The organism is Pseudomonas sp. OTU750018 (genome assembly GCF_011636575.1).
Taxonomy (GTDB): Bacteria; Pseudomonadota; Gammaproteobacteria; order Pseudomonadales; family Pseudomonadaceae; genus Aquipseudomonas; species Aquipseudomonas peli.
Genome location: NZ_JAAPAU010000002.1, coordinates 1086206 through 1314395 on the forward strand (window position 1 = coordinate 1086206; position 228190 = coordinate 1314395).

A 228190-nucleotide genomic window follows, 5' to 3' on the forward strand; every position below is an offset into this window, starting at 1 on the left:
AGCTGGCGGCGGGCAACAGTCGCGCCCAGGGGCACGCTGACGCCAAGAATGTCTTCGCGCAGCGCTTTGATCCAGCGCTCATCCTGGTCATCCACATCGGACTGGAAGCCTGCATCAAGCATCTCGCGGATCGGTTCGATCATCGAATACGGCATGGTGATGTGCAGGTCACCACCACCGCCATCCAATTCAATATGGAAGGTCGATACCACGATCACTTCACTGGGACTGACGATGTTGGCCAGCGCGGGATTCACTTCCGAGTTGACGTACTCGAAGTTGATATCCATCACCGCGTGCCAGGCTTCCTTGAGGTCAATAAAGGCCTGATCCAGCACCATGCGCACCACACGCAACTCAGTGGGGGTGAACTCACGCCCTTCGATCTTGGCGTGCCGGCCATCGCCACCAAAGAAGTTGTCGACCAGCTTGAACACCAGCTTGGCGTCGAGAATAAACAGACCGGTGCCGCGCAACGGCTTCATCTTCACCAGGTTGAGGCTGGTCGGCACGTACAGCGAGTGCACGTATTCGCCAAATTTCATGACCTGCACACCGCCCACCGCCACATCGGCGGAGCGGCGCAGCAGGTTGAACATGCTGATGCGGGTATAGCGCGCAAAACGCTCGTTGATCATCTCAAGCGTCGGCATGCGCCCACGGACAATGCGGTCCTGACTGGTCAGGTCATATTGCTTGACGCTTCCCGGTTCGGCTTCGTCCTCGGTTTCAACCAAGCCGTCGTCGACACCATGCAGCAGGGCATCGATCTCATCCTGGGAAAGCAGGTCTTGCACAGCCATAGATGGCTCCTGATTACTGCAACACGAGGTTGGTGAACAGCACTTGCTCAACCGTGACTTTGCCGGTCTCTTTCTCTGCCAGCTCCTGCACGCTGGCAGTCGCTTGCTGGCGCAGCATTTCTTTACCGACCGGGGTTAGCAAGGAACCGAAATCCTGACCGGAAAACAGCATCACCAGGCGGTTACGCAACACCGGCATGTGCACCTTGAGCGCATCCAGGGCCACTTGATCACGGGTCATCAACGCCACACTAACCTGCATATAGCGGGCGCGGCCTTGGTGGTTGAAATTCACGACAAAGGCCGGTGACAGCTCTTCATAGATTGCGGCCTGTTTGACGGGTACTGCTGGTTCGGCACTGACTTCTGCCTTGGCTTCTTCAGCCCCTGCGTCCTTTTTACTTAAAAAGAACCAGGTTCCCCCCACAGAAAGGCCCACAGCGAGCAACACCGCAATAACGATGATAATGATCAGCTTCATTTTGCCGGCTGGTTTCGCCTCGGCATTTGCCGGTGCCGGTGCTGCTTCTTTCTTAGCCATGCCAATAATCCGTCGTTATTCGGAGTTCTATCCGTTTTCAAAGGGTTACGAGCAAGTGTTATGCCAGTCTGTCAACAAACCTGCTCAGTACGAGTGGCGCAGCACCTGAAGGTGATGCGACCAAGGCATTCGATCAACGTACGCCCAAACAAAATCGCCCGACTCCCACACACGGGGAGTCGGGCGAAATGCAGTTTAGATCAGTGGACCATGCAACTACAGCAGCAAGCGCTCTATGCGTAGTAATCAACCAAGGCACGGGCACTTACAGATGGCGTGCGAGCCGACTCGACCGCACTCGAATGCAGTTCCTCATCCCCGCCAAGCAGTTCACTGGAGGACCCTCCGCGACTATTGCCACCATCGCCCCCCTGCCCTTGCCAACCGCGGTTCAGCGACTGATCAGAAACATTCACGTCCGGCTGATTCATACCCTGCTGGGCAAACAGTTCGCGCAAACGGTGCATCTGCGAATCCAGCGCCTCACGCACACCGGCATGTGGACTGGCGAACGTCACCTGACTTTGGTCCTGGTTCACACTGATGCGCACCTCCAGACGGCCGAGCTCTGCAGGATCCAGCTGAATCTCAGCCGACTTGAGGTTCTGGCTGGACATCACCATCACCCGATCCACCACTGCTTCGCTCCAGCCACCCTGTTGCATGGCCACCGGTTGGCCAGCCAATAAGGGCGCGCGCGCCTGGGTCACTTGCTGGTTCATCGCCTGAGTCAGGGCATTGAGCTTACTGACAAAGTTCTCCGGCGCGTTATTGGCCGTGCCTTCCTTCAGCGCCTCCAGGCTTTTACCGGTGAGGGCTTCAAGCTGTAACTCTGGCAGTTCCAGGCTATCCCCCTCGACCGGGGTTTCATCCTGTACCACCTGACTGGCCAACAAGCTTTGACTGACGTTTTGCGCCTGGGCCGAGGGCGCTCCAGCCTGATCGGCCTGCAGCTTCTCCTTCGCCCCCATTTCCAGGGCCATGCGCACTGCCGGCAGCTGATTGAGCGCATCCAGCTCAGCATCAAAGCTGGCCTCGGTCATGCTCGCCGGGCCGGAGCTGGTCAAGTTACCCGTGGTGACCATCAGCGGCACAGGTTCGGCTTCAAGCGCCACGTCATCCGTCTCGGCTACGGGCATCTCACCGGTGATACCAAGCAACAGAAGCGGATCCAGAACGGCGCCATCGCTTGCCGGATCAGTCGGCAAAGGCTTGCCGCTATCGGCAACCTCGGCTTGCCCAACGGCAGCCTGCGCCTGCGCATCCAGCGGTTCGTCTTTATCAACATTGCTTTCACGTGCCGGCTTTGCAGGCCCGTCGTTACGTTCAGCCGCTTTAGCCTGCCGCTCTTTGGCATACACCTGAGAGAAGCTGGAAGCCTCATTCTTATTAGGCTGCGCGGGTTTTTCCGGCGGTTTTGATGCAGCAGCTCTGGGCTTTACTTCAGGTGCTGACTTGAGCAGCAGATCGGGGGCAACGGACATGGATACTCTCCGCTCGGGATTGGTCGTGCGAAGGGTTTTGCAAGGGGCGGGCCAACTTGTTTATTGGCAGACAGGGCGAGGTGAGCTGCAGCAACGTCAGGAGACAGGCGCAGCAAGGTTAATGCCGATAACGCTGGCGCTCGGACTTGAGCAGGATGCGCACAATGGCAAACTCACGCTCAATTTGTTCGACCAGCTCAGGAGCCTGCTCCAACTGTTCGCGACGCCCAGCCTCTTCCAGCTGTTTACACAGGCCCGCCAGCATCGGCGCCCCCATGTTGCTGCAACTGCCTTTAAAGCTGTGAGCCGCCAACCGCAAGCTTTGCGCATCGGCCGCTTGCTCGGCTTGGCGCAGTACGAGCAGGCGCTCTTCAGAATCAATCAGAAAGGTGTCCAGCAGCACCGGATATTCATCTTCCATGACATCCTGCAAGGCCGCTAATACTGCGCTATCAAGGTGAATATCGGACAACGGCTCGCTCCCCTCGCGTGGTGCCCCGGATTATGCCCCAGGCAACCAGGAAAACTCCACGCGCACCCCCGGTTCGCCGTCGCCCCAACTGCAACGCTCACTCAGTTGCCTGACCAAGGCCAGTCCGCGGCCACTCAAACTATGCGCGTCACGCGGTTCAACGGGCACTTGTTGAGGATCGAACCCCGAGCCACTGTCTTCAACACGGACGATCAAGCGCCCTCCTGCGCCTTCAGGTAACAACTGCAGGTGAAAGCGCACAAATCCGTCGGTCAGCGCAGCCAGGCGCACACTGCGCTGGCGGTAGTACTCAGCAAACCCCTCGGCATTTGCCTTGAGTGCTGAGTCCAACCCCAACACGCCATGCTCAAGCGCATTGGAATACAACTCGGCCAACACACTGAACAAGGCTCCGCCTTGAGGCCTTAGCCCCTGCACCTCAAGCAGTAATTGCAGGAGGAAAGGCAGCGGGTTGAAGTGACGCAGGGTTTCACCGCGAAACTCGAAGCTGGCCGACCAGTCCAGGGAATGACTCTGGCCATTATCGGCAAAGGCCAGTGGCGGACGGCTCAACTCCGCGTCATCAACCAGGCTGACCTCGAGCAAGCTGACATCGTCCTGCTGCTCACCGCTGAAATGGGTCAGCGCCTGCTGAATTTCAGTGAATAAAGCAGGCAGCTGCCGGTTAGCGGCGATCACCTCCAGCAAGCGCTCTTCACCAAACAACTCACCGAGCTTGTTACAGGTCTCCAGCACACCATCGGAGAGCAGAAAAACCCGATCACCCAGCGCCAGCGGGTAGACCTCATACTTGTCGTTGAATGCGGCCGGTTCCAGCACACCCAACGGCAAGTGCCGCGACACCAGCGGCAAACGCTCGCCACTGCCACGCAGCAGATAGCCATCAGGCAGGCCGCCATTCCACACCTCGACCACCTGCCGCTGGAAACTGATATTCAACACCGTCGCACAGCAAAACACCCCGACGGGGAGAATGCGTTTGAGCTTGGCATTGATCTCGCGTAGCACTTCGGCGAGGGAATAGCCCTTGGCCGTCATGCCATAGAACACCTCAGCCAGCGGCATCGCCCCAATCGCTGCGGGCAAACCGTGGCCGGTGAAATCCCCCAGCAACACATGCATGCCACCCGACGGTTTGAACGCAGCCAATAGCAGATCGCCGTTGAACACTGCATAAGGTGATTGCAGGTAGCGGATATTCGGTGCATCCAGGCAACCAGAGTGCGTCACCTTGTCAAACACGGCCTTGGCCACGCGCTGCTCAGTGAGCAGGTGTTCATTGTGCATGGCAATCAGATCACGCTGCTGCAGCACCGTATCCTGCAGGCGGCGCAAGCGATCCATGGCCTTGATTTTCGCTTCGAGAATGACCCGATTGTAGGGTTTAGCAAGAAAGTCATCACCGCCGGCCTCCAGGCAGCGCACCAGGGCTTCGCCTTCGGTCAGTGAGGTCAGAAAAATGATCGGCACCAACTCTTCGCCGGCCACCTGCTTGATCCGTCGGGCAGCTTCAAAGCCGTCCATGATGGGCATCAAGGCATCCATCAGGACCAGCTGCGGCCGCTCTTGCTCGAACAGGGCCACTGCCTCCAAACCATTACTGGCGGTCAGTACCCGGTGCCCTTGGCGACTGACGATGGTCGACAGCAGCATGCGATCAGCCGCGTTGTCCTCGGCAATCAGGATGGACAGACGCTCAGCCATGACACGCGCCTCGATCAGGCGATTTTAAACAGCTGCTCGAAATTCGAGATTGCGAGAATCTTGCGCACATCCGGGTTGCAGTTGAGCAGGCGGATTTGCGCACTGTCGCCGCCGGCATGGTCACGCAACAGCAACAGCATGCCGAGCGCGGAGCTGTCCAGGTAAGTGGTGTCTTTGAGGTCTACAACGTAGCGTTGCGGGGTGCTGTTGACACGCTCGTAGGCATTGCGAAATTCCTGATGCGCGCCGAAATCGAAGCGTCCCTGAATCAGAATGGTCAGCTCTTGCCCATCGGATGAGGGCAGCGAGGTGATGGCCATGAATTACTCCTATAAGCGAAAAGACGAGGCCGCACATACCAGTGGACCAGGCAGCAGGTTATGCATGATCAAGATGTAGCATTGCAATGCGCTGGCAGCAACTGTTTAGGCTGTGTCGATGTATTGCAGGTGGGTAATTCGCGCTTAAGACTGCGAATCGCGGGCGGATATGCGCTGGGACAACTCATCAAGCAGTTTCTGCTCACGCTTGTCCTCAGCCAGGCGTGCTTCATCCTGATAACGCTTGACCAATTTGCGCAAACCTTCCAACCGCGCATAGCGCTGCTGCCAGGCCTCTCGCACCTTTTCCATATTGCTGCGGTGCCAGTCAACGCTGGTGCGCTGTTGGCCGATGGCGGTTTCCAGCTGGGTAAGAAAGCGCTGATAGTTCATCAGCCACTGCCCGGAAACCCCGCGCTGGCCCTCGCTGATCCATTGCTGTTGGTAGTCTCCGCGGTAACGCTCCAGATCGCCCAACTGCACTTCAGCCTGGCGCAGCAGGCCCTGGCAACGACCTAATTGCAGTGCAGCCTCACGCTCGGCACGCTCGGCCATATCGACCACCGGGGCCAGTCGCGCGGCGCGGCTTTGTGCCATGGATTATGCGCCCGCTGCAGCGGGATTGAAGGTCGCAGCCAGCTGTGCGCTGCTGCTTTCCAGGCTTTCGTTGTCCTGCAGGTTCTGCCGCAGGTACTTGACCATGGCCGGCTGGCGGGCGATGGCCAGGTCAGTATCCGCATCACCACCCGGTACATAGGCACCGACGCTGATCAGGTCGCGGCTCTGCTGATAACGCGACCACAGCTGCTTGAAGCGCTGCGCCAGGCGCATGTGCTCAGCGCTGACCACCTGCGGCATGACCCGGCTGATTGACGCCTCAATATCGATGGCTGGGTAATGCCCCTCCTCAGCCAAACGCCGTGACAGCACAATATGGCCGTCAAGCACGCCACGAGCGGCGTCGGCAATCGGATCCTGTTGGTCGTCGCCCTCACTGAGCACGGTGTAGAACGCAGTAATCGACCCACCGCCCTTCTCAGCATTACCAGCCCGTTCGACCAACTTGGGCAGGCGGGCAAATACCGAGGGCGGATAGCCTTTGGTTGCCGGCGGCTCGCCAATGGCCAGGGCGATCTCGCGCTGGGCCTGGGCAAAACGGGTCAGCGAATCCATCAGCAACAGGACGTTCTTGCCCTTGTCGCGGAAGTATTCGGCGATGCGCGTGCAGTACATGGCCGCGCGCAAACGCATTAGCGGCGCATCATCGGCCGGCGAGGCCACCACCACCGAGCGCTTAAGGCCCTCATGGCCGAGGATCTCGTCGATAAATTCTTTTACTTCGCGGCCCCGCTCGCCGATCAGCCCGACCACGATAATGTCGGCCTCGGTAAAGCGCGTCATCATGCCGAGCAGCACCGACTTACCCACACCGGTACCGGCAAACAACCCCAGGCGCTGTCCACGCCCTACCGTCAGCAGGCCGTTAATGGAGCGAATGCCGACATCCAGCGGTTCGCTGATCGGGTGGCGGTTGAGCGGGTTGATCGCCGGGCCGTCCATCGGCACCCAATCCTCCGCCTTCATGCCACCCTTACCGTCAAGCGCGCGACCCGTGCCATCAAGCACTCGGCCCAGCATAGACATGCCCATTGGCAAGCGTCCGGTGTCAGGCAGCGGCACTACACGAGCACCTGGGGCGATGCCCGCCAAGCTGCCGACCGGCATCAGAAAGATTTTGCCGTTGGAAAAGCCCATGACCTCGGCTTCAACCTGCACCGGATGATAGCTGTCGTCATTGATGACCAGGCAGCGACTGCCCAGGGCAGCACGCAGGCCTTCGGCTTCCAGGGTCAAACCGACCATGCGCAGCAGGCGACCCTCGACCAACGGCTGAGTTGGCAACGTCACGGCCTCGCTGTAACCCGCCAGGCGCTTGGCGAAACTCACCCGATCAAGGCGCATCCGGGCTCGCCTGACTGTGTATCTGCGTAGCCTCCACCGCTGGAGCATCCAAATCGGTATGCAAATCAGCCTCCAGCGGGTGCGCGGCCTGCTCACGCTGCTGCTCGAACAGCTGTTTGATCGCTTGGTTCAAGCGGGTTTCCACCGTGGCATCAATACGGCTGAGTTCGCTTTCCACCCGACACCCACCGGGCAGCAAAGAGGCATCTTCGAGAATTCGCCAGCTTTCTTCGTGGCGCTCGCGCAGGGCCTTGATGATTTCGAAGTCTTGCGGGTTGACGTGAATACGGATGTTACCGGTGCCCATCGGCAGCAACTTGAGCGCCTCGCTGAGCACCTGGCGAATCTGACTCGAGTCACTGACCAGCTCGCGTTGAATCACCTGGCGCACCATTTGCCCAAGAAGGCTGACCATGGCTTCTTCAAGCTGCTGATCCTGTGCGCTAATCGGCTCGAACAGCTGCGTCATCAGCTGCTCCATGCTGGCCAGTTTGGCGGCCAAGGCGATATCAGCTTCCTGCTTGGCCTTCAGTTGGCCAGCATGAAAACCGTCCTTCTCACCGGTGGCAAAGCCTTCGTTGTAGGCGTCCTGACGGATTGCCTCCAACTCATCCAACGTCAAGGGTTTGACGTCTTCAAGGGCCACCTCTTCACTCTCAGCCGGAGCCTGATCGCCCGCCTCAACCGACGGGTCATTCACATGTTCTTCTTCGCTGGGCTCGGGGAGTTCCACTTCCGGGTCGAAGCTGGGCAACGCCCACACATCAACGCCTTTGAGATCCTTGGCGCGAATCAGCTCGCTGGGCGGCTCTTTACTGGACATGCGTCAAACCATTGCGAGCCATGTGTTAGACCATTTCCTCGCCGCCCTTGCCGCCCAGGACAATTTCCCCGGCTTCGGCCATGCGCCTGGCGATGGTGAGAATTTCCTTCTGCGCAGTTTCCACGTCGCTGACGCGTACCGGGCCTTTGGCTTCCAAATCGTCGCGCAGCAGTTCGGCGGCTCGTTTGGACATGTTCTTGAAGACTTTTTCCTTGATCGCCTCGTCAGCACCTTTGAGCGCCAGCACCAGCACATCCGACGACACTTCGCGCATGAGGGCTTGAATACCCCTGTCGTCGACATCGGCCAGGTTGTCGAAGACAAACATCAGGTCTTCGATCTGGCTGGAAAGGTCTTCGTCGACTTCGCGGATTGAGTCCATCAGCTGACCCTCAACCGAGCTGTCGAGGAAGTTCATGATATCCGCCGCACGTTTGACCCCGCCCAATGCGGCACGGGACGTATTGGCGCTGCCAGAAAACTGCCGCTCAAGGATGTCGTTGAGTTCTTTCAGCGCAGCCGGCTGCACAGTTTCCAGTGACGACACGCGCAGGACGATGTCCAGGCGTACCTTATGGTCGAAATGCCCGAGTACTTCACCGGCTTGATCGGGGTCCAGGTAAGCCACGACGATGGCCTGAATTTGCGGGTGTTCGTAGCGAATCACGTCAGCCACGGCGCGCGGCTCCATCCACTTCAGGCTGTCGAGACCACTGGTGCTGCCGCCGAGCAAAATACGGTCAATCAGGCTGCCCGCTTTATCTTCGCCCAATGCCTGCGTGAGCATCTTGCGAATATAACCATCGGCACCAACGCCCAGGCTGGTTTGATCACCGACGATGTCGACAAACTCCCCCATCACCTGTTCGACCTGCTCGCGCTGGATATTGCGCATACCGGCCATGGCCACACCTACCCGCTGGACTTCTTTCGGGCCCAGATGACGCAGCACCTGGGCGGCGTCGGTTTCACCAAGCGACAGCAGCAGAATCGCGGCCTTGTCGACTTTGCTCAATTTAGTGGCGGTTCGATTATCACTCATCGGCGTTAATCCACTCTTTCACAACCTGGGCTACGCGGCCCGGGTCTTCGGCGACCAGGCTCTTGATGGCGTTCAGTTGTGCATCATACCCCTCACTCGGGCTTGGCAGGAGGATGCTTTGCGGACCGCCCAGGCTCACACGGTCCTCAGCCAGATCACCGCCCAGTGCGCCCATTTCACCCAGCTCGACATCGCCATCACGGCCGTCACTTTGGCCTTTGCCGCCATTGGTGATGTTGTTGAGGACAGGGCGCAGCACACCAAATACCAAGATGAGAATAAACAGCACACCGAGGACTTGTTTGACCACATCCCAGAACCACGGCTGGGTGTAGAACGGGATATCAATCATCTCTTCGCCCAGTTCGGCGGAGAACGGCGTATTGATCACGCTGACGCTGTCACCCCGACTGGCGTCAAAACCTACCGAGTCCTGTACCAGGCGGGTAAACCGCGCCAGGTCATCGCTGCTCCACGGCACGCGTGTGGTTTCGCCCGTGGCTGCGTCGACTTTCACCTGATCATCCACTACCACCGCTACAGACAGCCTGCGTAGGCGACCCTGCTGCTGCTTGGTGTAGCTGATTGAACGATCCAGCTCGAAGTTGCGTGTGGACTGCTCACGTTTGTCCTCTGGGTACGGCGCCAACATGGCCAAACCGGTGGCCGGATCGATGATCTGAGCGCCATTGGCATCCAGCAGCGGCTGCCCGGCAGCAATCGGCCCCGGCACGGCCGGCGCAGCGGCACCCGCTTGCTGCGGCGCGGCACCAGCTGCAGGCGGCTGGTTGCTCAGCGCGCCGGGGACACCTTGTGGCGGCAGGCTGCTGGTACGTTGTTCGTTGACCGACTGCTCGCTGCGCAGCGCCGGTTGATCCGGGTTAAACATTTCCGAGGTGGATTCCACCGCGCTGAAATCCACATCCGCCGAAACTTCGGCCTTGTAGCGACCCGAGCCCAGTACCGGTTGCAGGATGTTGTGCACGCGCTGGGTGAACAGGCTTTCCATGCGGCGGCTGTAATCGAACTGCTTGCCGGCCATGGTCAGCTCGGACATTTCCTGAATATCCGACAGCAGATTGCCCTTCTGGTCGACCACGGTGACCTGGGCCTTGTCCATTTCCGGCACGCTGCTGGCGACCAGATTGACGATCGCCATGACCTGACTCGGTTCCAGGCCGCGCCCGGAATACAACTCAACCAATACCGAGGCGCTGGGTTTGCGCTCATCACGCACAAACACCGAACTCTTCGGGATGGCCAGGTGTACACGGGCCGCTTTAACGTTATTCAAGCTGGAAATGGTACGCGCCAGTTCACCTTCCAAGCCGCGGCGATAGCGGGTGGCTTCCATAAACTGGCTGGTGCCCAGGCCTTGCTCCTGGTCGAGAATCTCAAAACCGACGCTATTGTCTTTCGGTGCAACGCCAGCCGCAGCCAGGCGCATACGGGCGCGCGCCAGGTCGCCTGATTTGACCAGCAGCGCGCCAGAATTGGGTTCCACGGTGTATTTGATATCAGACGCGGACAACGTCTCCATGACCTGCGACGCGTCCATACCGTCGAGGCTGCCATAGAGCGGCTGATAATCCGGCTGCTGCGACCACAGCACCACAGCAAAACCGATGGCCACACTCGCAGCCAGACCGACCAGCAGGCCAATCTGGCGCAACATCGACATGTCGGCGAGGTTTTCCAGAAAGGTCAGGCCGAACAGCGGTTTCTTCGGCTCATCACCACCGGTGGTGGCAGGTACGTTTGCAGCGACGGCTTCAGCCATGATTCAGCCCTACCCTTAAACCGGCATCTGCATAATGTCTTGATAAGCCTGAACCAGCTTGTTGCGCACCTGGGTCATGGCTTGAAAGGAAACGCTGGCTTTCTGCGACGCGATCATCACGTCTGTCAAATCCACGCCACTGGTGCCCATCTCAAAGGCAGTTGCCAGTTTGTTGGAGGCCTGCTGGGTTTCGTTGACCTTGCCCACCGCCTGCCCGAGCATCTCGGAGAAGCTTGGCGCACCGGGTTCTGGCGTGCTGGCGACAGGCTTCTGACGCGCCATGGCGTCGGCCTGCATGGACCGCATTTCCAGCATCAAGCGATTGAATTCAACACCCTGGCTCATCTCTACCTCCACTGGCCGCGGTTTTTTGACGCTTCGCGGCGTTTGCAGAGGTATTGCAACAAGGGTGCCAAATTTCGAACTAGGACTTAACGTCTATTTCCGTGTTTGCGAACGGACATACAGCGCCTCGACCTTCTCCCGCGCCCACGGCGTCTTGCGTAAAAAAGTCAGGCTGGACTTGATGCTGGGGTCACTCTTGAAGCAACGGATATCAATCCGCTCAGCTAGACCATCCCAGCCATACTGAGCCACTAATGCGGTGAGAATGGCTTCAAGGGTGACGCCGTGTAGCGGATTTTTAGGTGATTGAGTCATGCAGAACCTGTACGGACAGCTCGATTAAGACAAACCCCGCCACCATAGCCAAGCCGGTGAACAACCGAAAGCCTCCAGCGTGATTGGGCATCAGCATAAAAATTACCTGGAGGCCGCTATGCCGCTGCGCCGTAACGTCAGCAAGGGTGAGCCTCAGGATAAGTCGCCATAAAAAAGCCGGCCCACACCAAGGGTGTGGGCCGGCGAAGCACTATCGAGTCGCACGCACATCGCCGCGAAACAGGTCCGCGGGGCAACTGAGCGACCAGCCAGTTGCCAGGTATTTCAAACTATCAGGCCGACTGGTATTCCTTCTCGGCTTCGTCGAAGCGCTTGATCATGCTGGCCGATGGGCCGCTGCCGATCTTGCTGAACACCAGAATGGCGATGGTGGCGAAGATAAAGCCTGGGATGATTTCGTACAGGCCCAGGTGACCGAGGAAGTTCTTCCACAGGATTACAGTCAGAGCACCCACCAGCATGCCGGCCAGCGCGCCGTTGCGAGTCATCTGCTTCCATACCAGCGAGAGGATCACCACCGGACCGAACGCAGCACCGAAGCCTGCCCAAGCGTAGGACACCAGGCCCAGCACGCGGTTTTCCGGGTTGGCAGCCAGCATGATGGCGACGATCGCGATCAGCAGCACCATGCCACGACCGACCCATACCAGCTCGGTCTGCGACGCATCTTTACGCAGGAAGGCCTTGTAGAAGTCTTCGGTCAGGGCACTGGAGCACACCAGCAACTGGCAGCTCAGGGTGCTCATCACTGCAGCCAGAATGGCGGACAGCAGAATGCCGGCAATCCATGGGTTGAACAGCAGCTTGGCCAGTTCGATAAACACGCGCTCTGGGTTCTCGGTTACCGGGCCTGCGAGGTCCGGGTTGGCGGAGAAGTACGCAATACCGAAGAAACCCACAGCCACGGCACCGCCTAGAGTGAGAATCATCCAGGTCATGGAGATGCGGCGGGCTGCCGGAATCGATTTAACCGAATCAGCGGCCATGAAACGCGCCAGGATGTGCGGTTGACCGAAGTAGCCCAGGCCCCAGGCCATCAAGGAGATCACGCCAACAAAGGTCGCGCCTTTGAGCATGTCAAAGTTGGTTGCATCTTTGAGCTCGATCGCTGCGAAAGTCGCATCGGCACCGCCAGTGGCAATCAGCACCACGACTGGGGTAAGGATCAAGGCAAAGATCATCAGGGTAGCCTGCACGGTGTCAGTCCAGCTCACCGCCAGGAAGCCACCGATGAAGGTGTAGGCGATGGTCGCCGCAGCACCGGCCCACAGCGCGGTCTCGTAGGACATGCCGAAGGTGCTTTCAAACAGGCGGGCACCGGCCACAACACCGGAGGCGCAGTAGATGGTGAAGAACACCAGAATCACCAGCGCGGAGAAGATGCGCAGCACGCGGCTGCTGTCTTCGAAGCGGTGAGTGAAGTAATCCGGCAGGGTCAGGGCATTACCGTTGTGCTCAGTCTGCACGCGTAGACGGCCAGCGACGAACAACCAGTTCAGGTAAGCACCGACAATCAGGCCGATGGCGATCCAGCCCTCGGACAGACCGGACAGGTATACCGCACCCGGCAAGCCCATCAGCAGCCAGCCGCTCATGTCCGATGCCCCCGCCGACAAGGCGGTAACAAAACTGCCCAGGCTACGGCCGCCCAGGATGTAATCGGAAAGGTTCTTGGTGCGCATGTACGCGAACAGGCCAATCAGCACCATGAGCGCGATGTACACCACAAAGGTGACGAGCATCGGAGTATTTGCAGTCATTGGGGGGCTCCCCTCTTGATTGTTGTTATTTCAGCAACAGGGATTAGCCCCCATTGCCAACATGGCATTGCACGCCTGCCTATGCAGGTGAAGCTACTTACCGCAACCGAGGCACAAAGAACCTGCTTACGATCGGCTGTGCTTCGTCGCCGCGGCGTAAAAACGCCTGTCAACGCGTTAGCATGCGAGATCGTAAAAAGGCTCTGGAGCCCCAATACAACAACGGGCGCATGCCGCAAGACAGTCGCCCGTAAAAATCCTTTTAATGGCCCGCCAACGCCTTACCCCTGGCAGGACTCGGCATGCACTGGCCGGTTTGAAAACCGCTGCACACCGGTAAAAATGCTGCATCGCTCACCACAAAGTGCGCAGTAACATGGCCGGACAAGAACCTAACAATGAAGGCTGTTGCGCTCATGCACGGTCCTTATCTGCTCATTGCCTGTGTTAGGTCTAGCCCAAACTCGCTAGCTTGCTGGGGCATCCTATGAGCAGAAACCTGCGCACCGTGTAAATCGAGCATGGAATTTAGTGGCAGATGCATGAACGCTTCTTACAAAAAACTCTGGAGTTTTTGCAAAAAACTCCAGCAGCGGGAACTTCCTACAAATAGCGTTTAAAGCAGAAAGGCAACGCACGCGTTGCTGGCCCTGCCATCCATCGTCATGTCCAACAGACGCATAACGGCCATCTAGACTGCATTCATCAAGTTGGAGGTGTGTGTTGCAGAGTGAAGCATCCGATTACTCCATTTACCGCCGTGTCGTTTCACAGTTAATGCAGGGCGAAGAGCAATTGCCCAGCCTACCAACCATTACCCTCGATATCCGTCGCGCCTTGGGTGACCCCAATATTTCCCGAAACACCCTGGTGCGCCTGATCAGCCGCGATCCCGCCCTAAGCGCCCTGCTGATGAAACATGCCTCCAGCGCCCTTTATCGCCACACCCTGCCGCCCAAAACCCTGCACGAAGTGATCAGCATGCTCGGCATGGCTGAAGTCGACCGAATTACCATGGTGCACAGCATCAAAAGCCTGTTCACCCTGCACAGCCCGGGGCACAAACGGCTATTTGTAGAGGCCTGGGAGCGCTTGGTCATCAAAGCCAGCATCAGCGCCATGCTGGCACGCTTGCTGGGCCATGTGACGGCGGAGCACGCGTTGCTCGCCAGCCTGCTCAGCGAGGTGGGCACCCTTGCCGTGCTGTCAGCGTTCAGAAGTGAACGCGTAACACCCTCTAATGAGCTCTATTCAAAGCTGTGCCAGGAGTACAGCAAATCGCTCGGCATCATCGTGTTGAAGAAATGGTCGGTGCATAACGAATACATCGAGATCATTCGCAACGCTGGCAACTGGCAATGCAGCCCGGGGCATAGCCTGCAATTGCTGGATCTGGTCAACCTGGCGCTCTATCACGCCATCAAGGAGCACACGCCAACCGCCGAACTGCCCTCACTTCAAGAACTGGCGGCCTACCAGAAACTGATGCCACCGCAGGATTTTATCGGTGAGAACGGCGAACTCAGCATGGTGATAAGTCACCGCGCCGACATTCAGGCGATAGCCCAGACGTTGCGTTAATACCCCATACAACCCGGCACCGCACACGCTACAGTCGCATTGAGCCGGCAACAGCCTCGTAGCGGCGTGACTGGCTCCCGATTGAACTGCAGCTGAGGTGTTTGCCAAGCCCAGCGTTTACAAAGCAGGACGACCGTGTAGCAGGTTTGGTCGAAAGACGTTCTAGCGGTCAATCACCTGCGCACGCATCGGCGCCAGGCGCGCCAGCAGGCGGTTTTGCGCCGGCATGGGTACGTTCTGCGCGCTCATTGCCTCCTGCAGGTTTTCCACCAGGGCGTTGAAGTCGCTCGGCGTGAGGTTCTGGCCCTTGTGGCTCTCCTCCATGCTGTCGCCGGTGTACGTGCAGGGGCCGCCCGCTTCGACGCAGATCTGCTCCACCAGTTTGTCGCGCAGACGCTCGATATCGATATTTTCAAAGTGCCGAACGATGCGCGGATCAGCAGCGATGTTCAGCAACATGCCTTCAACGATACGAGTGATCCCGGCCTGCTCACCCAACTCACGGTACAGGCTGTCGTCTTTGGGCGGCTGCTGAGCGCAGGCCGCCAGGGTCAGAACCATCGCTAACAGCACACTGCGCATGCCTAGAAACTCCCCTGTACGGACAGATAAACCCCGTCCTGATGATCCAGTGTGGCAATCTCGCCCAGGCGCGCATACGCCAGCACCACGGCGAGATTCTTGTTGGGGAAGTAGCCCAGAAACAAGTCGGCCCAATCGCTTTCACCCGCAAAGCTCAGGTTATCCGGCTTTTCGCGGTACTCGACCCCAAGCGCCCAACGCGGATTGAACAGCACGGCGACCGAACCTTCCTTGAGCACCGAATGACGATCACGGCGGTCACCGCCAAAGCCCAACAGCCCCAGCTCATTGGCTCTACTGTAACGAATACCGCCGTTGAGCAGCAGGTTGTAGCCAAAGGCACCGCCAAGGATCAGCCGGCTGGCCGTGAGGTAACCCTCGGTGTCCTCGCTGCGCTGGGCGCCAACCAGGCTGGGAATCAGAAAATCCTTCTGGCGCTTATGCTGAATGCCCAGAGAAACTTGCGGCAACTGGTCGTAGATCAGATCACCGAATAGGCGCACTTTGAGGCCAAAGATGTCCTGACTCAGGCTGTTCTCAGGTAAGTTGAGGCCGCGCGCCAGGTTACCCAAATCAAAACGCTGACGGGCGTAAGACAATTCAATACGGTTGTCGAAAGCGACACCGACACCGGCCACGTCCAAACGGTAATCGCCCGTCTCAACCCGCGTGGCGAATACATCCGCGCCCCACTCCCCGCGCTCACCGTACCCAGACAACACGGCCCAAGGCGTAATCCCGCCACCGGCGGCGCCTTCAATACTGCTGGCACCGCCGGTGGCCAGCAAACGGCCATCGGCACAGGCCAGATTGGCCAGCAGGCCGAGCAGCAGGAAAATGCAGCGTGGCAGGTAAGTCATATTCAATGCACCAACGTCGAGGGGGCGTGTACGTATTGCGCCATCCAGGTTTCAAAGGCTTGCGCCGCCAGTGGACGACTGATCAGGTAGCCCTGGGCGGTGTCGCACTGCCAACGCCCGAGCAATTGCAGGCTGCGCTCGAACTCGACCCCTTCAGCTACGACCTTGAGGCCCAGGCTGTGGCTCATCTCGATGGTCGAACGCACGATGACTGAGTCCTCACTGGCATCGTCCAGGTCGCGGATAAATGATTGATCAATTTTCAACTCCTGCACCGGCATGCGCTTTAGCTGCGCCAGGGAAGAATAGCCCGTGCCAAAGTCGTCCACCGACAGGCTGATGCCACATGCCCGCAAACCATGCAGCACTTGCAGCGCGACCTCGGGATTGAGCATCACACCGCTTTCAGTGATTTCAAAAATAAGCTGCTCGGCCGGAACCTGATACTCGGCCAATAATTTACTGACCCGCGCCGGCAACTGAGGGTCAATCAGGTCGTCAGTGGAGATGTTCAACGACACCTGCACGCGCAGTCCACGCCCCGCCCACTCACGTAACTGGCGCAGGACTTCTTCGATGACCCAAGCAGTCAACAACTGGATACTGCCGGTGCGTTCGGCCAGCGGGATAAATTCACCCGGAGAGACCATGCCCAGCGCCGGGTGCTGCCAACGCAGTAGGGCTTCAGCCTGACGCACTTGGCCGGCCGCGATATCTAATTTGGGCTGATAGTGCAGCAACAACTCTGCTTTTTCAGGGGCATGCCGCAAATCGCGAATCAGGCGAATCTGTCGCTGCTGGGCATCATCGCGACCCCGTTGATACACCTGCAGATGGCTGGGCATGCCAGCCGCATCCTGCATGGCGATGCTCGCCCGGCGCAGCAGCTCTTCAGGGGCGTTGCCGTCCACCGGATAACTGGCAATGCCAATGCGGCAATCCAAGGCGAAATCGTGGGTGGCGACGCGCAACGGTTTGAGCAACAGTTGCTGAACCTTGTCGGCAATACCCACAGCACTGTCGCTGTTGGTGTTTTCCAGCAGCAGCAGGAATTCATCGCCGATAATCCGCGCCACACTATCACCAGGACGCAACACGGCCTGCAGGCGTCGGCTCAGTTGCTGCAACGCCAGGTCGCCTCCCTCAGCGCCAAGGCTTTCATTGACGGCCCGAAAATTCGCCACGCCTAAGTAGAGCAACGACGTCGGTCGTCCTGCCGTGATGGCACTGCCCAGGCGTTCCAGCGCAAGCGTGCGGTTGGGCAGGCCCGTCAACGCATCATGCAGCGCATTGTGCGCCAGCTGCCGCTCACGCTCGGCAATGCCTTGCTGCATGGCTTTGAACGCAGTGGCCAAACGCCCTAGCTCGTCGCCGCGCTGCAGGTCCAGGCTGGCCTGGTAATCACCCTGGCGTACCCGCTCAGCCACTGCCGCCAACTGCCGAACCGGCTGTGACACTGAGCGCGCTAGCAATAAGGCCCCCACAAGCGAGGCGGATAGCGCAGCCAGAGCAATGAGTAGAATTTTCTGATCAAGCGGAGCAAAGGCCTCTTGCGCCTGACTCAAGGATTTGTGCAACAGCGCACGCACTTCAAAACCATCACCACTGGCCAGCACCAGGGTCTGATTCAAGTACGATTCTTCACCGATCAGGCTGATTGCATCATTGGCCAATGATGCCATGCTGCCTTGCAGCTGCTTACTTTGCGCGGGTTGCAAAGTGCTGATCCAGATATCCGCGACACCGTCCTGGGTCGCCCGCAAGGTCAAATCCAGGTGGGTCAATTCACGCAATTCGGCGGCAAATGCATCATCGACCTGAAAGCCCATCATGACCCGGGCAATTGGCAGCGGCGCGGTGACTGTGGCCTGCACCAGCAAGTAGATCTTGTCAGCTATCGGCATCAGAAAGATCTGCACACCTTCGCGCTGACGCCGCATCACCTGCGCGCTGAGGCGCTTGGCAGTCTCACCGCTGATCTGCCGATCACTGCTGACCTCAAGGTTGCCATCCAGGCCCAGCATCATGACTGCACTGGCGTTGATCCGCGCGCCATGGTTGATCAACGCCGAGCGAATTGTCTCGGTGTCGCCACTGGCCACGGCATCCTTGAAACCAAAATCCGCCGCCAACACCTGCACCGCGTCGTGCAACTGACGGCCACGTACCTCGAGTAATTGCTGAAAGACCAGGCTGCCGACGTCTAACTGCTCACGTGCCTGGCTGCGTACGGCTGCATTGGTGGCAGTTTGCACCGCCACATACAGCGCTCCCACAACCACCAACAGCAGCAGTACCAGTACCCCGGCAATTCGCGCCTGAAAGCTATTGCGCAGCATCGCGTGCCTTCTTGAATGCATCACCAAAAGCGCTGACCGGCGCACTCGGAGCGGTTTGACCGCCAGGAGCCTGCATGGACAGGGTAAAGCGCTGCAGGCTACCGGCCTCTGTCAGCTGCACCTGGCCGGCATCCTGCGGCAACATATCCGGCGCTTGTGGGTGCCACAGGCTGGCGGTGTAGGTCCCTGCCGGCAACTGCTCCAGGTTCAGCTTGCCCTGCGCATCACTCACCGCGAACCACGGGTCGTCAGTGACATAGACATAACCCACCATCCAGTCGTGGATATTGCAGCCAAGTACCACCACACCGGGCTTATCGAAAACCACCGGCTCGCTCGGCGTGCCCTGGTAGAGGCGTAGCTCAAAGCGCTTAGCCAACGAGAACGAATAGACGTGATGACGAATGTTGTCGCTATTAGGGAACGACACGGCAGTACCGCTGCGCACAGCCAGTACATTGGGCGCGAATTGCTGCGAGATTTGATCCATCACTGCCGTAGCAGGTGCAACCACGGGTGCAACCTCGCTGCGCAAGGTGAGCACAGCATTGGCCAGCGGCTGCCCTTCACTGTCCACCAGCTCGGCTTGCAGACTGGCAGCGGACAGCGTTGTACTGAACAGCAGCATGCCGAGCAGTGAAAGTGTGGACAGGTATAGGGGCTTGTTCATCAAGACTACTCGCACTTTATGGGCACACTTGACTACCGGCAGCATCCTTGCCCGGGCACAGGAAAAACCTGTGTGGGCCACAGCTTAGCCGTCCATGTGCGGAAGTTCACGCTTCGTCGACTGTAACCATCACGCAAATGTATGCAGCGTGCTACCCAATAACCGTCGAGGGCTCAGTTATTCGGCGCTACGCAGGCGTTTCGGCGTCAGGCCCAGATAGCGGCGCATAGCGGTGGTCAGCGCACTCTGGCTGGAGAAACCGCACTCTTCCGCGATACGGATCAGCGGCAAGCCGCTCTCGCGCAACAGCCGTACAGCCCGATCCAAGCGTGTTTTCAGCAGGTACTGATGCGGCGTCAAACCGACGCTGTCCTTGAACTGCGCATGGAAATGACTGGGGCTGAGACAGGCCACCTGTGCCAACTCAGCCACACTGATACGCCGCGCCAAATGCTGGGTGATGTAACTGTCGAGCCGCTCCACATTCAGCGCCCCCATGGGCCGCGTCTGGGGCTCGCCAAACAGGCGCAGATGCAAGGCACGCAGCAGCACGCCCCCCAGGGCACGGGGAAGCAATGGATCGGAGCCATAGCGTTCCAGCTCGGCGCCGGCATAGCTCAGCAGGTTCTGGAAATCGGCATCCAGTTGCGGGTAGCGTGGTGTTTCAAACAGACGGGTCAGCAGCTGCAGGTCTTCACTGGAGGTGCCCTGCTCGTCCAGATCGATGATCAGCATGCGGTTGTCACCCATGCCAGCGAACTGGTGATCGGCATCCCCCGGCACCAGACAGGCGCGCATGCGGCAAACCTCGCCGCCCCGGCCGTTGACTTCAAATTCGGCACGCCCAGCCAGCGACAGCACCAGTTGATGATGGTCGTGAGTGTGTTCGTGGGCCTGGTCATCAAGACGCATCAACCGCGCGTTGAACATGAAAAGTGCAACCCTGAAAAACAGAGGTGCAACTTTAACCCTTTGCCCGGTAAAACTGCAGCCTGTACGACAAATGGGTGCTGATCGCCCTAAACAGTCAATGTCCGCCAAGCCTGAAACAGCAGGTGCTGCAACGCCTGGAACATGAGCTGATCGACAGGCGAAAAGTACGCCTGGCACGGCACGAGTGCTTTGCCCTGCTCACACCACTGATCGACCAATTCTTCCAGCAGTTGCGCGCGCCACTGCAGACGACGTTTTCAGCACAGGCTCCCGCAGGGCAGCCCTAGCGGCTATGCTGGCAGCCTCGACATTCGCCAGGAGCTCACCATGCTTGCCCCCCGCCTGACAGTGGCACTCAGCCTTGCACTGCTCGCCGCCTGCGCACAAACGCCCAGCAGCGTGACCCTGGAGCAAAACCAGCAGAGCAAATGCCCGCTGTCGTTGCACGTTGGCCAGCAATTCAATCTACGCCTGCCGAGCAATCCCACCACCGGTTTCCGTTGGCTGCTGCGTGACTCCGCACCCCAGGTGCTGAAAAGCCTCGGCCCGGAGGTCTACAGCAACCCGGAAGATGCCGGCCTGGTCGGCAGCGCCGGGGTTTCCACCTGGCGTTTCGAGGTCATCAAAGCAGGCGAAGGCCAATTGGCCCTAACCTATGAACGCCCCTGGGAAGTCGGCGTAGTGCCCGCCCAGCGCTTCAACTGCACGATCAAGGCTCGCTAGCAGGGCGTTGAAAAACGTAGGCGAGGCAGCCAGCGCAAGGCGCTACGTTAGTAACAGCCTTCGGCTGGTCAAAACGGCGAAAAGCGGAGTTTACGAGCTGTAAATGAGCATTTTGATCGGACTCGCGCACGAGCCTGTTTTTAACGCGGCGATGGCAACGTAGGTAGTTTTTCAACAGCCTGCTGCTACTGGCGCGAAATGCTGACCTAAGTGGCACCCATGGCGTGGCCAGTTAATTCCCGACGCGCCATAGTGCTGACCTTTCGAGTATCAAGGACAAGGGTCATGCGTTATCTGCTGCTGGGTTTGCTGGGTGCTGCGATATTCCTCTATACACGGCTCAGCGGCATGAATGAACTGGGCCTGCTCAGTAAAGGCATTCCAGTGATTGCCCTGCTGCTGTGGTTGAGAACGGCACCCAGCGGCCTGTATCGACGTTGGATCAGCCTCGGCCTGCTCTGCTCACTGGTGGGCGATATTCTGCTCGACTGGCCGGGCGACCAGTTCGTTTTCGGCCTAGGCGCCTTCCTTCTGGCGCACCTGGCCTACCTGCGCGCCTACCTGAGCGACTGCAAACAACCCGCCTGGCTCGCTTTGATTCTTGCGTTGGCCACTGGCGGAACGATGTTCACCATCCTCGCCAACGCTAACCTGGGCCCGCTGCTGATCCCCGTAGCCTGTTACGCCCTGGCGATTAGCGCCATGCTCTGGCGCGCTCTCGCCCGCCTTGGCCAACCCGACCTGAATATCCATTCCAGGCGCCTGGCCGCCGTAGGTGCCGCGCTGTTCGTATTGTCCGACAGCCTGATCGGCATCAACCGCTTTGTCGCCCCCTTCGAGGCGGCGCCCGTAGCGATCATGCTCAGCTATTGGTTGGGGCAATGGGCTATCGCTGCGTCGGCCTTCAAACAGACCCGCTGAGCCGTCTCCAAGCAGATTTGCGACCAATAGCGGCAATCAAGGTTTGGCTATGCGGCGCACTTGGCTAAAATGCCCGGCTTTATTGACCAGTGCGCAGCCATCGTGAGCAAACAGCCCGACCGTCTTTTCGCCCAACCCCTGGCCCAGGTGCCGGACTTCGTGTTCAACGAGGATGTGGTGCGGGTCTTCCCCGATATGATCAAACGCTCGGTGCCGGGTTATCCGACCATTGTCGAGAACATTGGTGTGCTCGCTGGCCAGTTCGCCCAACCGCACAGCGTACTGTATGACCTCGGCAGCTCTCTGGGCGCTGTGACCCAAGCGCTGCGCCGACATGTGCAGATCGACGATTGCCGGGTGATCGCCGTGGACAACTCCAGCGCCATGGTCGAGCGCTGCCGCGAATACCTGCACGCCCAGGACTCGATGTTTCAGGAGCTGCTGCCCGTCGAGGTGATTGAGGCCGACATTCTCCGCCTCGACTTTCAGCCCACTTCGCTGGTGGCACTGAACTTCACCCTGCAATTTATCCAGCCTGAACAACGCCTCGACTTACTAACGCGGATTCGCCAAGCCCTAGTGCCCGGCGGCGCGCTGATCCTTTCGGAAAAACTGCAATTCGAAGATGCCGAGCAGCATGCTCTGCTGGGCGATCTGCATATCGCCTTCAAGCGGGCCAACGGCTACAGCGAGCTGGAAATCGCTCAAAAACGCAGCGCGATCGAGAAAGTCATGCTTCCAGACAGCCTGGAGCAGCACCGCGAACGCCTGCTCGCCGCTGGTTTTAGCCAGGTAGTACCGTGGTTCCAGTGTCTTAATTTCGCCTCGATGATTGCCCTGCCATGATCAGCCGCCTCGACCTCGACGCCCTGCAAGCCACCCTTGCCGGCACTCCACTGCAAGAATGGTCAGCCGACCTGCCCAGGCAGATCGACGCCAAACTGGCCGTCGGCCATGGCGACCTGGCGCGCTGGTACGGCGCGGTGCAGAGCTTGCCGGCTCTGAATGTCGAACAACTGGAGCTGCTACATAGCTTCCGTTTCAACGGAACCTGTGACGACTCGACACGCGCAGTATTAACCACGGCTCTTCAGGGCCTGATTCCCTGGCGCAAGGGACCGTTTCACCTGTTTGACGTGCATGTCGACACGGAATGGCGCTCGGACTGGAAATGGCAGCGCGTCGCGCCCTACCTCGACCTCAAGGGCAAGCGGGTGCTGGATGTCGGCTGCGGCAACGGCTACTACATGTGGCGCATGCTTGGTGCCGGTGCGGACAGCGTGGTCGGCATCGACCCCAACTGGCTGTTCCTGTGCCAATTCCTGGCGATGAAGAACTACCTGCCCGACCTGCCCGCCTGGCATCTGCCGCTGGCGTTCGAAGAGCTACCGAGCAAACTACAAGGCTTCGACACAGTATTTTCCATGGGTGTGCTGTATCACCGCCGCTCGCCCATCGACCACTTGATCGACCTCAAGGACTGCCTAGTTAAAGACGGCGAACTGGTCTTGGAAACCTTGGTGGTAGAAGGCGATGCACAGCAGGTGCTCGTGCCCGAAGACCGCTACGCGCAGATGCGCAACGTCTGGTTCCTGCCTTCGGTGCCCGCCCTGGAGCTGTGGCTGCGCCGCGCCGGCTTCGTCGATGTGCGCTGCGTGGATGTCAGCACCACTTCAGTCGACGAACAACGCTCGACCGAGTGGATGCGCTTTCAGTCACTGCCCGAATTCCTTGACCCGGCCGACCATAGCCGCACCGTGGAAGGCCTGCCGGCGCCAAGCCGCGCGGTACTGATAGCCCGCAAACCGTAAACCGGACTTATCAAAGCTCACGTAGGGTCGACAGGCGCTAGCTTGTCCAGTGCAGATCGCGGACAAGCCTGCGGCATGTCCGCCTCCACTCAACCGCGATTAGCCGCCGCGACGATCAACTGTTTCATCTCCACTACCGCCTGCTTAAAGCCAACAAACAGGGCGTGGGCTACCAGGGCGTGACCGATGTTCAGCTCATTAATCCCAGCAATAGCCGCCACCGGCTCAACGTTGTGATAGTGCAAGCCGTGGCCCGCATTAACGATCAGGCCATGCTGCAGGCCACAGGCCACACCGTCACGAATCCGCGCCAGTTCGCGTGCGGCTTCTTCCGGGGTATGGGCATCGGCATAACGACCGGTGTGCAGCTCGATGGCCGGCGCGCCGACCCGCTTGGACGCCTCAATCTGCAGTGGGTCCGGGTCGATAAACAGCGAGACCTCGCAGCCAATCTTGCTTAGGCGTTCGACCGCTGCGCGAATCCGCGCTTCCTGCCCGGCAACATCCAGGCCGCCTTCGGTGGTCAGCTCCTGACGGGTTTCCGGTACCAGGCAGACATGTTCGGGACGGATGCTTTCGGCAAAGGCCAGCATTTCTTCGGTCACGCCCATCTCGAAGTTCATGCGCGTCTGCATGACCTCTTTGAGCAGGCGCACATCACGTTCTTGAATATGCCGACGGTCTTCGCGCAGGTGCACGGTGATACCGTCGGCCCCCGCCTCTTCGGCGTCCAGCGCGGCCTTGACTGGATCGGGATAACGGGTGCCACGGGCCTGGCGCAATGTGGCCACATGGTCGATGTTCACACCCAGCAGAATACGATTGGCATCAGTCACGGCTTGGCTCCTTGAGCGTCATAAACAGTTCGCGGCTGACCAGCGGTCGGCCACCTAAATGGGGGGCTAAGGCCTGACGCATCAAGCGTTTGGCCGCAGCAAGAGCGCCTGGCGCAGTCCAATCAGCCTCGGCCATGGCGAGCAGTTCAACGCCGTGAAAGGCACCGGGCTGCAATTGGCCAATCGGCACCAAACCGGCTTCGGTGTGCAGACGATACAGGCCGCTGGCGACAATGGGCTGACCTTCGCTGTCCAGACTCAAGGCGAAACCATAGCCCAGCTCGTCCAGCAGGCGCCATTCAAACGAACGCAACAGCGGTTCCAGCGGGCGACCTTCGGCCAATGCCAACACCGTCATGGCGTAATGATCGAACACAGCGGGATGAGGGTCTTCGGCGGGTAACAGGCGAATCAGCAATTCATTGAGGTACAGGCCACTGAACAGCGCCTCACCCGTCAACAAATTGGGAATGCCCGCAGGCTCAAGACGCCCGACGTTCTTCAGCTCACCTCGCCCGCGAAACTCGGCGTCCAGCGGAATAAACGGCCGAGCCAAACTACCGGCTTTGCCCCGAGCGCCACGCAGTACTGCACGCAAGCGACCTTTGGGGGTGAGAAAGTCGACCAGCGCGCTGCTTTCGCGGTAAGCGCGGCTGTGCAGTACATAGGCAGGCTGACTGTCTGCAAGCATGGCCAGTGGTGACTCAACGTGACGGAACGCAGAAACGGGCGAATAGGTTCGCCCGCGCAACACTAGATGTTGTCGTAACCCAGAGAGCGCAGTGCGCGCTCGTCGTCCGACCAGCCACTTTTAACCTTGACCCACAGGTTAAGCATGATCTTGGAGTCGAACATCACCTCCATATCCTTGCGCGCTTCCTGGCCAATGCGCTTGATCCGCTCACCCTTATCGCCAATGATGATTTTTTTCTGACCATCACGCTCGACCAGAATCAACGCATGGATATGCAGGATGCGCCCGTCACGCTTGAACTCCTCGATTTCCACAGTGATCTGATACGGCAGCTCAGCGCCCAGCTGACGCATGATCTTCTCGCGCACCAACTCAGCCGCGAAGAAACGGCTAGAACGGTCGGTGACCTGGTCTTCCGGGAAGAAGTGCACGCCTTCCGGCAAATGCTCGCCTACCAGTTTTTCCAGGGTGTCGAGGTTATGCCCATGCTGCGCCGAAACCGGCACGATCTCGGCCTTCGGCAACTGGGTGGCCAGCCACTCCAGATGCGGCATCAGCTCAGCCTTGTCCTCGATGCGATCGGTCTTGTTGATCGCCAGAATCACCGGGCCTTCGACGTACTGAATACGCTCCAAGACCATCTGGTCCTCATCGGTCCAGCGGGTGCGATCGACCACGAAGATCACCACATCGACATCCTTCAGCGCCGACGAAGCATTCTTATTCATGTAGCGGTTGAGCGCTTTCTCGTTGTTCTTGTGCAGGCCGGGGGTGTCGACATAGATCGCCTGCACCTCACCCTCGGTTTTGATGCCGAGCATGTTGTGCCGCGTGGTCTGCGGCTTACGCGAGGTGATTGCCAGCTTCTGCCCGAGAATGTGGTTAAGCAACGTCGACTTACCCACGTTGGGCCGGCCGACGATGGCGACATAGCCACAGCGTGTAACAGGTGTATCAGTCATTGCCATTCTCCACACCCAAGGCGATCAGCGCGGCAGCAGCCGCTACCTGCTCAGCGATACGCCGACTGGCGCCCTGCCCCAGGGTTTTATCATTCAGTAAGGTTATCTGACATTCGACTACGAATGTCCGGCAGTGCGGCTCGCCCTGAATATCCACCACCTCGTACCGCGGCAACTCACAGCCGCGCGACTGCAAAAATTCCTGCAAGCGGGTTTTAGGGTCCTTATTGGTGTCGACCAAGGTCAGACTATCCAACTCGGTGGTCAGCCAGGCCAGCACACGCTCACGGGCCGCCTCCATACCTGTATCCAAGTAGATGGCGCCAATCAGTGCTTCCAGGGCATCGGCGAGAATCGACTCGCGACGAAAACCGCCGCTCTTCAATTCACCGGAACCTAAGCGCAGGTACTCACCCAAGTCGAAACCACGCGCCAGAATGGCAAGAGTTTCGCCTTTAACCAGGCGCGCACGTAAGCGCGAAAGCTGCCCTTCGCGCGCTAACGGGAAGCGCTGAAATAGCGCTTCACCTGCGACAAAGTTGAGGATCGCATCACCGAGAAACTCCAGACGCTCGTTATTGCGCCCGGCGAAACTACGATGGGTAAGAGCCAGGATCATCAGCTCCTGGTCCTTGAAGGTATAACCGAGCTGCCGCTCGAGACGGGCTAACGACGCACTCACGGCATACGCACGCGGAATTCTTTATCGAAACGCACGACCAGGTCGATATTCTCGATCAACGGCTCACGCTTTTCGTATTTCAGGTGCACGCGAAATTCGTTGTTTTCGACTTTTACTTTAATCGCGTCCTGCATGTTCAAATCGCGAATGTTATTGACCTGCATGCCCTTGCTGATATGGCTGTAGAATTCATTAATACTGCGGACATCAGCTGCTTTATCGGTCTCAACCGAAGTAATCATTTTCTCCAGCGACATATAGTCGAAGTAATGCGGCAACACCTTGAACGCCGCACTGGCTAAAAAAGCGACCACCGCCAGCACCATCAACCAACTAAGAATCGACATTCCCTTTTGCGAATGCGCAGATTTCATATTTGTCCCCAAATTCGAGTTATGTGAAAGCCATTACGGCTGGAGGCAAGACTATATATAGCCTGCGACGCTGCATTTAACAGCGTCGCAAAATCGTCAACAGGTCAGTGGATCAGACCTACGCGGGAAAAATTCGGCAGGTTGCGCGACTTGGGATCCGGCCAGCTCATCCAGATAGCAAAAGCTTTGCCTACGATATTCTGGTCCGGCACCATGCCCAGCAGCGGCTTAGGGATGGCCGGATCATTCCAGTAACGGCTGTCATTGGAGTTATCGCGGTTGTCGCCCATCATGAAGTAATGCCCTTGCGGCACAACCCATTCGCGGCCCGGCTCAATCCGATAGCGCTGCATTTCCTTACGGATCTGATGCTCTGCCTCACCCAGTTTCTCGTTATACAGCGTCGCACTGCCCAGGCTACCGGACTCATCGCCAATCAACTGCTGCGCTACAGGCTCACCATTGATAGTCAGACGCTTGTCGCTGCTGTAGGCAATGCGGTCACCGGCCAACCCAACCACACGCTTGATGTAGTTGATGTTAGGGTCGCTCGGGTAACGAAATACCATCACATCGCCACGCTGAGGATCACCTACCTCAATCACCTTGGTGTCCAGCACCGGCAGGCGAATGCCATAAGCGAACTTGTTGACCAGGATGAAATCACCCACTTCCAGAGTCGGCTTCATCGAGCCAGAAGGGATCTGGAACGGTTCAACCAGAAACGAACGCAGCACCAGCACGATGGCCAGCACCGGGAAGAACGACTTACCGTATTCCACCAGTAACGGCTCTTTGTTCAAGCGTTCCACTACCGCCTCATCAGGTTCACTGACCTGACCGTGGTAGGTGCTGATAGCGGCTCGCCGGCGCGGGGCCAGAAAGATCAGGTCAAACAACGCCAACGCGCCACAAACGGCAACGGCGATAACCAGTAACAGCGGGAAATTGATCGACATAGGCCCTTAACTATCCAACCTGAGCACTGCAAGGAAGGCTTCCTGTGGAATTTCCACGTTACCCACTTGCTTCATGCGTTTCTTACCGGCCTTCTGCTTTTCGAGCAGCTTGCGTTTACGGCTGACATCACCACCGTAGCACTTGGCCAATACGTTTTTGCGCAGCGCCTTGACCGTGGTCCGCGCAACGATTTGCCCACCGATTGCAGCCTGAATGGCCACATCGAACATTTGCCGGGGGATCAGCTCTTTCATCTTCTCGGTCAACGCGCGACCTTTATAGTGGGCGTTGTCCTTGTGCACGATCAGGGCCAGGGCATCCACCTTGTCACCGTTGATCAACACATCCAGCTTGACCAGGTTGGCCGACTGGTAGCGATCAAAATGGTAGTCGAGCGAGGCATAACCGCGACTAGTGGATTTCAGACGGTCAAAGAAGTCGAGAACCACTTCGTTCATCGGCAGGTCATAGCGAACCTGAACCTGAGAACCAAGGAACTGCATATCGCGCTGCACACCGCGTTTTTCGATACACAGGGTAATCACATTACCCAGGTGCTCCTGCGGCACAAGAATGGTGGCTTGTACGATCGGCTCACGGAAGTCCTCGACCGAGGAGATATCCGGCAATTTAGACGGGTTATCGACGTAGATCGTCTCGCCCGTTTTGAGCACCACTTCGAAAATCACACTCGGTGCAGTAGTGATCAGATCCAGGTCGTATTCGCGCTCAAGACGCTCCTGGATGATTTCCATGTGCAGCATGCCAAGGAAGCCACAACGGAAGCCAAAGCCCAGTGCATCTGAGCTTTCAGGTGAATATTGCAGTGACGAATCGTTCAGGGTCAGCTTCTGCAATGCATCCCGGAAATCTTCGAAATCGTCGGAACTGACTGGGAACAACCCGGCATAAACCTGCGGCTGAATACGTTTGAAACCAGGCAGAACTTCGACATTCGGCGTGGCAGCCAGGGTCAGGGTATCGCCCACCGGTGCGCCATGAATATCCTTGATACTGGCGATAATAAAGCCCACCTCACCGGCTTTCAGGTCTGCGGTGGCGGTGTGCTTAGGGTTAAACACGCCAACGCTATCGACCAAATGGATCTTGCCGGTGGATTTCACCAGCACTTTGTCACCCTTCTTGATCCGACCGTGGCGGACACGCACGAGGGAAACAACGCCGAGGTAGTTATCGAACCAGGAGTCGATGATCAGCGCTTGCAGCGGCGCGTCGATGTCGCCGGTCGGTGCCGGGATCGTGTGCACCAAGCGCTCAAGCACCTCATCGACGCCCAAGCCGGTCTTGGCACTGCAGGTCACAGCATCGGTGGCATCGATGCCGATAATCTTCTCGATCTCTTCCTTAACGCGGTCCGGGTCGGCCTGAGGCAAATCGATCTTATTCAGTACCGGCATGACCTCAAGGCCCTGCTCGATCGCGGTGTAACAGTTGGCGACCGACTGCGCTTCCACGCCCTGACCGGCATCGACCACCAGCAGCGCGCCTTCGCAAGCAGCCAGAGAGCGGCTGACTTCATAGGTGAAGTCGACATGCCCGGGGGTATCGATGAAGTTCAGCTGGTAGGTGATGCCGTCTTTAGCCTTGTAATACAGGGTAACGCTGTGTGCCTTGATTGTGATCCCGCGCTCGCGTTCCAGATCCATGGAGTCCAGCACCTGGGCTTCCATTTCACGGTCGGCCAAGCCGCCACACATTTGGATAAACCGGTCGGCCAAGGTCGACTTGCCGTGGTCAATGTGGGCGATGATGGAGAAATTGCGGATATGACTCAAATCACTCACGGATCAACACTCAAAAAGGTCGCAGGCGACTGCCCGCCGAAAATAGCCGCCAAGTCTACCCGAATGCCACCTTGCACGTCATCAAGGCCACACGACTGTACGATGTAAAAGGGCGACCGAAGTCGCCCTTTGTAACCTGCATACCTGGTTAATCGGCCAGTTTGAAGGTGATAAAGCTGGCGCGCCCCTGACGCAGCACACGCATCGACACCGAACGGTTCTTCGGCAGCGCCTGCGCCACCTCAGTAAACGTCTTGGCCGAATTAATAGCCTGATTGTTCAAGTGAGTAATTACATCCCCCGGACGCAAGCCAATCAGCGCCGCGGGCCCATCCTGAACTTCAGAAATCGCCACGCCACCTTTGAGGTCGAGGCTCTTCTGCTGCTCAGCAGTCAGCTCAACCACTTTGACACCCAAACGATTACTGCTGCGCTCAACACCAGGCTCAGCTGTACCCGCCAAGGCCTCACCGTCTTCAGGTAACGCACCGATGCTCACTTTCAGCTTTTTGCGCGCACCATCGCGTACCACATCCAGCTCAGCACTTGCACCAGGCTTCAGCGCACCGACCAAGTGCGGCAGATCGGCGGACATAATGATCGGCTTACCGTCGAGACTGAGAATCACATCGCCGACCTGCAAGCCGCCTTTGGCAGCGGGCCCTTCCTCCAGCACCTGCGCCACCAGCGCACCAGCCGGTTTATCCAGGCCAAACGACTCAGCCAGGTCCTTGTTCACTTCCTGAATCACCACACCCAGCCAGCCGCGACTGACCTTACCCTCAGCCTTGAGCTGATCGGCCACATCCATCGCCACACTCATAGGAATGGCAAATGACAGCCCCATAAAGCCACCGGAACGGGTGAAAATCTGCGAGTTGATACCCACCACTTCACCGGCCAAGTTGAACAGTGGGCCGCCAGAGTTACCTGGATTGATCGCCACATCCGTCTGGATAAACGGCACATAGCTCTCGTTCGGCAGACTGCGACCCTTGGCACTGACGATCCCAGCCGTCACCGAGTGATCAAAACCAAAGGGTGAACCAATTGCCAACACCCACTCACCGACCTTTAACTCCTCCGACTTACCCAGTTTGACGGTGGGCAGACCTTCGCCCTCAACCTTGAGCAGCGCAACATCGCTGCGCGGGTCGGTACCAACCAGTTTTGCTTCCAGTTCACTACGATCAGACAGGCGCACGATGATTTCATCGGCATCGGCGATCACATGGTTATTGGTCAGCACGTAGCCATCAGCGGAAATGATAAAGCCCGAGCCCAGCGACTGGGCTTCACGCTGGCGGCTACCGCCAGGCGCACGTGGCATCTGTGGAATATTACGCTCGAAGAACTCGCGAAACATCGGCGGCAGGCCTTCCAGATCAGGCACATTGAGCTGGCCACTGCCAGCCACCGCGCGATCCGGCATCTTCTGCCGGGTGCTGATATTGACTACCGCCGGTGATGCCTGCTCGACCAGCTCGGTGAAATCCGGCAGGCTCGCCTGAGCAAAAAACGCTTGCCCCATCAGCAGCACGGCCAATAACGCGGTAAAAGAAGATTTCAGACCAGGCTTCGACATATAACTCCCCATCAGGCCAGCAAAAGTCTTAGAACGCAGCGGCGGCACCACCAAGCAATGCACGCAACACCACAGGTTGCAACGCAGGATCACTAGCCGTAACACGGCTGCGCCAACGCACCGCACAACAAGCAAACAGAAAACCGAACAGCGCACTGAGTATCACCCAAGACTCGCTCCAGCCCGCCTGTTCAGCTAGCACAGCCGCGGCAAACAACCCGAGCAAAGGCAACAGATAAACCAGCAGTGAACCACGCACCAACAGGTCTTCGCGCACGCCAATCACCACCGCATCGCCAATATTCAGCTGCAGATCAGACAACGCACGCACATAACCACGACGACCGCTTGCCCCAAGCTGCTCAAGTAAGCCTTGGCCACAACCGGCTTTAACGGAACAACTGGAGCAGGTGCTTTTGCGTACTGTTTCAACCCAGACAGCGCCGACCTCAACAGCCACAACCCGCCCCTGTTCCTCAATCACTGCGCCACCTCACCAACCGAACGCATAGACAAGGCCACTCGTTCAGCGGTTCCAAGCGGAATTTCGCCAACCACGGTAACCATTACGTCACCATCATTGGTCTTCAATCGACGCGAAACAGCCACTGTAGGGCCAAGCTGAGTACGTACATCCTCAACAGCTTCGCCGCGCAAGGGCTCCATAAACACGGAAAAACGCGCCAAACCATCGCCATACACCTGACAGGCAACGAGCTCATCGGATGCAGGACTGCGGCGCTGAGTGACAGAACTCAAGCTGAAGCCCGGCGGCAGCCAGTCAGAGCGCCACGCTTCAACTGACTGAGCCTGAGAAGGAGCCAAACGCACAGGGCGACACCCAGCACTGGGCTCAAGGTTCGAGGGTACGGGGGCGTCCGTTTCTAGCTGAGTAAACTGGAGGCGCTCAAGCAACTGCCCCTTGTCATTCACCAGCAAGGATTTGAGCGGCAAACCCGTTTGCTGATCCAGGTGCAGCTCAATGCCATAGCGATGTTGGTCGCGCGGCACCAGTGCTAACACATCAGTCGCTCGCCCAGCCACACGGGACTTACCGAGCACACGCAACTCATACCACGCACTCAGCTGCTCGGCATTTAACGCCCGAGCAGGCCATAGTTGACTGTCGATCAGCTGGTCAGCCAACGCACCACTGGCGCACTGAACCTGGCCCTCGACACGCACTACTTCTTGCGCGGAACCATCCAGCTGCAGCAATCGCTCACGCAGAGCAACGCCCTCACCAGCCTGATGCCAGATGCTGTGCGTCGAAAAGCTGCCATTGCGCTCATAGACAAAGGTGCCCTGAAAACTCAGAGTACGCTCAGCGTCGGCCAAGCGCTGCAGCATCACAGAGCCTTCATCGGCAGCAGCCGGCAGAGCCAGCCAGCTACCCAGCAACAAAACGCCAAAAGGAATAAAGCGCATGCGATTCCTTAACAACAGACCGTTAACGGCCTTCCAAACTGGCTGCGCGAGCATAAGGCAGCGCACCTTCACTGGTACTCATGGCAGCCTGCTGCGCATGCTGACGTAAGTAGGACGGCAAACGCTGCTCATGCCAACCCGGCTGACCTTGACCGACGGCGCTCGCTGCAGGGGCAGCTTGTTCATCAGAGGTATTAAACCCAGCCAGCATGGCCGGCCCACTGACCTGAGGAATGTTCAACACCGGCTGACTGGATTGCTGCGCCAACTGAGCACCGGTGATGTCGTCCTGGTTGTAAAAACGCACACCAGCCAGTACTGCCACGGTAACCGAAGCTGCAACGGCCAGGCGACCTAAAGTGCGCCAAGAGCCGCGCTGTACTTGTTGCGCAACCGGAGCAACATCATCAGCCAGGGCCGCGGATACAGCAGCGGCAATATCCAGACGCGGCTCAAGCAGCTCTTTGTGCATGACCGCGCGAGCAAGCTGGTAACGCGACCAGGTTGCTCGCAGCTCAGGGTCATCACCGGCTGCCAGCACGCGCCTTAGTTCAAGTTCATCCGCTTGGTTATCCATCACCGCGGACAGCGATTCCTGCAGGGTTTCACGACTCATGGCGGTTCCTCTCTTGGCTGACGCCGCTGTCTCAGGTTTCCTGCAGCAACGGCTGCAGGGATCGATCAATGGCTTCACGTGCCCGAAAAATTCGCGAGCGCACGGTGCCGACTGGACATTGCATGACGCTGGCAATGTCCTCATAACTCAGACCATCAAATTCACGCAAGGTTAGCGCTGTACGTAAATCTTCCGGCAACTGCTCAATACTGCGGTGTACGGTGGCTTCGATCTCATCGCGCAATAATGCGCGCTCCGGCGATTCGATGTCTTTGAGGGCATGGTCACCATCATAGAACTCGGCATCCTCAGCACTTACATCACTGTCTGGAGGGCGTCGACCACGCGACACCAGATGGTTCTTAGCCGTGTTGATGGCAATACGGTACAACCACGTATAGAACGCACTGTCGCCCCGAAAATTACCAAGGGCCCGATATGCCTTTACGAAGGCCTCCTGCGCCACGTCCTGCGCCTCATGGGTGTCATGCACAAAACGCACGATCAACCCGAGAATCTTGTGCTGATACTTGAGCACTAATAGATCAAACGCACGCTTGTCGCCACGCTGCACGCGCTCGACCAGCTGCTGATCATCTTCCTGGGTTAGCATGAAAACTCCTCATAGGGTCTGAAGGAGTGAAACGCCAACCCTTTACTCGGTCTGCCAAAGTAGACTTGGGTATTGCGCAAAAGTTCTCTCCTTCAAACAAGCTTCCTGCAGAACACTTAAAAGCCCTGCACGGAACAGCGCAGCAAAGGGGTTCCACTGCTGCGCTCGTAGTCTGGATCACCCGGCGGCAAGGCCAAAATCTCAGGCCCGTTACAAAGCCGTCCGACACAAGCGGTTTCCCATGTAAATAACCGCCTATGGAACCCGAAATACTTAAAAAGTTCCCGAGTAACGCACTTGGTCATAAGCTGGCTATTGTGACGCTCACCCCCTCTATATACTAGAGCTCGCTTTTCGCGGAATTCGGACATGAGCCAACATTACCAACACGACGTTCTGGTTATCGGCAGCGGTGCAGCAGGCCTGACGCTGGCCCTCACACTGCCCGAACACCTGCGCATTGCCGTACTCAGTAAAGGCAACCTGTCCAACGGCTCGACCTACTGGGCGCAAGGCGGCGTAGCCGCGGTACTGGATGATACCGATACCGTCGAGTCGCATGTCGAAGACACCCTCAATGCCGGAGGCGGCCTGTGCCGCGAAGACGCCGTGCGCTTTACCGTAGAGCACAGCCGCGAAGCCATTCAATGGCTGATCGACCAAGGCGTGCCCTTTACTCGCGACGACGAACACGCCCGCGAAGACGGCGGTTTCGAATTCCACTTGACCCGCGAAGGCGGCCACAGCCACCGGCGCATCATTCACGCGGCCGACGCCACTGGCGCAGCAATCTTCAACACTTTGCTCGAACAGACCAAGCACCGCAGCAATGTCGAACTGCTGGAGCAGCGCGTCGCCGTCGATCTGATCACCGAGCGCAAACTCGGCCTGGAAGGCCAGCGCTGCCTGGGCGCTTACGTGCTCAATCGCGCCAGCGGCGAGGTCGACACCTTCAGCGCCCGCTTTGTGATTCTTGCCACGGGCGGTGCGGCCAAGGTGTATCTCTACACCAGCAACCCGGACGGCGCCTGTGGCGATGGCATCGCCATGGCCTGGCGCGCCGGCTGTCGGGTCGGCAACCTGGAATTCAATCAGTTCCACCCGACCTGCCTATACCACCCAAAAGCCAAGAGCTTTCTGGTCACCGAAGCGCTACGTGGTGAAGGCGCACTGCTCAAACTACCTAACGGCGAACGTTTTATGCCGCGCTTCGATGAGCGGGCCGAACTGGCGCCGCGGGATATCGTCGCCCGCGCAATCGACCACGAAATGAAGCGCCTGGGTATCGACTGCGTATTCCTCGACATCAGCCACAAACCGGCTGACTTTGTGAAATCGCACTTCCCTACCGTGTATGAGCGCTGCCTGGACTTCGGCATCGACATCACCAAAGAACCGATCCCTGTTGTACCGGCGGCGCACTACACCTGCGGCGGCGTACTGGTAGACCAAAGCGGCTGCACCGATATCCCCGGCTTGTACGCGATTGGCGAAACCAGCTTTACCGGCCTGCATGGGGCCAACCGCATGGCCAGCAATTCGCTGCTGGAATGCTTCGTCTACGCCCGCTCAGCGGCCGAGAACATCCTCGCCCAACTGGAGCACATCAGCATGCCAAGCGCCCTTCCCGGCTGGGATGCTAGCCAGGTAACCGACTCGGACGAAGACGTGATCATTGCGCACAACTGGGATGAGCTGCGGCGTTTTATGTGGGACTACGTCGGTATCGTGCGCACCAACAAGCGTCTGCAACGGGCCGAACACCGCGTACGACTGCTGCTTGATGAAATTCACGAGTTCTACAGCAACTACAAAGTCAGTCGTGACCTCATCGAGCTGCGTAACTTGGCGCAAGTTGCCGAACTGATGATCCGCTCAGCCATGCTGCGCCATGAAAGCCGAGGCCTGCACTACACCCTGGACTACCCGCATCAACTGACTGAAGCCAAGGACACTATTCTGCTACCGCCCACCTATGGCGACTGAATTTAAGCCGCACCCTTAAGCGGCGGTGCTGATCCCGCGCCAGACTGTCGCGGGCGATGCAGACCGAGCGCACCTTGCGCTGCCCGACCAGACGAAAGCGCAACAACACAATCAACGGTAACGCCAGGCTATCCGGATGCAGCTCAATAGCCTGCCAACCCTGCGCCATGCAGTGCACCTGCCAACCCTCAGCCGTGTAACGCAGCCCTCGAAAGGCCTGCGGCACACTCAACAGCAAATGCCGTGGCACTACCCAGGCAGCGTGGGCGAAACAGAAGCCCACGCCGAGCAAGTGCACCCAACTTGGCATATCCACCAGCGCCAGACTGAGCAGCGCCAACCCTTGAATCAGGGCATAGCAGGCCAGTAGCTGCCGAGAAGGCTGCCAATGAAACTCGAAGGCATCACTTGGGCTGAACACGGTCCAAAATCATCCGAACCATGAGCTTGAGATCCGCATCTTCAGGCTCGCTGCGCTGCATAAACCAGCCAAACATATCCTGGTCCTCACACTCCAGCAGCTTGCGATAACGCTCGCGATCAGCCTCATCAAGGTGCGGATAGACCTCGCGAACAAACGGCACCAGCAACACATCCAGCTCCAGCATGCCGCGACGGCTGTGCCAGAAAAGACGATTGAGCTCTACTTCTTCAACCACGGATCAGCTCCTTGAAAATGGCTAAACACCATTTTTAGCGTCGCACAGCGACGACCCCGAAGGGTGGCCGCCATACATGACATGCAACAAATTACGGCACGCAGTATACGAGGAAATGCACATCTATTGACCGTACGCGGCCAGCCGGCTGTTATTCCCTGAAACGAGTCAAGCGCAAGCGCTGACAAGGCGCGAGGGGCGCTCTATGATGAGCCCCCTAACTTTTATCCAGCGATACCTAATCCACCATGGCCGATACCGCGTTTTATTGCATCCTCAGCCACGAAGGCGTCCTCGCCGTGCGCGGCCCCGACGCCAACAAGTTCCTCCAGGGCCAAGTCACCTGCAACCTCAACTACCTGAGCGACAGCTATTCCAGCCTGGGCGCGCGCTGCACCCCCAAGGGCCGCATGCAATCGAGCTTTCGTATCCTCAGCGTGAGTGATGGTTATTTGCTGGCAATGGCCAGTGATTTGCTGGATGCGCAACTGACTGACCTGAAGAAATACGCCGTTTTCAGCAAATCCAAGCTCACCGACGAAAGCCAGGACTGGCTGCGTATCGGCCTGAACGGTGCCGATGGCATCCTGCGCAGCCTCGGTTTAGAGCTCGCAGCGACCGCAGACAGCGTCGCTCGTCGCGATGACTTACTGGCCCTGCGCTTGAGCGACGGCCGCGCTGAACTGTGGATACCCGCTGACCAGGCCACGGCCGTTCAGGCACAAGTGGCCAGCCAACTGCCGGAAGCGCCGCTGAATGATTGGCTGCTGGCGCAAGTCCGTGCGGGCATAGGCCAGGTCGTAGGCAGCACCCGCGAGCTGTTTATCCCACAGATGATCAACCTGCAGGCCGTGGGCGGCGTCAGCTTCAAAAAAGGCTGCTACACCGGCCAGGAAATCGTCGCGCGCATGCAGTACCTGGGCAAACTCAAGCGCCGCCTGTATCGCCTGGCGCTGCATGACAGTCAGGTGCCCGAGCCCGCTACGCTGCTGTTCTCGCCGACGCACACCTCCAGCGTGGGTGAAGTGGTACTGGCCGCACGCACCCCAGACGGCGTCGAGTTGCTTGCCGTGTTACAGGACGAAGCCGCACTGAATGGCGTTATTCACCTGGGTTCTGCTGAAGGCCGCACGCTGAGCGTGCTCGATTTGCCGTATACACTGGATTCAGACCGCGAAATACAGCGCTAAGCCCTGACTACACTTATCACTATTGCTTGAACGCCAAAGAGAATTGCCCATGAGCAAGCTTGCCGAGAAAGTCCAAAAGGAACTGACCCAGGCCATCGACAATGATGAGCTGGTCCTGCCGACTCTGCCGGAGGTCGCACTGAAAGTCCGCGAGGCAGCCGAAGATCCGGATATCAGCATCCCGCAACTGAGCAAAGTGATTGGCAACGATGCCGCCCTGACCGCGCGCATCATCAAGGTGGTGAACAGCCCGTTGCTGCGCACCAACAAGGAAATCACCGACCTGCAGATGGCCGTCGGTCGCCTCGGCATCAATTACACCTGCAACCTGGCCACGGGCCTGGCCATGGAGCAGATGTTCCAGGCAACCAGCGATGTGGTTGACCGCAAAATGCGCGAAGTGTGGAACAAAAGCACGGAAATCGCCGGCATCTGCCACGTGCTGTGCAAACACTACACGCGCCTACTGCCCGACCAGGCCACCCTCGCCGGCCTGGTGCATCAGATCGGTGTGCTGCCGATCCTCACGTACGCCGAAGATCACAGCGAGCTACTGGCTGACTCGATCAGCCTCAACCACGTGATTGAGCAGATCCACCCAATCATCGGCGACAAGATTCTGCGCACCTGGGACTTTCCTGAACTGATTGCCATGGTTCCCAGCCAGTACCTGGACTTCACCCGTGACAGTGCCAAAGTCGACTATGTCGATATCGTCCAGGTCGCTACCTTGCAGAGTTACATTGGCAGCGAACATCCCTACACCAAACTGGACTGGAGCCAGATCCCTGCGTTCGCCAAGCTGGGCCTTGATCCAAACCAGAACCTGAACGAAGACGAAGACCTTTCCGCCGCCATGGAAGCGGCCATGAGCATGCTTCAGTAACCTCCCTGCAAACGCATGCAACCGAATGCAACCGAATGCAACTAGACTGTACGCAGTCCCCGCATTTGGCATTCGGTTCATGCGCCTACTGCTGCTACCCCTTCTATTCAGCTTGTTCTGCGGCAGCCTCACTGCCGCAGAATCTGTGCGCCTGACCAACGGTGAATGGCCGCCTTATCTGGGAGAACAGCTGCCGCATAAGGGCGTCGCATCACGCATCGTCGCCGAAGCCTTTGCCCTGCAGGGAGTTGAGGTGACCTGGGAATTCCACCCCTGGGCACGCTCGCTGCAACTGGCCGAGCGCGGCAAACGCGATGGCAGCGCGGTCTGGCTGCACAGCAGTGAGCGTGAAGAAAAGTTCTTTATCAGCGACCCGGTGGTGGAAAGCGGTTACTACCTGTTCCACCGCAAGGGCTACAGCTTTGACTGGCAACAGATTGGCGACCTGCAAGGTCGACGCCTGGTCGGCACCCGCGGCTATGACTATGGCGCAGCCTTTCAGCAGGCCGAAGCCAGCGGACAATTGCGGGTCAATCGGGTGACCAGTGATGAAACCGCCTTTCGCCAACTGATTGCCGGCCGCGTCGATCTGTTTCCAATGGACAAGGTGGTCGGCTTCGACATGCTGCATCAGCACTTCAGCGCAGCCGAGCGCGCGCAACTGAGCTTTCACCCCAAGCCCCTACGCAGCGACAGCCTGCACCTGCTGCTCTCGCGGGAAGTACCCGGTAATGCCGAGCTGATCGCCCGCTTCAACCAAGGCCTGGCGCAACTGCGCGAAAGCGGCAAGGTTACCCAGTACCTGCTGGAAATTCAGCAGCCACTCAGCCTCGCGCCCTGAGTCAGACGTCTACGCCGACAAACTCGACGCGCACCAACAAACCGTGCGGCTGCGCCTGGTGCAGGCTGATCTCAGCCTGATGCGCCCGGCAAATCTCACCGACAATCGCCAAACCCAAGCCGGCCCCAGAACCCTTGCTACTGCGCCGATAGAAGCGCGCAAACACCCGCTCATGCTCTTCTGGCGGGATTCCCGGACCGTCGTCTTCGACCTCCAGCACCCCAGTCGGCAATACCCGCAGGATCACATTGCCGCCGGCAGCGGTGTGCGCCAAGGCGTTATCCAGCAGGTTGCACAGCAGCTCGTTTAGCAGCGTAGGCTCGCCACTGACCCATACCGCCTGCTCAGCCTCCAGTGCCAGCGCAATCTCCCGCGCATGGGACAGTGGTGCCAGCGCCATGCCCAGTTCACGCGCCAGCTGGCTGAGATCCAGACGCTGCGCGCCACCTTCAGCAATGGCCCGTGCACCGCTTTCGATACGTGCCAGCGAAAGCAGCTGATTGGCCAGATGGGTCAGTTTGTCGGTGTTCAGCGCGGCCTCTTCCAACGTGCTGCGCCAGATCGAGGGTTCCTGCGCGCGCAGCCCTAACTCAACCCGCGCCTTGAGCGCGGCCAAGGGCGTGCGCAGCTCGTGGGAGGCATCGGCAATAAATTGTGACTGGCGCTCGAACAGGTTGCGCAGCCGGTCATTGAACTGGTTCAGCGCATCAATCAATGGCCGTAGTTCACGTGGCATGCCGAGATTCGACAGCGGCTGCAGATCATCACTGGTGCGCGCCGCCACACTGCGGCGCAAGGCTTCCAGTGGGCGCAGCGCAGCGCTTACCGCCAGCCACACCAGCAGCAAGGCACTCAGCGACAGCACGCCCATGCGCAGCAAGGTGCCGAGCAACAGCTCGCGGGCCATGCGCTCACGCGCGCCCTGGGTTTCCGCCACACGGATTTCCGCCACGCCGTTAAGGCCCGGCTCACTGACCGGCTGCAGCAGGCTGACCACCCGCACACCCTGCTCACGAAACTCGGCATCGTAGAAACGCGCCAACGCCGGATAATCCTCTGTGCGTTTGATATGGGCCGGCGGCGGTGGCAGATCTTCATAGCCCGACACCAGCGCGCCCTGTACATCCAACACCTGGTAGTAGATGCGCCCAGCACTGTCATAGGCAAAGGTGTCCAGTGCCACATACGGCACGTTGGCATTCAAGCGCTCGGCGGTGGTGTACAAGCCGTCGGCAACCGCCCGCGCCGAAGCCAGCAAGGTGCGGTCGTAGGCAGTATCCGCGGCATGCCGAGCGCTCCAGTAAGCGCTCAGGCTACTGACCAGCAGAATCAACGCCAGCAACACCGCCAAGCGGCGGATCAGCCGTCCGCGCAGGCTGCCCGGTTCGTGGTTTTCAAGCGGGTGATGCTCAGTCACCAACAGCCTCCAACAAATAGCCAAGCCCACGGAAGGTGACGATGCGCACCCCACTCCCTTCGAGCTTTTTGCGCAGGCGATGGACGTAAATTTCAATGGCGTCACTGCTGGCCTCTTCATCGAGACCAAACACCTGAGCGGCCAACTGCTCCTTGCTCATCACCCGCCCAGGCCGGGCAATCATCGCCTCCAGCACCGCCTGTTCGCGGGAGGTCAGGGTCAGCAGAGCATCGACAAGGGTAAAGCGCCGGGTATCCAGGTCATACAGCAGGTTGCCGCAGCGTTGCTGGCGCTCGCCACCGAGCACAGTACGGCGCAGCAGTGCCTTGACCCGCGCTTCCAGTTCAGTCACTTCAAAGGGCTTGGCCAGGTAATCATCGGCACCGAGATTAAGACCATGCACGCGATCCTTAACCTCACCACGGGCGGTGAGCATCAGCACCGGCAGGGTATTGCCACGCTCACGCAAACGCGCCAGCACCTGAAAACCGTCCAGGCGCGGCAGGCCGATATCGAGAATCGCCAGGGCGTAATCCTCACTGCTCAAGGCCAGATCAGCCGCCACGCCGTCATGCAGCATGTCCACATTAAGCCCGATGCCACGCAGGGCCTGAGCCACGCTTTCAGCCAGGGGCAGATGGTCCTCGACCAGTAGGACTCGCACGGTAGTAGCACTCCACGAACTTGTTGTTATGTGCCCAGTGTAACGGCGCAGAGGCCGCTGCGAATGCCCCAGCGACTTTCTTTCAAACTGAAAGCCTGGTGAAAGCTTGACCCCCTAGCATCGGTTTCAGGTGGCTCGATCCACCGACCTGAACGACTGACGCAGTGGTGCGCAGCCGTGACAAAAACAACAATGGAGACCACAGGATGCCGACTGCATCTCATCAGGCGCTTGCGCCTGCTCACCTGCTTAGCCTGGCAATCGCCACCGCCCTACTTGCCCCCGCTGCACACGCCGATTTTGTGGCTGACAGCAAAGCCAGCCTGACCACCACCAATATCTACCTCAATCGTGATTTCCGCGAAGGCACCAGCAGCCAGCAGAACAAGCGTGAAGAGTGGGGCCAGGGTTTCTGGCTCGACGTCCAGTCCGGCTACACCGAAGGCACCGTGGGCTTTGGCCTTGATGCCCTGGGTCTGGTTGGGGTCAAACTGGATTCCGGCGGCGGCCGCACCGGCACCGACCTGCTCCCCGTACAAGACGATGGCGGCACCCCGGACCAATTCGGTCGCCTGGGCCTGACAGCCAAGGTCAAGGTCTCCAATACCGAGCTGCGCTACGGCTCGCACGTGCCAGAGCTGCCGGTGGTCAAGGCCAGCGACAGCCGCCTGCTGCCGCAGGTGTTCGAAGGCGGCCTGCTGACCTCCAGCGAACTTGACGGCCTGACCTTTACCGGCGGGCGCCTGGATAAAGTCATCGACCGCGCCTCGACCAACTCCGAAGAGCTGATCCTCAACAGCAAGAACCGCCGCTTCGCCGCAGGTATCACGGCGGATCATCTGGACCTGATGGGCCTCGACTATGAGTTCGCCAAGGGCCTGACCGGGCGTTATTACTTCGCCGACCTCGACGACATCTACCGCCAGCATTTCTTCGGCCTGCTCGCCAGCCAACCGCTGGGCAGCGGCACCCTGAGCGCTGATGTACGGATGATGCTGAGCAAGGACAGCGGCGCCTCCAATGCCGGCAAAATCGACAACCGCGCCTTCAACGCCATGCTCACCTACGGCATCAACGGCCACAAACTGGGCCTGGGCTTTCAGGACATGAGCGGCGACACCGGTTATGCCTACATCGATGGCAGCGACCCGTTCCTGGTCAACTTCGTGCAGATAAACGACTTCGCCAACGCCGACCAGCGCTCCTGGCAGGCCCGTTATGACTACGACTTCGGCAAGCTCGGCGTTCCCGGCCTGAGCTTTATGACCCGTTACATCAAAGGCAGCGACGCGCAAATCGCTGGCACTGATGACACCGGCGGCGAGTGGGAGCGCGACATCGAGGTCAAGTACGTGGTGCAGAGCGGGCCGCTGAAAGATGTCTACGTACGCCTACGTAACGCCAGCTTCAAATCCGACTTCGCCCGCGATGCGGACGAGAACCGCGTCATCGTCGGCTACACGCTGCCGATCTGGTAATCCACAATAAGAGATCAGAGGAATACCCCATGAAAACTGCCTTTACCCGCATCGCCCTGGCCACCGCCTGCATGGCCTTTGCCGGCCAGTTGCTGGCCGCCGAACCGAAACGCCCGGAATGCATCGCCCCGGCCAAGCCCGGCGGCGGTTTCGACCTGACCTGCAAACTGGCCCAGAGCGGTCTGAAAGACAGCGGCCTGCTCAAAGCCCCAATGCGCGTCACCTATATGCCCGGCGGAGTCGGCGCGGTGGCCTACAACGCGGTGATCGCCCAGCGTGCCGATGATCCGGGCACCATCACCGCGTTCTCCAGCGGATCCTTGCTCAACCTGGCGCAAGGCAAGTTCGGCCGTTACGACGAAACCGGCGTGCGCTGGTTGGCTGCGGTAGGCACCGACTACGGCGCGATCACCGTACGTGCCGACTCGCCGTATCAGAGCCTGGACGATCTGGTCCAAGCCTTGAAGAAAGACCCGACCAGCATCGTCTTCGGCGCTGGCGCCACCATCGGCGGCCAGGACTGGATGCAGACCGCGCTGATCGCCCGTCTGGCCGGGATCGACCCGAAAAACCTGCGTTACGTGGCCTTTGAAGGCGGCGGCGAAACCCTAACTGCCATGCTCGGTGGCCATGTTCAGGTCACCAGCAGCGGCCTGGGAGAAGTCACCCCGCAGTTGGCGGCGAAGAAAGTGCGCATCCTTGCCGTGCTCTCCGAAGAGCGTCTGCCAGGCAAACTGGCCGATATCCCCACAGCCAAGGAACAGGGCTACGACATCGTCTGGCCGGTAATCCGCGGCTTCTACATGGGCCCAGAGGTGACGGACGAGCAGTACAACTGGTGGAAACAGCAGTTCGACACCCTGCTTGCTCGTGAAGACTTCGCCACCCTGCGTGAACAGCGCGACCTGCTGCCGTTATCGGTGACTGGCGACGAACTGAAAGCCTTGGTCTTCGAGCAAGTTGAGGAATACAAGGCGCTGGCTGGCGAGTTCGGCCTGATGCAATAACACCAGCGCCACCCTCTCCCAGGCGGGAGAGGGTCGGGGTGAGGGGTGGCAGTGATAAACCGCACCACCCAAACCCCTCCCCTAACCTCCTCCCACTGGGAGCAGGCTTTAGATGCCCAAGTTCTGAGGTAATCCTCCATGTACGTTCGCCTGTTCGCCGCGAGCTGGCTGCTGTTTTGCGCCGTTCTCGCCGTCATCGCCTGGGGCTTCCAGGCACCCTTCGCCTATGACCCGGTCGGGCCGCGCGCCTACCCGTTGCTGCTGCTCAGCCTCATGTCAGCTGGCAGCCTGTGGCTGGTGATCAAGCCCGGCTTGCTGGAGCAGACGCTGAATACCCGCGCAGCCGTACGTGCGGTGCTGTGTGTACTGGCGCTGCTGGCTTACGCGCTGCTGTTCGAAGTGCTCGGCTTTGTCATCAGCACAACGCTGGCGACCTTCGCCCTTGGCCTGCTGTTCACCGGTCGCCCGCTACCCTGCGCCATCAGCGCCGTGCTGATGGGTGTGCTGCTGTATGGCCTGTTTGATTACCTGTTGGATGTGCCGCTGCCCCTCGGCCTGTTCGAAGCCTTTGTGGAGAGCTGAAAATGGAAACCCTGAATTTCTTGATGCAAGGCTTCGAAGTCGCCACCCGACCGGAAAACCTGCTGGTAGCCTTATTCGGTGCCTTTGTCGGCACCATCGTCGGCCTGTTGCCGGGCCTTGGCCCAATCAATGGCGTAGCGCTGCTGCTGCCACTGGCCTTTGCCCTCGGCCTGTCACCGGAAACCGCACTGATTCTGCTCGCTGCCGTGTACCTGGGCTGTGAGTACGGCGGGCGTATCTCGGCGATTCTGCTCAACGTACCGGGCGACGCTGCGGCGGTGATGACCACCCTCGACGGCTACCCACTCGCCCGCCAGGGCAAGGCCGGGATCGCCCTGTCGCTGTCGGCCGTCAGCTCGTTTATCGGCAGCATGATCGCCACCTGCGGCGTGGTGCTGTTCGCGCCAATCCTGGCCAACTGGGCGGTGGCCTTCGGCCCTGCCGAGTACTTTGTGCTGATGATTTTCGCCATCGCCTGCCTCGGCGGCATGGTCGGCGACAAACCGGTCAAAACCCTGATGGCTGCGTTGATCGGCCTGGCCCTGGCCACCGTTGGCGTGGACTCGACCACCGGCGTGTATCGCTTCACCTTCGGCAGCGTCAGCCTGTCGGACGGAATCCAGTTCGTTATCGTGGTAATCGGCTTCTTCAGCGTCAGTGAAGTGCTGCTGATGCTGGAAAAAACCCACAACGGCCAGAAAGCCGTGAAGGCCAGCGGCCGCCTGCTGTTCAACTTTAAAGAGTTCTGCTTCACCTTCTGGACCATGGTGCGTAGCGCCGTGGCCGGCTTCGTCATCGGCGTTCTGCCAGGTGCCGGTGCGACCATCGCCAGCGCCATGACCTATATGACGGAAAAACGCATGGCCGGCCCGAACGGTAAGTTCGGCGACGGCGACCTGCGCGGCCTGGCGGCGCCGGAAGCGGCGAACAACGCCTCGGCCTGCGGCTCACTGATCCCCATGCTGACCCTCGGCGTACCGGGTTCCGGCACCACGGCAGTGATGATCGGCGCACTGACGCTGTACAACATCACCCCCGGCCCGCTGCTGTTCGAACAGCAGCCAGACGTGGTCTGGGGCCTGATCGCCTCGCTGTTTATCGGCAACGTGATCCTGCTGGTGATGAACATTCCACTGGTTGGCCTGTTCGCCCGCATGCTCAGCGTGCCCAACTGGGTGCTTGTGCCGGCGATCACCGTGATCAGCATGGTCGGCGTTTACGCGGTGCACAGCACCACCTTCGACCTGGTGTTGATGATCGGCCTCGGCGTATTCGGCTACATACTGCGCAAGCTGGACTTCCCGCTGTCGGCACTGATCCTCGGCTTCGTTCTAGGCGAGCTGATGGAAGACAACCTGCGCCGCGCCCTGTCGATCTCCGCCGGCGACCTGAACATCCTCTGGGGCAGTCCGATCAGCCTGTGCCTGTGGGCACTCACCGCACTGATGCTGGCCCTGCCAGGTCTGCGCTGGTGGCGTTCGCGCCGTGCGGCGCAACTGGCCAATGCCTAAGTTGCACATGCTCACCGGCTGGCAAAGCTGGTGGGCCACGCCCCTGGTCGGCTTGTCAGGCGGCTATCTGGCCAGCCTGATCGGCTGGCCTTTGCCGTGGATCATCGGCTCGCTGCTGGCAGTGATCGCCGCACGTTGTAGCGGCTGGCTGATCACCGAGCTGCCGGGCGGACGCAAGACCGGCCAGTGGCTGGTGTCCAGCGCCATCGGCCTGCATTTCACCAGTGAAGTATTCGGCCAACTGCTCAGCCACTTCGGCGTGATTCTGCTCGGCGCCCTGCTCACCCTGCTGCTCAGCCTGATCGGTATTGTCGTGCTACGCCGCGCCGGCCTGGATCGAGCCACTGCGTTCTTCGCCAGCATGCCAGGTGGTGCCAGCGAGATGGTCAACCTGGCGCAACGGCACAACGCCGAAACCGCCAAGGTGGCCGCCGCCCACAGCCTGCGATTACTGCTGGTGGTATTGCTGATTCCGGCAATCTTCACCTGGAGCCTGCCGCCCATCGCACCACCAGAACCCGCAGCGGTCAGTTGGCCCTGGCTGGCGGTACTGCTACCCGGTGGCGCGGTGCTGGCTTGGCTATGGGGACGTTTGGGCCAACCCAACCCGTGGATGCTCGGCCCGCTGACTGTCTGCGCCGTAGCCAGTGTCAGCTTCGATCTGCACCTCGGCTTGCCCGATGGCCTCGGCCAGACCGGTCAATGGCTGATCGGCTGCGCCCTAGGTTGTCACTTCGACCGCAATTTCTTTCGCAGTGCGCCGGGGTTTCTCGCACGCATTCTGCTGTTCTGCCTGCTCGCCATGCTCGCCGCCGCCGCGTTGGGCCAAGGCCTGGGCTGGCTGGCCGGGGAAAACCAGAATGCACTGATGCTCGGCATGATGCCCGGCGGAATCACCGAACTGTGCCTGACCGCCGAAGCCCTGCATCTCTCGGTGGCATTGGTCACGGCCTTGCAGGTGCTGCGCCTGTTTCTGGTGATGTTTCTCGCCGAGCCGTTATTCAGGCTCTGGCAACGCAGCTGATGCGATTACAACGACCACGTTTAGCCCGCCTTGTGCGGGCTCTTTTTTGCCTGCAACACAGCAGTTTTTGTTTAACAGATATGTCTGTAGCCACCCAGCCGCAGGCGACAGCGGTACTCTCAGGCCCTCACCATCGAGGCATCCTTTATGAGCGTACTGCGTTGGCCCGCCGTGAAAACCCTGCTGCTGTTGCTCTGCCTGAGCCTACTGATTAGCGCCTGCAGCCGTGCCGGCCTGGCGTACCGCAACCTGGATTGGCTGGTGCCCTGGCGGCTGAACGATTACCTGAACCTCGATAGTCAGCAGCAGGCCTGGCTCAAACCCCGCTTGCAAACGCACCTGCAATGGCATTGCAGCGCCGAATTGCCGCGCTATATCGACTGGCTGCAAACCACCGAAAGCATCCTCGCCCAGCCGCAACCCGATAGCGCTCAGCTGCTTGAGCAATTTGCCCAGTTCGATGCCGCGCTCAACCGCATTGGCGTCGAGATCACCCCCACCGCTATCGAGCTACTGCAAGATCTGAGCGAGCAGCAGGTCAACGAGCTTTACGCCGCGATGGATGAGGACAACCTGGAAGATCGCCAGGACTTTCTCGACCCGCCCCTGGCCACCCAGATCAGCGAACGCCAAACGCGTATGCAGGAACGCCTGCGGCCCTGGCTCGGCCGCCTGAACAGTGCTCAAACTGAGCATATCGCCACCTGGGCCAACAGCCTCGGTGAGCAGAACCGCCTGTGGCTGGAAAATCGGCAACTCTGGCAGGCCGAGCTGCGCAAGGTGGTCGCCGAACGCGATAGCGCAGACTTTGCCGAACGAGTAACTCGCCTGCTGCAGCAACGCGAGAGCTTCTACAGCGACGAGTACCGCGCCAGTTATGGCCGCTCACGCCAGGCGCTGGCCACGCTGTTCAGCCAGCTGTTGAGCAACAGCGATGAAGCGCAGCGCGAGCGCCTGAGTCACCGCTTGCGCGACCTGCGCAGGGATCTGGCCGAGCAGCAGTGCGACGCGGCTTAACAGACTGTTAAGCCGCGGGTAAGCGCCAGTCGATCGGGCTCAGTTCATGCTGCTGGAGGAACTTGTTGGTGCGGCTGAAATGACCGTTGCCGATAAAGCCACGGTGCGCCGACAGCGGCGAAGGGTGCACGGACTTCAGCACCAGGTGCTTGCTGACATCGATCAGCTTTTCCTTGCTCTGCGCATGGGCACCCCAGAGCAGAAACACCAGACGCTCCTGCTGCTGGCTGACCACCTCGATCACCTTGTCGGTAAAGGTCTGCCAGCCGATCTTGGCGTGGGAGCCGGCGATGCCATGCTCAACCGTCAATGAGGTGTTGAGCAGCAGCACCCCCTGCTCCGCCCAATGCTGCAGGTTGCCGTGTTCGGGAATATCGATATTCAGGTCGCGCTTGAGCTCTTTATAGATATTCACCAGCGACGGCGGCGTCTTCACCCCTGGCTGCACCGAGAAGCACAGACCATGAGCCTGCCCCGGCCCGTGATAAGGGTCCTGGCCGATAATCACCACTTTGGTCTGCGCCAACGGCGTGGAGTTGAGCGCATTGAAGATCAGCGAGCCAGGCGGATAAATCTGCTTGCCTGCGGCCTTCTCGCTGCGCAGAAAATCCCCCAGCTCACGCATATAGGGCTTCTCGAACTCAGCATGCAACGCGGCCTTCCAGCCGGCTTCAAGTTTGACGTTATCGGCGGCGCTCATGCCTGATTCCTGCTTAATCCAACGAAGACGGCACGCTAAGGAAGGCGGCTAGGCAAGTCAAGGCGAGCGCGCGGAACAACCCGCAAGAACACCATCTTCATACTGTCGCTAAAAACCGACCTACCGGAACGCAGGAGACTGGCCACGATCGCCGCGTCCCAAACCGTGGCTTAACCCTACGGCTTAAAACGGCCGCACGGCATGAAGTGCTTACGACAATTGAACAGCGCTTAGAACGTTTCCTGATCGGCAAAAAGCCAAAGACATGGCGTTATAGAACATATCTAGGACGCTTTTATCAGCCGTCCGAACTGCCCGCTCAGTAGAGTCACCTGCAGCAGCGTACTGAAAAATCAGTACCGCTGGCGCTGAGTGAGCAATAGCCCCCTCACGCTGACTTAAAGATGGATGCACAGCCAAGTGCAGTGCATCCATGGATAGGTGTTCCTCAATCACGTCATGTTGCAATCCGCGCCTGAGTGCTATCAATCCCAACCGCCCACAGGGTGCAGACCATGCGTTTGAATGCTGCGATTGTCGTGTTGCTAACCAGCCTGGTCGCCGCAACCTATGGCTTCGGGATTTACCTGTTTGCTCAGCTCGTACCGGACATGCAGGCCTCCCTGGGCTTCGATTTCTCCTACGTAGGCAGTATCACCGCATCGGCGCAGCTGGGCTTTCTACTCTGTGCCCTGCTGGCTGTCTGGCTGACGCCGAAGATCGGTGGCGGCTGGATGATCGTGGCCTCCGGGGCGGTGTGTGCACTGGCGTTACTGCTGATTCCGCTGTCAAACAACATCCTGGTGATCGGTGCATTACTGACCCTGTTGGCGGGTACAGCAGCGACGGTGTTTGTACCGATGGTCGATATCATCTCTAGGGTCACGGCCTACCGCTACCGGGGGTTGGCCATGGGGCTGGTATCCAGCGGAACCAGTTATGGGGTGGCGATCAACAGCCTGCTGGTGCCGCTGTATGCCGCGCCAGGTGAATGGCGCAGCGTGTGGTGGTGGGTAGGGTTGCTGACCGTGGCCATGGCACTGCTGGTGCTGGTGGTTTTCAAAAAAGGCGGTTTGCTCAGCACAACCTCGCAGCCGGTTGTAGCGCCCACAGCCCTTGAATTGACAGTGCCCAGCAAGCGCTCAGCGCTGATACAACCCTGGGTGCTGCTGATCTGGTCGATGAATTTCTTGATCGGGTTTGCCACCTTTCCGTTCCAAACCTACCTATCGTCCTACCTGCGCACGGAACTGGGTTTTGACGTGCAATACAGCGCACAGGTCTGGGCTGTGATCGGCTTCGTTGGCATGTTTGCAGGGCTGGCAGTCGGTTGGCTCTCCGACCGTACCGGGCTGCGCGCCGCCATGTTGCTGGTCTACGGCTGTGTGGTAACGGCGGCACTGATATTCGTTGTAAGTCCCTCAGGGCATTGGCCCTTAGTCGCAGCGGCGCTGTTCTCTACGGCCTTCTATCCCATTTTCGGCCTTATCCCCGCTTACGTTTCCAAACTGGCATCGTCCAGCGCCATGGCGGTATCCATATTTGGCGTTGCCAACGTGATGCAAGGCTCTGGCGGCATGCTCGGCAATTACGGCGCAGGGCTACTGGCCAATTACAGCGGCAGCTTTGCTGGGGTTTACGCAACCATTGCCGGCGTGGGCGCAGTACTCATCATCTTGACCCTAAAGCTGCCCACAGAAGCCCCTGCGGCTGTATCAGCTGGGTTAGGCGTGAACCATCCGACTGCAAGTTAGCGACTTGCCACTAACCGGCAATCTATCGGCTCGCGCTTAGCGTTGATATTTAGGCCAAGCGCCTGGGCCGGAAAGCAGCCGCCTGCCCCCTAAAATTTCTGACTTATCCCTGATGCAGCGCCCGGTAATGGCTGGGCGCCATGCCCACCACTTTGCGAAACAGCCGCGAGAAGTAATACACATCGTCATAGCCCAGCTGCTCGGCCACCTGGCGGATGCTTTGTTCGCCTTCATCGAGCAGGCGGCAAGCGTGGGCCATTTTCAGCTGGATAAAGTCCTGAATTGGCGCATGCCCGGTCAGGGCGCGGTAGGTCTTGGCGAAGTGAAAGCGCGACAATTTGAACTGCGCGGCCAGCTCATCGAGATTTAGCGAGTCATGCAGATGCGCACGCATCACCGCCTGCACCGCGTCCACATCGAGCACTCGCCCGGATTTCAGGGTGGTACGCGCCGGCAGCACCGCCAGTGAGGTCAGAAGCACCTGCAACTGGTGCGCGGCATGAACGAAGTGCGCCAGGTTCAAGCCCTGTTTGCGCAGGTTGAGCAAGGCATCGAACTCAGCCAGCAGGCGCGGCTGCACGCCGATACGCCACAGCGGCCCCTTGCCCAGGGGCTTGAGAAAGTCCGCTACCAGCTCGCCATCAAAATGCACCCAGTACAGCGTCCAGGGCTTGTCCACGTCCGCGCCATAGGCGTGCATCACGCCTTTTGGCAACAGCAGCAGATCGCCACCACTCACAGCTAATCGTCCATCCGCTGTCTCCAGCCAGCCCTGCCCGGCGCGGCAGTAAATCAACAGATGATCATCCGGTTGCGGGCGATGCATACGGTGCCCTTGCGCCTGTGGGTAGAAGCCCAGAGCCAGCGGATAACAGCCCTGTGCCAGCGGGCTGCGGGCGAGCAGGCGGCGCAGCCGGGGCGGCGTGATAAAGCGCACGCCATTGGCCGGCAATGGCCAGTTGGAGGTGTCGACCTGCGTGCTCATGGGCATCCTGGCTACTGATTCAATCACAAGATAGTCCATCTTCAGGCCAAGATCGTCAATCCACAAAGCCGAGCAAGGCAGCTATAACACGGACAAAACAACAATCGAGCCCACCCTGATAACCTGTTCACGATCTCGCGAGCTAGAGCCATACAAGGCGCTACGTAGTAACAGCCTCCGGCTGGTCAAAACGGCGAGGACGCGGAGTTTACGAGCTGTAAATGAGCAGTCCGAGCCTGTTTTTAACGCAGTAGGGCCGACGCGCAGCAGGTCATGAACAGGTTCTTAGGTTCGCAGGAGGAAGGCATGGCCAAGGCAATCCCACAGTTGATCGACGGTGAATGGCGCGAAAGCCGCGCCCGTGAATTTATCGAAGTCACCGACCCGGCGACCCAGGAAGTACTGGCGCTAGCCCCCAAGGCTACCGCCGAGGAAATCGAAGCAGCGATTGCCAGTGCCAAGGCAGCCTTCCTCACCTGGCGCGAAGTGCCGGTTTCCGATCGGGCGCGGGTGATGCTGCGCTATCAGCACCTGCTCAAAGAGCATCACGACGAGCTGGCGGAAATTCTCGCTGGCGAAACCGGCAAGACCCTGGCCGATGCCAAGGGCGATGTCTGGCGCGGTATCGAGGTGGTCGAGCAAGCATGCAACATCGCCAGCCTGATGATGGGCGAGACCATGGAGAACGTGGCCCGCGACATCGACACCGCCAGCTGGATTCAGCCGCTGGGCGTATGCGTCGGCGTCACACCGTTCAACTTCCCGGCGATGATTCCGCTGTGGATGTTTCCCCTGGCCATCGCCGCCGGCAATACCTTTATTCTCAAGCCGTCCGAACAAGACCCACTGACCCCTAACCGCCTGGCCGAGCTGTTTATCGAAGCCGGCGCGCCCAAGGGCGTATTGCAAGTGCTGCACGGCGCGCGCGAGGTGGTCGACAGCCTGCTCACTCACCCGGATATCCGTGCGATTTCCTTCGTCGGCTCGGTGCCAGTCGGCCAGCATATCTACCGCACCGGCACCGCTCACCTGAAGCGCGTGCAGGCCTTTGCCGGGGCGAAGAACCATATGGTGATCATGCCCGACGCCAACAAGCAGCAGGTGCTGAGCAACCTGGTCGGCGCCAGTTGCGGCGCGGCCGGGCAGCGTTGCATGGCGATCAGCGTGGCGGTGTTTGTCGGCGAATCGAAGCAGTGGATCGACGAGTTGCAGGCGCAGATGGCCGACCTGCAACCCGGCTACTGGACCGATGGCCACGCCGCCTTCGGCCCGCTGATCAGCCAGCAAGCCAAGCAGCGTGTGCTGCGCCTGATTGCCGAGGGTAAAGCGGAAGGCGCCGAGTGCCTGCTGGACGGCTCGCACTGCGCAGTCGAGGGTTACCCCAATGGCAACTGGGTCGGCCCAACCCTGTTTCGCGGCGTAACCAGCAAGATGAGCCTGTACCGCGAGGAAATCTTCGGCCCGGTGCTGGTGTGCATGGAAGTCGATACGCTTGAAGAAGCCATCGAGCTGGTCAACGCCAGCCCCTACGGCAATGGCACCTCAATCTTCACCCGCTCCGGCGGCGCAGCGCGGCATTACCAGCACGCGGTGGAAGTCGGCCAGGTCGGCATCAACGTACCGGTGCCGGTACCGCTGCCGTTCTTCTCCTTTACCGGTTGGAAGGGTTCGTTCTACGGTGACCTGCACGCCTACGGCAAACAGGGCGTGCGCTTCTTCACCGAAACTAAAACGGTGACCAGTCGCTGGTTTGATGAGGATGCTGTCAGCGCATCCGCCAATATGACCATTCAGCTTAAATAATGGCCTGCCAGGCTGATCACGAGTTGGCCCGGCCTTAACTACCGGGGTTTACCTGCCCCGCTAAGGATCACTGATGGATTTCGAACTGACTGAAGAACAACGCCTGCTGGTCGACAGCGCCCGCGCCTTTGCCGCCAAAGAGCTGACCCCGCATGCTGCCGACTGGGACCGCGACCATCACTTCCCGGTGGACGTGATTAAGCACGCCGCTGAGCAGGGCTATCTAGCCTTGTATATCAAGGAAGACGATGGCGGCCTGGGCCTGTCGCGCCTGACCAGTTCACTGATCTTCGAGCAGCTGTCGGCTGGCTGCATCGCCACCACGGCGTTTCTGACCATCCACAATATGGCCTCATGGATGCTCGCCTCCTTCGCCGACCAGACGCTGAAAGATGCCTGGCTGCCGCGCCTGGTCAGCGGCGAGCTGCTGGCCTCGTACTGCCTCACCGAGCCGGACGCCGGCTCCGACGCCGCGCACCTGCGCACCCGCGCCAAGCGTGATGGCGACGACTACGTACTAGACGGCAGCAAGTGCTTTATCTCCGGCGCCGGCTCCACCGATGTGCTGATCGTGATGGCGCGCACCGGCGACGAAAGCGGCGCCAAGGGTGTGTCCTGCTTCCTGGTGCCGGCCGATGCCGAGGGCGTGAAGTACGGACGCAACGAACTGAAGATGGGCTGGCGCGCCCAGCCGACCCGCACCATCACCTTTGAAGGCGTGCGCATCCCCGCCGGTAATCGCATCGGCCCAGAAGGCCAGGGCTTCGTCTACGCGATGAAGGGTCTGGATGGCGGGCGCATCAATATCGCCAGCTGCTCGCTGGGCGCTGCACAAGCGGCGCTGGAGCAATCGCTGCGTTATGTGGAAGAACGTAAACAGTTCGGCAAGCCGCTGAGCGACTTCCAGTCTCTGCAATTCAAGCTCGCCGACATGCTCACAGATCTGACCGCCAGCCGGCAGATGGTGCGTCTGGCCGCGCACAAGCTGGACCACGGCCACAGCGAAGCCAGCCTGTATTGCGCCATGGCCAAGCGTTTTGCCACCGATCACTGCTTCACCCTGTGCAACGAAGCCCTGCAACTGCACGGCGGCTACGGTTACCTCAACGACTACCCTCTGGAGCGCTGGGTGCGCGACAGCCGCGTGCACCAGATACTGGAAGGCACCAACGAGATCATGCGAGTAATCATCGCCCGCCGCCTGCTGGATCAGGGCGGCATGCTGGATCGTTTGCTGTAGCTTTTAATTCCCTCTCCCCTCGGGGAGAGGGTTAGGGAGAGGGTCGGCGTCGCCGCAGCCCTCTCCCCCAGCCCCTCTCCCAAAGGGCGAGGGGAGCAACCTGACGAGGACCGTTATGAGCAACGCCATCGAAGCCTACAACCCCGGCGTGTTTGACCTGACCCACAAGCTCACCGTGGAAAAACACGGCCATACCGCGCTGATCACCATCAACCAGCCACCGGCCAATACCTGGGACCGCGACTCGCTGATCGGCCTCAAGCTGCTGGTTGAACACCTCAACCGCGACGATGACATCTACGCCCTGGTGATTACCGGCCAGGGTGGCAAGTTCTTCAGCGCCGGCGCCGACCTCAAGCTGTTTGCCGATGGCGATAAGGCCCGTGCCCGCGAGATGGCCCGGCGTTTCGGCGAAGCCTTCGAGGCGCTGCGTGATTTCCGCGGCGTATCGATTGCCGCGATAAACGGCTACGCCATGGGCGGCGGCCTGGAATGCGCGCTGGCCTGCGATATCCGCATCGCCGAGCGCCAGGCGCAAATGGCCCTGCCGGAAGCCACCGTCGGCCTGCTGCCCTGCGCCGGCGGCACCCAGCACCTGAGTTGGCTGATCGGTGAAGGCTGGGCCAAACGCATGATTCTCTGCGGCGAACGCATCGACGCAGAAACCGCGCTGCGCATCGGCCTGGTCGAACAAGTAGTCGACAGCGGCGAAGCCCGTGGTCATGCCCTGCTGCTGGCGGCCAAGGTCGCGCGGCAAAGCCCGGTGGCGGTACGCACTATCAAACCGCTGATCCAAGGCGCGCGCGAGCGCAGCCCGAACACCTGGCTGAGTGAGGAGCGCGAGCGTTTTGTCGACCTGTTCGACGCCGACGACACCCGCGAAGGGGTCAACGCCTTCCTGGAAAAACGCGACCCACAGTGGCGCAATAAATAATCCGCAGGGTGACAACCACAATGAATGTGCAATTCGAAGAACGCCCCGCACAACACGGTTACCGCATCGGCATCGCCAGCCTGGATGCCGAGAAAAGCCTCAACGCCCTGTCGCTGCCGATGATCGAGGCGCTGGATGCCAAGCTCAAGGCCTGGGCAGACGACCCGAGCATCGCCTGCGTAATGCTGCGCGGCAATGGTCCAAAAGCCTTCTGCGCGGGCGGCGACGTGGTGCAGCTGGTGCATCAGTGCCGCGAACACCCGGGCGAAATCCCGCCGCTGGCGCGACGCTTCTTTGCTGACGAATACCGCCTCGACCACCGCATCCACACCTACCCGAAACCCTTTATCTGCTGGGCCCACGGCCATGTGCTGGGCGGCGGCATGGGTCTGATGCAGGGCGCAGCAATCCGCATCGTCACCCCAGGCAGCCGCCTGGGCATGCCGGAAGTGAATATCGGTCTGTACCCGGATGTGGGCGGCAGCTGGTTCCTCGCGCGCCTGCCGGGCAAGCTCGGCCTTTTTCTCGGCCTGACCGCCAGCAGCATAAACGCCAGGGATGCGCTGGATCTGGACCTGGCCGACCGCGTGCTGCTCGACAGCCAGCAGGACGACCTGCTCAATGGCCTGGCCCAGCTCAACTGGCAAGAACAAAGCCCGCAACAACTGCACAGCCTGCTCAAAGCGCTGGAAAACCAGGCCCTAGGTGAGCTGCCGGAAGCCCAATGGTTGCCGCGCCGCGCGCGCATCGACGAGCTGCTCGATACCGCCGACCTGCCCCACACCTGGAATGCCATCAGCGCCTTGCACAACGACAGCGACCTGCTGCTGGCCCGCGCTGCCAAGACTTTGGCCGGCGGCTGCCCGCTGACCGGACACCTGGTATGGGAGCAGATCAAGCGCGCCCAGAAGCTTTCCCTAGCCGATGTCTTCCGCATGGAATACGCCATGAGCCTGAACTGCTGCCGCCACCCGGAATTCCCCGAAGGCGTGCGCGCGCGGCTGATCGACAAGGACCACGCGCCACGCTGGCACTGGCCGGATGTGGCGAGCATTCCGCAGCAGGTAATCGACGCGCACTTCGCCCCCGCCTGGGACGGCGCCCATCCACTGGCAGACCTGTAACCCGGCAACGGCCACTCTTCAGCGCGACAGGAGCATAACAATGACAACAATCGCTTTTATAGGCCTCGGCCACATGGGCCTGCCCATGGCGCGCAACCTGCTCAAGGCCGGCTTCAATCTGAGGGTCTTCGACCTGCTGCAAGCAGCCGTCGAAGACCTCGCCAAGGACGGCGCGCAAGCAGCCAGCAGCGCGCTGGACGCGGTGCAGGATGCCGATGTGGTGGTCAGCATGCTGCCGGCCAGCCGCCATGTCGAAGGTCTGTACCTGGGTGATAATGGCCTGCTGGCCGCGCTCAAGCCCGGCAGTCTGGTACTGGAATGCTCGACCATTGCCCCGGAAGCCGCACGCAAGGTGCACCAAGCGGCTGCCGCGCGCGGTATCGAACTGCTTGATGCACCCGTATCCGGCGGCACAGCCGGCGCAGCAGCGGGCACCCTGACCTTTATGATCGGCGGCGCGGCAACCACGCTGGAAAAAGCCCGGGCGATCTTCGAGGCTATGGGCAAGAACATCTTCCACGCTGGCCCCGACGGTGCAGGCCAAGTGGCCAAGGTATGCAACAACCAGGTGCTGGCGGTGCAGATGATCGCCACCGCCGAAGCTATGGCCATGGGCGTGGCCAACGGTCTGGAGCCAGCGGTGCTGGCCGAGATCATGCGCCAGAGCTCGGGCGGCAACTGGACGCTGGAGAAGTACAACCCCTGGCCCGGCGTGATGGAAAACGCCCCGGCCTCCAAAGGCTACAGCGGCGGCTTTATGGCCGAGCTGATGACCAAGGACCTCGGCCTGGCCCAGGAAGCTGCACAAGCCAGCGGCAGCAGCACACCCATGGGCGCACTGGCGTTGCAGCTGTATCGCCTGCTGCTCAAGCAAGGTAAAGGCAAGCAGGATTTCTCGGTGGTGCAGCAGTTGTTCATCGACTAAATCGGCATTGACCGCATACAGCAGGTAGCAGGGCTTTGTAACTGGTCGGGGCCGACGTTCCAGCTAAGCTCAATAGCGGGACTTGCCGAGGGCGGGTCATAGGGAAGGATAATGCCGATGTTCTATGTCCAGCGGGATGCCAGCGGCCATCTGCGGCGAGTGGAGGTGATGCCGTTCGAGAGCATGACCAACACCCTGACGGCCGACTCAGACGAGATTCAAGCATGGTTTGCCAGCCAGAACCTTGAATCGAACCTTATGCAACTGAAGCAAAGCGACTTGGACATGATCCGCGTCGTGGACGATTTAGTGCATTTGCTGATCAGTAAAGGCGTCATCCGCATCACGGATCTTCCGGCAGCGGTTCAGACCAAGCTTCTGACCCGCTCTCAAGCCAGGGAATCACTCGGGGGCTTACACAGCCTGATCAATGCTGATGAGCGCGGCATCATCTAGCAGCGCTTCAGTACACCCGTAAAGCAAAAGGCCATGCGGTGCAGCATGGCTTTTTATTTGAGTGCTCATTCCCTCAACCGGGTTGGCCGTCCAGCATGATGTCGTCGCGGTAAGGTGACTGCAAATCACGCTCAGGAATTTCCCAGATCAGCACCTCAGGCGGCGTCTGCTTGAACGCAGGGCTGCTGAAATAGTCCTTAGCAGCCCCAGAAAACTCACCGCCATCCTTGGCAAAGTTGCCCACTCGCGCACCCACCGCGCGTTCAAGGAAAGGGATGAAGTTGGAGTTACGCGAGAACGAGGTGCCAATCACGGCAAGGTTCGGCAGTTGGCTGTCGCCGAACAGATCATCCTCGCCCAATGCGGCTTCACCGGCGGCGCCCTGCACTTCCTTGATCTGGGTGACTGCCACCTGCTCCATGACTGGCTGCAGGCTCTCAGGCAACCAATCGAGCCCAGCCAAACGCACCAGATCGCCGGGACGCGGCTGCGGCGCCGTAACACTGGCCACAAACTGTTTGGCCGGGGTTGGGCTAACGCCCAGTGCGGCTATCCGCTGGGCCACCGCTGCAGCCGAGCGCTCGGCGCCGACTTCGCTCCAGTGCGTGTCGGTACGCAGGAAGGCATCGCTGCCGAGTGGTTGCAGCGTCGGAGCCAAATCCAACACCTCGACGCCCTTGGCCTGCAGTACCCGCTGCCAATCCTGCGCACGGCTGGCCAAAAGTGGTGAGCGTTCGATGGCACACAACTGCTGCGAAGCAATGCGGCTCTTGTCCGGCACCAGCACTACCAGCAAACGAATACCACGCTTGCTGAGCTGCTCTTGCAACGCTGCGACTTTCTGCGCACGCGCATCAGCATCTACAGCGGCATGTGGATGAATTTTCAGCTCATCGGTCAGAAACAACCAGTTCGCACAGCCTTGACGCACACGGGGACCGGTATCACCAATCGCCAACCAACTGGCGGCACGCTCCAGGTCCGCTGCCCGTTTGGAAAACGGCACATTCGCCAGCTCTTCGGCAATGCGGTGGGTCACCGCGCCATCGAAAATCTGTTCCCAACTGAGTGGCTGCGTGGGCTGCAACGCCACTTTGTCACTGATAAACATGGCCCACAGCACAGAAACCAAGCCTGCAACCAGGAACGCAAACATCACCATGCCCGCCAGGGGACTCAGCCTCGCGGTTAAACCTTCGGCCGCTGCATATTGGTTATCCGTCATGACATCAGGCCTTAAAACTGGAAGTACAGGAAGGGCACCGTTTCACGGCTGGCAATCAAGGCAAACGACAACAAAAAGCCCAATACCGGCCAGAGAGAACCCAACAGACAGAACAGGGTGTTCTGGCTGAAACGCGCTTCGAAGCGTTGCTGATAAACCGGCGCAATCACGCAGAGCACACCCAGCGCCGCCGCAATAGCATGAGTCGGGCGCACAGTGGCTGCCAAGGCATCGCCCATGGCAAATGCATGCAGCCCAAACTGGCCCGCATACATAGTCAATGCTGTGGCGAAATCAGGGGCGCGGAACAACGTCCAGGCTAGGGCGACAAACAACAGTGTCAGCACATGTGAAAGCGCTCTGGGCATACTGAACCAACCAGCGCCACTCCAGATGCGCGCCACGCAAAGGGCCACGCCGTGGGCGGCGCCCCACAGCAGGAAATTCCAGCTATCGCCGCCATGCCACAAGCCGGCAATGGCCATGGTAAGAAACAGGTTCCGGTAGATCAGCCACTGACTGCCACGGTTACCACCAAAGGGGATGTACAGGTAATCACGTATCCAGCTGGACAACGACAAATGCCAACGCCGCCAGAAATCTTGAATGCTGCGGGCAAGATAAGGGCGATTGAAGTTCTCCGGAAAATGGAACCCCAGCATCAAGCCGATACCAATGGCCATTGCGCTGTAACCCGCGAAGTCAAAGAACAACTGCAGCGAATACGCCAGGCACCCCATCCAGGCATCGACAAAGCTCGGTTCCGGCAACGCAAACGCCACATCGACCACCGGCGCCAGGCTATCGGCCACCAACACTTTCATGCTCATGCCGATCATAAAACGCCGAGCACCCAGGCTAAAGTTGCGCCAGCTGAGTCCCCGGTTGGACAGCTCTTCACTGACCCAGCTGTAACGAATGATCGGTCCGGCGATGGACTGGCCAAACATCAGCAGGTAGGTGGCATAGTCAATAAAGCTGCGCTCGACCTTGACGGTGCGTCGATGCACGTCGACCAGGTAAGAAATGGCTTGCAGCACGATAAACGACAGCCCCGCTGGCAAAGCCACCTTCTGCCACTCCAGCGGCATTGCCCCCTGGGACATCAACACCTCATTGAGGGTCGCTGCCAGGATGTTGGCGTACTTGTACCAGCACAGCACCAGGACATTGAGCACGATCATCCCGGCCAACCAGCGCACCCGGCTCTTCGAACCGAACGGCGCTCGGTCGATCAGCAGCCCACCGATCCAGGTAATCACGGTCAGTACCGTGTGCAGCAGCATGAACATCGGGCTGAGCCAGCCGAAGAACACCCAACTACCGACCAGCAACACGCCGTTGCGCCACTGCGGGCGCGCGAGCACATAGATCAGCAAAACGAGTGGCAGAAAAAGCGTCAGGAACTCGAGCGAGGTGAAGACCATGTTTTATATGTCAGTTCGCCAGGTTATCGAGGGCCTGGAACAGGCGCGGACCATCAGCCGACGGCACCAGGAACAGGGTGTAGCGCTGACCGGCAGCCAGCTCACCGAGCGCCAGCGGCTCGCCCACCGAAGCACCGCCGCAGCGCAGTTGCACCGAGAGATTCAACGGGTTGATCGAACGACGCTGCAGGGCACCATTGGCGACATCCTTGAAGATATCGACATTGCGCCCGGCCGCTTGCAGGCCGGCGTTGGCACAGGAAGCATCGAGGCTGTAGAAGGCCAGCGAGGCCTTGAGTGCGTTGAAATCGTCCGGCACTTCGCGCACGGTGACCAGGTTCAGGCCCTGCTCCGTGGCAATGCCGACCACGCTGGCGAACTCACCCGGCGCCACGCTGATGTCCAGCGTTTGCTGCGCCTCGCCCTGCTTGAGGTTGCCCTTGATCGGCTTGCCAGCAGGCACGGTGAGGAAGTCGGAGGCGCGCACGTCGCCTTCAAGGCGCAGGCTGGCACCATTTTCCGCACTCAGCTCCAGCGCGGTGTCACCGGCATTGAAGAAGCGCAGGAATGCGGAGTCCTCACTGGGGCCAGTGGGGTACAGGGGAATCTCGGCGGCCTGCAACAGGCTCACCGGCAGCAGGGCGAACAGGCTAAGCAGAGCGCGCATCACTTGCCTCCCTTAAGGCTGGCGGCTGGCAGCTTGGCCATCGCGTCGGCAATCGCATTACCCCAGGCTTTGTAGCCGGCCACGGTGAAATGCTGGCCATCCGTGGTGATCCACTGACCCGGCTTGGACATCTTCAATGAATCGACATAGGTGCACGGCGCAACGTTGGCAGCCAGGAACTGCGACATCAGCTGGGTACGCTGATCGTTTTTCTTGTACATGCCGCCCACTTTGCCCCAGGCCGGCCCTACCCATACGCATTTGGTGCCGGTTTCAGCAATCGCCTTGGTCAGGTTGGTGACGCTCTGCCAGGCCCAGGCCTTGGGGAATGCCGGCTTGTCATAAGAGGCCATGGTGTCACCGATGACCAGCACCACCACGTCCGGCTTTTTCTGCGCAATCAGCTGCTTGATTGGGGTGGTGGTCGCACCGCTGCCCTTGAGGACCAGCTTGCCGGTGTTGTCCTGCACGGCGCCGCAGTCAACCTTCTTGGTGATCAGCCAATCCGCCGCACTGGCACCGCAGGCGCCGATGGAGTGCACCTTGGCACCTTTTGCCACCAGGGCCGCATTGAGTGGCTCGGTCAGGTGATTCTGCAGGCTCATGTGGCTCTCGCCCAGAACCATAAGGGTCAGGCCAGCAAGTACGGAAGAAGACATCGAAGGGTTCCTCGATCAGATCATGGCAAAAGGGTTAAGGCGTGAGTTATTTGGCGGCGTTCTTGCGCACATCTTCCAGCGCGGCACTGATGGCAGTACCCCATTTCTGGTAGCCCTGGGCATTCAAATGCTGACCATCCGTGGTGGCCCATTGCCCTGGCTTGGAGAACTTCAGCGAGTCGACATAGCTGCACGGCGCGACGTTGGTTGAGAGAAACGCCGACATCTGTTTGACCTTGGCGTAGGTCTTGCCGTACTTGCCGCCCTCTGTACCCCAGTTAGGCCCAATCCAGGCGCACTGCGTACCGGTCGCGGCAATGGCCTTGGTCAAACCGGAGGTCTGCTGCCAGATCCAGGCTTTGGGGAACGAAGGCTTGTCATAACCGGCCATGGTGTCACCGATCACGATCAACACCAGGTCAGGCTTGTCCTTGGCGATCAATTGCTGAATCGGCGTGGTAGTGGCCTTGCCACGTAGCACCACGGCAGGCTCTTTACCACGCCGCTCGGCCGCACCACATGCCCCACCGGGGGTGGCTTTAAGCCAGTCACCGGCATTGGCACCGCAGATGCCAATGGAGTGCACATTGGCGCCCTTGCGGGTGAGGTCGTCGTGCAATCCGCCGATCAGGTAGTTGGGGGTCGCCATGTGGCTGTCGCCAATGATCAGAATGGACAGGCCGGCGAGCAATGAAGATGCCATCGAAAAACCTTTAATTAGCGTAAGGGGATTGATAGGGAGAAACCGGCAGCGCCATCGGCCCGGTCATGTCTTCAAACATGTAACGAAGGTAGAGACCGCCATTCAATTGGCGATAGTCCTGGGCATTGTCGACACCCACCTGACCACCGACGAAAAAATTGCTGCCCAGACGGTATTCGGCAGCGCCGCTCAGGTTGTAGCCGATGCCGCTATCACTTGAGCCCTCGTACACCGCTTCACGTCCTAGGGCACGACTGGCCGCAGCTTGCAGCGCGGCATCGCCAGGATGGTAGTCGGCATCATCCTGCTGGATGGTTTGTACGCCGACCGAACCTTTCAACTGGAAGGTCAGGCGGTCAAACCGCCGTGCCCAGGTAACCGGCACACCAATGGCAAAGAACGTCTGCGGGCTGAAATAACCACCATGGCCGAAGGTGAAGTGCCCCTGGTTCTCCTGGTAGCCAATGCCCAACAGGTTGAGGCCAATGGTCGACTGACTCTGTTCGTCATTCTGCAGGTACCAGTACACACCAGAGCCCAATTCAAACCGGTCATTGTCCTCAACATTGTTACCCATCAAGCGGTGCATGCCGACGTAGGCATAGGCACCAACTTCACGGTCATCAAAGCTCAGCTGAGCGCGCCCACCGTTGGCGGTTACTCCACCCCACTGCTGCCCGGTACGTTGATCTTCGGCACCGGCAAAAGACAACAGACTGTCCGTCACGGCGCGGCGCGACAGCTTGGTGCTCCAATGCAGGTTCGGGCTACCGGCAACACTGCGTTCCAGGCTCACGCCACCGACTGCCGTGCTGTAGAGGAAGCCTTGTGGCGTGGTACCCAGGTCAGCCTTGAAGCCCGCCCCCGGGTTATCGAACGCCACGGCCAGGCCAACCCCAGAATCTTTCTGCGAACCAGGAGCAACGCCAGGATTGGCCAGCGTTGCCACGGGGCCACCGCCAAAGCGATCGCGGGCACCCTCACCCACACTGCCGGCATTCAGCGCAACCGGGGTGACGCGCACAGCCAGACGGTTATCACCTAGCGGCATACTGGCTTCAAATGGAGCCTGAATATCCGTGATCTTGCTCAGCCCCGATTCACTGTCATTGGTACGTACCGTTAGACCTTGAACCAGATAGGGGCTGCGCTGCTGCATGATGTCGTCCAGCGCCCTTGCGGCCTCGCTCATGCCCGCACGCGGGTCCACCTCAGCCGTATCGTCGTTCAGGACAAAAGGGTTGCTGGCCGGTTGCACGTCCGCCCTGGCCCTTAATGGCGTTTGCTGAGTCGTCAACGGTTCCACAAGCAAAGCGGGGGCTGTGCGCTTAGCCTGCTGCTCAACCGGAGCAGGGATCAACTCCAGAGGACGTTGCGCGCTTGTGTGCGGCGCCACGGCCAAGCTCTCAACAGGCGCTGGAATCGCATCCTGTGCAACGGTTGCGGAGCCAATGCCGGCAAACGGATTGGCGGGCGCTGCGGCCGGCCGAGTGTTGGCCGCAAAGGTCGGGGTCTGCTCCAGCTTTTCCTGGGCAACTACTTTACCGAGCAACTCGGCAGCCGTTCCGGTGCGGCCCAGGAAACGGTATACCCGGGCAGCCGTGGTGAGGATATCAACCTCATTGGGCGCCAGCTTCAATGCGCGCTCCAGGGCATCTTCGGCGTAAGCGTTTTCAGCCTCCTGAGCCGCCATATCAGCGGCACCTACCAGCAGATTGGCATCATTCGGATGACGTTTGACCAGCGGCTTGAACAACTCAAGCGCCTTGCTGGTATCACCGTTGGCGCCATACATGCGCGCCAGTGCCGACACTGCCAGACGATCCTGAGGGCGCTGCGCCAAGGCAGGCGCCAAGGTGTCATAAGCAGCCGCCAGTTCGCCGCGCTGACGCAATTGCTCAGCCTGGCGAACCCGGTAATAAAACAGTAGATCGTCATACTGCTGACGCTGCTCGACGGTCATGCTGCGCCCCTGCAAATCACGCAGAATGCCGGCGACCTCAGTATCCTGCTCGGCTTCCAGCAGCACACTGGCATAACTCAACGTCAGGGACAGATCTGCCCGAGGGCTGCGGGCCAGCAAGTCACGCATGATGGCAATCGCCCGCTGCGGATCATTGGCATCGGCATAGGCCGCAGCAAAAGCGGCCAGACGCGCTGGCTTGGCATCCGCCTGCGGCTCGATACGCTGCAAGAACGCGCGCGCTTCGGCCTTGCGGCCACTGCGGCTGAGTTCATTGATACGCTGCAACTGCAGGTTGAACTCCACTTCCTCCACCAGCCGATTGATGTCGGCATTGCGTGCATCACGCGGAATACGGGCAAGGGTGGTTTGCGCTTGCTGCCATTCATTCAACTGAATAGACAGCAGAGCGCTGGTGTAGAGCGCATCGCGGTCATCCGGTTTGTTGGCCAATAGCCCATCCATCAGGCTGCGTGCTTCCGTGACGGCACCCAGGTCCACATACAAACGAGCCAGAGCAAACCGTGCCCAGGCATTGTTAGGGTCATCGCGCAGGGCGGTCTCGAGTTCCTGACGCATCGCTGAGGTATCACCACGTTTTTCGGCAGCACGAGCGCGCTGCAAGGCCTGCTCAGCACGCAACTGCCCAAGCCCACCGAGCTTCTCGCGCTCAGCCTTGGGCAGGCGTTCCAGCAAACGCAATGCTTCATCGGGCTTGCCCTGCTCACCCAGAACCTGAGCCAGCCCACGCAATGCACGGGCTTCCTGGCTGCGCGCTGCCAATGCTTGCCGGTATCCGGCTTCAGCGGCAGCTAACTCACCCTGCTGGGCCTGCAACTCAGCAAGGGCCAGGAGTGCTTCACTGTCATTAGGTTTGAGCCGGCGCGCCTGCTCCAGCTGTTGCCGGGCATCAGCGACTTTGTCACGGGCCAGGTTGTCCCGTGCACGTTGCAACAAGGACCAGTAGCGCACGTCATCCAACGCACGCTGCCAGGAACGACCGCCTTGCCTGACCGCTTTGGTCAGCAGCACCTCGGCATCTTCGAAGCGTTCCTGACGCTGACGCAAAATACCCAAGCCACCCAGGACATCGGCATCATTTGGATGCGATTTCAGGTAGGCCGTCAGATCACGTTCAGCCACGGCCAGGTTGTCCTGCTCCAGGGCTTTCAGACCACTGTCCAGCAGCGGATCACGGCGCCAGGCAACTGCACCACTACCCGCACTGGGCTGGGTGCGCCCTTTGATCAGCAGGGCACGGATTTCTTCATCATCCGGATGGGTGCGCAGAAACTGCTCGAAGAGTGGTTGCTGCGCGGGCTTGGGTGGGCCCATCCAGGTCAGTGCCAGGCGCCAGCTTTCATCCGCATCCCCGCCAATGTCCTCGCGTTCAGCCAACTTGGCCAGGGCACGAATGCCCTCCTCACGCGCGCCCTGATTACGCGCCAGGTGTTTGGCTAAAAACAAGGCGATATAGGGATCATTGGGGTATTCGCGCTGCAGCCGCTCCATGCCCCGTCGTGCCTCGGTCCAATGCTGGTCGACGTAACCCAGGTTGTTGTAGAACTCCAGGCCAACCTGACCCTGCCCCGGTTTGCCGCCCAGCGCCCGACGGTACACATCCACCGCCTTGGCACGCTCGTCGGACTCCACCAGCAAGCGCGCTTCATCCAGCAACTGCTGATTGGCGGGGTCTAGCAGACGGATATCCTGCGCCAGCAACAATGCTTGACGTGGCAGCGGCTGCAACGCCTGCAAACGTTGTAAATATTGGTTGGCCTCAACCGGTTTGGCCGCTTGAACCGCAATCAAACCCAGACCATAAAGTGCATCCGGCTGGTTGGCGTCGAGCAACAAGAGCTTGTTCCACACTTCCGTAGCACGCTTGGGTTTCTCCTGGTTTTGCCAGAAGTGCCCTTGTTCAATCAGCAGGGTGTGCGTGCCCTCAGTCTCGGCCTGGAGACTGCCGTGGGCCATCGCAGCCAACAGCGCCAGAGTTAAGGGGCGGTAGCGGAACATGAACTCTCCCAACGCGGTTGCAGACGGCCATCAGCCGCAAACTGGTAATACTGATCAGCCCAGCCAAGGCCGAACAGGCTAAGCATGTAGTCGTAATAGAAAGGCGCCGGGCCAGTGCCGGCAATCCACTGATCAATCGCGGCGCGAGCACGTTGATCCTGTAATTCTTCCAGCCAAGGCTGACCCTTGGCGCGGAAATAAGGCACCAAGGCGCCGGAAAAACCACTTGGGCTTTGCCCCTCTGTGCTGCCATTGCGCACATTGACCTTTTCTGGTGGCAAACCAGTGGAGGCGGTGGCGCGTGCCATGCCATGCAGACTGGCCAGCAGCGGTTTAGCCAGCGGGTCTTGGGGGTGCGTCATACCGGCCCAGAGATAGACGCGAATGGCGTCATAACTGCCGCTGTCGCCTTTCATTGGGTCACTGGCGAACAGTCCAGCGCTGTCCGACACGGCGCGGTAGCCAATCCAGTCGGCCGCAAAACCATGGGCACCCGCTTCGTTCTGCAGGGTGGCGGTGTGCGCGGCGATGGCATTCCACGGCCCCTTGGGATCAACTGCAGCCAGCCGCCGCATCAGCGGTAGAGGCTGATAACTGGGGTTGATGCGCCACAGGTGGCCAATGTGCGAGAAACCAATCGGCCCAGGCAATAACACGGCCCCAAGACCTGGCAGCTCAGTGATTTCCTGCTTTTTGATCTGCGCCAACAGGCTCAGGGCATCGTCTCGGTACTGCGGCTTTTGCCACAAACGTGCACCTTCTAGCAGCGCGTAGACAAACCACAGGTCAGCATCAGAGGCCGAGTTGGCATCTTGAACCTTCCACACCCCATCCTTACCTTGCCCCCAAAGCCAGGCCGGTAAAGTCGTTTGTGGGGCATTGCCCATCAGGTTTTCGCGGCTCCAGCGCCAGATGGTCTCGAACCGCGCCTGATCATTGGCGACCAACGCAAAGAACAGTGCATAAGACTGCCCTTCAGAGGTGCTGTGGTTCTTTTCCAGGCTTGATTCGAGCACACGGCCGTCCGGTTGCACCCAGTGCTCCGCAAATCGCTGCCAATACGGCCACTCAGCGGTACAGGCGGCATTGGCCGCCGTGCCGCCGACCATAAATAGCAGACCTGCGCACAGGCTCAATACTGGCCGCTTCATGATCTGCCTCAATCTTTCAAACGTGCATTTGCACGGGCACGCAGGGTAAAGAACAGCAACAGGCTGGCCAGGCTTACCGCCACAGCGGTCAGCAGCAGCATCCAGAAGAGATTGTGTGCCAGCAGCCATTGCAGGTAACGCAACCAGCCCAGCTCACCCACGTAATACTGCTCGTCGGCGACCAGAGAACTGATGCGTTTGCCATTGATCACGGCCAAACTGCCCTGGATTGACTCTTCGTAATCCTCACCACCCCGCAGGGCTGAGCTGATGTCGACCAGCTTGTCCGGGCTGGCAGCAGCAATCACCACCACACTGCGTCCGCTGTCGAGCGGCGACTCAAAGCCAGTCAGGAAGGCACCAGCGCCCCCTGTCGCGAGGGCAAGGCTGCTACGCGCCTGCCGCTGATTGGCACGGGTATCAGAACCCACCCAGGTGCGCATACGATGCACCAGATCAGACATTTCAAAGCTTGATTGCCCCGTCAGGCTGGCCGGTAGCCGATCGGCCCAGCGTTGCAACAGCGGCTGATTGCTACCCGAGGCCAGCACCAGCAAATCCTTGCCTTCCAGCGGCTCATCGTGATCGCCCTGGGTGACACTGACAGCACTGGCGGGTAAGCCGGTTGAATCGCCAAAACGGCCCATAACATCGAGGTACAGGGAGATTTCTTCCACACCGGCATTCGCTGGCATAACGACAGCCGTTTCTGAAAGGTCAGCCATACGCGTGAAGGGGAAACCACTGCTCTGAAACACGCCCAGGTTGGGCATGGCAATAAAATGCTCATAACCACTGAGGTCGAGGGTGGAGTCCGCCTCGATCGTGCCGCGCATGTTGTCGATGATGATGTCGCGGCACTCGCCCTGCTTGATGTAGTCGTACATAAACCGCAGTTGCAGCGCAGACTGCAGCGGCAGGCTGTCCAGCGGTAGAAGCAGCTTGCTCTCTTGCAGCAGGCTCTCATCATCCTGCAGCTTGGCCAGCAACGACTCGTCGTCCTTCAAGCTCTCTTGCGACGGCAATGGCAGCGATTTGATGAACTTGCCGCTGACACTGATCAGCAGCGACGAGTTGGTTGATACCGGCTGCGGGGTGTAACGGTACTTAAGATGCAGTGGCACCCCTTTTTCCCGCCAGTTGAACAAATCAGGCGGCAGGCGCATGGGGAGATTGATGGTGCCTGGGTCGTAGCCGGAAACGCTCAAACGTTTAGCGTCGCTGAGCTCCCCCAGCTGTACCGGACGGTCGCTGGGCAACCAATTCGGCGCATCATAGGGTTTACGAGGCTGCAGGCTGTCAAACCGCTCAATCTGCGCACTGGCGCCTGCCAGCACCTTGCTGCCCGTGACCAGGGTCAGGGCGGCCTGTTTGAGCTGATCGCCATCACGGGCGGCAATCACCAGCAGCTTGCCGAACGGATCATTGGGGTTGGTGATCATGCTCAGCGTTGGTGTCGCACTCTGTGGCAGTTCAATTCCGGCCACGGAAGCACTGCCCACGATGACAACAACCGCATGCCCCTTCTCAGGCAATTGCGCCAGGCTAACCGGGAACCGCGCACCACGATAACTGGCCAATGCACCAAACCAGGACGCGACCGCACCCGCCGCTTCCAGGCTGCGATTATCAGGGCTGCTGGCGAACACGAAAGGCAATTCCAGCGCACGCGAATCACGGCCGTCAAAGAACGGCAAAGGCAGCCGAGCCAAATCGTCGGGCAAGGCTATCTGCGTGGTCTCCAGTTCAAGTTGGCTGGTGTTGCTGACCTTGGCCCACAAACTTGAATGCAGTGGGTCTTCACACATCATGGTGTAGTGGCCAATCAGCTGCAGCGTCAGGCGGTTGAACTCGGTCACCAGATGCGCCGGGATATCCACCACCTGCTGCTGCAATGTACCCGCGGTCTCTTTGGGAACGGGCAGACTGGCAGCCACCTGATCGTTGACCATCACGTTGATCTGCGAGAGATCGCTGAGCAGAGAAGGCGAGTAGCTGTATTCCAAGTTGACCCGAGCTTTGGTCACCACTTGATCGGCTCGCACATCGAAGCTGACGCTGTCACTGCCTTCAATACCGCGCAAGTGCATGGGGTAATTGGCCCCCAATTGCTTGAGCGTGGCGCTGTAGGTCGGAACAAACTCGGGAACAACCACTTCTTCGACTAACGCACCGTCTTCAGTGACAGGCTCCTGCGTTTCGACAACCTCTTCAGCCCAGGCAGTCGACAAGGCTGAAGTAAGCAATGGAATCGACAAGATGAACCAGAGGGATAGCATGCCTTTGCGTTTCTGACTCATGGATTCCTCGGAGTGGATTTAAAGGTAAAAGACAGGGCGCGAACATGACGCACGGATTCATCGAACGTGGCACGCGACAGCAGGCATATCCCGCGCCATCCAATACCGGTCACTTCAGCAAGGGCACCGAGCGGGGTATCCACCACGCCCGTGCCCCAGCTCTTGGCCCAGGTATCAGCTCGCGAAAACGTCAGGCGTGCCAGTTCACTTTGTTGTTGCAAGGTCAGGTTGGCGAAGTTCAGGCCCAGGGTCTGCCCATGGCTGAACACCACACTGGCCGGAAAAACGCCCTCTTCACCATCGCGAAACAGGGAGACATGCACCTCTTCACCACAGGCAACCTGAACGCCTTCGGGCAAATGAATGCCAACACCGCGTTGTGAAAAGTCGTTGGTTTGGCAGGCAATTGTCTTGCCATTGGCCAGGCCCAGCATGGCTGGCAAGGTGGCAAACACACGCGGTTCGGCGCGGATCTGCCGCGCCTCACTGGCTACGGCAACGGCGGCTGCGCTGATGATGATGTTGTACAGCGTCCAGACCAGGTTGATCAGCAAGGTCACGGCGCTGGCATCTGGATCGAACCCGAGTTTGGCCACGCCCACCAACATGCCGATGAGATTCAGCGCCAGGACAACGATGTACGGCCGTGCCATTTTCCAGTCGAAATAACTTTCATCGATCATCCCACCCTTGGCCGTCACGTTGAACTTGCCAAGCTTGGGGTTGACCATGGCCAACAACACCGGGCGCATGATGTACCAGGCCAGTACCGACTCATAAACCTCGTTCCAGAACGAGTGACGAAAGCGCCCCTGGATGGTTGAGTTGGTGACGCTGGCCAGCAGGATATGCGGCAACGCATAGGCCACAATCAGCAGGGCCGGTGCCTGAAAAATCTGCGCCTCGAAAATCAGGTAGGCCAACGGTGCCGTGAGAAACACTAGGCGCGGCAAGCCATAGAAGAAGTGCAGCATGGCATTCAGGTAGCAGAACCGCTGCCCAAGGCTGAGGCCTTTGCCAAGCAGCGGGTTGTCGGTGCGGAAGATCTGCGCCATCCCACGCGCCCAGCGAATGCGCTGCCCGATATGACCGGACAGACTCTCCGTGGCCAAACCGGCTGCCTGAGGTATCGCCAAGTACGCCGTGTTGTAACCCAGGCGATTGAGTTTCAGTGCGGTGTGCGCATCTTCGGTTACCGTTTCAACGGCGATTCCACCCACTTCTTCCAGCGGAGCGCGTTTGATGATGGCGCACGAACCGCAGAAGAATGTGGCGTTCCACAGGTCATTGCCGTCCTGAACCAGCCCATAGAACAACTCGCCTTCGTTCGGTACGGAGCGGAACGTGTCGAGGTTCTTTTCAAACGGATCGGGAGAAAAAAAGAAGTGCGGCGTTTGCAGCATCGCCAGCTTCGGATCTTTGAGGAACCAGCCCATGCCCACTTGTAAAAAGGAGCGCGTCGGCACGTGATCCGCATCGAAAATGGCAATGTACTCGCCTGATGTCTGGGTCAGGGCAAAGTTGAGGTTGCCGGCTTTGGCGTGGTTGTTATCCGGCCGAATGATGTAGCCGATCCCCACCGACTCACAAAACTCGCGGAACTCGTCCCGGCGACCGTCATCGAGCACATACACACGCAACTTGTCTTTGGGCCAGTCAATCGCCTGCGCTGCAAAAGCAGTCAGCTTGATGATATCCAGCGGCTCGTTATACGTCGGAATGAATACATCGACAGTTGGCCAGACACTGCTGTCTGCCGGAAGCGGATATGGCTTGCGCTGCAGCGGCCAGGCCGTCTGCAAATAGCCAAAGAGCAATACCAGCAAGGCGTAGAGCTCGGCCAGTACCAAGCCATAACCAAACAGCATGTTGAGCCAGTTGTCGAAGCCTAGGGATGAGGTCAGACGCCAATACATGTAACGCAGCGAGGCCACAACGGAGAGCACCACCATGGCAAGAATGGCGACGCGATTCGCCGCGCGGCGCAACACCAGGGCTGCGATCATGCACCCAGCGGAGAACAGCATTTGCTGTTCTACATCCATGGGTACGATGATCATCAACGCCAGCAGGGCCACGACCACAAGCACCAGAACGACGCAGGTCGGCCGGTCTAGCACATAGGGTGAAGTAGTTCCCTGAGCAGCACGTCGGGCACGAAACATGCCGGTTAAATTCATGCCAACTGCTCACTCCGCTGAGTCGCAAAGAGCTTGGCAAGAACGTTCAGGGCAATGGCTTGCAGATCGTGGCAGCCCTGCCCACTCGGGTCGTAATCCAGCACACTCTGGTTGTAGGCAAGGGCTTCGGCAATAGACTGGTCACGGTGAATAATGCCTGCCACACGACTGCCCAAAATGCCGCGCATGATTTGCGTGATGTCCTTACTCAGCTTGCGCGATTGGTCGACCTGATTGATGACATACGTCGCGCCGTAAAAATCCGCTCGATCGGCTGTATAGGTGCTAAGCAGGCGATCAATCATCGGCAGCGTGGCGTAAGAAGCTGCATCAGCCAAGCTCACCACCACGGCCACATTGGCAACCGAAAGGGCTTGCTGCAAGTACGCCGAAGGACCCGGCGGGGTATCCAGCACGACCACTGAACCGTCAGCCAGTTGCAGCTCAGAAAGCTGCTGTGCTAGCCAATCAGGTTCGTCCTCCAACTGCCGTTCAAACGTACGGCGCTGACCTTCATCAACCATGCCGTACGGCAGGACAAAAACTCCGCTGGGCGTTGGCTGACAAAAATCGCGCATCTGCGCATCGGCGACGCAGTGAGCAAGACCTTCGGCAGCAACCTGCATCGGATCGATGGCGACACCCAAATGATTGATCAGCGCACTCTGCGGATCAAGGTCAAGTGCCAGCACTGCGCGTCCCTGACGCTGCATCACAGCAGACAAGCCTGCAGCGAGTGTGCTTTTACCGACCCCGCCCTTGGCAGAAATCACAGCGATGATCTTGATGTTGGCAAGATTCGGACGTGGGCGGGCCACACGAACAGGCGCGCTGACGACCTCCCGGCGATCTTCCTGAGCCAGTTTACCGAGCAGGCTGTGCAAGCTTTCTGATGCCCAATCCGGAGCAGCATAAGGTGCAGCAACAGCTTTAGCCTGAGACTCCGCCTCAGGGCTTGGCGCAGGCTCAGGCGCCATTGCCGGACTCACCGGAGCAACAGCAGCAAACAGCGCCGGACGGAACGCAGCACCCGACGGAGTTAGCACCGCAGGCTCAGCGGCAACGCCGGACAGCTCGACCTTGGCCACACCCGGCCACCGCTCCATGGAGGATTGTTTCTCGTCTTCCTGAGAGATTTCCTGGTAGTGGGCTGAACGTCCACCGAACAGCTTGAACAAACTTGAAATATCGCTGGAAGTACTCATGAACAGATAATTTCCGAATATGTTGTAGCAGTCATTTAGTGAGGCGCCAATTTTACGCCGTCAATAAAAAGTCATCTAAGTTATAGTTATTCGAATGCCGTCAAATTTATACCAATCGCTGAATTTAATAGCAATATGCCACCAAATTCATTTCAGAATTCTCCCATACAGACCGAGACAAACTTCACAACAGAGATAGATGAAATAGCAATAAAGAATCCGCTCATATAATTACAAAACGCCTATTAAGTGGCGTTACCTACCTGTTTTAAGTTGTAACTGCAGCGCCACACCTTTTATTGACCAAGCAAGAATCGCACTCACAGGGAGCTTTCTTAGGCGGTTCGCCGATGGACGGACACCCCGAGCAGTGACGCGACCATCATCAGGCAAGCGATAGACGCATAAGCGCGGCAGCCGTTACACACGAAGTGAGTGGCTATGCCTGTGACAGGATGACCACCAGAGCGAAAAGCAGGCGACCTGAGGAAGTACCTGCATGCGCGGCCAGAACAGGCTTTGCGCGAACATATTCAAGAAATGAGCAATCACGGCTCCTCTGCTCAGCACGCCGTCATCAAACGCCGCGCTGAACGGAGCAGCACACACCAGAAATCTACACGCGCGCCAAACCACGCAGGTGAATAAAGCCAAACAACAGCACCTGCACCCGCTGCAACCAAGGCTGCGGCTGACCGACCAGGCGGGCCTTGAACAGCAGCAGCTCGCCAAGATGCGCCAGCAGCATGCCACCGGCAATCAGGTTGACGGCCAGGTACCAGCCCTCGCCCATGGGGTAGAGCACGTTGAGCAGCGCCATCAGCCAGAACGCGGCCAGCGCGCCTTTGGCGAATATCAGAACAGGCATAAAGCACTCCTTAATCAGATGAAAAACCTGAGTAGTCTGCCCTGATAACGCCTCAAGTGAGTCCGCACTTTGGTCGGGTCACACACCTCCTCACTCAACGCAGGGTCAGGGCAATCGGCGTATCGCTGAAGTCAAAGCAGCCAAGAAAGGTCTTGATTTCCAGCAGGCTGCCATCGACCTGTACATCGCCCAGCAAGGCGCCCTTGAGCAAACCATTCTCGCCGCTCATTACGGTGTCCAGATACGTCTTGTCGAGGGTCAGTTTGAGCGTGGTGCCCTCGGGAATGCCCTGGTGCAGCTGCACTACACCGCGCCGCACTTCCAGCGCCCACTGCTCGCCGATATCCGGAAAGCTGAAACCTAGGGTCAACTCGACATCATTGGCCTTTTCCGGGTCGACCCGGGTAATCCAGTTTTGCAGGAAGATTCGCGCAGGAAAGGTTTTCAGCATGTCCGCCGAGAGAAAGGCACTGCGCATGCTCACGGCCATTTGCTGGACATCCTCACCGGCCAGCTTGCCTTCCAACTCCATGGCGCTCATCAGGTACCAGTTGCGCCAGTTAATGTTCATGCTGGCGTAGCCGAGCTTACGGAAGCTGCGGGCCTTGATGTCGCGGGCCAGCGTATCCTCGTTGTCCACCTGAATGGCGTAGCTGGACAGCTCGGCAGCCCATTGATAATCACCCTTGAGGTAGGCCTCGCCGGCGGCCAGCAGCAGCTTTTCCCGGCCGCCCATCAACGCAATCAGGCGCTCGGCTTTGTCTTTCGGCGGCAGCGGATCAAGCGCCACCGGATCACCCTGGAACCAGCCCAAGTAACCGTTGTAGATCTGCCGCACGCTGTGTTTAACCGTGCCGTAGTACTCGCGCAGGTAAGGCGTGTAGCCCGCCAGGTGCGCCGGCAGTTTGACCTTCTCGACCAGCTCGTCCGGAGTCAGGCCCTTGTTCATCCAGCGCACGCTCTGATCGTGGATATAGGCGATGCCGTCGCGGGTCATGCGCAACACTTCCTCGACCTTATCCTGGCCGCTGACCGGGCGGCCATGCAGCGGCACCATATGTTCGGCCTGATAGGCGCGCAGCTTGTCCAGGCTCTCGACCCACACCACCGGGTCGCGGAACTTGGTGCCGCGCAGGGTGTGGATATTCGGCAGGGTCGGCCCCTGCTCCACCTCGGCGCTGATCAGCACACGGTTATCCGGCAGGTAGACGATGATCTCATCCGGCGCTTCGCTGGGCACATGCAAGAACTGCAGGTCCAGGCCGGCAATGCGGGTGTCGAGCTTATCCTTGAAGGTCAGGGTCGGGGCGATAAAGGTCGAGGCCTCGGCCTTGGCCAACGGGCCGATCCCCGCATTCATCTGTTCATGGTCACTGGCTGGTAGCGCCGCACCGAAGCTGTAGCCGGAACGCACCGAGAGAATTGGCCCGACCAAGGCCCCCTGCGCCACCACATTGGCCAGCAGGGTGTCGTGGGCGATGATCTGCACCTCGCCGCTGCGCACCTGTTCTTCGCTGACGAAGGCCTTCACGCCATTGATATGGTCCGGGTGGAAGTGGGTATAGACCACCGCCTTGACCGGTTTGTCGCTGATCTTGCGGAACTCGGCCATGATCTTGCGCGACTCGCTGACCGACTCACCGGTGTCAATGATGATCAGACCTTCCGGGGCCTCGATCATCGCCACGTTACCCAGCTGCCAGCCGACAGCGGAATAGACGTTGCCGGCCACCTGATAGACCTTCTGCGCGAAGTGTTTGGTGTGCTCGGCCAGCTCCGGATTGATCGACGGGCGGATTTCTTCCTCAGGCAGGGCGGCCTGGCTGACCAGGGGTAATGCCAGGCTCAGCAGCACGGCGGCAGTTCGATTCAGTAAAAACATGCGAGTCGCTCATTGTTATTGGCTGTGTGGGAAGAGTGGCCAAGCAACAGCAATAATTCCAATGCATTCCAAATCAATAAATGATGCAATCAGCGCATGAATGACCTTCGTCAGCTTCGCCATTTTGTCGCCCTCGCCGAACACGGCCATTTCGCCCGTGCTGCCGAGGCCGTGCATCTCAGCCAGCCCGCCCTGAGTCGCAGCATCCAGGCGCTGGAAAGCAGCCTCGGTTGTAACCTGGTCGACCGCCACAGCCGCGGCATCAGCCTGACCACCCACGGCCAACTGGTGCTGGAGCACGCCCAGCGTCTGCTGGCTGGCAGCCAGGCGTTGAAAAACGCCGTCAGCCAGTTGGGTAATCTGCAAACCGGAGAACTGCGCCTGGGCGCCGGCCCCTACCCGGCCGCGCGCCTGATACCACGCGCAGTGGGTCGCATGGCGTTGCGCTATCCACGGGTGCGGGTCAACCTGCAGATCAGCAACTGGCTAGACCTGCGCAGCAGCCTGCTGGATGACGCCCTGGAGCTGTTTGTCGCCGACAGCCGCGAGCTAATCGGTGACCCACTGCTGTGCATCGAACCACTGCAGCGCCACAACGGGGTGCTGTTCTGTCGCCCCGGCCATCCGCTGCTGGCCCACACAACGCTGCGCATGCACGATCTACTTGATTACCCCTTGGCAGGCACCCAACTGCCACTGGCGGTGGCGCGCAGCCTTAGTGCACTCAGCGGGCGCGAGCAGCCGCTGAGCATTCAATGCGACAACTTTATGGTGCTCAAAACACTAGTGGCTGAAAGCGACGTACTGAGCATGGCGCCCTGGGATGTGGTGGCCGAGGATATCCAGACAGGTCGCCTGGCCCGCCTGCCGCTGGAAGCAGGTGCATTGACCGAGCAATCCGCCTACGCCCTCATCAGCCGCGCAGGGCATAGCCTGTCACCAGCGGCGCAGGCCATGCGGGAAGAGATACTGGCCGAAGATCGACTCTTCGGCCGTCAACTTGAAGGCGAGCCTGATTCGTAGCGCGCCTAAAGAGGGTGGTCAGTTGCGCTGCCGCTCCCAACCCTTACGCTCATCGCGCCGATCACCACCACGGCGTTCTCCACCCCACTGGGCATCATGACGCTGCTGTTGCTGGTTGCGGTAATGGTCACGGCGGCCATCCCAGCCAGCGTGCGGTTGCACAATGCGGTAATCGTGGCGCTTCTGATATTGGTGCGTTTGGTAATGGCGCGGCTGCGGTGCAGGCACGTAATAACGCGGTGCGTGGCGGTGATCATCATAGCGTCGCCCATCATGGTGATAGGCCCTGTAGCGCTGCGGCTGCGGCACCACATAAACCGGGTAGCGCTGCACCTGGTAATAGGTATGCGAATGGCCGCGATCATAACCACGGTGGCCATAGCCATTGCCGCCGCCATAGACCGCACAACCGCTTAAAGACAAAACCAACAACGCCAGCAGCATGGATTTGTATGACATAGCGGCCTCCTTCGACCGCGGGTGCGGCAGCGACCGTTGTCGCTGCCAGGGATTGCTCCCAATGAATAGACAACAGGCCATGCCATCCAGTGCGTCGCACCGGCTTAGCAGATTTCATGACAAATTATTTCGGTGCCCTATTGTCCGTCGTGCCAGCTGACACACACCAACCTGGCACAGTCCTCGCTTAGCGTTCTACGCATAAAGGAAATGCGTACGGCGGCAAGCAGCTTGCAGCCAGACAATCTGCAATGGTCGACTAGGGTTCCGGTTCGCTGAGCAATGCCTGCAGCGAATGGCTGGTCCGAGAGTCGACGACCTCACGCAGTGGCCACGGCCAAGGGGTTACACGGCGGGATAAAAGCCCGGGAGAACGCACAGCACTGCTGTTCGCTTTCCTGTTCCCGCTGACTGACCCGAGGTTACCCATGCCGCTACGCACCCTGCTCGCCCGCCTGACTACCACCTGTCTGCTCGCCACACTGCTACTGCAACCCGCCCATGCGGCGAGTGAGCCGAAAACCTTCAAGCTGTGCTGGTCGATCTTTGCCGGCTGGATGCCCTGGGGTTATGCCGCCAGCGAAGGCATCGTGAAGAAATGGGCGGATCAGTACGGCATCCGTATCGAAGTCAGCGAAGTGCCGGATTATGTCGGCTCGATCGAGCGTTACACGGCCGGCGAATTCGATGCCTGCTCGATGACCAATATGGATGCGCTGACCATCCCAGCTGCCGCAGGCGTCGACTCTACCGCGCTGATCATCGGCGACTTCTCCAACGGTGCGGATGCCATTCTGCTACGCGGTCCGGGCCTGACCCTGAAGGACCTCAAGGGCAAGACCGTGCTGCTGGTGGAGAACTCGGTATCGCATTACCTGCTCAGCCGCGCCCTGGAATGGGCCCTGCTCAAGCCTGAGGATGTGACCATCCAGCACGTGTCCGACACGCAGATTGCCGAAGCCTTCCTCAGCGGCCAGGGCGACGCAGTGATCACCTGGAACCCGATTCTGGCCAAGATCAAGCAGCAGACCCAGGTCAGCCAGGTGTTCAGCTCCAACCTGATTCCCGGCGAGATCGTCGACCTCACCGTGGTCAACAGCAAGGTCCTCGCCGCCCACCCGGAGCTGGGTAAAGCGCTGACCGGTGCCTGGTTCGAAACCCAGCGGCTGATGGGCATGCCCACCGATGCTGGGCGCGCCGCTCGGGCGAAGATGGCCAGCGCCGCCGGCACCACGCCGGAGGATTTCAGCCAGCAACTCGACACCCTGCGTTCGTTCTATTCGCCGCGTTATGCGCTGGCTTTTGCCCGCGCCAACAAGATGCCCGAGCTGATGCAGCGGGTCGCCCAGTTCGCCGATCAGCAGAAGCTGCTCGGCCACGACGGCAAGGGTCTGGATAAGCTCGGCATCGCCTTCAGCGGGGAGCGCAGCCTGGGCAATGCCGACAACATACTGCTGCGTTTTGATGGCAGCTATATGCAGATGGCTGCCGAGAAAAACCTGTAACACGCAGCGCCCTGCAATGCAGCACGCCGATGCTCACACGCACCGCAAGGGCGCACAGCCCTGGACTGGCGCGGGCAAAACCCGCGAGCCCATGGGGCCTGATTGAGCTGGCACGATGTTCGCAATAACCAAGCTGTGCAGGAACAACCCGCTGCGGCGGGATCGCGGCACCACAATTTGCAATAGCTGACTAGGGTTCCGATCCGCGATCAACAGATCTGCGGGTGACTGGTCCGAGAGTTGGCGACCTCCTTCGAGGTTACACGGCGGGATAAAAGCCCGGGAGAACGCGCCCCACTCGTGGGGAAACCGCCGCGCACTCCTGCCCGCCCATTTTCGAACTGGAGGTTCCACCATGCGTAAGTCCCGTCTGTGTTCAGTACTCGCCGCCGGCCTGGCCGCTGCCATCAGCGTCAACAGCCATGCGGCGCCGAAATCCGACTTCAGCGTCTGCTGGACCATCTACGCCGGCTGGATGCCGTGGGAATATGGCGCTGCCGAAGGCATCGTCGACAAGTGGGCGAAAAAGTACGACATCAATATTGATGTGGTGCAGATCAACGATTACGTCGAGTCGATCAACCAGTACAGCGCCGGCCAGTTTGATGGCTGCACCATGACCAATATGGATGCCCTGACCATTCCGGCCGCTGGCGGCGTGGACAGCACCGCGCTGATCATCGGCGACTTCTCCAATGGCAACGACGGCGTCGTGCTCAAGGGCGAGAAGAAAACCCTGGGTGACCTCAAGGGCCAGAACGTCAACCTGGTCGAGCTGTCTGTGTCCCACTACCTGCTGGCGCGCGGCCTGGAAAAAGCCGGCCTCAGCGAGAAAGACCTGAAAGTGGTCAACACCTCCGACGCCGACATGGTCGCGGCCTTCTCCACCAGCGACGTCACCGCCGTGACCACCTGGAACCCGCTGCTGGCCGAAATCGAAGCCACACCGAGCGTGACAAAGGTGTTCGATTCCAGCCAGATTCCCGGCGAAATCATCGACCTGATGGTGGTAAACAGCGACACCCTCAAGGACAACCCGGCCTTCGGCAAAGCGCTGACCGGTGCCTGGTACGAAATCATGGCCACCATGAGTGCCGACACCCCGGCCGGCAGGGCTGCCCGCGAGCACATGGCCAAAGCCTCCGGTACTGACCTGGCGGGCTACGAAGCGCAGCTGGCAGCGACCAAAATGTTCTATTCGGCCAAAGACGCCGTGGCCTTCGCCACCAGCCCGAAACTACCGGCCACCATGACCAAGGTCGCGGAGTTCTCCTTTGGCCACGGCCTGCTCGGCGAAGGTGCACAAAGTGCCAACGCCATTGGCATGAGCTTCGCCAAAGGCGTCGTCACCGGTGACAAGGGCAACCTCAAACTGCGCTTTGATCCGAGCTATATGCAGATGGCGGCTGACGGCACGCTGTAACGCCTTCCCTACCCTCTCCCGCTTGCGGGAGAGGGTTCGGGGGAGTGGGCCCAAGCCACACGAGAACACTCTATGCGCCTGATCAACCGCCACCCGGATCGCAGCGGTCGCTTGCTGCTGATCCTGCTGCCCTTCGCCCTGCTGCTGTTCGCCTATTTCGCAGGCTCGGCACAACGTCTGGCTGATAACCCCAACGACAAACTGCTGCCCAGTGCCAGTCAGATGGCCGCGGCGGTTGATCGCCTGGCGTTTACCGAGGACAAGCGCAGCGGCAACTACCTGTTCTGGCAGGACAGCGCCGCCAGCCTGACACGCCTGGCCATGGGCATCGGCATTGCCGCCCTCGCTGGGTTGTGCCTGGGTATCGCGGCGGGCATCATTCCGCTGTTCGGCGCGCCGTTGTCACCGTTGCTCACGGTGTTGTCGATGGTGCCGCCACTGGCGATCCTGCCCATCCTGTTTATCGTCTTCGGCCTCGGCGAGTTGTCCAAGGTGATGTTGATCGTCATCGGCATCACCCCGATCCTGGCCCGTGATTTGGAACAGCGCGCCCGCGAAATTCCTCAAGAAATCCTGATCAAGGCACAGACCCTCGGCGCCAGCACCTGGACACTGATCCTGCGCGTGGTGTTGCCGCAACTGCTACCGCGCCTGCTAATCGCCCTGCGTCTGGTACTTGGCTCAGCCTGGCTATTTCTGATTGCCGCCGAGGCCATCGCCAGCACCGATGGCCTGGGCTACCGGATCTTCCTCGTGCGCCGCTATATGGCCATGGACGTGATCCTGCCCTACGTGGTGTGGATCACCCTGCTCGCCTGGCTGATGGACCTGGGCCTGCGCCAGACCACCCGCGTGTGCTTCCCCTGGTACGAGGGAGCGAAAGCATGAAAACCATAAAGAGCGGCACCGTAGCGAGCGAGTCACTGGCAAGAAGCCCGGAGCGCAGCAACCGGAGTGGACATCTCGTCCATGAGGATTGCGAGCACCGCGCGACGCAGCCAGCGGCTCGCGCAGTAGGTGCCTTTATCGAAGTGAAGAATGTCTGGCAGGAGTATGGAGACCAGGTTGTTTTGGAGCGCCTGAATCTGAGCATCAATGAAGGCGAGTTCTGCACCCTGGTCGGCGCTTCCGGCTGCGGTAAATCGACCTTTCTGCGCCTGCTGCTCGGTCAGGAGCGCGCCAGCCGGGGCGAGATTCTGCTCGGTGGTGAGCCGCTGGCTGCCGAGCCCGATAGCAGCCGTGGCGTGGTGTTTCAGCGCTACTCGGTGTTCCCGCACCTGAGTGTGCTGGACAACGTCGCCATCGGCCTGGAGTTGCCGCGCTCGAAATTGCTCGGCCGACTGTTTGGCGCCGCCAAGCGCGACGCCCGCGCGCAGGCTGAGGTCATTTTGAAGAAGGTCGGCCTCGGCCACGCCCTGGACAAATACCCCAGCCAGCTCTCCGGCGGCATGCAGCAACGCCTGGCCATCGCCCAGGCGCTGATCATGAAGCCGCGCGTGCTGCTGCTCGATGAGCCCTTCGGCGCCCTCGACCCCGGCATCCGCAAGGACATGCACGGCCTGCTGCTGGAGCTGTGGCACGAAACCAAGCTCACCGTATTTATGGTCACCCATGACCTGAGCGAGGGCTTCAGCCTCGGCACCCGTCTGCTGGTGTTCGACAAGACCCGCATTGACCCACACGCGCCGAACGCCTTCGGCGCGCGCATTACCTACGACATCCCCCTCAACAGTGACCGCCGCGCCACCCGCGCCGCCGTCGAAGCGTTGCCCGCGCATATCGCCGGCAATCTGCAACCGGCCCTGTAGGAGCACCCAATGACTGCCTCATTAAGCCTGCGCCCCACGCTCTACGAGGAACTCGTTCCCGGCGGCGGGCATACCTCCTTTGTCCTCAAACGCGGCCAGTTGCTGCGTATCACCGACCTTGAAGGCGGCGCCAATGCCAGCCTGCTGCTGCTCAACGCCGCCGAGAAAAGTGAGCGGCTCAACCTGCCCGACAGCCTCAAATGCCAGCACACCGCCAAGCTCACCGCCGGCCACTGCCTGTATTCGGATATGGGTCGCGTGCTCGCTGCCATCACCGCCGATACCTGCGGCTGGCATGACAGCTTCGGCGGCGTACTCAACGCCGAGGAAGTTCAGGAGAAGTACGGCAGCGGCAACTATCAGCAACTACGCAACGGCTTCTTCCGCAACGGCGTGGACAACCTGCTGGTGGAAATGGGCAAGTGGAACCTCAATCTGCAAGACCTGCTGATGTGCCTCAACCTGTTCAGCAAGGTGACGGTCGACAGCGACGGCTGCTTCCACTTCCAGTCGGGCAACTCCAAGGCCGGCGACTACATCGAGCTGTACGCGCCGATGGACACGCTGGTGGTGCTCACCGCCCTGCAGCACCCCATGGACCCCAACCCCAATTACGCGCCCAAGCCGCTGCAACTGAGCTGGCACAAGGTCGAAAGCGACGGCATCAGCGTGCTGTGCCGCACCTCGCGCCCGGAAAACGCCCGTGGCTTCCATAACACCGAACGTCTGTATATCTGAGGCCGGCCAGCATGACTCTTATCTCAAGCGACAAGCACCCGGAAGCTGCGGTGTACCGCGCCACCATCGCCGCTGGCGAACCCTTTCTCTGCGAAGTAAAAGCCGGCCAGACCCTGCGCCTGCTCGACCTGGAAGGCAATCAGGCGGTCGATACGCTGTTCTATTCAGCGCGCAACCCGCGCGAGCGCTATGACGTGCAACGCACCCTGCGCAAACAGAACCGCGTGTACCTGACTACCGGCAGCGTGCTGTATTCCAACCTGGGCCAGCCGATGCTGACCATCAGCGCCGACACCTGCGGCAGCCACGACACCCTCGGCGGCGCCTGCGCCCAGGAGAGCAACACGGTGCGCTACGCCCTGGACAAGCGCTATATGCACAGCTGCCGCGACAACTTTTTGCGCGCGAGCCTGCACGACGGCCGTCTGAACAAGGCCGACATCAGCGCCAACATCAACTTCTTTATGAACGTGCCGGTCACCCCCGAAGGCGGCCTGACCTTTGAAGACGGCATCTCCGCCGCCGGCAAATACGTCGAACTCAAGGCGCACATGGACGTGATCGTACTGATCTCCAACTGTCCGCAACTGAACAATCCGTGCAACGGCTACAACCCGACTCCGGCTGAGGTGTTGGTGTGGGATTGAGCAGGTTAAAAACGAAAAGCTTACAACCAGACCTGTAGGAGCGGGCCATGCCCGCGAACGCTCTTCGCGGGCATGGCCCGCTCCTACAACCTATGGACGACCATAGGGTGCATCACTACCGCGGGACGGCCCGCCCCTTCGAGGACACCTCGAATGTTCAACAAACTGCTGATCGCCAACCGTGGCGCCATCGCCTGCCGCATCCTGCGTACGCTACGCGCCCTTGATGTACAGGGCGTAGCCGTCTACTCCGAAGCAGACGCCGCCAGCCTGCATATCCAGCAGGCGGACGAGGCCCACAGCCTGGGCGAAGGCCCGGCAGCCAACACCTACCTGGTGGTCGAGAAGATTCTCGCCGTGACCAAACAGAGCGGCGCCACCGCGATCCACCCCGGTTACGGCTTTCTCTCGGAAAATGCCGCCTTTGCCGAAGCCTGCGAAGCCGCCGGGATCGCCTTTGTCGGCCCAACTCCGGAACAGCTGCGGGTATTCGGCCTCAAGCACACCGCCCGCGCCCTGGCCAAACAGCATGGCGTGCCAATGCTGGAAGGCACCGAGTTACTGGAAAACCTCGACGCCGCGTTGGTCGCGGGCGAGCAGGTCGGCTACCCGGTGATGCTGAAAAGCACCGCTGGCGGCGGCGGTATCGGTATGCGCGTATGCAACAGCGCCGCCGAGCTGAGTGATGCATTCGAGGCGGTCAAACGCCTGGGGCAGAACAACTTCAGCGACAGCGGCGTGTTTATCGAGAAATACATCCAGCGCGCCCGTCATCTGGAAGTGCAGGTGTTTGGCGACGGTCGCGGCGAAGTGCTGGCCCTCGGTGTACGCGACTGCTCGGTGCAGCGGCGCAACCAGAAGGTTCTGGAAGAAACCCCAGCACCGAATCTGCCGGCCGGCATGGCCGAAGAGTTGTGCGCTGCGGCGATCAAGCTGGCCAAGGCGGTCAGCTACCGCAGCGCCGGCACCGTGGAATTTGTCTACGACAGCGAGGCGGCACGCTTCTATTTCCTCGAAGTAAACACCCGCCTGCAGGTCGAGCACGGCGTTACCGAACAGGTGTGGGGCGTCGACCTGGTGCGCTGGATGATCGAACTGGCGGCTGGCGACCTGGCACCGCTGAGCGAGCTGACGAAAACATTGAAACCCAGCGGCCACGCCATCCAGGCGCGTCTGTACGCCGAAGACCCGGGCCGCGACTTCCAGCCAAGCCCCGGCCTGCTCACCGCAGTCAGCTTCCCCAAGGCCGACGGCAAAGCGCTGCGTATCGATACCTGGGTCGAAGCCGGTTGCGAAATTCCGCCCTACTTCGACCCGATGATCGCCAAGGTCATCACCTGGGCCGATAGCCGCGATGCGGCCAGTGCTGCGCTCGGCCAGGCTCTGGCCGATACCCTGTTGTATGGCGTGGAAACCAATAGCCAGTACCTGCGGCAAATCCTCACTGACGCACCGTTCGCCAGCGGCAACCCCTGGACCCGCTGCCTAGAAGGCCTGATTTATCAGGCCAACACCTTTGAAGTGCTTAGCGCCGGCACCCAGACCACCGTGCAGGACTTCCCCGGCCGCCTCGGCTACTGGGCCGTCGGCGTACCGCCATCGGGGCCGATGGACAGCCGCGCCCTGCACCTGGGTAATCGTCTGCTGGGCAACGCGGCAGATGCCGCCGGCCTGGAAATCACCATGAGCGGCCCGACACTGCGCTTTAACACCGATGCAGTGGTAGCGGTCACTGGTGCACCCATCCCGCTAAGCGTCGATGGTATTGAGCAGCCACTGAATACCGCGCTGCTGATCAAAGCTGGCAGCACCCTGAGCCTGGGCACCATCCAGGGCGCAGGCGCACGTAGCTATCTAAGCCTACGTGGCGGTGTGCAGGTGCCGGATTACCTCGGCAGCAAAAGCACCTTTACCCTCGGCCAGTTCGGCGGCCACGGCGGTCGTGCCCTGCGTGCCGGTGACGTGCTGCATATCCCTGCGCTGACTGACCGCCAAGCCGGTGCGCAACTACCCGCCGATCTGTGCAGCGCCCTGCCAGCCGTGCGCGAAATCCGCGTGATCTACGGCCCCCACGGCGCACCGGAATACTTCACCCCGGCCTATATCGAAACCTTCTTCGCCACCGACTGGGAAGTGCACTTCAACTCCAGCCGCACCGGCGTGCGCCTGATCGGCCCAAAACCGGAATGGGTGCGCGATAGCGGCGGCGAAGCCGGCTTACACCCGTCGAATATCCACGACAACCCCTACGCCATCGGCGCGGTGGACTTTACCGGCGACATGCCGGTGATCCTCGGCCCGGACGGCCCGAGCCTGGGCGGCTTTGTCTGCCCGGTGACGATTATCGAGGCGGATCTGTGGCAGCTGGGGCAGTTGAAAGCAGGCGACAAGGTGCGCTTTGCACCGGTGGATATCGCCACCGCGCGAAAATTGGCCAAGGCCAGCAATGCAGAAACAAGTGACCTGGTAGCCCGGCTGCAATCCGGGGCCAATATGCCGCCAAGTTCCCCGAGTGAATCCGAGCTACAAAGCCCCATCGTGCTCGATATCGGCGAAGCCGATAAACGCCTGGTCGCGCGCCTGTCCGGCGACACCCACTTGCTGCTGGAAATCGGCGCGGCGGAGCTGGATCTGGTGCTGCGTTTCCGTGGCCATGCGCTGATGCAGGCGCTGGAAGCGAAAAACCTCAACGGCGTGATCGACCTCACACCCGGCATTCGCTCGCTGCAGGTGCATTACCAGCCGGAAACCCTGGCCCTTGGCGATCTGCTCGGCATCGTCGCCGGCGAATGGGACGCCGTGTGCGCCGCGCAGGACCTGCGCGTACCGTCGCGGATCGTCCATCTGCCACTGTCCTGGGACGATCCGGCCTGCCAGCTGGCCATCGACAAATACATGACCACGGTGCGCAAGGATGCGCCCTGGTGCCCGAGCAACCTGGAATTTATCCGCCGCATCAACGACCTGCCCAATCTCGATGAGGTGTACAGAACGGTCTTTGAAGCCAGTTATCTGGTGATGGGCCTGGGCGACGTCTACCTCGGCGCGCCAGTGGCCACCCCGCTCGACCCACGCCATCGCCTGGTCACCACCAAGTACAACCCGGCACGCACCTGGACCGCCGAGAACTCGGTGGGCATCGGCGGCGCCTATATGTGCGTGTACGGCATGGAAGGCCCCGGCGGTTATCAGTTCGTTGGCCGCACCCTGCAGATGTGGAACCGCTACCGCGAAGTCGCCGCCTTCGACGGCAAGCCCTGGCTGCTGCGTTTCTTCGACCAGATCCGCTTCTACCCGGTCTCGGCAGACGAGTTGCTGCGTATCCGTCGTGACTTCCCCCTGGGCCGCTATGACTTGCGTATCGAGCACAGTGAATTGGCCCTGGCTGATTACCAGACCTTTCTCGACCGCGAGGCCGAGGGCATCGACGCCTTCCGCAACCAGCAACGCGCCGCCTTCGACGCCGAACGTCAGCGCTGGATCGCCTCCGGCCAGGCGCACTACGAGAGTGAGGAAGTCGCCGCCGATCTCGGCGAAGACGCCCCGCTCGGCGCCGGCCTGCACAGCATCGACAGCCATATCGCCGGCAACCTCTGGCAAGTTCAGGTGAGTGAAGGCGACCTGGTTAAAGCTGGCGATGTGCTGGTGATACTGGAGTCGATGAAGATGGAAATCCCCCTGCTCGCCCCGCGCGATGGGGTAGTCCGCGAGGTGCGCGTGCAACCCGGCTCACCGGTGCGTGCGGGCCAGCGCGTAGTGGTATTAGAAGAAGTCTGAGGGGCTAACGCCGGTAACTGAGGATGCGCCCCTTAAAGGGCGCATCCGGGTTATCCAGCAGGTTCAGGCTATCGGCCAGCTGCAGATAGCCGTGCTCCAGCATATGCCGGGAAAACCGCGCGCTGTTGCCACGGCCCGGATCGACAATCAGCACCGCCGCGTGGCGGTTGCAATGGCGGTCGATAAACCCGGCCAGCAGGCTGGGATGGTCACGCTCGTAAAGCAGATCGCTGCCGATCACCAGATCAAACAGGCCCAGCTGCTGATAGTCCTCAGCCCAGTCGCAGCTCTGATAAGGCACCGGTTCCAGTTGATTAAGCGCGGCATTGCGCAGCAGAAACTCGCCCGCCAGCGGGTGATAGTCGCTGGCGGTGATATCCGCACCCAGGCGCTGCAACACCAGGCTGGTCAGCCCCAGGCCGCAGCCCAGCTCAAGAATGCGCAGCCCTTCAACTGCCATACCGCTCAGGGTTTGCGCAAGCACTTCACCGGCCGGCCAGAGTTGACCGAACAGCGACCAGGTGGCCGAGGAGATTCCAGCTTTTTCCGCCAGGCCGTCGAGGTCAGCGAACTGCTGTTTGTCGCGCAGCGAGCACAGGTGAAAATCCTCAAGGCCAATGCTCAAGGTGGAGTATTTGATGCGATAGCTGGCAGGTGCGCTGGGCATGGGGGCTCGGTGTGCTGAAAGGACTGCGGTCAGGGGCAGATCAGCAAGGCGTACGCCGGGCGGCGGTACGGGTCACCAAGGAGACTCTTCGTGTTGCCGCACCATAGTCCTCAAGGCCTTGCGCAGCAAGCGTCATGGCTGCCGGTAAATCGGCCAGGCACAGATGTTTCAGCAGCGCCAACCGTTGCCGAACGCTACAATGCGGCGATTATTTAACCAGCAGAGCCTTGCATGCCTCACAAATCCCCCCTGGCCCGGCAATGGTCCTTGATTGCGCTGCTGCTGGTTCTGCTCGGTTGTGGCTTCCTTGCCACCTCCCTGGCCAGTTACTACACCGCTCTGGACTCGATCCGCTCCGGCATCATCAATACCGAACTGCCGCTGACCTCGGACAACGTCTACTCGGAAATCCAGAAGGACCTGGTTCGGCCCATCCTGATTTCTTCGATGATGTCCCGCGACACCTACGTGCGTGACTGGGTGTTGAGCGGCGAGAAGGATCCTGAGCAGATCACCCGCTACCTGCGTGAAGTGCAGGAGCATTACGCCACGGTCACCAGCTTCTTCGTCTCCGAGAAAACCCACACCTACTACCAGGCCAAAGGCGTGCTCAAGCAGGTCAAGGAAGACGAGCCACGCGATGACTGGTATTTCCGCGTGCGCGACATGCAGACCCCATACGAGATCAATGTCGACGTCGACATGGCCAACGACGACCGCATGACCGTGTTTATCAATTACAAGGTGTTCGATTACGAGCAGCGCTTTATCGGCGCCACCGGCGTCGGCCTGACCGTGGATGCAGTGGTCAAACTGATCGACACCTACCAGCAGCGCTATGAGCGCAGTGTGTTCTTCGTCGACACCAATGGTCGGCTGGTGCTCACGGGTGCCAACGGCGGGCCGATGGGCGCGCGGGTTGGTCAGTCGCTCAGTGAAATTCCCGGCCTGGAAGAGCTGCAGGCCAAGCTGCCGCACCCACAAAGCGGCGACTTCGAGTATCAGGAACACGGCCGCGATCACTTCCTCAATGTGCGCTTTATCCCCGAGCTGAACTGGTACCTGTTTGTCGACAAACATGAGGACGGCGCGGTCGCTGGCATCCGCAAGTCGCTGTACCTCAATCTGCTGATCTGCCTGGTGGTCACCGTTATCGTCATCAGCCTGGTCAGCCTGGTGCTGCGCCGCTATCAGCGACGCATCAGCGCGCTGGCCACCACCGACCTCCTGACCGAGCTGCCCAACCGCCGTGGCTTTGACCTGCTGGCCAATCAGGCCGTGCAGGAAGCCCGGCGCAGCCCAAGCGCGCTGTGCGCCCTGATGCTCGACCTGGACAACTTCAAACAGCTCAACGACAGCCACGGCCATATGGCCGGTGATGAAGTACTGCGCCGCTTTGCCAGCGACCTGCGCAGCACCCTGCGTCAGTCCGACATCATCTGCCGCTGGGGTGGCGAGGAATTTATTCTGCTGCTCAAGGAAACAACGCCCGAGCAAGCACGCGAGCTGGGCGAGAAAATCCGCCAGCAAACCGAGCAAAGCAGCATCAGCTTCAACGGCGCGCAGCTACGCATCACCACCAGCATCGGCCTGGCGCAATTGCATGCCGATGAATCCCTGGAGCAGCTGATCACCCGCGCCGACCGCGCCCTGTACCGGGCCAAACAGGGCGGCCGCAACCGCCTGTGTGAAGAAATCGCGTGAGTGATGAAACCAACCGCTGCCCCTGCTGCGGGCAGCTCAACCAATGCGCCCAGGCTGGCGCCGACGCACCGGTGAGCGAATGCTGGTGTTTTAGCGTACCGGTCGATGCCGCGCAGTTGGCTAAGTTGCCACCCGAGCAGCGCAACCGCAGCTGCCTGTGCCCACGCTGCGCTCAGGGCTTGCCACCTGAAACCCCGCCAGCAAACAGCTAGCCATGCGCCTCGACCGCTTTCTCAGCAACCTGCCCCAACTCAATCGCCAAGCAGCGCGCCAACTGCTGGCCAGCGGCCGCGTGAAAGTGGACGGTGCTGTGGTTTGCGATGGCCTGTGCGAAGTCAGCCAGTTCAGTCGAATCGAGGTCGATAGCGAGCTGCTGCAAGCCGGCAAAGCCGCACGTTATTTCATGCTGCACAAACCCATCGGCGTGGTCAGCGCCACCGCGCATGAGCAACACCGCACCGTGCTGGATTTACTCGATGAGCCGGACACAGCCGACCTGCACCTGGCCGGCCGCCTGGACCTGAATACCACCGGCCTGCTGCTGATCACCAACGACGGCCAATGGTCACGCCGCCTGACCGAGCCGCGCAGCCGCCTGGGCAAGGTCTATTGGGTTGAGACCGAACAGCCGATTACTCCTGAGTACATCGAGGTGTTCGCCCACGGCCTGTACTTCGCCTATGAAGACCTCACCACCCTGCCCGCCGAGCTGGTGATTCTGGACAGCCACAGCGCCCTGCTGACCCTACACGAAGGCCGTTACCATCAGGTCAAGCGCATGTTTGGCCACTTCCAGAACAAGGTCATCGGCCTGCACCGTCTGAGCATGGGCGCCATCCAACTCGACCCGCAGCTGGCCCCCGGCCAATACCGCGCCCTGACAGAAGCGGAAATCGCCTGCATCTAAGGCAGTTCGTGCTCAAGTCACATACTTAGCTAGCTAACCGACAAACGGTTATTCGATATTCCAATATTCACTTGCGCCAGCCCGAACGCGGCTGCTTAAATAAAACCAAAAGGTCTTATCGTGACTTAATAGTCACGCAAGCCATCTAAGCGTTCCATCGGTTACTTGCGCACTGCGCGAAATGGGTTCCTGCCTGGTCAAAGACGCCACTCCACACCTGCCAAAAGGTCGTGGACGGATGCTCTATTTCAGCCCTAACTGATTGAAAATAAATAACTTATAAAATCCTTCAGCCTGACATCTTGCTGTCACGTCCAGGCGCTTTCCTGACTGTCCTGCTTAGCCCGGCTTAACGGCATCGCCGTTTTGCCATGCCCATTTTTGCGCCAGGAGGAAACGACATGAAGCCAGCCACCGCTGTCGTCGATATACACAGGACGTTCAAGGTACACACGGAGTTCTATGCCAACCCCAGCGCGCGCAAGACCATCATCCTGATCAACGGCTCGCTGGCAACCACCGCCGCCTTTGCGCAAACCATCAAGTACCTGCAACCACAGTTCAATGTGGTGCTTTACGATCAGCCCTACGCCGGCCAGTCCAAGCCGCACAACAGCCATAGCCGGCCGATCAGCAAGGAAGATGAAGCCACCATCCTGTTGGAGCTGATCGAACAGTTTCAGGTCGACTACCTGCTGTCGTTCTCCTGGGGTGGCGTCGCCGCCATGCTCGCTCTGGCGCAACGCCCGGCGCGTATCGAAAAGGCGGTGATCACCTCCTTCTCGCCGTTGCTTAACGCACCGATGCTCGACTACCTGGAAAAAGGCATGACCTACCTGAATGCCATCGACGGCGAAAAGGTCGGCCAGCTGGTCAACAGCACCATCGGCAAATACCTACCCTCCCTGTTCAAGCGCTACAACCATCGCCATATCAGCAGCCTCGACAGCCACGAGTACCTGCAGTTGCACGCGCACATCAACCAGGTGGTACATATGGACAACCACTGCCAGATGGAGTGCCTGGCGGCCATCGACATCCCGCTGCTATTTATCAACGGTGAGCACGACGAATACACCTCTCCGGATGACGTGCGCCTGTTTGCTGAGTACCTGAGTGACTGCCAGTTCGCCACTATCGACAACACCGGGCACTTTCTCGACATGGAGCACAAGAAGGCCTGGCTGCAGAGTCAGTCCGTCATGCTCAAGTTCCTGCAGGCCCCGGCACGCAACAGCTCCAGCAACCGCCCACAGCATGACCTGCACCACGCGATAGCCGTATGAACCACCGCTATGCGCCAAGCCTGCAGCGCCCAGCCACAGATAGCCGCGCTGCAGGCTTCATTTCGGCCAAGACTTCCGGTATAAAGGCACCCGCTGCGGGCGTCGTATAGTGGTAATACCCTAGCTTCCCAAGCTAGAGCTGTGGGTTCGATTCCCATCGCCCGCTCCAAATCGCAGTTTTTAAAGCCCTGACTTCTAACAAGATTTCGGGGCTTTTTGCTTTCTGACCTAGACCGGTGTCGAAAAGAGTCGAAGATGGGATTGCAGCACAAAGCTTCCTGCAGGTGATCCTGTGTCAGATGTGCATAGCTCATGGTCATGGTGACGGACGCATGACCAAGCACCTTCTGCAGGGTCAGGATGTTCTCGCCAGTGATGACGAAGTGATAAGCGAAGGTATGTCGAAGCACATGCTTAGCCTGGGCACGAGAAAGGAACGATAGCGGGCGTTCCTGCAGGCGCAGGGCGTGAGCCTCAAAGGCTGGCTAATCAAGCAAGCTTCCGAGATGACGACATGGAATCGTCACGGATGGATCTGAGGTCAAGTGCATCCTCGTTCAGCTGATGAATAACCCTGAGCATCTGCTGCCGAAGGACTTGATCACCTGTACGTTCTGCAGCGCGCATGAGTGCAATGGCTGCGTCTTCGTTGTGTTCAGCAATGGTGGTTAACGTTTTGCGTGCGTTGCGGTTCAAAATCTTGCCCTCGAGTGAAGACGGCAAGGTAGTAGACAATTATTACGGATTGGTTGCAGAGAACGAGCCGCAGACGAATGGACCTGAATTCGTCACACGCGTGCAACAATCTGGAGAGAATATGGCGTCATCTGATGCTCATCAGGTGCTCCTCCTAAATTAATATTTGACCGACGTTTGTTGGTCTTTTTTTGCCTAAAACTCACGGTTCGACTCAATTCGCGAGAGGAACTGGCATGGAAATCTCGATTTCAAAGATGGTGATAGAAGACGGCGAAAAATGGTTAGTAAACACCGGGGCTATAAAGCTTAACTTCAAGGATCAGGCTTCAGCTGTCGAGTTCACCGAAAAGCTAAAAGAACGTATCGAAGCGCCGCACAAGCTGCCGAGTAGTGCGCTAGAGCCAATCACTTCAGCGTTTGCTGTAGAGAACGTTTAAGCCCTAAAAATCAAAGCCCCCACAAGAACTCAAAACATAAAGCCCCGACTTCTAACCAGATTTCGGGGCTTTTTACTGGGTGGCTTAAGCACTATCCAGCGGAAATAGCAGACTGAAGCTCGTGCCCGCCTGGGTGCTGGTAACGCGAACCTGACCGCCATGGGCATGCATGATCGAACGCACAATCGCCAAGCCCAGGCCACCCGAATCATCGGGCTGGTTACGCGAGGGGTCGCAGCGATAAAAGCGCTCAAACAGACGCGGCAGGTGTTCGGCGGCAATGGGTTCACCGAAGTTGTGCACGCTGATCTCAACGACTCCATCGCACAAACTGCTGCTGATGGTGACAACACTGTCAGGTATGCCGTAACGCAGCGCATTCGCCAGCAGGTTAGCCAAGGCCCGACGGACTAACTGCGGGTCGGCGACTAAAGTGTCACTGCCCTTGTTAATCAACTCGATTGCGCATTCCTGTGCTGTGCCATCGAAGTACTCGCAGAGCTGTTCGACCAATTCGTGCAGATCAACCAGTTGCCGGTTGATCGAAGCATCAGCCTGCTCGGTACGCGCGAGAAACAACATACTGTCGATCATTCGCGCCAATCGGTCGTACTCCTCAAGATTGGAAACCAGCAAGTTCTGGTATTCATCCACTGAACGTGGACGTGCGAGGGTTTGCTGCGCGTGCCCCATTAGGTTACTCAGCGGAGTGCGCATCTCATGGGCGAGGTCTTCTGAAAAGCGCGAGAGCTGGGCAAAGCCGTCTTCAAGACGCGCGAGCATCAGGTTTAACGCCTTGCTGAGCCCCTGCAATTCGCTGACATCTTTAAACTCATCCAGGCGCAGGTGTAGGTGCTGCACGTCAATGGCAGCGGCGCGCATTGCCAGCTGTCGCACCGGCTGCAAACCACGCAGGCTGACCAGCCAGCCGAACCCAAATGCTAAGAATGCGCCAACCGATAAGGCCAACCAGAGTTTGAGGCGATACGCCGCTAGCATCTGCTCACGCTCACTGAGCAACTTTCCGGCAATCAGGGTTAGGCGACGATCGCCTCGGGTGACATCCAACCAGGCCAGGCGCAAAGGTTCACTGCTTGGGCTATCGCCTAGGGTGGCTCGCTCGGCAGCTGGCAATACGGGCAGCGGCATTAAGGTTGGGTTGATCTCGATCAGTCGCTGCCCGGCGTCATCGATAATCCACAGCAAACTATCGCGATTACCCAGCATGTTTTCATAGAGCTGCGGTCTGCTGCGCAGGGCCTCAATGCTCTGGCTGTCGTCAAGCAAGGCCTGCATGCGCTCCAGCCGGCCAAGCAATGCCTGATCATCGCGCCAGGCAATTTCGCGCTGCAGCGATTGGTACAGGGAAAAACCAATTAGGCCCAATAACAACGTGCTGACCAGGGCAAACATCACGGCGAGGCGCACGCTCAACGCGCGCGGCCACAGCCTCATGACTGCGCCTCAAGCATGTACCCCATGCCGCGAACAGTGTGGATCAGCTTAAGCTGGTATGGGTCGTCGACCTTGGCGCGCAGGCGGCGGATGGCCACATCGACCACGTTGGTGTCACTGTCGAAATTCATCTGCCAGACATGCGAAGCAATCAAGGTACGCGACAACACCTCCCCCTCACGGCTGAGCAGCAAGTGCAGCAGAGAGAACTCCTTGTTGGTCAGGGTCACGCGTTCACCATTGCGGGTGACTTTGCGCCGTAACAGGTCTAGGTGCAGATCCGCCACTTGAAACTGCTCAACCTCACGCGGAGGCCCACGACGCAGCAAGGTACGTACGCGAGCCAGTAACTCGGCGTAAGAAAAGGGTTTGACCAAGTAATCATCAGCGCCCAGTTCCAGCCCTTTGACACGGTCCTCCACTGCATCACGCGCAGTGAGAAACAGTACCGGTGTTTGCAGCTTGCGCCGAATGATCTGCAGCAGCTGCCAGCCATCCAAACCGGGCAACATGACATCAAGAATGATCAGGTCGAACTCATGTTCCTGCACCAGGTGCTGGCCATCCAGGCCATTCAGGGCAACGTCCACGCGATACCCCGACTCACCTAAGCCTTTGCTCAAGTAATCCGCGGTTTTTACTTCGTCTTCGACCACCAGAATGCGCATCTTTTCCTCCAGCACAGGCGCATAGCCTAGGCCGTTCTGCGCGGCGCTCCCATTACAAATTAGTAATCCAAGCGCAATCCGTTTGACGGTGACGCTTGGGCAGCATGGTCACCCATCGCTCAGCTGAGCCCAACCTTGGAGACCGATATGTTGCTTCGCACTGCCACCTTGTCATTACTCGCACTGGCCATGGGTTCTTCTGCCGCATGGGCCGCCAACGAGAAGGTCGCTCAACGCCAAGACGTAACCCTGGCCCTGGCCAACGACCTGCTCAGCGCGACGTTGAACGCGTGCCATGCCGAGGGACGTACCGGCGTTGCCGCCGTAGTCGACCGCGGCGGCAACCTGGTTGCGGTGCAGCGTGATGACAATGTCGGCCCGCACAACACCGTGGCGGCGCAGCGCAAAGCCTTTACCGCCCTGTCGACTAAAACCGCGACACGCCTGCTGTCTGAGCGTGCCCGCAACAACCCGGATGCCAAGAACCTCAACACCCTCGATGAGCTACTGCTGCTCGGTGGCGGCGTGCCATTGAAGGTGGGCGATCAGGTCATCGGGGCAATCGGCGTAGCCGGTGCTGGCGGCGCCGAAATTGATGAAGGCTGCGCCCTGAAAGCCATTGCCCAAGTTTTACCTACCACTCACTGATTAGGAGTCACACCATGAAACTGCTGAAAACCCTGTTTGCCGGCGCTGTCCTCAGCGGCCTCTCCTCCCTGGCCCTGGCAGCTGGTAACCCGCTGAGCGTGCACGTGCTGAACCTGCAAGACGGTCTGCCTTCGCCTGAAGTCAACGTGACCCTGGAAAAACAGGACGGTAAAAACTGGAACATGCTCAACAGCGGCGCAACCAACGAACAAGGCCGCATCACCGCCCTATACCCGGAAGATAAAGCGCTGGAGAAAGGCACCTACCGCGTGACGTTCAAGACAGGAGAGTGGTTCAAGAAACACGCCACGGCGAGCTTCTTCCCTGAAGTGCCGGTGATCTTCGAAGTCGACGGCACCGTGCCGCACTATCACATACCGTTGCTGCTCAGCCCTTACGGCTTTTCGACCTACCGCGGTAACTAAAGCACAGGCTTTAAACAAAAATGCCCGCTTTATGCGGGCATTTTTCTGTAAGCCAGTTGCAGCGTGATCAAAGCGATGAGCAGAACACCTGATTAAACTGAGGTTCACACAGTGACTGTGCAAGCACAGGAAAGATGGCGTTCCCAACTGGATTCGAACCAGTATCTAGCCCTTAGGAGGGGCTTATTCTATCCATTGAACTATGGGAACTGAGGCTGGATAGACGGGCCACCAGCGGGCGGCATCTTAGCGAGACCGCAGGCGTTTGTCATGCCGCTGCCATCATCTCGGCGCCATACTGCCAACTGACTGCCAACCGGCTGTCATAAGGAGAGGAGATCGCCATGCGCCCCGCTGCTTCGCATCATCTGCCGGATTCGCCTTTTGCCGATTTTCACCTGCGGGCGGTCAGCGTTAACGATGCCGCTGCCCTGGCTGCCTTGCTGCAGCAGCTCGCGCCCGATGAGCCGCGCGCCGATGCCAAGCTGCTGGCGTTGCGCCTGAGCGAGCTGCCGGTAAGCCGTGTGGTGCTGGTGGCAGAACGTGACGGCAAGTTGCTCGGCACCTGCACGATCAATCTGATTGAGCACCTGGCGCACAATTTTGCCCGCTCGGCGATTCTGGAAGATGTGGTGGTGGATACTGAGGCGCGCGGCCTAGGGATTGGCCAGGCGCTGATGGGCAAAGCCATCGAACGCGCCCGCGCCTGGGGGTGTTACAAGGTCGCGCTGTCCAGCAGCCAGAGCCGTGAGGCTGCCCATGCTTTTTATGCTGGCCTGGGGTTTAAGCCGCATGGGATTAGTTTGGCGCTGATGCTGGAGTAAGCAGCTGTCAAAGGCCTTTGTCGCGGCGGCGACGCATAGTCCATGCTGGCGAATCGCTGTTGACCTGAAAGCATCGCGGGCATGGCCCGCTCCTACGGGTTTCGCCGAGCCTGCCAGCAATGCTGATCAACATTTAGCTGCTTTATCGGCCGAAGCGCTCTTCGGCCAGCTGATCGGCGATTTCTACGGTGGTTTTGCTCGCCGCATCGGCGCGCTGGAAGATCTGTTCCAGGGTCGCGCCGATGCCTTCGATATGCGCCTTAAGCTGTGCGGCGCTGCCGCCGGTGCGTTCGTAGCAGACATCGATAATGCCGCCGGCGTTGATCGCGTAATCCGGCGCGTACAGGCATTCGTTGCGGCGCAGGGTTTCCGCCAGGCTGGCATCGGCCAGCTGATTGTTGGCGGCCCCGGCGATAATCGGCGCGCGCAGGGCTTCCAGGGTTTGCTGGTTGATAATGCCGCCCATGGCGCATGGCGCGAATACATCGACATCCAGGCCGAAAATCGCCTGTTGCGGCACAGCGGTTGCGCCCAGTTGCTCGACCGCGCGACGCACATTGGCTTCGACGATATCGGTTACCCACAGCTCGGCACCAGCGGCTTTCAGCTGACGCGCCAGGTCGAAGCCCACCTGCCCTACCCCCTGGATCGCCACTTTTAAACCGTGCAGATCATCACGGCCCAGGCGGTGTTTGACTGCGGTCTGGATGCCGATAAACACCCCGTAAGCGGTGGACGGTGACGGATCGCCATTGCGCGTGCCGCCTGCGAACGCTTCGCGCAGCACGGCGCCGGATACGTGGCGCGTGCGCTCAGCCATGATCTGCATTTCCGCAACACCGGTGCCGGAGTCGGCGGCGGTGATATAGCGCCCGCCGAGGCTGTCGACAAAATCACCCATGGCCTGGAACAGCGCCGCGCTCTTGCCGGTATGCGGGTCGCCGATGATCACTGCCTTGCCGCCCCCCAGCGGCAAGTTGGCCAGGGCCGATTTGTAGGTCATGCCGCGCGACAGACGTAGCACATCGCGCAGCGCTTCATCGTCATTGGCGTAGGGCCACATGCGGCAACCGCCGAGGGCCGGGCCGAGGTTGCTGTTGTGAATGGCGATAATCGCCCGCAGGCCGCTGGCCTTGTCGTGGCCGTAGACCACCTGTTCGTGGTGGTCGAAATCGATATGGGAAAACACGGACATGGGAGTTCCTTGATTGTTCTTGTTGTTGAAATAAAGAGAGGGCGCAGGCGGTGTGAAAACGTAGCGAGCGAAGGTCAGGCGAGGCAAAAACAGGCTAAAAAGCGGAGTTTACGACTGTAAATGAGCACTTTTAGCCTGTTTTTAACGCAGCATCACCGAGCGCAGTAGTTTTCACGCTGCCTGTCAGGCAGCTGGCTCGAACAGGTGCACGGCCTGGATCTCGCTAACCAGCATGCGCGCTTTGAGCTGGCTGCTCTGCTCGCGCACCTTGGCCAGGCTGCGTTCCTTGACGTGGCCATAGCCGCGGATCTGCTCCGGTAGCTCGGCCAGCGCCAGCGCGGTGCGGTAGTTGTCGGCGTTGAGCTCCTTGAGCAGGTAGTCCAGGTTCTGCTCGTAGTCGTCGATCAGGTCCAACTCCAGCTTGCGCTCAGCGCTGTAGCCGAACAGGTCCAGCGGCGTGCCACGCAGAAACTTGAACTTGGCCAGTACGCCGAAAGCTTTGAGCATCCAGGCACCGAACTGACGTTTGCGCGGCTCGCCGGTGCTGGCATCCGGCTTGCTCAGCCAGGACGGTGCCAGGTGGAACTCCAGGCGGTAGTCGCCGCTGAACTGCGCCTCCAGCTGACGGATAAAGCTGCCGTCGCTGTACAGCCGCGCCACTTCGTACTCGTCCTTGTAGGCCAGCAGTTTGAAGTAATAACGTGCCACGGCCTTGCTCAGCGCTTGGTCAGCACTCTTGTCGACCTGCTGCACCCGCGCTACCTGCTCGCGGTAGCGCTCGGCGTAGGCGGCGTTCTGGTAGGCGGTCAGGCGCACCACGCGGTCAGCGATGATTTCTTCCAGGCTCTGGCAATGCGGCGCTTCAATCACTTCCGGCTTAGCCAGACGCTCCACAGCGACCGCATCATGGGCGGCGCGACGGCCCCAGAGGAATGCCTGCTGATTGAGCTGCACGGCCACGCCGTTAAGCTCGATGGCCTTGTTGATGGCTTCGGCGGACACCGGCACCAGGCCCTTCTGGTAAGCAAAACCGAGCATAAACAGGTTGGTGGCGATGCTGTCGCCGAGCAGGCGGGTGGCCAGGCGGCTGGCATCGACAAAGTGGGTTTTGCTCGCGCCCACCGCTTCGATCAGCGCCTCGCGCATGGCCGCGCCAGGCACCTGGGCATCGGGGTTGCGGGTGAATTCGGCGGTCGCAGCTTCATGGCTGTTGACCACCGCATGGGCGATCTTGTCATTCAGCTTGGCCAAAGCCTCTTCGCTGGCCGAGACCACCAGATCGCAGCCCAGCAGCAGATCGGTTTCACCGGCGGCGATGCGCACGGCAAAGATATCGTCCTGCTTGGCGGCGACGCGGATATGGGTAATCACCGGACCGAATTTCTGCGCCAGGCCGGCCTGATCGAGCACGCTGCAGCCCTTGCCTTCGATATGCGCAGCCATGCCGAGCAATGCGCCGACAGTGGTGACGCCGCTGCCGCCGACACCCGGCAGGAGGATATTCCAGGGGCGATCCAGCGTGGGTTGGCGCGGCTCCGGCAAGGCGATAAACAGCGCGCTCAAGCCCACGGCTTCCGGCTTGCGCAGGCTGCCGCCGTGCACGGTGACAAAGCTTGGGCAGAAGCCTTCAACGCAGCTGAAATCCTTGTTGCAGGAGTTCTGGTCGATCTCGCGCTTGCGCCCTAGTTCGGTTTCCAGCGGCAGCACTGACAGGCAGTTAGACTTGACGCTGCAATCGCCACAACCCTCGCACACGGCCGAGTTGATAAAGGCACGCTTCTGCGGGTCGACCAGCTTGCCGCGCTTGCGCCGACGGCGCTTCTCGGTGGCGCAGGTCTGGTCATAGATGATCACCGAGCAGCCCTGGAACTCGCGCAACTCGCGCTGCACGGCATCCAGATCACGGCGATGGTGGAAGGTGACGATGGGCGCGAAGGTGTTGCGAGTCGGATATTTCTCAGGCTCGTCGGTGACCAGGGCGATGCGTTTCACCCCTTCGGCATACACCTGCTGGCTCAGTTGATCGACGCGCAGTTCGCCGTCGATGGGCTGGCCGCCGGTCATGGCCACCGCGTCGTTGTAGAGAATCTTGTAGGTGATATTCACCCCGGCGGCCACGGACGCACGCAGGGCCAGCTGGCCGGAGTGGAAGTAGGTGCCGTCACCGAGGTTCTGGAAGATGTGCGGGGTGTCAGTAAACGGCGCCTGGCCGATCCAGGTCGCACCCTCGCCGCCCATCTGGGTAAAGGTGTCGGTGTTGCGGTCCATCCACTGGGTCATGTAGTGGCAACCGATACCGCCCTGGGCGCGGCTGCCTTCCGGCAGTTTGGTCGAGGTGTTGTGCGGGCAACCTGAGCAGAAATGCGGGGTGCGCACGGTGGTGTGCTTGGGTGCGGCCAGCGAGGCTTCCTTGGCCGCGAGGAAGGCCAGACGCTCTTCAATCTGTGGGCTGCTGTAGATCGGCGCGAGGCGCTTGGCGATGGCGCGGGCAATCATCGCTGGGGTCAGTTCGGACAGGTTCGGCAGCAGCGAATGGCCGGCCTCATCAAACTCGCCCACCACCACCGGACGCTTACCCACGGGCCAGTTGTACAGCTGACCGGTGAGTTGGTCTTCGATGATGCTGCGTTTTTCCTCGACCACAAGAATCTCGTCCAGGCCCTCGGCGAACTCATGCACCGACACTGGCTCCAGCGGCCAGCTCATGCCGACCTTGAGCACACGCAGGCCCACCTGAGCGCACAGCGCTTCATCCAGGCCGAGGTCATCCAGGGCTTGACGCACGTCGAGGTAGGACTTGCCGGTGGTGATAATGCCTAAGCGCGGATTGGGCGAATCGAGCTTGATCTGGTTGAGGTTGTTGGCCAGCGCAAAGGCACGGGCGGCGTAGATTTTGTAGGTATTAAGGCGCGCTTCCTGGGCCAGGGGTGGGTCCGGCCAGCGAATATACACACCGTCTTCCGGCAGCTGGAAGTCCTCGGGAATCTTCACCTGCATGCGCAGCGGGTCGACATCCACCACGGCGGAGGAATCGACGTTCTCGGCGATGGTTTTCAGCGCCACCCAGCAACCGCTGTAGCGCGACAGCTCCCAGCCGATGATGCCGTAATCGAGAATTTCCTGAACGTTGGCCGGATTAAGCACCGGGATCGAGGCGGCGATAAACGCATGCTCGCTCTGGTTGGCGATACTCGAAGACTTGCAGCCATGGTCGTCGCCAGCCAGCAGCAGCACGCCGCCATGCTCGGAAACGCCGGCCGAGTTGCCATGCTTGAACACATCACCACAGCGGTCCACGCCCGGGCCCTTGCCGTACCACATGGCGAATACGCCGTCGTAGCGCGCACCGGGGAACAGGCTGGTCTGCTGGCTGCCCCATACCGAGGTGGCGGCCAATTCTTCGTTGACGCCCGGCTGGAAGTGGATGTGATTTTCTTTGAGGTACTGCTTGGCATCCCACAGGCTCTTGTCGAGGTTGCCCAAAGGCGAGCCACGGTAGCCGGAAATAAAGCACGCGGTATTCAGGCCATGAGCTGCGTCGCGTTGCTTCTGCAGCATGGGCAGGCGGGTCAGGGCCTGGGTGCCGGTCAGGTAGAGGTGACCGGTAGCAAGGCGGTACTTGTCATCCAGGCGGATCTCGGCCAGAGACATGGTGGTGCTCCTGTTATTTTTATCGAGAGCTGGGTTGGCAACGGTGAATGCCACCCTTGTTAAGCCTAGTGCGGGATCGCCCCACAAGGCGTATGGCCAAGAATATGACTGAGCAGTACGGAGATTTTCTTTCTATTTTCGGGATGAAAAGCCAATACTGCGCATGACCTTTCCAATAAATACAAGAATTCAGGAACAATCATGCAGGACTTGCTCAGCCCCATTGATCGGAAAATTCTTCGCTTGCTGCAGCACAATGCCGACCTCTCCGCCGCCGAGATCGCCGAGAAGGTGGAGTTGTCACAATCGCCCTGCTGGCGGCGGATTCATCGCATGCAGGAAGACGGCATTATCGAGCGCAAGGTGGCCCTGCTCAGCCACAAGCAACTGGGCTTTAGCATCACCGTATTTGTCGATATCAAACTGTCGGCGCACGGGCGCAGCAATCTGGAAGAATTTGAGCGCGCCGTGGTCGGTTACCCCGAGGTGCTGGAGTGTTTCACCATGGCCGGCGGCTCGGATTACCTGCTCAAGGTTGTGGCCAAGGACATCGCCAGCTACGAACGCTTTCTGCGCGACCACCTGCTGCAACGCCCGCATGTGCACGAAGCGCACTCGCATATCGCCATGAGCGAGGTCAAACGCACCACCGAGTTGCCGCTGGATTAAGGCGTGAGATCGCCTTGCCTATGCCGCCTCCGCACGCGGCTGGCGCAGGGTGCGTTCCGACTGCGCTTTGCCCGCCCACCACAATGCCAGCGGGCCGAGCAGCAATAGCAGGCCCATCAGGGCAAAAGCAGCCCACCAGCCGAGCAGACTCTTGTCACCCAGCACATCCAGGCTGATGCCAAACAGCAGCGGGCCAAGGAAGGCGCCGCTAAAGCCGGTGCAGGAATACAGCGCCATAGCCGTGCCACGGTGGCTGGCGGGCGCGACTTCGATCAACCCTGCTGTCAGGGATGACGAATCGGCGGTGACGGCGATGCTGTAGAGCAGTACCAGTACCAGCATCAGCCAGAACGGCAAGGCCGCGCTCAGGCCGATAAACACCGCCAGCAAGGCCGAGCTGAGCATTACCGCGATCAGCCAGCGCTGCCGACCGAAACGCAGCGCCAGCTCGTTGCCGAAGATGCTCGCGGGCATGCCGATCAGGGTCACCAGCATCGCCACCCAGGTGCCGGACAGCCAGGGATCGCTGCCCTGCAGCTGCCCGGAAAACACCACAAAGGCCACCACCCAGGCACGCAGGGCAAACAGCTCAAGATTATGCACCGCATACGCCAGGCAGTAGGCGGCAACCGCACGGTTTTTCAGCGGGGCCAGATCCAGCAGCTTGCGCGGCGCATGCTGCACAACCGCCTTGGGCTGCAAGCCCCAATAGACCATGGCCCAGGCCAGCAAGGCGCAAACGCCACTGAGCAGCGTCGGCAACTGCCAGCCGCCGAACTTGGCCAGCTCGCCGGCGAGGATAAACGACAGCGCAGTGCCCAAGCCGAAGCTCGCGGTATAGAACGCCACCGCGCGCGACTGCGCCGGCCCTTCGATGCGTTCGGACAGCGCCTTGAGCCCCGGCATGTAAGTGCCGGCCAGGCCGACGCCCGCCAGCACTCGCCAGGCCAGGGCCGACCAGAAACCATCGGCGAAGACAAAGCCGGCATTGGCCACGGCCGTCAGCAGCATCGCGGCGAGGTAGATCAGCCGCGCATCGTATTTGTCGGTCAGCCCGGTGAGGAGCGGTACCGCAACCATATAACCGAGAAAGAACCCACCACCAATCCAACCCGCCTGGGTATTAGTCAGCCCCCACAGCGCCTGAAAATCCGGCAGCAAGGCGGCGAACAAGGCAAAGCCGGCCATACCCAGGGTTTCCGCGCCGCACAGCAGCAGAGTGATGCGGCGGGCGTTATTCATAACACCCGCCCGTCAAAAGCCAGGCTTACGCCAGCCGGTAAGGCGTCGGGGTTATCTAACAGCCAGGCGTCAAAGCTGTGGCCGATATGGGTCAACACGGTTTCTCTCGGTTGCAGCTGCTCGACCACTTCCAGCGCGCGGGTCAGGTCGTTGTGGTTGCGCGGGGCGATGGGTTGCGGCGCGGTGGAACAGTCCAACACCAGCAGATCCAGCGGCTGCTGGCGCAGCACCTCGGCGCTGGCGTCCGGCACGCCGAGGGTGTCTGTCAGATAGGCGATACGCCGCTGTTCACCACTCGCCGTTAAGCCTTGCAGTAGATAGCCAAAGGTCGGTTTCGAGTGATTAAGCGGTAGCGCCGTGACGCTTAACTCACCCAGTTGCCGCTGCTCGAAGGCGGCAAACGGCTGGCTGAAATCGAGAATACCGGGGTGCTTGTACAGGTCGGCCAAGCCTTCTGGATCATCCGGGCCATGCACCGGAATAATCAGCCCCTGCCCCCAGCGCAGGTGCAGCAAGCCCTGAGCGTGATCGGCGTGGTAATGGGTTTGCAAAATGCCACTCAGGCTATGGGGCGGAAAGCGCTCGCACAAATCGGTCAGCCCCGAGTCGATCAGCCAGCGCTGCGCGCCACATTCGATCAGCGCGCAGCAGGGGCCGCGGCGCCGCGCGGGGTAAACCCGCGCGCTGTCGCAGGCCGCGCAGCTGCAGTTGTACACCGGCACCTGACGGGCATCGCCGGTGCCGAGCAGGGTCAGGCGCATGCGCGCTCATCGCTAAGCAGTTGCAGCAACTGGGTGACGGTTTGGTCGAGTGGTCCGGAGTTGTTGAGTAGGTATTGCGATTCGCCTTCGTCGCTATCCCCTGCCACCGAGGCAGAAGGAAGTTGCAGTTCGCGGCTGCGAGCCAAGCGGGCCTCGATCTGCTCGGCGCTTTCCCGTCCGCGCGCGTGCAGGCGCTGGCGTAGGGCTGCTTCATCCACCTGCAGGAGAATCGCCAGCAGTTCGGGATAACGCTCGCGCGCCTTAGGCAAATAGCCGCGCGAACCATTCACCAGCACGTCCTGCCCCACCGCCAGCCAGTCATCGATCTGCCGTGGGATGCCATAGGCCAGGCCGTTGGCGCGCCAGCTCAGGGCAAAGGCACCAGCGGCTTCCTGTTGGTCGAACTCGGCCGGCGACACACCGATGGCGTCCTCGCCCACCGCTTCCGCCGAGCGAGTGATCACCCGGCGGGCGATCAGACAACCACGTTCGGCCAAGCGCTCACGCGCGGCATTCAGCAGGCTGTCCTTGCCCGAGCCCGAAGGCCCCATCAGATAGATCAACCGGCCACTCATCAGAACACCCTTTTCGCTTGTCGCCAGACTTGCTGGATCACCGCCTGGCCCGCATGCACCTGCGCCTGCACCAGGTCGGCACGCAGGCCGACGCGGATTTCGCCACGATCATGCAGCCCCGCCGCCTGTGCCGGCACGCGGCTGACGGTGGCAATCGCTCGCGGCAGATCATAGCCGTTGTCCTGCCCGGCCAGCAGCAAAGCAGCCTGCAGCAGGCTGGCCGGGTAGTAGTCGCTGGAGAGGATATCCAGCACACCCTGCTGAGCCAGTTCAGCGGCGGCGATATTGCCGGAGTGCGAACCGCCGCGCACGATATTCGGCGCGCCCATTAGCACCTTTAGGCCCAGCTCATGGCTGGCCTTGGCGGCCTCCAGGGTGGTGGGAAATTCGGCGATGGACATGCCGAAACCCGCCGACTCCTGCACATGGGCCAGCGTGGCGTCATCGTGGCTGGCCACAGAAATACCACGGGCCTGGCAGTCGGCCACAATGCTGCGGCGCTGACGGTCGCTGTACTGCCGCGAGTTACCCACTTGCTCGACGATAAAGGCCTCCATCTCCGCTTCGCTGAGGTGGTACTTGCCCATGTAGTACTCGCGATATTTGTCTTCCTTGGCGAACTGGCGCTGGCCCGGCGCGTGGTCCATCACCGAGACCAGTTGTACCAGCGGATGCTCGACCAGATCGCGAAACACCGCGAGGGTCTCCGGATGGCAGACCTCGCAGCGCAGGTGCAGGCGGTGATCGGCGCGCATATGCCCGGCCGCTGCGGCTGAAGCAATCGCTTCGAGCATCGCCGGCAGTTGCTGCATGCGTTTGCCGCGCGGGTTGACGTCGCCAATCGCCAGGGCATCGAACACCGTGGTGATGCCCGCCGAAGCGATCTGCGCATCGTGGGTCAGAACCGCCGAAGCCGATGGCCAATCCACCCCCGGCCGAGGGCTCATGTATTTTTCCAGGTTGTCCGTGTGCAGCTCGACCAGGCCGGGCAGCAGGTAATCACCGTTCAAGTTCTGCGCCTGGGGCAAGCCGCTAACGCCCTCTTCTACTTGGGCGATCAGGCCGTCACGCAGCACCAGGGTGCCGACAAACTCCTGCTCGGCGGTGATGACCCGCGCGTTGGTAAGAATCTGTTCAACCGGCATATACGTACTCCTGCTGCGCCGCAGCGCTCATATCAAGGTAACGATCGGCCACCGCCTCACGGGCAGCGCGATCGTGGAAGATGCCGATCAGCGCGCTACCGGCGGCCTTGGCTTCATCGATCAGTTCCAGCACCACCTGGCGGTTGGCGTCGTCCAGGGAGGCCGTGGGTTCATCCAGCAGCATCAACGGCCAGGCGACCATAAAGCCGCGGGCGATATTCACCCGCTGCTGCTCGCCGCCCGAGAAGGTGCCGGGGGCGAGTTGCCACAAGGCCTGGGGGATATTCAGGCGGCTGAGCAGGCTTTTCGCCCGCGCTTCGGCATCCGCTTTGCTCCAGCCACGGGCCAGAGCCGGTTCCATCACCACATCCAGAGTCGACACACGGGGAATCACCCGCAGAAACTGGCTGACATAGCCCAGGGTCTGCCGGCGTACCGCCAGCACCTGGCGCGGTTCGGCGCCGACCAGCTCAACCCAGGCGCCGTTGTGCAGCACGCGAATGCTGCCGCCAGCGGCCAGGTAGTTGCCGTACAGGGTGCGCAGCAAGGTCGACTTGCCAGCACCGGATTGTCCGTGCAGCACCAGGCATTCGCCGGCGCGCACGCTGAAATGCAGCCCGCTCAACACGTTCAGCACCACGCCGTGCTGCTGATGCAGGGTGAAGGTCTTGCTGAGGCCAGAGACCTCGATAAGCGTATTCATGATTGACCTCATATTGACCGGCAGCCCTTATGCAATCCGGGCTGCACACACGTCAGGGCTGTAGGACAGATGACACCAGCAACTGCGAATAGGGATGCTGCGGGTCATCGAGAATCTGGTCGGTAAGACCGGCCTCGACCACATGGGAGCGGCGCATCACCATCAGCCGGTCCGCCAGCAAGCGCGCCACAGCCAGGTCATGGGTGACGATCACCACCGCCAGGTCCAGTTCGCGCACCAGGCCGCGCAACAGGTCGAGCAGGCGCGCCTGCACCGACACATCGAGGCCGCCGGTGGGCTCGTCCATAAAGATCAGCCGTGGGCTGGACACCAGGTTGCGGGCGATCTGCAAGCGCTGCTGCATGCCGCCGGAGAAGGTGCGCGGCAGGTCGTCGATGCGCAGCGGGTCGATCTCCACCTGTTGCAGCCAGTCGATGCCGGCCGCGCGCAGTTCGCCGTAATGGCGCACGCCCTGAGCCATCAGCCGCTCGCCGATATTGGCCCCAGCAGACACGCCCATGCGCAGGCCGTCACGCGGGTTCTGCTCTACAAAGCCCCACTCGGTGCGCAGCAGCGTGCGGCGCTGCGCTTCGCTAGCGCTGTACAGATCAACCCAGTTGCCGGTTGTGTCGCGATAACTGACCGTGCCGCGATCCGGCGAGCAACGCCCGGAAAGCAGGCTAAGCAGGGTCGACTTGCCCGAGCCAGACTCGCCGACAATGCCCAGCACTTCGCCCGGATACAGATCGAACGACACGCCCTGGCAGCCTTTCTCCAGGCCGTACAAGCGGGTCAGATCGCGCACGCTGAACAGCGGCTGCGCCGTGTCGGTGTGCAGGTGCATTTTCTCGGCAGCACTCATTGCTCGCCCTCCTCTTCAAGGTCACGGCGTTGCATGCAGTAATCGGTGTCAGAGCAGACGAAGCGCTTGGTCCCGGCGTCGTCGACAATCAGCTCGTCGAGGTAGGAATCCTGGCTGCCACAGAAGGCGCAGCATTCGTCCCAACGCTGGATCTCGAACGGGTGATCTTCGAAGTCCAGACTCACCACTCGAGTAAACGGCGGCACGGCATACAGGCGCTTCTCGCGGCCGGCGCCGAACAGCATCAGCGCCGGGCTCATGTGCAGCTTGGGGTTGTCGAATTTGGGGATCGGCGAGGGGTCCATCACGTAGCGCTCGTCCACCGTCACCGGGTAGGCGTAGCTGGTGGCGATATGGCCGAAGGTGGCGATGTCCTCGTACAGCTTCACGTGCATCACGCCGTAGTCCTCCAGCGCGTGCATGGTGCGGGTCTCGGTTTCCGAGGGCTCGATAAAGCGCAGCGGCTCAGGGATCGGCACCTGATAGACCATGATCTGATCGCCACTAAGCGGTGTTTCCGGAATGCGGTGGCGGGTCTGGATCACCGTCGCTTCGGGGGTACGGGTGGTGGTTTTGACCCCGGCGGTGCGGGCGAAGAACCGCCGGATCGACACCGCGTTGGTGGTGTCATCCGCGCCTTGGTCGATCACCTTGAGCACATCGTCAGCGCCAAGAATCGCCGCGGTCAGCTGCATACCGCCGGTGCCCCAGCCATAGGGCAGCGGCATCTCGCGGCCACCGAAGGGCACCTGATAACCAGGAATCGCCACGGCCTTGAGCAGGCCACGGCGGATCATGCGTTTGGTTTGCTCGTCCAGGTAGGCAAAGTTGTACCCAACCTCACACGCTACTGCGCCAGCTTGATTCGCGTGCGGGCGGTGCTCGGCATCCTCATGTACAAACTCGTACATTCCGGTGCCTGCGCTCCGGCCGCCCACGACTGAAGCAGGCTCGCTACGCGTGTAGATTTCATTTGTACTCATGCGCGTTGCTCCTCGGCAGCGGGCTGCTCGCTGGCCTGCTTACGCAGTTTGCGGATCAGCTCCAGCTCGGATTGGAAGTCGACGTAGTGCGGCAATTTCAGGTGCGAGACGAAGCCGGCGGCCTCAACGTTGTCGCAGTGCATCAGCACGAACTCTTCCTGCTGCGCCGGACCTTCGACCTCCTCGTTGTACTCCGCCGCACGCAGCGAACGGTCGACCAGGGCCATGCCCATGGCCTTGCGCTCGGCATAGCCAAAGGCCAGGCCGTAACCACGGGTGAACTGCGCCTGCTCGGCACTCTCACCAACGAACTGGTTGACCATCTCGCACTCGGTCACTTCGATATCGCCCAGCGGCACGGCAAAGCCGAGTTCTTCCGGCTCCAGCCAGACCTCGACCTCGCCAATACGAATCTCGCCGGCAAAGGGGTGATTACGGCCGTAGCCGCGCTGGGTGGAATAACCCAGCGCCAATAGAAAGCCTTCATCGCCTCGGGCCAGTGCCTGCAGGCGCTGGGCGCGACTGGCGGGAAAATCCAGCGGTTCGCGGGTGATATCCGCCACCGCTGCGCCATCATCGGCCTCGCGGGCCATCAGACCTTCGTCGGCGAGAAAATCCAGCACCCGCGGGCACGGTGACAGTTCAGCCTGCGGATCAACCTGCGGCCCTGGCTGCTCGCCTTCGGCCAGCAGGGCGAAATCCAGCAGACGGTGGCTATAGTCGAAGGTCGGGCCGAGCAGTTGGCCGCCGGGCAGGTCCTTGAAGGTCGCCGAGATGCGCCGGCTCAGCTGCATCTGCGTGGTGTCCAGCGCGGCGCTGGCACCAAAGCGCGGCAGCGTGGTGCGGTAGGCGCGCAGCAGGAAGATCGCTTCCATCAGATCGCCGGCCGCCTGCTTGATCGCCAGTGCTGCCAGTTGTGGGTCGTACAGCGAGCCTTCGCTCATCACCCGTGCGACGGCCAGCGGCATCTGCTCGCGCACCTGCTCAACACTGAGTTCAGGTATAGAAGTATCACCACGGCGCTTTTTCGCCAGCAGTAAATGGGCATTGTCGATGGCGCGTTCGCCACCTTTAACCGCGACGTACATCAGGCAGCCTCCTCGGCATTGAGCAGCACACGGGTGCTGCGCGGCAGGCCGATGACCTGCTCACCAGCGGCGAAGAAGGCATCCAGGCCACGGGGAAACGCACTGCGTGCCTGGCGCTGCTGCCAGAACACCGCCGGCAGCGGCAACTCGACGCTGCGTACGTCCTTGATGCCCGGCCCACGCCAGCGAAGGGCTGCGCCATTACTGAGGGCGTCGAGCTGGATCAGCAGGGTGCAGGACTGGTCCGGGTAGCGTTCGCTGCCATTGTCGAAATCCGACAGGTCCGTCAGCTCGCTTTCATCGAGCAGGGCAAACAGCGCCAGTTCGCGTTCGGCGACAATCGGGCAGCCGCAGTGAAAGGCCAGGTTGGCGCGGATCGCCGGGGTGTCGAAACGCGGCGCCAGCCACAGCGGCGTGTCGCCATCGAGAAACGCCAGGCACAGGGCGTAAGTAGCCGGTTGCAGGTTTTCCAGAGCCAGGGCGCGGTTAAGCGGTTGTATCAGGCCTGGCTCAGCCAGCGCCTTGAGGGCGCTGCGAAAGCTGGTCTGCGCATCCAGCACCGGGTCATTGAAGGCCGGTTGCAGCCATTGCGAGCTATTCGCCGCGTTCATCAGTCTTCTCCTCTGACCAGGGTAAAAAATTCCACCTGAGTGGTGGCGGTTTCGGCAGCCTTGGCCGCCTGTTGGGCGTGCTGTGCAGCCGCCAATGGCTCGATCAGCCGGCTCAGCCAGTGCGGCTGTTCACTGCCCTGCAAATGCGCGTCGGCCAGGGCCGCCAGTTCGGCATGCTGCTTGTCGCGCCCGGCCACGTAGCTGTAACCGGTGCGGCCATCAGCCAGGCGCACCACGCAGCGGGTCACGCTCATCTCGCCGAGGTTGAACGGGCTGCCGGTGCCGCCCATGCGCCCGCGTACCAGGGTCATGCCAATTTCCGGGGCGCGGATCAGGCGGTAGTCGGCTTCCTTCAACGCCGACTCGTAGGTCGCCAGTTGGCCACCGGCACGGGCGAGTACGCCCATCCAGCGCTGGCGAATGGCGATCTGCGGATCGCTGTGCAGCAGGTTGCTTTGCGGTCGTGCGCGGTTCATCAACGAGCCTCCATCAAAGGGCGAGCTGGTACTGGAAGCGGTCGGCGCGGCTGGTCGATAACGACAGCTCCACCGGCCGTCCGGCCAGATTGCGGGAAAGGGTTTGCACGCTAAGCAGCGGTGCATGCTTGGGCATCAACAGCCGCGCGGCCTCATCACGGCTGGGCAGGCGCGCGCCGATCAGGCTGAAGGTGCGGGTCAGCGGCAGGCCGCGCAGGCTGAGGTACTGGCGCAGCGAGCCGCCCTGGTAGTCGGCCAGCAGCTCGGCGTATTCGGTGCTGAAGGCATGTCGAATCAGGCTGACCGGCTGGCCTTCAATCAGGCGCAGGGTGCTCAGCTCCAGCAGTTGCGCACCACTGGGCAGTTGCAGGTACTCACGCTCCTCGCAACCGGCCGGGCGCAGGCGACTTTCCAGAAGCTGCGCTTCGACTTTGTGACCAAGCGCCGAAAGCGAAGCGCTGTAGGCACTGCCAGCCTGCATCGGATAAATCAGCGGCTTGGCCAACACCCGCGTACCCTTGCCCTGCTGGCGCAGCAGGCGGCCTTCGAGCACCAGCTCATCCACCGCGCGACGCAGGGTGTGGCGGTTGACGGCAAAACGCGCGGCCAACTGCACCTCGGCCGGCAGGTAATCGCCAGGGCTCATGCGCTGCAGCTCATCGCGCAGCACGGCAGCCAGTTCGCGGTACAGCGGCTCAGGTTGTCTAGACAAGTGCATGGCTAATAAAGGGCATCCGCAGATGCCCGTTCTCCGTCAGATAAATTGTTTGCGCAGGCGCTGCGAAATGATGTCCAGCAGGCTGACCACCAGGATGATCACGATCAGCAGGGCGCAGGTCTGGGCGAACTGGAAGCCGCGAATCGCTTCCCAGAGAATCACCCCGATGCCACCGGCGCCGACCATGCCGACCACGGTTGCCGAGCGCACGTTGGATTCGAAGCGGTACAGCGAGTAGGAAATCCACAGCGGCAGAACCTGCGGAATCACCCCGTAGATAACTTCCTGCAGCGCGCTGGCGCCGGTGGCACGTACGCCTTCAACCGGGCCCGGATCGATGGCCTCGACCGCCTCGGCAAAGAGTTTGGCCAGCACCCCGGTGGTGCCGATAAACAGCGCCAACACCCCGGCGAATGGACCCAGGCCAACCGCCACCACAAACAGCATGGCGAAGACCATTTCATTGATCGAACGGCAGGCATCCATCACCCGACGGATCGGCTGGTAGACCCACCACGGCACGATGTTTTCCGAGCAGAGAATGCCCAGCGGAATAGCCAGAACAATCGCCAGCACCGTGCCCCATAGGGCGATCTGCACGGTGACGATCATTTCCTTGAGATACAGCTCCCAGTCGCTGAAATCGGGCGGAAAGAAGTCCGCGGCAAATGTCGCCATGTTGCTAGAGTCGCGGATCAGCGCCAGCGGATTCATCTCCGCGCCCTGCCAGGACCAGGCCAACACAACGAAGAACAGCCCCCAGCCGATCAGCTGCAGCCAGGAACGCTTGGCAATCAGGTCGGGCGTAGGTGCGGTGGTCAAAGTGGTCATAACAACATCTCGAATCAAGCGGCAGAAGAAAACGACCCGCCGTGGGCGGCGGGTCGAGCACTGCGATTAACCAGCGCTGGCAGGGCTTTGCTTGGCGATTTCAGCCATGCGCTTTTCCAGCTTGGCCAGCTCGGCATCCAGCTCCTTGAGCTGCGCCTGCTTGTCATCAGCGTTGAGCTTGTCGCTGTTGGCCACTTCGGTGCGCTTCTTGAACAGTTCCAGCTGGCGGATCGGCAGCAGCTGATCGTCATCGGAAGCCTTGAACTTGGCCCACTGCAGACCAGCCAGGACTTTCTGCTCGGCCGGCTCATCGCCGTAGGTCATAAAGAACTCACGCAGCTTGTTCTTGGTGGCGTCGTCCAGGTTCTTGCGCCAGACCATCGGGTCGGACGGGATCAGCGGCGAGGTCCAGATCACTTTCAACTGAGCGGCCTTGTCAGGCGCAGTCACTTGCAGACGCTCCATGCCTTCGCTGTTGAAGGTGCCGACATCGACCTGCTTGTTGGCCACCGACAGGGCGTTGACTTCATGGCTGCCGTTGAGCGCGCGCTTGAAGATCTTGTTGGCGTCGGCATTGTTCTGCGCGAACACGTAGTAGCCCGGTACCAGATAGCCCGAGGTGGAGTTCGGGTCGCCGTTGGCGAAGGTCAGGGTCTTGGCGTTTTTCAGCATGTCTTCGATCGAATTGATCGGGCTGTCCTTGTGCGCCACCATCAGGCTGTAATAGCCCTGAGTGCCGTTGGCCGCGACGGTTTGGGCGAAGATCTGCCCATTGGCACGGTCCACTGCTTCCATCGCGGCCTTGTTGCCGTACCAGGCCATGTCGACTTTGTCGAAACGCATGCCCTGGATGATCCCGGCGTAGTCAGGGGCGAAGAAGGCTTTGATCTTCAGGCCGGTCTGCTGGCTCATGTCTGCCAGGAAGGGGTCCCACATGCTTTTCAGGTTCTGCGAGGACTCGGTGGAGATGATGCCGAAATTGATTTCCTGCTCAGCGGCCTGGGCGGCGCCCAGAACCGAACCGGCCAGCAGCGTGGACGCGGCGAGAACGCGACTGATACGTTTGAACATGCAAAGCACTCCTAGTGCAGATGGACATACAGGGGTTGGCATAACAGGGGGCGGCTCAGGCTTTGGCCAGAGCCAGCGGGACTTTCGGTTTGCGCGCACGGCGCGGTTTCTCAGCGGTTTGCGGCTCGTCTAGCAGCTCGGCCCCGTAAAGATCGTTAAGGAAGTTGGCATGCAGCTCCGCCGCGGCGCCGTCGTAATGAATACGCCCCGCTTTCAACGCTACGGCGCGCTGGCAATAGCGCATGGCGTAATCGACCTGATGCAGGGTGACCACCACGGTGGTGCCGTCTTCACGGTTGATGTCGGCAAGAATCTGCATGACCTTGCGCGCTGACTCGGGGTCGAGCGAGGCAATCGGCTCGTCGGCCAGGATTACCTTGGCGCGCTGACACAGGGCGCGGGCAATCGCCACACGCTGCTGTTGACCACCGGACAAGGTTGAAGCGCGCTGCTGCGCCAGATCCGCCAGGCCAACACGGGCCAGGGCCTGCAGCGCACGTTGCTTTTCTTCGGCATTGAACAGGCCGAGGGTGCCGCGCCAGCGCGGCATGCGCCCCAGGCAACCAAGCAGCACGTTCTGCAGCACGCTGAGACGACCGACCAGGTTGAACTGCTGGAAGATGTAACCGATGTCAGCACGCAGACGGCGCACTTCGCCATTCAGCCGGCCTGCGGCCTGCACTTCACGGCCCAGCACTTGAATGCTGCCACCGCCGCTGCGATCGCAGCAGGCCAGGCCGGCAACATGACGCAGCAAGGTCGACTTGCCGGAACCCGAGGCTCCGATCAGTGCCACCATTTCACCGGGCTCTACGGACAGCGCCAGATCAAACAGCGCCTGCTTGCGGCCGAACGTTTTGTTCAGGCTCTCAACCCGGATCACTGCGCTCATGGAATGCCTCCTTCTTATTAGCGGTTACACCGCGGCTAGCAGCCGCCTTCTGGTGTAGACCAAGGTAGGCAAATCCTGTGTCAGGCCGATTAATGGGCCGTGACACTTACGTGACCATTACTTGAAGTTTTTTCTACGCGAGGGTGAATTTCCTTGCTTTTTGCACAGCACGGCGCATTTCTGATGACTGGTGCTGGCATAACGCCTTTACTCACCGCAAAATGCGACACGCAATTGGCGTCAATTTACCGACCAAGCGACTGTAGAGTCATACTTGATCTAAGCGGCTTTCTGGCTGAACGGTTAGTGCTATAGGCGGTCAAACCGGTGACAATCCTATAGCCCATTGCCAGTATCGCTTTCCTAAACTAACCGGTTTAATGTACGCGCCCTATGAAACCAGCACTCTATTCCAGCCGTACCGCTGACAAATTCGTAGTTCGTCTGCCCGATGGCATGCGCGAACGCATTGCGGATGTCGCACGTAACCATCACCGCAGCATGAACTCGGAGATCATTGCTCGCCTTGAGCAAAGCATGCTCCAGGAAAGCGCTCTGGGTGATGACCTCAACATGCGCTTGGACAGCCCAGATCTGTCCTTGCACGAACGTGAGTTGTTGCAACGCTTCCGCCAGCTGTCACGCCGTCAGCAGAATGCCCTGGTGGCATTGATTGCTCACGACGCCGAGATGGCTGTCGAAGAAGACTGATTGCGCTGCATAAAGAAAAACCGGCCAAGGCCGGTTTTTTTGCTGCCAATAAAAAATGGCCGGGAGCCATTTTTAACGTTGCTCCGCAACGGCCTGCAAGGTGGCCGCCAGAGATGGCAGGCAATAAAAAACCGCCTTCTGGCGGTTTTTTATTGCGCGTGACAGTCAGCCGACAAAGCTGAGCAGCACACCCGCCGCCACTGCCGAGCCGATCACTCCAGCCACGTTCGGGCCCATGGCGTGCATAAGCAGGAAGTTCTGCGGGTTGGCTTCCAGCCCCACCTTGTTCGACACCCGCGCCGCCATCGGCACCGCAGAAACCCCGGCCGAGCCAATCAGTGGGTTGATCTTGTTGCTGCTGAATACATTCATCAGCTTGGCCATCAACACCCCCGCCGCGGTGCCGGCGCAGAACGCCAGCATGCCCAAACTGAGGATGCCCAGAGTTTTCAGCTGCAGGAAGGAATCCGCCGACAACTTCGAACCCACAGTCAGGCCGAGGAAGATGGTGACGATATTGATCAGCGCGTTGCGCGAGGTATCGGCCAGGCGCTCGACCACACCGGCCTCACGCAGCAGGTTACCCAGGGCGAACATGCCGATCAGCGGCGCAGCATCGGGCAGCAGCATGCCGATCAGCAAGCACAGCACAATCGGGAAGATGATCTTCTCGGCCTGCCCAACAGGGCGCAGCTGCTGCATCACGATGGCGCGCTCTTCCTTGGTGGTCAGTGCACGCATGATCGGCGGCTGAATCAACGGCACCAGCGCCATATAGGCATAGGCCGCCACTGCAATCGGACCGAGCAGATGCGGAGCCAACTTGGAGGTCACGAAAATTGAGGTAGGGCCATCGGCACCGCCGATGATGGCGATGGAAGCAGCCTCCTTGAGGGTGAACTCAAGCCCGGGAATACCCAACGCCGTCAGCGCCAACGCACCCATCAGGGTGCCGAAAATCCCGAACTGCGCCGCGGCCCCCAAGAGTAAGGTCTTGGGGTTGGCCAGCATCGGCCCGAAGTCGGTCATGGCGCCTACGCCGAGGAAGATCAGCAGCGGGAAGATACTGGTGGGCAGGCCCACCTCGTAGATCATGTGCAGGAAACCCGCACCCTCGGCCATATTGGCCACCGGGATGTTGGCCAGCAGACCGCCAAAACCAATCGGCAACAGCAGCAGCGGCTCGAAGCCCTTCTTAATCGCCAGATAGATCAGCAGGATGCACACCGCCATCATAAACAGCTGACCCGGCTCGACGTGGTACAGGCCGGTGCTCTGCCAAAGCTTGAGGAGCTTATCCATTACCGCGCTCCCTTAACCGATGGTCAGCAGGCTGTCGCCCACCGCCACCGCATCACCCACCTTGACGTTGACCGAACCGATGGTGCCAGCCTTGAACGCACGAATTTCGGTTTCCATCTTCATGGCTTCGAGGATGATCACCAGCTGCCCTTCTTCCACGGCATGACCTGGCTGCACCAGTACCTTGAAGATGTTGCCGGCCAGCGGGGCATTCTGCGGCTCGCCGGCGCCCACTGGCGCAGCTACTGCTGTAGCGGAATTAGCACCACCGACAGCTTTGAGCCCTTCGATATCGCCGCCTTCGTTGACTTGCACAACGTAGGACTTGCCGCCCACTTCAACGGTATAAACCTCAGGCTTGCCAGCTTCACGAGCAGGCGCTTCCTTGCCGGTCGGTGCCGGCTCGAAGGCCGCTGGGTTGCCGCGGTTTTCCAGAAACTTCAGGCCGATCTGCGGAAACAGGGCGTAGGTCAGCACGTCATCGATTTCGTCGGCAGCGAGCTTGATACCCTTCTCTTTGGCAATACCCTTGAGCTCGGCGGTTAGCTTGTCCATCTCTGCTTCAAGCAGATCAGCCGGACGGCAGGTAACGGCTTCAGCACCATCCAGCACCCGCGCCTGCAGTTCTTTATTGAAAGGCGCCGGCGCTGCGCCGTATTCCCCCTTCAATATGCCGGCGGTTTCCTTGGTGATCGACTTGTAACGCTCACCGGTCAGCACGTTGATCACCGCCTGGGTACCAACGATCTGCGAGGTTGGGGTCACCAGCGGGATAAAGCCGAGGTCTTCGCGCACGCGCGGAATCTCGGCCAGCACTTCGTCGAACTTGTCCTGGGCGCCCTGCTCTTTCAGCTGGCCTTCCATATTGGTCAACATGCCGCCAGGCACCTGGGCAACCAGAATCCGCGAGTCGACACCCTTAAGGTTGCCCTCGAATTTAGCGTATTTCTTCCGCACTTCACGGAAGTAGGCGGCAATTTCTTCGAGCAGCTCCAGGTTAAGCCCGGTATCGCGCTCAGTGCCCTTGAACATTGCCACCACAGACTCAGTCGGCGAATGGCCATAGGTCATCGACAACGAGGAAATAGCGGTGTCGACATTGTCGATGCCGGCCTCCACGGCCTTGAGAATGGCCACGGATGACAGCCCTGCCGTGGCATGGCACTGCATATGCACCGGGATAGACAGGGTTGCCTTCAGGCGCGTCACCAGTTCGAACGCGGTGTAGGGCGTCAGAATACCGGCCATGTCCTTAATCGCCACCGAGTCGGCGCCCATGTCTTCGATCTGCTTGGCCAGGTCGACCCACATTTCCAGGGTATGCACCAGGCTGGTGGTGTAGGAGATGGTGCCCTGGGCATGCTTGCCCAGCTGCTTGACGGCCTTGAGCGCGGTCTGCAGGTTGCGCGGATCGTTCATCGCGTCAAACACGCGGAACACATCGACGCCATTGAAGGCGGCGCGCTCGACGAATTTTTCCACCACGTCATCGGCGTAATGGCGATAACCCAACAGATTCTGCCCGCGCAGCAGCATTTGCTGGCGGGTGTTGGGCATGGCTTTTTTCAGCTCGCGGATGCGGTGCCAAGGGTCTTCACCCAGGTAACGAATGCAGGAGTCAAAGGTCGCGCCACCCCAGGACTCCACGGACCAGAAACCGACCTGATCCAGCTTGGACGCGATCGGCAACATGTCTTCCAGACGCACACGAGTAGCCAGGATCGACTGGTGGGCGTCACGCAGCACTACATCAGTAATTCCGAGTGCTTTCTTTACGGCTGTCATACAGATGCTCCCTGTCAAACCTGACTCACCCGCGACGGGCACGGTGCTGGTGAATAGCGGATTGGATAGCGGCTAACACATCAGCGCTCGGCTCGTCAGAGGCCGGCTTGACTGCCGATGGCACGGATACGGGAATGGGTGTCTTTTCGGCGAAACGCTCGATAACCCACGACATCACGCGGATCATCAACACCAACAGCATCAGAAAGAGGAATACGGTGCCCAAGCCGAAAAGCATGAGCTCGACACCCTCAAGCAGGAGTTCACTAGGGGTCATCTTGGCTCCATTAGTAGCTTCATAAGAGCTACATTAATTATTAGATAGGAGCGCCCGGGAACTGATCCCGGGCAAAGCTGGCGAACCTTAGCGTGAAACGAGCGTTTGAAGCAAACCCAACCCTAGCTGATGAGACATTTTCTGTAGAGAAAGCGTCATCGACCTAGAGCAGGAACAGACTGGCCAAACCCAGGAAGATAAAGAAACCACCACTATCGGTTACCGCAGTGATCATCACACTGGCGCCCAAGGCTGGATCACGCCCCATACGCACCAGCGTCATGGGGATCAACACCCCCATCAGCGCGGCCAACAGCAGGTTGAGCACCATCGCGGCCGTCATCACCACGCCCAGCGACCAGCTGTCGTAGAGCAGGTAGGCCACCACGCCAATCACCCCACCCCAGACGATACCGTTAACCAGGCCCACACCCAGTTCCTTACGAATCAGCCGCGAGGTATTGCCGGTACTGACCTGATCCAGCGCCATGGCGCGCACGATCATGGTGATGGTCTGGTTACCCGAGTTGCCACCGATGCCCGCAACAATCGGCATCAGCGCCGCCAGGGCCACCAACTTCTCGATGGAATCCTCGAACAGGCCAATCACCCGCGACGCCATAAAGGCCGTTACCAGGTTGATCGCCAGCCAGGCCCAACGGTTGCGCAGGGATTTCCACACCGAGGCGAAGATGTCTTCTTCCTCGCGCAGACCGGCCATATTGAGGACTTCGCTTTCGCTCTCCTCACGGATCAGGTCGACCATCTCATCGATGGTCAAACGGCCGATCAACTTGCCATTCTTGTCCACGACAGGCGTAGAAATCAGGTCGTAACGCTCGAACGCCTGCGCGGCGTCGTAGCCATCCTCATCCGGGTGGAAACTCACCGGGTCGGTGGCCATGACCTCGCTGACCAGCTTCTCCGGGTCATTGACCAACAGGCGTTTGACCGGCAACACGCCCTTGAGCACGCCGTCATAATCGACCACAAAAAGTTTGTCGGTGTGCCCTGGCAGCTCCTTGAGACGGCGCAGGTAGCGCAACACCACTTCCAGGCTGACGTCCTCGCGGATGGTGACCATCTCGAAGTCCATCAGCGCGCCGACCTGATCTTCCTCGTAGGACAACGCCGAACGCACACGCTCACGCTGCTGCGCATCGAGGGTTTCCATCAGCTCATGCACGACATCGCGCGGCAGCTCGGAGGCTAGGTCGGCCAGCTCATCGGCGTCCATGTCCCTGGCCGCCGCGAGAATTTCGTGGTCGTCCATGTCCGCGAGCAGTGTTTCGCGCACTGCATCGGACACTTCAAGGAGGATGTCGCCGTCGCGCTCGACCTTGACCAGTTGCCAGACAGTCAGGCGGTCATCAAGCGGCAAGGCTTCAAGGATGTGGGCAACGTCGGCGGAGTGCAGCTCATCGAGCTTGCGTTGCAATTCGGCGAGGTTCTGCCGATGCACCAGGTTTTCCACGCGGTCGTGGTGCTGGCCTTCCTGACGGTGGGTCAGGTCTTCGACCAGTTTGTGCCGGTGCAACAGCTCAACCACCTGAGCCAGGCGGTTCTGCAGGCTATCCTGCGGTTTTTTTGCTTCTACTTCAGTCATGGCGCGCTCCACCCCCAGCGGCAGCGCACGCCAAAGAGGGTCAATCAGTCAACACGTGATTGCACAATCGAGATTCAGAGTAACTACTGGGTAAGTCCATGGTGGTTTTCCACAAGCCCCGGCGGGGCTGACGCGGCAAATGATAACACCGCCCAGGCGCTTTGCATGTGACAAAAACAATCCTAGAACAAGCGCTTGCACGACAAACTTAAGCACACGTGCACATCTGTAACTGCGACGCGCCAAGCTTTAGTGAAGGCACGCCTGGCGCAGACAAAGGCATCGACTACCCTTGCACAGGGACCGTCACGGAGGACGCACCATGCAAGGACTGCACTGCGCAGCTTTCTGCGCCATTCTGCTTTGCCCGCTGCCCACACTCAGCTCAACCGTATTTCGCTGCGAAGACGCGAAAGGCCACGTCACATTCACCCGCCAGGGTTGCCCCAACGAACACAGCCAAAGCCTGCAACAGGCCAACAACCCCACACCCGGCAGCGGTAAACCGGTGCCACTGGCCAAACCGCGCAAGACCAGCCGCGAGAGCAAGAAGAAAGATGAACATAAGCTGACAGTCATAGGCGAAAAGCAGGACGGTTGCGGCAACCACCTGAGCAGCAGCGAACGGCGCGCCGCCATCATCAAGCAGCAGATACGCCTGGGCATGAGTCGAGCCGATGTCGAGAGCAGCCTTGGCAAGCCCGACAAGGTCACCGAACAGAACGGCCAGACGCGCTACGTTTACCAGGGCAAGAAAGGCAATAAGCGCAACGTCAGCTTCGATGAAGCCGGCTGCGTCAAAGGTAAGGCCAAGCGCAAGTCGGTGAGTAAAAAATGACCAACAGTCACTTTTAACGTCGTACAACGACAACCCGCAGAGCAGCAGCCATAAAGCATGCGCAATAAAAAAGGGCCTGCATCGCTGCAGGCCCTTCTTGTTTGGTGCACTCAGGAGGATTCGAACCTCCGACCGCTCGGTTCGTAGCCGAGTACTCTATCCAGCTGAGCTATGAGTGCAAAAGCGCTTTTTAACCAGATCACCGCTGGCTGAAACAAAATGGCTTGCATCGCTGCAAGCCATTTCAAGTTGGTGCACTCAGGAGGATTCGAACCTCCGACCGCTCGGTTCGTAGCCGAGTACTCTATCCAGCTGAGCTATGAGTGCAAATAGCGCTTTTAAACCAGATCACCGCTGGCTGAAATAAAATGGCCTGCATTGCTGCAAGCCATTTCAAGTTGGTGCACTCAGGAGGATTCGAACCTCCGACCGCTCGGTTCGTAGCCGAGTACTCTATCCAGCTGAGCTATGAGTGCATGTGACGCTTGCGCTGCAGACTTCTAAATCAACGCCTACAACACTAAATAATGGCGGAGAAGGGGGGATTCGAACCCCCGACACCCTTTTGAGATGTACTCCCTTAGCAGGGGAGCGCCTTCGGCCACTCGGCCACCTCTCCGCAACACGGGGCGCATGATAACCATGTTTTCCCCGTTTGCAAAGCCAAAATTTCGATAAAAATTAGTGGCTTGGTTCTTCGCCTTTCTCTTTCTGGATGCGCTGGTAGATTTCTTCGCGGTGCACAGCTACCTCTTTAGGCGCGTTAACGCCAATGCGCACCTGATTACCTTTAACGCCCAACACGGTGACAGTGACTTCGTCACCCACCATCAGGGTCTCTCCGACCCGGCGAGTCAGAATCAGCATTCCTTTCTCCTTACGGATTTCAGTTCAGGACAACAGCAGTCTGCAAAAATAAAATGGTGGCAGCCCCGAACATCTCAAGCAGAGCCTTCACCCAAGTATTGACCAGTGTGAGCAGAAAGAAAGTTCCTGCTCATGCCAACCAAAAAGACGAAAGGCGCGGGATAAACCGCGCCTTTCGGATAATGCCTCAGTCGCCCTGTCGGGCCGGGGCATCCAGTTCAAAAGCAGTGTGCAGGGCGCGCACTGCCAACTCCAGATATTTCTCTTCGATTACCACGGAGACTTTGATCTCCGAGGTGGAGATCATCTGGATATTGATATTTTCCTTGGCCAGCGCCTCGAACATGCGGCTTGCTACGCCGGCGTGGGAACGCATGCCAACACCGACTATGGACACTTTGGCAATCTTGGTGTCACCGATGACTTCACGCGCACCCAGTTCGCGAGCCGTGTTTTCCAGCACCTCGAACGCAGCGGTGTAGTCATTACGGTGTACGGTGAAGGTGAAGTCAGTGGTGTTATCGTGCGAAACGTTCTGCACGATCATGTCCACTTCAATGTTCGCGGCACTGATCGGGCCGAGAATTTTGAACGCCACGCCCGGGATGTCCGGTACGCCACGGATGGTCAGCTTGGCTTCGTCGCGGTTGAAAGCGATGCCGGAGATGATCGGCTGTTCCATGGATTCCTCTTCATCAAGGGTAATGAGGGTGCCCGGCCCCTCTTGGAAGCTGTGCAGCACGCGCAGCGGGACGTTGTACTTGCCGGCGAATTCCACCGAACGAATCTGCAGCACCTTGGAACCGAGGCTGGCCATTTCCAGCATCTCTTCGAAGGTGATTTTTTCCAAACGCTGAGCCTGTGGCACCACACGCGGGTCGGTGGTGTAGACACCATCAACGTCGGTATAGATCTGGCACTCATCGGCCTTCAGCGCAGCAGCCAGCGCCACACCGGTGGTGTCGGAACCGCCACGACCGAGGGTGGTGATGTTGCCGTGCTCGTCGACACCCTGGAAACCCGCGACTACTACCACACGCCCAGCCTTGAGGTCGGCACGCAGTTTCTGGTCATCGATCTGCAGGATGCGCGCTTTATTGTGCGCACTGTCAGTCAGGATGCGCACCTGGTTGCCGGTGTAAGACACCGCTGGCACGCCAATCTTGATCAGCGCCATGGCCAGCAGGGCAATCGTCACCTGCTCGCCGGTCGAGACCATCACGTCGAGTTCACGCGGTACCGGCTGACCATCACTGACCTGTTTGGCCAGATCGATCAGGCGATTGGTTTCACCGCTCATGGCGGAAACCACAACCACAATGTCATCGCCGTTTTCGCGGAATTTCTTCACCTTCGCGGCCACCTGCTGAATACGCTCAACAGTGCCGACGGAGGTGCCGCCAAATTTCTGTACGATCAAAGCCATTTCAAAGCCGCCTCAGCCCGTGAAGGGCGCCCATTAAACAGATAACTCAATACCCTGCCAAGGCCCGCCGGGCGTATACCGGGCCTTGCCCTGTAGACTCAAGCAATCCGGTACTTAAAGACCTTGCTCAGCAAAAGTAACGGCCAACGCCAGCGCACCATCGAGAGCAGCTGCATCAACGCCGCCGCCCTGAGCCATGTCCGGGCGACCGCCGCCCTTGCCGCCAACAGCAGCAGCAGCCTGCTTCATCAGCTCGCCGGCCTTCAGCTTGGCGGTCAGGTCCTGGGTCACGCCGGCCACCAGCACGACCTTGTCGTCCTGCACGCCGCCGAGCAGGATCACCGCGCTGCCGAGCTTGTTCTTCAATTGGTCGACCATCGCCAGCAGCGCCTTGCCGTCCAGACCGTCTAGACGCGCGGCCAGCACCTTGATGCCTTTGACGTCGACAGCCGAACCCGCCAGGTCATTGCCCGCTGCGCTGGCGGCTTTGGCCTTGAGCTGCTCCAGCTCTTTTTCCAGCTGACGGTTGCGCTCCAGCACGCCGGCCAGCTTGTCCAGCAGGTTGTCGCGGCTGCCTTTGACCAGCGCCGCGGCTTCTTTCAGCTGCTCTTCCGCGCCGTTCAAATAAGCAAAAGCTGCCGCGCCAGTAACCGCTTCAATTCGACGCACGCCAGCTGCCACACCGCTTTCGCTGATGATCTTGAACAAGCCGATATCGCCAGTGCGCTTGACATGAGTACCGCCGCACAGCTCAACGGAGAAGTCACCGCCCATGCTCAATACGCGAACCTGATCGCCGTACTTCTCACCGAACAGCGCCATGGCACCTTTGGCCTTGGCGGTTTCGATATCGGTTTCCAGGGTTTCGACTTCGCTGTTGCCACGCACTTCGCGGTTGACGATGGTTTCCAGCTCTTTCAGTTGCGCTGGAGTGATCGCCTCAAAGTGGCTGAAGTCAAAACGCAGACGCTGACTGTCGACCAACGAGCCCTTCTGGGTCACGTGCTCGCCCAGTACCTGACGCAGCGCCGCATGCAGCAAGTGGGTCGCCGAGTGATTGAGTGCAGTGGCCTGACGCACGCTGACGTCCACTTCAGCCTTGACCGAGGTGCCGACACTCAAGCCGCCTTTGACCGCAACGCCATGGTGCAGGAATGCGCCGCCAGCCTTGGTGGTATCACGCACATCGAAACGCACGCCAGCGCCTTCAAGGAAGCCGCAGTCACCGACCTGACCACCGGATTCGGCGTAGAACGGCGTCTGATCGAGGACGACTACGCCCTCCTCGCCTTCACCTAGGCTGTCGACTGCCTGACCGGCCTTGAACAGCGCAATGATCTTGCCGCTGCCGCTGGTGCCTTGATAGCCAAGGAACGCGGTATCACTGTCAACTTTGACCAGACTGTTGTAGTCCATGCCAAACGCGCTGGCAGAACGGGCGCGCTCGCGCTGCGCCTGCATTTCGCGCTCGAAACCTTCCTCATCCAGAGTCAGTTCGCGCTCACGGGCGATGTCGCCAGTGAGGTCCATCGGGAAGCCGAAGGTGTCGTACAACTTGAAGATCACTTCACCCGGAATCACCGTGCCTTTGAGCTCGGTAAGATCCTGCTCAAGAATCTTCAGGCCCTGCTCCAGGGTCTTAGCGAACTGCTCTTCTTCGGTTTTCAGCACGCGCTCAATGTGCGCTTGCTGTTGTTTCAACTCAGGGAAGGCATCGCCCATCTCGGCCACCAGCGCGGCAACGATCTGATAGAAGAAGCTGCCCTTGGCGCCCAGCTTGTTACCGTGACGGCAGGCGCGACGGATGATGCGGCGCAGCACGTAGCCACGACCTTCGTTGGACGGTGTCACGCCGTCGGCGATCAGGAAGCCGCACGAGCGGATATGGTCAGCCACCACTTTCAGCGATGCCTGGGCTTCGTTGGCGCAACCGATGGCCTGGGCCGCCGCGTTCAGTAGGCTCTGGAACAGGTCAATCTCGTAGTTCGAATTGACGTGTTGCAGCACGGCGCTGATGCGCTCAAGGCCCATGCCGGTGTCCACGCTCGGTGCCGGCAGCGGGTGCAATACGCCGTCAGCGGTGCGGTTGAACTGCATGAACACGTTGTTCCAGATTTCAATGTAGCGATCACCGTCTTCCTCTGGCGAACCGGGTGGACCGCCCCAGATGTGCTCGCCGTGATCGAAGAAAATCTCGGTGCACGGACCGCACGGGCCGGTGTCGCCCATGGTCCAGAAGTTATCGGACGCGTACGGCGCACCTTTGTTGTCGCCGATGCGGATCATGCGCTCGACAGGAACGCCGATTTCCTTGTTCCAGATATCAAAGGCTTCATCGTCAGTGGCGTAGACCGTGACCCAGAGCTTTTCCTTGGGCAGGTTCAACCAATTTTCGCCGGTGAGGAACTCCCAGGCGAAGTGAATGGCGTCGCGCTTGAAATAGTCGCCAAAGCTGAAGTTGCCGAGCATTTCGAAGAAGGTGTGGTGGCGCGCGGTGTAGCCGACGTTTTCCAGGTCGTTGTGCTTGCCGCCGGCACGCACGCACTTCTGGCTGGTGGCGGCGCGGGTGTAGGCGCGCTTTTCCAGGCCGAGGAAGCAATCCTTGAACTGGTTCATCCCCGCGTTGGTGAACAGCAGGGTCGGGTCATTGCCCGGAATCAGGGAGCTGGAAGCGACACGGGTGTGTCCCTTCTCTTCGAAGAAGCTGAGGAAGGCTTCACGGATTTCTGCGCTTTTCATAGGAATCTTCCAAAAACCAGCGGCCACGACAAAGCCGGCAAAGGGCCGCATTATATCGGGCCTGCGCTAGGGGGCTAGTGTCTTTATTGATAGAGAGCGACTATTCATCGCTCCAAGACAATCAATTCCGGTGACATTCAGCGAAGGCTGCGACCACCTGATCGATATCCGCAGTGGAGATATCCAGGTGAGTCACCATGCGTAGCCGCGGCGCAGCAGTGAGTTTGATCCCGCGCTCGGCGCAAAAGGCTTTCAGCGCACCGGCCTGCTCGCCCACCTGGGCGTAGACCATATTGGTCTGCACCGGCTCCACCGCATAACCCAGCTCACGCAGGCCGGCGGCCAAGCGCTCGGCGTTGGCGTGGTCCTCGGCCAGGCGCGCCACCTGATGCTGCAGCGCATACAAACCGGCCGCAGCGAGCATGCCGGCCTGACGCATACCGCCGCCGACCATTTTGCGCAGCCGCCGCGCCTTGCCGATCAGCTCGGCTGAACCGCACAACACCGAGCCAATCGGTGCGCCGAGGCCCTTTGACAGGCACACCGAGACCGAATCGAAGTATTGAGTGATTTCCCGCGCCGGCACGCCCAGCTTTACTGCAGCATTATACAAACGCGCGCCGTCCAGATGCAGGGCCAATCCACGTCGCGTGGTCAGCTCACGCGCGGCCTGCAGGTATGCCTGCGGCAGCACCTTGCCCTGCATGGTGTTTTCCAGCGCAAGCAGGCGGGTGCGGGCGAAGTGAAAGTCATCCTGCTTGATTGCTGCTTCGACCTTGGCCAGGCCGAGCGAGCCATCGGCTTCGCCCTCAATGGGTTGCGGCTGGATCGAACCGAGCACCGCCGCGCCGCCACCCTCGTATTTATAGGTGTGCGCCTGCTGACCGACGATATATTCGTCGCCACGCGCGCAATGAGCCATCAGCCCGAGCAGGTTGCTCATGGTGCCGGTGGGCACAAACAGCGCGGCCTCGAAGCCGAGCTCAGCGGCCAGATACAGCTCTAGACGGTTGACCGTAGGGTCTTCGCCATACACGTCATCGCCAAGCTCGGCGGCTTGCATGGCCTCGCGCATACCGCGGGTCGGCTGGGTGACGGTGTCGCTGCGCAGGTCGATAACGGGCATGGCGGGCAGTCCTTAGACGGGGCTAAACCCCGATGCTAAAGCCCACCCACTGGGCAAACAAGGTACAGATCAGGCGAGAAAACGCAGGACAGATTGCACCAAGAAATCGCTATACGATCTCGCGAGCTAGAGCCATGCAAGGCAAAAACAGACGAGGAAGCGGAGTGTACTTTTGTACATGAGCATTCCGAGCCTGTTTTTAACGCAGCAGGGCCGACGCGCAGCAGATCGTAACTGGCTCAAGCCAGTTGGACGTCTTCGGCGGGAATAATCAAGATGCCGGCGCGCAGGCCGTTCTTGACCTTGGGATTGGGGAAGACGATGCGTGCACCTGGCTCATTCACCACCCAGCGGGTATCGGCCAGATCCTCGGCCAGCAGGTAGCCAAGCGGCAGTTCGCTGAAGTTCTCGATATCGGCCGGCAAGTGCAGCTTGAAGGCGTCGCTGTGTTTGATCACTTCACGCGCTACGGCAAACAGCTTGAGTTCGCCTAGATCATCGCTGGCACCTTCGAGCTCGCGGCCTTCGATCAGAGCCTGCAGATGCAGTTCGAGCAGGTCGAGGTTGACCAGTTCGTTCTGCCCAAACGGCCGTGCCTTGCCCAGTTCTAGGGTGAAGGCTTCCGCCCCAAGCTGGGTATAGGTGTAGGCGCTGAAAGTGATCGAGCTTTTATTGTGCAGCAGCACCGCCTCAATCCCGGCAGCGCTCAGGCGCGCCAGTTCACGCTGACTGCGCGGGCGGCCTTCCTGAAATGGATAAAGGGCGAACTGCTCGATCTTCGACGCACGAATCGCAGTGTGCAGGTCGTAGTGCAGACGGGCGCGCTCCGGCTTGCTGAAAAAGGCAGCGGCCAGATGCTCCAAGTCACAGGCACGCAACGCTTCGGCACCGGTGTGCTGATCGTGGCGGCCGTTGAACAGGCGGTTGATGTCCTGCTCGATATAACGCTCGCCGCTGCGCATGGCGGCAGGGTTACCGAACAGAAAGAGAATGCGGGCGCGGGGCTTCAACTGGTTGCGGGCAATGCCCTGCAACAGGCGGTCGAGCAATTCGATAGGCGCAGTTTCATTGCCATGGATGCCGGCAGACAGCAGCAGGTCCAGGCCATTGTCGCTGGCCACCGGCGGCGTTATTTCCAACGCGCCTTCGGCCAGCCAACGCAAACGCGTGCCCTCGGGAGTCAGCTGAATCTTCGCTGCCGGCTCGTGGCCGGCCAGGGTCAGTTCGAGCAGTTTGCCGAGGGCTAGCATGGGCGTGTCCTCAATCGTGATTGCAGTCAGGGCCGTGCACGTGATCGTCGTCTTCGTCCAGGCCAGCGGCTTCCATTTCCAGCTCCAGGCTGACCAGGTTGGTGGCCAGCGGGCGCAGCAGCAGGTTGGCGTACTCGGCAGCGCCCTCCTCCACGTCTACACCGATCATCAGCTGGTTGTTGCCAACCTGCTGGAACCAGATTTCCTGGCCCTGCCAGATCACGGCAAAACGCGTGCAGGAGGTTTCCAGCTGGGTGCCGTCAGTGTCTTCGAGGATCAGTTGCAGGGCGTCGGACATGGTAATAAGTACTCAATCAAGCTAATTGGAATGGATAAACCGCGCCCAGTTTAAGGATCTGCGTCAGTTCGTCCAAGGCCGCACGGCATTCGTTCAACAATTGTGGGTCAGCCAGGTCGTTTTCGCTCAGGCGATCACGGTAGTGCTTGTCGACCCAGACATTGAGGCTGTCATGCAGGGTCGGGGTCATGATCACGCCCTGATTGACCGCTGCCAGCTCGTGTTCCTTGAGCGCCACGCGCAGGCGCAGGCACGCCGGGCCACCGCCGTTCTGCATGCTCTGCTTGAGGTCGAAGACCTTGACCTCGCGAATAGGCCCGTTACCGCTAGTCAGTTGCTCCAGGTAGCGCCAGACATTGCCGTTGTTGCGGCACTCTTCCGGCACGATCAGCAGCATACCGCCCTCGGCGCGGTTGAGTAGCTGGCTGTTGAACAGGTAGGACTTGACCGCATCTTCCACCGTCACCGCATCACGCGGCACGCACACCGCCTGGAAGTTGCCGCCACGGCGGGCGAGCTTATCGCTCAGCTCAGCCAGCACCTTGTCGGTGTCGAGGAAGGCGTCCTGGTGATAAAACAGCACCTCACCATTGCCCACGGCGATCACGTCGTTGTGAAACACACCCTGATCGATCACTGCAGGCGTTTGCTGGGCATAGACCACGCCGTCATCGCTCAGGCCGTGCAGACGGGCAACCGCTTGCGAGGCTTCCAGGGTTTGCCGCGCCGGGTAGCGCTGCGGCGCCGGAAAGCGGCTGTCGAAGGCGCTGCGACCGAATACGAAGAACTCCACGCCGGCATCGCCATAGCCTTTGCAGAAGCGCGTGTGGTTGGCCGCGCCTTCATCACCGAACTGACCGACGGCCGGCAACGCCGCGTGGTGAGCGAAGTGCTGCTGATTGGCGAACATCGCACCGAGCACACGGCTGGTGGTCGGGTGTTCGATCGAGCGGTGGAATTTGCAGTTGAGGTTGGCGGCGGTGAAATGCACGCGGCCATCGGCAGTATCAGCACTCGGGCTGACGGTGCAGGCGTTAGCAGTCCACATGCTGGAGGCCGAGCAGCTGGCGACCAGCAGTGGCATGGCGTCTTTCGCCGCCTTCTGGATCACCTGCGCGTCGGTGCCGGTAAAACCCAGGCTGCGCAGCACGGCGACATTCGGGCGTTCCTGCGGGGCCAGCACGCCCTGCTTGAAGCCCATTTCCATCAAGGCCTTCATCTTAGCCAGGCCCTGCTTGGCGGCTTCTTTCGGGTTGGACGCGGCCTGACTGTTGCTTTGCGAGGCAACATTGCCGTAAGACAGGCCGCCATAGTTGTGAGTCGGCCCGACCAAGCCATCAAAATTTACTTCGAATGCATTGCTCACAGGCTTACTCCGGGTGTCAGGGTGGCAGGCAGGCTCAGGCTGTCGGATTCCAGCGAGGCCACCGGGTAGGCGCAATAATCGGCCGCGTAATAAGCGCTGGCGCGGTGGTTACCAGAGGCGCCCACACCGCCGAATGGCGCGGTACTGGCGGCACCGGTCAGCTGTTTGTTCCAGTTGACGATACCGGCGCGGCTTTGCAGCCAGAACTGCTCGTAGCGCGCCTTGGAATCGGACAGCAGGCCAGCAGCCAGGCCGTACTGGGTGTTGTTGGCCTCGGCGATGGCCGCAGCAAAATCGGCGTAGCGAATTACCTGCAGCAGCGGGCCGAAGAACTCTTCATCCGGACGATTGGCGACCTCAGTCACATCAATGATGCCTGGGGTGAGCAAGGCGGCGCCCTGCAACGGCTGAGTCATCTCCAGCAGCGGTTTGGCGCCCTGGGTCAGCAGGTGCTGCTGCGCCTTGATCAGGTGCTGCGCGGCGGCCAGGGAAATCACCGAGCCCATAAAGGGCGCTGGCTGGGCGTCGAAACTGCCGACCTTGATGCTAGCGGCAACCTCAACCAGGCGCTCCAGCAGGCTGTCGCCCCAGGCGCCTTGCGGCACCAACAGACGGCGCGCACAGGTGCAGCGCTGGCCGGCGGAGATAAAGGCTGACTGAATGATGGTGTACACGGCTGCGTTGAGGTCAGCGACCTGATCCACCACCAGCGGGTTGTTGCCGCCCATTTCCAGGGCGAGGATCTTGTCTGGGCGACCGGCGAATTGGTTGTGCAGCAGATTGCCGGTGCGGCTGGAACCGGTGAAGAACAGGCCGTCGATGCCGTCATGCGCAGCCAACGCTACACCGGTATCGCGCGCCCCTTGCACCAGATTGAGCACGCCCGCCGGCAGACCGGCTTCGATCCAGCACTTGACCGTCAGCTCGGCGACTTTCGGAGTCAGCTCACTGGGCTTGAACACCACGCAGTTACCCGCCAGCAGCGCCGGCACGATATGGCCGTTAGGCAGGTGGCCGGGGAAGTTGTACGGGCCGAATACGGCGACCACACCATGCGGCTTGTGCCGCAGCACGGCGGTGGCGTCGGCCAGCGGGCCGCTCTTCTCACCGGTGCGCTCGCGGTAGCTCTGGATCGAGATGGCAACCTTGTTGACCATGCTGGTGACTTCGGTGGCGGTTTCCCACAGCGGCTTGCCGGTTTCTTCACCAATGCAATGGCCCAGCGCCTCGGCATGGGTTTTCAGGGTGGCGGCAAACTGCTCAAGCACGGCGATACGCTCATCCAGCGAGCGCGAGGCCCAGGCTGGGAATGCAGCACGCGCGGCCTCTACGGCGGCGCTAACTTGTGCTGCGCTGGCCGCTTGACCTTGCCAGATGGCTTCCTGGCTGACCGGGTTGAGCGATTCCAGGGCTTCGCCCTGACCTGCGTGCCAGGCACCGGCAATGTAATGAGTGCTCATTTTGTTTTATCACTCCCAGCAAGGTATCGACCCGGCCTGCGCCGGATCAGCAAATAGAAACAACGGCGGCCGGCTTTAGCCGCGAGCGGAAACCGCGACGGCACGCACTTGGTCGCCCGCCGACAGCTGCAGACGCTTGGCGGTTTGCGCATCGACCACCAGAGTGCCAGCGGCCAAACGCGCCGGCGCGGCAGTAATCCGGCAGGCTTCGCGCTTGCGGTTGTGGATCAGAAACTGCGGCGCGTCATCGCCCGGGGTGCCGACGGCCAGCACCAATACCTGGCTGTCCTGCACGGCGCGAATTTTCGCGGTCTCGGCCTCGATGGCCGGGCCGGCGTCGAAGATGTCGACATAGCCCTGATAGCTGAAACCCTCGCCCTTGAGCATGGCCAGCGCCGGCTCGGTGTCCGGGTGGACGCGGCCGATGATGTTGCGCGCGTCCTCGGAGAGGAAGCAGGTATAGAGCGGAAACTTGGGCATCAGCTCGGCGATAAAGGCCTTGTTGCCCACGCCGGTGAGGTAGTCAGCCTGGCTGAACTCCATCTTGAAGAAGTGCCGGCCCAGGCTTTCCCAGAACGGTGAACGGCCCTGTTCATCGGACATGCCGCGCATCTCGGCAATCACCTTGTCGCCGAACAGCTCGCGGAATTCGGCAATAAACAGAAAGCGCGCCTTCGACAACAGCCGGCCATTCAGGCCGCTGCGCTGGTCGCTGCGCAGAAACAGCGAGCACAGCTCGGAGTTGCCGGTCAGGTCGTTGGCCAGGAACAGGGTGGGGATCTGCCGGTGGATGTTCAGCTCCTGCGAGGCGCTGACGGTCAAGCCGACCCGGTAGTTGTACCAGGGCTCGCGCAGGCCAACGGCACCGGCAACAGCCGAGATACCCACCACGTCACCGTTGTCGTCTTCGAGCACGAACAGGTAGTCGGCATCGGCACGCGCGGCTTCACCACGGAAGGTTTTCTCGGCCCAGCCCACGCGGTGCGCCAGACGCTCCTCGTTGGCCGGCAAGGTAGTCAGGCCTGCGCCGGTGCTGCGGGCCAGCTGAAACAGAGCCGGCAGATCGGTGCTGCGGACGGGACGAACGATCATGCGCTAACTCCTTAAACCGCAACCAGGCGTACGCTGACGCCTTCGCCGACGCCCAGGGCCTCGGCGGCCGCAACACTCAGGGTGACCGGCTTACCCGGCACCCAATCCAGCTCCGCGACAATCGCGCGGAAATCCTGCAGCTGACCATTGCTGACCAGATACGGCCGCCCGCCTTTGCCAGGCTCACCGATACGCACCGGCACCACACGGCTCTGGGCAATCGAGCGAATGCCGGACGTGCGCGCATGCAGGGTCGGGCCACCGTCGAAAATGTCGATGTAGTGGTCAGTTTCAAAGCCTTCGCGCATCAGAATGTCGAAGCTGATCTGCGCCCGAGGATGCACCTGGCCCATGGCTTCCTGCGCCTCATCCGGCAGCAGCGGCACGTAGATCGGGTAATGCGGCATGAGTTCAGCGAGGAAGGTGCGACTCTTCAACCCACACAGGCGCTCGGCCTCGGTGTAATTCATGTCGAAGAAGTTGCGCCCCACGGCATCCCAGAACGGCGAATCACCGCCTTCATCGCTGTAGCCGACAATCTCTACCACCACCGCATCGGCAAAGCGCTCCGGGTGATTGGCGAGAAACAGCAAACGGCCACGCGAGTTAAGTTCCGACCAGGCGGTGTTCACCAACGGCCGCTCGACGTAGAAGCTGGTCAGCAGGCTGTTGCCGGTGAGGTCGTGGCACAGCGAGAGCACGTGGATCTTGTTATGGATCTTCAGCTCGCGGGAGTTGTGCACAAAGGTTTCGTTGCGGAAGCTGTAAAACGGCTCGGAGTAGCCGGCCGAAGCGACGATGCCGGAGCAGCCGACCAGGCGACCGCTCTCGCTGTCTTCCAACACAAAGAAGTAGCTTTCTTCACCGTTGAAGCTGACTTCGGCGGAGAACGAGGCCTCCGACGCGGCGATCTTTTCGCGCAGACGATCGCTGTCGTCCGGCAGTGAAGTCACACCAACCGGGCTGTCCGCGGCGAGACGCTGCACTTCAGTGAGGTCGGCCATTTGCGCGGGGCGCATCACCAGCATGGTGCCACTCCTTTTGATAAAAGCTCCAAGCAGCCCAAACCGGGCGGCCTAGAGAAAACCGCAACCAACGCTGCGGCACACACAGAGACAGGCGTCCTTGCTGTTAGCTCAACCCATCCGTGGGTCGAGCGGGCACAGCCTGATCCACCGTTTAACGGCAGGTCAGGCCGGCAATCAGGCTTGGGTCAGCTTGGCCACAGCACGCTCCAAACGCGCCAGACCTTCATCGATATCGGCGTCTTCCACCACCAGGCTCGGGGCGAAACGCACCACGTCCGGGCTGGCCTGCAGCACCATCACGCCTTCCACCGCAGCGGCGTCGAGAATTGCCTTGGCCTTGCCCTTCCAGGCATCGGACAGCACCGCACCAATCAGCAGACCAAGGCCGCGTACTTCGCTGAACACGCCGTACTGCTGGCCAATCTGCTCCAGCTTGGTTTTGAAGCGCAGATGCTTGGCCTTCACCCCGTCGAGTACTTCAGGCGTGTTGATGGTGTCGATCACCGCCTCACCGACCGCACAGGCCAGCGGATTGCCGCCGTAGGTGGTGCCGTGGGTGCCAACGGCCAGGTGTTTGGCCAGTGCTTCGGTGGTCAGCATCGCGCCAATCGGGAAACCACCGCCCAGGCTCTTGGCGCTGGAGAGGATGTCCGGAGTCACGCCGTAATGCTGATAGGCGAACAGCGCGCCACTGCGGCCCATGCCGCTCTGCACTTCGTCAAACACCAGCAGCGCGTTGTGCTGGTCACACAGTTCACGGGCCGCTTGCAGGTAAGCCAGGTCAGCCGGCAGCACGCCGCCCTCACCCTGAATCGGCTCCAGCACCACGGCGCAGGTTTTGTCGGATACCGCGGCTTTCAGCGCGTCGATATCGTTATACGGAATGTGGCTGATACCCTGGATCTTCGGGCCGAAACCGTCGGAATACTTCGGCTGACCGCCAACGCTGACGGTAAACAGGGTGCGACCGTGGAAGCTGTTGGTCGCGGCGATGATTTCGCATTTGTCTTCGCCGAACTTATCGAACGCCACGCGACGGGCCAGCTTGAACGCGGCCTCGTTGGCTTCGGCGCCGGAGTTACAGAAGAACACGCGATCCGCGAAAGTGGCGTCGATCAGCTTCTTCGCCAGGCGCAGGGCCGGCTCGTTGGTGAACACGTTGGATACGTGCCAAAGGTTGCCGGCCTGCTCAGTGAGCGCCTTGACCAACGCCGGATGCGCATGGCCCAACACGTTGACGGCAATGCCGCCGGCAAAGTCGATCAGCTCGCGACCGCTTTGATCCCACACGCGCGAACCGGCGCCACGCACGGGGATAAAGGCAGCAGGTGCGTAGTTTGGCACCATCACTTGGTCGAAATCGGCGCGTTGTACCGGGTGACGGTTCACCGGGTCGTGCTGAACGGACATCTGAGCTCTCCTGACGAGGAACACCTGCATTCAATAGCAGGCGATGTGAAGGATTGTAGGGACTGATCCGGGGCCGGCATTGCCGCTATGCGACAACTTCTTATAGCGCCAACCCGAGGAAAACCGGCGCTTTCGCAAATGCGACAGAAAGCATCGGGAAGGCGCAGTTTAAATGGAGCCACCGGCCTTGGCGCGGTTTTCTCCACCGCGCCAAGCAATCGGCTTTTTGACGCAGCCGAGATCAAACCGGAGCGTGATAAGCCCTAGGCGGTGGCTGGAATGACGGCCGGCACTGGCGGGCTGTCCAGACTGAGGAACTCGATCAACCGCGCCTTCTGCGCCATGGCGTCCTGGTAGCCCAGCTCAATCAGCTCATTGCAGTAGCCTGGCTCGAACAGCAGGTAACTCAGCACCCCGGCGCCACTGGCCTTAGTCGCCCCCGGGCCGCGCAAAAACATGCGCAGGGCTTTAGGCAGCTCGTGGCGATGGCGTGCGGCAATCAGGTCCAACGGCTGACTGGGGGAAATTACCAGCACATCCACGGGTTTAAGCCCCAACCCCCGCGGGTGGTTTTCGGCAGGAATCAACCGGCCCATCTGATTCAACCGCTCAAGCAGCTCGATGTCGCTTTCCAGGCTGTCAATAAAGGTGCTGTTGAGCATATGCCCACTGATCTGCGCCAGGCTTGGCGGCCGGCTCTGCTGAGAGCGCACCACCGGCACCTGCGCCTGAGGGCCAGCCGCCGGATTGCCACTGACCCCGACCACCAGCACCCGCGTCGCCCCCAGGTGCAAGGCTGGACTGATCGGTGCGGACTGGCGTACCGCACCGTCACCGAAGTATTCACGGTTGATCTTCACCGGCGGAAAAATCAGCGGAATCGAAGCGCTGGCCAGCAGGTGTTCAAGGGCCAAGCGGGTCGGCACACCGACACGCCGATGGCGGAACCAGGGGTCGATAGCAGCACGGCCTTGGTAAAAGGTCACGGCCTGGCCCGTCTCATAACCGAACGCCGTCACCGCCACCGCACGCAGCTGGCGGTGGCGCACGGCGGCGGCAATCCCGCTGAAATCCAGTTCACGCCCAAGCAGATCGGCCAGCGGCGAACTGTCGAGCAGCGCCACCGGCACCTGTCCGCCCAGGCCCAATAGGCTGTGACCAATAAAGCGACTGGCTTGGCGCAGCACGCCTGGCCAATCACTGCGGTACACCTGATGGGTATGAAAGCCCTGCCAAACGCTGGTCAGCCGGCGCACCGCCTCGGTGAAGTGCAGCGCCCCACAGGCCAATCCCACGGCATTGATCGCCCCAGCGGACGTACCGACGATGACTGGAAAAGGATTGTGCGCAGCGTTGGGCAGCAAGTCGGCAATCGCCGCCAGCACCCCCACCTGGTAGGCCGCCCGCGCGCCACCGCCGGAGAGGATCAGCCCGGTAACCGGCTGATTGGTTGAAGCAGTGAGCGGCATAGGCTGTTTCCTATTATTTTTCAGCCAGTATAGGAGCCAGTCAGGCACCCACGGAACAACCCAGCGCCAAGAAACCTCACTTCACCGTAACAGCCCGCCAATTGGATGGCGGCCCTAACGCTTCTTCTTATAAATCTTTGGCTCGCCCTCGGGCCGCGTCTTGAAGCGCCGGTGCGCCCACAGGTATTGCTCAGGGCACTGACTGATCGCCTGTTCAATCCACTGATTGACCCGCAGGCAGTCGGCCTCTTCGCTGTCGGTGGGGAAATCCGCCAGCGGCGGATGAATCACCAGACGATAGCCCTGGCCATCGGGCAAGCGCTGCTGGGTAAAGGGAATCACCTGAGCACGGCCCATACGGGCGAACTTGCTGGTGGCGGTAACGGTGGCCGCCGGCACACCGAACAGCGGCACAAACACACTGCGCTGGGCGCCGTAATCCTGATCAGGCGCATACCAGACCACCCCGCCGGCACGCAGCAGCTTGAGCATGCCGCGCACGTCATCACGACCAATCACCCCGAGCAGGCGCTGCTCGCGGCCGCGACGCTGCACGTAGTCAAACAGCGGATTCTTGTGCGGGCGGTACATGCCGTACATGTTCTGCGCCATGCCAAGCAGGCCGCCGCCCATTTCCAGGGTGGTGAAATGCAGCGCCATGAGGATTACGCCCTGACCGTCAGCCTCGGCCTGACGCAGATGCTCCAAGCCCTCAATAGTGCCCAAGCGGCGCAGGCGCTCAGCGGGCCACCACCAAGCAATGGCCATTTCAAAAAAGGTGATGCCGGTGGAAGCAAAGTTTTCCTTTAACAGCGCCTCGCGCTCGGCGGCGGGCATCTGCGGGAAGCACAGCTCCAGGTTGCGCGCGGCAATCTTGCGGCGCGAGCTGGCCAGGCGATACATCACCCCCCCCAGGCAACGCCCCAGCCGCAGCAGCACCGTGTAAGGCAGCTGGGCAATCAGCCACAGCAGGCCCAGGCCTAACCATAGGGGCCAGAAGCGGGGATGCAGGAAATAAGCGCGAAATACAGGGCGATCCATAACACAGGTCCGAGGCACGCAATAAAGCGCGGCATTCTATCAGGAGTTTGTCCGGCCCCTGGTTTCGCGGCGCGCAACTTGCGAGCGCGCGGCGTTATCGCTATAAGTCCGGCTTACTTTTCCCCCAGTTTCTAAACAAGGGCCGTATCAGGCAGACCATGAGCCAAGCTGATCTCCTCACGCAAGACCCCGTATTCCAGCTTAAAGGCAGCATGCTGGCCATCACCGTGATGGAGCTGGCGCACAACGACCTCGCCCGCCTCGACCAGCAGCTCAGCGAAAAAGTCGCCCAAGCCCCGGCCTTCTTCAGCAACACCCCGCTGGTGCTGGCCCTGGACAAGCTGCCCGAAGGCGAAGGCATGCTCGACCTGGCGGAGCTGATGGCAGTCTGCCGCAAGCACGGCCTGCGCACGTTGGCCATCCGCGCCAACCGAGAGGCCGATATCGCCGCCGCCGAAGCCCTGGATTTACCCGTGCTGCCGCCCTCCGGCGCACGCGAACGGTTGATTGATCTGGCCCCGCCAAAACCGGAAAAGCCCGCTGAACCCGAATTCAAACCCAGCAAGATCATCACCAGCCCGGTGCGCGGCGGCCAACAGGTGTACGCCCAGGGCGGCGACCTGATCGTCCTGGCACCGGTCAGCGCCGGTGCGGAACTTCTCGCCGATGGCAACATCCATGTGTACGCCCCGATGCGCGGCCGAGCACTGGCCGGGATCAAGGGCAATCTCAAGGCGCGGATCTTCTGCCAGCAGATGGGCGCCGAGCTGCTGTCCATCGCCGGCCAGTACAAGGTGGCCGAAGACTTGCGCCGCGACCCGCTCTGGGGCGAAGCGGTGCATGTCAGCCTGTCGGGTGACGTGTTGAACATCACCCGCCTTTAACGGATACTGCCGCCACTTTTCAAACAGGGCAGCCGGACGCCTGAATAGGCCACGGAACCTGCGTTTTCTCTACACTTTAGGGTGAATCACCTTGGCCAAGATCCTCGTTGTTACGTCCGGCAAAGGTGGCGTCGGTAAAACCACCACCAGCGCTGCCATCGGTACCGGTCTCGCCCTGCGCGGGCACAAGACTGTCATCGTCGATTTCGACGTCGGCCTGCGTAACCTTGACCTGATCATGGGCTGCGAACGCCGCGTGGTGTACGACTTCGTCAACGTTGTAAACGGCGAAGCGACCCTCACCCAGGCCCTGATCAAAGACAAGCGCCTGGAAAATCTCTACGTGCTGGCCGCCAGCCAGACCCGTGACAAAGACGCCCTGACCCAGGAAGGCGTTGAAAAAATCATTAATGAGCTGCGCGAAAACTTCGAATACGTGGTCTGCGATTCGCCGGCTGGTATCGAAAAAGGCGCGCACCTGGCCATGTACTTCGCCGATGAAGCGATTGTCGTGACCAATCCGGAAGTCTCCTCGGTACGTGACTCCGACCGCATGCTCGGCCTGCTGGCCAGCAAATCGCGCCGCGCCGAGAAAGGCGAAGAGCCGATCAAGGAACACCTGCTGCTGACCCGCTACAACCCTGAGCGCGTGGTCAAAGGCGAAATGCTGGGCGTGGAAGACGTCGAAGAAATCCTCGCCATCCGCCTGCTCGGCGTGATCCCGGAATCGCAAGCCGTGCTCAAGGCCTCGAACCAGGGCGTGCCGGTGATCCTCGATGACCAGAGCGATGCAGGCCAGGCTTACAGCGACGCGGTTGACCGCCTGCTGGGCAAGGAAGTGGCACATCGGTTCCTCGATGTGCAGAAGAAGGGATTCATGCAACGCCTGTTTGGAGGTCGTGAATGAACATTTTTGACTTCTTTCGTGAGCGCAAGAAAGAAACCACCGCGTCCATTGCGAAAGAGCGTCTGCAAATCATCGTCGCCCACGAGCGCGGCCAGCGCAGCCAGCCGGACTACCTGCCGGCCCTGCAGCAAGAACTGGTCGAGGTGATTCGCAAGTACGTCAATATCGACTCGGATCAAGTACAGGTTGCACTGGAAAACCAGGGCAGCTGTTCCATTCTGGAACTCAACATCACGCTCCCCGACCGTTAATTGGTTCAGAGCATGCAACGGCGGCCCAGGCCGCCGTTTCTATTTGTGGAAAACCCATGCCGCTGTCGAATGTCGAAATTCTCCACCAGGACGCCGCCCTACTGGTGATCAACAAGCCCACCCTGCTGCTCTCGGTGCCCGGCCGCGCCGAGGATAACCGCGATTGCCTGGTCACCCGCCTGCAGGAAAACGGTTACCCGGAAGCGCGCATCGTCCATCGCCTGGACTGGGAAACCTCGGGGATTATCGTCCTGGCGCGCGACGCCGACAGCCATCGCGAGCTGTCCCGGCAGTTCCATGACCGCGAAACCGAAAAAGCCTACACCGCCCTGTGCTGGGGCCAACCCGCACTGGACAGCGGCAGTATCGACCTTCCACTGCGCTACGACCCGCCGACCAAGCCGCGCCACGTGGTCGATCATGAGCAAGGCAAACATGCCCTGACCTACTGGAAGGTGCTGGAACGCCACGCCGAACATTGCCGCGTCGAACTCACGCCCATCACCGGTCGCTCGCACCAGCTGCGCGTGCACATGCTGTCCATCGGCCACCCGCTGCTCGGTGACGGCCTGTATGCCCATGAACAAGCCCTGGCCGCTTACCCGCGCCTGTGCCTGCACGCCAGCATGCTCAGCCTGACCCACCCACAAACGGGCGAGCGCATGCGCTTCGAGTGTCCCGCGCCGTTCTGACGCGCCAAGCACCGCATCAAAAACAAGCGCCCAGCGCTTAGAACTTATTCAAGATCTCGCGAGCTAGAGCCCTGCAAGGCAAAAACAGGCGAGGAAGCGGAGTGTACTTTTGTACATGAGCATTCCGAGCCTGTTTTTAACGCAGCAGGGCCGACGCGCAGCAGATCGTCGACGGACTCTCAGCTCTGCTTGCGCGGCCAGATCAGGCTGAAACAGGCCCCGCCCAGTTCTTCGCTGCGACTGATCTGCGCGCGACCGCCGTGCCAGTAGGTGATCCGCCGCACGATGGACAGGCCCAGGCCATGCCCACCCGAGGCGCGGGTGCGGCTGTCGTCCAGACGCAGGAATGGCGTAAAGATGTGCTCCCAGGCCTCTTCCGGTACGCCCGGACCGTCATCTTCGACATCCAGGCGACAACGCTGCTGACCCACGTGATAACTGACGCGCACCCGCGATTCAGCATGGCGCATGGCGTTGCTCACCAGGTTTTGCAGGGCGCGGTGCAGGTAGCGCAACTCGGCTTCAACCTGCGCACCGCCACCATCCAACGCATTACGCGAAGGACCGTGTTCGACCCGCACGCTGGCGCGCAGCGGCGCCAGCTCGGTGATCACCTGATCAATCAGTTCGTTCAAATCGACCGGCTGGAAGTTCAGCGCCGGCGCGCCCTGCTCCAGACGCGCGTAGGTGAGCATCTCGTCGACCAGCTTGTCGAGGTCCTGGATATCGCTGTCCATGCCCTCCATATATTTGCGTCGCGCCGTATCGGTTTCCGCGTCGCCGATCATTTCCAGACCAAAGCGCAGCCGCGCCACCGGCGTGCGCAGCTCATGGGACACCGCACGGACCATTTCACGCTGAATGCTCAGGGAGCGCTGCAGGTGTTCGGCCATGGCGTTAAAAGCTGCCGCCAGACGCCCCACCGAATCACTGCCTCGGGTTGGCACACGGGCATCCAAACGGCCACTGGCGATGCGTGTAGCCGCGCCTTCCAGATCACTCAGGCGTTGCTCCAGAGGCCGCACCAGCAGGTACACCATCAGCCCGATCAGGCTCAGGCCCAAGGCGCCGATCAGCACCAGCCATTGCGCCGGATACGGGTTCATCTGATACAGCGGGCCGATTTCCAGCACCCAGGGTGTGTCGACGATGCCGGAGAACACATGAATGCTGTCACCGCCCCGGCCCAGGGCCATCACCGTGTCGCCTTCATCCACGCGGCGGCGCTGGTCAGGGTCGAGGTCGGCTTGATCGAGGCGCACCAGGCGCAGGTCAAAACCGAACTGTTTGTCCTGTTTCAACGCGGCCAGCCGTCGCGGCTGCTCATCCCAGGGGTAGCGCACCAGCTCGTCGATCAACAGAAAGCTGGTGGCACGCGCGAGCTGCTCACTGACCTGCTGCACGTCGGCAATCAGCAGCAGCGGCTTCCCATCGAGCTGGCTGAAGATGCGCGCCTCATGCGGGCCGGTCTGGTGCACCACCACCTGACCACGGCGCAGGCTATTGCGCGCGCCGCTGTCCAGCCCGGCACCCTCCAGCGCCTCGATGCGCAGTGGAATGCCGAGCAAGCGCCCCCACACCGTCACGGCGCGACGCCGCTCGATGTCGACCATCGGCGCGAGGTTATCGGCCATCAGGCGGAAGGTGCCCTGCGCCAGGCGCTCACGGTATTGATCGACCCGCACTTCGTTGAGCAGCTGCAAGGCACCGACGCCGAGCAGCGCGACGAGCACCAGCACCGCAAGCATGCCGCCATAAATGCGCAGGAAGATTGAGTTCATGCCCGCGACTTCATGTCAGTGCTTCAGCCGCTTCAGCTACAAACAGATAGCCCTTGCTGCGCACGGTCTTGATCAACCGTGGGTGCATGGGGTCGTCGCCGATTTTCGGACGGATGCGTGAAATGCGCACGTCGATGGAGCGGTCCTGCCCGTCGTATTCGATGCCGCGCAGGGCGTTGAAGATTTCCTCGCGCGAGAGAATCCGTCCGGCGTTGGAGGTCAATAACCACAGCAGATCGAACTCGGCACTGGTCAATTCAATGCTCTGCTCACCGAGCCACGCTTCACGCATGGCGCTGTCGATCACCAGCGGGCCGAACTGCAAACGCCGGCGCTCGCTCGGCGCCTGCACCTCACTGCCCTCATGACGGCGCAGCAGCGCGCGGATACGCGCCAGCAGCACACGCGGGCGCACCGGTTTGCAGACGTAATCATCGGCGCCCATTTCCAGGCCCAGCACCTGATCCATGTCGTCGGTACGCGCGGTCAACATCAGGATCGGCCCGTCGTATTGCCCACGGACCTTGCGGCAGATCGACAAGCCATCTTCGCCCGGCAACATCAGGTCGAGAATCACCAGGTCAGGCTGCTCTTGCAGAATGCGCGCAGCGGCCTTCGCACCATCCATCTCGATGGCGACATTCAGGCCATTGCCCTGCAGGTACTCACGGGTCAACTCGGCCAGGCGCTGGTCGTCTTCGACAATAAGGATGTGCCACGACTGCTGCTCCACAACGGACTCCTGCCAACACGGAAACGGCCGGCATTGTATCAATGCCCCAAGCACTGCATAGCGCATGCCACATTTCTGTAAAAACACTAGATGTAGTATCACGCTGAGAGATAGGCCACGTCTGTGCAACCGGCAGAAATAGGCCAATCAACACCGACGAACGGTACACCCCAGCAAGCATGCGGGCTTGCCGTCGATCGCGCGGTTTAACCCACAATTCACCCACAACTTATCCACAGGTTGTTCTTGCTCTCTCGCCTTGCAATACCCCAGATAGCGCATTATCTTGTATGCCAATCGCGCGACACCCACCACATGTTGGGTTTAGCTTGGTAACCGGATACAAGAAGAATGACTCGCACACGGCCTGATCCCAGCCCGTCACCGGTCGCCTGAAAGACCTTTGCAGTACGCCTGCTCTACCGCAGCGGGCCACCCTTCAGTGCAGCGCTTGGCGCGCCTGAAAATGAATAAAGCGGCGACCGCACACGCGGTTGCACCACTAGATGTAGTAGTTGAGGCGCCAAAAGCGCCTTGACGTGTGACTCTTGAGCCAGGAAGGCGCTTTAGTCGTACCTTCCCTGCCCAATTTGCAAGTCCCCATGTGCCCGGCCTCTGGCTGCGCCCATGGCATTGTTGAAATGGAATGAATGGCAGTAGCCACAGTGATCGACGGCAAAGCGTCTAACTAATAAATACAGAACATGGAGACTTTCATGCACACCGACACCTCCCGCGAGAACCCGCAGGCCAATGCGCCGCAGGCTAACGATGACAACCAGAGCCTGAGCGCCACCGCGCCGGGTCAACTGCGTGTGATCAAGCGTAACGGCACCGTGGTGCCCTACACCGATGACAAGATCACCGTTGCCATCACCAAGGCCTTTCTCGCTGTTGAAGGCGGCACTGCAGCCGCCTCGTCGCGTATCCATGAAACCGTGGCGCGTCTGACCGAACAGGTCACCGCCACCTTCAAGCGCCGCATGCCGTCCGGCGGCACCATCCACATCGAAGAAATCCAGGACCAGGTCGAACTGGCCCTGATGCGTTCCGGCGAGCAGAAAGTCGCCCGCGACTACGTGATCTACCGTGAATCGCGCAGCCAGGCGCGCAAGACCGGCGCCGCCGACATTGCCGAGCCGCACCCAAGCATTCGCGTTACCCACCTCGACGGCACCGTTGCACCGCTGGACATGGGCCGCCTCAACACCATCGTTACCGAAGCCTGCGAAGGCCTGGCGGAAGTCGACGGCGCGCTGATCCAGAAAGAAACCCTGAAGAACCTCTACGACGGCGTAGCGCAAAGCGACGTCAGCACCGCTCTGGTGATGACCGCACGTACCCTGGTTGAGCGTGAGCCGAACTACAGCTACGTCACCGCGCGCCTGCTGATGGACAACATCCGCGCCGAAGGCCTGGGCTTCCTCGGTGTCGCCACCAGCGCCACCCACCACGAAATGAGCGAGCTGTACGCCAAAGCCCTGCCGGCTTACATCGCCAAGGGTATCGAGTTCGAACTACTCAACCCGGTGCTGGCCAGCTTCGACCTGGAAAAACTCGGCAAAGCGATCAACCACGAGCGTGACCAGCAGTTCACCTACCTGGGCCTGCAGACCCTTTACGACCGCTACTTCATTCACAAGGACGGCACCCGCTTCGAACTGCCGCAAGTGTTCTTCATGCGCGTGGCCATGGGCCTGGCGATTGAAGAGAAGCAGAAAGAAGACCGCGCCATCGAGTTCTACAACCTGTTGTCGTCCTTCGACTACATGGCCTCGACGCCGACCCTGTTCAACGCCGGCACCCTGCGTCCGCAGCTCTCCAGCTGCTACCTGACCACCGTACCGGACGACCTGGGCGGCATCTACGACGCCATCCGCGACAACGCCCTGCTGTCCAAATTTGCCGGCGGTCTGGGCAACGACTGGACCCCAGTACGTGCGCTAGGTGCCTACATCAAAGGCACCAACGGCAAGTCGCAAGGCGTTGTACCGTTCCTCAAAGTGGTCAACGACACCGCAGTTGCAGTTAACCAGGGCGGCAAGCGCAAAGGCGCGGTCTGCGCCTACCTGGAAACCTGGCACATGGACATCGAAGAGTTCATCGAGCTGCGTAAGAACACCGGTGACGACCGTCGCCGCACCCACGACATGAACACCGCCAACTGGATCCCGGACCTGTTCATGAAGCGCGTGTTCGATGACGGCCAGTGGACCCTGTTCAGCCCGTCCGAAGTGCCAGACCTGCACGACCTGACTGGTAAAGCCTTCGAAGAGCGCTACGAGTACTACGAAGCCCTGACCCAGTACGGCGGCAAGATCAAGTTGTTCAAGACCATCCAGGCCAAAGACCTGTGGCGCAAGATGCTCTCGATGCTGTTCGAAACCGGCCACCCATGGCTGACCTTCAAGGATCCATGCAACCTGCGCAGCCCGCAGCAGCACGTGGGCGTGGTCCACAGCTCGAACCTGTGCACCGAGATCACCCTGAACACCAACGCCGACGAAATCGCCGTGTGCAACCTGGGTTCCGTGAACCTGCCGAACCACATCGTCGACGGCAAGCTGGACACCGCCAAGCTGGAAAAGACCATCAAGGTCGCCGTGCGCATGCTCGATAACGTTATCGACATCAACTACTACTCGGTACCGCAGGCGCGTAACTCCAACTTCAAGCACCGCCCGGTTGGCCTCGGCATCATGGGCTTCCAGGACGCGCTGTACCTGCAGCACATCCCGTACGGCTCCGACGCCGCCGTGGAATTTGCCGACAAGTCGATGGAAGCGGTCAGCTACTACGCCATCCAGGCCTCCTGTGACCTGGCCGACGAGCGCGGCGCCTACTCCACCTTCGAAGGTTCGCTGTGGAGCAAAGGCATTCTGCCGCTCGACTCGCAGCAGATCCTGATTGAGCAGCGCGGCCAGAAGTACATCGACGTTGACCTGACCGAGTCCCTGGACTGGGCGCCGGTACGTGCCCGTGTGCAGAAAGGTATTCGTAACTCGAACATCATGGCCATCGCACCGACCGCCACCATCGCCAACATCACCGGCGTATCGCAGTCGATCGAACCGACCTACCAGAACCTCTATGTGAAATCGAACCTCTCGGGCGAATTCACCGTGATCAACCCGTACCTGGTTCGTGACCTCAAAGCCCGCGGCCTGTGGGACTCGGTGATGATCAACGACCTCAAGTACTACGACGGTTCCGTGCAGCAGATCGAGCGCATCCCGCAGGAGTTGAAAGACCTCTACGCCACCGCGTTCGAAGTGGACACCAAGTGGATCGTTGACGCCGCCAGCCGCCGTCAGAAGTGGATCGACCAGGCGCAGTCGCTGAACCTGTACATCGCCGGAGCATCGGGCAAAAAGCTCGACGTGACCTACCGCATGGCTTGGTACCGTGGCCTGAAAACCACCTACTACCTCCGCGCCCTGGCCGCGACCAGCACCGAGAAGTCCACCATCAACACCGGCAAGCTGAACGCCGTGTCCAGTGGTGGCAGCGAAGGCCTGAGCGCAGCACCGGCCAAGGCCCCGGAAGTGGGAATGAGCGCAGGCCCAGCACCGGTACCAAAGGCCTGTGCCATCGACGAACCGGATTGTGAGGCTTGTCAGTAACGCGCGGATCTGAGCGGCGCGCGCGTTGTTGCCTGATCGGTCGGCCCCCATCACATACAGTCGTATGCTCAGGGGTTCCAACCGACCAGGCGCCTAGCGCTCACTCGCTCAGCTACGCGCTCGAACGTCGGGCAAAAGCCAAAGCAAAAGCCGAAGCACAGTTCTAAAGCAACACACGGTCAGTCCCCTCGCCCGCTTGCGGGAGAGGGTTAGGGAGAGGGCAAAAGCTCTCCCACTTATTACCAACCCCCGCCCTACCCGGCGTGGGCTTCGGGGCAACGGCCAGTCATTAGAGCCACCCCGACCAGCGGTACCCGTTTTACCCTTGCGCGCGATACGCAACGGAACATAATCAGAAATATCTGTATATCCATACAGGCCGGTTATTTCACCGGCCCGCAAGCAGGAGCCAAGCCATGCTGAGCTGGGATGAATTTGACAAGGAAGACGGCGCCGACGCCGTTGTAGCCAATAAAGCCTCTGCCCAACTGGCAGACATGAGCATCGACAAACTCGACCAGGTGGGCGGTGCTGCCGCCGTTGAAGCCCGCGCCGTGGCCGCTGACGACAGCGACGCCGTGGCCCGCGCCAAAGCCTCGCTCGACCAACTCGACATCGCCGAAGGCCTGGCCGAGCTGGAAGGTACCGCCGCGCGCGTAGCCGTCGACGAAAAACGCATGATCAACTGCCGCGCCGACCTCAACCAGCTCGTACCCTTCAAGTACGACTGGGCCTGGCAGAAGTATCTGGATGGTTGCGCCAACCACTGGATGCCGCAGGAAGTGAACATGAACGCGGACATCGCGTTGTGGAAAACCCCGGACGGCCTGACCGACGACGAGCGCCGCATCGTCATGCGCAACCTCGGCTTCTTCTCCACCGCCGACAGCCTGGTTGCCAACAACCTCGCCCTGGCCGTGTACCGCCTGATCACCAACCCGGAGTGCCGCCAGTACATCCTGCGTCAGACCTTCGAAGAGGCGATCCACACCCACGCTTACCAGTACTGCATCGAATCGCTGGGCATGGATGAAGGCGCGATCTTCAACATGTACCACGAGATTCCATCGGTCGCGAAGAAAGCCAGCTGGGGCCTCAAGTACACCCGTTCGATCTCCGACCCGACCTTCAACACCGGCACGGTTGAGACCGACAAAGAACTGCTGCGCAACCTGATCGCCTACTACTGCGTACTGGAAGGCATCTTCTTCTATTGCGGCTTCACCCAGATCCTCTCCATGGGTCGCCGCAACAAGATGACCGGCGTCGCCGAGCAGTTCCAGTACATCCTGCGTGACGAGTCCATGCACTTGAACTTCGGCATCGACGTGATCAACCAGATCAAGATCGAAAACCCGCACCTGTGGGATGCCCAGCTCAAAGACGAAGCCACCCAGATGATCCTCCAGGGCACCCAACTGGAAATCGAATACGCACGCGACACCATGCCGCGCGGCGTACTGGGCATGAACGCCGCGATGATGGAGGACTACCTCAAGTTCATCGCCAACCGTCGTCTGACCCAGATTGGTTTGAAGGAAGAGTACCCAGGTACCTCCAACCCGTTCCCATGGATGTCGGAAATCATGGACCTGAAGAAGGAGAAGAACTTCTTCGAGACGCGGGTTATTGAGTATCAGACTGGTGGGGCGTTGAGCTGGGATTGATGCCGGATAAAATATCGTTTATTTGCTTGACCTGAGAATGGACGTTTGGGGTAGAGAACGAAAATAAACCCCGCTTTGCGGGGTTTATTTTATATATAAGCCGGCTGCCAAAATAAGGAAATCGTGAATGCTTAGCTGGGAAAAACTACTGAATCCAGTTCGCAGAAAAGAACTGCATGGCTCTAGAGAAACAATTGGCACGGCAGCAGGCAGAACGCAAATCGAGCGAGACTATGACAGGATTCTCTTCGCGACACCGACTCGTAGATTAGCGGATAAAACCCAAGTTTTCCCAATGGAAGAAAACGACTCCGTAAGAACACGGCTCACTCACTCGCACGAAGTTAGTAATTTAGCTAGAAGCATTGGTGTACAACTGGCTTTCGAGCATGCAGAGAAGGTATTTGGCTCAAACCATGAAGATCTTCAGGTCAAAAGAAATATACCAGCATTACTTGCAGCAGTCGGACTGGCACACGACTTGGGAAACCCACCTTTCGGCCACCAAGGTGAACTTGCCATGCAGCAGTGGTTCGCCGAAAAAACTGAAGAAACATTTGACGCCGACTTTCTAAAATTTGATGGGAACGCACAAACCTTCAGACTTCTGACGCGCCTTCAAGTGCTAAATGACAAATTTGGACTGAACCTAACTCTCGCAACTTTAGCAGCCTTAATCAAATACCCTAGTGTTTACGGTTCCAACAACAAGGGCGGGTTCAAAAAATTTGGCATATTTCAAAGCGAAAAAGAAATAGTAGATGAGGTCTGGACAAATACAGGACTATGCGAAGGCAAGCGACATCCATTGGCATACGTCATGGAAGCATGTGATGACATCGCTTATTCCGTCATAGACGCAGAAGATACTGTAAAAAAAGGGTACGCTTCTTTCTACGACCTAATTGATTACCTAGATAGCAACGCATGTGGCGACAAGGCCACGAAAAAAGTAATAGAATCATCTAAAAAGAAAAATTTAGAATTCAAAAAAGAGAACCTTAGCTCTCGCGAACTAAATGATATTTCCATGCAAATGTTTAGAGTCGCATCTATATCAGAGATGGTAAACGCCGCCACTGGTGTTTTCGTAGACAAATGTAAAGACATAATCTCAGGAAATATAGCTGAAGGTTTCGAGATAATAAAAAATTCATCTTGCGACCAACTTTGTAGCATTACAAAAAAGTTTGACTACCAGCATGGATTTCAGCACAAAGATGTTCTGAAACTTGAGCTCCAAGGTAGCAACTACATAAAAAGCATGATGACTATGCTCTGGAATGCTGTTTCTAATGGCGAAAGTAGAGACCATCCATTTGAGCGATATGTTTTTGGTGAAATATCCGAAAACTATCGACGAGTTTATAAGGATTCACTATCTTCAGGAGTCCCAAGCTCAAACTATGCAAAAGCACAACTAATATGCGACGCATTATCAGGAATGACGGAATCCTACTTAATAAAAAAACACACAGAATTTAAATCTTTAGAAAATGTTTATCAATAAAATACAACCGGTCGACTCACTCCAGAATCTTAAGGATCGAGTTGACCGTTTCTTTAAGGAAAATCTTCGGCGATCAAACTTTAGACGCCAGCTCCCGCTTGACCTGAAATACCCAAAAAATACCTCATCGCCTCTCCGCCCCGAGCACAAAACACCTGCTGACTTACTGAATTTTATTTCAAGCCTCTCACCCGAAAACAATATATTTCTCTTCGGCGGAGTACTTAGAGACTTAGCTATTTTTGGGAAAAGAGGCTTCAACTCAGATATCGATATAGTCGTAGAGGGTGACTGGGCTAGATGCTCAGACTACATTCAGACCCTTGGAGCCAGAAAGAATAAATTTGGAGGATTCAGGCTAGAAGTATCTGGCTGGCCAATTGACATCTGGAACGCCAAAGAAACCTGGGCAATAAGCCAAGGACTTATCCAATATAACAGCATCGCATCACTCACCAAAACGACAATACTAAATTGGGATGCGATATTAATGAACTGGAAGACTCGAAGTATAATTTGCCCAGAAAACTACCTTGACGACTTACAAGAAAGACAAATGGACATGGTTCTACTAGAGAACCCCAACCCATTAGGAGCAACAGTCAGAGTATTTAGACACCTTTGCTCAAAAGACGCTAAAAGCATCACTAAAACAACTGCAGAGTATCTGGCAATAAGCGCACAGAACTACTCTCTTAATCAGCTTAGAAGTCAAGAGTTCAAAAGTTACGGCAATACGCTTATTGAGCCAGCCGTCTACGAACTCTTTGAAAAACTTAAAGAATTTGAAGAAATTGAAATTCGCGAGCGCTTTAGAAAAGCCGCTAACAGTTTAGAAAAAAATGGCTCAACTCTCTCTTATCAGCAACTATCCTGGGAATTCAAAGAAGAGTAAAACAACAAAATTAATCGGGTACAGACCACGGTTCCTGTTGATTTACGGCTTGGACTTTTGGCTACCTGATAAACGCCACTTCTTCACTGTTATGAAGTAAGTCTTTCGCCCTTACTGCGAGTTACTTGACTCGCTTCGCTCGCCCTTCGGGCCAGCCTACGGCTGTTACTCCGCTTCGCTCCGTATCTCTTTACTCGCGCAGAAAGTAACCAAAGAGAAAGCACACCCGACATCCGGGTTTCGCTGCGCTCAACTTGATTCGCTTCGCTCACCCTCCTGGCCAGCCTTCGGCTGTTACTCCGCTTCGCTGCGTTTCCTCGCTCCGGTGCTGTTCCAAGGGTCGTCACGGTGGGCCATCCCTGGCCTATCGTTCCTCGTTTGGCATCCATGCCAAACGCCCCTCTCCACAGCACCTGCGCTCGGCCTCCTGACGGGATTCAGGGACCGCGTTGTTTGGGCGATTTGTGGACGGCAAAAACAAAAAAGCAAAAGCATCGCGGCCATGGGCCGCCCCTAGGGTTCATAGCCTGTAGGGCGGGTGAAACCCGTCATGTTTTTTGCTTTTCAATCCGCGATCAAACAGACGACGCCAACGCCCCATCAGGAGGCCGAGTGGAATCGTTGTGGAAGGGGTTGAGCGGCATGGATGCCGCGAGAGCCGCGATGGGCCAGGGATGGCCCTTCGCGGCGTGCCCCTGGAGCAATGATGGAGCGAGGGAACCCGACGAAGTCGGGCCGGATGCAAGGGGCAAGACCTCTTGGTTACTTCTGGGGCGTTTGCCAGAAGTGACCCGCCGTAAGGGCGGAACCGTTAGCCCAAACAACAAATAAGCGGCGCATACAAAGCCCCCCAAAAGCCCCAAAGAAGTGGCAAAGCTCGCGGCTAAAGCCCCTCCCACGCATTCAAACAGCAAGTAGCCCGGACAACCACCGCAATGGTGGATGGAAACACGTCATCCACCCTACGCGCTCATTCCGAAACCTGCTCCAAGAAAATCAGCTGTAATGGCTCACTGAGCAAATCATCAGCCGTGGCAGCAAACCGCTGAAAATACGGCGTCGCAAAATGCGCATCCAGCGCCGCCTGATCCTTGAACGCCTCACGCATATAGAACGTGCCCGGCTCATCCCGTCGCTCAAACAACACATAATCCAGGTTGCCCGGCTCGGCCCGCGTCGGTTCTATCAGGGTCAACAAGCCCGCTTTAAGCGCCTCTTTTTTACCGGGTTTGGCTTTGAGTACAGCAAGGGATACCAGTGGTTTGTTCATGGTGTTGGCTCTTTCAAGGGGTTGGCTTGCACATCCGGCGACGGCAGTGAACATCAGCGCACACAGCCAATAACCTAAGTGCTTGACCGGAGGTTTCATCGTTATCACTCGCTGTGGACTGGGCTCATCCTTGTCGATCCCGCCACGAAGAAACACCGACAAAACGCGCTAACACTTTCTTCCACAGCTTGAAAATGAAGCACCCAACATCACCATTACCCTGATTTAAGCCATCAATCAGCGCCCTTGAATGAAGAACAGCCAGTAGCCCGGACAACCGCAGCAACGGTGGATGAACACAGCGTCATCCACCCTAGGGGACTAACGCTTTACGCAGGCAAACAACGCATTCCCGGAAACGCCATCCCACGGGATAAGTTTCTGGTAGTCATGCTCAAACACATGCACGTCAAAGTACGGCTGCAACAACGCCTGCAACTCGACAAAGCCCACCGCCACCATCGGGTGTTCGTCGTGCCACACCAGGGTTTCATCGGCCGTGGCCTTTTCGATGCGCAGCCGTAACACCTGCTGCTCACCCGCGCCGGCGTAATGCCAGCCGGAACTGAAGGTGAACTGGCCATCTGCGTACTCAGCGCTGTGTGCGGTAAACAGGCTGTTGTCGATTTTGCCCTTGTCGACCACGTTGAAGCAGAACAGCCCTTCAACCTCGAGCGCCGCATGGGCGCTGGCGATGCAGGCTTTCAGCCGCTCAATGCCGCCGCTGTAGTGGATGGAATAGAGGAAGCAGGTGATCAGGTCTTGCGGCTCGCTCACGGTGAACGCGCACATGTCCTGCACCGCAAAGTGCGCCTGCGGGCAGCGGATGGCGGCCTTGTCGAGCATCGGCTGGTTAATATCCAGGCCGCTGCTGGTGTAGCCGGCCTCAATAAAATGCTGCACATGCGGCCCCGTTCCGCAGGCCAGATCGAGGTGGCGGCTGCCGGCATTGCCGAACAGCTGCTGCAGCCGATGAATGCAGTGGCTTTGCGCCTGGTAGTCGATATCGGCGCACATCAGATCGTAATAATCGGACAGGTCGGTGTAGAGGGCATTGATGGACATAGTGACCTGATGATGGGCGAGCCGCTGTGGCGGGCGCGCATCATAGCCCAAGCGTGGTCATCGCCTTACAGATCCTGCCCAAAGGCCGCCCTCCGCTCGCACGCGCATGCAAACACGCCCGGCCGAGGGCGGTACAATGCCGCCCTTGCCGACCGCCCGGAGCCAGACTGACGATGTTCACCCTTGTACACCTGAACACCCCTCCGCCCGAGTCGCTGAAAAGCCAGGTGCTGCAGATGGTGGTGGACTACTTCAGCGATATCAGCCCGGTGTCGCTGACGCCCAGCAACCCGCTGTATCAGCTGTACCAGTATGTGATCGGCTACGAAATGCACCTGTACCTGCAGGCCATGGACAGCACCCTCAACAGCCGCGCGCAGTTGCTGCTGGCGCTTGATGACGCAGACCCGTCCCAGGTACTCGGTTTTGCGCTCTATCTGCCCGCCCAGGATGATCCCGAGGCCTGCACCCTGGCCTACATGGCGGTGCAGGCTAACCAACGCCGTCGCGGGATTGCCCGCGCCCTGCTGCAGCAGATGGTCGCCCATTACCCGCACGCTGAACTGGCCTGCGTCGCCAGCAAGGTTTCAACCTTCGAGGCCATGGGGTTTCAGGTGCTGGCCGCGCAGGGGCCACAGGTGCTGATGAACACCCGCAGCCAGCGTTCGGACGGTTTGGTGGCGGTGCAGGACCTGGCGCCGATCTTCCGCTCCACCGAAGTCCAGCAGATCCACGCCTACCTGGTGAAACAGCACGGCAAGCGCGCCATGAGCGATGCCGAGAAGCAGCGCGACCGCCTGCTCGACCAGATGGCCCAGCACGCGCAAGCGCTGGTACGCGAGCGATTGACCGTACATTGATTAAGCGCAGCAGGCCTGGGCAGGCACAGACCAACCGCGCGCGGAGAGCTACCATAGCGTTAGCGAACCGCGCAAACAGGGCAGTATATTCACGGCCATGACGTCAAACCCGCACCTGCCTCACGACAAACTACTGGATCTGCTGCTGGACGTTGTCTGCGTAGTGGATGTAGAGGGCCGCTTTCTGTCCGTCAGCGCGGCCAGCGAACGGGTTTTTGGCTACCGCCCCGAAGAAATGGTCGGCCGCACCGCCTTTGAACTGATGCACCCGGACGACCGCGCGGCTACCCGCGCGCTGGTCAAGCAGATCAATTCGGGCCAGCCCTCGCACGACCACGAGAACCGCTACATCCACAAAGACGGCCATATCGTGCACATCATGTGGTCTGCCCAGTGGCTGGAGGCCGAGCAAGTGCGCGTTGGTGTGGCGCGTGATATCACCCAACGCAAGCGGGCCGAGGCGGTGCAAGCGGCGTTGTATGCGGTCTCGGAAGCGGCTCACGCGGCGGGTGATCTGCACATGCTCTACGGCCGCGTGCATGAGGTGATGGCGCAGCTGCTGCCCGCCCGGCATTTCTGCGTGGCGTTGTATGACGCAGCGAGTGATCAGCTGAGCCTGACCTATCAGGTCGAGCAATGCGCCACGCCCACGGCCACCAGCCGCTTTTGTGCTGAGGTGATCCGCACCGGCAACGCACTGCTATTGCCGCCGGAAACCGCCAACCAATGGCTTGCCCAGCATGAACCCGAGGCCGCGCCGCGCGCGCTGGACTGGCTGGGCGTGCCGCTGATCTCCGGCACCCAGACCATCGGCGCACTGGTGCTGCAGAACCACAGCGCCAAGGAGCGCTACACCGAACAGGACCAGGCGCTGCTGCAGTTTGTCTCCAGTCAGGTGGCCACGGCGATTGAGCGCAAACGCACGCAGTCGCGCCTGGAGTTTCTCGCCCAATACGACCAGCTGACTGAACTCTCCAACCGCACGCTGTTTCTCGACCGCCTGCGCAGCGCCTTGCAGCGCGCCAAACGCGACACATTGCAGCTGGCGGTGCTCTACCTCGACATGGATAACTTCAAGCAGATCAACGACAGCTTCGGCCACAGCACCGGCGATCTGTTGCTGCAGGAAGTGGCCCGGCGTTTACGCCAGTGCGTGCGTGAGTCCGACACGGTAGGTCGCCTGGGCGGCGACGAGTTTGCGGTGATTCTGGACAACATCGGCCGCCAGGAGGATGCCACCCTGGTAGCCGAGAAGATTATTACCGCCCTTAGCGCGCCCTACCTGCTGGATGGGCATCGCTTGCTCAGCGCGCCAAGCCTGGGCATCGCGGTGTACCCCGAACACTGCCAGAACGAATTGCAGCTGGTGCAGTTCGCGGATGAAGCCATGTACGTGGCCAAACGCAGTGGCGGCAAACGTTATGTCGTGGTGGAGAAACCGCAGACATAGTGCTTGGCGGTTCTCGCACAGGAGAGTCGCCGCTTCACTAATGCCATACAGACGCGCGCCGTCAGCCTGCCGGGCTGAGCATCTCGATCTCGCGAATCTCGAAATCCCTGCGCAGGTATTCCATGCGCCGCTGATGAAACTCGCGCATATGCGGCAAGGCGCTGTGGGTGGCCAAGTGCGCCCGTGACTGCCAGACCTCATAGAAGATAAACAACGTCGGGTCCTGTTGGTCACGCAGCATGTGGTAAGCGATACAGCCAGGCTCCGCGCGGCTGGGTGCGACATACGCACGGAACAGCGCTTCAAACTCGGCGGCTTTGTCCGGGCGGGTATGCGCGTGCAGGATAAATCCGTAGTGGTCAGCCATCGTGGGCTCCTGGCAGGGTGGGTTTAGTTACCCTACAACAACCAAACCCGGCGTATTCATGCGTTTTAGTCACATGTCATTTGCCCGCCAACGGCTGTTTCCACTCGCCTGCACGACCTAGCATACGGCCATCATTTACCGAGGCTCATGCCATGAAGAAGATTCTGCTGCTCAACGGCGGTAAACAGTTCGCCCATTCCGACGGCCGCTACAACGCCACCCTGCACGACACCGCGCTGGCCTTTCTCGACCGCGCAGGTTTCGACCTCAAGCACACCCACATCGACAGCGGTTACGACATCGCTGAGGAAGTGCAGAAATTTCTCTGGGCCGACGTGATCATTTATCAAATGCCCGGCTGGTGGATGGGCGCGCCCTGGACGGTGAAAAAGTACATTGATGAGGTGTTTACCGAAGGCCACGGCAGCCTCTACGCCAGCGACGGCCGCACTCGCTCGGACGCCTCGCAGAAATACGGCAGCGGCGGCCTGATCCAGGGCAAGCAGTACATGCTGTCACTGACCTGGAACGCCCCGCAGCAAGCGTTCGATGACCCGAGCGACTTCTTTGAAGGCAAAGGCGTGGACACCGTTTACTTCCCGTTCCATAAAGCCAACCAGTTCCTCGGCATGAGCGCCCTGCCGACCTTCCTTTGCGTCGACGTGATGAAGCGCCCGGCCATCGAGGCCGATATCGCCCGCTACGAAGAGCACCTGGCGCGGGTACTGGGCTAAGCAGCCGGCCTTAGGGGCAGAGCGGCAAAGCCAGCAGCTGCGCCACAACCCAACTGACCATGTATACGCCTAGGCCGAACACCAAATGGGTGACCAACGCACGCAATCTGACCTGCCAGGGATTGGCCATCCGCGAGGCTGCCAGGCCCATGCCGAACGCTGGCTGCATCAGCAGCAACGGCGCCGCCACGCTGATAACACCCAGCAGCAACGCCGGCAACAGCGTTGGTCGGCACAGCCACTGCGGCCCGACTAGCGCTACAAACAGGCTGACAAAGGCCACGCCGATCAGGTAATGGCTGCACCAGCCCAGCAGCCGCTCGCTACGCACGGGCTGTGCCTTGCCGATGGCCCCATGCTGGAAACGGCCATGACGCATATGCCCCAGCCAGCGGCCGACCAATGCGTAGTCCAGCGAGGCAACGCCGAACACGCGCCGCCGGGCCAGCGCCCAGGCATCCATCAGCAGCGTTGCGCCCACGCCGACCAAGAGCACGTGCAGGATCAATTGACTGTTCATATCCACCTCTTTTGCTTTGTCTGAAAGGCTGTTTTCATAAGCCTGCCAGTTCAAGTCAACTTGAGGTCAAGGATGAAAGAGATGGATATCGGCAAAGTCTCGCGCTGGTCCGGTTTACCAGCATCGACTCTGCGCTATTACGAAGAGAAAGGCCTGATCCGCTCCATCGGCCGCAACGGCCTCAAGCGCGTGTTCAGCGACTCAGTAATCCAACGCCTGGCACTGATCGCCCTCGGCCGTGAGGCGGGGTTTTCCCTGGATGAAATCGCCACCATGCTCGCCGCAGGCTCCCAGCCAGCGATTGACCGCGCGCAACTGCAAGCCAAGGCCGACGAGCTGGACCGCAGCATCAAACGCCTCAGCGCTATCCGCGACGGCCTGCGCCACGCCGCCTCCTGCCCGGCAGAAAACCACCTGGAGTGCCCTAAGTTCCAGCAACTGATGAGTCTGGCTGCCCGCACCACAGCCAGGGGGCGGGCTCACCCGCCGATCAAGTAACGGACTTGAGCGGCATTACCGCCATTACGGAGCGCCAAACAGCGCCGTCCAGTAGATACCGGCATCGCTTTTCGGGTCGTTGGCGTAAGCCGCGCCCAATTCGCTGAACTGCGGGTTCATCAGGTTGGCGCAGTGCCCCGGGCTGGCCAGCCAGCCGGCGATGACTTTGCTGGCGGTATCAAGCCCGGCAGCGATGTTCTCGCCGACACGTTGGCCACTGTAACCCGCCAGCTCCGCGCGATCGCCAGGGGTGCGGCCATCAGGGTCTTGGTGATCAAAGAAGTTGCCGTTGGCCATGGCACGGCTGTGGGCTTCGGCGGTACTGCCCAGGGTGGCATTCCAGGTCAGCGGCGCAGCGGCGGCAAAGGGTTGATTACCGCACTGACGCGCGGTGCTGCGCGCACTGTTGAGCTGCTCAAGCAGCTTCTGCCCTTCCGCCTGCCAGTCGCCCAGGCGCGCGGTGAGCAGCGGTCGGGCCAGCAGAATACGCCACTCGCGGCCCTGCTGATTGACGCCGATATCGACAAACTGCGGGTCCAGCACAATCGTGCAGAAGCTCTCCCGCAACACGGTCAGCGCCGCCGCCGCGTCACGCGGCCCGGACAGGCTGATGGCCTGCACGTTGACCATTGGGTAGCCGGCGGCGCTCATCGCTTGCTGCAGATCCCCCGCGCGTCCTACCGGTTGCACCAAGCGTGGATCTGCCGTCAGCGGCGGCAGCTCGGCAGAAGCCTGCTCGCCACACCGCTGCACTTCGCTGCGGTAGCTGTTGATCAGCCCAACCAGTTGCGCGTCCTCGGCGGCCTGTGCACCCGCAGCGCACAGCAGCGCCACCCCCGGGGCGACGATCGCCCGAATAAAACCCTTGCTAGCCATAATCCCCCTCGACCTGAACAGGCTCACTGGCATGCCCATCAATGTGTTCGGGTGATCTTGGCGCACCTCGCGCGTTGAAACCAGCCCAATGCGCTGTACGCCCAGCGGCAATATCAACGGTTGAATGCTTAGACGTAAATACTGACGCCGCCCCTGGCCTGCAACCAATCACGGTAGGTGGTCAACGACTCCGTCTGTTTGTCGCCGTTGTAACCCACAAAGCTGTCGGTCTTGTCCAGGCCGGCGTCGACCAGCTTGTTGATTTGCGCCAGCAGTTTGGCCGCATCTTCACGGTCCAGTTCAGCGACATCCGGCAAGGCAATTTTCGACGTATCGCTGGCCTGCTCGGTTACCGGGCGGAAGCGATCACTGGCAATCGCGTTACTGGCACCGCTGCTTTCAGCGTTCATCGCGCGCAACAATCCGCCGCGGCTGTTGGCCACCATGCCGCTGGCAATGCGGCGAATTTCCGCAAGCGGGTCAGTGGCCGCAGCGGGTTTGTCCTTGCTGTTGGCACTGCCAGCAGCACCATCCGTCGAGGGCTTGGCGGTGTTGGCAAAGTAGCTCGCCAGCGGCGAGTTGTTGGAAATACTGGTCATGGCGAATCCCTGCATAGGTCAGCTAGCAGGCATTTCTGCAGAATATGGGCCAACCACCTACAAGCCAGTAAAACCGGGATTTCTGTCCACTCAGCCTTGAACGAAGAGGAAACGCTTTGCCGCCTCAGGCAGGCTGTTGCCGCTGGCAGGCAGCGCACCACTTAGTGAGGCCCTGAAACGACAGCGCCCCCGCAAAAACCTGCGGGGGCGCGTGTGATGGGTTGATGGGCAGCCAGCCTGGCCGGTTGCCCGTGACGTTTACCTAGACAGCGCGCAGACGTTCCTCAGCGAGGAAGTCCTCTTCGAGCAATGCGTCCTGACCGGGAATATCGTTCGCCTCATCGGCGTGCAGTGGCGTGACGCGCTTGCTGCGCAGTTTGCCGAATTGATGCTCAAGGGCGTGGTGCAGTTTTTCGATGGAGCCGTCGATGGCCTGTTCCAGTGACTCGGCCTTGTGGGTGACGGAAATAGGTTGCAGGCCCTTTGGCCGTGCTTCGATCTGGCAGCGTTTGTCGTGCGCGCCGGCTTTGGCGCCGTTGTCGTCATGCAGATGGACAACGATGCGGGTCAACTCGTCATCGAAGCGCTCCAGTTTGCTGGAAACACTGGCACTCACCCACTCAACCAGACGAGCACTGCCTTCGATGTGGTTATCGCTGTGAACTTGGATTTGCATAAAGCTTTCCTTCTTCAACTGTTCGCGAAAGCGTCGCCTACCAAGGCGACAACTCCAGCCTACGCCACTAAGCCCCCCTGTAGGCAACCCCTAAGACGTTGGTCGCAGCCACAAATGTGCAATGTTCATGCTGTAGAAGTGCTCAAACCCTTGCCCCCCGTGAGCTGGAAGACAGGCGCTGCAAATCAAACAAAATCTTTCCATCGATCCCCGCCACGGCCGTAACACGACTCGCAGCGCAAGGCCCGCGCACTCCTCGCACAGAAATACGCTGACCGTTCAAAAGGTGATGATTCAAGCCCGCGTGATCGCGTTGATGCGGCCATGCTTGTGCGCAAGCCCATAGCTCACGCGACCCTGGCTATGACACGCCAGGGCCACCAGCGCGCCTCAGCTCTTCAACCGATAACCGGTCTTGAAGATCACGCCCACGGCCAGGATGCACAGCAGCAGAAAGCCGAGAATCATCGCCAGGCTCAGGCCGATATTGACGTCGGAGACGCCGTAGAAACTCCAGCGGAATGCACTGATCAGGTACACCACCGGGTTGAACAGGGTCACCGTCTGCCAGGCCGGTGGCAGCATGCTGATCGAGTAGAACGCCCCGCCGAGGAAGGTCAGCGGTGTGACGATAAGCGCCGGCACCACCTGCAACTTCTCCCAGCCGTCTGCCCAGACGCCGATGATGAAGCCGAACAGACTGAAGGTCAGCGCAGTGAGCACCAGAAACGCCAGCATCCACAGCGGGTGGAGAATTTCGAAATCGACGAACAGCCGCGCGGTAATCAGGATCACCAGGCCGAGAATGATCGACTTGGTGGCCGCCGCGCCGACATAGCCGATGAGGATTTCCAGGTAGGACACCGGCGCCGACAGCAGCTCGTAAATGCTCCCCGAATACTTGGGCATGTAGATACCGAACGAGGCGTTGGAAATGCTCTCGGTGAGCAGCGCCAGCATGATCAGCCCCGGCACGATAAACGCGCCGTAACTGACGCCCTGCACCTGAGTCATGCTCGAACCGATGGCCGAACCGAATACCACAAAATACAGCGAGGTGCTGATCACCGGGGTGGCGATGCTCTGCAGCAAGGTGCGCCAGGTGCGCGCCAGTTCGAACAGGTAGATGGCACGGATTGCGTAGAAATTCATGCGCGCGACTCCTTGACCAAAGACACAAAGATTTCTTCCAGCGAACTCTGGCTGGACTGCAAATCCTTGAAGTCGATGCCGTGCTGGGCCAGGTCCTTGAGCAGTTCGGCGATGCCGGTGTGCTCGCTCTGGGTGTCGAAGGTAAACACCAGCACGCGGCCCTCGTCGCTCAGTTCCAGCGGGTAACGCGCCAGTTCGGCAGGGATGCTCGCCAGGGGCTGCTGCAGCTGCAGGGTCAGCTGCTTCTTGCCGAGCTTGTGCATCAGCGCCTGCTTGTCTTCCACCAGAATGATCCGCCCCTTGCTGATCACCCCGATGCGGTCGGCCATTTCCTCGGCCTCTTCGATGTAATGGGTGGTGAGAATGATGGTCACACCGCGCTCACGCAGACGGCGCACCATGTTCCACATATCGCGACGCAGCTCGACGTCAACGCCGGCAGTGGGTTCGTCGAGGAACAGAATCTGTGGCTCGTGGCTCAGCGCCTTGGCGATCATCACCCGGCGCTTCATGCCGCCGGACAGCTCGAAAATCTTCGCATCGCGCTTGTCCCACAGCGACAAGTCCTTGAGCAGCTGCTCCAGATAGGCCGGATTGGGCTTCTTGCCAAACAGGCCACGGCTGAACTTCACCGTCGCCCAGACGGTTTCGAACACATCGCTGACCAGCTCTTGTGGCACCAAACCGATCTGCGAGCGCGAAGCGCGGTAGTCCTTGATGATGTCCTGGCCGCCCACCAGCACCCGCCCAGCGCCTGGGTTGACGATGCCGCAGATAATGCTGATCAGGGTGGTCTTGCCCGCGCCATTGGGGCCGAGCAGCGCAAAAATTTCGCCGGGGCGAATGTCCAGGTTGATGTCCTGCAGCGCCGGATGGCCGCTGGCGTAGGTCTTGCTCAGCTGTTGAATCGAGATCACCGCTTGCACAGAACCTCCTGCTCTGGGGAAAAGCGCAATTGTAGGGAAGTTGGCCGGGCTTGCGGAAATGCTGATGCAGTAACCTGTACGGATTGAGCAGCCCAACGTTGAGCTACAACGGATACGGCTGCTAGGCTGACCCGAGTTTTATGCAGACAAGGAAATACACCATGGCACTTCGTCACGCCCTCACCGGCCTCAGCCTCCTCGCCCTACTGGCAGGTTGCAGCTCACAACAGCCCGCCCAGCCAAGCGCCGAAATCAGCGGCGACTGCAATGTCGAGCAGGTTCATGGCGTACTCGGTCAGACCGCCAGCAGCGAGCTGATCGAGCAGGTGCAGCAGCAGGCCAACGCCAAAACCCTGCGCGTGCTCGCCCCCGGCGACGCCGCGACCATGGATTACAACCCGCAGCGCCTGAACATCGATATCGATGAAAGCGAAGTAATCATTCGCCTGACGTGCGGTTGAGCGCCCCTCGGTTAACTAAGCCCCACAGACCGGGCATACTGGCGCACCTGTAAACCAGTCGGCCGCCCGTTTTCATGCGTATTCACGTCACCTTTATCGACCGCGTTGGCATCACCCAGGAAGTGCTGGCGCTGCTCGGTGGGCGCAATCTCAATCTGGATGCGGTGGAAATGGTGCCGCCGAATGTCTACATAGACGCGCCGACCTTGAGCCCCGAGGTGCTCGATGAGCTGCGCGAGGCGCTGTTCAAGGTGCGTGGCGTACAGGCGGTGACCATCGTCGACATCCTCCCAGGCCAGCGCCGGCATCTGCAGCTCGATGCTCTGCTTGCGGCCATGACCGATCCGGTGCTGGCGGTCGACAGCCAGGGCCGCGTGCTGTTGGCCAACCCGGCGCTGATCGAACTCTGTGGCCAACAGCCTGATGGCCTGGGCATTGGTGAGCTTTTCGCCGACAACGATCTGCACCAAGCGCTGCTTGACCAGGGTTTCCGCCTGCCGATGCGTGAGGTCACGCTCAAGGGCCAGGCGCTGCTACTGGATGCGCAGCCGATCACCGAAGGCGTCGACGGCGGCGCGCGGCAACTGGCCGGCGGCCTGCTCAGCCTGTATGCGCCGAGCCGCATCGGCGAACGCCTGGCGGCACTGCACCACGACCATGCCGAAGGCTTCGACTCGCTGCTCGGTGACTCCGCACCGATTCGCAGCCTGAAGACCCGCGCCCAGCGCGTTGCTACCCTCGATGCGCCGCTGCTGATCCAGGGTGAAACCGGCACCGGCAAAGAGCTGGTGGCGCGCGCCTGTCACGCCATAAGCACGCGACGCACCGCGCCATTTCTCGCGCTTAACTGTGCGGCATTGCCGGAGAACCTCGCCGAAAGCGAACTGTTCGGCTACGCCCCCGGCGCTTTTACCGGGGCCCAGCGCGGCGGCAAGCCGGGGCTACTGGAGCTGGCCAACCAGGGCACGGTGTTTCTCGATGAAATCGGCGAAATGTCACCGTACCTGCAGGCCAAGCTGCTGCGCTTTTTAAGCGATGGTACTTTCCGCCGGGTCGGCGGCGAGCGTGAGGTCAAGGTCAATGTGCGCATCCTCAGCGCCACACACCGTGACCTGGAAAAGATGGTCAACGAGGGCGCGTTCCGAGAAGACCTGTTCTACCGCCTCAACGTGCTCAACCTGGAAGTGCCACCGCTGCGCGAGCGCGGCCAGGACATCCTGCTGCTGGCGCGGCACTTTATGCAGCAGGCCTGCGCGCAGATCCAGCGCCTGCCCTGCCGGCTGACACCGGATACCTACCCGGCGCTGCTGGGCAATCGCTGGCCGGGCAATGTGCGCCAGCTGCAGAACGTGATCTTCCGCGCTGCGGCGATCTGCGAAAGCAATCTGGTGCAGATCGATGATCTGGATATCGCCGGCACCGCAGTGGCTGCGCAGCAGGCCGAGGGCGAAGTCAGCAGTCTGGAAGCGGCAGTGGACCAGTTCGAAAAAGCCCTGCTGGAAAAGCTCTATCCCAGCCATCCCTCGACCCGGCAACTGGCGACCCGCCTGCACACCTCGCACAGCGCGATTGCCATGCGTCTGCGTAAATACGGGATTCCGGGCAAACCGTAAACACGCGGCTCAGAATTTGCCGTGTCGCCCCGTACCATCCTTGAAGCGCTGTGCGCCGGCCTGGGTTTCGCCACTGGCAATCACCGCCATTCCACCAGCAAACTCGTTGGCCATGGCCTGGGCAAACGACAGGTCCCACTGCGCATAAGCGCTGACGCGGTCGGCGAGCATGCAGCGTTGCGGGAAGCCGGCAATCTCCAGCGCCAGTTGCTGCGCTGCAGCCAACGCGCTACCGGCTGCGACCACCCGATTGACCAGGCCCATGCTCAGCGCTTCCTCGGCCACTACCGGGCGACCGGTGAGAATCAGATCCAGCGCGCGGCCCTGGCCGATAATCCGTGGTAACCGCACGGTGCCACCGTCAATCAGCGGCACGCCAAAACGCCGGCAGAACACCCCGAGCACCGCGTTATCCGCCATCACCCGCAGGTCGGCAAGCAGCGCCAGCTCCAGGCCACCGGCCACCGCATGGCCTTCGATGGCGGCAATCAGCGGTTTGCTCAGCTGCATGCGGCTCGGCCCCATCGGCCCATCACCCTCGGTTTCCAGGCGATTGGCGCGCTCAGCGCCTGCGGCCACCGCACCCAGATCAGCGCCCGCGCAGAAAGTCCCACCCGCGCCAGTCAACACCGCCACCCGCGCCTGTTCATCCGCTTCAAAAGCCCGCAATGCCGCGGCCAGTGCCTCAGCCGTCGGCCGGTCGACGGCATTGCGCACCTCCGCGCGGTTGATGATCAGGGTAGTGACCGGGCCGTTTTTTTCGATAATGACGCGCATAACCTGCTCCCTAAAAAGCCGAAGGCCGGCATTGAGCCGGCCTTCACCTTAAAGCCCTGCGCGGTGGAAATCAGCCTGCTGACCGATCTCCCCGCCAGAGTGGCGCAATCAGAGGGCGAACTTCTGCAGGTTGGCCATCATCTCTTTCATCGCTTCGATATTGTCCTTCGGATGGGCGGCGCCCTCGAAGTCGCAAATCTGCGCGAAGTTGGCCGCCACGTCTTCCGGGCTGTAGCCTTCACGCGGATCGAAGCCAGCACCCAGGCTGCGCTCCCAACGCACTTTGCCCATCCAGCCACCGCCGACTTCGAACAGGCCGGAGGTTTCTTCGCAGGCATTGCTCGCCAGGTACACCACCAGCGGGCTGACAAGCTCAGGCTTGAGCTGCTCGAACACTTGCGGCGGAATCAGGCCTTCGGTCATGCGCGTGCCGCCAGTAGGCGCGATGGCGTTGACCAGGATGTTGTTCTTGCGCCCTTCGAGGGCCAGGGTGCGGGTCAGGCCGTACAGGCCGAGCTTGGCCATACCGTAGTTGGACTGACCGAAGTTGCCGTAAATGCCCGACGTGGATGCGGTGAAAATCACCCGACCATAACCCTGCTCACGCATGTGCGGCCAGGCGGCGCGGGTGACCTTGTAAGCGCCTTCGACGTGGACTTTGTAAACCAGGTCCCAGTCGGCGTCTTCCATCTTGTGGAAGGTCTTGTCGCGCAGGATACCGGCGTTATTCACCACCACATCGATGCGGCCAAAGGTGTCCAGGGCGCACTGCACGATCTTCTCGCCGTCGGTCACTGAGTCGTGGTTGGCCACAGCGGTGCCGCCCGCTGCGCGGATTTCCTCAACCACCTTATCGGCCGCCGAGGCATTGGCGCCTTCACCGTGGGTGCTGCCGCCCAAGTCATTCACCACCACCTTGGCACCGTGCTTGGCGAACAACAGCGCATGGGCGCGGCCCAGGCCGCCGCCGGCCCCGGTGACGATTACAACCTGATCTTGAAAACGGATGGCGTCGCTCATGCAGCATTCCTCGGCAGATTAACAATGCACCGAGTGTCCAGCAGTCGCGCTCTGGTCACAATAGCTACGCGCAGCGCTGAATGGTGCGCAATAAAGCAGCGGGATAGTCAGGCCGGGCGGATCAGGCTCAAGTGGTTATACAGATGCAACACATGGGCCTGAGCGTAATCGGCATGGCTAAGCGCGCCGTAGGCAAAATGCGGCTGCAACTCGCCCTGATACGCAGCGAAGTCGGCAAAGGCTTTCTGCAAACGCTGTAGCGCGTGGGCTTGCGTAGCTGGCGCATTCAGCGGGGCCGCGCCGGGAATGGCCTCATTCAGCGGATGACGCATCGCCCCACGCGCGGCAAATACGCTAAAGGCCAGCGGGCCGACGTTGCTGCGGAACCAAACCGGCTTGAGTTCGGGATAACCACTGATGGAATACTCGATGCTCTGCGCACAATGGTTGAACACTTCGGCCGGGCTCCAACCCTTGAGGCTGCGCAATGGCTGATCGACCAAACCGGCCAAAAGCTGCTGGGCCGCATCGAGGCTGACTGCGGCTGGCGCCTCGCCGCTGGGCAATGCCCAGAACCCGACCCCCAGAGCCGCTACACCACCGAGGGCGGCACCTTTCAGAACAGTACGTCGTTGCATTATGTGGCCTCCATCCCTTCACGAAATTGCAGGTAATGCGCCAGCACCTGATCCGGGGCCTCGGTCTGCGGATAATGGCCAATGCCCTCCAGCAGCACGGTGTCTGGCTGGGGGATCAGCTCGCGGTAACGCGCCACCATATGCGCCCCGGAAATCGGGTCGACTGCGCCATCGATCACCCGCATCGGCACCGCCGTGGCCTGCATCGCCGCCACCCAGCGGTCGCGGTTGACGCGGCGCTCGGGCATATAGCGGATCAAGCGGTGCATCACCGCCGGGCCGTTATGGGCGGCGATCAGGCTCCAGAAATCATCCAATTCACGCTCACTGGGCTGGGTCTGTGGGCCGAACACTTTGGCAAAACTCTGCGCCAGCTTCTGGCGGCTGAACAACCGGCCAATCAGCGGGCCGATGGGGCTGAGTAGCAGCTTCTGCACCAGTACCGGATGATGGGTCTCCGGAAACAGCCCGCCATTGAGAAAGACACAACTGGCGAGTTGTACGCGCCCGTTCTGATGCCGTGCCAGCAGCTCTTGCGCCACGCTGTCGCCGTAGTCGTGGGCCAGCACATGCACTGGCTGACTAATCCCCAGATGCGCCAGCAGCGCCTGTTGCAGATCAGCCTGTTCCAGCAGGCTGTAGGCATGTCCACGGGGTTTGGCCGAGTCACCAAAGCCGAGCATGTCGCAGGCAATCACCTGGTAGCGCTCAGACAGCGCAGCCCACAGGTAATGCCAGTCCCAGCTGGCGGTCGGAAAGCCGTGAATCAGCAACAGCGGCTCGCCCTGACCGGCCGTCCAGTAGCGGATGTCATGGCCGTTAAAGCTAAAGGTCTGCCCCGCACTGCGCCAATCCGCCAGGGCAATCCCTGGCAGCGCCGTCATGCTGCGTAACCTGGCATCTGTTGATCCAGCTTGCGCAGCAGCGCCGGCCACGGCAGTGCGCCGCCCATGCCCTGCGGACTTTTCATCACGCCGGCAATCATCGCCCGGGCACCGTCGAGGACCTGTTGCGGGATATGGATCAGCTCCGCCCCGCCACTCTGCGCCATCACCTGAATCTCGCAGGCGCGCTGCAGGGTGAACATGCCGAGGAAGGCATCGGCAATGCTGCCGAAAGCAGTAAGCAAGCCGTGGTTGGGCAGGATCATAAAGTTCTTATCGCCCAAATCCGCCTGCAAGCGCGACTTCTCGTCATGGTTCAGCGCCACGCCTTCATAGCCGTGATAGGCCAGGCTGGCGAGAACGAACAGCGACTGCTGCGACAGTGGCAGCAAACCCTGCTTTTGCGCGGATACGGCAATCCCCTGCGGGGTGTGGATATGCAGCACGCAATCAACATCGTGGCGCACCTCGTGCACGGCGCTGTGGATGGTGTAGCCGGCGGGGTTGATGTCGAACGGGCTGTCCATCAGCTTGTTACCGGCCAGGTCGATCTTCACCAGGCTGGAGGCGGTGATCTCATGGAACATCAGACCATAGGGGTTGATCAGGAAGTCTTCGCTGCCGGGAATTTTGGCCGAGATATGGGTGAAGATCAGGTCATCCCAGCCATACAGGGCAATCAGCCGGTAACAAGCGGCCAGGTCTACGCGGGTCTGCCATTCGGCAGCAGACACCTGATCCTTGAGGCTGACAACAGGCAGTGCGTGGGCAACGGTCATGATGAATTCCTCGGCTTTTGTTATTGAAGTGCCAAGGAGTCTAGCGAGGGATGCCGCAAAGGTGAGTCGCTCTAGCGGCCAGCATGGTGGCCTTGCAGGTCAAACCAGTTCGGGATGCAGCTGCACGAGCATGGGCCAGTCGCGCTGGGCCTGAGGGTCATCGCTGAGCAACTGGAAGCCGGCGAAGTCGAAACCCGGCGTCACCGTACAACCCACCAGGGTAAACGCCCCGGTGCTGCGCGCCGCCTGCCAGGCATGCGCTGGCACTAAGCGCTGCGGCAGTTGACCAATTGCCACCGGCCCCAAGCGCGCACAACGCACGGCATCGGGCTGCTCGGCGACCAGCAACTCCAGCGGCGCGCCTTCATAAAAGTGCCAGAGCTCGTCGGCATCCACCCGGTGCCAACGGCTGGCCGCGCCGGCGGGAAGCAGAAAGATGATCGCCGTGCCGCACAGACGGCCATCGTCAAGCTGCGCAGACGATTCATACAGGCGGCGGTAATAGCCACCTTCCGGATGCGCCTGGAGTTGCAGCGCCGTGATCAGCTCTTGCGCGCGCGGGTGCATCAGCCGTGCAGCGCCGCAATAAAGTCCGCCAGCCAAGGCTCGGCGTCGGTTTCCGGGGTCACGCTTTCGCTGCTGTCCAGGCGCAGCATCGGCTGCACTTCACGGATGCCCAGCTCGGCATACAGCTCGCGCACCAGCTCGCCACCACCGCAGAAGGTGTCGCCATAGCTGGAGTCGCCCAGGGCAATTACCCCGCCCGGCAAACCACTCCAGGCCGGCAGATGATCACGAATGGCGTAGTACAAGGGCTGCAGGTTATCCGGCAATTCACCCATGCCGGTGGTCGACGTCACCGCCAGAAAAGCTTCAGGAGCAAACGCCTGAATATCCGCCAGACTGGCGCGCGGGTTGTGCCAGGCCTCATGGCCGGCGGCCTTGAGCAGACGCTCGGCGTGGCGGGCAACTTCCTCAGCGGTGCCGTACACCGAGCCGGAAAGGATGGCGATTTTCATGCAGAACTCCGAAACAGTCAGAACCAAATCGATAAGCACGGCATTATGCCGCAAGTAGACAGACCGCCCGGATGTTTTAGAATGCAGCCGACATAGACTGGGAAATCGCCTCATGATCAACGCCAAACTGCTGCAACTGGTGATCAACGCCTCCAACGACGGCATCGTGGTGGCCGAACAGGAAGGTGACGACAACATCCTGATCTATGCCAATCCCGCCTTTGAAAAACTCACGGGTTACGCCAGCGAAGACATCCTTTATCAGGATTGTCGTTTTCTGCAGGCTGGCGACCGTGATCAAGCTGGCCTGGATGCCATTCGCGAGGCGGTAAAAGCACACCGTCCGTGCCGGCAGATCATCCGCAATTACCGCAAGGACGGCAGCCCGTTCTGGAACGAGCTGTCAATCACCCCGGTGGTTAATGACGCCGACCAGCTGACCTACTACATCGGCATCCAGAAAAACGTCACCGAACAAGTGCTAGCCCAGGAACGGGTCAAAGAGCTGGAAGCCGAGATGGCCGTCCTCAAGGCCGAGCTGGCACGCTTGCAGGCGACGACCGGCACTAACTAATCCCCAGATCAGCGGTCACAACAGCTCCAGAGCTTGATATAGACCGCTCCCATGCAAGAACAAGCACTTCTGACCCAGGCCGAACTGGCCTTTATCCGCCAGCTGCATCAGCCCACGAACAGCGTGCCGCCCAGACAAACGGGCGTGCCGGTTGACCTGGGCAAACAGCTCAGCGAACTGCTGGCGCAGTGTGCGGCCAATGAACAGCTGAGCCTGCATGCGCACATCGCCAACCAGCACCTCACCTTCAACCTGCACCTTAGCCAGGATGAACGCAACGCACCCTGCCTGCAGCTCGGCGCGCCGCAGATCATCGATGAAGGCGAGATCAACCGTGCATGGCGCTCGCCCCTGCCCGAGCCGTTACCGCTGTATAAGCCCAACACACAGCCGAGTGACCTGTGGATTCATCAGTTGTCTGCGAACGGTGCGCTGATCGAACACCGCGCACAGCGCAAGGCACCCAAGTGCTTTCACCTGGTGTTGCCCGTGGATGAACACGCACCGATTGCCGTATCGGGGATCTTTGTCCGCGAAACCGCAGACGGTCTGCTGGCCTATCAGCTGCATACCCTCGACCCGCAAGGCGATGAGCAGCTGCGCCACTACATTTACCAGCAACACCTGCTACGCGAACAACAACCACAGGCACGCCACGGCTGAACAACGCCCCCAACTAACAGACAAAAAAAGACCCGCAATCAGGCGGGCCTAAAGTGCAGGCTAAAAGCCTGCAGCAGGGATAAAAAAATCCGATAACCGAAAATGGGCGGAACTTGTGGCTATCGGATTGCGCAGTCGTTTTAGGCAGCAAATTCCTCATCGCTGAAGGCCATCAAGGTGGCTTTACCAGCTTTAACCTCGGCCAGCAGGCTGTCGGTTTCCGTCAGGATGCGCGCCATAAAGAAGTCTGCAGACTTCAGCTTGGCGCCATAAAAGGCTATTTCTGTGCTGCCTTCGGCAAGCTTGGATTTGGCCACCGCGGCCATACGTGCCCACATCCAGGCCAGGCTGGTGAGGGCGAACAGACGTAAGTAAGGTGTCGCTGCAGCACCCGCTTGCTCAGGATCTTTCATGCCTTCGGTGGCAATCCACATCGTGGCTTGCTGCAGTTGCTTGAGCGCACCACCCACGGCCATTACGTGATCAGCCTCGGCATGCGCCTTGAGCCAACCCTCGATAAGGGCGAAGTAATTGCGCACAGCACGTCCCCCACCCAGCGCTAGCTTGCGACCCACGAGGTCAAGCGCCTGAATGCCGTTGGTGCCTTCATAAATTCGTGTGATACGTGAATCACGCACCAGCTGCTCGATGCCCCAGTCCTCGGTAAACCCGGAGCCGCCAAGTACCTGCAGCCCTTCGTTAGCACTGTTGAAGCCTTCGTCGGTGAGGAAGGCTTTAACCACCGGCGTCAGCAACTGCACCAGATCATCGGCTTGCTCACGCACAGCTGGGTCTTCATGGTCATGAGCCACATCCTCGTGTAGACCAGTGAAGTAGGCCAGAGCGCGGCACCCTTCGATGGTCACCTTCTGGCGCAGCAACATGCGGCGTACGTCCGGATGCACAATGATTGGATCAGCAGGTTTATCAGCGGCTTTCGGGCCCGACAGCGAACGGCTTTGCAGGCGCTCTTTGGCGAATCCAAGGCTGACTTGGTAAGCACTTTCAGCAATACCAAGCCCCTGCATGCCCACCATCAAGCGCGCCGAGTTCATCATGGTGAACATGCACTTGAGGCCCTTGTTCGGCTCTCCAATCAGCCAGCCCTGAGCCCCTTCGAAGTTCATCACGCAGGTAGCTGAACCCTTGATGCCCATTTTGTGTTCCAGGCCACCGCAGAATGCCGGGTTGCGGCTGCCGTCTTCCAAGAACTTGGGCACCAGGAACAGTGAAATGCCTTTTACGCTGTCCGGTGCATCGGGCAGCTTGGCCAATACCAGGTGCAGGATGTTGTCGGCCAGATCGTGCTCACCGCCGGTGATCCAGATCTTGGTACCGCTGATGGCATAGCTGCCGTCCGCCTGAGGTACAGCACGTGTACGGATCAAGCCCAGGTCGGTACCGCACTGTGGCTCGGTCAGGCACATGGTGCCTGTCCACTCACCGCTGATCAGTTTTGGCAGGTAGCGCTCCTGCAATTCACGGGCGCCGTGAGCGGTCAGCGCATTGATCGCGCCATGAGTCAGGCCTGGGTACATGCCAAGCGACAGGTTGGCCGAGCAAACCATCTCCTCAACCATCATGTTCAGCACATGAGGCAAGCCCTGACCGCCGAACTCGGGGGTACAGGCCAGTGCGGTCCAGCCGCCTTCGGCAAACTGTTGGTAAGCAGCGCGGAAACCGTCCGGTGCTTTAACCGATTTACTTTCCGGATCGTACTGGCAGCCCTGTTTATCACCAGGGCCATTGAGTGGGGCCAGTACGTTCTCCGCCAATTTGGCGGCTTCTTCCAGAATGGCGCCACCGAGGTCGTTTCCGAACTCGCGCTGACTAGGCAGCGACTGCAAGGTGGCATAAGCGTCGAGCACCTCGTCAAAAACGAAACGCATGTCACGAAGGGGTGCGCGGTATTGGGTCATGTTGCTGAGTCCTCAAGCTGTACGAATGGATACAAGCTATACACAAACAAACAATGTATAGCTTTTGTATAGCCTAAAGACCCAGATAGCAAGCAATTTTCTGTACAAGCTGTACAACTAATTAAAACCGACAGTAATTTCTGGGCACGCCAAAGCGCGACCACCCGCCGGGAGGCCGCCCAAATTCAGGGGTACTTAGTGGAGAAATCAGGTATCGAGGTGGCCAGCCAGAAACTGCTGCAGGCGGCGCTGCATCAGGCGGCCTTCATTGCCCAAGCAGGCAATCGGTGAGCCGCTGAGACTTTCCTCGGCGAGGTCAGCACCGTCACCGGCCATCACCAGCGGACAATCCAGCGCCAGCGCAAGGCGCGAGAGCACTTTAGGCAGATCATCAGTGGGCGGCTGGTTGGAGAACAGCACGAGCGCCTGGGGCTGCATTTTTTCACAGATCAGCGTCAGCTCTTCCAACGGCTGGCCCAGGCCCAATACGCTGACCGCCGTTTCGGCGCTGCTCAACAGCAACCCAGCCACCAGCAGCTCCAACTCGCGGCAGTGGCCCGGCAAGGCCGCCAGCAGCACACGTTCCTCAACCTGAGCGCGCAACACCTGCAGGCGCTGCAACGTACGTGCACGCAGGAAGGTGTCGAAAAACAGCCATTCGCTGGTCTGGCCGTATTCCTCCTGGCGCAGCAACAGCTCCTGCCACAGCGGCATCAGGATGTCCTGAAACACCACGGGCAGTGGATAGCTGGAGAAAATCTGGCCGTACAGTCGATCCAGGCGCACTTCATCAAAGGCACTGATGGCGCGGCGGAGCTGAGCTTGCCACTCGCCCCACTCGCTGGCACTGACTTCTTCATAAACTGGCGAGCTGGCTGATTTGATCGAACTGCTTTTGGCCAGAATCTTACCGACCTTGCTAACTGCAACGCCGCGCTCGATCCACGCCAGGATGCTGCGCACCGACTCGATATCGACCTGTGAATACAGACGATGACCGCTGTCGGTGCGCGTCGGCTGGATCAACCCATATCGCCGCTCCCAAGCCCGCAGGGTGACCGGATTGACACCAGTCAGACGCGCCACTTCACGAATGGGAAATAACTCTTCCTGCTTGAGAGCACTCGAAACGAGGGACGCACTACCAACGTGATCGGACATAGGCGCAGGTATCACAGAAAAAATGTTGGCCGCATTGTAACCCAGCTATTTCCAGCATACTTTGTACAAGACTTATACAAAGAGTTAGACCATGAATATGCAACCGAGCTGGCCCCTGACCCTCTACTACGATGGCGACTGCCCGCTGTGCGCCCGCGAGATCAAGTTGTTGCGCCAGCGTGCTGATGTACAACGGCTGTGCCTGGTTGATATCAGCGTCAACGACTTTCACCCAGAGTCCGTCGGATACAGCCGCGAAACCCTGCAGAACCTCCTGCACGCCCGCTTCGCTGATGGCCAGTGGGTCACCGGCCTGGATGCCACGCTATGGAGCTGGCGCGCGGCGGGCCTTGGACACTGGGCCACGCCGTTGACATGGCCCGCATTGCGGCCACTGTTTGAACTGGGTTATCGATTGTTTTGCCGGCTACGGCCACACCTTGACTGGCTTCCCCACCCGGATGCGGGTCGACGCTGCAAGGATGCAACATGCGACGTCAGCAAAAAATCGCGTTAGCGCATCAGCGTAACGTGATCCGCAGACCTGGGTCTGGCTCAAGCAGTACAGGGCGACCAATAATTTCGTCGTGACTCTCGGGCTGCAGCAACAGCATTTGCCTGATACCGCAGCCACGCAGACGCGCCTTAAGCATTGCCAACCCAGGCCATAGCTGACGGCCCGGGGCATATTCCAGCGCGCGCACGCGACCTGCCCTGCTTATCACCTGCACCTTGTAGCCGCAGCAGCGCAGCGTGAGCACTTCCACACGACGCACACGCCCGAACAGCACAGCAACACTCAATTGCCAAGGCTTCATACGCCGCATACCTGTACAAGAAAACCAAACTTGTACACGATTAAAACAATTTTATTTAGCCCTCACCAATAAAAAATACCGATACAGCTCAATGAAATAGGCAAATTAAGCCGTATAGACCCAGTACCCGCACGGGCCGCATGGTTGTACAAAGCACATTGCTGGTATAACTTTACTCCTGGTTCAGTCGAGGCCGCGTCTTACTGGTCAGGTAACCCGGCGCAGCGTCGCTGAACCCACCTTTTTCCTTCTGCCGAGTCGACCATGAGCGCCAGCGCCGCACCTATCCTGATAACCGGAGCTAGCCAGCGTATTGGCCTGTACTGTGCCGAGCGCCTGCTGGATGACGGCCACGCGCTGATCGTGACCTACCGCAGTGAACGCGACGGCATCGATCGACTCCGGCAACGAGGTGCCCTGGCCATACAGGCAGATTTTGCCGACGAGGCGGGCATCCTGGCGTTTATCGAGCAACTCAAAGGACACACTGACAGCCTGCGCGCCATTGTGCACAACGCCTCCGATTGGCTGGTGGAAACGCCCGGCGAAGAAGCTGCGGCGTTTCAGCGATTATTCAGCGTGCACATGCTCGCCCCCTATTTGATCAACCTGCATTGCCAACCCTTGCTGGAACGCAGCTCACCGGCCGATATCGTGCACATCAGCGATGACGTGGCACGCAAGGGCAGCGCCAACCGGCCCGCCTATTGCGCCAGCAAAGCTGGGCTGGACAGCCTGACGCTGTCATTTGCTGCACGCTTCGCCCCACAGATCAAAGTGAACGGTATCGCCCCGGCGCTGATCATGTTCAACCCGGACGACGATGCCGAGTACCGCGCCAAAACCCTCAACAAATCGGCACTGGGCATCGAACCCGGGCCACAGGTGATCTACCAAAGCTTGCGCTACCTGCTCGACAACCCCTATGTCACCGGCACAACCCTTACTGTCAACGGCGGCCGTCATCTCAAATGAACCCGGCCGCGAGGATCCTGCAATGACCCCAGAACTGCCCAATCACTACCGTGAGATTCTTCTTGGCGTCGGTGAAAACCCTGAACGCGAAGGCCTGTTGGACACGCCAAAACGTGCTGCCAAGGCGATGCAATACCTGTGCAATGGCTACCACAAAAGCCTGGAAGAAGTGGTCAACGGCGCGCTGTTCGAGTCCGATAACGATGAGATGGTGATCGTTCGCGACATCGAGCTGTACTCGCTGTGCGAGCACCACATGCTGCCGTTTATCGGCAAGGCCCACGTCGCCTACATTCCTACCGGCAAGGTGCTCGGCCTGTCGAAGGTCGCGCGCATCGTCGACATGTTCGCGCGGCGCTTACAGATCCAAGAAAATCTTACCAAGCAGATCGCCGACGCGATTCAGCAGGTCACCAATGCCGCCGGCGTGGCCGTGGTCGTCGAAGCCAAGCATATGTGCATGATGATGCGCGGCGTGGAGAAGCAGAACTCAGTAATGACCTCCTCGGTGATGCTTGGAGCCTTTCGCGAATCCTGCAACACTCGCCATGAATTCCTGCAACTGATCGGACGGAGCAAGTAATGCCGCGACTGGAACCTGGGATGGCCCGCATCCGCGTCAAAGACCTGCGCCTGCGCACCTACATTGGCATCAAGGAAGAGGAGATCAACAACAAGCAGGATGTGTTGATCAACCTGACCATTCTCTATCCCGCCGTGGAAGCGGTGCGTGATAACGATATCGACCACGCGCTGAATTACCGCACCATCACCAAGGCGGTGATTCGCCACGTCGAGGAAAACCGTTTCGCTCTGCTGGAGCGCATGACCCAGGAAATTCTCGACCTGGTGATGGCCAACCCGGACGTACGCTACGCCGAGGTTGAAGTGGATAAACTGCACGCCCTACGCTTTGCCGAGTCGGTGTCCATCACCCTCGCTGGACACCGCTAGAGAAAACGCTGAAACGGCCTCATATGATCCCCGGCGCGTCCTGTGCCGGGTCGTTGCCGCCGGGCGGGCATGCTTTTATCATCGCCGCCAACGTACTCCCGCTTGCCTTCAGAGAGCATCGCCATGACCGAGCAAGAACGCCTCGAACTTGAAGCCGCCGCCTTCCGCAGCCTGGTGCACCACCTGCGCTCACGCCCTGATGTGCAGAACATCGACATGATGAACCTGGCTGGCTTCTGCCGTAACTGCTTGTCCAAATGGTTTAAAGCCGCTGCCGATGACATCGGCGTTGCCGTCACACCGGATGAGGCACGCGAAGAGGTTTACGGCATGCCGTATGCGGAGTGGAAAGCTAAATATCAGAAGGACGCCAGCGCCGAGCAGCAGGCCGCCTTCAGCAAGGGAAAAAAGTAATGAGCCTCCTCAACGACTTTCGCGCCAAATTGCGCAGCGAGCAATTCACCTTCGCCGAGACCCTGGCGTTTATCGCGGAGCACTACCAGTATCAGCCCAGCGCCTTCGACAATGGCGCAGTGCACAACGCCGCCGGGCAAAATGAAGGTTCGTGCAAAACCCTAGGCCTGGCCTTGCTTGAAGGCCTGAGTGTAGAAGAAGCCCTGCTGTGCTTTGGTGAGCACTACCGCAGCGTACTCAACACCCCGAGCGGCAGCGACCACGGCAATATTCGCGCCTTGATGGAAACTGGCTTGGCGGGCGTACGATTCGAACAGCCATCGCTGCAACGCAACAGCGTGTAATCAATCGCGCGAATGCGCGCGCAGAAACTTGCGCAACTGTCGGCAAAGGCTGACAGACATCTGACTTTAATCCTCCTATGCTGCGCGCCATTACTTGAACGAGAACACCAGGGACGGTGCTCCGTGCTGCGTTATGGCCGTGCGTTCCCGGTTTCTTACCCCTACCTGGCGTGGAGTCGCGTAAATGCAGCAGACCTTGGTATGGAAACCATGGCACAACCCCGGCGTGGAAAACCTGCGCCTGAACATCGATGAACACGGCATCAACGCCACCAGCCATCTGATGCAAAGCCTGCAAGGCCACAGCATCGCCGCGACCTACGTGATTAACTGCGACCCGCGCTGGCGCTTTCGCCGCCTGTGGCTGAAGGTCGACAACCACGGTCAACGCAGCCTTAACCTCAAACGTGACATCCGTGGCAACTGGTTCCACAACGGCGAGCCACGCCCGGACCTCAGCGAATGCCAGCAGGTGATGCTCTCCGAGTCGCCCTTCACCCACACCCCTGCCCTGCAGCGTTGCGCCCTGGAAACCGGGCAGAGCGAGCTGATGCAGGTGGCCTATGTCGACCTGCTGACCTTAAAAGTGGAAGCACGCAGCCAGCGCTACCAGCGCCTACGCGAAGAAGGCGGAAGAACCCTCTACCGCAGTGAAGCGCAGGGTAAAAAGAGCAGCGAACTGACCGTCGACGAACACGCTCTGCTGGTCAAAGCCAGCGATCAGTTTCTGCGCATGAGTTCGCGGGATTTGAAGTTGAATACCTGGGTCTAGGTAGACCGCAGACAACAAAAAGCCTCGATTACATCGAGGCTTTTTGCATTCTCAGACTTACTGACCGTCGAGATAACGTTCCACATCCAGCGCCGCCATGCAACCGGCACCGGCCGAGGTGATGGCCTGGCGGTAAACGTGGTCAGCCACATCGCCGGCAGCAAACACGCCAGGAATGCTGGTAGCAGTGGCATTGCCTTCGCGGCCACCGTTGACCACCAGATAACCGTCCTTGAGCGCCAGCTGGCCTTCGAATAACGAGGTGTTCGGCGTATGGCCAATGGCGACGAACAGGCCATCAACGTTCAGCTCGTCAAAGCTGCCATCGTTGTTCTTCACCCGCACACCCGTCACGCCCATGTTGTCGCCGAGCACTTCATCGACCTCGGCATTCAGCTTGAGCACGATCTTGCCTTCGGCGACCCGCGCCTGCAGCTTGTCCTGCAGAATCTTCTCGGCGCGGAAGGTTTCCCGGCGGTGTACCAGGGTGACCTTACTGGCAATATTGGCCAGGTACAGCGCCTCTTCCACTGCCGTGTTGCCGCCACCGACCACCGCGACCTCACGGTTGCGGTAGAAGAAACCATCACACGTGGCGCAAGCGGAAACACCCTTGCCCATAAAGCTTTCTTCGCTGGGCAAGCCCAGGTAACGGGCGCTGGCTCCGGTGGCGATGATCAACGCATCACAGCTGTAGGTGCCGCTATCACCCACCAGGGTGAACGGCTTACCGGCCAGGTCCACGGCATTGATATGGTCATAGACGATTTCCGTCTCGAAACGCTCGGCATGCTCCTGCATGCGCTGCATCAGCACAGGCCCCGTTAAGCCATGTACATCACCGGGCCAGTTATCCACCTCAGTGGTGGTGGTCAACTGGCCGCCGGCCTGCAGGCCGGTGATCAGCAAGGGCTTGAGATTCGCACGCGCAGCATAAACCGCCGCACTGTAGCCGGCAGGGCCGGAGCCCAGAATGATCACGCGGGCATGACGATCAGCAGACATCAACAGCTCCTCCCGGCATTGCCGGCAGCAATAAAAAGGGACTTTCGCGAGGACCTAGGGGAAGGTAATAAGGTCGATAGCCCCACAAAGGGATGCTGCGCAGCCTATGCCTGCCCGACGCACTGCGGAAATATGCTTTGCCAATACTGTGCATAGGCAAGCGCTATAAGCGCACACCGGCAATCGTTAGCGTCCGTTGCAGAGGCTTTCACCTGCCACACAAAGCCGGTAAGGTCGGCGCGACTTCAACTTCCTGGAGACTCCTCCCATGCACGCCCCCGTGCTGACCGGCCCGCAATACCTCAGCGAAGGCCTGAAACTGGTCCTTAGCCCCGGCCTGCGGCTGTTTGTGCTGCTGCCGCTGACGATCAACCTGATCCTGTTTACTGCGCTGATTGTGATCTCCATGCAGCAGTTCAGTGGCTGGGTCGAGACCTTTATGCCCAGCCTGCCGAGTTGGCTGAGCTTTCTTGAATACGTGCTGTGGCCATTGTTTGTCGTGCTGGTACTGCTGATGGTGTTTTTCACCTTCACCCTGCTGGCCAATATCATTGCCGCACCGTTTAACGGTTTTCTTGCGGAGAAGGTCGAAGTGGTGGTGCGCGGGCAGGATGATTTTCCGCCCTTCAGCCTGGCCGAACTGACTGCCATGGTGCCACGCACCCTCAGCCGCGAGATGCGCAAGCTGGGCTACTTTCTGCCCCGCGCCATTGGTCTGCTGATCCTGAGCTTTATCCCAGTGGTCAACCTGATTGCCGCACCGCTGTGGTTGCTGTTTGGCGTGTGGATGATGGCGATTCAGTACATCGACTACCCCGCAGACAACAACAAGATGAGCTGGCAGGACATGCTCGCCTGGCTGCGGGAGAAACGCTGGCAGAGCCTGGGTTTTGGCGGCATTACCTACGCCGCACTGCTGGTGCCAGGGTTGAATATCCTGATGATGCCGGCAGCAGTGGCCGGCGCCACGGTGTTCTGGGTGCGTGAGCGTCAGGAACAGGCGCTTACGTCCACTTCCTAAGTCATCACCCTGCAGGTTGGCTGCGCTCAAGTACCGCGCGCAGCGCCTGCATCGAGGCCTGGGATTCGTGCTCAATACGCCGGCTTAGAAGCAGGCGATTAGCCAAACGCATCAGCAGGCCGTCGAAGCCGTATTCCAGGGTACGCACGAACTCACAACCGCCTTCCACTTCTGTGCACTCGTAGGTCAGCAGCAACGCCAGCCCGTGATCACCACGAGCGCTGGCTTGCCAGCGGCGTCCTGGCTGGTAGTCGAGCACATCCCAGCGCAGATGCCCGGCGCGGCCACCGGCGTGAATGTCTTCCTCAAATACCTCACCGGCGAGCAACGCGCCCTCGCGGCCGTAGATGCGCAACGAGGATGGATGCCATTCGGGCCAATGCGCCGGCGCGGCTGCATAACTCAGCACCTCGTCCGCCGGGCGGGTGAGTCGAATGCGATGCTGCTGGCGATTCTGCTGATACGTCGGCTCCGGCTCCCAGTGCAAGGTGCCGTACAGCCAGTCCATCAGCGGATGGACGATGCCGAAGTTGCGCGCATGCATCAGCTCACGGCGATGGTGCAACGCATGCAGGCGGCGCATCTGGCGAATCCACGGCAACCGCGCGACGGGATGCTCGGCCGGCAGATGCTCGCAGGCGTGCACCACTTCATAGCTCATATAGCCCAGCAGCATGCTGCCGGCGAACAGCGCCGCCAGGTTGCCGTCGAGGTGTGACAGCCCCCACCAGATACCCAGCAGCGGCAGGCTGTAGAGCACAATCAGCCAGGCAGGAAAGAGGATCACCCGCCAATCACGCAGCGTCTCGTAGCGCATCTGGCCTTCGATAAAAAAGCTGTGGTGATCGCCCGTGTGGCGCTTGTAGAACAGTTGACCGAAGCGCGTCTTGTTGTGCCCCAGGCGCTTGTGCACCTGGTACTCGCCCCAGCTGAAGAACACCAGGCTCAGGGGCACCAGTAGCCATTGCCAAAGCGCCACCGCGTCCAGCGTGCGCCACAGCAGAATGATGCAGGTCAGGCCATAGGCCAGCACAAAGGCGGCATGCAGCCAGGGGTTGTACAGCGGGTGGATGGCATCCCGATAACGCGTGCGGAAAGCCTGGGCATTGTCATTGTTGTAGGCCACGGCATAACTCCTGTGCAGATTGACAGCAGTCTAGGCGCGGCCAGATCATTCCGATAATGGATATTCAGAAAGAGCATTATTCTTGATAACGAATTTGCGTCAGCTCGACCTCAACCTGCTGCTGGTCTTCGATGCACTGATGCAGGAAGGCAACCTGACCCGCGCGGCCGAACGCCTGCACCTGAGCCAGTCAACCGTGAGCAACGCCCTCGCCCGCCTGCGCCAGCAACTCGGCGAAGAGCTGTTTCTGCGCACGGCCCGGGGCCTAACCCCCACCGCCCGCGCCCAGGCGTTGTATCTGCCGGTACGTCAGGCTTTGCGCCTGCTGCAGACCGGCCTGGGCCCGGCCGAGCCGTTTGATCCACAAACGCCACACGCCTTCAGCCTGTCGCTGAATGACTACGCGCAAGCCGCACTGCTGCCCATGCTGCAAGCACACCTGGCGCGCAACGCTGCGCAGGTCGAGCTGCTGGTGCAAGCCGATGATGCCGACAGCCTGGTGCAACGCCTGGAAAGCGGTTCGCTGGACCTGGCCATCGACTACCTGCACTTCGATTCCCCTGACCTGCACTACGCGCCGCTGCGTGAAGAACCGCTGGTGGCCATCGGCCGCGCCGGCCACCCGGCCTTTATCGGCGGGCTGAGCTTGGAGGATTACCAACAGGCGCGACATATCACGGTAACGCCGCGCGCCGGACGTGGCTCGCCACTGGAGATCGTCCTGGGTTCGGCCAGGGTGCGCCGGCAGGCGGCGCTGCATTTGCCCAACTACCTGCCGATCCCGTCCATCGTCGCCCAGACCGATCTGCTCGGCACCGTGCCCGCGCGCCTGGCCGAAGCCTTCGCTCCGGTGCATGCGCTGGAAATCGCGCCGCTGCCCTTCGGTATGCCGCCGGTGCAGGTCAGCCTGATCTGGCATCAGCAACAGCACCTCGACCCGGCGCACGCCTGGCTGCGCCAACAGCTGATCGAACTGCTCGACTGAAATACAAACGCAACCAAAGCGTCACAGTCATTACATAGCGGCAGCGGACACTGCTGCCATGAGCACAGCTTCCCTGCATATCGCGCTGATCAGCGAAACCTTCCCGCCGGAAATCAATGGCGTGGCCAACACCCTCGGGCGCCTGGTCGACGGCTTGCGTGGCCGTGGCCATAGCGTGCAACTGGTGCGTCCGCGGCAGAACGTCGACACGCGCGGTGCGGCCGACCCGGATCTGCTGCTGACCCGTGGCTGGCCGCTGCCCGGTTACCCCGGTTTGCAGTGGGGTCAGTCGTCGCTGCACAAGCTGCTGCGCAGCTGGCAGCGGCAGCGCCCGGATGTGCTGTATATCGCCACCGAAGGGCCGCTGGGGTTGTCCGCCCTGCGCGCGGCGCGGCGCCTGCAGATCCCGGTAGTCAGCGGTTTTCACACCAATTTCCAGCAGTACACCGGGCATTACGGCTTTGGCCTGCTGACCCGTGTACTGACCAATTACCTGCGCTGGTTCCACAACCGCTCGCAGATGACCCTGGTGCCCAGCGTTAGCCAGCAGATTGAGCTGCAGCGGCGCGGCTTCGACAACCTGGAACTGCTCTCGCGAGGCGTCGACAGCCAGCTGTTCCACCCGGCCAAACGCAGCGAGGCCTTGCGCGAGCGCTGGGGCCTGGCGGAACAGGACATCGCCATCTTGCATGTCGGCCGCCTGGCGGCGGAAAAGAACCTGGCCCTGCTCAGCAAGAGCTTTCAGGCGCTGCAACAGGCGCACCCGCAGCGGCGGCTGAAACTGATTCTGGTCGGTGATGGCCCGCAGCGCGCCAGCCTGCAGCAGCAACTGCCCGAAGCGGTGTTCTGCGGCCTGCAGCGCGGTGAAGAGCTGGCTGCGCATTACGCCTCGGGCGATCTGTTTGTGTTTCCCAGCCTCTCAGAAACCTTCGGCAATGTGGTGCTCGAAGCCCTGGCCTCCGGACTTGGCGTGGTGGCGTTTGATCAAGCAGCGGCCGCGCAACATATCCGCCACGGGCATAACGGCGCGCTGGCGGTGGTTGAGGATGAACAAGGCTTTATCGATGCCGCCAGCTGGCTGCTGACCGACCACGAGGGCCTGCGCCGGGTGCGCTTGAATGCGCGGCTACATGCCTCGCGTCAGGGCTGGCCGGCGATTGTCGAGCTGTTCGAGCAGCATCTGCGCAGCGCCATGCAACCTGTGCAAGCGTTACCGGCCGGTAGAACGCAGCATTAAAGAGGAACGGAAAGCTCCGTTCCTACAACCGCACATCCAGACGCTTGATCAGCTGCACACCCTGCGCGCTGATCGTCGCGCCGTAAGCCAGCACTTCCACACCGGCGCTCACCGCCTCACGCAAAGCAGCGGCATAGGCCGGGTCGATTTCCTCGGCCGGGCGCACCGCATCAATATCCGTCAAGTTCACGCAATACAGCTGCACCGCGCGAATCCCTTCACGGGCCAGTGCCGCCAATTCACGCAGGTGTTTGCTGCCGCGCTCGGTACGCGCATCGGGAAAGGCAGCGACGCGGCTGTCGGCGAACCCCAGGGTGACGCTCTTAACTTCGACGAACGCCTCACCTGTCGGGTAGTCCAGACGAAAGTCGATACGGCTGCGCTCCTGGCCGTAAGGCACTTCGCGCTTGAGGCTGGTAAAGCCGTTCAGCTCGGCAATCAGCCCGGCACGCAGGGCCTCTTCCACCAGGGCATTAGCGCGCCCGGTGTTGATCACCGCCAGACGACCGTGCGGCGTTTCACCGATCTCCCAGGTGCCCGGCAGCTTGCGTTTGGGGTCGTTGCTGCGACTGAACCAGATGCGCGCGCCCTCGCTCATGCAATTGAGCATCGAGCCAGTATTGGCGCAGTGGATGGTCAGCAGCTCACCGCTGGCGGTCTCGATATCAGCGAGAAAGCGCTTGTAGCGACGCAGCAGGCGCCCTTCTTCCAGTGGCGGCTCAAACTGCATGGGGCTTCCAGCTATTCAAACCACGCTTGATGCGATCCACCGCCTGCTGCAGACGCGGCAAATCCTGGGTGTAGGCAAAGCGCACATGCTGCGCGGCCTGGTAGCAGCCGAAATCCAGGCCAGGGGTAAAGGCCACATGCTCGGTTTCCAGAAAGTGCTGGCAGAAGGCAAAGGCATCACCGCCGAAGGCACTGATGTCGGCATATAAATAGAAGGCGCCCTCCGGCTCCACAGCAATCTTGAAGCCCAATTCACGCAATGCTGGCAGGAGGAAATCGCGGCGTTGCTGAAACGCGTGGCGGCGTTGCTCGAGGATCTCCAGAGTCTGCGGCTGGAAACACGCCAAGGCAGCATGCTGAGCCATGCTCGGCGCGCTGATATAGAGGTTCTGCGCCAGCTTCTCCAGTTCCGGCACGGCGGCTGGTGGCGCCACCAGCCAGCCGAGGCGCCAGCCAGTCATGCCGAAATACTTGGAAAAACTGTTCAGCACAAAGGCTTCGTCGTCCACTTCCAGCACGCTGGCAGCTTCTACACCGTAGGTCAGGCAGTGGTAAATCTCATCCACCACCAGATGGCCGCCGCGCGCTTTCAACGCCTGCGACAGCCCGCCCAGCTCGTCGCGACTGAGTAAGGTGCCGGTGGGGTTGGCCGGCGAAGCCACCAAGGCGCCGACGCTATCTTGATCCCAATAACGCTCAATTAGGTCGGGCGTTAGCTGATAACGCACATCAGGGCCAACCGGAACCAGCTGCGCCGCACCTTCGACCAGGCGCAAAAAATGCCGATTGCAGGGGTAACCGGGATCGGCCAACAACCAGTGCTTGCCGGGGTCAACCAGCAGACTGGTGGCCAGCAGCAAGGCGCCAGAGCCGCCTGGGGTGATTAGAATGCGCTGCGGATCGATATCCAGACCGTAACGCTGGCCATAGAAACTGGAAATCGCCTCGCGCAGGGCCGGCAGGCCGCGCGCGGCGGTGTAACGGGTGTGCCCATCGGCCAGTGCCGCCTGCCCGGCGGCAACAATCGGCGCGGCGGTGGTGAAATCCGGCTCACCGATTTCCAGGTGGATCACATCATGGCCGTCAGCCTGCAGCTGATTGGCACGGGCCAGCAGCGCCATCACGTGAAAAGGTTCTATGGCGCGGCTGCGCGCACTGTAGGACTGAGCCATGGGACTGCCTTGGTCTGGATTAAGCCGCGGATTCTAAAGCATACCCAACGCAGCTTCGACAACCGGGAGTGGCGCAGGCTGAGTTGTTCTGGTAAGTTCGCCCGCTTGCAGCCGCAGGGCCAGTTCTACGCGACGTAGGATCGGCAAGGGACACCGTCCTGCGCAGTGGATTAGAGAGAGTGAGAGGCGGTCATCCATGCCCACCAAAGCAAAAGCAAAAAGCAGCCAACTGACTCGTGGTTTTGAGCCTTATAAAGAAACAAAGGGCGAGGAATACATGGGTGAGCCGATGCGCGCCCACTTCACCGGCATCCTCAACAAGTGGAAGCTGGAATTGATGCAGGAAGTTGATCGTACTGTGCACCACATGCAGGACGAAGCAGCCAACTTCCCCGATCCAGCGGACCGCGCCAGCCAGGAAGAAGAATTCAGCCTGGAACTGCGTGCCCGTGATCGCGAGCGCAAGCTGATCAAGAAGATCGACGAAACCCTGCAACTCATCGAAGACAACGACTACGGCTGGTGCGATTCCTGCGGCGTAGAAATCGGCATCCGCCGACTGGAAGCACGCCCCACCGCCACCCTTTGCATTGATTGCAAAACCCTGGCGGAAATCAAAGAAAAACAGATCGGTTCCTGATCTGACCCAGAGGGTGCTTCGGCACCCTCTGTTGTTTCTGCCTCCCTGTGTGTGCCAGACATGAACACACCCGCGTATATCGGCCGCTTCGCCCCCACACCTAGCGGTTATCTGCACTTCGGCTCACTGGTCGCAGCCCTGGCGTCCTACCTCGACGCGCGCGCGGTAAATGGCCGCTGGCTGCTGCGCATGGAAGACCTCGACCCGCCACGCGAAGTCGCCGGCGCCCAAGAAGGCATTCTCAGCACTCTGGAAAGCTATGGCTTCGAATGGGATGGCGAACTGGTGCGCCAGAGTAATCGTCACGGCGAGTACGCTGCACTGGTCGAACGTTTGCTCAGCCAGGGCCTGGCCTACGCCTGCACCTGCTCACGCAAGCAACTGGAAGGCACTCAGGGCATCTACCCCGGCACTTGCCGCAATGCCGGCCACGGCTTTGCCGATGCGGCGATTCGCCTGCGCGTGCCGGAGCTGAGCTACCACTTTGTCGACCGCGTACAAGGCGACTACCGCCAGCACTTGGGCCGCGAGGTCGGTGACTTTGTGATTCGCCGCCGCGATGGCCTGTATGCCTACCAACTGGCCGTGGTGCTCGACGATGCCTGGCAGGGCATCACAGATATAGTGCGCGGTGCAGACCTGCTCGACTCCACCCCGCGCCAGCTGTACCTGCAGGAGCTGCTTGGCTTTTCGCAACCGCGCTATCTGCATGTGCCGCTGATTATCCAGCCCGATGGCCACAAGCTCGGCAAATCCTACCGCTCGCCACCGCTACCGGCCGATCAAGCCACACCGCTGCTGATTCGCGCCCTGCGTGCGCTTGGCCAGCCGTTACCGGACGGCGCCCCCCATGGCCAGCCTGCCGAACTGCTGCGCTGGGCCAGCCAGCACTGGGATGCATCGCTTATTCCGCGCAGCCTGACCCTCGCTGAAGCCCAACTTCGCTAAACGTCGACACATTTGTGCCTATGTCCGCTAGCGAACAGACGCCAGCCAGCAGCGTGCTGTAGGGTGACGACAATGCTGCGACAGCATTCTTCCCGATGGTGCAGGTTTACTTCGCCATCGCGGTACCCGGGTCTTGGGTGTTGACCGGACACACCAGCGTCTGCGGCCAATATGCAATATCAGCACGGCGAAGCAACAGGGGCACGGCAATCGTGACTTCGTAGGTCCGCTGTCGCGGTTTCTCAGATGGGCCTCGCACCTCGACGCCCATCGCGCATGCCAATGATGGCTGGAACCGCGCCCTATGACCTCCGTCTTTTCTGCTCTATTCAGCCATGCCGCTGCACCCTCGCCATGGCTTGATCACGCCCCGGTACGCGAAGAACTGTTCGGCATCGAACGCCTCGAACAACACGCCTACAGCCTGGCCGCTGCCCAACCGATCAGCAGCAAGCCGCCCGCCGTGCTCTCCTTGCATCGCCGGCTGAACGATAACGCCAAGGTATTGCTTGCGGCCTACCGCGCCAGTGCTGCGGAACTGGCCAACGGCCGTGGCGTGGTACCGGCAGCCGAGTGGCTGCTGGACAACTATCACCTGGTTGAAGAGCAGATTCGCGAGATCCGCGATGACCTGCCGCCGGGCTATTACCGCCAGCTGCCGAAACTCGCCAGCGGTCCCTTTGCCGGTTACCCAAGGGTACTGGGCATGGCCTGGGCGTTTATCGCCCACACCGACAGCCACTTCGACCCCGACATCCTGCAGCGCTTTATCGTCGCCTATCAGCAGGTACAACCGCTGACCATCGGCGAGCTGTGGGCAGTGGCCATCACCCTGCGCATCGTGCTGATCGAAAACCTGCGCCGCCTGGCCGACCAGATGACCGCCGGGCGCAGTGCGCGGGCCGATGCCGACGCCCTGGCCAGCCGCCTGCTGGGTAAAGACGCCCCGCACGCGGCGCTCGACAGGGAACTGCACGAGCGCGCCCGCACCGCGTTGAGCGAGCCGTTTGCCGCACAACTGGCCAAGCGCCTGCGTGACCATGACCCGCTCACCACCCCGGCACTGGGCTGGCTGGAAGAGCGCCTCGGCGCGCAGGGCAGCAGCATCGATGAAGTGGTGCAGCATGCGCAGCAGCGCCAGGGCGCGTCCAACCTTACGGTACGCAACATCATCAACAGCATGCGCCTGATTTCCTCCATCGACTGGGCGCAGCTGTTCGAGAACGTCAGCCTGGTGGATGCCCGCCTGGGCGCACGCAGCGATTTTGCCGCGATGGATTTTGCCACCCGCAACCAGTACCGCAGCGCCATCGAGCAACTGGCCCGTGGCAGTCGCTGCAGCGAACTGGAAGTTGCCGAACAAGCGCTGCTGGCTACACAGCAGGCCAGTGCAACCCAGAACGCAGATCCGCGCACAAGCGACCCCGGCTACCACCTGATCGCCGAAGGCCGCCTGGCGCTGGAGCAGTGCATCGATTTTCGTCCGCCGCTGCGCCTGCGCATCAGCCGTGGCCATATTCACCTCGGTATGACCGGCTACGTCGGCGCCATCGTTGGCCTGGCCAGCTTGTTGCTGGGTCTGGCGCTGTACAGCCTGGCTAGCCAGGGCGTCACGGGCGGCTGGCTGCTGGCGCTGGGTGTGCTGGGCTTTCTGCCGGCCACTGAAGTGGCCACCGCGCTGGTCAATCGCGCGGTCAGTTCCAGCTTTGGCGCCATGGGCCTGCCGGGCCTGGAACTGAGCGAAGGGGTGCCCAGCAGCCTGCGCACGCTGATTGCCGTACCGACCCTGCTCGGCAGCGAGGCTGATCTGCTGGAGCAGATCGAGCGTCTGGAAGTGCATCACCTGGCCGGGCATGGCGGCGACCTGACCTTCGCCCTGCTCACCGATGGCCTGGATGCCGACCAGGAGCACCTGGCCAGCGACGACGCCCTGCTGCAACTGGCCAGCACCGCCATCGACCAGCTCAACCAGCGTTACGGGCCTGGTATCGCCGGCAGTCGCTTTCTCCTGTTGCACCGCCGGCGGCAGTTCAATCCCAGTGAAAACGTCTGGATGGGCTGGGAACGCAAGCGCGGCAAGTTGCATGAACTCAATCGTCTGCTGCGTGGCGCCACTGACACCAGCTTTACTCCGGTGCCTGGGCTAAGCCAGCGCGTGCCGGACGCGGTGCGCTACGTCATCACCCTGGACGCCGACACCCGCCTGCCGCGCGATGCAGCGCTGCGTCTGATCGGCAAGATGGCCCACCCGCTGAACCAACCGCGTTTCAACACCGAGCTACAACGGGTGGTCGGCGGCTACGCGATTCTGCAACCCAGGGTGACCCCATCACTGCCGTTGCAGCGCGAAGGCTCGCTGTACCAGAAGGTGTTTTCCAGTCCCGGCGGCATGGACCCCTACGCTGCAGCCGTGTCCGATGTATATCAGGACCTGTTCGGCGAAGGCTCCTTTACCGGCAAGGGCATCTACGACATCGACGCCTTCGAGGCCGCGCTGGCCGGCCGAGTCAGGGAAAACAGCCTGCTCAGCCATGACCTGTTTGAAGGCGTCTTCGCCCGCGCAGGCCTGGCTTCGGATGTGGAAGTGGTCGAGGAATTCCCCTCACGCTACGACGTCGCCAGCAAGCGTCAGCACCGCTGGACGCGGGGCGACTGGCAGCTGCTGCCATGGATTTTCGGGCCGCTACACGGCAAACCGGCGCTGCCGAGCATCGGCCGCTGGAAGATGCTCGACAACCTGCGCCGCTCCCTGCTGGCCCCGGTCACCCTGGCGGCGCTGGGCCTGAGCTGGTTGCTGCCGTTGCCGGCAGCGCTGAGCGCCAGCCTGTTACTGATTGCCAGCCTGCTGATCCCCGCCTTGCTGCCCCTGTGCTTCGGCCTGCTGCCGGCACGTGCCGGTATCCGCTGGCGCAGCCACCTCAGCAAGCTGCGTGATGACCTGCTGTTGGCCATGCTGCAAAGCGCGCTGAACCTGACATTCCTCGCCGACCAGAGCTGGCGCATGCTCGATGCGATCAGCCGTACCCTGACCCGCCTCCTGATCACCCGGCGTAACCTGCTGGAATGGACCACCGCCGCGCAGGCGGCGATCAGCCCGCGCTTGAAACTGCTGGGTTTCTACTGCGGCATGGCCGGCGGCACCACGTTCGGCCTGCTGCTGTGCGCTCTGGCCCTGTTCTGGTCATCGACCATCTGGCCGCTGGTACTGCCCTTCGCATTGCTCTGGCTCAGCGCGCCGGCAATTGCCATGCTGGTCAGTCGTTCGCCACGCATGGCCAAACGCCTGCTGATCGACCCAACGCAACGCAACGAGCTACGCCTGATTGCCCGGCGTACCTGGCGCTTCTTCGAAACCTTCGTCACCCCAGCCGACAACCAGCTGCCACCGGATAACTTTCAGGAAGATCCCAAGCCGGTTATTGCCCACCGCACCTCACCCACCAATATGGGCCTGTACCTGCTCTCCGCCATCGCCGCCCGTGATTTCGGCTGGGCCGGCACCGAGCGCACCGTCACCCGCCTGCAGGCCACGCTGGCAGTCATGGCGCAGTTGCAGCGCCATCGCGGGCACTTCTTCAACTGGTACGACACCGAGGATTTGCGCCCGTTGGCGCCGGCCTATGTGTCATCAGTGGACAGCGGCAACCTGGCCGGCCACCTGCTGGTGGTGGCCAATGCCTGCGAAGAGTGGCTGAAAGCCCCCGTAAGTGCGGACGCCCGCCAGGGTATCGACGACAACCTGCAACTGGCCCGCACCGCGCTGGCGGCCCTGCCGACTGCCAGTAGCGAACGCAGCCAACAACTGCACGAATTACTGCAACAGATCGAAGCCGGCCTGAATGGCGCGCAGCCGCTGTTTAGCCTGCTGCCAGCCCTGCTTCGCCTCAGTGACAAAGCCACGCAGCTGGCCAGCGGCTTCGCCCCACTCGACACGGATAATCAGGCCGGCGAACTGCTGTTCTGGCTGCAGGCCCTCACCCAGGCCCTGGGCGATCTGCAGCAGGATGCCGAGCTGACAGATAGCCAACGCACAACCCTGCACGACGCGCTGCGCAGCGTCGCCGAGCAGGCACGCAACATGGCCCTGGGCATGGATTTCGCCTTCCTGCTGGAACCGGAACGCAAGCTGCTGTCGATTGGCTTCTGCCTGGCTGACAACAGCCTGGACAGCAGCTGCTATGACCTGCTCGCCTCGGAGGCGCGCCTGGCCAGCCTGTTCGCCATCGCCAAGGGCGATGTCAGCACCCGTCACTGGTTCCGCCTGGGTCGCACCGCCACGCCACTGGGCAGCGGTTCGGCACTGATCTCCTGGTCCGGCTCGATGTTCGAATACCTGATGCCCTCACTGGTGATGCGCGCGCCAGCCGGCAGCCTGCTGGAGCAGACCAACCGCCTGGTAGTCGCGCGCCAGGCCGCCTATGGCAATGATTTGGGCATCCCCTGGGGGATTTCCGAATCGGCCTACAACGCCCGCGACATGGAGCAGACCTACCAGTATTCCAACTTCGGCGTACCGGGCCTGGGCCTCAAGCGCGGCTTGTCCGCCAACCGGGTGATTGCCCCCTACGCCACCGGCCTGGCCACCATGGTCGACCCGCAAGGCGCCCTGGCTAACTACCGCCGCCTGAATGAAATGGGCGCCCTGGGCCGTTATGGCTTCTATGAAGCGCTGGACTTCACCCGCACCCGCCTGCCGGATGAGCAGCCCTTCGCCATCGTGCGTAACTTTATGGCCCACCATCAGGGCATGAGCATCGTCGCCATTGCCAACACCCTGCATGACGGCCAGATGCGGGCGCGCTTCCACCGCGAACCCATGATCCAGGCCTGCGAGCTGCTGTTGCAGGAACGCATGCCACGCAATGTCGCGGTCGCCCATCCGCGCGCTGAAGAGGTCAGTGCCTGCGCCATAGAAGCCGACTGCACGCTGCACAACGAACGCCGACTGAACCACTTCAACGGCAATCCGCCGGTTACTCACCTGCTCAGTAACGGCCGGTACAGCGTGATGCTCACCGCCAGCGGCGCGGGTTACAGCCGCTGGCGCGACATCGCCATCACCCGCTGGCAAGAAGACAGCACCCGCGACTCGCACGGCTCCTTTATCTTTCTCTGGGATACCCGCAATGGCACCCGCTGGTCCCTGGGCGCGCAGCCGAGCAGCAGCAACCCCTATGACGAAGTGGTGTTCGCCGAGGACTACGCCAGCTACAGCCGCCACGACGGCAATCTCACCACCAGCCTGGAAGTGCTGGTGTCCGGCGAGGACGACGGTGAAGTGCGCCGCGTCTCGCTGACCAACAGCGGCCGCGTAACGCGGGAGATAGAACTGACCTCCTACGCCGAACTGGTACTGGCCAGCGCCGCCAGCGACAACGCCCACCCGGCGTTCTCCAAGTTGTTTGTGGTCACCGAGTACCTGCCAGCCTTCGGTGCGTTGATCGCCACACGCCGGCCGCGCAGTGCCAGCGAGCCGTCGCTGTGGGCTGCGCACTTTGCCGTGATTGAAGGTGAAGTGAGTGCCGAGCCGCAGTACGAGTCCGACCGCGCGAAGTTTCTCGGACGCAGTTGTGCGCTGCATGCCGCCGCGGTAATCCGCCAGGGCCAGCGCCTATCGAATACCGTCGGCACGGTGCTGGATCCAATCTTCTCGCTGCGCCAGCGTCTGCTGGTCGAGCCGGGCAAGATCGCCCGCGTGGCGTTCTGGACGGTGGTCGCCTCCTCCCGTGAAGCGCTGCTTGATCTGATCGACAAACACCATGACCGCAGCGCCTTCGAGCGGGCGAAAACCCTGGCCTGGACCCAGGCCCAGGTGCAATTGCGCCACCTCGACATGCTCGCCGCCGAAGCCGCCGACTTTCAGCGCCTGGCGGCACCGATCCTATATGCCGACTCGCGTTTTCGCGCACCGCCGGCCAGCCTGCTGCGCGGCCTCGGCAGCCAGTCCGGGCTGTGGTCCCAAGGGATTTCCGGCGACCTGCCGATCGTTCTGCTGCGCATCAGTGACGCCGAAGACATTGCCCAGGTGCGGCAACTGCTGCGCGCCCACGAATACTGGCGGATGAAGCGCCTGGCCGTGGACCTGGTGATCGTCAACGAGCATGCCTCCTCCTACCTGCAGGACCTGCAGGTGGCCATTGAAACCGCCGTGCGCAGCAGCCAGTCACGCCCACGCTTTACCGCCGAACTGGCGCAGGGCGCGGTATTCGTGCTGCGTGCCGACCTGCTCAGCGGTGAATACCGCGAACGCCTGCAGGCCGTCGCCAGGGTGCTGCTGGTGGCGCATCGTGGCCCCATTGCCGAACAACTGGCCCGTATCCCGGCCTGCCCCAGCCCCGTCCCGGCAAGCGCCAGCAACCACAGCGCGCAACCCCTGCCGGTATTCCACGCAGCGCCGCCAAGCCCGCTGGAATGTGCCAATGGCCTGGGCGGTTTCGATCTGGATGGCCGCGAGTACGTGGTGCGCCTGGACGCCTGGAGCAACACCCCGGCACCGTGGATCAACGTGATCGCCAATCCGCAGTTCGGCTTTCAGGTCTCGGCCGAAGGCAGCGGCTACACCTGGGCCGACAACAGCCGGGAAAACCAGCTCACGCCTTGGTCCAACGACCCCGTCAGCGACCCGCCAGGCGAAGCCCTGTATATCCGTGACGAAGACAGCCTGGCGCTGTTCAGCCCCACCGCCCAACCGCTGCGCGACAGCGGCCACTATGAAGCGCGGCATGGCTTTGGTTACAGCCGCTTCAGCCATCAGGCCAGCGGCATTGCCATGGAGCTGCTGCAGTTCGTGCCGCTGGACGACCCGATCAAAATCTCCCGCCTGACCCTGCGTAACCTCTCCGGCCGCCCACGCCGCCTCAGCGTGACCGCCTATGCCGAATGGGTGCTGGGCAGCACGCGGGCCGCCAGCGCGCCGTTTATCGTCAGTCAGCAGGACAGCGCCACCGGTGCCGTTCTGGTCCGCAACCCGTGGAGCATCGCCTTTACCGGGCGCAGCGCATTCAGCGACCTGGGCGGCCGGCAAAGCAGCTGGACGGCGGATCGCAGCGAGTTTATCGGGCGTAACGGTAACCTCACGCAACCCGCCGCCCTCGCCCGCGTTGCCCCACTGAGCGGCAGCCTGGGTGCGGGGCTCGATCCATGCACCGCGCTGCAATGCCAGCTGGAACTGCAGCCCGGAGAAAGCGTGGAAGTGCTCTGGCTGCTAGGCCAATGCGCCAGCGAACAGCAGGCCAGCGCCTTGATTGCGCAGTACCGCGAGGCCGATCTGGACGCGGTGTTACTCAAGGTGCAAGCGCACTGGCAGCGCGTACTCGGCGCGGTGCAGGTGCAGACGCCAAGCCGCGCCATGGACATCATGCTCAACGGCTGGCTGCTCTATCAGACCCTGGCTTGCCGCGTTTGGGCGCGTTCGGCGTTCTACCAGGCCAGCGGTGCCTACGGATTTCGCGACCAGCTGCAGGACGGCATGGCGCTGACCTTCGCCAGCCCATCGATCACCCGTGGGCATATCCTGCGCGCCGCTAGCCGTCAGTTTGTCGAAGGCGATGTGCAGCACTGGTGGCTGCCACATTCCGGCCAGGGCGTGCGCACGCGCATCTCCGATGACCGGGTGTGGCTGGCCTACGCCACTGCGCAGTACATCCAGTGCAGCGGCGATGCAGCAATTCTCGATGAGCAGTTGGACTTTCTCGAAGGCCCGCTGCTGACCACTGGCGAACATGACGCGTTCTTCCAGCCGATGCAGGCCGATGCGCCGGCTTCGCTGTTCGAGCACTGCGCCCGCGGCCTCGACCAGTGCCTGCAACTGACCGGCGAACTGGGTCTGCCACTGATTGGCGGCGGCGACTGGAACGACGGCATGAACCGCATCGGCGAGCACGGCAAGGGCGAAAGTGTGTGGCTCGGCTGGTTACTGCTGCGCACCATTGCGCTGTTCACCCCCTACGCCGAGGCGTATGACAGCGCCCGCGTAGCACGCTGGCGCGCGCATGCTGAGCAGCTGCGCCTGGCGCTGGAAACCTATGCCTGGGATGGCCAGTGGTACCGTCGCGCGACCTTCGATGACGGCACCTGGCTCGGCTCGGTGCAAAGCAGCGAATGCCGGATCGACTCGATTGCCCAGTCTTGGGCGGTGCTGTCCGCCAGCGCCGATCCGCTGCGGGCGAACATGGCCATGGCAGCCATGCAACGCCAGCTGATCCGCGAGGACGACGGCATCGCCCTGCTGTTCACCCCGCCGTTCGATAAAACCCCACTGGAGCCCGGCTATATCAAGGGTTACCCGCCGGGCCTACGCGAAAACGGCGGGCAATACAGCCATGCGGCGATGTGGGCGATTCTGGCGTACTGCCAGCTCGGCTCGGCCAAGCAGGCGTTCGACCTGTTTGACCTGGTCAACCCAATCAACCACGGCAACAGCCCTGAGGCCTGCCAGCGCTACAAGGTCGAACCTTATGTACTGGCCGCCGATGTTTACGCAGTGGCGCCGCACAACGGCCGGGGCGGCTGGACCTGGTACACCGGCGCGGCCGGCTGGATGCAGCGCGCCGGCGTCGAAGGAATTCTCGGTATTCGCCGCGAGGGTGACTGGCTGTTGCTCAACCCCTGCATCCCTCCCGACTGGCCGGGCTTTAGCGCACGTATCGCCCTGGCTGGCAGCCACTACCAGATTGAGCTGAGCAACCCGGCGCAACGCAGCCAGGGCATTCGCCAAGCTTGGCTGGACGACCAGCCCATCACTTGCCCGCAAGGGCCATTAAAAGTCGCCCTGGATGGCGCGGCGCATCGCTTGCGGATTGAGTTATAGGTCGCTGTTAGCGGGTGGCTCGGCCAGCAGTTCGGCCAGCTCGTCGCAACCACTCTGCACCGCTGCCAGGGCAGCGACGCAGAGGACGCGGTAGCGCTGCAGAATCAGCTCGCCGGTGGCGGTGAGCTGGGTGCCACCGCCCTGCTTGCCGCCGGCCAGTGTACTGACCAACGGCTGCTTGAAACTGCGGTTCATGGTTTCCACCAACAACCAGGCGCGCCGATAGGACATACCCATGGCGCGCGCGGCGGCGCTGATCGAGCCGTGCTGGGCGATGGCCGCCAACAGCTCGGCCTTGCCGGGGCCGATGGCAATATCAGAACCGTTATGCAGGCGGATTTTCAGATCAAGACGGTACATGCGACGACCACAGCGGGGGATACGCTGCGCAGACTAACGCCTGAATCACTCAGGCGAAAGCGGCAAACCACTTGCTGCGCAGCGGCCGTGGGACATGTCAGGTAGCGGTTAAATTCGGCCCATTAACAGCAGCACCAACAGCACCACCACCACGACGCCCAAACCGCCCGTAGGCCCGTAACCCCAGCTTCTGCTGTGTGGCCAGGCCGGTATAGCACCGATCAATAACAGCACCAGCACGATCAATAGAATGGTACCCAGGCTCATGGCGTTCTCCTTGATGAGTTGCAGCACGCCGGAACAACAGGTGCCGGCACGGCACCCAAGCGCTGCTTCATCCTGTACGCCACAGCGGCAGGTGTCGGTGCGCTATCGCACCGACGGCGGCCCTGCTATTCGGCGACCAGTGCCCCATCCACGATCTGCTGCGCCTCGCTGAAGATGCGCTGCAGGTGCGCGGCATCGCGGAAGCTCTCGGCGTAGATCTTGTAGATGTCTTCGGTGCCCGACGGCCGCGCGGCGAACCAGCCGCCCTCGCTGATCACCTTGATGCCGCCAATCGCCGCGCCATTGCCCGGCGCCTTGTCGAGCACCTGGGTAATGGCATCACCGGCTAGCTCGCGGCTGCTGATCTGTGCGGGCGAGAGTTTGCCCAAGGCTTTTTTCTGCGCAGGGGTGGCCGGCGCATCAACCCGGTCGGCATAAATCGCGCCGAACTCATCGCTCAGCCCCTGGTACAGCTCGCCAGGGTCACGCCCGGTTACTGCGGTCATCTCAGCAGCCAGCAGCGCTAGGGCGATGCCGTCCTTGTCGGTGGTCCAGACCCGGCCATCACGGCGCAGGAAGGTCGCCCCGGCGCTCTCCTCACCGCCAAAGCCCAGGGAGCCGTCGAACAGACCGCCGGCAAACCATTTGAAGCCCACCGGAACTTCCTGCATCGGCCGGCCCAAGCGCGCAGCGACGCGGTCAATCATCGCGCTACTCACCAGAGTTTTGCCCACCGCTGCTGTGGCGCTCCATTGCGGCCGGTGCTGGAACAGGTAATCGATGGCCACACTGAGGAAGTGGTTGGCCGGCAACAGGCCGACGCTCGGCGCAACGATGCCGTGGCGGTCGTAGTCGGTGTCGCAAGCAAAGGCGATGTCGTAGCCGTTCTTCAGGCCGATCAGACGCTGCATGGCATGGCTGGAGGACGGATCCATGCGGATCTGCCCGTCCCAGTCCAGGCTCATAAAGGCGAACTGCGGATCAATAATCTCGCTCACCACGTCCAAATTGAGGCCGTACTGCTCGGCGATGCGGCCCCAGTAATGCACGCCGGCGCCGCCCAACGGGTCGACACCCAGGCGCAGGCCCGCCGCGCGGATCGGGGCGAAGTCGATGACGTTGCCCAGGTCATTCACATAGCTGGCGAGGTAATCGTATTCCTGCACATTGGCCGCCTGCCGCGCCTGCGCCAAAGGCATGCGCTTGACCTCGCGCAGGCCGCCTTCAAGCAGCGCATTGGCGCGGTTCTGCACCCAGGTGGTGATATCGCTGTCAGCCGGGCCGCCGTTGGTGGGGTTGTATTTGAAACCGCCGCTGTCCGGCGGGTTGTGCGAGGGGGTGATGACGATGCCATCGGCCAGGCCCGAGCTGCGGCCCTGGTTGTGCACCAGGATGGCCTGGCTGATCGCCGGCGTCGGGGTGAACTCGCCGCCGGCAGAGATCATGGTCTGCACGTCATTGGCTGCCAGCACTTCAATCGCGCTGTCCAGCGCCGGCTGCGACAGCGCATGGGTATCGGCGCCAATAAACAGCGGACCGCTGATGCCCTCGGCCGCCCGGTAATCACAGATCGCCTGGCTGATCGCCAGCACATGCGCCTGGTTGAAGCTGTGCGCCAGGGAGCTGCCGCGATGCCCGGAGGTGCCGAATGCCACGCGCTGGCTGGCCACGCTCAGGTCCGGCTGCAGATCGTAATAGGCCGCCAGCAGCGCAGAGATATCGGTCAACAGGGAAGCTGGTGCCGGCTGACCGGCCAAAGGGTGAATACGCGGGCTCACAACAGGCTCCAAAAATGATCGGACGGTGAAAAGTGCGCCAGTCTAGCAGCCCGACCGGGTAATCCCGAGAGGCTTTATCCCGAAGCGCGCTAGGTGCGATAGCGCACTGACAAGCCCCCTGCAAGCAGCGTATCTAATACTCAGCCCCCGTATTTGCGCCCAAATGGGACTTGCTCAGAGGTGACCATGGACAGACCAACCCAGCGCCAACCCGCCCCCCACACCCGAACGGCTTGGCCCGCTGATTGGCCATGCTGCGCATCCTGAGCGAAAGCTCACTTAACGGGCAGTAAACCTATTGCAGTTGTCGACGTTAGCGCGGGTCAGCTCGCGGCCGGACGTTGTGCGTTGGAGAAGGCACGTGAGACACGTCCATAAACGGGGAGGGATGACATGCATAGGCTCGAATACATCCACGCGATAGCCGGCAGCATCGCCCTGATCCTGCCAGCCTTGCTGGCTGGCAACGCCTCTGCCGAGTTCTTTGCGCCAGAAGTGTTCGGCCGCGCGCCACAGCACGTGACAACCACAGAACCGGCGCCGCGCTACAACCTGCACAACGCCAGGCTGCAACCGGAACCAGAGAATACTGAACTCACCAGCAGCAAGGCTGCGTCTATACGACCGCTGGATCAGCCTGCCGGTAAACGCGCCGCAGTACGACCAGCCGCCACCGCCACGGCTGCGCTTTTGAGCGCGCAACCACACAGCACCTCCCACGATGCTTAACGCCATATCGGCAACACAGGCGCCTCACCCGCACCGCGTAATGTTGTTCACGGAGGAATAGGCATCATGGCTAATCGCGTTCTGATCATTACCGGCAACAGTGACGACGCCGCGACCTTGGAAGATGTTCTGGATAGAGCCCAGGACGGCCCGTTCCTGATTGAGTGGGTGACCAGCCTGGCGCAGGCCCTGCAGCGCCTGGAAAGCCATCGCAAAGAGCCCATCGACGCGATCATGGTTGATCTCGATCTGCCGGACAGCCAGGGCTTGGCCACCTTCGATCAGCTGTTCGTTCTCGCTTCGAGCATTCCAATCCTCACCCTGAGCACCCTCGAAGATGACCAGCAAACCTGGGACGCCATTCAGCGTGGTGCCCAGGGTTGCCTGTCCAAGGGCCACTTCAACAGTTACCTGGTGCCGCAATCGCTGCGCAATATCATCCAGCGCAAGGCGGTGGAAGAGGCGTTGTTCGTCGAAAAAGCCCGCGCATCACTGACCCTCAACTCAATCAGTGATGCGGTAATCAGTACCGACCTGCAGGGCAACGTCGACTACCTCAACAGCGCCGCCGAACATATGACTGGCTGGCAACTCGACAAAGCCCATGGCCTGCCGATCGATAGCGTGATGCACCTGGTCAACGATAAAAGCCGCGAGGCGGTGGCCAACCCCATCGTCAAGGTGCTGCAGCACGATGAGAGCAAACTGCTGGCGGCCGGCACGATACTGATCCGCCGCGATGGCAGCGAGTCCGCCATCGAAGATTCCGCCGCGCCGATCCATGATTCGGCCGGGCGCCTCAAGGGCGCGGTAATGGTCTTCCACGACATGACTGCCGCCCACGCCATGACCGAAAAGATGGCCCATCTGGCGCAGCATGACGCCCTGACCAACCTGCCCAACCGCGCCTTGCTCAATGACCGCATCAACCAGGCGATCGCTCTGGCCGAGCGCCGCAGCAGCCATCTGGCGGTGCTGTTTCTCGACCTGGATAACTTCAAGCACATCAATGATTCGCTTGGCCACGGCGTCGGCGACCAGCTGCTGCAAGCGGTAGCGCTGCGCTTGAGCGACTGCGTGCGCAGCTCTGACACGGTCAGCCGTTTGGGCGGTGATGAGTTTGTGGTGCTGCTGAGCGAAAGCCACTCGGCCGACGATGCCGCGCGCACCGCCGAAAAAATCCTCAGTGTCCTGGCCATGAACCACACCATTGGCCAGCAGCAACTGCACATTACCTCCAGCATCGGCATCAGCACTTACCCCAACGACGCCACGGATGCCGAAGGCCTGATCAAGAATGCCGACACAGCGATGTACCTGGCCAAGGAAGAAGGCCGCAACAACTACCAGTTTTTCCGCCAGGAGATGAATGTTCACGCAGTTGAACGCCAGTTGATCGAAGCGCACCTGCGCACGGCCATGGAAAACAGCGAATTTATCCTTCACTACCAGCCGAAGATCGACCTGCACAGCGGCAGAATCACCAGCGCCGAAGCGCTTATCCGCTGGCAGCACCCGGCATGGGGCATGATTCTGCCGGCGCGGTTTATTCCGGTGGCCGAAGCCTGCGGGTTGATCGTGCCACTGGGCCGCTGGGTGCTGCTGCAAGCCTGCGCCCAGGCCAAACGCTGGGAGAACTGCGGCTATGCCCTGGATTCGGTGGCGGTGAACATCTCGGCCCTGGAGTTTCGCCGCAAGGACTTTGTCGACAGCGTAGAAAGCGCCCTGAGGGTCACCGGCCTTAAACCCAACAACCTGCAACTGGAGATCACCGAAAGCGTGCTGATGCGCGACGCCCAGGCCAGCGCCACGATCCTGCAGCAACTCAAGACCCTCGGCGTGCAACTGGCGGTGGACGATTTCGGCACCGGTTACTCCAGCCTCAGCTACCTCAACCAGTTCCCCATAGATGTACTGAAAATTGATCGTTCCTTTGTGCAGGACATCCACAACAGCAACGGCATTATCGTCAGCGCCGTGATCGCCATGGGCAACAGCCTGAAACAGCGAGTAATCGCCGAAGGGATCGAAGAAACCGCGCAGCTGGAGTTTCTGCGCAGCCATCACTGCAGCGAAGGCCAGGGCTTTCTGTTCAGCCACCCGGTCAGCGCGGAGCAGTTTGCCAATCTGCTGCGCAGCGGCATCAGCTCGCCGATCAATACGCTTTACCAAACAACGGGCACCCTGGGTTAAAACTGCGCGCGGTAGTCGGCCTGCAGCGCGGCATAACACTCGCAAGCGGCCAGCTCCAACCCGGCGCGATCAAGGATATGAATCTCACCGCGGCTATAGCTGATCAATCCGCGTGCCTGCATGGCTGCGGCGGCAATCGATACACCACTGCGGCGCACGCCGAGCATGTCAGCAAGGTACTCATGGGTCAGGTGAAAATGATCGGCATGCGCACGGTCGTGGGTCATCAGTAGCCAACGCGCCAGGCGTGGCTCGATTTCATGGAAATGCGTACAGGCTGCGCTCTGCGACAGCTGCGTCATCACCACATACAGGTAGCGCTTGAGCGCACGTAGCAGCGCCGGGCTACTCAACAGCTCCTGCTTGAATAACTGACTGCTGATACGCAAGGCACTGCCCGAACCCTGCACCACCGCGCGCATGGGCGCCTGGCCAATGCCCAGGGCAAGGGTTGCGCCCAGCATGCCTTCATTGCCGATCAGGCCCATCTCCAGCGGCTGATGCCCATCCAGGGTGGTCACCAGCGAGACAAAGCCACTCAGCGGAAAATACACATGGCGAATCGGCTGGTTGGCTTCATGCAACACGTTGCCAAAAACCAGGTCCACCGGTTCGCAGCCATTAAGCAGTTGTTTGCGTTGTTTGCTGGGCAGCCCTTCGATCAGACGGCTGAAGATTTGCAGCGGTGCTTTAACAGACATTCACTTGTCCCGAGCACGACGCTTGCCAAAACATGGCACGACAACGGTGCTTGACGCTATCGCCGCTGCAGTCTGCCTGAGCATTTGGCAAAGCTCTGTGCGCTGCGGCACTCAAGCCAAGCCATTAAATGGCTAACCGCGCGCGTAACAGATTGGGGCTTTGGATGCGCTGGCTTTAAGGCAGTAGGCGGTCGGTTTCACGCTTGACCACGGCGTAACACTCACAGCTCAGGCTTTCCAGCTTGGCGCGATCGAGCACGGTGATCAGCCCGCGGCTGTAATCAATTACGCCTTGGCGATGCAGTTTGCCGGCGGCCTCGGTGACGCCCTCGCGGCGTACGCCGAGCATATTGGCGATCAGTTCCTGGGTCATGGCCAGCTTGTTGTCCCTCAACCGATCAAGCGACAACAACAGCCAGCGGCACAGCTGCTGATCAATCGAGTGATGACGGTTGCACACCGCCGTCTGCGCCATCTGGGTAATCAGCGCCTGGCTGTAGCGCAGCATCAGCTGCAGCATGTCGCCATGCCGGTTGAACTCTTCTTTGAAGCGTTTGCCGAGCACCCGATAAGCGCTGCCAGCACTTTGTACAAGGGCGCGACTGGTGGTGCTTTCACCGCCCATAAACAGCGCCACACCAATCACCCCGTCATTACCCACCACGGAAATTTCCGCCGACGCGCCGCTTTCCATCACATACAGCAAGGACACAATGGAATCGGTGGGAAAGTACACATGCCGCAGGGTATCGCCTGATTCGTAGAGCACCATGCCCAGCGGCATATCCACCAACTCAAGGTGCGGCAACAGACGCTCCAGCACTTCGTTAGGTAAGGCGGCAAGCAGGTGGTTTTGCTGCGGGTTAGGGGCTGCGGACATCACTGTCTCCGGTCTTCTAAGGCCTGTTGGCGATTGATATGCGCTCGCTACAGAGCCTTAACTGCACACAGCAGCATAATCCAATCTGTTTTTATATCTGTACGGTAGCGCACAGACAGCCCCTATGCTGAGCCGCTGCAAGCAGCGGTACGCTGTCCTTCGTGCAGGCCAGAAATAGGCCGATATGCAGCTTCTGCAGCCATTTGCGGCTATCCTTGCCGGCCTCTTTTCTGCCGCAGGATGAACCCAATGAAAGCCCAGCTTGAAGAACTGATCAGCAAAATAAGCTCGGGCTGCATGCTGCCGGAAGAAGTCACGCGCATCGCCGATGAGGCCGCCCAGGCCTACGCCGATCCGCAGGCGTTTCTCGCCGCCAACCCGGACATCAATTTCGACGACAGCTTCCCCATCCCACTGGGTGAATGGGTGGTGGTCGGCAGCCTTCCGGAGACTGTGCTGTTCCAGGCCGACAGCTATGACGCTCTGTTCCAGCAGATCACCGAATCGTTCGGACCAGAGGTGAGCTTTGTGCTCAAAGCCAAGCAACTGGCCAAGGTCGAGCCGCTGAAAGCGCTAAATCGCATTCAGGTGCAACTCGCCAGCCTCAGCCCGGAAACCAAGGGTTATGTGTTGCTGGATTTCAGCGAGCCGCTGGATGACGAGCTGCAAGCCGTACTGGTGTACAGCACGGACTTGGCGCGGGTGATGGAGCTGGCAGTGGAAGTCGGCATCTACGCCGCGCCGGCCTATGAAGCACTTAAAGCCGCGCAAGACGCCGAGTAAACGAGAAGTGAGCCAGGCCAACGGCCTGGCGATCAGGAATGGTTGCGACGCAACTCCGCCAGCTTGGCCGCCAAAGCGTCCAGCTCGGCGCTCTGCCCGGGCGGCAGTTGGCGCAGTACTGCCTGACTCAGACGCATCTGTTTGATAAACCGCCGGCAGTGCTGACACATCGCCAGGTGCAAGCGCACGGACATGCGTTTACCCAGGCCCAACTGGCCATCAATAAACTCACTGGAGTGGGCCACCAACTCCTTACAACTCAACATTGGCCAGTCTCCTCAAAATGCTCCAGGGTGGCGAATACCTTGAGACGCGCGCGGTGCAGCAGCACCCGCACATTGGAGAGCGAGACCTGCAAAAGATTACAGATTTCTTCCAACTCCAACCCTTCACGCTCACGCAGGTGCAGCACGCTGCCCTGCAACTCGGACAGGCTGGCCAGGGTTTTCTCCAGGCATTCGCGTAATTCGTCCTCGGTCAGCAGGGCTTCCGGGGAGTCGTGATGCCAGGCATGCGGCGCCAGCAGCCAATGGCCATCCGAGCTGAATCGCTCATCACCAATGCTGCCGTGGGGCGAGGGAATGTCGTCGAGCAGCACTTCACGGCGATTGCCCTTGAGACGGGTTTTCGCGGTGTTGGCGGTGATGGTCAGCAGCCAGGTCTTCAGGCTGGAACGCGCCTGAAAGCCATCGAGGTTGCGCACCACGGCCAGCCAAGCGTCCTGCACCACTTCATCGGCATTACGGCTGCCGACAATGGCAAAGGCCACCGCGCGCATTGCCCCCTGATAGGTGGCAACCAGTTCGCGGTAAGCCTTCTGCTCGCCTGCACGCAGACGCTTGAGCAGCGCCTGATCAGCCGGGTAATCCATCAATGCTTACGCAGGATCACGCTACCAATCGAATAGCCCGCGCCGAACGAGCTAAGCACACCGAGGGCGCCGCTCGGCAGGTCTTCCTGGTATTTGTGCAGGGCGATCACCGAACCGGCCGAGCTGGTGTTGGCGTAGGTATCGAGAATCACCGGTGCTTCGCCTGGCTCAGCATCGCGGCCAAGCAGCTTGCGTGCGATCAGCAGGTTCATGTTGAGGTTGGCCTGGTGCAGCCAGAAGCGTTTCACATCGCCGACGTTCAGCTTGTTCTCGGCCAGGTGCGCGGCAATCAGCTCGGCAACCATCGGGCAGACATCCTTGAACACCTTGCGCCCTTCCTGAACGAACAGCTTGTCACGCGCGCCGACGCCCTCTTCCGCACAGCGGTTGAGGAAGCCGAAGTTGTTGCGGATGTTGTTGCTGAACTGAGTGATCAGCTTGGTGCCGACGATATCGAACTGGTAGTTCGAGGTGGCCTGGTCGGCGCGCTCGATGATGACCGCCGTGGCGGCGTCACCGAAGATAAAGTGGCTGTCGCGGTCACGGAAATTCAGGTGGCCGGTGCAGATTTCCGGGTTGACCATCAGAATCGCGCGGGCCTGGCCCAGCTGCACACTATTGGCCGCAGCCTGGATGCCGAAGGTGGCGGAGGAACAAGCCACGTTCATGTCGTAACCGAAACCCTGGATGCCCAGTGCGGCCTGCACTTCAATCGCCACGGCCGGGTAGGCGCGCTGCAGGTTGGAGCAAGCCACGATCACCCCGTCGATATCGGCGGCAGTCTTGCCGGCGCGAGCCATGGCGTCCTTGGCGGCGCCTACGGCCATTTCGCAGAGGATGCCCCAGTCTTCATTGCTGCGCTCCAGTAGGCGCGGCGCCATGCGCTTGGGATCGAGGATACCGGCCTTGTCCATGACAAAGCGGCTCTTGATGCCCGAGGCTTTTTCGATGAAGCCACTGCTCGACTCGCTCAGCGCTTCGACTTCGCCACTGGCAATGGCCGCGGCGTTGTCGGCATTGAATTGCTGGACGAAGGCGTTGAACGACTCGACCAACTCATCGTTGGAAATACTGTTTGCCGGGGTATAGAGGCCGGTACCACTGATCACGACGTTATGCACAGTCATTCCTCTTGTTCTTCGCCGCAGGCAGCGGCCAGTTATGCAATACACCCTGGCAGGCTAGGCCATGGGCAAAAAAACGGCTGACAGGCTCAGCAAACTCGATCCATGAAACGTCCTGTTACGAGCATTGGAGTTTGCCACAGCCTGGGGTGCTTCGTCCGCTCAGCACGTCTGGGACCTGCAACATACTGCGGACTATTGAGGCAAAGATGCTCACAACGTCGCGCAAGACACATCCCACCCAGTGCCTTGATTGGAGACGGTGCGACCTCACCCGTCCGGGGGATAGATGATTGTCGGACAATCTATATGCTCGCCTTTCCCTAATAACAAGAAAGGTTTCCGCCATGCGCAAGCTGCTTCTATTGCTGGTGCTGAGTTTTACCTCCCTGAGCCAGGCCGCCGTGGGTGTATTCCCCGACAGCACCTTCCAGAATCTTGACCACGGCCTGTACTGGTTTGGCTACGGCGATAGCTGGCAAAAAGCCGTGCCTGGCCAGACGAATGCCTATTACGTGGCCAGTAAACCAACACTGATCTATATCCACGGCTGGCAGAACGGCTCGACGCAAAAGAAGAACCGCGAAACCTTCAACCGTAAGGATGCCGGCGGCCCCGATCTGGATCTTGCCAACGCTTGGCTGGCAGCGGGCTACAACGTGGGCGTGCTGTATTGGAATCAGTTCGCCGATGAAGGCGAAGTGAAGGATGCCGAAGCCAAGATCTGGACCGCCAGCGGCCCACGCGCCATGCGTTGGCGCAACAGCAGCGGGGTATACGCCACAGGCCCCAGCCAATCGGCCAGCGATCTGCTGTTCAACAGTTACAAAGCCAACTTGGCCGGCTACAGCGGCAGCAACATCCGTATCGCCGGCCACTCCTTGGGCAACCAGATGGCCATCGTGCTGACCAAGAAGATCAGCGATGCGGTCACGGCTGGAACAGTGAACAGCAAGCTGCTGCCCAAACGCGTAGCCCTGCTCGACCCCTTCTACTCCAACAACGCGAAAAGCTACCTGGGCAACAAGTGGGTCGGCGAAGTCTGCCGCACCTATGTCAGCGCACTGAAAACCAAGGGCGTGATCTTCGAGACCTACCGCACCTCCGGGGCCAGCAGCACCGGCTTTATCGGCGACAGCAACACCGGACTGATGAACATGACCGCCTTCAGCGAGCTGAAGCCCTGGTACTTCAACGCCACGCAACTGACCGAGAAGCACAATGCCGCAGTGTGGCACTACCTGTGGTCGTTCAGCAGCAACCCACCGTTGATTACCGGCACCAGCAACCAGGCCGCCTCGGCGAAAACCAGCGACAGCCGCATCAGTACCTTAATGAATGGCAGCAAGAAATTGGTTCAGGATCAGGGCGCCTACAGCAAGGATCCCTCAGACGATAACTTTAAGGAGGCCAATCGCTGATCACCGTGCGCCGCCCAGGCTGATGAATGCGACCGTGCGACTCAAGCCGGCTTGACTATCTGGGCACAGCATGAAAAAACAGAGGCTCGCAGGGCCGCGCAGGCCCTGCACTCTTGCGTTTCTGGATACCTGTCTTATGGCCCTGCATACCTGGCTGATCTTTCTAACGGCAGTGTTTGGCCTGTCGCTAACTCCAGGCCCCAATGGCCTGCTCGCGCTCAGCCATGGCGCCTTGTATGGCCACCGCAAAACCCTGTTTACCGTCAGCGGTGGTGTGCTGGGTTTTACCCTGCTGATGGCTTTGTCGATGCTCGGTATCGGCACCCTGCTGCAAGCGTCGGCGCAGGCCCTGACCCTCCTCAAATGGCTCGGCGGCGCCTACCTGATCTGGCTCGGCATTCAGCTCTGGCGCGCACCGCCACTGCACCTCGCGATGGCCGAAAAAGCAGCCGAAAGCAGCGGCTTCAAGCTGTTTCGCCAGGGCCTGCTATCGGCATTGTCCAACCCCAAGGTGATCCTGTTTTTCGGCGCCTTTCTGCCGCAGTTTCTCGATCCACGCGGTGACCTCTTGCTGCAGTTCGCCATCATGGCGCTGACCTTTGCGGTGGTCGAAGGCAGTGTTGAATACCTGCTGGCGCGCATGGCCCATCGCGTGCGGCCCTGGCTGCAACGCAGTGGCAAAGGCTTCAATCGCTGCTGCGGCGGGCTGTTTGCCTTGATGGGCGCAGCCCTGCCGATGACCCGCTGAAGCGCCTACAGCGCAAAGGACCTGCCTTGGTGTCCAAGCTGTTAACTGCCCTGCTGTTGCTCGCCCTGAGCGGCACATCATTCGCCGCCGAGCGCGCGCTGCGCTTCTCGATCAATGACAGCTGGGCCATGCCCATGGTGCGTATCGAAGACGGCAAGGCAGTGGAAGGCATCCTGGTCGACTTGCATCAGCGTCTGGCCGCCAAGGTTGGGCGCAAGGCCGAGATGGTGGTGATGCCGCGTATGCGTGTGCAGCACGCGCTGGATACCGGCGATATTGATGTGCGCTGCTACGTGAGCCCGAACTGGGTCAACAGTGGCCACTATCGCTATATCTGGAGCCTGCCCTTTATGACGCAGCGTGATGTGCTGGCAGGCGTTACGCCCGAGAAACTGGAGCCCGAGCAACTGCTCAATGAGCGCCTGGGTACCGTCCTCGGCTTCACCTATCCGCGCCTGGAGCCACTGTTCGCCAGCGGCCAGATCCAGCGTGAAGACGCCCGCACTCAAGATCAGGTGCTGCTCAAGCTCAGCGCTCGGCGAAACCGCTATGCCATCAGCAATGAACTATCCCTGCACTGGTTCAACCGCCACCAGGCGCCCGGGGAGAAACTGCACTACCTGAGCGAAGTGGCCAGCGACCCCATCGCCTGCATCGTCCGCGATGCCCCGGATGTCCCGACCATGGCCCTGCTGCGCGCCATGGTGCAGATGAAACAGGCTGGCGAATTCGACGAAATACTCGCCCGTTATCGCTGACCTCAACCCCTACGCACGCGCCGCCGATCGTCCACAGCTTGCCACGCCTCATTTAGTTAGTTAGCCTAACGAAATATAACGGAGAGCACGCATGCCGATCACCGACAGCCTTAAACGCCTGCAATGGCACATGTGGCACCACTGGCGGCAGTACGCCCAACACAGCGGCAGCATGGAACTGAGCAACAGCGAGCTGGACTACCTGTATGCCCTGATGTCCGCCAAAAACGGCCTGCGCCTGACCGAACTAGCCGAACGGATGAACGTCAGCAAGGCCAGTGCCAGCGCCATGGCCAGCAAGCTGGAGGGACGCGGATACCTGCAGCGCCTGCCCTGCAGTGAGGACGGCCGCGCCATGCGCCTGCTGGCCACGGCCAAATCCAACGCGCTGGAACAGGAAGAGCGCGACGTCTACGTGCAAACCGCCGCCAGCCTTGAACAAAACCTCAGCCCTGAAGAAATGCAGCAGCTGAGCCAGCTGCTGGCCAAAGCCTGCCAGACCCTCGAAATCGGCTGACCCAGCCGCGCAACCGTTTACCCGTGAAAACTTTATGAACAGTCAAAGCATCACCCGCACCTTCTGGCGCTACAGCATCCCGGCCATCGCTGCCTTGATGATCAGTGGCCTGTACATGGTCGTCGATGGCATCTTCATCGGTCACGCCATGGGTGCCACCGGCTTGTCGGCGATCAACATGGCCTGGCCGCTGTCCGGGCTGATGCTGGCCATCGGCATGATGATCGGCATGGGCGGCGGCGCTCAATGCTCCCTGGCCCAGGGCGCCGCACAGTGGCCGGAGGCACGCAGCTATCTGGCTCAAGCCATCTGGCTACTGGTTCTGCTGGGCATTCCCACAGGCGTGCTGGTAGTACTGATCGGCCCAGCCTTTATGGCCATGCAAGGCGCCGAGAACGACCTGGCGCAACTGGGCAATGACTACCTGCGGGTGATCGGCTGGGCCGCGCCTCTGGTATTCGGTTCCATCGCCCTGCCCCTGCTGGTACGCAACCTAGGCGCACCGCGCCTGGCGACCCTGGCCATGCTGATGGGCGCGCTCACCAACGTGGCACTCGACTACCTGTTTATCATCGTCTGGCAATGGGGCCTGCACGGCGCAGCCCTGGCCACGGTGATCGGCGAGAGCCTGTCGGTGCTGATCTGCCTGGGCTTTATCTGCAGCCGACATAACCCACTGCAGATGCCCCTGGCCGCCTGCACGCTGAACCTGCGCAAGAGCCTGGACGTGCTCACCACCGGTTTCTCCAGCATGCTGATGTACCTCTACATGAGCCTGGTGGTGGTGCTGCACAACCTGCTGTTTATGCACTACGGCAGCCCCTTGCAGGTGGCCGCCTACGCCATCGCCGGTTACCTGATGGCGTTTTATTACATGTTTGCCGAAGGCGTCTGCGGCGGCATGCAGCCCTTGGTCAGCTACTTCTACGGTGCCCGCGAGCCAGACAAAGTGCGCCGCGTGCTACGCCTGGGCCTGCTCACCGCTGTGGGCAGCGGCGTGCTGATGACTGCAGCGCTGTTAATCCTGCCCAGGCTGTTTGCCGGGATTTTCAGCGGCAGCGACCAAGCTCTGCTGGATGCCAGTGTGTTGGGCCTGCGCCTGCATCTTTTTGCCATGTTCCTTGATGGATTTATCATCCTCGCGGCGAGCTTCTTCCAGGCCATGGGCCAGGCGCGTAACGCTACCTTGGTGACGGTGGGCAATATGCTGATCCAACTGCCCTTCCTCGCAGTGATGCCACTGCTGCTGGGGCTTAACGGCGTGTGGCTGGCCTTGCCGCTATCCAACGTCTGCCTGAGCCTGGTGGTGATCTGGATGTTGCGGCGCCAGTTGCAGCAGCTAAAAACGCTCGATAGCGCTCCCTAAGCGCAAAACCTAAGCAGCTGCTGTAAGTGACGCACGAGCAAGTGCGTCACTTACAGCCTTCAAATGACCACACGCCGTGCCGGCGGCAGCAAGGCCTTCACCTGGGTCTCAGAGAACTTCAGCTGCGTCTGTAAATGCTGGGCAATCTGCTCAGGCGTATACCCAGGCAAGGCCCGGCCACTCAGCACAACACGGAACGACACGGCGATCCCTCGCTACAAATTAAAATAGGTCAGCAGATTAACAAAGCGTGCAGCACTCGCTACCGGTCACATAGGGCTAAGGTCACCGACAGCTGCGCAGGATTTGGGGAAGTCGCACGTTCATCTAAATCCCATGCCTCAGGCTGGCCATTCCAGACCTGCAACGGCCGCTCGGCACCCTTCAGTAACCAACCACTGCGCCCACCCACCAGGGTGCTGACCGCATGCGCACGGCCAAATGGATTGTGCCGAGCCAGCAACAACACGCTGTCACGCAGCCAGGCCAGGCTGCGGCTGTGAGATTGGAACAGTGGCGTCAGCAAGCGACTGGCTTGGCGGTAATAACGCAGGTGATCACGCCGGCTACTGGCATAGGCGGCGAATACCGCTGGCCAGTCGCAGTCGTTTGGGGGGCGTTGTGTGGTGATTGCGGCGGACAAGGCAGCCGCATCCACCAGCGCCATATTCGCGCCCTGGCCCAGTTGCGGGCTCATGGCGTGAGCGCAGTCGCCGATGGCGATCACCCGGCCGTCGTGCCACTGCTGCATGCGCACATCGGCATACACCGCCTGGCTCAGTTGCTCGGGACGTTCGATCAGTTCAACAAAGGGTTCGGCAGCGCTGCCCGCCAGTTGCAGCACCTGGGCTTTCCAGGCAGCCAAGCCGGCTTCACGCCAGGCGCCGAACTGCGCCACCGGCAGGCTCCAGAACAAACTACTCAGCGCTTGCTCGCGGTTCAGGTGAGTACGCCCGGTGGGCATGATGCCGAACATCTGCGCGCAGTCGCGGTACCACTGGCGCAGGTCCGTGATATCCAGTGCGTTTGGCGACAAAGCCGGGGTCGGCACAATGCTCCACAACGCGCCCCAAGGGTAAGGCTGCAACCACTGCTTGACCTGCATCTGCCCACGCAAGGCCGAGCGCACGCCATCAGCCAGCACCAGCGCGGCGAACTCGCCGAATGGCTGCTCCACGCCCTGTTCGTCCTGGCGATACAACTGCACATGGTTGCCGTGCTGGCTGAAACGGCTGATATGCACGCCGGTTTCAACCTGCACACCGGCTTGCCGCGCCGCGTTGAGCAAGGCCGTGAGCAATACGCTGCGATGGATGCCCATGCCGAAACTGCCGGGCTGCCAATGCGCGTAACGGGTATCGAGAATCACCCGGCCATTGGCCGAGGTGCCGTACAAGCGACTGACAGGAGCACCCAGGCCGCTGCACTCGGCAAATAGGCCCAACTGCTGCAGCACCGCCAGCCCCGAAGGTTGCAACAACACCCCAGCACCGACCGGTTGCAGCTGCGGTACTCGCTCCAGCAGACGTACGCTGAAACCCTGACGAACGAGGAACAGCGCCGTGGCCAACCCCGCCGTACCGGCCCCGACAATGGCAATCGGCAATCCCTTCACGACCCGTCTCCGTTAATTAACCGAGCGGATTCTACCCTTGCCGCTTGCCCGCACAGCCATACGCAGTAGCAGATTGCCGCCAGTCTGAGCGCCAGCGCACATCAGAAAAGAAGGTTATCCGGGCGATGCGCGGACCGACACAGACGGCAGAAGTAGCCGGCGCCTGAAAGGGCACCGGCTAACTGAGGGTTACTGAGTAACTGGCAGGATGTCGAAACCTTTGCGGTTATCGCTGACGATGCGGAAGTTCTGCTGCGAGCCCGGCTCAACTTTCACGGCCAGTTCACGACGCAGGCGGCCCATGCCGCACAGAGTGTCGTCCATCTCGTCGATACCAATGCTCAACACCCGTGTGCCGACCGGCACCTGAAAACGCACCTGCTCACCCACGCCGATGCGTGCTGCCACCTTACGGTCGACCAGCACCGCCACATAGCAGCCGCCGCCCATGCCGCCGAAGTCGCGATTGACCTGCAACTCTCCGCCCTGCCCCAGCGGCGCCTGATAGCCCAGCAAACGGTCTGCCGGCACAGGTTTGACATCCTCTGGCGCGGGCTTCCAGGACGAACAGCCGGCCAACAGCAACAGCGGTAAAACGGCACAAATCAATCGCATGGGAGCCCTCCATGGGCGCAGAAGACAGCAAAGGGGAACAGCCAAAACGGCTTGAGTATTGCCCCTGGCGCGGCCGGCCTCAAGTACAGACTGATGCGCCGCCGCAACCAGGCTCTTATCAACCGGCGATGCGCTTGAGCAGACGCGCCTGCAGCGCCGCCAGCTCTTCCGGAGTCGCCTTGCCACCGGCATGCACGCTGAGCGTCTCGCCGGCATAGCGCGGCACGATATGCATATGAATATGGAACACCGTCTGCCCGGCTGGCGCGCCATTGAACTGCGCCACTTGCACCCCGGCAGGCTCCAGCTCGTCGACGATCACACCCGTAAGCTTCTGCACCACGGCCATCACCTTGCTCAGGCTGTCACTGTCGATTTCCAGAATATTGCGCGCCGCCGAGCGCTTGGGGATAACCAGGGTATGGCCGAAGGACTGCGGAAACACATCGAGAAAGGCCAGTACGTCCTCATCCTCGTAGAGCTTGTAGCAAGGGGCTTCGCCGCGGATGATCTGAGCAAAGATATTCTGGTTGTCGTATTCGCCGTGCAGGCTCATCGGGGTTCTCCAGTGGGCTGGGGTTGAGATGGCCCCAACCATACCGATTTCTGCACGCGGGGAAAAACCTGCAACCTGACCAAATGGCCAATCGCCGCTATCCTGCGCTTTTCGCCACCTTAATCCGGAGCGCCCATGTCAGCCCTTTCCGCTTACCCCATTACGCAAAAATGGCCTGCCCAGCACCCAGAGCGCCTGCAGCTGTATTCGCTGCCCACGCCCAACGGCGTCAAAGCCTCGATCATGCTGGAAGAAATCGGCCTGGCCTATGAGCCGCACCTGGTCAGCTTCGACACTAACGATCAGCTCAGTGAAGAATTCCTCTCGCTCAACCCCAACAACAAGATCCCGGCGATCCTCGACCCCAACGGCCCAGGTGGCAAACCGCTGGCGCTGTTCGAGTCCGGGGTGATTCTGATCTACCTGGCAGAGAAAACCGGTCAGTTCTTGGCCCAGGCCCCCGCCACGCGCTATGAAACCCTGCAGTGGCTGATGTGGCAGATGGGCGGCATCGGCCCGATGTTCGGCCAACTGGGCTTCTTCCATAAATTCGCCGGCAAAGACTACCCGGACAAACGCCCACGCGACCGCTACGTCGCCGAATCCCAGCGCCTGCTCGGCGTGCTCGAACAACGCCTGCAAGGCCGTAGCTGGATCATGGGCGAGGACTACAGCATCGCCGATATCGCCGTGTTCCCCTGGGTGCGCAACCTGGTGGGTTTCTACGAGGCCGGCGAGCTGGTGGAGTTCGAGCGCTTCACTAATGTGCAGCGGGTGCTGCAAGCCTTTGTCGCCCGCCCGGCGGTGATCAAGGGCCTGGTCACGCCGGCGCGCGGCTAAAATAGACGCCAGCAGCCCAGTCAACGCATAAGAACAGCGCCACGAGAACCAATATGAACAACCCTCTTCAACAGCCAGCGGTGACAGCATGATCGAGGTAACCGAGCTTTCCATTGCTTCACTGCGCGCCGCGCTCGAAGCCGGCCAGACCACGGCGGTCGAACTGGTGCAGGCCTACCTCGCCCGCATCGACGCCTACGATGCTGCCGGCACCCCGACCAAACTTAACGCAGTCGTCGTGCGCAATCCCGATGCGCTCAAGGAAGCCCAGGCATCCGATGAGCGCCGCGCCCGCGGTGCAACGCTTGGCCCACTCGACGGCATTCCCTACACGGCCAAAGACAGCTACCTGGTCAAGGGCCTGACCGCCGCCTCCGGCAGCCCAGCCTTCAAGGACCTAGTCGCCTATCGCGATGCCTTTACCGTCGAGCGTCTGCGCGCCGCCGGAGCCATCTGCCTGGGCAAAACCAATATGCCGCCCATGGCCAACGGCGGCATGCAGCGCGGCGTCTATGGCCGTGCGGAAAGCCCGTACAACGCCGATTACCTCACCGCACCCTTCGCTTCCGGCTCATCCAACGGTGCCGGCACCGCCACTGCCGCCAGTTTTGCCGCTTTTGGTCTGGCCGAAGAGACCTGGTCGAGCGGTCGCGGCCCAGCCTCGAACAACGGCCTGTGCGCCTACACGCCATCACGCGGAGTGATTTCGGTGCGCGGCAACTGGCCGCTGACGCCGACCATGGACGTGGTGGTGCCTTACGCGCGAACCATGGCCGACCTGCTGGAAATACTCGATATCGTGGTCGCCGACGACCCGGACAACCGTGGCGACCTCTGGCGCCTGCAGCCTTGGATAACGATCCCGAAAGCCTCCGAGGTGCGTCCAGCCACCTATGCCGACCTGGCCGCCAAGGCCGATGCCCTGGCTGGCAAACGCTTTGGCGTGCCACGTATGTTTATCAATAAGGATGACGCCGCCGGCACCAGCGAAAACCCCGGCATCGGCGGCCCGACCGGGCAGCGTATCCACACCCGCGCCTCGGTGATCGACCTGTGGGAAGCCGCACGCAAGGCGCTGGAAGCCGCCGGCGCCGAAGTCATCGAAGCGGACTTCCCGCTGGTCTCCAACTGCGAAGGCGACCGACCCGGAGCGCCGACCGTGTACAACCGTGGCATCGTCACCCCAGAGTTTTTGCATGACGAGTTGTGGGAACTGAGCGGCTGGGCCTTTGACGATTTCTTGCGCGCTAACGGCGACCCAAAACTCAACCGCCTGGCCGACGTCGACGGCCCGCAGATTTTCCCCCACGACCCCGGCACCCTGCCCAACCGCGAGGGCGACCTGGCCGCTGGCATGGACGAATACGTCAACATGGCCAAACGCGGCCTGAAGAACTGGGAGCAGATCGAAACCCTGCCCGATGGCCTGCGCGGCCTGGAACACACCCGCAAGCTCGACCTGGAAGAATGGATGGATAACCTCGGCCTCGACGCCGTGCTGTTCCCCACCGTCGCCGATGTCGGCCCGGCGGATGCCGATGTAAACCCCGCGTCTGCGGATATCGCCTGGAGCAATGGCGTCTGGGTGGCCAACGGCAACCTGGCTATCCGTCACCTAGGCGTGCCCACCGTCACTGTACCGATGGGCGTGATGGCCGATATCGGCATGCCCATCGGCCTGACCTTCGCCGGCCGCGCCTATGACGACTCGGCCCTGCTGCGCTTTGCCGCCGCGTTCGAGTCCACCGGCTCAAAACGCTTGGTGCCGCCACGTACCCCGCCGCTGTCGCGCGGTTAACGCCGCAGACAACAACGCCGCTCACATGAGCGGCTTTGAGGGGCATACGCAGGCGTGCCCCTCTACAGTGGTCGGCTGGTTCAACTTGCAGAATTATTCACACAACCGAAGACACGCATGAGCAGCCCAACCCTGGCGGTAATTCAGCTGCGAGGAAAACGTTGGGGGTCGCGAAAAGCCTCAGTCAAGTGATCGAACACCAGGCGTACTCGGCGTGAAACTGGGCCCTGTTGCGGGCGATAAATGAACAGGTCCCAGGGCGGTGGAGCAAGGTCATCCAGCACGGTTACGAGCTTACCGCTGCGGATTAATGGGTTGGCAAGGTAGGCGGGAATCTGACCAAAACAGGTGCCGGAGACAATCGCCTCCAACTCGGTATCAGCATCGTCGCAAATCAACACGGGTTGCCGGGGAGTGAAACTTTGGCCATCGGCGAACAGCCAAGGCCAGGGCCTGCCATTGCGCTGGTCGATCAGCGCGGACAATGGGCAGGCGTCAAGCGCCTGAATCGAGCGCGGTGAGCCGATCCGCTCGACCAGCCCCGGGCTGGCAACCACATGCATGGGCACGGGTGCCAGTGCCTTCGCAACGTAGCGACGGTCGCGTATCAAGCCGACCCGAATGCCGATGTCGATCTGCGCCTCCACCGAGTCCGTCATCTGGTCTTCCAGCCGCAAGTGGAACTGCAAGTGTGGATGAGCCGCCATCAGCGGCTGCAGAAACGGAATCAGGTAGTGCCTGCCAATAGTTTGCGGCGCGGTAATCCCGATACGGCCTGAAAGCTCAGGCTCACTACGATGCGAGCGAAACAGTGCATCGAAGTGCTCGAGGGCCGAACGGGCTTCCTGTGCATAGCCTTGGCCAAAGGCGGTGATATGCACCTGACGGGTATTGCGGTGGAAGAGCGGCTCACCCAGCTCGGCTTCCAGCGCCTGAACGGCGCGCGTCACGCTCTGCGGTGAAATACCCAGGCGGCTTGCGGCTGCACGGAAGCTGCCAGACTCGGCAGCGGCGCAGAAGATCCTGACCATCTCCATGCGATTGAGCATGTGTTACCCGCCTTTATTCCAAAATAAGGAATAGCTTAATCCAAACATTTCCATTTATTGAGATTTGCAGTGGCTCTACTGTGCTCGCAAGCCAGGGACATCTCCCGGCGTCGTTCAACCTGTCACGATGAGGTTCAGAGCATGAGCAACAATATTTCCGGAAAAGTAGTCATCATCACTGGCGCTAGCAGCGGTTTGGGCGAGGCCACGGCCCGCCATCTGGCAGAAAAAGGTGCGCGTGTTGTCCTGGCTGCACGCCGCAAGGACAAACTGGATGCGCTGGTTGCAGAGCTGGTAGCCGCTGGTGGCCAAGCGGTGGCCTACCAGACCGATGTCACCTCCCAGGATGACGTCAAGGCGTTGATCCAGGGCGCAATAGACACCTTCGGCCGCCTCGACGTGCTGGTCAACAACGCAGGTCTGATGGCTATCGCTCCGCTGAGCGAAGGGCGGGTGGACGAGTGGGACCGCATGATCGACATCAATATCAAGGGCTTGCTGTACGGGGTAGCAGCCGCACTGCCTGTGTTCCAGCAGCAGAACAGCGGGCATTTCATCAATATTGCCTCGGTCGCGGGCCTGAAGGTCTTCAGCCCGGGTGGTACGGTTTACAGCGGTACCAAATTCGCGGTCCGGGCCATTTCCGAGGGGCTGCGCCATGAAGTGGGTGGTCGTATTCGGACCACCACCATCGAGCCGGGTGCCGTCGACTCTGAACTCAAGTTCGGCAGCTCCCACCAGGCCAGCCGTGATTTCGTGGTCGACTTCTACCAGCAGGCCATTCCCGCCGAATCAGTGGCACGCGCTATCGCCTTCGCCATCGAGCAGCCTGCCGATGTCGACATCAACGAAATCGTGCTGCGCCCAACCGTGCAGGATTTCTAAACCAAGCAAGGCGCCTGCGGGCGCCTCTGCTGGAAAACCAGCAAGCGCAGGAAGACGCGATGGTAAGCAAACGGATGCGCACCAGCATCTGCAAGGGGCATCACGTTGCGACGGCTATTCAGGTAGGCGCTCGATGACGGCCCCGTCCATACAGCGCTCAGCCCTTCTGAGTCGGTTGGACTTATAGCCCCAATTGCGAAAGCCCCGGATGGTCATCAGGCCGACGCCCCAATGGCCAGCGGAATTTGCGCTCGGACTCTTCAATGGGCAGGTCGTTGATGCAGGCAAAGCGGTGCGCCATCAGGCCGTTTTCGGCGAATTCCCAGTTCTCATTGCCGTAGGAGCGAAACCAGTTGCCCGAGTCGTCGTGCCATTCGTAGGCATAGCGCACGGCGATGCGGTTATCGGTAAACGCCCACAGCTCTTTGATCAAGCGGTACTCCAGCTCCTTGCTCCATTTGCGCTGCAAAAACGCCTGCGCCTCGGCACGGCTGGTGACGAACTCCGCGCGGTTGCGCCATTGGGTATCAGGGGTATAGGCCAAGGCCACTTTGGCCGCATCACGGCTGTTCCATCCATCTTCGGCGAGGCGGACTTTCAAGATGGCCAACTCACGGGTAAAGGGCGGAACCGGTTGGCGAATTTCAGCGGTAGGCATGCCGGTGGCTCCTGCACATTGTGAGGGATGAGGTGGCGGGCGGTGCTAGGCGGGGCGCCCGTATGGCGGCAAACAACCGTTTCAACACGCGTGCCAGCGCAGCATTTACGTCGTAGCCCGGGTACTCCGGGCCAGACAGCAAATGCGGCAGTAAATAATTCACCTCCCAGTGCCCTGGCGTTTCACTCGATGCGTCGGGCGCGTCGTAACGGTCCACTGTTTCGCGGTTCATGTTGCAGCACCTCGCTAGAGATCAAGCACCAGGGGTTGGATAGCGCCGTCCAGCGCTGCCGGTACGGCGCAGCAGATCAATACGCTGTCGCCCTCTGGCAGTTGTGCCGGTGGATTGGGGTAATGCACGTGGCCGCTGACCAGGCGCGTTTTGCAGGTGCCGCACGAACCACCCCGGCAGCTGAAGTCAGGGTTCAGGCCACGGCTCTCGGCCAGCTCCAGCAAGCTGCCACTGCCTGGCGTCCAGCGCGCCTCCTTAGCTGATGAGGAGAAGTAGACCGGTACTGGGGCGCTGGCGGCGGGTAACTGAACCGGTGCAGCAGACTGTTCAACCGCTAAACGTTGCAGTGTCGAAGGGCCGAATGCCTCGGCATGGATGCGCTCATCCGGGATGTTCAGCGCCCGCAGCCCGTCGTACATGGCCTGTAAAAAGCCGCCGGGGCCGCACAGATAAAAGTCGTAATCATCCAGCGGCAGCCGTGCCTTGACCTGAGCAAAGTCAAGACGACCCATGATTTCAAAATCACGCCCCACAACCGCCTCGGTGCCTGGGCTACTGAGTGCACGGTGGATATGTAGATGCTTGGCATCGCGATGTTGCAGCGCCTTGAGTTCGGCCTGGAATGGCAGGTCCGCCAGGGTTCGGGCGCTTTGAAACAGATGCACAGGGCGTTGCCGCTGCTGCTGACTATTCTGCGCAGCCAGCTCGCGAAACATCGAGAGCAAGGGCGTAATACCCACCCCGGCAGCGATCAACACCACCGGGCGCTCGGTTTTTTCGATCAGGGTAAAGCTACCCATGGGCGGGCGAACTTCCAGCACATCGCCCACCTGCACCTGGCTATGCAGGTGGTGCGAAGCCGGCCCCTGGGCTTTGACGCTGATGCGCACCTGCCCGTCAGACGGCGCGCTGGAAACGCTGTACGTGCGGACCAGTGGCAGCTCAACACCTGGAATGTGCAGACGCACCGGCACGTGCTGGCCCGGAGTAAACGCCACCGCCGTGCCATCCAGCGGCTGAATATAAAACGAGCGAATGTCCTGACTTTCCTGCTGCACCTGGGTCACGCGCCACTGCTGCCACTGGCGGCGTTGCTCGTTCTGGCGCAGCTTCTCGTCGGCATCCGCCCAGTTTCCGGTGGCCAGGCTGGTCGGTGCGTAATCGTGAAAGGTCCAGCGCAAGGAGGTTGCCGCCGGGCGCAGCATGGCCTGCTCAGCCTCGAAGGTCCACAGGCGCTCGGCACTTTCGAAGGCGTGGATCATCGGGCTGTCGAGAATCAGCTCGGTGCGGCCAGTGAGTTGCAGGATGTCGCCCGTGACGAAATCGACAAACAGCAAGCCGGCGACCGGGTTGGCCTGCAGGTTGCCCAAGGTATTGAAGAACAGGTTGCCGGCGTAATCGGGGATGGTCAGCCGGTTGCCTTCGACTTTGACAAAGCCGGCGCGGCCACCGCGGTGCGACACGTCCACCGAGCGATTATTCGCGTCATGGTCGAAGTAGCTGGCGATAAAAAAGGTGTCGGCCGCACGGATCATCGCGGTGGTGCGGTCATTCAGTTCGGTGAAGTTCTCGCGCTCAGCGCGCTGCTGCAACGGCTCCGATGAGCGCGTGTAAGAGCGCGCCTGGATGTACTTGGGACAATTGCCGTAAGAGTGCTCGACCGCGACGGCCAGGCCATCAGCAGAAACCTGCTGGATCACCCCGTTGATGCGGTTGCGCCGGCGCGTGTGCAGCTCGATGCCGAGCAAGCCAATCGCCTGATCCGCTTGCAGGCCGCTAGCGGCGGGGTCCTGTGCATCAGGTTGTACGGCCAGGAGCAACTGCTGCGGATCGGGCGAGGTGACGAAGCCTTCCGGCCCCTCCAGCAGGGTCGCCCAGGGCCGCTGCTGCGCATCGACCGCACCGACAACCATAAACGGCAGTTGCTGGTAGAACTCGCGGTGCTGGTCGGGCATGTAATCGCGAATGACCTTCTGCCCAATCACCTCCATGCGTTCGGCGACGCTGTAGATGTCCTGAAGCGTTTTTTCCCCGGCATGCCAGGGTGAGCGGCGGTGTTTGGGCAGATGATCCATGCAATGCGCTCCTCAAGAGAGCTGCCGGGTACCCGGCAGCCTATGACGGACTCAGTTGGCGTGCAGACCTGCGGCGGTACGCTGCATCGGCACGAACCCGGGAAGTGCCTCTACCCGCTCCAGCCAGGCGCGCACATTCGGGTAGGCCTGCAACGAGACATTGCCTTCCGGGGCATGGGCGATATAGGTGTAGTTGGCGACATCGGCGATGCTGGCGGTTGCGCCTGCCAGGAACAGGCTGTTGGCCAACTCGCCGTCCATCACTTTGAGCAGGGCATGGGAGCGGGCGATCACATCCTCGGCATTCAAGGGTGCACCGAACACGGTGATCAACCGAGCCGATGCTGGCCCGTAAGCCAGCTGGCCCGCGGCTACCGACAGCCAGCGTTGAATGCGCGCAGCAGCAAGGGGTTCTTCAGCCAGCCAGCTACCGTTGCCGTACTTCTTGGCCAGATAAACCAGAATGGCGTTGGAGTCGCTGAGGAGGGTGCCGTTGTCATCAATCACCGGCACTTGCCCGAAAGCGTTGATGGCGAGGAACTCAGGTTTCTTGTGCGCCCCGTTGGCCAGGTCGACAAACACCAGTTCGGTGGGCAGCTTTAACAGTGAGAGCAGCAGCTCAACGCGATGGGCATGGCCGGACAGTGGGTGGCGATAGAGTTTGATGGCTGGCTGAGACATGGTGCGGCTCCTTGTAGAGGGTCAGATGAATCAGCGCTGCGTCACCCAAGCTGGGCGGCTTTTGCGCTGGTAGGTTTATGCTGCGCCTACTCGCGGCTAAGCAGAATCGCCATGCAGAGCAATGCATAATTCCGTTTTATAAAATAATACGATCGCACACAGGCACGGTCGCGGCGCCCTGTCAGTCTAGAAATGCCGGATGAGCCCGCAGCCTTGGCGTGGCGAAGTCGATAAAGGTGCGCACACGCGCCTCGGCCCGGCGGCCGTCGCGGTAGATCAACTGGGCGGGCAAGGCCTGGCTGGCAAAGTCGTTCAATACCGGCTCAAGCAACCCGCTCTGCAATTCATGGTGCGCTTCGTAGCTCATGCAGCGAATCAACCCCAGCCCCAGGGTCGCGGCATGGATGGCGGCGCGCTGAGTGGTGCACGTCAGTACCGGCAAGGGTTTCACCAAGCGTGTGGAGCGCTCACCATGAAAACGCCATTCGCTTTGCTGGCCGCTGGCGGTGGTCAATACCGTACGGTGCGCTTTGAGGTCCTCAGGCGTTTGCGGGCGTCCCCACTTGGCCAGGTAGGCGGGAGAACCGCAAACAATCGGCCGCACCCTGCCCACCGGCATGGCAAACCCGGACGAGTTCGGCAGATGGCCCACCACCAGGGCAACATCAATGTTCTCCTCAAGCAGTTTGGGCACACCTTCGCAGGCCTGGGTGACCAACTGCACCTCAGGGAACGCCGTCAGATAATCGAGGGCAATTGGCATCAGTACCTGCTGATCCATCAGCAGCGGTAACGACAAGGTCAACCGACCAGCGGGGCACGCATGCACGCCGGCGGCAGAGCGCTCGGCAACAGCGGTGTGTTCGAGAATCTGCCGACAGCTGACGGCAAACTGCTCGCCTGCCGGGCTTAGCTCGACGCCGCGCGGCCCGCGTAACAACAGCTTGTTGTTCAGGCGCGTTTCCAGGGCGGCGATGCTGCGCATAACGGTCGTGGGCGACTGCTCAAGCTGGCGCGAGGCCGCGGCCAGGCTGCCGGCTTGCACCACGGCGGCGAACACCTGCATCTGCCGATAGCGACTCATGGCTTAAGCACCTTCGCCCCTTTGCAGCGCTGGGTCTTGTAGGAAGCGGCTGGTACAGAAATCGACAAAGGTGCGCACCTTGGCGGGTACTCGTCCGCCGCCTTGATAGAGCACATGCACCGGCAGTGCCGCTGCTTCAAAGGGCTCCAGAATGATCTCCAGCTCACCCTTTGCGACCAACTCGGCCACCTGATACGACAACACCCGCGTCAGGCCCCAACCCAGCCGTGCAGCATTGATCGCCGCCTGGTTGGAACTCACCAGCAGGCGCGGCTTGGGATGCAGGGTAAGAGCGCTGGTGCCCAGGTTGAACTGCCAGTCGGTGAGCAGGCTGCTGGCCGAGGACATCACGATGGGCGCTGCCAGTACCTCCTTGGGTTCCTGTGGCCGCCCAAAGCGTTCGAGAAAAGCCGGCGCAGCGCAGATCACCGGACGAATATGGCCAACCTTGATGGCCTGCAAGCCGGTTTCCGGCAGCTGACCAATGCGGATGGCGACGTCCACGCCCTCCTCCACCATGTTCACCAGGCGATCCACCAGCAGCGCATTGATCGTCACCTGCGGGTGCGCTGACAGGTACTCGGTAATCAGCGGGATCAGGTACAGCTCACCGAACATCACCGGCGCCGTCACGGTCAGGTTGCCCCGTGCCCGAATGCTACTGCCGGTGGCCAACTCTTCGGCCTCTTCCAGCTCCAGCAGGATGCGCTTGCAGTCCTCCACATAGCGCCGCCCCGCTTCGGTCAAGCGCAGGCTTCGCGTGCTGCGCGCCAGCAACAGCGTGCCCAAGCGTTTCTCCAAACCGGCAATCACCCGGGTCACGCTGGGTGGCGACATACCCACCAGCCGGGCTCCGCCGGCAAAGCTTTCTGCTTCGGCAACGGCCAGCAGCACCTTCATTTCCTGAAACCTGTCCACGCTCACCGCCCAACGTTGAGACTGACCTAAAGAATGGCCTAGCAGGCCCTAGCGTAGCGCTTGCGTGCCGCGGCCGACCACCACGCGGTGGCAGACAACGGGTGGATCATCCGCGTTGGTCTTTGCTCGGCAGATGACCTCGAGCCAACGCAGTGAATGCCTTGAGCGCGGCGGAGGGGTTGCGCCGGTTCGGGTAGTACAGGCATAGGTTGTCGCGGGGCGGCGTCCACGCCTCCAGCACCCGCTCGAATTGCCCGGCGTCGAGTTCGGCCTGCACATCCTGCTGCATAAAAAAACCGAGCCCCACCCCTGCCTGCACCACCGCCTTGGCGACACTCGGCTCGTCCAGGGTGAGTTGGCCAGTCACATCCAGCCGGGTCACTTCCCCCGCACGCTCGAAATGCCAGGGGTAAATCGCCCCATTGGGTAGGCGGATGCGGATGCACTGATGTTTGAGCAGATCCGCCGGATTATGCGGACGACCGTGCTGGGCGAAGTAGGCGGGCGAGCCGACCACCGCGTAGCGTTGCGGCGGGCCGATTGGAATCACGATCATGTCGCTGGGCACAAGACTCGCGGCGCGCACGCCGAGATCGAAACCATCCGCGACGATGTCCACCAGGCGGCCTTCGGTCACCAGGTCGATATGCACCTTCGGGTAACGCTGTAGAAACTCCAGCACCAGCGGCAGCAACGCGGCGCGGGCGGCACTGACGAAGGCATTGATGCGCAACACACCCGACGGCCCGGCATTGTGCGAACGCACCGCTTCCAGCGCTGCACGTACGTCCTGCAACGCAGGGCCGACCTGCTCTAGGTACATCGCACCCGCCTCGGTCAGCGACACGCTGCGGGTGGTGCGGTTGAACAGCCGCGTTTCGAGGCTCGCCTCCAGCTTGGCAATGGTGTTGCTCAATGCCGTGGTTGATACATCCAGGTCGATAGCGGCCAGGCGAAAGGACGCCCGCCGTGCCACGGCCAACACAGCTTCCAGCTCATTGAGACCAAGGCGTGAATCTGCCATGCAATTGTCCTGAAATTCGGGATAGGCCGTTAACGTCTATCCCAGTTGAGCAAACTATCAAGCGAGCGGCAAGATCACAGTCGTAAACCCCAACCCACTGTGAGAGGAGATCAGGCCATGAACCTGCACCTGCCTGACGCCGTACAGACCTACTTTGCTGTCAGCAATGGCGCCGACATCTCGCGCCTTGCCGCCTGCTTCTGCGCGCACGCCAGCGTGACCGACGAAAACCGCACGCACCAGGGCATTGCCGCCATCGAAGCCTGGCAACAGCAGGCCCGCCAGGCATTCACCTACAGCGTCGAGCCGCTGGCGGCGACACAGAGTGACGATTCGCTGAGCGTCACGGCGCGTCTGGTCGGTAACTTCCCCGGTAGCCCGGTGATGCTGAATCATCGATTTCTGCTGCAGGACGGCCAGATCCGCACGCTGGAGATCGTGCCATGAACCTCGACCTGAGCGGTAAACTCGTACTGGTCACCGGCGGCAGCAAAGGCGTCGGCCGCGCGGTGGTCGAGCTGTTCCTTGCCGAGGGCGCACAGGTGCTGACTTGCGCCCGGCAGGCCAACAGCGATCTGCCGGATGAGCTGTTCGTGCAGGCCGACCTCGCAACCCCGGAAGGCTGCGAAACATTGGTCGCCGCAGCCAGGCAACGGCTGGGTGATGTGGACATTATCGTCCACGTCCTTGGCGGCTCATCGGCACCCAGCGGCGGCTTTGCGGTATTGGACGACGCGCAGTGGCAGCGCGAACTCGACCTTAACCTGCTACCAGCCGTGCGCCTGAATCGCGCCCTGCTCCCGGCGATGCTGCAGCGCAAGAGCGGCGTGATCATCCATGTGACCTCCATCCAGAACCGCCTGCCCTTGCCCGATGCCACTACGGCTTACGCGGCGGCCAAGGCAGCGCTGTCGACCTACAGCAAAAGCCTGTCGAAAGAGGTTTCGCCACAAGGCGTGCGTGTGGTGCGGGTGTCGCCGGGCTGGATCGAGACCGAAGCGTCGGTAGCCTTGGCCGAGCGGCTGGCGCAGGAAGCCGGTACCGATTACGCAGGCGGCAAACGCATCATCATGGCTGCCCTCGGCGGGATTCCGCTCGGCCGCCCGGCCAAGCCTGCAGAGGTGGCGGAGCTGATTACTTTCCTGGCCTCACCACGTGCGGCATCGATCACCGGAAGCGAGTTTGTGATTGATGGCGGAACCGTGCCAACTGCCTAGCACTGCATGCTGGCCGCCTGAACCCGGCTTACGCCAGCAGTTCAGTAATCCACTGCGTCTGTTGGGCGACTTTCTGCACCTTCTCTTCCGGCACCGCTTGCCGCGCCTGCGCGAAGTCAGCCAGGGTCTGCTGCTTCAGGCGCAGCAGGCGCTGCCACTTGGCCAGGAACGCCGGGCTGCGCGCCTGCATTTGCAGCGGGCCAAAGTACAGCTCCTCGGCGCTGTAAGTCACCGGGCCAGAGCGCTCGGCCACGATGATTTCGTAGGCAAATCGGTTTTCCCGCAGCACTTCCTCACTGAGGATGCGGTAACCATTGTCCATCAGCCATTGGCGCAGCGGCTGCTCGCCGCCATTGGGCTGCAGGATCAAACGTTCCTGACCACTCAGGCGGGCTTTACCGCTGTCGAGGATGTCGCGAATCCGCTCACCGCCCATCCCGCAGATGCTGATCGCCGTGATGGCATCGCCCGCCTCAATCGCCGCCAAACCATCAGCCAGGCGCACGCTAATGCGCGGGCTTAGGTCGCTTTCACGCACGCTGCGTTCAGCCGCGTGAAACGGCGTCAAGGCCACCTCTCCGGCCACGGCGGCCTCGATAACCCCACGGCGCATCAAGGCCACCGGGAGATAGGCGTGATCCGAGCCAATATCCGCCAACCGCGCCCCAGCGGGCACATGCGCTGCCACGCGTTCCAGACGCATGGATAGTGTCTGCTCGTTCAACTCCAGCCTCTTCTCAACATCGCCACCCGACCATTGGGCCGAATCGGTGCGCGATTTTGTCGAGCCACAGCGTGCATGGCAACTTTCGGCGACCAGCGCTCAGCGAGCCACGGCTGTAGCACCTCACTGACAGGCAGTCTTAGCCCCACAGGGCGGTGCACAGCAGGCGCTTCGATAGCCAGTTTCAGCTGCTGCGCAGGGCTTTAGCCATGGCCTGGTCAACATGCCGACGCCACTCCCGGTCGCGCATGTCGCTATCGTGCAGTTCACGTTCGATGGCGCTCTCCAGCGCGGCCTGACATTGGCGAAAGCCATCTTCCCAACCTTGTGCGTAGAGGGGTTGCTGCAGGTAGCGTGGAACATCTTTGCGGAAGTCGGACAATGCCCCAGCCGCTTGCCGACCGCTGCTGCAACCGGCTTCAAACCCATCAACAAATGGGGCGGGATACCCTTCGGCGATCATGGCCTCGCGCATGCTCTGGCAGCCACTTAACAGGCAGATAAGCACACTGACAGTCAGCATGCTTACGCCATGCCGGTATCCGAGGCGGACAGTACTGCCAGGGTTGCCGCTCATAAGGCATCGCTCCGCCAGGGATGGACGGGGAGTTGCGCCGGCGAGGCGTCACAGACGGCACTCGGCCGATACAGTAGCCAGCGGTAAAAGAGCGTGCAGATCAGCCAATCGAAGAGCAGGGTCCACAGGTTGTGCGAAAGGAAATGCGCACCCTGCATCACCCGCCCGATAGAAAAAATCGTACCCAGGCCCAATGCCAGCGCCAGTGCGACCCGGGCGCCTCGCGGGTAGCGATCACGCAAGGCAAAGAACAGCGCAATCAGCGAGAAACCGGCTGAAGCATGGCCACCCGGCCAGCAACGACCGGGGTGGTCTGTGACGGCCCGCTCACCCAGTAGCGGGCTGAACGCCTCTTCGCCACCGAACTCAGTCAAGCTCCAGGGGCATTGCATCGCGGTCAGCTTTTTCAGCGGTGTGACAATGCTGGTCGATACCGCGAGAGACAGCACCAGATAGCCGAGCGGCAGGCTCCATGCCCGCCATTGCTTAACCACCAAGCTCAGTAACAAGCCGCCAATCGACAGAACGCCCAGAATGATCACGCCCTGTTTGGCGCGGTCATGCAGGATGTCTTCCAGCCAGAAATTATGCCGACCGACAAACCCCAGCCCCGGCTCATAGAAACGATGCGCCAGTGCGAAGTCCACGCCACTGGGGTCCAGCAGTAGGAGCAGCGCCATCAGCGCCAAGGGAATGCCCAGCGCAAGGCGAAAATCAAAGTAGCGATTGGTATGAGCCGTGCGTACGACTGCCATCACTGCACTCCAGTCAAGGCACTGCCGAAGCAGTGCGGGGATTAGCGGTTGCTGAGCTGTGCTTCAGGCAGGGCTGAGGGTTGCCACGCCATCAAGCGTTTTTGAAACGCGTGGCTGGCGCCCTGGTAGTAGGCGATATCGCGGCGCAGCAAACTGTCGCGGACCGTACTTGAAGACTCGTGGCTCAACCCAAGCGCATCGTCATGCCTGCGCATACTCCGGCGCGGGCTGAGAATGGCGAGGTCGTGACCGTCGAACAGCCCCAGGTGCTGGTAGTTACCAATCAGCGCCCGCCCAGGGGCGCGATCTTTACGCAATACGTTGCGGCCAAAAAAGGTTGAGCTGTAATCGATGTTGAGCAATCCCAGCAGGGTGGGTGCCAGGTCTATCTGGCTCGCCACTTCAGTGAATGCCTGGGGTTGGATCAGGGCTGGGGCGTAGATAAACAACGGGATGTGGTAGTTCGCCACCGGCAGGTCCTCCTGGCCTGCACTGCCGGCCGTGTGATCAGCCACAAAGACGAAGACCGTCTGG

Annotated in this window: 218 protein-coding genes, 6 tRNA genes, 1 pseudogene and 2 riboswitches (2 of these 227 cut by a window edge); of the genes and pseudogenes, 85 read left to right on the forward strand and 140 right to left on the reverse strand. The window is 60.5% G+C overall.

The genetic code is table 11. From position 1 onward, the window contains the following. The 14 genes from fliM to putP form a co-directional block, all read right to left on the reverse strand. Positions 1–803, reverse strand: the 5' portion of a protein-coding gene (fliM, locus tag HCI85_RS14005; RefSeq protein ID WP_090252087.1) for a flagellar motor switch protein FliM. It extends 169 nt beyond the left edge of the window; only the first 803 of its 972 coding nucleotides appear in the window; the start codon lies at positions 801–803; the stop codon falls past the left edge of the window. A 13-nt stretch (positions 804–816) separates the two neighbouring features. After that, positions 817–1344: a flagellar basal body-associated protein FliL gene (gene fliL, locus HCI85_RS14010; protein ID WP_090252085.1), complete on the reverse strand. Its 528-nt coding sequence runs from the start codon at positions 1342–1344 to the stop codon at positions 817–819. A gap of 233 nt (positions 1345–1577) precedes the next feature. Then, positions 1578–2828 (reverse strand): flagellar hook-length control protein FliK, encoded by a 1251-nt coding sequence (locus HCI85_RS14015; protein WP_167145323.1) that lies wholly within the window; start codon positions 2826–2828, stop codon positions 1578–1580. Positions 2829–2946: 118 nt separating this feature from the next. After that, entirely contained in the window at positions 2947–3300 is a 354-nt protein-coding gene (locus tag HCI85_RS14020) for an Hpt domain-containing protein (protein ID WP_090252079.1), read from the reverse strand. Between the two features lie 30 nt (positions 3301–3330). Further along, positions 3331–5025 (reverse strand): ATP-binding SpoIIE family protein phosphatase, encoded by a 1695-nt coding sequence (locus HCI85_RS14025; RefSeq protein ID WP_167145325.1) that lies wholly within the window; start codon positions 5023–5025, stop codon positions 3331–3333. A 14-nt stretch (positions 5026–5039) separates the two neighbouring features. Beyond that, positions 5040–5345 (reverse strand): STAS domain-containing protein, encoded by a 306-nt coding sequence (locus HCI85_RS14030; protein WP_090252075.1) that lies wholly within the window; start codon positions 5343–5345, stop codon positions 5040–5042. A 144-nt stretch (positions 5346–5489) separates the two neighbouring features. Further along, entirely contained in the window at positions 5490–5942 is a 453-nt protein-coding gene (gene fliJ / locus HCI85_RS14035) for a flagellar export protein FliJ (protein ID WP_090252074.1), read from the reverse strand. Between the two features lie 3 nt (positions 5943–5945). Beyond that, positions 5946–7307, reverse strand: a complete 1362-nt coding sequence (gene fliI, locus HCI85_RS14040) for a flagellar protein export ATPase FliI (protein ID WP_090252071.1) — start codon at positions 7305–7307, stop codon at positions 5946–5948. Beyond that, positions 7297–8130: a flagellar assembly protein FliH gene (gene fliH, locus HCI85_RS14045; RefSeq protein ID WP_167145327.1), complete on the reverse strand. Its 834-nt coding sequence runs from the start codon at positions 8128–8130 to the stop codon at positions 7297–7299. The genes fliI and fliH overlap by 11 nt, the downstream gene beginning before the upstream one ends. Before the next feature lie 25 nt (positions 8131–8155). Then, the gene (gene fliG / locus HCI85_RS14050; protein ID WP_090252067.1) at positions 8156–9172 is read right to left on the reverse strand and encodes a flagellar motor switch protein FliG; all 1017 of its coding nucleotides are present in this window, start codon (positions 9170–9172) and stop codon (positions 8156–8158) included. Next, positions 9165–10952: a flagellar basal-body MS-ring/collar protein FliF gene (gene fliF / locus HCI85_RS14055; RefSeq protein WP_167145329.1), complete on the reverse strand. Its 1788-nt coding sequence runs from the start codon at positions 10950–10952 to the stop codon at positions 9165–9167. Before fliF ends, fliG begins: the two co-directional genes overlap by 8 nt. 15 nt (positions 10953–10967) lie before the next feature. Further along, positions 10968–11297, reverse strand: a complete 330-nt coding sequence (gene fliE, locus HCI85_RS14060; RefSeq protein WP_090252062.1) for a flagellar hook-basal body complex protein FliE — start codon at positions 11295–11297, stop codon at positions 10968–10970. Between the two features lie 93 nt (positions 11298–11390). Next, on the reverse strand, positions 11391–11612 hold the full coding sequence (locus tag HCI85_RS14065; RefSeq protein ID WP_108490472.1) for a VF530 family protein: 222 nt from the start codon (positions 11610–11612) through the stop codon (positions 11391–11393). Positions 11613–11905: 293 nt separating this feature from the next. Next, entirely contained in the window at positions 11906–13393 is a 1488-nt protein-coding gene (gene putP, locus HCI85_RS14070; RefSeq protein WP_160087948.1) for a sodium/proline symporter PutP, read from the reverse strand. Positions 13394–14113: 720 nt separating this feature from the next. Here putP and HCI85_RS14075 point away from each other — a divergent pair. Next, positions 14114–14974: an HDOD domain-containing protein gene (locus tag HCI85_RS14075; RefSeq protein ID WP_446730783.1), complete on the forward strand. Its 861-nt coding sequence runs from the start codon at positions 14114–14116 to the stop codon at positions 14972–14974. A gap of 162 nt (positions 14975–15136) precedes the next feature. Here the strand turns inward: HCI85_RS14075 and HCI85_RS14080 are convergent, their stop codons facing one another. From HCI85_RS14080 to HCI85_RS14100, 5 genes are all read right to left on the reverse strand, one after another. After that, positions 15137–15556 carry a group I truncated hemoglobin gene (locus HCI85_RS14080; RefSeq protein ID WP_167145333.1) on the reverse strand — a complete coding sequence of 140 codons (420 nt, stop codon included), beginning with the start codon at positions 15554–15556 and terminating at the stop codon, positions 15137–15139. Between the two features lie 2 nt (positions 15557–15558). Next, positions 15559–16416, reverse strand: a complete 858-nt coding sequence (locus HCI85_RS14085) for a DUF3034 family protein (RefSeq protein ID WP_167145335.1) — start codon at positions 16414–16416, stop codon at positions 15559–15561. Positions 16417–16418: 2 nt separating this feature from the next. Then, complete coding sequence (locus HCI85_RS14090) at positions 16419–18755, reverse strand: putative bifunctional diguanylate cyclase/phosphodiesterase (protein ID WP_167145337.1); 2337 nt, start codon at positions 18753–18755, stop codon at positions 16419–16421. Continuing rightward, positions 18742–19425, reverse strand: a complete 684-nt coding sequence (locus tag HCI85_RS14095; RefSeq protein WP_446730784.1) for a methylamine utilization protein — start codon at positions 19423–19425, stop codon at positions 18742–18744. Before HCI85_RS14095 ends, HCI85_RS14090 begins: the two co-directional genes overlap by 14 nt. 177 nt (positions 19426–19602) lie before the next feature. Next, positions 19603–20355, reverse strand: a complete 753-nt coding sequence (locus HCI85_RS14100; RefSeq protein WP_160087956.1) for an AraC family transcriptional regulator — start codon at positions 20353–20355, stop codon at positions 19603–19605. A 77-nt stretch (positions 20356–20432) separates the two neighbouring features. Here HCI85_RS14100 and HCI85_RS14105 point away from each other — a divergent pair, with 77 nt between their 5' ends. The 5 genes from HCI85_RS14105 (at position 20433) to cmoB (ending at position 23813) form a co-directional block, all read left to right on the forward strand. After that, entirely contained in the window at positions 20433–20645 is a 213-nt protein-coding gene (locus tag HCI85_RS14105) for a hypothetical protein (RefSeq protein ID WP_167145339.1), read from the forward strand. Positions 20646–20685: 40 nt separating this feature from the next. Further along, entirely contained in the window at positions 20686–21081 is a 396-nt protein-coding gene (locus HCI85_RS14110) for a protease inhibitor I42 family protein (RefSeq protein WP_090252042.1), read from the forward strand. A 285-nt stretch (positions 21082–21366) separates the two neighbouring features. Further along, the gene (locus HCI85_RS14115) at positions 21367–22002 is read left to right on the forward strand and encodes a lysoplasmalogenase (RefSeq protein WP_167145341.1); all 636 of its coding nucleotides are present in this window, start codon (positions 21367–21369) and stop codon (positions 22000–22002) included. 69 nt (positions 22003–22071) lie between these two features. Next, positions 22072–22848, forward strand: a complete 777-nt coding sequence (gene cmoA, locus HCI85_RS14120; protein ID WP_167145775.1) for a carboxy-S-adenosyl-L-methionine synthase CmoA — start codon at positions 22072–22074, stop codon at positions 22846–22848. Then, on the forward strand, positions 22845–23813 hold the full coding sequence (gene cmoB / locus HCI85_RS14125) for a tRNA 5-methoxyuridine(34)/uridine 5-oxyacetic acid(34) synthase CmoB (protein WP_167145343.1): 969 nt from the start codon (positions 22845–22847) through the stop codon (positions 23811–23813). The genes cmoA and cmoB overlap by 4 nt, the downstream gene beginning before the upstream one ends. Before the next feature lie 89 nt (positions 23814–23902). On the opposite strand, the gene pdxJ is transcribed toward cmoB, so the two are convergent. From pdxJ to rpoE, 12 genes are all read right to left on the reverse strand, one after another. Continuing rightward, the gene (gene pdxJ, locus HCI85_RS14130; protein WP_167145345.1) at positions 23903–24649 is read right to left on the reverse strand and encodes a pyridoxine 5'-phosphate synthase; all 747 of its coding nucleotides are present in this window, start codon (positions 24647–24649) and stop codon (positions 23903–23905) included. Beyond that, positions 24642–25340 carry a DNA repair protein RecO gene (gene recO / locus HCI85_RS14135; protein ID WP_167145347.1) on the reverse strand — a complete coding sequence of 233 codons (699 nt, stop codon included), beginning with the start codon at positions 25338–25340 and terminating at the stop codon, positions 24642–24644. The genes pdxJ and recO overlap by 8 nt, the downstream gene beginning before the upstream one ends. A 62-nt stretch (positions 25341–25402) precedes the next feature. Continuing rightward, on the reverse strand, positions 25403–26305 hold the full coding sequence (gene era, locus HCI85_RS14140) for a GTPase Era (RefSeq protein WP_090252025.1): 903 nt from the start codon (positions 26303–26305) through the stop codon (positions 25403–25405). Next, on the reverse strand, positions 26298–26987 hold the full coding sequence (gene rnc, locus HCI85_RS14145; protein ID WP_160087970.1) for a ribonuclease III: 690 nt from the start codon (positions 26985–26987) through the stop codon (positions 26298–26300). Before rnc ends, era begins: the two co-directional genes overlap by 8 nt. Next, complete coding sequence (locus tag HCI85_RS14150; RefSeq protein WP_167145348.1) at positions 26984–27361, reverse strand: DUF4845 domain-containing protein; 378 nt, start codon at positions 27359–27361, stop codon at positions 26984–26986. Before HCI85_RS14150 ends, rnc begins: the two co-directional genes overlap by 4 nt. Before the next feature lie 104 nt (positions 27362–27465). Beyond that, entirely contained in the window at positions 27466–28320 is an 855-nt protein-coding gene (lepB, locus tag HCI85_RS14155) for a signal peptidase I (RefSeq protein WP_167145350.1), read from the reverse strand. Positions 28321–28326: 6 nt separating this feature from the next. Then, entirely contained in the window at positions 28327–30126 is a 1800-nt protein-coding gene (lepA, locus tag HCI85_RS14160) for a translation elongation factor 4 (protein ID WP_167145352.1), read from the reverse strand. 148 nt (positions 30127–30274) lie between these two features. Continuing rightward, a complete protein-coding gene (locus tag HCI85_RS14165) occupies positions 30275–31657 on the reverse strand; it encodes a DegQ family serine endoprotease (protein WP_446730794.1) in 1383 nt (460 codons plus the stop codon). 82 nt (positions 31658–31739) lie between these two features. Further along, positions 31740–32195 (reverse strand): SoxR reducing system RseC family protein, encoded by a 456-nt coding sequence (locus HCI85_RS14170; RefSeq protein ID WP_167145356.1) that lies wholly within the window; start codon positions 32193–32195, stop codon positions 31740–31742. Further along, complete coding sequence (locus tag HCI85_RS14175) at positions 32192–33139, reverse strand: MucB/RseB C-terminal domain-containing protein (protein WP_167145358.1); 948 nt, start codon at positions 33137–33139, stop codon at positions 32192–32194. Before HCI85_RS14175 ends, HCI85_RS14170 begins: the two co-directional genes overlap by 4 nt. A 22-nt stretch (positions 33140–33161) precedes the next feature. Beyond that, positions 33162–33755 (reverse strand): sigma-E factor negative regulatory protein, encoded by a 594-nt coding sequence (locus HCI85_RS14180; protein WP_167145360.1) that lies wholly within the window; start codon positions 33753–33755, stop codon positions 33162–33164. A 31-nt stretch (positions 33756–33786) separates the two neighbouring features. After that, positions 33787–34368 (reverse strand): RNA polymerase sigma factor RpoE, encoded by a 582-nt coding sequence (gene rpoE, locus HCI85_RS14185; RefSeq protein ID WP_090252003.1) that lies wholly within the window; start codon positions 34366–34368, stop codon positions 33787–33789. Positions 34369–34737: 369 nt separating this feature from the next. On the opposite strand from rpoE, the gene nadB reads away from it, so the two are divergent. After that, positions 34738–36354 carry an L-aspartate oxidase gene (gene nadB, locus HCI85_RS14190; RefSeq protein ID WP_167145362.1) on the forward strand — a complete coding sequence of 539 codons (1617 nt, stop codon included), beginning with the start codon at positions 34738–34740 and terminating at the stop codon, positions 36352–36354. Here the strand turns inward: nadB and HCI85_RS14195 are convergent. Further along, entirely contained in the window at positions 36323–36775 is a 453-nt protein-coding gene (locus HCI85_RS14195; protein ID WP_167145364.1) for a protein YgfX, read from the reverse strand. The genes nadB and HCI85_RS14195 overlap by 32 nt on opposite strands. Beyond that, a complete protein-coding gene (locus HCI85_RS14200) occupies positions 36759–37013 on the reverse strand; it encodes an FAD assembly factor SdhE (RefSeq protein ID WP_090251995.1) in 255 nt (84 codons plus the stop codon). Before HCI85_RS14200 ends, HCI85_RS14195 begins: the two co-directional genes overlap by 17 nt. 248 nt (positions 37014–37261) lie before the next feature. On the opposite strand from HCI85_RS14200, the gene ygfZ reads away from it, so the two are divergent. The 3 genes from ygfZ (at position 37262) to HCI85_RS14215 (ending at position 39930) form a co-directional block, all read left to right on the forward strand. Further along, positions 37262–38203: a CAF17-like 4Fe-4S cluster assembly/insertion protein YgfZ gene (ygfZ, locus tag HCI85_RS14205; RefSeq protein WP_167145366.1), complete on the forward strand. Its 942-nt coding sequence runs from the start codon at positions 37262–37264 to the stop codon at positions 38201–38203. A gap of 49 nt (positions 38204–38252) precedes the next feature. Further along, positions 38253–39089, forward strand: a complete 837-nt coding sequence (locus HCI85_RS14210) for an HDOD domain-containing protein (protein WP_090251989.1) — start codon at positions 38253–38255, stop codon at positions 39087–39089. 79 nt (positions 39090–39168) lie between these two features. After that, positions 39169–39930, forward strand: a complete 762-nt coding sequence (locus HCI85_RS14215; RefSeq protein ID WP_090251986.1) for a substrate-binding periplasmic protein — start codon at positions 39169–39171, stop codon at positions 39928–39930. A gap of 1 nt (position 39931) precedes the next feature. Here the strand turns inward: HCI85_RS14215 and HCI85_RS14220 are convergent, their stop codons facing one another. Both HCI85_RS14220 and HCI85_RS14225 read right to left on the reverse strand, forming a co-directional pair. Next, positions 39932–41347, reverse strand: coding sequence for a sensor histidine kinase (locus HCI85_RS14220; protein WP_167145368.1), 1416 nt, complete (start codon positions 41345–41347; stop codon positions 39932–39934). Further along, complete coding sequence (locus tag HCI85_RS14225) at positions 41340–42011, reverse strand: response regulator (RefSeq protein ID WP_167145370.1); 672 nt, start codon at positions 42009–42011, stop codon at positions 41340–41342. The genes HCI85_RS14220 and HCI85_RS14225 overlap by 8 nt, the downstream gene beginning before the upstream one ends. A gap of 206 nt (positions 42012–42217) precedes the next feature. On the opposite strand from HCI85_RS14225, the gene HCI85_RS14230 reads away from it, so the two are divergent. The 6 genes from HCI85_RS14230 to HCI85_RS14255 all read left to right on the forward strand — a co-directional run bounded on the left by HCI85_RS14230 (position 42218) and on the right by HCI85_RS14255 (position 48630). Continuing rightward, a complete protein-coding gene (locus HCI85_RS14230; protein WP_160087992.1) occupies positions 42218–43489 on the forward strand; it encodes an OprD family porin in 1272 nt (423 codons plus the stop codon). A 29-nt stretch (positions 43490–43518) separates the two neighbouring features. Then, positions 43519–44496 (forward strand): Bug family tripartite tricarboxylate transporter substrate binding protein, encoded by a 978-nt coding sequence (locus tag HCI85_RS14235; RefSeq protein ID WP_167145372.1) that lies wholly within the window; start codon positions 43519–43521, stop codon positions 44494–44496. 138 nt (positions 44497–44634) lie between these two features. Further along, positions 44635–45078: a tripartite tricarboxylate transporter TctB family protein gene (locus HCI85_RS14240; protein ID WP_160087996.1), complete on the forward strand. Its 444-nt coding sequence runs from the start codon at positions 44635–44637 to the stop codon at positions 45076–45078. 2 nt (positions 45079–45080) lie between these two features. Then, complete coding sequence (locus tag HCI85_RS14245) at positions 45081–46589, forward strand: tripartite tricarboxylate transporter permease (protein WP_160087998.1); 1509 nt, start codon at positions 45081–45083, stop codon at positions 46587–46589. Then, positions 46582–47613 carry an AbrB family transcriptional regulator gene (locus HCI85_RS14250; protein WP_241693782.1) on the forward strand — a complete coding sequence of 344 codons (1032 nt, stop codon included), beginning with the start codon at positions 46582–46584 and terminating at the stop codon, positions 47611–47613. Before HCI85_RS14245 ends, HCI85_RS14250 begins: the two co-directional genes overlap by 8 nt. 147 nt (positions 47614–47760) lie before the next feature. Next, positions 47761–48630: a DUF6279 family lipoprotein gene (locus HCI85_RS14255; protein ID WP_167145374.1), complete on the forward strand. Its 870-nt coding sequence runs from the start codon at positions 47761–47763 to the stop codon at positions 48628–48630. 7 nt (positions 48631–48637) lie between these two features. Here the strand turns inward: HCI85_RS14255 and ung are convergent, their stop codons facing one another. Continuing rightward, a complete protein-coding gene (gene ung / locus HCI85_RS14260; RefSeq protein WP_167145377.1) occupies positions 48638–49330 on the reverse strand; it encodes a uracil-DNA glycosylase in 693 nt (230 codons plus the stop codon). A 515-nt stretch (positions 49331–49845) separates the two neighbouring features. Here ung and HCI85_RS14265 point away from each other — a divergent pair. Continuing rightward, positions 49846–51084 (forward strand): MFS transporter, encoded by a 1239-nt coding sequence (locus HCI85_RS14265; protein WP_167145379.1) that lies wholly within the window; start codon positions 49846–49848, stop codon positions 51082–51084. A gap of 103 nt (positions 51085–51187) precedes the next feature. Here the strand turns inward: HCI85_RS14265 and HCI85_RS14270 are convergent, their stop codons facing one another. After that, positions 51188–52069 (reverse strand): AraC family transcriptional regulator, encoded by an 882-nt coding sequence (locus HCI85_RS14270; protein ID WP_167145381.1) that lies wholly within the window; start codon positions 52067–52069, stop codon positions 51188–51190. 306 nt (positions 52070–52375) lie between these two features. Here HCI85_RS14270 and HCI85_RS14275 point away from each other — a divergent pair, with 306 nt between their 5' ends. From HCI85_RS14275 to HCI85_RS14300, 6 genes are all read left to right on the forward strand, one after another. Beyond that, complete coding sequence (locus HCI85_RS14275; protein ID WP_167145383.1) at positions 52376–53872, forward strand: CoA-acylating methylmalonate-semialdehyde dehydrogenase; 1497 nt, start codon at positions 52376–52378, stop codon at positions 53870–53872. A gap of 73 nt (positions 53873–53945) precedes the next feature. Continuing rightward, complete coding sequence (locus tag HCI85_RS14280) at positions 53946–55112, forward strand: isobutyryl-CoA dehydrogenase (RefSeq protein ID WP_167145385.1); 1167 nt, start codon at positions 53946–53948, stop codon at positions 55110–55112. Positions 55113–55227: 115 nt separating this feature from the next. Next, entirely contained in the window at positions 55228–56046 is an 819-nt protein-coding gene (locus tag HCI85_RS14285) for an enoyl-CoA hydratase (protein ID WP_167145387.1), read from the forward strand. A 20-nt stretch (positions 56047–56066) separates the two neighbouring features. Beyond that, positions 56067–57170 (forward strand): enoyl-CoA hydratase/isomerase family protein, encoded by a 1104-nt coding sequence (locus HCI85_RS14290; RefSeq protein WP_167145389.1) that lies wholly within the window; start codon positions 56067–56069, stop codon positions 57168–57170. A gap of 34 nt (positions 57171–57204) precedes the next feature. Next, on the forward strand, positions 57205–58095 hold the full coding sequence (gene mmsB / locus HCI85_RS14295) for a 3-hydroxyisobutyrate dehydrogenase (RefSeq protein ID WP_342636243.1): 891 nt from the start codon (positions 57205–57207) through the stop codon (positions 58093–58095). 117 nt (positions 58096–58212) lie between these two features. After that, the gene (locus HCI85_RS14300) at positions 58213–58551 is read left to right on the forward strand and encodes a tryptophan synthase subunit beta (protein ID WP_090251940.1); all 339 of its coding nucleotides are present in this window, start codon (positions 58213–58215) and stop codon (positions 58549–58551) included. A gap of 73 nt (positions 58552–58624) precedes the next feature. Here HCI85_RS14300 and HCI85_RS14305 read toward each other — a convergent pair whose 3' ends face one another. From HCI85_RS14305 to HCI85_RS14360, 12 genes are all read right to left on the reverse strand, one after another. Beyond that, positions 58625–59707, reverse strand: coding sequence for an alginate O-acetyltransferase AlgX-related protein (locus HCI85_RS14305; RefSeq protein WP_446730785.1), 1083 nt, complete (start codon positions 59705–59707; stop codon positions 58625–58627). 80 nt (positions 59708–59787) lie between these two features. Beyond that, positions 59788–61203 (reverse strand): MBOAT family O-acyltransferase, encoded by a 1416-nt coding sequence (locus HCI85_RS14310; RefSeq protein ID WP_160088018.1) that lies wholly within the window; start codon positions 61201–61203, stop codon positions 59788–59790. A 10-nt stretch (positions 61204–61213) separates the two neighbouring features. Continuing rightward, positions 61214–61870 (reverse strand): alginate O-acetyltransferase AlgF, encoded by a 657-nt coding sequence (locus HCI85_RS14315; RefSeq protein ID WP_160088020.1) that lies wholly within the window; start codon positions 61868–61870, stop codon positions 61214–61216. Continuing rightward, a complete protein-coding gene (locus HCI85_RS14320; RefSeq protein ID WP_167145393.1) occupies positions 61870–62529 on the reverse strand; it encodes an SGNH/GDSL hydrolase family protein in 660 nt (219 codons plus the stop codon). Before HCI85_RS14320 ends, HCI85_RS14315 begins: the two co-directional genes overlap by 1 nt. A 46-nt stretch (positions 62530–62575) precedes the next feature. After that, positions 62576–63232, reverse strand: coding sequence for an SGNH/GDSL hydrolase family protein (locus HCI85_RS14325; protein ID WP_167145395.1), 657 nt, complete (start codon positions 63230–63232; stop codon positions 62576–62578). Between the two features lie 10 nt (positions 63233–63242). Next, positions 63243–67214 (reverse strand): cellulose biosynthesis protein BcsC, encoded by a 3972-nt coding sequence (locus HCI85_RS14330; RefSeq protein ID WP_167145397.1) that lies wholly within the window; start codon positions 67212–67214, stop codon positions 63243–63245. After that, complete coding sequence (gene bcsZ / locus HCI85_RS14335; protein WP_167144361.1) at positions 67193–68365, reverse strand: cellulose synthase complex periplasmic endoglucanase BcsZ; 1173 nt, start codon at positions 68363–68365, stop codon at positions 67193–67195. The genes HCI85_RS14330 and bcsZ overlap by 22 nt, the downstream gene beginning before the upstream one ends. Positions 68366–68373: 8 nt before the next feature. Further along, on the reverse strand, positions 68374–70665 hold the full coding sequence (gene bcsB / locus HCI85_RS14340; RefSeq protein ID WP_241693783.1) for a cellulose biosynthesis cyclic di-GMP-binding regulatory protein BcsB: 2292 nt from the start codon (positions 70663–70665) through the stop codon (positions 68374–68376). After that, positions 70662–72830: a UDP-forming cellulose synthase catalytic subunit gene (gene bcsA / locus HCI85_RS14345; RefSeq protein WP_446730795.1), complete on the reverse strand. Its 2169-nt coding sequence runs from the start codon at positions 72828–72830 to the stop codon at positions 70662–70664. Before bcsA ends, bcsB begins: the two co-directional genes overlap by 4 nt. Positions 72831–72841: 11 nt before the next feature. Beyond that, complete coding sequence (gene bcsQ, locus HCI85_RS14350) at positions 72842–74050, reverse strand: cellulose biosynthesis protein BcsQ (RefSeq protein WP_206677991.1); 1209 nt, start codon at positions 74048–74050, stop codon at positions 72842–72844. Positions 74051–74666: 616 nt separating this feature from the next. Then, on the reverse strand, positions 74667–74918 hold the full coding sequence (locus HCI85_RS14355) for a DUF1145 domain-containing protein (protein WP_167145401.1): 252 nt from the start codon (positions 74916–74918) through the stop codon (positions 74667–74669). Between the two features lie 94 nt (positions 74919–75012). After that, entirely contained in the window at positions 75013–76800 is a 1788-nt protein-coding gene (locus HCI85_RS14360) for an alkyl/aryl-sulfatase (protein WP_167145403.1), read from the reverse strand. A 96-nt stretch (positions 76801–76896) separates the two neighbouring features. On the opposite strand from HCI85_RS14360, the gene HCI85_RS14365 reads away from it, so the two are divergent. Continuing rightward, positions 76897–77823: a LysR family transcriptional regulator gene (locus HCI85_RS14365; RefSeq protein WP_160088036.1), complete on the forward strand. Its 927-nt coding sequence runs from the start codon at positions 76897–76899 to the stop codon at positions 77821–77823. A gap of 18 nt (positions 77824–77841) precedes the next feature. On the opposite strand, the gene HCI85_RS14370 is transcribed toward HCI85_RS14365, so the two are convergent. Then, positions 77842–78282, reverse strand: coding sequence for a hypothetical protein (locus tag HCI85_RS14370; RefSeq protein WP_167145405.1), 441 nt, complete (start codon positions 78280–78282; stop codon positions 77842–77844). A 248-nt stretch (positions 78283–78530) separates the two neighbouring features. Further along, positions 78531–78656, forward strand: a riboswitch (guanidine-I (ykkC/yxkD leader). 54 nt (positions 78657–78710) lie between these two features. On the opposite strand from HCI85_RS14370, the gene HCI85_RS14375 reads away from it, so the two are divergent. The 7 genes from HCI85_RS14375 (at position 78711) to uca (ending at position 88180) form a co-directional block, all read left to right on the forward strand. Next, positions 78711–79787 (forward strand): putative urea ABC transporter substrate-binding protein, encoded by a 1077-nt coding sequence (locus HCI85_RS14375; RefSeq protein WP_167145407.1) that lies wholly within the window; start codon positions 78711–78713, stop codon positions 79785–79787. Between the two features lie 179 nt (positions 79788–79966). Continuing rightward, positions 79967–80075, forward strand: a riboswitch (guanidine-I (ykkC/yxkD leader). A gap of 67 nt (positions 80076–80142) precedes the next feature. Beyond that, complete coding sequence (locus tag HCI85_RS14380; RefSeq protein WP_160088042.1) at positions 80143–81210, forward strand: putative urea ABC transporter substrate-binding protein; 1068 nt, start codon at positions 80143–80145, stop codon at positions 81208–81210. Between the two features lie 72 nt (positions 81211–81282). Continuing rightward, complete coding sequence (locus HCI85_RS14385; RefSeq protein ID WP_167145409.1) at positions 81283–82098, forward strand: ABC transporter permease; 816 nt, start codon at positions 81283–81285, stop codon at positions 82096–82098. Further along, positions 82095–83018: an ABC transporter ATP-binding protein gene (locus HCI85_RS14390; protein ID WP_167145411.1), complete on the forward strand. Its 924-nt coding sequence runs from the start codon at positions 82095–82097 to the stop codon at positions 83016–83018. The genes HCI85_RS14385 and HCI85_RS14390 overlap by 4 nt, the downstream gene beginning before the upstream one ends. Before the next feature lie 9 nt (positions 83019–83027). Next, positions 83028–83756, forward strand: a complete 729-nt coding sequence (locus tag HCI85_RS14395; RefSeq protein WP_167145413.1) for an urea amidolyase associated protein UAAP1 — start codon at positions 83028–83030, stop codon at positions 83754–83756. 11 nt (positions 83757–83767) lie between these two features. Further along, a complete protein-coding gene (locus HCI85_RS14400) occupies positions 83768–84403 on the forward strand; it encodes an urea amidolyase associated protein UAAP2 (RefSeq protein WP_167145415.1) in 636 nt (211 codons plus the stop codon). Between the two features lie 153 nt (positions 84404–84556). Continuing rightward, positions 84557–88180 carry an urea carboxylase gene (gene uca, locus HCI85_RS14405; protein WP_167145417.1) on the forward strand — a complete coding sequence of 1208 codons (3624 nt, stop codon included), beginning with the start codon at positions 84557–84559 and terminating at the stop codon, positions 88178–88180. A 4-nt stretch (positions 88181–88184) separates the two neighbouring features. On the opposite strand, the gene HCI85_RS14410 is transcribed toward uca, so the two are convergent. Further along, positions 88185–88847, reverse strand: a complete 663-nt coding sequence (locus tag HCI85_RS14410; RefSeq protein WP_167145419.1) for a class I SAM-dependent methyltransferase — start codon at positions 88845–88847, stop codon at positions 88185–88187. Positions 88848–89078: 231 nt separating this feature from the next. Between HCI85_RS14410 and HCI85_RS14415 the strand changes: the two genes are divergently transcribed. From HCI85_RS14415 to HCI85_RS14435, 5 genes are all read left to right on the forward strand, one after another. Next, positions 89079–90551, forward strand: coding sequence for a sensor domain-containing diguanylate cyclase (locus tag HCI85_RS14415; protein WP_167145422.1), 1473 nt, complete (start codon positions 89079–89081; stop codon positions 90549–90551). Further along, positions 90548–90763, forward strand: coding sequence for a cysteine-rich CWC family protein (locus tag HCI85_RS14420; RefSeq protein ID WP_167145423.1), 216 nt, complete (start codon positions 90548–90550; stop codon positions 90761–90763). Before HCI85_RS14415 ends, HCI85_RS14420 begins: the two co-directional genes overlap by 4 nt. A gap of 2 nt (positions 90764–90765) precedes the next feature. After that, positions 90766–91458 carry a pseudouridine synthase gene (locus tag HCI85_RS14425; RefSeq protein WP_167145426.1) on the forward strand — a complete coding sequence of 231 codons (693 nt, stop codon included), beginning with the start codon at positions 90766–90768 and terminating at the stop codon, positions 91456–91458. Between the two features lie 401 nt (positions 91459–91859). Next, positions 91860–92744, forward strand: coding sequence for an alpha/beta fold hydrolase (locus HCI85_RS14430; RefSeq protein WP_167145428.1), 885 nt, complete (start codon positions 91860–91862; stop codon positions 92742–92744). Positions 92745–92839: 95 nt separating this feature from the next. Beyond that, a tRNA-Gly gene (locus tag HCI85_RS14435) sits at positions 92840–92913 on the forward strand. Between the two features lie 85 nt (positions 92914–92998). Here the strand turns inward: HCI85_RS14435 and HCI85_RS14440 are convergent. Next, positions 92999–93178, reverse strand: a pseudogene (locus HCI85_RS14440) (tyrosine-type recombinase/integrase); the annotation flags it as partial. A gap of 498 nt (positions 93179–93676) precedes the next feature. Between HCI85_RS14440 and HCI85_RS14445 the strand changes: the two are divergent. Next, positions 93677–93880, forward strand: a complete 204-nt coding sequence (locus tag HCI85_RS14445; RefSeq protein WP_160088066.1) for a hypothetical protein — start codon at positions 93677–93679, stop codon at positions 93878–93880. A gap of 84 nt (positions 93881–93964) precedes the next feature. Here HCI85_RS14445 and HCI85_RS14450 read toward each other — a convergent pair whose 3' ends face one another. Next, positions 93965–95335 (reverse strand): heavy metal sensor histidine kinase, encoded by a 1371-nt coding sequence (locus HCI85_RS14450; protein WP_167145430.1) that lies wholly within the window; start codon positions 95333–95335, stop codon positions 93965–93967. Further along, entirely contained in the window at positions 95332–96003 is a 672-nt protein-coding gene (locus HCI85_RS14455; protein ID WP_090251882.1) for a heavy metal response regulator transcription factor, read from the reverse strand. The genes HCI85_RS14450 and HCI85_RS14455 overlap by 4 nt, the downstream gene beginning before the upstream one ends. Before the next feature lie 147 nt (positions 96004–96150). Between HCI85_RS14455 and HCI85_RS14460 the strand changes: the two genes are divergently transcribed. Beyond that, entirely contained in the window at positions 96151–96651 is a 501-nt protein-coding gene (locus HCI85_RS14460) for a heme-binding protein (RefSeq protein ID WP_206677992.1), read from the forward strand. 14 nt (positions 96652–96665) lie between these two features. After that, positions 96666–97076 carry a hydroxyisourate hydrolase gene (gene uraH / locus HCI85_RS14465; protein WP_167145432.1) on the forward strand — a complete coding sequence of 137 codons (411 nt, stop codon included), beginning with the start codon at positions 96666–96668 and terminating at the stop codon, positions 97074–97076. 135 nt (positions 97077–97211) lie between these two features. Here uraH and HCI85_RS14470 read toward each other — a convergent pair. Continuing rightward, positions 97212–97286, reverse strand: a tRNA-Arg gene (locus HCI85_RS14470). Between the two features lie 134 nt (positions 97287–97420). On the opposite strand from HCI85_RS14470, the gene HCI85_RS14475 reads away from it, so the two are divergent. Next, positions 97421–97900 carry a GNAT family N-acetyltransferase gene (locus HCI85_RS14475; protein ID WP_167145434.1) on the forward strand — a complete coding sequence of 160 codons (480 nt, stop codon included), beginning with the start codon at positions 97421–97423 and terminating at the stop codon, positions 97898–97900. Between the two features lie 142 nt (positions 97901–98042). On the opposite strand, the gene HCI85_RS14480 is transcribed toward HCI85_RS14475, so the two are convergent. After that, the gene (locus HCI85_RS14480) at positions 98043–99095 is read right to left on the reverse strand and encodes a Glu/Leu/Phe/Val dehydrogenase (protein WP_167145437.1); all 1053 of its coding nucleotides are present in this window, start codon (positions 99093–99095) and stop codon (positions 98043–98045) included. A 183-nt stretch (positions 99096–99278) separates the two neighbouring features. After that, complete coding sequence (locus HCI85_RS14485; protein WP_167145439.1) at positions 99279–102746, reverse strand: indolepyruvate ferredoxin oxidoreductase family protein; 3468 nt, start codon at positions 102744–102746, stop codon at positions 99279–99281. A 201-nt stretch (positions 102747–102947) separates the two neighbouring features. Between HCI85_RS14485 and HCI85_RS14490 the strand changes: the two genes are divergently transcribed. Beyond that, positions 102948–103415, forward strand: a complete 468-nt coding sequence (locus HCI85_RS14490) for an Lrp/AsnC family transcriptional regulator (RefSeq protein ID WP_160088079.1) — start codon at positions 102948–102950, stop codon at positions 103413–103415. A gap of 18 nt (positions 103416–103433) precedes the next feature. On the opposite strand, the gene HCI85_RS14495 is transcribed toward HCI85_RS14490, so the two are convergent. From HCI85_RS14495 to phnC, 14 genes are all read right to left on the reverse strand, one after another. Continuing rightward, positions 103434–104657 carry an MFS transporter gene (locus HCI85_RS14495; protein WP_167145441.1) on the reverse strand — a complete coding sequence of 408 codons (1224 nt, stop codon included), beginning with the start codon at positions 104655–104657 and terminating at the stop codon, positions 103434–103436. Continuing rightward, positions 104654–105418 (reverse strand): phosphonate metabolism protein PhnP, encoded by a 765-nt coding sequence (gene phnP / locus HCI85_RS14500; RefSeq protein ID WP_167145443.1) that lies wholly within the window; start codon positions 105416–105418, stop codon positions 104654–104656. The genes HCI85_RS14495 and phnP overlap by 4 nt, the downstream gene beginning before the upstream one ends. Then, positions 105409–105993 carry a phosphonate metabolism protein/1,5-bisphosphokinase (PRPP-forming) PhnN gene (phnN, locus tag HCI85_RS14505; protein WP_167145445.1) on the reverse strand — a complete coding sequence of 195 codons (585 nt, stop codon included), beginning with the start codon at positions 105991–105993 and terminating at the stop codon, positions 105409–105411. Before phnN ends, phnP begins: the two co-directional genes overlap by 10 nt. Further along, complete coding sequence (locus tag HCI85_RS14510) at positions 105993–107138, reverse strand: alpha-D-ribose 1-methylphosphonate 5-triphosphate diphosphatase (RefSeq protein WP_167145446.1); 1146 nt, start codon at positions 107136–107138, stop codon at positions 105993–105995. Before HCI85_RS14510 ends, phnN begins: the two co-directional genes overlap by 1 nt. Beyond that, positions 107128–107841: a phosphonate C-P lyase system protein PhnL gene (phnL, locus tag HCI85_RS14515; RefSeq protein WP_167145448.1), complete on the reverse strand. Its 714-nt coding sequence runs from the start codon at positions 107839–107841 to the stop codon at positions 107128–107130. The genes HCI85_RS14510 and phnL overlap by 11 nt, the downstream gene beginning before the upstream one ends. A 52-nt stretch (positions 107842–107893) precedes the next feature. Continuing rightward, complete coding sequence (gene phnK, locus HCI85_RS14520) at positions 107894–108703, reverse strand: phosphonate C-P lyase system protein PhnK (RefSeq protein ID WP_167145451.1); 810 nt, start codon at positions 108701–108703, stop codon at positions 107894–107896. Next, on the reverse strand, positions 108700–109614 hold the full coding sequence (locus HCI85_RS14525) for an alpha-D-ribose 1-methylphosphonate 5-phosphate C-P-lyase PhnJ (protein WP_167145786.1): 915 nt from the start codon (positions 109612–109614) through the stop codon (positions 108700–108702). Before HCI85_RS14525 ends, phnK begins: the two co-directional genes overlap by 4 nt. A gap of 68 nt (positions 109615–109682) precedes the next feature. Beyond that, positions 109683–110774: a carbon-phosphorus lyase complex subunit PhnI gene (locus tag HCI85_RS14530; RefSeq protein WP_167145453.1), complete on the reverse strand. Its 1092-nt coding sequence runs from the start codon at positions 110772–110774 to the stop codon at positions 109683–109685. Further along, the gene (gene phnH / locus HCI85_RS14535) at positions 110774–111385 is read right to left on the reverse strand and encodes a phosphonate C-P lyase system protein PhnH (protein WP_090251840.1); all 612 of its coding nucleotides are present in this window, start codon (positions 111383–111385) and stop codon (positions 110774–110776) included. Before phnH ends, HCI85_RS14530 begins: the two co-directional genes overlap by 1 nt. Then, entirely contained in the window at positions 111385–111861 is a 477-nt protein-coding gene (gene phnG / locus HCI85_RS14540) for a phosphonate C-P lyase system protein PhnG (protein WP_090251837.1), read from the reverse strand. Before phnG ends, phnH begins: the two co-directional genes overlap by 1 nt. Positions 111862–111874: 13 nt before the next feature. Continuing rightward, on the reverse strand, positions 111875–112579 hold the full coding sequence (gene phnF / locus HCI85_RS14545) for a phosphonate metabolism transcriptional regulator PhnF (protein WP_090251834.1): 705 nt from the start codon (positions 112577–112579) through the stop codon (positions 111875–111877). Between the two features lie 36 nt (positions 112580–112615). Next, positions 112616–113410 carry a phosphonate ABC transporter, permease protein PhnE gene (gene phnE, locus HCI85_RS14550; protein ID WP_090251830.1) on the reverse strand — a complete coding sequence of 265 codons (795 nt, stop codon included), beginning with the start codon at positions 113408–113410 and terminating at the stop codon, positions 112616–112618. A 66-nt stretch (positions 113411–113476) separates the two neighbouring features. After that, positions 113477–114481, reverse strand: a complete 1005-nt coding sequence (gene phnD / locus HCI85_RS14555) for a phosphonate ABC transporter substrate-binding protein (RefSeq protein ID WP_167145455.1) — start codon at positions 114479–114481, stop codon at positions 113477–113479. A gap of 55 nt (positions 114482–114536) precedes the next feature. Beyond that, positions 114537–115373: a phosphonate ABC transporter ATP-binding protein gene (gene phnC, locus HCI85_RS14560; protein WP_160088099.1), complete on the reverse strand. Its 837-nt coding sequence runs from the start codon at positions 115371–115373 to the stop codon at positions 114537–114539. Positions 115374–115766: 393 nt separating this feature from the next. Here phnC and HCI85_RS14565 point away from each other — a divergent pair, with 393 nt between their 5' ends. Further along, on the forward strand, positions 115767–116084 hold the full coding sequence (locus tag HCI85_RS14565) for an Arc family DNA-binding protein (protein ID WP_167145457.1): 318 nt from the start codon (positions 115767–115769) through the stop codon (positions 116082–116084). 165 nt (positions 116085–116249) lie between these two features. Here HCI85_RS14565 and HCI85_RS14570 read toward each other — a convergent pair whose 3' ends face one another. The 4 genes from HCI85_RS14570 to mgtE form a co-directional block, all read right to left on the reverse strand. After that, the gene (locus HCI85_RS14570) at positions 116250–117386 is read right to left on the reverse strand and encodes a sodium ion-translocating decarboxylase subunit beta (RefSeq protein ID WP_090251820.1); all 1137 of its coding nucleotides are present in this window, start codon (positions 117384–117386) and stop codon (positions 116250–116252) included. Between the two features lie 12 nt (positions 117387–117398). After that, positions 117399–119171: a sodium-extruding oxaloacetate decarboxylase subunit alpha gene (oadA, locus tag HCI85_RS14575; RefSeq protein WP_167145459.1), complete on the reverse strand. Its 1773-nt coding sequence runs from the start codon at positions 119169–119171 to the stop codon at positions 117399–117401. A gap of 25 nt (positions 119172–119196) precedes the next feature. After that, positions 119197–119448: an OadG family protein gene (locus tag HCI85_RS14580; protein WP_167145461.1), complete on the reverse strand. Its 252-nt coding sequence runs from the start codon at positions 119446–119448 to the stop codon at positions 119197–119199. A 163-nt stretch (positions 119449–119611) separates the two neighbouring features. Then, positions 119612–121054: a magnesium transporter gene (mgtE, locus tag HCI85_RS14585; RefSeq protein ID WP_167145463.1), complete on the reverse strand. Its 1443-nt coding sequence runs from the start codon at positions 121052–121054 to the stop codon at positions 119612–119614. Between the two features lie 322 nt (positions 121055–121376). Between mgtE and HCI85_RS14590 the strand changes: the two genes are divergently transcribed. After that, complete coding sequence (locus HCI85_RS14590) at positions 121377–121892, forward strand: DUF4124 domain-containing protein (RefSeq protein WP_167145465.1); 516 nt, start codon at positions 121377–121379, stop codon at positions 121890–121892. A gap of 102 nt (positions 121893–121994) precedes the next feature. Here HCI85_RS14590 and HCI85_RS14595 read toward each other — a convergent pair. The 17 genes from HCI85_RS14595 to HCI85_RS14675 form a co-directional block, all read right to left on the reverse strand. Beyond that, positions 121995–122071 (reverse strand) — tRNA-Arg (locus tag HCI85_RS14595). 71 nt (positions 122072–122142) lie between these two features. Then, a tRNA-Arg gene (locus HCI85_RS14600) sits at positions 122143–122219 on the reverse strand. A gap of 72 nt (positions 122220–122291) precedes the next feature. Next, positions 122292–122368: transfer RNA gene (locus HCI85_RS14605), tRNA-Arg, on the reverse strand. 52 nt (positions 122369–122420) lie between these two features. Beyond that, a tRNA-Ser gene (locus HCI85_RS14610) sits at positions 122421–122511 on the reverse strand. A gap of 62 nt (positions 122512–122573) precedes the next feature. Beyond that, positions 122574–122759, reverse strand: coding sequence for a carbon storage regulator CsrA (gene csrA / locus HCI85_RS14615; protein WP_025165378.1), 186 nt, complete (start codon positions 122757–122759; stop codon positions 122574–122576). Positions 122760–122946: 187 nt separating this feature from the next. Then, positions 122947–124185 carry an aspartate kinase gene (locus tag HCI85_RS14620; RefSeq protein WP_090251806.1) on the reverse strand — a complete coding sequence of 413 codons (1239 nt, stop codon included), beginning with the start codon at positions 124183–124185 and terminating at the stop codon, positions 122947–122949. A gap of 114 nt (positions 124186–124299) precedes the next feature. After that, positions 124300–126924, reverse strand: coding sequence for an alanine--tRNA ligase (gene alaS / locus HCI85_RS14625; protein WP_167145467.1), 2625 nt, complete (start codon positions 126922–126924; stop codon positions 124300–124302). Between the two features lie 121 nt (positions 126925–127045). Then, complete coding sequence (gene ltaE, locus HCI85_RS14630) at positions 127046–128050, reverse strand: low-specificity L-threonine aldolase (protein ID WP_167145470.1); 1005 nt, start codon at positions 128048–128050, stop codon at positions 127046–127048. 239 nt (positions 128051–128289) lie between these two features. Further along, positions 128290–129300 carry a succinylglutamate desuccinylase gene (gene astE / locus HCI85_RS14635; protein WP_167145472.1) on the reverse strand — a complete coding sequence of 337 codons (1011 nt, stop codon included), beginning with the start codon at positions 129298–129300 and terminating at the stop codon, positions 128290–128292. Between the two features lie 10 nt (positions 129301–129310). Then, positions 129311–129598 carry a topoisomerase II gene (locus tag HCI85_RS14640; RefSeq protein ID WP_090251796.1) on the reverse strand — a complete coding sequence of 96 codons (288 nt, stop codon included), beginning with the start codon at positions 129596–129598 and terminating at the stop codon, positions 129311–129313. Between the two features lie 16 nt (positions 129599–129614). Next, complete coding sequence (astB, locus tag HCI85_RS14645) at positions 129615–130964, reverse strand: N-succinylarginine dihydrolase (protein ID WP_167145474.1); 1350 nt, start codon at positions 130962–130964, stop codon at positions 129615–129617. Beyond that, a complete protein-coding gene (gene astD / locus HCI85_RS14650; protein ID WP_167145476.1) occupies positions 130961–132424 on the reverse strand; it encodes a succinylglutamate-semialdehyde dehydrogenase in 1464 nt (487 codons plus the stop codon). Before astD ends, astB begins: the two co-directional genes overlap by 4 nt. Before the next feature lie 75 nt (positions 132425–132499). Beyond that, on the reverse strand, positions 132500–133516 hold the full coding sequence (gene astA / locus HCI85_RS14655) for an arginine N-succinyltransferase (protein ID WP_167145478.1): 1017 nt from the start codon (positions 133514–133516) through the stop codon (positions 132500–132502). Between the two features lie 11 nt (positions 133517–133527). After that, positions 133528–134544 carry an arginine/ornithine succinyltransferase subunit alpha gene (gene aruF / locus HCI85_RS14660; protein WP_090251785.1) on the reverse strand — a complete coding sequence of 339 codons (1017 nt, stop codon included), beginning with the start codon at positions 134542–134544 and terminating at the stop codon, positions 133528–133530. 174 nt (positions 134545–134718) lie between these two features. Then, on the reverse strand, positions 134719–135954 hold the full coding sequence (locus HCI85_RS14665; RefSeq protein WP_090251783.1) for an aspartate aminotransferase family protein: 1236 nt from the start codon (positions 135952–135954) through the stop codon (positions 134719–134721). A 263-nt stretch (positions 135955–136217) separates the two neighbouring features. Beyond that, positions 136218–137423, reverse strand: coding sequence for a patatin-like phospholipase family protein (locus tag HCI85_RS14670; protein ID WP_167145480.1), 1206 nt, complete (start codon positions 137421–137423; stop codon positions 136218–136220). A 114-nt stretch (positions 137424–137537) separates the two neighbouring features. After that, positions 137538–138464, reverse strand: coding sequence for a lipid A biosynthesis lauroyl acyltransferase (locus tag HCI85_RS14675; protein WP_167145482.1), 927 nt, complete (start codon positions 138462–138464; stop codon positions 137538–137540). 158 nt (positions 138465–138622) lie between these two features. Here HCI85_RS14675 and minC point away from each other — a divergent pair, with 158 nt between their 5' ends. From minC to HCI85_RS14695, 4 genes are all read left to right on the forward strand, one after another. Continuing rightward, positions 138623–139348: a septum site-determining protein MinC gene (gene minC, locus HCI85_RS14680; RefSeq protein ID WP_167145484.1), complete on the forward strand. Its 726-nt coding sequence runs from the start codon at positions 138623–138625 to the stop codon at positions 139346–139348. Between the two features lie 91 nt (positions 139349–139439). Continuing rightward, the gene (gene minD, locus HCI85_RS14685; protein WP_090251774.1) at positions 139440–140255 is read left to right on the forward strand and encodes a septum site-determining protein MinD; all 816 of its coding nucleotides are present in this window, start codon (positions 139440–139442) and stop codon (positions 140253–140255) included. Beyond that, positions 140252–140506: a cell division topological specificity factor MinE gene (gene minE, locus HCI85_RS14690; RefSeq protein ID WP_025165363.1), complete on the forward strand. Its 255-nt coding sequence runs from the start codon at positions 140252–140254 to the stop codon at positions 140504–140506. Before minD ends, minE begins: the two co-directional genes overlap by 4 nt. Positions 140507–140562: 56 nt before the next feature. Beyond that, positions 140563–141198: an RluA family pseudouridine synthase gene (locus HCI85_RS14695; protein WP_090251771.1), complete on the forward strand. Its 636-nt coding sequence runs from the start codon at positions 140563–140565 to the stop codon at positions 141196–141198. Between the two features lie 179 nt (positions 141199–141377). Here HCI85_RS14695 and HCI85_RS14700 read toward each other — a convergent pair whose 3' ends face one another. Beyond that, positions 141378–142979 (reverse strand): ATP-binding protein, encoded by a 1602-nt coding sequence (locus tag HCI85_RS14700; RefSeq protein WP_167145486.1) that lies wholly within the window; start codon positions 142977–142979, stop codon positions 141378–141380. Positions 142980–142989: 10 nt separating this feature from the next. Then, entirely contained in the window at positions 142990–143712 is a 723-nt protein-coding gene (locus HCI85_RS14705) for a response regulator (protein ID WP_090251766.1), read from the reverse strand. Between the two features lie 716 nt (positions 143713–144428). Between HCI85_RS14705 and HCI85_RS14710 the strand changes: the two genes are divergently transcribed. The 4 genes from HCI85_RS14710 (at position 144429) to HCI85_RS14725 (ending at position 151407) form a co-directional block, all read left to right on the forward strand. Continuing rightward, positions 144429–147335, forward strand: coding sequence for a ribonucleoside-diphosphate reductase subunit alpha (locus HCI85_RS14710; protein ID WP_167145488.1), 2907 nt, complete (start codon positions 144429–144431; stop codon positions 147333–147335). Positions 147336–147751: 416 nt separating this feature from the next. Then, a complete protein-coding gene (locus tag HCI85_RS14715; protein ID WP_090251759.1) occupies positions 147752–149002 on the forward strand; it encodes a ribonucleotide-diphosphate reductase subunit beta in 1251 nt (416 codons plus the stop codon). Positions 149003–149129: 127 nt separating this feature from the next. Continuing rightward, positions 149130–150512, forward strand: a complete 1383-nt coding sequence (locus HCI85_RS14720) for a deoxyguanosinetriphosphate triphosphohydrolase family protein (RefSeq protein WP_167145490.1) — start codon at positions 149130–149132, stop codon at positions 150510–150512. Next, positions 150499–151407, forward strand: a complete 909-nt coding sequence (locus tag HCI85_RS14725) for a hypothetical protein (RefSeq protein ID WP_167145492.1) — start codon at positions 150499–150501, stop codon at positions 151405–151407. Before HCI85_RS14720 ends, HCI85_RS14725 begins: the two co-directional genes overlap by 14 nt. 970 nt (positions 151408–152377) lie before the next feature. On the opposite strand, the gene HCI85_RS14730 is transcribed toward HCI85_RS14725, so the two are convergent. Together HCI85_RS14730 and HCI85_RS14735 are read right to left on the reverse strand one after the other, a co-directional pair. Further along, on the reverse strand, positions 152378–152677 hold the full coding sequence (locus tag HCI85_RS14730) for a putative quinol monooxygenase (protein ID WP_167145788.1): 300 nt from the start codon (positions 152675–152677) through the stop codon (positions 152378–152380). A gap of 321 nt (positions 152678–152998) precedes the next feature. Further along, positions 152999–153742 carry a class I SAM-dependent DNA methyltransferase gene (locus HCI85_RS14735; protein ID WP_167145494.1) on the reverse strand — a complete coding sequence of 248 codons (744 nt, stop codon included), beginning with the start codon at positions 153740–153742 and terminating at the stop codon, positions 152999–153001. A 173-nt stretch (positions 153743–153915) separates the two neighbouring features. On the opposite strand from HCI85_RS14735, the gene HCI85_RS14740 reads away from it, so the two are divergent. Beyond that, a complete protein-coding gene (locus tag HCI85_RS14740; RefSeq protein WP_167145496.1) occupies positions 153916–154602 on the forward strand; it encodes a GNAT family N-acetyltransferase in 687 nt (228 codons plus the stop codon). A 97-nt stretch (positions 154603–154699) separates the two neighbouring features. After that, positions 154700–156052 (forward strand): sensor domain-containing protein, encoded by a 1353-nt coding sequence (locus HCI85_RS14745; protein ID WP_167145498.1) that lies wholly within the window; start codon positions 154700–154702, stop codon positions 156050–156052. Positions 156053–156113: 61 nt separating this feature from the next. Here the strand turns inward: HCI85_RS14745 and HCI85_RS14750 are convergent, their stop codons facing one another. Next, positions 156114–156419, reverse strand: coding sequence for a putative quinol monooxygenase (locus HCI85_RS14750; protein ID WP_167145500.1), 306 nt, complete (start codon positions 156417–156419; stop codon positions 156114–156116). A gap of 152 nt (positions 156420–156571) precedes the next feature. Here HCI85_RS14750 and HCI85_RS14755 point away from each other — a divergent pair, with 152 nt between their 5' ends. Beyond that, positions 156572–157153 (forward strand): NAD(P)H-dependent oxidoreductase, encoded by a 582-nt coding sequence (locus HCI85_RS14755; protein WP_167145502.1) that lies wholly within the window; start codon positions 156572–156574, stop codon positions 157151–157153. 10 nt (positions 157154–157163) lie between these two features. On the opposite strand, the gene HCI85_RS14760 is transcribed toward HCI85_RS14755, so the two are convergent. Beyond that, complete coding sequence (locus tag HCI85_RS14760; protein WP_167145504.1) at positions 157164–157673, reverse strand: DUF2938 domain-containing protein; 510 nt, start codon at positions 157671–157673, stop codon at positions 157164–157166. 72 nt (positions 157674–157745) lie between these two features. Here HCI85_RS14760 and HCI85_RS14765 point away from each other — a divergent pair, with 72 nt between their 5' ends. Further along, positions 157746–158171, forward strand: a complete 426-nt coding sequence (locus HCI85_RS14765; RefSeq protein WP_167145506.1) for a helix-turn-helix domain-containing protein — start codon at positions 157746–157748, stop codon at positions 158169–158171. Between the two features lie 24 nt (positions 158172–158195). Here the strand turns inward: HCI85_RS14765 and HCI85_RS14770 are convergent, their stop codons facing one another. The 5 genes from HCI85_RS14770 to HCI85_RS14790 form a co-directional block, all read right to left on the reverse strand. Further along, positions 158196–159047: a CAP domain-containing protein gene (locus tag HCI85_RS14770; RefSeq protein WP_167145508.1), complete on the reverse strand. Its 852-nt coding sequence runs from the start codon at positions 159045–159047 to the stop codon at positions 158196–158198. 128 nt (positions 159048–159175) lie between these two features. Next, positions 159176–159646: a hypothetical protein gene (locus HCI85_RS14775; RefSeq protein WP_167145510.1), complete on the reverse strand. Its 471-nt coding sequence runs from the start codon at positions 159644–159646 to the stop codon at positions 159176–159178. Positions 159647–159908: 262 nt separating this feature from the next. Then, entirely contained in the window at positions 159909–160322 is a 414-nt protein-coding gene (locus HCI85_RS14780; protein WP_090251725.1) for an HPF/RaiA family ribosome-associated protein, read from the reverse strand. Positions 160323–160712: 390 nt separating this feature from the next. Beyond that, complete coding sequence (locus tag HCI85_RS14785) at positions 160713–161474, reverse strand: ABC transporter permease (RefSeq protein ID WP_167145512.1); 762 nt, start codon at positions 161472–161474, stop codon at positions 160713–160715. Continuing rightward, the gene (locus HCI85_RS14790; RefSeq protein ID WP_167145514.1) at positions 161471–162400 is read right to left on the reverse strand and encodes an ABC transporter ATP-binding protein; all 930 of its coding nucleotides are present in this window, start codon (positions 162398–162400) and stop codon (positions 161471–161473) included. Before HCI85_RS14790 ends, HCI85_RS14785 begins: the two co-directional genes overlap by 4 nt. Positions 162401–162561: 161 nt before the next feature. Here HCI85_RS14790 and HCI85_RS14795 point away from each other — a divergent pair, with 161 nt between their 5' ends. Then, positions 162562–162861: an I78 family peptidase inhibitor gene (locus HCI85_RS14795; RefSeq protein WP_090251717.1), complete on the forward strand. Its 300-nt coding sequence runs from the start codon at positions 162562–162564 to the stop codon at positions 162859–162861. A gap of 74 nt (positions 162862–162935) precedes the next feature. Next, complete coding sequence (locus HCI85_RS14800) at positions 162936–164474, forward strand: sigma-54-dependent transcriptional regulator (RefSeq protein WP_167145516.1); 1539 nt, start codon at positions 162936–162938, stop codon at positions 164472–164474. A gap of 9 nt (positions 164475–164483) precedes the next feature. Here HCI85_RS14800 and HCI85_RS14805 read toward each other — a convergent pair whose 3' ends face one another. The 7 genes from HCI85_RS14805 to HCI85_RS14835 form a co-directional block, all read right to left on the reverse strand. Further along, entirely contained in the window at positions 164484–165251 is a 768-nt protein-coding gene (locus tag HCI85_RS14805; RefSeq protein ID WP_167145518.1) for a crotonase/enoyl-CoA hydratase family protein, read from the reverse strand. 108 nt (positions 165252–165359) lie between these two features. Next, on the reverse strand, positions 165360–166271 hold the full coding sequence (locus HCI85_RS14810; protein ID WP_090251709.1) for an SDR family oxidoreductase: 912 nt from the start codon (positions 166269–166271) through the stop codon (positions 165360–165362). 107 nt (positions 166272–166378) lie between these two features. Next, positions 166379–166909, reverse strand: a complete 531-nt coding sequence (locus HCI85_RS14815; RefSeq protein ID WP_167145520.1) for a DUF1569 domain-containing protein — start codon at positions 166907–166909, stop codon at positions 166379–166381. Further along, positions 166909–167793 carry an alpha/beta fold hydrolase gene (locus HCI85_RS14820; protein WP_167145522.1) on the reverse strand — a complete coding sequence of 295 codons (885 nt, stop codon included), beginning with the start codon at positions 167791–167793 and terminating at the stop codon, positions 166909–166911. The genes HCI85_RS14815 and HCI85_RS14820 overlap by 1 nt, the downstream gene beginning before the upstream one ends. After that, a complete protein-coding gene (locus HCI85_RS14825) occupies positions 167790–168572 on the reverse strand; it encodes a class II aldolase/adducin family protein (RefSeq protein ID WP_167145524.1) in 783 nt (260 codons plus the stop codon). Before HCI85_RS14825 ends, HCI85_RS14820 begins: the two co-directional genes overlap by 4 nt. Positions 168573–168671: 99 nt before the next feature. After that, positions 168672–169139, reverse strand: a complete 468-nt coding sequence (locus tag HCI85_RS14830; RefSeq protein ID WP_167145527.1) for a cupin domain-containing protein — start codon at positions 169137–169139, stop codon at positions 168672–168674. Next, on the reverse strand, positions 169139–169591 hold the full coding sequence (locus HCI85_RS14835) for a flavodoxin (RefSeq protein ID WP_160088178.1): 453 nt from the start codon (positions 169589–169591) through the stop codon (positions 169139–169141). The genes HCI85_RS14830 and HCI85_RS14835 overlap by 1 nt, the downstream gene beginning before the upstream one ends. Before the next feature lie 112 nt (positions 169592–169703). Here HCI85_RS14835 and HCI85_RS14840 point away from each other — a divergent pair, with 112 nt between their 5' ends. Further along, positions 169704–170165, forward strand: coding sequence for a PAS domain-containing protein (locus HCI85_RS14840; RefSeq protein WP_090251690.1), 462 nt, complete (start codon positions 169704–169706; stop codon positions 170163–170165). Positions 170166–170216: 51 nt separating this feature from the next. After that, positions 170217–170828 carry a hypothetical protein gene (locus HCI85_RS14845; RefSeq protein WP_167145529.1) on the forward strand — a complete coding sequence of 204 codons (612 nt, stop codon included), beginning with the start codon at positions 170217–170219 and terminating at the stop codon, positions 170826–170828. 140 nt (positions 170829–170968) lie between these two features. On the opposite strand, the gene HCI85_RS14850 is transcribed toward HCI85_RS14845, so the two are convergent. Further along, complete coding sequence (locus HCI85_RS14850) at positions 170969–172747, reverse strand: acyl-CoA dehydrogenase C-terminal domain-containing protein (protein ID WP_090251684.1); 1779 nt, start codon at positions 172745–172747, stop codon at positions 170969–170971. A 207-nt stretch (positions 172748–172954) separates the two neighbouring features. After that, positions 172955–173908: a MerR family transcriptional regulator gene (locus tag HCI85_RS14855; protein ID WP_160088183.1), complete on the reverse strand. Its 954-nt coding sequence runs from the start codon at positions 173906–173908 to the stop codon at positions 172955–172957. A gap of 91 nt (positions 173909–173999) precedes the next feature. Here HCI85_RS14855 and HCI85_RS14860 point away from each other — a divergent pair, with 91 nt between their 5' ends. Continuing rightward, complete coding sequence (locus HCI85_RS14860; protein ID WP_167145531.1) at positions 174000–174425, forward strand: thiol-disulfide oxidoreductase DCC family protein; 426 nt, start codon at positions 174000–174002, stop codon at positions 174423–174425. A gap of 4 nt (positions 174426–174429) precedes the next feature. On the opposite strand, the gene HCI85_RS14865 is transcribed toward HCI85_RS14860, so the two are convergent. Further along, complete coding sequence (locus tag HCI85_RS14865) at positions 174430–174726, reverse strand: hypothetical protein (protein ID WP_167145533.1); 297 nt, start codon at positions 174724–174726, stop codon at positions 174430–174432. A 264-nt stretch (positions 174727–174990) separates the two neighbouring features. On the opposite strand from HCI85_RS14865, the gene folM reads away from it, so the two are divergent. From folM to HCI85_RS14895, 6 genes are all read left to right on the forward strand, one after another. After that, positions 174991–175701, forward strand: a complete 711-nt coding sequence (folM, locus tag HCI85_RS14870) for a dihydromonapterin reductase (RefSeq protein ID WP_167145535.1) — start codon at positions 174991–174993, stop codon at positions 175699–175701. Positions 175702–175723: 22 nt separating this feature from the next. Beyond that, positions 175724–176284 carry a GTP cyclohydrolase I FolE gene (folE, locus tag HCI85_RS14875; protein WP_090251672.1) on the forward strand — a complete coding sequence of 187 codons (561 nt, stop codon included), beginning with the start codon at positions 175724–175726 and terminating at the stop codon, positions 176282–176284. Beyond that, positions 176284–176655: a dihydroneopterin triphosphate 2'-epimerase gene (gene folX, locus HCI85_RS14880; protein WP_090375336.1), complete on the forward strand. Its 372-nt coding sequence runs from the start codon at positions 176284–176286 to the stop codon at positions 176653–176655. Before folE ends, folX begins: the two co-directional genes overlap by 1 nt. A 123-nt stretch (positions 176656–176778) precedes the next feature. Further along, positions 176779–177069, forward strand: a complete 291-nt coding sequence (locus HCI85_RS14885; RefSeq protein WP_090251667.1) for a DUF1244 domain-containing protein — start codon at positions 176779–176781, stop codon at positions 177067–177069. Next, positions 177069–177413 carry a HopJ type III effector protein gene (locus tag HCI85_RS14890; RefSeq protein ID WP_167145537.1) on the forward strand — a complete coding sequence of 115 codons (345 nt, stop codon included), beginning with the start codon at positions 177069–177071 and terminating at the stop codon, positions 177411–177413. Before HCI85_RS14885 ends, HCI85_RS14890 begins: the two co-directional genes overlap by 1 nt. A 184-nt stretch (positions 177414–177597) precedes the next feature. Then, positions 177598–178185, forward strand: coding sequence for a putative glycolipid-binding domain-containing protein (locus HCI85_RS14895; RefSeq protein ID WP_160088191.1), 588 nt, complete (start codon positions 177598–177600; stop codon positions 178183–178185). A gap of 57 nt (positions 178186–178242) precedes the next feature. Here HCI85_RS14895 and trxB read toward each other — a convergent pair whose 3' ends face one another. Continuing rightward, the gene (trxB, locus tag HCI85_RS14900) at positions 178243–179190 is read right to left on the reverse strand and encodes a thioredoxin-disulfide reductase (protein WP_167145539.1); all 948 of its coding nucleotides are present in this window, start codon (positions 179188–179190) and stop codon (positions 178243–178245) included. 268 nt (positions 179191–179458) lie between these two features. Between trxB and cysZ the strand changes: the two genes are divergently transcribed. After that, complete coding sequence (cysZ, locus tag HCI85_RS14905) at positions 179459–180211, forward strand: sulfate transporter CysZ (RefSeq protein ID WP_167145542.1); 753 nt, start codon at positions 179459–179461, stop codon at positions 180209–180211. Between the two features lie 4 nt (positions 180212–180215). Here cysZ and HCI85_RS14910 read toward each other — a convergent pair whose 3' ends face one another. After that, positions 180216–181337 (reverse strand): SRPBCC family protein, encoded by a 1122-nt coding sequence (locus HCI85_RS14910; RefSeq protein ID WP_167145544.1) that lies wholly within the window; start codon positions 181335–181337, stop codon positions 180216–180218. An 82-nt stretch (positions 181338–181419) separates the two neighbouring features. Here HCI85_RS14910 and bsrA point away from each other — a divergent pair, with 82 nt between their 5' ends. Together bsrA and HCI85_RS14920 are read left to right on the forward strand one after the other, a co-directional pair. Next, complete coding sequence (gene bsrA, locus HCI85_RS14915) at positions 181420–182322, forward strand: LysR family transcriptional regulator BsrA (RefSeq protein WP_167145546.1); 903 nt, start codon at positions 181420–181422, stop codon at positions 182320–182322. 58 nt (positions 182323–182380) lie between these two features. Further along, positions 182381–183559, forward strand: a complete 1179-nt coding sequence (locus HCI85_RS14920; RefSeq protein ID WP_167145548.1) for a glycosyltransferase family 4 protein — start codon at positions 182381–182383, stop codon at positions 183557–183559. Positions 183560–183581: 22 nt separating this feature from the next. On the opposite strand, the gene sfsA is transcribed toward HCI85_RS14920, so the two are convergent. Together sfsA and HCI85_RS14930 are read right to left on the reverse strand one after the other, a co-directional pair. Next, positions 183582–184289 (reverse strand): DNA/RNA nuclease SfsA, encoded by a 708-nt coding sequence (sfsA, locus tag HCI85_RS14925; protein WP_167145550.1) that lies wholly within the window; start codon positions 184287–184289, stop codon positions 183582–183584. After that, a complete protein-coding gene (locus HCI85_RS14930; protein WP_167145552.1) occupies positions 184279–185460 on the reverse strand; it encodes a pyridoxal phosphate-dependent aminotransferase in 1182 nt (393 codons plus the stop codon). Before HCI85_RS14930 ends, sfsA begins: the two co-directional genes overlap by 11 nt. 196 nt (positions 185461–185656) lie before the next feature. Here HCI85_RS14930 and dksA point away from each other — a divergent pair, with 196 nt between their 5' ends. The 3 genes from dksA to HCI85_RS14945 all read left to right on the forward strand — a co-directional run bounded on the left by dksA (position 185657) and on the right by HCI85_RS14945 (position 195857). Next, positions 185657–186100, forward strand: coding sequence for an RNA polymerase-binding protein DksA (gene dksA / locus HCI85_RS14935; protein ID WP_090251641.1), 444 nt, complete (start codon positions 185657–185659; stop codon positions 186098–186100). A 60-nt stretch (positions 186101–186160) separates the two neighbouring features. After that, on the forward strand, positions 186161–187048 hold the full coding sequence (gluQRS, locus tag HCI85_RS14940) for a tRNA glutamyl-Q(34) synthetase GluQRS (protein ID WP_167145554.1): 888 nt from the start codon (positions 186161–186163) through the stop codon (positions 187046–187048). A gap of 304 nt (positions 187049–187352) precedes the next feature. Beyond that, positions 187353–195857, forward strand: coding sequence for a GH36-type glycosyl hydrolase domain-containing protein (locus HCI85_RS14945; protein ID WP_167145556.1), 8505 nt, complete (start codon positions 187353–187355; stop codon positions 195855–195857). Here the strand turns inward: HCI85_RS14945 and HCI85_RS14950 are convergent. From HCI85_RS14950 to pgm, 3 genes are all read right to left on the reverse strand, one after another. Continuing rightward, positions 195852–196217, reverse strand: coding sequence for a winged helix-turn-helix domain-containing protein (locus HCI85_RS14950; RefSeq protein ID WP_167145558.1), 366 nt, complete (start codon positions 196215–196217; stop codon positions 195852–195854). The two genes, HCI85_RS14945 and HCI85_RS14950, sit on opposite strands and share 6 nt — an antisense overlap. A 108-nt stretch (positions 196218–196325) precedes the next feature. After that, a complete protein-coding gene (locus HCI85_RS14955; RefSeq protein WP_090251631.1) occupies positions 196326–196484 on the reverse strand; it encodes a DUF3309 family protein in 159 nt (52 codons plus the stop codon). Between the two features lie 125 nt (positions 196485–196609). Continuing rightward, on the reverse strand, positions 196610–198262 hold the full coding sequence (pgm, locus tag HCI85_RS14960; RefSeq protein ID WP_167145560.1) for a phosphoglucomutase (alpha-D-glucose-1,6-bisphosphate-dependent): 1653 nt from the start codon (positions 198260–198262) through the stop codon (positions 196610–196612). 393 nt (positions 198263–198655) lie between these two features. Here pgm and HCI85_RS14965 point away from each other — a divergent pair, with 393 nt between their 5' ends. Then, the gene (locus tag HCI85_RS14965; protein ID WP_167145562.1) at positions 198656–198991 is read left to right on the forward strand and encodes a hypothetical protein; all 336 of its coding nucleotides are present in this window, start codon (positions 198656–198658) and stop codon (positions 198989–198991) included. 66 nt (positions 198992–199057) lie between these two features. Further along, positions 199058–201184 (forward strand): putative bifunctional diguanylate cyclase/phosphodiesterase, encoded by a 2127-nt coding sequence (locus HCI85_RS14970; RefSeq protein WP_167145564.1) that lies wholly within the window; start codon positions 199058–199060, stop codon positions 201182–201184. Here HCI85_RS14970 and HCI85_RS14975 read toward each other — a convergent pair. Both HCI85_RS14975 and HCI85_RS14980 read right to left on the reverse strand, forming a co-directional pair. Next, the gene (locus tag HCI85_RS14975; protein WP_160088213.1) at positions 201181–201885 is read right to left on the reverse strand and encodes a Crp/Fnr family transcriptional regulator; all 705 of its coding nucleotides are present in this window, start codon (positions 201883–201885) and stop codon (positions 201181–201183) included. The two genes, HCI85_RS14970 and HCI85_RS14975, sit on opposite strands and share 4 nt — an antisense overlap. Positions 201886–202060: 175 nt before the next feature. Further along, a complete protein-coding gene (locus tag HCI85_RS14980) occupies positions 202061–202765 on the reverse strand; it encodes a Crp/Fnr family transcriptional regulator (protein ID WP_167145567.1) in 705 nt (234 codons plus the stop codon). Positions 202766–203014: 249 nt separating this feature from the next. Between HCI85_RS14980 and HCI85_RS14985 the strand changes: the two genes are divergently transcribed. Beyond that, a complete protein-coding gene (locus HCI85_RS14985) occupies positions 203015–203548 on the forward strand; it encodes a hypothetical protein (RefSeq protein ID WP_160088217.1) in 534 nt (177 codons plus the stop codon). Between the two features lie 32 nt (positions 203549–203580). Here the strand turns inward: HCI85_RS14985 and HCI85_RS14990 are convergent, their stop codons facing one another. Genes HCI85_RS14990 through HCI85_RS15000 form a run of 3 tightly spaced genes read right to left on the reverse strand, consistent with a single transcriptional unit; the run spans position 203581 to position 205540 of the window. After that, the gene (locus HCI85_RS14990) at positions 203581–203814 is read right to left on the reverse strand and encodes an anti-sigma factor family protein (RefSeq protein WP_090251613.1); all 234 of its coding nucleotides are present in this window, start codon (positions 203812–203814) and stop codon (positions 203581–203583) included. Then, positions 203808–204419, reverse strand: a complete 612-nt coding sequence (locus HCI85_RS14995) for an RNA polymerase sigma factor (RefSeq protein WP_167145569.1) — start codon at positions 204417–204419, stop codon at positions 203808–203810. The genes HCI85_RS14990 and HCI85_RS14995 overlap by 7 nt, the downstream gene beginning before the upstream one ends. Continuing rightward, positions 204419–205540, reverse strand: coding sequence for a beta-ketoacyl-ACP synthase III (locus HCI85_RS15000; protein WP_167145790.1), 1122 nt, complete (start codon positions 205538–205540; stop codon positions 204419–204421). Before HCI85_RS15000 ends, HCI85_RS14995 begins: the two co-directional genes overlap by 1 nt. 350 nt (positions 205541–205890) lie before the next feature. Between HCI85_RS15000 and HCI85_RS15005 the strand changes: the two genes are divergently transcribed. The 5 genes from HCI85_RS15005 to HCI85_RS15025 all read left to right on the forward strand — a co-directional run bounded on the left by HCI85_RS15005 (position 205891) and on the right by HCI85_RS15025 (position 210353). After that, positions 205891–206964, forward strand: coding sequence for a hypothetical protein (locus tag HCI85_RS15005; protein WP_167145571.1), 1074 nt, complete (start codon positions 205891–205893; stop codon positions 206962–206964). Positions 206965–207100: 136 nt separating this feature from the next. Further along, on the forward strand, positions 207101–207712 hold the full coding sequence (locus HCI85_RS15010; RefSeq protein WP_167145573.1) for a LysE family translocator: 612 nt from the start codon (positions 207101–207103) through the stop codon (positions 207710–207712). Positions 207713–207741: 29 nt separating this feature from the next. Beyond that, positions 207742–208470, forward strand: coding sequence for a substrate-binding periplasmic protein (locus tag HCI85_RS15015; protein ID WP_241693785.1), 729 nt, complete (start codon positions 207742–207744; stop codon positions 208468–208470). Between the two features lie 91 nt (positions 208471–208561). Then, positions 208562–208987: a MarR family winged helix-turn-helix transcriptional regulator gene (locus HCI85_RS15020; protein ID WP_176600640.1), complete on the forward strand. Its 426-nt coding sequence runs from the start codon at positions 208562–208564 to the stop codon at positions 208985–208987. 34 nt (positions 208988–209021) lie between these two features. Continuing rightward, the gene (locus HCI85_RS15025; protein ID WP_167145575.1) at positions 209022–210353 is read left to right on the forward strand and encodes an MATE family efflux transporter; all 1332 of its coding nucleotides are present in this window, start codon (positions 209022–209024) and stop codon (positions 210351–210353) included. A 59-nt stretch (positions 210354–210412) separates the two neighbouring features. On the opposite strand, the gene HCI85_RS15030 is transcribed toward HCI85_RS15025, so the two are convergent. The 4 genes from HCI85_RS15030 to HCI85_RS15045 form a co-directional block, all read right to left on the reverse strand. After that, complete coding sequence (locus HCI85_RS15030) at positions 210413–210556, reverse strand: hypothetical protein (RefSeq protein ID WP_167145577.1); 144 nt, start codon at positions 210554–210556, stop codon at positions 210413–210415. A gap of 59 nt (positions 210557–210615) precedes the next feature. Beyond that, positions 210616–211968, reverse strand: a complete 1353-nt coding sequence (locus tag HCI85_RS15035; protein ID WP_167145579.1) for an FAD-dependent oxidoreductase — start codon at positions 211966–211968, stop codon at positions 210616–210618. A gap of 189 nt (positions 211969–212157) precedes the next feature. After that, a complete protein-coding gene (locus HCI85_RS15040; RefSeq protein WP_167145581.1) occupies positions 212158–212583 on the reverse strand; it encodes a 3-isopropylmalate dehydratase in 426 nt (141 codons plus the stop codon). 118 nt (positions 212584–212701) lie between these two features. After that, a complete protein-coding gene (locus tag HCI85_RS15045; protein ID WP_167145583.1) occupies positions 212702–213139 on the reverse strand; it encodes an HIT family protein in 438 nt (145 codons plus the stop codon). Between the two features lie 135 nt (positions 213140–213274). Between HCI85_RS15045 and HCI85_RS15050 the strand changes: the two genes are divergently transcribed. Together HCI85_RS15050 and HCI85_RS15055 are read left to right on the forward strand one after the other, a co-directional pair. Then, on the forward strand, positions 213275–213979 hold the full coding sequence (locus tag HCI85_RS15050; RefSeq protein WP_167145586.1) for a glutathione binding-like protein: 705 nt from the start codon (positions 213275–213277) through the stop codon (positions 213977–213979). 88 nt (positions 213980–214067) lie between these two features. Continuing rightward, on the forward strand, positions 214068–215777 hold the full coding sequence (locus HCI85_RS15055; RefSeq protein ID WP_167145588.1) for an amidase: 1710 nt from the start codon (positions 214068–214070) through the stop codon (positions 215775–215777). A gap of 143 nt (positions 215778–215920) precedes the next feature. On the opposite strand, the gene HCI85_RS15060 is transcribed toward HCI85_RS15055, so the two are convergent. Further along, the gene (locus tag HCI85_RS15060; protein WP_167145590.1) at positions 215921–216826 is read right to left on the reverse strand and encodes a LysR family transcriptional regulator; all 906 of its coding nucleotides are present in this window, start codon (positions 216824–216826) and stop codon (positions 215921–215923) included. A gap of 141 nt (positions 216827–216967) precedes the next feature. Between HCI85_RS15060 and HCI85_RS15065 the strand changes: the two genes are divergently transcribed. Continuing rightward, on the forward strand, positions 216968–217711 hold the full coding sequence (locus tag HCI85_RS15065; protein WP_167145593.1) for an SDR family oxidoreductase: 744 nt from the start codon (positions 216968–216970) through the stop codon (positions 217709–217711). A gap of 181 nt (positions 217712–217892) precedes the next feature. Here the strand turns inward: HCI85_RS15065 and HCI85_RS15070 are convergent, their stop codons facing one another. The 6 genes from HCI85_RS15070 to HCI85_RS15095 all read right to left on the reverse strand — a co-directional run bounded on the left by HCI85_RS15070 (position 217893) and on the right by HCI85_RS15095 (position 224383). Beyond that, a complete protein-coding gene (locus tag HCI85_RS15070) occupies positions 217893–218369 on the reverse strand; it encodes a nuclear transport factor 2 family protein (protein ID WP_167145595.1) in 477 nt (158 codons plus the stop codon). A gap of 246 nt (positions 218370–218615) precedes the next feature. After that, positions 218616–220676, reverse strand: a complete 2061-nt coding sequence (locus tag HCI85_RS15075) for a pyridoxamine 5'-phosphate oxidase family protein (RefSeq protein ID WP_167145597.1) — start codon at positions 220674–220676, stop codon at positions 218616–218618. A 51-nt stretch (positions 220677–220727) separates the two neighbouring features. Then, positions 220728–221357 (reverse strand): glutathione S-transferase, encoded by a 630-nt coding sequence (locus tag HCI85_RS15080; protein ID WP_167145599.1) that lies wholly within the window; start codon positions 221355–221357, stop codon positions 220728–220730. 181 nt (positions 221358–221538) lie between these two features. Further along, a complete protein-coding gene (locus HCI85_RS15085; RefSeq protein ID WP_167145602.1) occupies positions 221539–222441 on the reverse strand; it encodes a LysR family transcriptional regulator in 903 nt (300 codons plus the stop codon). A gap of 3 nt (positions 222442–222444) precedes the next feature. After that, positions 222445–223341, reverse strand: a complete 897-nt coding sequence (locus HCI85_RS15090) for a LysR family transcriptional regulator (RefSeq protein WP_176600641.1) — start codon at positions 223339–223341, stop codon at positions 222445–222447. A 124-nt stretch (positions 223342–223465) separates the two neighbouring features. Next, the gene (locus tag HCI85_RS15095; protein WP_167145604.1) at positions 223466–224383 is read right to left on the reverse strand and encodes a LysR family transcriptional regulator; all 918 of its coding nucleotides are present in this window, start codon (positions 224381–224383) and stop codon (positions 223466–223468) included. A 117-nt stretch (positions 224384–224500) separates the two neighbouring features. Between HCI85_RS15095 and HCI85_RS15100 the strand changes: the two genes are divergently transcribed. Then, the gene (locus HCI85_RS15100) at positions 224501–224830 is read left to right on the forward strand and encodes a nuclear transport factor 2 family protein (protein ID WP_167145606.1); all 330 of its coding nucleotides are present in this window, start codon (positions 224501–224503) and stop codon (positions 224828–224830) included. Next, on the forward strand, positions 224827–225600 hold the full coding sequence (locus tag HCI85_RS15105) for an SDR family oxidoreductase (RefSeq protein ID WP_167145609.1): 774 nt from the start codon (positions 224827–224829) through the stop codon (positions 225598–225600). Before HCI85_RS15100 ends, HCI85_RS15105 begins: the two co-directional genes overlap by 4 nt. Positions 225601–225628: 28 nt before the next feature. Here the strand turns inward: HCI85_RS15105 and HCI85_RS15110 are convergent, their stop codons facing one another. From HCI85_RS15110 to HCI85_RS15125, 4 genes are all read right to left on the reverse strand, one after another. Continuing rightward, entirely contained in the window at positions 225629–226324 is a 696-nt protein-coding gene (locus HCI85_RS15110) for a tRNA (adenine(22)-N(1))-methyltransferase TrmK (protein ID WP_167145611.1), read from the reverse strand. A gap of 184 nt (positions 226325–226508) precedes the next feature. Continuing rightward, the gene (locus HCI85_RS15115; protein WP_167145613.1) at positions 226509–226847 is read right to left on the reverse strand and encodes a hypothetical protein; all 339 of its coding nucleotides are present in this window, start codon (positions 226845–226847) and stop codon (positions 226509–226511) included. Between the two features lie 50 nt (positions 226848–226897). Further along, positions 226898–227656: a phosphatase PAP2 family protein gene (locus tag HCI85_RS15120; RefSeq protein ID WP_167145615.1), complete on the reverse strand. Its 759-nt coding sequence runs from the start codon at positions 227654–227656 to the stop codon at positions 226898–226900. Positions 227657–227697: 41 nt separating this feature from the next. After that, positions 227698–228190 carry the final stretch of an LTA synthase family protein gene (locus HCI85_RS15125; RefSeq protein ID WP_167145617.1) on the reverse strand. It continues 1466 nt past the right edge of the window, so only the last 493 of its 1959 coding nucleotides appear in the window; its start codon lies off the right edge, out of view; its stop codon occupies positions 227698–227700.

Coding starts and splice junctions, on each gene's coding strand:
- HCI85_RS14760 (WP_167145504.1), bottom strand. CDS start 157,673: ATGAACAGTCAATTGATCCTGCACGTGCTCTTGGTCGGCGTGGGCGCA.
- fliH (WP_167145327.1), bottom strand. CDS start 8,130: ATGTCCAGTAAAGAGCCGCCCAGCGAGCTGATTCGCGCCAAGGATCTC.
- HCI85_RS14785 (WP_167145512.1), bottom strand. CDS start 161,474: ATGAATTTCTACGCAATCCGTGCCATCTACCTGTTCGAACTGGCGCGC.
- HCI85_RS14725 (WP_167145492.1), top strand. CDS start 150,499: ATGTTTATCAATAAAATACAACCGGTCGACTCACTCCAGAATCTTAAG.
- HCI85_RS14495 (WP_167145441.1), bottom strand. CDS start 104,657: ATGAATAACGCCCGCCGCATCACTCTGCTGCTGTGCGGCGCGGAAACC.
- HCI85_RS14970 (WP_167145564.1), top strand. CDS start 199,058: ATGGCTAATCGCGTTCTGATCATTACCGGCAACAGTGACGACGCCGCG.
- HCI85_RS14485 (WP_167145439.1), bottom strand. CDS start 102,746: ATGTCTCTGGCCGAGATCCGCCTGGATGACAAGTACCGCCTTGCTACC.
- csrA (WP_025165378.1), bottom strand. CDS start 122,759: ATGCTGATTCTGACTCGCCGGGTCGGAGAGACCCTGATGGTGGGTGAC.
- HCI85_RS14090 (WP_167145337.1), bottom strand. CDS start 18,755: ATGCTGCGCAATAGCTTTCAGGCGCGAATTGCCGGGGTACTGGTACTG.
- HCI85_RS14995 (WP_167145569.1), bottom strand. CDS start 204,419: ATGGATTACCCGGCTGATCAGGCGCTGCTCAAGCGTCTGCGTGCAGGC.
- astA (WP_167145478.1), bottom strand. CDS start 133,516: ATGATCGTTCGTCCCGTCCGCAGCACCGATCTGCCGGCTCTGTTTCAG.
- phnL (WP_167145448.1), bottom strand. CDS start 107,841: ATGAATACGCTTATCGAGGTCTCTGGCCTCAGCAAGACCTTCACCCTG.
- HCI85_RS14460 (WP_206677992.1), top strand. CDS start 96,151: ATGTTGCTTCGCACTGCCACCTTGTCATTACTCGCACTGGCCATGGGT.
- folE (WP_090251672.1), top strand. CDS start 175,724: ATGACCCCAGAACTGCCCAATCACTACCGTGAGATTCTTCTTGGCGTC.
- HCI85_RS15005 (WP_167145571.1), top strand. CDS start 205,891: ATGCGCAAGCTGCTTCTATTGCTGGTGCTGAGTTTTACCTCCCTGAGC.
- HCI85_RS14965 (WP_167145562.1), top strand. CDS start 198,656: ATGCATAGGCTCGAATACATCCACGCGATAGCCGGCAGCATCGCCCTG.
- HCI85_RS14455 (WP_090251882.1), bottom strand. CDS start 96,003: ATGCGCATTCTGGTGGTCGAAGACGAAGTAAAAACCGCGGATTACTTG.
- HCI85_RS14855 (WP_160088183.1), bottom strand. CDS start 173,908: ATGTCCGATCACGTTGGTAGTGCGTCCCTCGTTTCGAGTGCTCTCAAG.
- HCI85_RS14390 (WP_167145411.1), top strand. CDS start 82,095: ATGAAAACCATAAAGAGCGGCACCGTAGCGAGCGAGTCACTGGCAAGA.
- HCI85_RS14490 (WP_160088079.1), top strand. CDS start 102,948: ATGCAGGACTTGCTCAGCCCCATTGATCGGAAAATTCTTCGCTTGCTG.
- uraH (WP_167145432.1), top strand. CDS start 96,666: ATGAAACTGCTGAAAACCCTGTTTGCCGGCGCTGTCCTCAGCGGCCTC.
- HCI85_RS14980 (WP_167145567.1), bottom strand. CDS start 202,765: ATGTCCGCAGCCCCTAACCCGCAGCAAAACCACCTGCTTGCCGCCTTA.
- HCI85_RS14320 (WP_167145393.1), bottom strand. CDS start 62,529: ATGTCTTCTTCCGTACTTGCTGGCCTGACCCTTATGGTTCTGGGCGAG.
- HCI85_RS14175 (WP_167145358.1), bottom strand. CDS start 33,139: ATGCGCTTTATTCCTTTTGGCGTTTTGTTGCTGGGTAGCTGGCTGGCT.
- HCI85_RS14095 (WP_446730784.1), bottom strand. CDS start 19,425: ATGAACAAGCCCCTATACCTGTCCACACTTTCACTGCTCGGCATGCTG.
- cysZ (WP_167145542.1), top strand. CDS start 179,459: ATGCACGCCCCCGTGCTGACCGGCCCGCAATACCTCAGCGAAGGCCTG.
- phnE (WP_090251830.1), bottom strand. CDS start 113,410: ATGACCACTTTGACCACCGCACCTACGCCCGACCTGATTGCCAAGCGT.
- HCI85_RS14850 (WP_090251684.1), bottom strand. CDS start 172,747: ATGACCCAATACCGCGCACCCCTTCGTGACATGCGTTTCGTTTTTGAC.
- folM (WP_167145535.1), top strand. CDS start 174,991: ATGAGCGCCAGCGCCGCACCTATCCTGATAACCGGAGCTAGCCAGCGT.
- HCI85_RS14815 (WP_167145520.1), bottom strand. CDS start 166,909: ATGCAACGACGTACTGTTCTGAAAGGTGCCGCCCTCGGTGGTGTAGCG.
- fliI (WP_090252071.1), bottom strand. CDS start 7,307: ATGCGCCTTGATCGGGTGAGTTTCGCCAAGCGCCTGGCGGGTTACAGC.
- HCI85_RS14510 (WP_167145446.1), bottom strand. CDS start 107,138: ATGCCGGTTGAACAGATTCTTACCAACGCGCGGGTCATCACCGCCGAG.
- HCI85_RS14765 (WP_167145506.1), top strand. CDS start 157,746: ATGAAAGAGATGGATATCGGCAAAGTCTCGCGCTGGTCCGGTTTACCA.
- putP (WP_160087948.1), bottom strand. CDS start 13,393: ATGACTGCAAATACTCCGATGCTCGTCACCTTTGTGGTGTACATCGCG.
- HCI85_RS14730 (WP_167145788.1), bottom strand. CDS start 152,677: ATGAACAAACCACTGGTATCCCTTGCTGTACTCAAAGCCAAACCCGGT.
- fliJ (WP_090252074.1), bottom strand. CDS start 5,942: ATGGCACAAAGCCGCGCCGCGCGACTGGCCCCGGTGGTCGATATGGCC.
- phnD (WP_167145455.1), bottom strand. CDS start 114,481: ATGTTCAAACGTATCAGTCGCGTTCTCGCCGCGTCCACGCTGCTGGCC.
- ung (WP_167145377.1), bottom strand. CDS start 49,330: ATGAGCGCCGCCGATAACGTCAAACTTGAAGCCGGCTGGAAGGCCGCG.
- HCI85_RS14110 (WP_090252042.1), top strand. CDS start 20,686: ATGCTTGCCCCCCGCCTGACAGTGGCACTCAGCCTTGCACTGCTCGCC.
- oadA (WP_167145459.1), bottom strand. CDS start 119,171: ATGACAGCCGTAAAGAAAGCACTCGGAATTACTGATGTAGTGCTGCGT.
- HCI85_RS14380 (WP_160088042.1), top strand. CDS start 80,143: ATGCGTAAGTCCCGTCTGTGTTCAGTACTCGCCGCCGGCCTGGCCGCT.
- sfsA (WP_167145550.1), bottom strand. CDS start 184,289: ATGCAGTTTGAGCCGCCACTGGAAGAAGGGCGCCTGCTGCGTCGCTAC.
- mgtE (WP_167145463.1), bottom strand. CDS start 121,054: ATGACTGAAGTAGAAGCAAAAAAACCGCAGGATAGCCTGCAGAACCGC.
- HCI85_RS14285 (WP_167145387.1), top strand. CDS start 55,228: ATGAGCAACGCCATCGAAGCCTACAACCCCGGCGTGTTTGACCTGACC.
- HCI85_RS14025 (WP_167145325.1), bottom strand. CDS start 5,025: ATGGCTGAGCGTCTGTCCATCCTGATTGCCGAGGACAACGCGGCTGAT.
- phnF (WP_090251834.1), bottom strand. CDS start 112,579: ATGCACTTGTCTAGACAACCTGAGCCGCTGTACCGCGAACTGGCTGCC.
- HCI85_RS14735 (WP_167145494.1), bottom strand. CDS start 153,742: ATGTCCATCAATGCCCTCTACACCGACCTGTCCGATTATTACGATCTG.
- HCI85_RS14745 (WP_167145498.1), top strand. CDS start 154,700: ATGACGTCAAACCCGCACCTGCCTCACGACAAACTACTGGATCTGCTG.
- HCI85_RS14955 (WP_090251631.1), bottom strand. CDS start 196,484: ATGAGCCTGGGTACCATTCTATTGATCGTGCTGGTGCTGTTATTGATC.
- phnN (WP_167145445.1), bottom strand. CDS start 105,993: ATGAGTGGCCGGTTGATCTATCTGATGGGGCCTTCGGGCTCGGGCAAG.
- HCI85_RS15095 (WP_167145604.1), bottom strand. CDS start 224,383: ATGGCAGATTCACGCCTTGGTCTCAATGAGCTGGAAGCTGTGTTGGCC.
- fliL (WP_090252085.1), bottom strand. CDS start 1,344: ATGGCTAAGAAAGAAGCAGCACCGGCACCGGCAAATGCCGAGGCGAAA.
- HCI85_RS14480 (WP_167145437.1), bottom strand. CDS start 99,095: ATGTCCGTGTTTTCCCATATCGATTTCGACCACCACGAACAGGTGGTC.
- HCI85_RS14895 (WP_160088191.1), top strand. CDS start 177,598: ATGCAGCAGACCTTGGTATGGAAACCATGGCACAACCCCGGCGTGGAA.
- HCI85_RS14395 (WP_167145413.1), top strand. CDS start 83,028: ATGACTGCCTCATTAAGCCTGCGCCCCACGCTCTACGAGGAACTCGTT.
- HCI85_RS14800 (WP_167145516.1), top strand. CDS start 162,936: ATGCGTATTCACGTCACCTTTATCGACCGCGTTGGCATCACCCAGGAA.
- astE (WP_167145472.1), bottom strand. CDS start 129,300: ATGCTAGCCCTCGGCAAACTGCTCGAACTGACCCTGGCCGGCCACGAG.
- HCI85_RS14245 (WP_160087998.1), top strand. CDS start 45,081: ATGGAAACCCTGAATTTCTTGATGCAAGGCTTCGAAGTCGCCACCCGA.
- HCI85_RS14890 (WP_167145537.1), top strand. CDS start 177,069: ATGAGCCTCCTCAACGACTTTCGCGCCAAATTGCGCAGCGAGCAATTC.
- HCI85_RS14425 (WP_167145426.1), top strand. CDS start 90,766: ATGCGCCTCGACCGCTTTCTCAGCAACCTGCCCCAACTCAATCGCCAA.
- HCI85_RS14355 (WP_167145401.1), bottom strand. CDS start 74,918: ATGCCTGTTCTGATATTCGCCAAAGGCGCGCTGGCCGCGTTCTGGCTG.
- alaS (WP_167145467.1), bottom strand. CDS start 126,924: ATGAAAAGCGCAGAAATCCGTGAAGCCTTCCTCAGCTTCTTCGAAGAG.
- HCI85_RS14310 (WP_160088018.1), bottom strand. CDS start 61,203: ATGGTCTTCACCTCGCTCGAGTTCCTGACGCTTTTTCTGCCACTCGTT.
- HCI85_RS14565 (WP_167145457.1), top strand. CDS start 115,767: ATGAAACCAGCACTCTATTCCAGCCGTACCGCTGACAAATTCGTAGTT.
- HCI85_RS14840 (WP_090251690.1), top strand. CDS start 169,704: ATGATCAACGCCAAACTGCTGCAACTGGTGATCAACGCCTCCAACGAC.
- HCI85_RS15085 (WP_167145602.1), bottom strand. CDS start 222,441: ATGAGTCGCTATCGGCAGATGCAGGTGTTCGCCGCCGTGGTGCAAGCC.
- HCI85_RS14100 (WP_160087956.1), bottom strand. CDS start 20,355: ATGTTCAACGCGCGGTTGATGCGTCTTGATGACCAGGCCCACGAACAC.
- HCI85_RS15105 (WP_167145609.1), top strand. CDS start 224,827: ATGAACCTCGACCTGAGCGGTAAACTCGTACTGGTCACCGGCGGCAGC.
- HCI85_RS15060 (WP_167145590.1), bottom strand. CDS start 216,826: ATGCTCAATCGCATGGAGATGGTCAGGATCTTCTGCGCCGCTGCCGAG.
- HCI85_RS14860 (WP_167145531.1), top strand. CDS start 174,000: ATGAATATGCAACCGAGCTGGCCCCTGACCCTCTACTACGATGGCGAC.
- HCI85_RS14675 (WP_167145482.1), bottom strand. CDS start 138,464: ATGGATCGCCCTGTATTTCGCGCTTATTTCCTGCATCCCCGCTTCTGG.
- minE (WP_025165363.1), top strand. CDS start 140,252: ATGAACATTTTTGACTTCTTTCGTGAGCGCAAGAAAGAAACCACCGCG.
- bcsQ (WP_206677991.1), bottom strand. CDS start 74,050: ATGAGTACTTCCAGCGATATTTCAAGTTTGTTCAAGCTGTTCGGTGGA.
- cmoB (WP_167145343.1), top strand. CDS start 22,845: ATGATCAGCCGCCTCGACCTCGACGCCCTGCAAGCCACCCTTGCCGGC.
- HCI85_RS15070 (WP_167145595.1), bottom strand. CDS start 218,369: ATGCCTACCGCTGAAATTCGCCAACCGGTTCCGCCCTTTACCCGTGAG.
- HCI85_RS14710 (WP_167145488.1), top strand. CDS start 144,429: ATGCACACCGACACCTCCCGCGAGAACCCGCAGGCCAATGCGCCGCAG.
- HCI85_RS14835 (WP_160088178.1), bottom strand. CDS start 169,591: ATGAAAATCGCCATCCTTTCCGGCTCGGTGTACGGCACCGCTGAGGAA.
- HCI85_RS14065 (WP_108490472.1), bottom strand. CDS start 11,612: ATGACTCAATCACCTAAAAATCCGCTACACGGCGTCACCCTTGAAGCC.
- HCI85_RS15020 (WP_176600640.1), top strand. CDS start 208,562: ATGCCGATCACCGACAGCCTTAAACGCCTGCAATGGCACATGTGGCAC.
- HCI85_RS14280 (WP_167145385.1), top strand. CDS start 53,946: ATGGATTTCGAACTGACTGAAGAACAACGCCTGCTGGTCGACAGCGCC.
- bcsB (WP_241693783.1), bottom strand. CDS start 70,665: ATGAGTCAGAAACGCAAAGGCATGCTATCCCTCTGGTTCATCTTGTCG.
- lepB (WP_167145350.1), bottom strand. CDS start 28,320: ATGTCGATCAATTTCCCGCTGTTACTGGTTATCGCCGTTGCCGTTTGT.
- HCI85_RS15050 (WP_167145586.1), top strand. CDS start 213,275: ATGTCAGCCCTTTCCGCTTACCCCATTACGCAAAAATGGCCTGCCCAG.
- ltaE (WP_167145470.1), bottom strand. CDS start 128,050: ATGCCCGTTATCGACCTGCGCAGCGACACCGTCACCCAGCCGACCCGC.
- HCI85_RS14820 (WP_167145522.1), bottom strand. CDS start 167,793: ATGACGGCGCTGCCAGGGATTGCCCTGGCGGATTGGCGCAGTGCGGGG.
- HCI85_RS15025 (WP_167145575.1), top strand. CDS start 209,022: ATGAACAGTCAAAGCATCACCCGCACCTTCTGGCGCTACAGCATCCCG.
- cmoA (WP_167145775.1), top strand. CDS start 22,072: ATGCCCGGCTTTATTGACCAGTGCGCAGCCATCGTGAGCAAACAGCCC.
- HCI85_RS14530 (WP_167145453.1), bottom strand. CDS start 110,774: ATGTACGTCGCGGTTAAAGGTGGCGAACGCGCCATCGACAATGCCCAT.
- HCI85_RS14445 (WP_160088066.1), top strand. CDS start 93,677: ATGGAAATCTCGATTTCAAAGATGGTGATAGAAGACGGCGAAAAATGG.
- HCI85_RS15115 (WP_167145613.1), bottom strand. CDS start 226,847: ATGCTGACTGTCAGTGTGCTTATCTGCCTGTTAAGTGGCTGCCAGAGC.
- fliF (WP_167145329.1), bottom strand. CDS start 10,952: ATGGCTGAAGCCGTCGCTGCAAACGTACCTGCCACCACCGGTGGTGAT.
- HCI85_RS14985 (WP_160088217.1), top strand. CDS start 203,015: ATGAAAGCCCAGCTTGAAGAACTGATCAGCAAAATAAGCTCGGGCTGC.
- HCI85_RS14210 (WP_090251989.1), top strand. CDS start 38,253: ATGAGCAAGCTTGCCGAGAAAGTCCAAAAGGAACTGACCCAGGCCATC.
- fliE (WP_090252062.1), bottom strand. CDS start 11,297: ATGAGCCAGGGTGTTGAATTCAATCGCTTGATGCTGGAAATGCGGTCC.
- HCI85_RS14275 (WP_167145383.1), top strand. CDS start 52,376: ATGGCCAAGGCAATCCCACAGTTGATCGACGGTGAATGGCGCGAAAGC.
- HCI85_RS14150 (WP_167145348.1), bottom strand. CDS start 27,361: ATGAAATCTGCGCATTCGCAAAAGGGAATGTCGATTCTTAGTTGGTTG.
- bcsA (WP_446730795.1), bottom strand. CDS start 72,830: ATGTTTCGTGCCCGACGTGCTGCTCAGGGAACTACTTCACCCTATGTG.
- HCI85_RS15100 (WP_167145606.1), top strand. CDS start 224,501: ATGAACCTGCACCTGCCTGACGCCGTACAGACCTACTTTGCTGTCAGC.
- HCI85_RS15120 (WP_167145615.1), bottom strand. CDS start 227,656: ATGGCAGTCGTACGCACGGCTCATACCAATCGCTACTTTGATTTTCGC.
- HCI85_RS14950 (WP_167145558.1), bottom strand. CDS start 196,217: ATGTACCGTCTTGATCTGAAAATCCGCCTGCATAACGGTTCTGATATT.
- HCI85_RS14330 (WP_167145397.1), bottom strand. CDS start 67,214: ATGTTCCGCTACCGCCCCTTAACTCTGGCGCTGTTGGCTGCGATGGCC.
- HCI85_RS14780 (WP_090251725.1), bottom strand. CDS start 160,322: ATGCAAATCCAAGTTCACAGCGATAACCACATCGAAGGCAGTGCTCGT.
- HCI85_RS14265 (WP_167145379.1), top strand. CDS start 49,846: ATGCGTTTGAATGCTGCGATTGTCGTGTTGCTAACCAGCCTGGTCGCC.
- fliG (WP_090252067.1), bottom strand. CDS start 9,172: ATGAGTGATAATCGAACCGCCACTAAATTGAGCAAAGTCGACAAGGCC.
- HCI85_RS14830 (WP_167145527.1), bottom strand. CDS start 169,139: ATGCACCCGCGCGCGCAAGAGCTGATCACGGCGCTGCAACTCCAGGCG.
- HCI85_RS14080 (WP_167145333.1), bottom strand. CDS start 15,556: ATGCGCAGTGTGCTGTTAGCGATGGTTCTGACCCTGGCGGCCTGCGCT.
- HCI85_RS15090 (WP_176600641.1), bottom strand. CDS start 223,341: ATGAAGGTGCTGCTGGCCGTTGCCGAAGCAGAAAGCTTTGCCGGCGGA.
- HCI85_RS14640 (WP_090251796.1), bottom strand. CDS start 129,598: ATGTCCGACGCCCTGCAACTGATCCTCGAAGACACTGACGGCACCCAG.
- HCI85_RS14700 (WP_167145486.1), bottom strand. CDS start 142,979: ATGAACTCAATCTTCCTGCGCATTTATGGCGGCATGCTTGCGGTGCTG.
- HCI85_RS14270 (WP_167145381.1), bottom strand. CDS start 52,069: ATGAGCACGCAGGTCGACACCTCCAACTGGCCATTGCCGGCCAATGGC.
- HCI85_RS14755 (WP_167145502.1), top strand. CDS start 156,572: ATGAAGAAGATTCTGCTGCTCAACGGCGGTAAACAGTTCGCCCATTCC.
- phnH (WP_090251840.1), bottom strand. CDS start 111,385: ATGAACGCGGCGAATAGCTCGCAATGGCTGCAACCGGCCTTCAATGAC.
- trxB (WP_167145539.1), bottom strand. CDS start 179,190: ATGTCTGCTGATCGTCATGCCCGCGTGATCATTCTGGGCTCCGGCCCT.
- ygfZ (WP_167145366.1), top strand. CDS start 37,262: ATGGCCGATACCGCGTTTTATTGCATCCTCAGCCACGAAGGCGTCCTC.
- HCI85_RS15010 (WP_167145573.1), top strand. CDS start 207,101: ATGGCCCTGCATACCTGGCTGATCTTTCTAACGGCAGTGTTTGGCCTG.
- HCI85_RS14215 (WP_090251986.1), top strand. CDS start 39,169: ATGCGCCTACTGCTGCTACCCCTTCTATTCAGCTTGTTCTGCGGCAGC.
- nadB (WP_167145362.1), top strand. CDS start 34,738: ATGAGCCAACATTACCAACACGACGTTCTGGTTATCGGCAGCGGTGCA.
- folX (WP_090375336.1), top strand. CDS start 176,284: ATGCCGCGACTGGAACCTGGGATGGCCCGCATCCGCGTCAAAGACCTG.
- HCI85_RS15075 (WP_167145597.1), bottom strand. CDS start 220,676: ATGGATCATCTGCCCAAACACCGCCGCTCACCCTGGCATGCCGGGGAA.
- gluQRS (WP_167145554.1), top strand. CDS start 186,161: ATGAACACACCCGCGTATATCGGCCGCTTCGCCCCCACACCTAGCGGT.
- HCI85_RS14325 (WP_167145395.1), bottom strand. CDS start 63,232: ATGGCATCTTCATTGCTCGCCGGCCTGTCCATTCTGATCATTGGCGAC.
- HCI85_RS14620 (WP_090251806.1), bottom strand. CDS start 124,185: ATGGCTTTGATCGTACAGAAATTTGGCGGCACCTCCGTCGGCACTGTT.
- HCI85_RS14385 (WP_167145409.1), top strand. CDS start 81,283: ATGCGCCTGATCAACCGCCACCCGGATCGCAGCGGTCGCTTGCTGCTG.
- HCI85_RS15045 (WP_167145583.1), bottom strand. CDS start 213,139: ATGAGCCTGCACGGCGAATACGACAACCAGAATATCTTTGCTCAGATC.
- HCI85_RS14235 (WP_167145372.1), top strand. CDS start 43,519: ATGAAAACTGCCTTTACCCGCATCGCCCTGGCCACCGCCTGCATGGCC.
- minC (WP_167145484.1), top strand. CDS start 138,623: ATGAGCCAAGCTGATCTCCTCACGCAAGACCCCGTATTCCAGCTTAAA.
- HCI85_RS14180 (WP_167145360.1), bottom strand. CDS start 33,755: ATGAGTCGTGAAACCCTGCAGGAATCGCTGTCCGCGGTGATGGATAAC.
- HCI85_RS14360 (WP_167145403.1), bottom strand. CDS start 76,800: ATGTTTTTACTGAATCGAACTGCCGCCGTGCTGCTGAGCCTGGCATTA.
- phnK (WP_167145451.1), bottom strand. CDS start 108,703: ATGAGTGCTGCCGAGAAAATGCACCTGCACACCGACACGGCGCAGCCG.
- HCI85_RS14365 (WP_160088036.1), top strand. CDS start 76,897: ATGAATGACCTTCGTCAGCTTCGCCATTTTGTCGCCCTCGCCGAACAC.
- HCI85_RS14525 (WP_167145786.1), bottom strand. CDS start 109,614: ATGTACGAGTTTGTACATGAGGATGCCGAGCACCGCCCGCACGCGAAT.
- HCI85_RS15065 (WP_167145593.1), top strand. CDS start 216,968: ATGAGCAACAATATTTCCGGAAAAGTAGTCATCATCACTGGCGCTAGC.
- HCI85_RS14375 (WP_167145407.1), top strand. CDS start 78,711: ATGCCGCTACGCACCCTGCTCGCCCGCCTGACTACCACCTGTCTGCTC.
- HCI85_RS14400 (WP_167145415.1), top strand. CDS start 83,768: ATGACTCTTATCTCAAGCGACAAGCACCCGGAAGCTGCGGTGTACCGC.
- HCI85_RS14475 (WP_167145434.1), top strand. CDS start 97,421: ATGCGCCCCGCTGCTTCGCATCATCTGCCGGATTCGCCTTTTGCCGAT.
- HCI85_RS14240 (WP_160087996.1), top strand. CDS start 44,635: ATGTACGTTCGCCTGTTCGCCGCGAGCTGGCTGCTGTTTTGCGCCGTT.
- HCI85_RS14665 (WP_090251783.1), bottom strand. CDS start 135,954: ATGTCCGTTCAGCACGACCCGGTGAACCGTCACCCGGTACAACGCGCC.
- HCI85_RS14415 (WP_167145422.1), top strand. CDS start 89,079: ATGCCTCACAAATCCCCCCTGGCCCGGCAATGGTCCTTGATTGCGCTG.
- HCI85_RS14450 (WP_167145430.1), bottom strand. CDS start 95,335: ATGAGGCTGTGGCCGCGCGCGTTGAGCGTGCGCCTCGCCGTGATGTTT.
- HCI85_RS14250 (WP_241693782.1), top strand. CDS start 46,582: ATGCCTAAGTTGCACATGCTCACCGGCTGGCAAAGCTGGTGGGCCACG.
- HCI85_RS14810 (WP_090251709.1), bottom strand. CDS start 166,271: ATGAGCGACGCCATCCGTTTTCAAGATCAGGTTGTAATCGTCACCGGG.
- HCI85_RS14590 (WP_167145465.1), top strand. CDS start 121,377: ATGCAAGGACTGCACTGCGCAGCTTTCTGCGCCATTCTGCTTTGCCCG.
- HCI85_RS14255 (WP_167145374.1), top strand. CDS start 47,761: ATGAGCGTACTGCGTTGGCCCGCCGTGAAAACCCTGCTGCTGTTGCTC.
- HCI85_RS14930 (WP_167145552.1), bottom strand. CDS start 185,460: ATGGCTCAGTCCTACAGTGCGCGCAGCCGCGCCATAGAACCTTTTCAC.
- phnP (WP_167145443.1), bottom strand. CDS start 105,418: ATGCGCCTGACCCTGCTCGGCACCGGCGATGCCCGTCAGGTGCCGGTG.
- HCI85_RS14165 (WP_446730794.1), bottom strand. CDS start 31,657: ATGGGGCAAGCGTTTTTTGCTCAGGCGAGCCTGCCGGATTTCACCGAG.
- HCI85_RS14670 (WP_167145480.1), bottom strand. CDS start 137,423: ATGCCGCTCACTGCTTCAACCAATCAGCCGGTTACCGGGCTGATCCTC.
- HCI85_RS14305 (WP_446730785.1), bottom strand. CDS start 59,707: ATGTTTGCGTTCCTGGTTGCAGGCTTGGTTTCTGTGCTGTGGGCCATG.
- HCI85_RS14975 (WP_160088213.1), bottom strand. CDS start 201,885: ATGTCTGTTAAAGCACCGCTGCAAATCTTCAGCCGTCTGATCGAAGGG.
- rpoE (WP_090252003.1), bottom strand. CDS start 34,368: ATGCTAACCCAGGAAGATGATCAGCAGCTGGTCGAGCGCGTGCAGCGT.
- HCI85_RS14230 (WP_160087992.1), top strand. CDS start 42,218: ATGCCGACTGCATCTCATCAGGCGCTTGCGCCTGCTCACCTGCTTAGC.
- HCI85_RS14885 (WP_090251667.1), top strand. CDS start 176,779: ATGACCGAGCAAGAACGCCTCGAACTTGAAGCCGCCGCCTTCCGCAGC.
- HCI85_RS14805 (WP_167145518.1), bottom strand. CDS start 165,251: ATGCGCGTCATTATCGAAAAAAACGGCCCGGTCACTACCCTGATCATC.
- HCI85_RS14750 (WP_167145500.1), bottom strand. CDS start 156,419: ATGGCTGACCACTACGGATTTATCCTGCACGCGCATACCCGCCCGGAC.
- HCI85_RS15055 (WP_167145588.1), top strand. CDS start 214,068: ATGATCGAGGTAACCGAGCTTTCCATTGCTTCACTGCGCGCCGCGCTC.
- HCI85_RS14920 (WP_167145548.1), top strand. CDS start 182,381: ATGAGCACAGCTTCCCTGCATATCGCGCTGATCAGCGAAACCTTCCCG.
- HCI85_RS14770 (WP_167145508.1), bottom strand. CDS start 159,047: ATGGCTAGCAAGGGTTTTATTCGGGCGATCGTCGCCCCGGGGGTGGCG.
- HCI85_RS14570 (WP_090251820.1), bottom strand. CDS start 117,386: ATGGATAAGCTCCTCAAGCTTTGGCAGAGCACCGGCCTGTACCACGTC.
- HCI85_RS14865 (WP_167145533.1), bottom strand. CDS start 174,726: ATGAAGCCTTGGCAATTGAGTGTTGCTGTGCTGTTCGGGCGTGTGCGT.
- HCI85_RS14300 (WP_090251940.1), top strand. CDS start 58,213: ATGTTCTATGTCCAGCGGGATGCCAGCGGCCATCTGCGGCGAGTGGAG.
- HCI85_RS14085 (WP_167145335.1), bottom strand. CDS start 16,416: ATGACTTACCTGCCACGCTGCATTTTCCTGCTGCTCGGCCTGCTGGCC.
- dksA (WP_090251641.1), top strand. CDS start 185,657: ATGCCCACCAAAGCAAAAGCAAAAAGCAGCCAACTGACTCGTGGTTTT.
- HCI85_RS14315 (WP_160088020.1), bottom strand. CDS start 61,870: ATGCGCGCTCTGCTTAGCCTGTTCGCCCTGCTGCCGGTGAGCCTGTTG.
- HCI85_RS14370 (WP_167145405.1), bottom strand. CDS start 78,282: ATGTCATACAAATCCATGCTGCTGGCGTTGTTGGTTTTGTCTTTAAGC.
- HCI85_RS14825 (WP_167145524.1), bottom strand. CDS start 168,572: ATGACCGTTGCCCACGCACTGCCTGTTGTCAGCCTCAAGGATCAGGTG.
- era (WP_090252025.1), bottom strand. CDS start 26,305: ATGACTGATACACCTGTTACACGCTGTGGCTATGTCGCCATCGTCGGC.
- HCI85_RS14410 (WP_167145419.1), bottom strand. CDS start 88,847: ATGCCCAGCGCACCTGCCAGCTATCGCATCAAATACTCCACCTTGAGC.
- HCI85_RS14720 (WP_167145490.1), top strand. CDS start 149,130: ATGCTTAGCTGGGAAAAACTACTGAATCCAGTTCGCAGAAAAGAACTG.
- aruF (WP_090251785.1), bottom strand. CDS start 134,544: ATGCTGGTGATGCGCCCCGCGCAAATGGCCGACCTCACTGAAGTGCAG.
- bcsZ (WP_167144361.1), bottom strand. CDS start 68,365: ATGAAGCGGCCAGTATTGAGCCTGTGCGCAGGTCTGCTATTTATGGTC.
- HCI85_RS14715 (WP_090251759.1), top strand. CDS start 147,752: ATGCTGAGCTGGGATGAATTTGACAAGGAAGACGGCGCCGACGCCGTT.
- HCI85_RS14740 (WP_167145496.1), top strand. CDS start 153,916: ATGTTCACCCTTGTACACCTGAACACCCCTCCGCCCGAGTCGCTGAAA.
- recO (WP_167145347.1), bottom strand. CDS start 25,340: ATGCTTGCAGACAGTCAGCCTGCCTATGTACTGCACAGCCGCGCTTAC.
- HCI85_RS14990 (WP_090251613.1), bottom strand. CDS start 203,814: ATGTTGAGTTGTAAGGAGTTGGTGGCCCACTCCAGTGAGTTTATTGAT.
- phnG (WP_090251837.1), bottom strand. CDS start 111,861: ATGAACCGCGCACGACCGCAAAGCAACCTGCTGCACAGCGATCCGCAG.
- HCI85_RS14775 (WP_167145510.1), bottom strand. CDS start 159,646: ATGACCAGTATTTCCAACAACTCGCCGCTGGCGAGCTACTTTGCCAAC.
- HCI85_RS15040 (WP_167145581.1), bottom strand. CDS start 212,583: ATGCGATTGATTTGTGCCGTTTTACCGCTGTTGCTGTTGGCCGGCTGT.
- HCI85_RS14030 (WP_090252075.1), bottom strand. CDS start 5,345: ATGGCCATCACCTCGCTGCCCTCATCCGATGGGCAAGAGCTGACCATT.
- HCI85_RS14845 (WP_167145529.1), top strand. CDS start 170,217: ATGCAAGAACAAGCACTTCTGACCCAGGCCGAACTGGCCTTTATCCGC.
- HCI85_RS14945 (WP_167145556.1), top strand. CDS start 187,353: ATGACCTCCGTCTTTTCTGCTCTATTCAGCCATGCCGCTGCACCCTCG.
- HCI85_RS14795 (WP_090251717.1), top strand. CDS start 162,562: ATGGCACTTCGTCACGCCCTCACCGGCCTCAGCCTCCTCGCCCTACTG.
- HCI85_RS15080 (WP_167145599.1), bottom strand. CDS start 221,357: ATGTCTCAGCCAGCCATCAAACTCTATCGCCACCCACTGTCCGGCCAT.
- phnC (WP_160088099.1), bottom strand. CDS start 115,373: ATGAGCGCAGTGATCCGGGTTGAGAGCCTGAACAAAACGTTCGGCCGC.
- HCI85_RS14580 (WP_167145461.1), bottom strand. CDS start 119,448: ATGACCCCTAGTGAACTCCTGCTTGAGGGTGTCGAGCTCATGCTTTTC.
- HCI85_RS14290 (WP_167145389.1), top strand. CDS start 56,067: ATGAATGTGCAATTCGAAGAACGCCCCGCACAACACGGTTACCGCATC.
- uca (WP_167145417.1), top strand. CDS start 84,557: ATGTTCAACAAACTGCTGATCGCCAACCGTGGCGCCATCGCCTGCCGC.
- astD (WP_167145476.1), bottom strand. CDS start 132,424: ATGAGCACTCATTACATTGCCGGTGCCTGGCACGCAGGTCAGGGCGAA.
- HCI85_RS14115 (WP_167145341.1), top strand. CDS start 21,367: ATGCGTTATCTGCTGCTGGGTTTGCTGGGTGCTGCGATATTCCTCTAT.
- HCI85_RS14430 (WP_167145428.1), top strand. CDS start 91,860: ATGAAGCCAGCCACCGCTGTCGTCGATATACACAGGACGTTCAAGGTA.
- HCI85_RS14695 (WP_090251771.1), top strand. CDS start 140,563: ATGCCGCTGTCGAATGTCGAAATTCTCCACCAGGACGCCGCCCTACTG.
- HCI85_RS14015 (WP_167145323.1), bottom strand. CDS start 2,828: ATGTCCGTTGCCCCCGATCTGCTGCTCAAGTCAGCACCTGAAGTAAAG.